Origin of the sequence: Actinoplanes sp. KI2 (assembly GCF_025630775.1) — a bacterium.
Taxonomy (GTDB): Bacteria; Actinomycetota; Actinomycetes; order Mycobacteriales; family Micromonosporaceae; genus Actinoplanes.
The window spans coordinates 1-230,686 of sequence record NZ_JAOSZE010000007.1; the positions used below are offsets into that span (position 1 = coordinate 1).

Here is a 230,686-nt window from a genome sequence, read left to right on the forward strand (position 1 = left end):
CACCCTCTCGATCCTCCCCATGATCATCATCTACGCCATCTTCCAACGACAAATCCAAGCAGGACTGACCGCCGGCGCCGTCAAATAAGGGCTTCGATCGATCGGGTCATCACCACGAGTCGACGTGCAGTACCTCGTCGAGTGGCTGGCGCGCGGCACGGCGAAACGTCTCTCCGGTGTGGTAGGCGACCGGGATGAGCACGCCCTGACGGACGTCTTCCGGGAGGCCGAGCAGCGCGGCGATCTCCCGCTCGTACCTCAGGTGCAGCGTCGTCCACGCCGTGCCGAGCCCGCGAGCACGGGCCGCGAGCATGAAGCTCCACGCCGCCGGCAGCAGTGACCCCCACAGGCCGGCCTGGTTGCCCTCGGGCAGCCTGCCGCCGCTGACGCGCAGACAGGGAATCACCAGGGCGGGCACGTCGCCCATGTGCTCACCGAGGTAGGCGACGCTGTCACCGACCCGGCGCTGCACCGGGCCGCGCAGCGCGTCGGTCGCGAACAACTTGCCGGCCGCCCCGTCCGAGGCAAGATAAGCCTCGACCGCCTTGCGGTAGAACTCGCCCACCGCCGCCCGGCGCGCCGGGTCCGTGACCACCACCCACTGCCACGACTGCCGGTTGGAACCGCTCGGCGCCTGCAGGGCGATCTCGAGGCACTCGCGGATCACCTCCATCGGCACCGGCCGGCTCAGATCGAGGCGCTTGCGCACCGATCGCGTCGTGGTCAGCAGCTCGTCCGGGGTCAGCACAGGCATGGTCGCATTCTGCCCCAGCGAATGCCCACACCGGACGCATATGTAGCGCATGGCTGGTTCGATGAGTCGATGAGCCCCTTCGAAACGACCTTGCTTGTCATCGCCACGATCGGGTCGCTCGCGGCCGCGGCCGGGGCCTGGTTTCAGGAACGGCGCAGCACGGCGACCCAGCTGACGGCCATTCAGCGGAGACTTGACCTGGTGATGAACCACCTTGGCATCGCCGCGCCCGAGGAGGCCGAGGTGGTCCATCACCTGGAGAACGGGCGGATGATCGAAGCCGTCCGGGCCTACCGCAAGCACACGGGCGCGAGCCTGCTCGAGGCCAAGCAAGCGGTCGACCGTATCGCCGCCGGCCGCCACGGCGACCCGTGACGCGCGACGGCACTGATCCACTCGGTGACCGCGGACAGCGAGAGCCGGGCCCGCTCGTCATCGCGAATTAACGCGGCGGAACCTGGCGGTAACGCCGCAGAACCGCTTCCGGAACACCCGGGCTCCAACCTCAGGTCCATTACCTGTCAGACGACAGATAAGACCCGCCGGAGGTGGAGTCATGAGCGCAACCGAGTCCGCGCCCGTCCGCAGCGCGGACGTCGACCTTGGTCACATCGGCTATAAGCAGGAACTGCGCCGAGGCGTCGGGACGTTCGCGTCCTTCGCCGCGGGCTTCTCCTTCGTTTCGATCCTGACAACGGTGTTCCAGCTCTTCGGGCTGGGCTTCCTGCTGGGCGGGGCCTCGTTCTTCTGGTCCTGGCCGGTGGTGTTCGCCGGGCAGCTGTGTGTCGCGCTGTGCTTCTCCGAGCTGGCCGGCCGCTGGCCGGTGTCCGGTGCGATCTTCCAGTGGTCGAGCCGGCTGGCCGGGGTGAGCTGGGGCTTCTTCACCGGTTGGATCATGGTGATCGGTCAGATCCTCACCGTCGCCGTCGCGGCGATCGCCATGCAGGCCGTGCTGCCGGCCATCTGGTCGGGCTTCCAGGTGGTCGGCGGCTCGTCGGCCGACCCGTCGATCCTCTCCGCGACCGGGGCGCAGAACGCGGTCATCCTCGGCGTCCTCCTACTGACGATCACGACGCTGGTGAACGCGCTGGGCATCCGGCAGATGGCGGCGGCCACCAGCGTCGGCGTCGCGGTGGAGATCGTCGGCGTGATCGTGCTGGTCGGAGTGCTGTTCGCGCTCTCCGAGCGGGGCCCGTCGGTGGTCCTGCACCACACCGGCTGGACCGGCAGCGGCCCGTACTTCTTCGCCTGGCTGGCCTCCGCGCTGATGGCCGCCTACGTCATGGTCGGCTTCGACTCGGCCGGCGAGCTGGCGGAGGAGACCCACGCGCCGCGCAAGACCACGCCGAAGACGATCATCCGGGCGCTGACCACCTCGGGCCTGGGTGGCGGCCTGCTGATCCTGGCCGCGCTGATGGCCGCCCCCAGCCTCACCGACGGCAACCTCTCCTCGCTGGGTCTGTCGTGGGTGCTGACCGAGCGGCTCGGCGGCGTGCTGGGCCGGCTGCTGCTCTGCTGCGTCGCGGTTGCGGTCTTCGCCTGCACGCTGGCCTGCCAGACCTCCGGTGCCCGGATGATGTACTCGATGTCGCGCGAGGGTGCCTTCCCGTTCGGCAAGGCGCTCGGCAAGGTCTCGCCGCGCACCGGGGCGCCGATCCGCGCCTCGATCGTGGTGGGCGCCGGCGCGGTGATCGCGCTGCTCGTCAACATCAACTCCACGACGATCTTCACGGCGCTCTCCAGCATCTGCATCGCGATGCTCTACATCGGTTACCTCGGCGTCACCCTCCCGCTGCTGGTGGTGCGCATCCGGCACCGCAACACCGACCGGTTCCCGGCCGGGGTGGACGAGGACGGCAAGCCGCTGTTCTCGATGGGCCGGCTCGGCCTCGCCGTCACCGTACTGGCGGTGATCTACCAAGTGATCATGGTGGTCAACCTGATGTGGCCGCGGACGGAGATCTACGACCTCTCGCCGGACGGGAACTGGATGCTGCAGTACAGCGCCGTGCTGCTGGTCGCGGCGGTGCTGGCCGTCGGCGCCGGTTACTTCGGATACAAGCGGCTGCACCGGCGGATCGAGTTGGTCCACGTTCCCCACACCCACGTGCCGGCCGAAGCATGAACGTACGCGCGGAACACCGCACCGACAGCGTCCTCAACGCCCGGGACGACGCCCGCGCCCAGACCGGGCTGAGCAGCGAGTGGATGCCGTATCTGCCCGCGTCGAGCAGCCCGTTCGCCCCGCCCGGAATCGACCCGGCCACGCTCACCTGGGCCGAGACGGTGGCGCCGGGCGGATATACGCACAAGGTGCTCGCCCGGGGCACGCGACTGCGCCTCGACGATCCCACCGGACAGGCGTGCGCGCACCTGCTCGTCTACAACGCGCTCGAGCCGGTGGAGCGGCTGAACGTGGCCGACACGCTGAAGATCCCGTGGCAGGCGTACCTGGGTGCGGGCACGCCGCTGCTCTCCGGTGACGGGCGGGTGCTGGCCAGCCTGGTCGAGGACTCCTCGGGGCGCCACGACGCGTTCTGCGGCACCACCACCGAGGCCTGGAACGAGAGCAGGTACGGCGACGCCCGGCCGGAGGGGCCGTCGCCCGCCGGGCGCAGCCTGTTCGTCAAGGCCGCCGCCAAGCACGGCCTCACCCGCCGCGACCTGCCGCCCGGCGTCAGCTTCTTCCAGGGCATCCGGGTCGCGGCCGACGGCGCGCTCGACTGGCTCGGCTCGGCCGGCCCCGGTACGCACGTGACGCTCGTGGCGGAACTGCCGCTGCTGGTGCTGCTGGCCAACGTCGCACACCCGCGAGACCCCCGGCCCGAGTACGTGGTCGGGCCGCTGCGGGTCCATGCCTGGCGGGGCGCGGCCACCGGCCCGGCCGATCCGCGGTTCGGCGCCACCCCGGAGCTGAACCGCGCCTACCTCAACACCCTCGACTACGCGGAGGCACGCGGGCTATGACCGTCCTGGAATGGAGTGAGTCGCTGGTCGGCGGCGCCGTCGTGAAAGACGAGCGGGTGGCGCCGAACGCGTCCTGGTCGGGCGTCGTCACGGCCGGCGACGTGCTCACGATCGTCGACGTCGGCGGCAACCAGTCGGCGGACTGCCTGATCTACAACGCGCACGACCCGGACGAGCGGTACAGCGTGCCCGACACCCTCGCCTGGCAGGGCAACGCGTACGTCCGCACCGGCACCGTCCTGCGCAGCAACGAGGGACGCCCGCTGATGACGGTCGTCGCGAACGAGATCGACCGGCAGGACACCATCGGCGGGGCGTGCGGCAAGGAGTCCAACACCCTGCGCTACGGCCACCACGTGATGTTCCACCACGGCTGCCGGGAGAACTTCCTCAGCGAGGGAGCCAAGCACGGCCTCGGCGTACGGGATCTGGTCTCGAACTTGAATTGGTTCATGAACGTCCCGGTCGAGCCCGACGGCGCGCTCGGGATCGTGGACGGGATGTCGGGCCCGGGCAAGCGGGTGGCGGTCCGGGCCGAGATGGACGTGCTGGTGGTCGTCTCCAACTGCCCGCAGATGAACAACCCGTGCAACGACTTCAACCCCACACCCCTGCGGATGATCGTGGTCCAGGCAGGAGGGGTGCAGCCGTGAGCACGGTGCTGATCGCCAACCGGGGCGAGATCGCGCGGCGGATCATCCGGACGGCCCGCGAGCGAAACCTGCGTACGGTCGCGGTCTTCTCCGACGCCGACCGGGCCGCGCCGCACGTGCGTGAGGCCGACGCCGCGGTCCGGCTCGGCCCGGCACCCGCCCGGGACTCGTACCTGCGGCGCGATCTGATCCTCGCGGCCGCGCTGAGCCATGGCGCCGACATCATCCACCCCGGCTACGGATTCCTCTCCGAGAGCGCCGAGTTCGCCCGCGAGGTGGAGGCGGCCGGCCTCCGGTTCGCCGGCCCGACGCCCGAGCAGATCGTCGCGTTCGGCGCCAAGCACACGGCGCGGGCGCTGGCCGAACAGGCCGGCGTTCCGCTGCTGGCCGGCACCGGGCTGCTCGGCTCGGCCGACGAGGCGGTGGCCGCGGCGGAGGCGATCGGCCTGCCGGTGATGCTGAAGGCGACCGGCGGCGGAGGCGGTATCGGCATGCAGGCCTGCGCCTCGCCCGACGAGGTCCGCGCGGCCTTCGAACGGGTCGAGGCGCTGGCCCGCGCCAACTTCGACTCCGCCGGGGTCTTCCTCGAACGGCTGGTCCGGCCCGCCCGCCACGTCGAGGTGCAGGTCTTCGGCGACGGCGCGGGGCGGATCGCGGTGCTCGGGGACCGGGACTGCTCGCTGCAGCGGCGCAACCAGAAGGTGCTCGAGGAGGCGCCCGCGCCGGGCCTGCCCGAGCCGGTCCGGCAGCGGCTGCACGAAAGCGCGCGAACGCTGCTGGCCACGGTGAACTACCGGGGCGCCGGCACGGTCGAGTTCGTGTACGACCCGGTCCGGGAGGAGGCCGCCTTCCTGGAGGTCAACACCCGGCTGCAGGTCGAGCACCCGGTCACCGAGGAGGTCTTCGGGGTCGACCTGGTGGCGCTGCAGCTGGAGCTGGCCGGCGCCGGGTCGGTGGATCCCGCGATCTTCGAGCGGGAGTGGCGGCCGTCCGGGTTCGCGGTGGAGGCGCGGGTCTACGCCGAGGACCCGGCGAAGGATTCGCTGCCCTCCTCCGGCCTGGTCACCCGGGCCGAGTTCCCGCCGGGCGTACGGGTCGACGGCTACGTCGAGACGGGCCTGGAAGTCTCGCCGTTCTACGACCCGATGCTCGCCAAAATCATCGCTGTCGGCGACACCCGCGACCAGGCCCTCGAACGGCTCGGCGCGGCCCTGGACGCGACCCGGATCGACGGCATCGTCACCAACCTGGGGCTGCTGCGCTCGCTCACCGACGAGCCTGCCCTGCGCGCCGCCACCCACAGCACCACGACGCTGCGGACCACGACCGACCCCCGGCCGCGGATCGACGTGCTCGCACCGGGGCCGATGACCACCGTTCAGGAACTGCCGGGACGGCTCGGGTACTGGCACGTCGGGGTACCGCCGAGCGGGCCGTTCGACGCCGTCTCGTTCGCCGAGGCGAACCTCGCCGTCGGCAATCCGGCCACGAAGCCGGCGCTGGAGGTCACCGCGGGCGGCCTGTCACTCCGCTTCTCCGCGCCGTCGGTCGTCGCGGTGACCGGCGCGCCGGTGCCGCTGTTCTTGGACGAGGAGCCGGCCGAGCTGTGGACCGCTCTGTCGGTGCCGGCCGGGGGAGTGCTCACCCTCGGCGCATCGACCGGGCCCGGGCTGCGCACGTACGTCGCGGTCGGCGGCGGCCTGGACGTGCCGTCCTATCTGGGCAGCGCGGCCACGTTCACGCTCGGCGGGTTCGGCGGCCACGGCGGCCGGGCACTGCTCGCCGGCGACGTGCTGCGGCCCGGTTCTCCCACCGGGTTTACCGAAGGGTGCACGCCGCTCGAGCGCCGGCCCCACCTGACCGACACCTGGCAGATCGGGGTCACCGAGGGACCGCACGCCGCCCCGGAGTTCTTCACCCGGGCCGACATCGAGACCCTCTACGCCACCGACTACCAGGTGCACCACAACTCCGCACGGACCGGCATCCGGTTGATCGGCCCGAAGCCCGCCTGGGCCCGGCCGGACGGCGGCGAGGCGGGCCTGCACCCGTCGAACATCCACGACACCCCGTACGCGGTCGGGGCTCTGGACTTCACCGGCGACACCCCGATCATCCTCGGGCCCGACGGGCCGTCCCTGGGCGGCTTCGTCTGCCCGGCGGTGGTGGCCAGCGGGGAGCTGTGGAAGCTCGGCCAGCTCCGGCCCGGCGACACCGTACGGTTCGTGCCGGTCCGGGAGGCCGACGCGGCCGGTCTGGTCAGCCGCCGCGGTGCGCCCGCGGTCGCCACCCGGGGCGGCGACGGTGACGACGGCGTCCTCGGCCGGATCGAGGCGGGCGCGGATCGCCCGGCGGTCACCTACCGGCGCGACGGCGACGACAACGTGCTGGTCGAGTACGGGCCGATGGAGCTCGACCTGGCGCTGCGCATGCGGGTGCACGCGCTGCAGGAGACCCTCGCCCGGCACCGGCCCGCGGGAATCCTCGACGTCACGCCCGGCATCAGGTCGTTGCAGGTCCACACCGACGCGAGCGTGCTGAAGGCGCGCGACGTGGCGGCCCTGCTGCGCGAGCTGGAGGCCGAGGTGCCACCCACCCACGAACTGGCCGTACCCTCGCGCACCGTCCGACTGCCGCTGAGCTGGGACGATCCGGCCACCCGGCTGGCGATCGAGCGGTACATGGCCGGCGTCCGCGACGACGCGCCCTGGTGCCCGTGGAACATCGAGTTCATCCGCCGGATCAACGGCCTGGACACCACCGGCGACGTCTACCGCACGGTGTTCGACGCGAGCTATCTCGTGCTCGGGCTCGGTGACGTCTACCTGGGCGCGCCGGTCGCCACCCCGCTGGACCCGCGGCACCGGCTGGTCACCACGAAGTACAACCCGGCCCGTACGTGGACGGCGGAGAACTCGGTGGGCATCGGCGGGGCGTACCTGTGCATCTACGGCATGGAGGGTCCCGGCGGCTACCAGTTCGTCGGCCGTACGGTGCAGGTCTGGAACCGCTTCCGCTACCGCGACCAGCCGTGGGCGCTGCGGTTCTTCGACCGGATCGAGTGGTATCCGGTGACCGCCGAGGAACTGCTCGAACTCCGCGCCGAGAGCGACGCGGGCCGGCTCGCCCTCGACACCGCCGAGGGGTCGTTCTCGCTGGCGGAGTACAACGCGTTCCTGGCCGCGAACGCGGAGTCGATCGCCGCATTCCGCCGCCGGCAGTCGGCCGCGTTCGAGGAGGAGAAGGAGCGCTGGCGGGCCGCCGGCGAGTTCGACCGGCGGGACGCCGAGCCGCCGGCGCCGACCTCGGAAGTGGCGCTGCCGACGGGCGCTACGGCGGTGACCGCGCCGTTCACGGCCACGGTCTGGCAGATAGCCGCGGCCCCCGGCGACGTACTGACCGCCGGTGACCCGGTGTTGTCCGTGGAGGCGATGAAGATGGAGGCGAAGGTGACCACACCGGTGCCCGGCACCCTGGTGGAGCTGTATGTGAAGGCCGGGGAGCAGGTCGCACCGGGCCAGATCCTCGCGGCGGTGCGGTCGTGACCGGCGATCCGGTGGCCCGGGTCGCCGCCGCCCTCGACCGGATCGAGGCGGCCGACCGGCCGGAGATCTGGATCTCGCTGCGCGACCGGGCCGTGGCCCTCGCCGAGGCGTCCGCGCTGGATCCGTCGTTGCCGCTGGCCGGCCTGGTGTTCGCGGTCAAGGACAACATCGACGTGTACGGCCTGCCCACCACGGCCGGTGCCCCGTCGTACGCCTACCGGCCCGGCGCCGACGCCACCGCGGTGGCCCGGCTGCGCGCGGCGGGCGCGGTGGTGATCGGCAAGACGAACCTCGACCAGTTCGCCACCGGTCTGGTCGGCACCCGGAGCCCGTACGGTGCGGTCCGCAACGCCTGGGATCCGGCGCGCATCTCCGGCGGCTCGTCGTCGGGGTCGGCGGTGGCGGTCGCGCTCGGCCTGGTCGACTTCGCGCTGGGCACCGACACGGCCGGGTCCGGCCGGGTGCCGGCGGCGCTGAACGGGATCGTCGGGGTGAAGCCGACCCGGGGCCTGATCCCGGTCACCGGTGTGGTGCCCGCCTGCTACTCGCTCGACTGCGTGACCGTCTTCGCCCGCGACCTGGCCCTCGGCCGTACGGTCGCCGAGCTGATGGAGGGCGTCGACCCGGCCGATCCGCTCTCCCGTCCTTCGTCACTTCCGGTGGCCGCACCGGCCCGGCCCCGGCTTGCCGTTCCGACGGACGAGCACCTGGAGGATCTCGCGCCGGGGTGGCGGGACGCGTTCGCGACGGCGGTCCGCCGGTTCGCGGCGACCGGCGCCGAGATCGTCGAGGTCGACGTCTCGCCCCTGCTGGAGGCGGCGTCGCTGCTGTACGGCGGGGCGTTCGTGGCCGAGCGGTACGCCGCCGTCGGGGCCCACCTGGAGAAGCACGCCGACCTGATCGGCTCCGACCTGGACCCGACCGTCGCCGGCATCATTCTCGCCGGCAAGGAGAAGACCGCCGCCGACTGGGCCACGGACACCGCCCGGCTCGCCGCGCTCAGCGCCGCCGGCCGGGTCGCCCTGAGCGGCTGTGACGCGCTGCTCACGCCCACCACCACCGGGCATCCGACGCTGGCCGACGTAGCCGCCGACCCGGTCGGGGCCAACGCGCGGATGGGCCGCTTCACGAACTGCGCGAACCTGCTCGACTACGCCTCGCTGGCGGTGCCGGCCGGGTTCGTCGGCGGGCTGCCGTTCGGGGTGATGCTGACCGGGGCCGCCTTCACCGACCGTGCGCTGGCCGACCTCGCCCGCCGGTTCGCCAACCCGGGCATCGACCTGTTCGTGGTCGGCGCCCACCTCACCGGCCAGCCGCTGAACGTCCAGCTGGCCGCGGCCGGTGGCACGCTCGTCGCGGCCACCGCCACCGCGCCGAGCTACGCGTTGCACGTGCTCGACACCGATCCGCCCAAGCCGGGGCTGGTCCGGGTCGGTGCCGGCGGCCGCAGCATCCTGGGTGAACTGTGGCGGCTCCCGGCGGACGGCTTCGGGGCCTTCGTCGGCGCCGTCCCGGCGCCGATGGCGATCGGCCGGGTGACGCTGATCGACGCCACCTCGGTCAGTGGGTTCCTGGTGGAACCGGCGGCGCTGGAGAACGCGCCCGACATCAGCCACCTCGGCGGATGGCGCGCCTACCTCGCCGGGGTCGCCGTGACCTCCGGCGCCGCCGGGGCCGCCGTGACTGCCGGGGCCGCCGTGCAAAGATGATGGATATGACGCCGCAGGCTCGACCGGGGCGGCCGCGGCACGCTCCCGCCTCGGGCCCGGCCGGCGCCACTCCGCGCGAGCAGATCCTGGACGCGGCCGCCGCGCTGTTCGCCGAGCGCGGCTTTGCCGCGACGACCACCCGCCTGATCGCCGAGCGGGTCGGCATCCGGCAGGCGTCGCTCTACTATCACTTCGCCGGCAAGGACGACCTGCTCATCGAGCTGCTGACCACCTCGGTCCGGCCCAGCCTGGACGCCGTCCGGCGGATCGAGGGGCTGGTACCGGGCAGCGCCAGCGCCGCCGGCGCGCTGTACCTGCTCGCGCTGATCGACGTGGAGACCCTCAGCCGCACCCCGCACAACATCGGCACGCTGTACCTGCTCCCCGAGGTGCAGGACGAGCGATACGACGCGTTCCGCGCCGAGCGGCAGGAGCTGCAGGACGCCTACGGCCGGCTGGGCGCCCGGGTGGCCGGCCCCGAGGTGCTGGCCGGCGCCAGTGCGCAGCGCCTCGGCGAGCTGCTCATCCAGGTCACCGAGGTGGTGATCCAGATCCGTCGCGCCCGGGAGCCGGACAGCGCCGACGCCCAGGCGATCGCCGCCTCCTGCCTGCGGCTGTGTGGCTGCGCGCAGTCCACAATCGACCAGGCCCGCGCCGAGGCCGCGACTCTCCTCGCCGGGCCGGCGTCGTCACACCGCTGATCCGGCGCGCGGCCGAGGCCATTGGCGATTCAGAAGCTTCAATTGATAACGGTTTCGGTAGCTGTTTTCTGACGATATTCCGGCCGTAACAGGTTTTCAGTGGCGACTTTCGATTGAGCGCGTGGGAGCGCTCCCGTAATATCCCTGACGCGGCCGTGAACGCTCCCCCACGCGCAGGTCGCCATCCCCTCGTCAGGAAGTGGAAGACCATGAGCAGATTCAGAGCGGTCAATGCGCTGTTGGTCTCGGCCGGCGTTCTGGCGGCGGTCGCCGTGGCGTTGCCGGCGGGCGCGGCGTCGGCGGGCTGTTCGGTGAGCTACACCGTGTCGTCGCAGTGGACCGGTGGGTTCGGCGCCAACGTGTCGATCACGAACCTCGGTGATCCGCTGACCGGTTGGACGCTGACCTGGTCGTTCGGCGCCGGGCAGACGGTGACGCAGGCGTGGAACACGACGCTGACCCAGAGCGGCGCGGCGGTGACCGCGAAGAACGTGAGCTACAACGGCTCGGTCGCGACCGGCGGCTCGGTCGCGTTCGGCTTCAACGGGTCATGGACGGGCAGCAACCCGTCGCCCACCGCCTTCGCCCTCAACGGGGTGGCCTGCACCGGCAGCACGACCCCGACAACGGCCCCGACCTCCGCGCCGACGACCGTACCGCCCACCACGCCGCCCACCACGCCGCCCACCACGCCGCCCAGCACGTGCACGCTTCCCTCGACGTACCGGTGGTCGTCGACGGGCTCGCTGGCGACGCCGAAGTCGGGGTGGGTTTCGCTCAAGGACTTCAGCAGCGTCGTCTACAACGGCAAGCACGTGGTCTACGCGTCGGACGTCAACACGTCGGGATCGTACGGGTCGATGAACTTCGGCTCGTTCACGAACTGGTCGGACATGGCCTCGGCCGGCCAGAACGGGATGTCCACGGCCGCGGTCGCACCGACGCTGTTCTACTTCGCCCCGAAGAACGTCTGGGTGCTCGCCTCCCAATGGGGTTCGTCGCCGTTCCTGTACCGGACCTCCAGCGACCCCACCAACGCCAACGGGTGGTCGGCGCAGCAGCCGCTGTTCACCGGAAGCGTTTCCGACGCACCCTATGGGCCGATCGACCAGACGCTGATCGGTGACAGCACGAACATGTATCTGTTCTTCGCCGGCGACAACGGCAAGATCTACCGGGCGAGCATGCCGATCGGCAACTTCCCCGGCAGCTTCGGCTCGTCGTACACGACGGTCCTGAGCGACTCCACGAACAACCTGTTCGAGGCGGTGCAGGTCTACAAGGTCCAGGGGCAGAGCCAGTACCTGATGATCGTCGAGGCGATCGGCGCCAATGGGCGCTACTTCCGCTCGTTCACGGCCACCAGCCTGGGCGGCACGTGGACTCCGCAGGCCACCTCCGAGAGCAACCCGTTCGCCGGCAAGGCCAACAGCGGCGCCACCTGGACCAACGACATCAGCCACGGCGACCTGGTGCGCACCAACCCCGATCAGACGATGACGATCGACCCCTGCAACCTCCAGTTCCTCTACCAGGGTCGTAATCCCAGTTCCAGCGGCGACTACAACCTGCTGCCCTGGCGTCCGGCCGTCCTGACCCTGCAGCGCTAGGGGGACGGTCTCATGAGAAGCTCGATGCGCCTGTTCATCGGGGCGGCCGTCCTCGTCGCCGCCACGGTTCTCGCGGTCGGTACGGCCAGTGCGGAGTCGAACGGCGGCGTGCGGGTCATGCCGCTGGGCGACTCGATCACCGACGGCCTCAGCGTTCCCGGCGGCTACCGGATCGACCTGTGGCAGAAGGTCGTCGCCGGCCGGTACACGGTCGACTTCGTCGGTTCGCTGTCCAACGGGCCGGCCAGTCTCGGCGATCACGACCACGAGGGCCACTCCGGCTGGACCATCGCTCAGATCGACGCCAACGTCGTCACCTGGCTGCGCACCTACACCCCGCACACCATCCTGCTGCACATCGGCACCAACGACATGTACGGCAGCGACCCCGCCGGTGCCCCGGCGCGGCTGTCCACCCTGATCGACCACATCACCGCCCAGGCGCCGGACTCCGAGCTGTTCGTCGCCACGATCATCCCGCTGTCCTGCTGCGACGCCACCGTACGCAGCTTCAACGCCCAGATCCCGGGCATCGTGACCAGCAAGGCCAATGCCGGCAAGCGCGTCCACCTGGTGAACATGTACAACGCGCTGACCACCGCCGACCTCGCCGACGGGGTGCACCCCAACGCGGGCGGCTACAGCAAGATGGCCACCGTCTGGTACAACGCGCTGCTCTCCGTGCCCGGCAGCCTCGGCACCGGCACCACTCCGACGACCCCGGCCACTCCGACGAGCACCCCACCGACCGGCCCGGTGGGTGCCTGCACGGCCGGCTACCGGATGACCAACAGCTGGGGCACCGGGTTCCAGGCCGAGGTGACGGTTCAGGCCGCGGCCGCGCCCGTCAACGGCTGGACGGTCCGGATGACCCTGGCCGGCGGGCAGACCATCACCAACCTCTGGAACGGGGTGAGCACCGGCACCAGCGGCGCGATCAGCGTGCGGAACGCCGCCTACAACGGCGCTCTCGCGGCCAACGGCACGACCACGTTCGGTTTCGTCGCCAACGGCAACGGCGGCAGCACCCCGACCGGCGTCAGCTGCTCCAGCCCCTGAAACGCCTGGATGTCACCCGGCTCGGGGATCAGCACGGGTTCCCCGCCCGGATCGTTCTCGTCCTGGCTAGGTTCACGGCGACGCACATGTCCCGCTGCGCCAGCCACCGCCGAGAGGGCGTTCACCTTGTCGTTCCCGGTCACGATCGTCGCGCCGGCGGAAGGCGCCGCCGGCGCGCAACGCTCGCTGGAACTGCTCGAGGCCGCGCTGATCCGGGCTGGTTTGGAGCTCGGGCGGTTCGGCGACGAAGGGCGGGGCGCCGAGCGGCTGGGATTGTTGGCACACGTCGCCCGATCGAGCTCGGCCGTTCTCTACACGCTGCAGCTCACCGTCCGCCGGTCCGACGACGGGCCCGAGGAACCCTCCGACGTGGCCGCCGTCCGCGCGGCAGCCGAGTTCGTGCAGGCCGTCCGCGCGCACAATGACCGGATCCCGATCCTGTTGTTCGGCGAGCAGCTGACGGCACGGCGCATTCCGCAGTCGGTGCTCTCCCGGATCGACGGCGTCGTCAACGCCTACGAGGACAGCCCCGACTTCCTGGCCCGCAAGATCCAGCGGGAGGTCAGCCACTACCTCGGCCAGTTGGCGCCGCCGTTCTTCGCGGCGCTGATGCGGTACGCCAACGACGGTGCATACTCCTGGCACTGCCCCGGACACTCCGGCGGCACGGCGTTCCTGAAGAGCCCGATCGGCACCGTCTTCTACGACTTCTTCGGCCAGAACCTGTTACGCGCCGACGTGTGCAACGCCGTGGAGGAACTGGGGCAGTTGCTCGATCACTCCGGCCCCATCGCCGACAGCGAACGCATCGCCGCCAGGACCTTCCGTGCCGACCACCTCTACTTCGTCACCAACGGCACCTCCACCTCCAACAAGATCGTGTGGAACTCGCTGGTCGGGCCGGGCGACATCGTCGCGGTGGACCGCAACTGCCACAAGTCGATCCTGCACGCCATCATGCTCACCGGAGCCGTACCGATCTATCTGATGCCGACCCGCAACAAGGCCGGCATCATCGGACCCATCCCACGCAGCGAGTTCACCGCCGCCGCGCTCCAGGCCAAGATCGACGCCAGCCCGCTGGTCACCGACAAGAGCAAACGGATCCGCCTGCTGACCCTGACCCAGTCCACCTACGACGGCATCATCTACCGCGCCGACGAACTGAAGGAGAACCTCGACGGCGTAGTCGACGCGCTCCATTTCGACGAGGCATGGCTGCCGCACGCCGGCTTCCACGAGCTGTACGTGGGGATGCACGGCGTCGCCAACGACCGCGACCGCACCAAGCGGACCGTGGTCTACTCCACCCAGTCCACTCACAAACTCCTCGCCGGCCTCTCCCAGGCGTCCCAGATCCTCGTTCAGGACACCGCCGGCGGCCACTTCGACGGCCGGGTCCTGGCCCAGGCGTACCGCATGCACACCTCGACCAGCCCGCAGTACGCGATCATCGCCAGCTGCGATGTGTCCGCCGAGATGATGGCCGGCAAGCGCGGCCGCGCCCTGGTCGAGGAGAGCATCACCGAGGCGATGGAGTTCCGCCGCACCATCATTCGCCTCGGCGAGGAACGCGACGACTGGTGGTTCGGCGTCTGGGGACCGGACACCCCATCCGGGCGGACCGGCCTGCCCGAACGTGCCGAGTGGCAGCTGACCGCCGACGCCACCTGGCACGGCTTCGACCAGGTCGACGACGGTTTCACCATGCTCGACCCGATCAAGGTCACGCTCACCATGCCGGGCCTCACGGTGCATGGCGAGTTCAGCGAGCCCGGCTCGCCCAGCATCCCGGGCGTGGTGCTGGCGCGCTATCTCGCCGAACACGGAGTCGTGGTGGAGAAGACCGGCCTGTACTCGCTCTTCGTGCTCTTCACCATCGGCATCACCAAGGGCCGCTGGAACTCCCTGGTGGCCGAGCTGCACCGCTTCAAGAGCGCCTACGACGGCAACGCGGTGATCGAACGGCTCATGCCGGCCTTCGCCGCCGCGTACCCCGGTTACGCCCGGCTCGGACTACGGGACCTCTGTGCTGCCCTGCATGCCACCTACCGCGACGCCGACCTCGCCGAACTGACCACGGCGATCTACACCGAGCCCGTCGAGCAGGTGACCCTCCCGGCCGACGCGTGGACCGCCATGGCCGCCGGCCAGGTCGAACACGTACCGCTGGAGAAGCTGGCCGGCCGGACGACCGCGGTGCTCCTCGCCCCGTACCCGCCGGGAATCCCGCTGCTGGTCCCCGGCGAGCGGATCAGCGAGACGATCGTGCGCTTCCTGCGGCACGAACAGGTCCTGGCCCACCGGTGGCCCGGCTTCACCGGCATCACCCACGGCGTCGACGAGGACGGCGATCAACGTACGATCGCCTGCCTGCTCGCCCCGTAGGCGGTTCATCCCGGCAAAACCTGACAAAACCCAAGAAGGGCGGTGAGTCAGGAGCGCGGGCGCAGGCGCCGCTCGAAGCCCGGCATGTCGATGTGCGGGTCGAGGCCGTCGCCGGAGGACACCTGGGCGGCCAGGCGCTGGGTGACGCGGCGGGCCCCGGGCCGGCGGCGGCCGTTGGCGTCCGGCTCCTCGGGCTGGCTGAGCAGCTCGGCCATGTCGCCCATCGAACGGGCAATCTCCTCGAACGGGATGTACAGGGCACGGTTCGCGGGCGAGCCGAGATAGTCGAAGGGCGCGGAGCCGGCCATCGCCACGAACCGGACACCCAGCATGTCCAGGTTGCGGAAGGCGGCCGAGTCGAGCATGCAGACGACGTGCCGCACGCCCCAGCGGTGGCCCGCGTTGATGAACGAACGGTAGAGCATGCTGCTGACCGTCAGGCCGTTGCGATCGGAGCGGTAGCGGGGGAGCACCGCCAGCGTGGCGTAGTCCCAGATCTTGCCGCCGTCATGCATGCCGTGCGCCTCGACGATCTCGGACAGCTCCACACCGATCAGGGCGGGCGCGTCGTCCAGGGTCTTGCCGCCGCCCTCGATCGCCCGTGCGGCGCCCGCCGGCAGCCCGGTCTCCCGGTCGAGCACCAGGAAGAAGTAGCTCTGCTCCTCGTACGGCGTGTACTCGGCGAGCATCACGGCCTCGTCCAGCCCGAACGACTCCTCGAACACCATCCGCTCGACGGTCCGCGCGACGTCGGCCAGCGGGTCGTGCGTGGCCAGGGCCAGGGTGACGAAGCGGTTCTCCGACTGGTGTGCGCTGAGCGCCTGGGCGCAGAGGTCACCGAGGGTGGCGTCGTCGAGGGCGTAGGACATCGGGGGGACTCCTTAGCGGTGCCAGCCGGGGGACGAGCTGAGCGCACCACGCATACCAGGGGGAAATGAACCTACGCAGCATTAGGTACGAATCCGGCTATGTCAAGAAATTTGAGATCACATTGGCGGCGTGTGCGACCGCACAGCCACCTCTCAGCCGGGCTTGTCTTCCGGGGGCGCTCGGCGTGTGGCAGGTTCGTAGCATCGGGCGAGCGATCGGGGGATCGATACATGTCACGCGGGGCCGCGATGCTCGGGGCAGCGGCGCTCCTGGCCGGCACGTTCTGCCTGGCCACTCCGGCCCAAGCGGCGATTCCGTACGCGCCCTGCCAGCCCGGCGGCCCGGCCGCGGCCGACAATGTGACCGCCGCGGTCCTGCGGCCGTCGATGACCGGCGTGCGGCTGGGTCGCTCGGTGACCGGCTACAGCATCTCCTGCGCCCGGGCGATCGTGGCCAACGTCCAGGCGCGCGGGCTGAACCAGCGGGCGGCGGTGATCGCGGTCGCCGCGGCCATCGCCGAGAGCAGTCTGCACAACTACACCGTCGCGGTCGATGCGGACAGCCTGGGGCTTTTCCAGCAGCGGCCGTCGCAGGGCTGGGGCCAGCCGGGCGAGCTCACCGATCCCCGCTACAGCACCCAGGCCTTCCTGAGCGCGATGATCCGCAAGGACCCCGGCAACGGCTGGATGTCCGGCGACATCGGCGAGATCTGCCAGCGCGTTCAGGCGTCGGCTTATCCGGAGGCGTACGCGCCGGAGGTCCACGACGCCCAGCTCATCGTGGCGGATGTGTGGGGTCGCACGGCGGCACCCGCGGCAACGCAGGCCAGGCAGCCGACCGGGCCGTTCCAGAAGGTCCTGATGGCGGCGGCGACCGGATGGGGACAGACCGACGACCGGCATGCGATCAGCGTCGCCGATTGGAACGATGACCGCCGTCCCGATCTGGTGGTGGTGCAACACGCGGCGACCGCCACGGGCCGGACCGAGATCTACATCTTCGACGGGACGCCCAGCATCCCCGGCGCGGCCTCCAGCTTCCAGCGACTGCTGCGGCAGACGGCCACCCCGTTGGACCTCTCCGCGGGCAACACCACCACCTACGCCATGGCCGACTGGAACGGCGACGGCTGGCTCGACCTGGTGGCCATCCAGAAGGCGGGCACCGCGAGCGGCCGCACCGAGGTACGGATACTCGACGGTGCGACCAGCTTCCAGACCTTCCTGGTGCAGACCGTCACCGCCCTGGGGCCCACCGACGCGCGGCACGACATGCTGGTGGCCGATATGAACGGCGACAACGTGCCCGACCTGGTCGTGGTCTACCAGGCCGACACGGCCAGCGGGAAGACCGAGGTCCAGGTCCTGGACGGCGCGTCGGGCTTCCAGCGAGAGCTGCAACACTCCGTCACCGCACTGGGCCCGACCGATGCCAGGCACGAGTTCTCGATCGCGGATTGGAACGGCGACGGCCGGCCGGACCTGGTGGACGTGCAGAGGTCGGGCACGAAGAGCCGGAAGACCGAGATCCGGGTCCTGGACGGCGCGAAGGGCTTCGGGAGCGAACTGCGGAAGACCACCGCCACCGCGCTCGGCCCGACCGACGATCGGACCGATCTGTCATTCGCCGACTGGAACGGCGACGGCCGCCTCGACCTCGTCGCGATCCAGAAGTCGGGCACGGCGACCGGCCGCATGGAGGCGCGGGTGCTGTCCGGGGCCTGAACCGGCGCGGGATGACGTTACGTGAGTGACTCGCTACGGTCTACCGTGGAGAGGGGGTCCAACGTGATCTCGGAGACGCTCATGGCGGTGGTGGCCGCCGGTGGTTCGGCCCTTGTCGGCGCGGCGGCCACCGATGCCTGGCAATCGGCCCGCGGCGGACTGGTGCGGCTGTTCGCCAAGGCCGGCCGGCGCGAGGAGACGGCGGCGCGATGGACCGATGAGATGGCCGCCGAGCTGGAGGCGTCCCCGCCGGCCGAGCGCGCGGTCGCCGAGCAGCGTTGGGTGCAGACCTGGCAGCAGCGGCTGCACGACCTGGTCGAGGAAGATCCGCAGATCGGGGACGAGCTGCGGGAGTGGGCCGAGGCGGTCCGCGCCCAACTGCCCGCGGAGCGGCAGAGCTGGGTGAACACCTTCATCGCCGCCGACCACGCCCGGCAGTACAACGCTCCCGGCGGTTCCATCACGGTGCACCACCACCCCGACTGATGGGCGGCCCGGCCGAGGTGTTCCAGGCGTCGCAGCAGGCGGCGCAGTACAACGCGCCCGGCGGGTCGATCACGGTCAACCAGTTCGCGACCCCGCCGGCCGGGACCCGGCGGCCGTGGCTGGCGCCCCCGCTGACCGACCACCTGATCGCGCGCCCCGATGTCACGGACCGTCTGCTCCGGCTGGTCTGCGCCGACGCCGACGAGCCGGTCGGCATAACCGGTGTGCACGGCACGGGCGGCTTCGGCAAGACGACCCTCGCGAAGTGGCTGTGCCACCAGCCCGAGACGCGGCGGCGTTTCCCCGGCGGCCTGCTCTGGGTCACGCTCGGCGAGCACGTGGCCGGGGCCGAGCTCGCCGCCAAGGTGAACGACCTGGCCGAGCAGCTCAGCGGCAGCCGCCCGGCCTTCACCGACCCGCTGCAGGCCGGCTTCCGGCTCGGCGAGATCCTCGACGCCGCCGGCGGGCCGGTGCTGCTGGTCGTCGACGACGCCTGGACCGACCAGCAGCTGGAGCCGTTCCGGTGCGGCGGCCGAGGGTGCCGACGCCTGCTCACCACCCGGACCCGGCGGCTGCTGGACCCGCGCCACAGTGTGCCCCTCGACCAGATGACCGCGGCGCAGTCGGCCGCGCTGCTGACCCGGGACGTGACCGGAGCGCCGGCCGCGCCGGTCGCGCGGGTGGTGGCGGCCACCGGCGGGTGGCCGGTGTTGCTGGCCCTGGCGAACCGCGCCCTGGTGCGCTCGATCGACTACGGCGCGTCGGCCGGGCAGGCGCTGGCGGAGATCGCGGACCGGCTCGACGAGGACGGTCCGGCCACCTTCGATGTGGACAACGCGCACCACCGTGGCCGGGCGGTCGCGGCCACCGTACGCGCCGGCCTTGATCTTCTGTCGCCGGATCGGGTGGACCGGTTCTTCGAGCTGGCGGTCTTCCCCGAGGACGCCGACATCCCGCTGGCCGCACTGGAACTGCTGTGGGGCGCCACGGCCGGTCTCCACCCCGGCCGGGTCCGCGGCGTCTGCGAGTCGCTCGCCGACCTCGCCCTGGTCCAGGAATACCGTCGCTCGGCGGAGACCGTACGCCTGCACGACGTGATCCGCTCCTACCTGATCCACGCGGCCGGCGACCACCGGCTCGTCGAGCTGAACAAGGGGCTGCTGGACGCCGCCGCCGGGGTGGCGCCCACGGTGGACGGCCGGCCGGCGTGGTGGCAGCTGCCGGCCCGGCACGACTACCTGATCCGCAACCTCACCGGCCACCTTGCCGGTGCCGGGCGGCACGACGAGCTGGCCGCCACGGTCACCGACCCGCGCTGGATCCTGTCCCGCCTGCGCCGGCACGGTCCGGCCGGTGCCGAGGCCGACCTCACCGCGGCGCACACCGACCTCGCGAGCCTGCTCGGCCGCAAGATCCGCCAGAACGCCCACCTGCTGGCGCCGACCGCACCCGAGCACGCGCTGGGCGCCATCCTGCACAGCCGGCTCGGCGCCCTCGCCGCGACACCCGATCCGCCGACGCCCCGGCTGACCAACCGATGGCCACTGCCCGACCTGCCACACCCGGCCCTGCTGCGGACCTTCATCGGGCACACCGACCGGGTCGCGGTCACCGTGGTCGCACCCGACGGCACCTGGGTCGCGACCGGCGGCGGTGACCACACCGTCCGCGTCTGGGACCCCGCCACCGGGGCGTGCCGGCACACCCTGTCCGGCCACCACAGCGAGGTCACCAGCCTCGCCGTACCGGCACATGGCGGCTGGCTGGCCACCGGCAGCGCCGACCACGACGTGTCCGTCTGGGACCCGGCGACCGGAGCCCGGCTCGCGACGCTCACCGGCCACACCGCCCCGGTGATCGCCCTGGCGACGCCGGCGTCGGGCGCCTGGCTCGCCAGCGCCGGCCACGACCGGACCGTACGGCTGTGGGATCCGCTGACCGGTGAGTGCCGCGCCACGCTGACCGGCCACACCGACCGGCTCACCGCGCTCGCCGCCGCACCGGGCGGGGAGTACCTCGCCACCGCCGGGCAGGACTGCAGCGTACGACTGTGGGACCCGATCACCGCGCGATGCCGGCACGTCCTCGAGGGCCATGACAACTGGATCGCATCCGTCGCCGTCGCCGCCGACGGCTCCTGGCTGGCGACCGGCAGCGGAGACAGCACGGTCCGGCTCTGGGATCCGGAAAGCGGGGAGTGTCTGCGTACGCTTCGCGGGCACAACGGCATCGTCTGCGCCCTGGCTGCCCCCGCGGACGGCGACTGGCTCGCCAGCGCCAGTCACGACAACACGATCCGGGTCTGGGACCCGGCCACCGGCGCGTGCCGGCGGGTGCTGGCCGGCCACACCGACTGGGTCGTGGGCCTCGCCGCGGTCCCCGGCGGCGCTCCGCGGATCGCCACCGCGGGTCACGACCGCACGGTGCGTATCTGGGATCCGCTCACCGGCACCTGCGAAGGCGTCTATGTCGGTCACACCGACCGGGTCACCACGGTGGTGCCGGCGCCGAGCGGGCAGTGGCTGGCCACGGCGGCGGACGACCACACCGTCCGCACCTGGAGCAACGCCGCCACCGGGCCCGACCTGACCCGTGCCGGGCACACCGCACGCATCGTGGCGCTGGCCGCCGTGCCGTCCGGGGAGTGGGTGGCCACCGCGAGCCAGGACCACAGCCTCCGGATCTGGGACGCCGCGTCCGGAGCGTGCCGACGCGTCATCGTCGGCCACAGCAACCCGGTGACCGGACTGATCGTGTCACCCGACGGCACCTGGGTGGCGTCCAGCAGCGACAGCCATACCCGCGTCTTCGACCCGCACAGCGGCGACCGCAGGCACACGCTGATCGGTCACTCCGAGCCGGTCCGGGCGATGGCCGTCGCCCCGGACGGAAGCTGGCTCGCCACCGGGGGAGCGGACGGCGCCGTCCGCGTCTGGGATCCGGCCACCGGCGAGTGCCGCCACGTGCTCACCGGCCCGCACGGCGGGGTGGGCCGGCTCACCGGCCCGCACGGCGGGGTGGGCCGGCTCATCGTCGACCCGCTGGGGCAGTGGCTGGCCGCGGGCACGGTCGAGGGAAGGGTGTCGATCTGGGATCCGGTGACCGGGCGGCGGCTCCGCGAGCTGGACGGCCACGAGAACTGGATCGGACCCGCCATGGCAGCCCCGGACGGCACCTGGCTCGCGACGGCGTGCGGAGATTTCACCGTACGGGTATGGGATCCGCGGGCCGGCGTCGCCCGCCACAAGTTCGACTGGTATCAGGGCTGGATCAGCGCCCTCGCGGCCGCGCCGGACGGCAGCTGGCTCGCGGCGGCCTGCCCGCAGGGGCCGCTTCGGCTGTGGGACCTGACCACCGGAACCCGCCGGTACGACGTCGCCGGGCACCCCTGGCCGATCGTGGCCCTGGCGGCCGCCCCGCACGGCGACTGGCTCGCGGCGGCCGGCCGGGACGGCACTATCACCGTGTGGCGGCCGGACGACCCGGACCCGGTCGCGGCCATGCGCGTCGACGCCACCCTCACGACCGGTATCGCCCTGCCCGACGGCACCGGCATCACGGTCGGCAGCACCGGCGGCGCGGTCTACACCTTCGACCTCGCCGGGCAGTTCCCTGGCGCCGACCGACAACCGGAAACTCATCCAAGTTACTGATACCTTCCTCCGGTGCGTACACGCAGGCGCCTCGCCTTGGTTGCGGCCGCGTTGATCCCCCTGGTCGTCGCCGGCGTGCTGACCGACATTTCCGGGGCGCTCGCCCCGCGGCTGACCGCCGAGCCCGGCTGGAGCGGCTGGTACGTCTACGGAGACGCCACGAACCCGCTGGTCGAGAAGGAGTCCATGACCAACCGGCGGCCCGCGGCGCAGACCGAGCACGTCGCGCAGCGATTCGTCGTGTCCAACGAGAACTGGATGCCGCTGACCATCGTCGGGGTGGAGGTGGACCGGCCGGGCCTGCGGGTCGAACGGGTCACCGTCGGCAACACGTACTTCGACAGAGCCCTGCAGATGGTGCGTGCCGGAGGCGAGCCGCTGACCCCGGACCGCCCTTATGAACTGGCGCCGGGCGCGAGTCTGACGATCGCGATCTACTACCACGTCACCGACTGTCGCGCGGTGCCCGCCTCGGCCCAGCCGATTCCGGTACGGATCCGCCGCGCGACCGGGCTCCACACGATCGAGGTCTCGCTGTACCCGCTGCGGCCGTTCCCGACCGGCGGCTGGCAGATCAGCATGACGAAGGACCGGGATGCCGTGCCGTGGCAGCGGTTCCTCGCCGACCACGTCTGCCGATGACGAATCCTCCCATCAAGAGCATTCTCGGATAATCCGGGCAGCGGTAGCCGCCGGCCATCGCCGTCCTCAGGTCCGGGTGGCGGTTGCCGATACCTATCGCAACCGCAGCGGAGGTAATCGGATGCCCATGCCCCACGAACCGGTTCCGCTGAGCCGCGCGGAGCCGCCCGAGGCCACCAGGTCGCGGGAGCTCGCGATGGAGGAGCGGCACCTGGCGGAGCTGCTCCGGACCGCACGGCAGGGCCTCGGGCTCAGCGTCGCGTTCCTGAGCCGGATCGACGACACCCATCAGCGCATCGAGTTCATGGACTCGGAGCTGCCGATGCCCGTGCGTGACGACGTCGAGGGCGGCGGCCGGATTCTGCCCCTCGAGAAGACGTTCTGCAAGGCCATCATGGACGGCAAGCTACCGGCGGTGATCCCCGACATGCGGGCGTACCCGGAGGCGATGGAGTTGCCGCCCGCGCGCGTCGCCCATGTCCGAAGCTACGTGTCGGTGCCGGTGGTGCTGAGCGACGGCTCGCTCTACGGCACGTTCTGTGCCGCCGGGTACGCACCGAACGCCGACCTGACCGAGCGCGATCTGGCGCTGATGAACGTGCTTGCCCGCGCCGCCTCGGCGATCATCGAACCCTGGGTGCGGAACAAGCAACGCCTCGGGGAGGTCGAGCGCCGGATCCTGCCGGTGATCGAGCGTGGGGGGCCGACCGTGCTGCTGCAGCCGATCGTCGCTCTCCGTTCCCGGCGTCGCCTTGGTGCGGAGGCGCTCAGCCGATTCCCGCAGGAGTGGCAGCGGCCGCCTGATGTGTGCTTCGCGGACGCGCACGCGATCGGTGAGGGCCACCGCCTCGAGGTGTTGGCGCTGCAGCGCGCGGCCGATCAGCTGGGTCAGATTTCCGGGTACATGGCGATGAACGTGTCGCCCGCGACCCTGCTCACCTCGCCGTGCATCGACTTCCTGGACCGGCTGCCGCTGGACCGGATCGTCCTGGAACTGTCGGAACACGACCCGGTCGAGGACTACGACGCCGTCAAGGCCGCCCTCGCACCGCTGCGGGCCCGCGGCATGCGCCTGGCCATCGACGATGTCGGCGCCGGGTTCTCGTCACTGCGGCACATCGTGCTCACCGCCCCCGACGTCATCAAGCTCGACCGCAGCATCGTGTCCGGAATCGCGGAAAGCTCGGTCCTGAGCGTGGTCACTCGCGCGCTCGTCGAGCTCGCCCGTGCCATCGGGGCGTGCGTCGTGGCCGAGGGCGTGGAGACCGAGGCCGACGCCGTCGTGCTCGAAGGGCTCGACGTTGACCTCGGACAGGGCTGGCACTTCGACCGCGCGACGACCGCGAGCCGCCTGCGCGACCACTACCGCCTCCGCGTCGCGGTCTGACGGCACTCTCGGCCGGCGCCGTCGACGCCCGGGGGGAGGAGCCCTTAGGCTCGTGGGATGGGGGCTCCTCGGTGGGACAACGACGTCACCGCCTCGCAGGACAACCTGCGCACCGGCTGGGATCGGGGTGAGCCGGCGCTCGCGCCGAGCACGATCACGAGCACCACCTTCGGCCAGCTGTTCGCGACCAAGGTCCAGGGCCAGGTGTACGCGCAGCCGCTCGTCATCGGCGGCACCGTTGTCGTCGGTACCGAGGACAACTACGTCTACGGCCTGGACGCGGTGACCGGGGCGGTGAGATGGCAGCGCAACCTGGGGCCGGCCTGGCCGGCCAGCGCCATCGGCTGCGCAGACATCGCGCCCAACATCGGCAACACCGCGACCGGCGTCTACGACGCGGCGACCGGCCACGTCTACCTGACCACGAAGGTCAACGACGGACCCGACGTGCTGCACCCCAACTGGTACCTCCACGCGGTCGAGGCCGGATCCGGGGCGGAGCGGGCCGGCTGGCCGGTGCGGATCGTCGGTACGCCGTCCAACGACCCGGCTCACCCGTTCCAGCCGTACGACGTGAACCAGCGGCCCGGATTGTTGTTGCTGGACGGCAGCGTCTACCTGGCGTTCGGCTCGATGTGCGACCACGGCCACTACGTCGGTTGGGTGGCCGGCGTGAAGACCAGCACCGGGGCGATCAGCATGTGGTCCGACGAGGTCGGCGCCACCAGCAGCGAGGCCGGCATCTGGCAGGCGGGCGGTGGCCTTGTCTCGGACGGTCCCGGCCGCATCTTCCTGACCACCGGCAATGGTGTGACCGCCCCGGACGGTCCCGGCAACAACCCGCCACAGCAGCTGTCCGAGTCCGTGGTACGGCTCGGCGTCGCGGCCGACGGCACCATCTCCGCGAAGGACTTCTTCAGCCCGGCGAACGCCGCCCAGCTCGACCGCAACGACCAGGACCTCGGCTCGGGCGGCCCGGTCGCGCTGCCCGCGCCGTACTTCGGCACCGCGACCACGCCGAACCTGATGGTGCAGATCGGCAAGGACGGCCGGTTGTTCCTCCTCGACCGGGACCGCCTCGGCGGGAAGAACCAGAAGGCCGGTGGCGGCGACGACGTGCTCCGAGTGGCCGGCCCGTACCTCGGCGTCTGGGGACATCCCGCGGTGTACGGCGGCGAGGGCGGTTACGTCTACGTCGTGCAGAACAGCGGCAGCATGCTGGCCTTCAAGTACGGCGTCGACGGAGCGAACAGGCCGACGTTGTCCCTTGCCGGCAACACCTCGGAAAGCTTCGGGTACAGCTCCGGATCACCGATCGTCACCTCGGACGGCACCACGCCGGGCACTGCCGTGGTGTGGGTGACCAATGTGGACGGCTCGTCCGGCGCGAACGGGCGGCTGTGCGCCTACGACGCCGTACCGGCGAACGGTCACCTCACGCTCCTGCGCTCCTTCCCGATCGGGACCGGCGCGAAGTTCACCACACCGGCCTCGGCCGACGGGCGGGTCTACACCGGGACGCGCGACGGGTTCGTCTACGGCTTCGGGCAACCCACCACCGCCGCGCTGCAGACCACCCAGACGCCCTTCGGCGACGTGCTCGTCTCGCAGACCGGCACGGCCACGGTGACCGCGACCGCCACCCGCACCGTCACCGTCACCGCCGTCAGCACCACCGGGCCGCCGTTCGGGGCGACCCCACCGGCGCTTCCGGTCACCCTGACCGCCGGCCAGACGATCTCCGTTCCGGTCTCGTTCGCACCCACCTCGCCGGGTTCGTTCACCGGCGCGCTGCGGTTCGCCATCATCGAGGCCGGCGTCAGCCAGACGCTCGGGGCCGGCCTGCAGGGCAACGCCATCAAGCCCGGCCTGACCGCCACGCCGGCGACCCTGGACTTCGGCGACATCGCCGTGGGCACCGAAAAGTACCTGACGGTCAATGTCACCAACACCGGCACGACGGACGAGACCGTCACCGCGGTGACCGGCCCGGCGGCGCCGTTCACCGTCACCGGGCTGCCCGCCGTCGGCACGGTCCTGCGGCCTGGGCAGTCCGTCGGCGGGTCGGTGACCTACCGCCCCGAAGCGGCCGGCGCCGACACGTCGTCGATCACGATCACCGGTCCGCAGGGCGACGCCACCGCCCGGCTGATCGGCACCGGCGCCGTCGGCCTCGCCCAGCTCACCATCACGCCGGAGTCGCTCAGCTTCGGGGCCGTGCCGGTCGGTGGATCCGCCACCAAGACGCTGGTCGTGGCGAGCACCGGCAACCTGCCGGTCACCATCACCAAGGCGGCGCCACCGGCACTGCCGTTCGTCGTGAACACGCCACTGCCCGAGGGACTGGTCCTCAACCCCGGGGACACCGCGCATGTCGAGGTCACCTTCGCCCCGTCCGGCTCCGGCAGCTTCAGCAACACGTACGTGATCAGCTCGGATGACGGCCACGGGGCGCACGACATCCCGGTCATCGGCACCGCCGCGGGCCTGCCCGGCGGAACGCCGTTGCCGCCGATCACCCAGGGCGGCTGGTTCGTCAACGGGTCCGCCCGGATCTCCGGCACCGACGTGGTCCTCACCCCGAACGCGGCGGGTCTGGCCGGATCGGCGGTGTACTCGACGCCGGTGCCCAGCGACGGCCTGACCGCATCGTTCACCGCCCAGATCGGCGGCGGGTCGGGCGGCGACGGCATGACCTTCGCCCTGCTCTCCGCGTCCGGCAACAACAGCCGCAGTCTGGGCGGCGGCGGTGGCGGCCTCGGCGTCGCCGGCCTACCGGGCGTCGCCGTCGTCCTTGACACGTTCCGCAACGGAGCGGATCCGTCGAACAACTTCTTGGGCATCAGCACCGGCGCCACCGGCGGGGCGCTGACCTACGTCGCCACCACGACGAACATCCCGAACCTGCGCAGCGGCCCGCACGGCGTCACCGTGACCGTCTCCGGCACGACGATCACCGTCTTCCTCGACGGTGCGCAGCGGCTGTCGGTCACCGTGCCCGGCCTCGCGCCGGCCGTCCTGCCGGCCTTCACCGGCGGCACCGGCACGGCCACCGACCGGCACGAGGCGCGGGACATCTCGATCAGCTCCGGCGGCACCGAGCTGCCCCCGCCGGGAACCGGCTGGCGGTTCAACGGCTCGGCCGACGTCGCCGGATCCCAGGTGGTCCTCACCCCGGCGGCGACGTCGCGGGCCGGCACGGCCCTGTACACCGACCCCATCGCCACCGACGGGCTGACCGCCTCCTTCACCCTGTCCATGGGTGGGGGAACCGGCGCCGACGGCGCCGCACTCGTCCTGTTGGACCCCGCGAAAGCGAGCCCGACCAGTGTGGGCGGGGTCGGCGGCGGCCTCGGCTTCGCCGGATTGGCCGGGGCGGCCGTGTCGTTCGTGACCTACCCGCACGACTTGGTGGGCATCGAGACCGGTACCGCCGGTGGCGCCCCCTCGTTCCTGGCGTCCACCACCGATGTACCGGACCTGCGGGCAAGCAGCCACGACGTGGTGGTCTCGGTCAGCGGCACCACGATCGGCATCGCCATCGACGGAACGGACGTGCTGAGCACGGCGGTTCCGGCGCTCGAGCCGACCGCGCTCGTCGGCTTCTCGGCCGGAACAGGCGCCCTGACCGACGTCCACGCGATCACCGACGCCCAAGTGCTCAGCGGCCGCACCGCCGTGCCGGCGCCCGGCACCGGCTGGTCGCTGAACGGGTCGACGACGCTGTCCGGCGGCACGGTGCAGCTGACCGCCGCGGTCGCCGGCCAGGCCGGTACGGCCATCTACGCCACGCCGGTGCCGACCGCCCATCTGCAGGCGAACTTCACCATCGCGATCGGCGGCGGCACCGGCGCGGACGGCCTCACCTTCCTGCTGCTCGATCCGGCTCACCACACCCCGTCCTCGGTCGGCCGCAACGGCGCCGGTCTGGGCTTCGCCGGGCTCACCGGCGTGGCGGTCGCCTTCGTCACGTACGCCCAGAGCGGCGTCGCGTCGAACAACTTCGCCGGCATCCAGACCGGCACCGCCACCGGCGCGGCCTTCGTCACCACCTCCACCGCGGTACCGAACCTACGCAGCGGAACCCACGAGGTGAGCGTGGCCGTCGCCGGCGGCGTCCTCGTGGTAACCATCGACGGGTCGGCGTTGTTCACCACCCCGGTCGCCGGGATTCCGGCGTCCGCCCTGGTCGGGTTCTCCGGTGCCACCGGCGGGCTCACCGACGTCCACGCCGTGAGCGGCCTGCACCTCGCGTACTAATTAGCGACCGGGAGAAACGAGGGCGCACCCCGCCGTCAGTGTGGAGGTCAGGGCAGGGTGACGACCTGAGCCGCGTACGAGAGGCCGGCGCCGAAGCCCACGAGCAGTGCGGGACCCGTCGTGTCGGCCATGGCCGCCATCGCCTGGGGGATGGAGGCCGCGCCGGTGTTGCCGTTGGTGATGACGTCGGTGGCCACCCGCACGTGCGGGCCGAGCCCCAGGGCCTTGGCGGCGACCGAGGTGATGCGCAGGTTGGCCTGGTGGGGGATGAAGGCCGCAAGGTCGGCGGCGGAGATGCCCGCCGCCTCCAGCGCGCGCCGGGCCAGGTCGGGAATGATGGCGGTCGCCCAGCGGAAGACCTCGGGGCCGGCCATGCGCAGAATGCCCGCCTCGTCGTACCGCAGCACCTCGCTCCGGGAGCCGTCGGCGCCCCACACCACCGGGCCGATGCCGCACGTCTGCGCCGGACCGACGACCACCGCGCCGGCGCCGTCGCCGAAGAGGAACGCCGTGCCGCGGTCGCGCTCGTCGATGATGTCGGTCATCCGCTCGGCGCCGACCAGGACCACGTAGCCGGCCGCGCCGCTGCGGACGAGCGCGTCGGCGGTCGCAAGCGCGTACGGGAATCCGGCGCACGCCGCTCCCAGATCCATCGCGGCGGCCGCGGTGGCGCCCAGTGCGTCGGCCACCAGGGGTGCCGCGGTCGTCGCGCGGCCGCGGTGGGACATCGTCGCCACCAGGACGGCCGAGACCTCGCGCGGATCGACGCCGGCGCCGGCCAGGGCCTTGGAGGCGGCCGCCGCGCCCATCGTGACCAGGTCCTCGTCGGGTGCGGCGCGCCGGCGCGACTCGATGCCGCAGCGGCGGCGGATCCAGTCGTCGCTCGAGTCGATCAGGGCGGCGATCGTCTCGTTGCCCACCTCGGTGCGTGGGCGGTACGTGGCGACGCTCAGGATGCGCGACCCGGGGTGACCGGCGCGGCGCTGCAAAGGGTTGGCCATGGCCAACAATCCAAGCATGCCCGACTGGGTGCCCTCGGTTTGCTTAGTTCCTCGCCGGTAACCAAGGGTCGTCGCGGTGCGGACGCACTCGAATATCGGCGCCAATGATTCGTGAACGACGATGGCCTTTTGAATTGGCTGGCGTCCTCTTTGGTGCGGCAATTAGGAAATGAACGACGAGGATTGTCATTTGCGAATGGTGGGGATAACTTTCCGTCGCGGCGTCCTAGCGGTTCGTGAAGTTTTCTCGGTATTGCCACGAAAGTGTGTCCTTCGCACGTCTTCAGTAGCAGCGCAACTCGGCGCGCCAGAGGCGGCGAAGGGACGTGATGATGCCAGAAGCCGACGTCATCTCACCAAACCGGCATCGAAGGCAGCCCAGACTGCCACGCTGGTGGCTGTGGTTGCCGCGGTGGTGCCGCCGGACGGTGGCGGCCTTCGTGGTGGTGACGGTGGCCCTGGTGATCGCCGCTTCCGGCTACGTCGCGAGCGTGGACCTGCCACCGGAGCCGGAGCCGCCGCAGGCGTCGGTGCTCTACTACCGCGACGGCCGCACGGTGCTCGCCCGGGTCGGGCTCACCGACCGCACCGACGTCACCCTGGACAGGGTGCCCGAGCCGGTCCGGCGGGCGTTCCTGGCGGCCGAGGACCGGGGCTTCTACCACCACTTCGGCATTTCGATGCGGGGCCTGGTGCGCGCGTTGTGGACGAACGTCGTGCACGACGGTGCGGAGGGCGCATCCACCATCACTCAGCAGTACGTCCGCAACGCCTACCTCACGCAGGATCGCACGATCAGCCGCAAAACCAAGGAGGCGGCGCTTGCGCTGAAGGTCGAGCACCGTTACAGCAAGGATGAGATCCTCGAGCGCTACCTCAACACCATCTACTTCGGCCGGGGCGCCTACGGCATCGAGGCGGCGGCCCGCGCGTTCTTCGGGACGTCGGTCGACCGGTTGAACGCCGCGCAGGGCGCCGTGCTCGCGGCGATCGTGAAGGACCCGACCCGCGGCGACCCGGCGGTCGATCCCGCCTGGGCGAAGGAGCGGTGGACGTGGATCATGCGGGCGATGAGCGAGCAGGGCTGGCTCCCCGACGGGTCCGCCGAGCAGACGCCGTACCCGCACGTGGCCCCGGAGAACGTCACCACCAGCACGGTCAGCGGCCCGGCCGGTTTGATCACCGACCGGGTCGAGGATGAGCTCGTCAAAGGGGGGATCAGCCGTCAGCAGTTCCGCACCGGGGGTCTGCACATCACGACCACCGTCGACGCCACCGCGCAGGCGGCCGCCACGACCAGCATCAGCGCGGCGCTCAAGGGCCAGCCGAAGGAACTGCGGACCGCGTTGGCGGCCATCGACCCGGCCGACGGCGGGGTGCGTGCCTACTACGGCGGCGATCGCGGGCGCGGCTACTTCGACGACGCGATCGCCGCACGCCCGCCCGCCTCGACCTTCAAGCCGTTGGTTCTCGCGGCCGCCGAGGAACGCGACATCAGTTTTCAGTCGCTCTACAACGGCACCTCGCCGCGCCTGTTCCAGGACCGTGACGGCGCACCCCTGTACAACCAGCACAACCTGCAGTGCCCGATCTGCCCGCTCGACACCGCGATGGTGTATTCGCTGAACACGCCCTACTACGCGCTCACCGAGCAGATCGGCCCGGACGCCGTGCGCGATCTCGCGTACCGGCTCGGCGTACCGGAGAAGTACGGCAGCCAGCGGACGTTGGTCGACCTCAAGGGCGAGCCGAAGCCCGGACACACCCGGTCCGACATCGCACTCGGCCGCTACCCGGTCGCCCCGTCGGACATGGCGACCGTGTACGCCACCCTGGCCGGCGGCGGAATCCGCACGGTCCGGCACTTTGTCCAGTCGGTCACCACGGCCGCCGGCACCGTCCTGTACCGGCCGAAGAAGTCGTCCGAGCGGGTCATGCCGAGCGGCGTGGCCGCGGACCTACAGACCGTGCTGGCGAAGGTGGTGGAGCACGACGGCGCGATTCCCGGCCTGCAAGCGGCCGCGAAGACCGGCTCGCAGCAGTGGTCGGACACCGATGACTCCTCCGACGCCTGGACGGCCGGATGGGCGCCGGGACTGGCCGCGGTGACCTGGGTGGGCAGGGAGAAGCCGGGACCGATCCGGACCAAGGACGGCAAGGCGATCAACGGGGACGGCCTGCCGTACCAGATCTGGCGGAAGTTCTTGGCCGGCGCGCTGCAAGGCCGGCCCACGGGTCCCATGGCGGCGGCCGCGATGGTCGGACGACGCAACGGTGACGACCTGAAAACCCTCGGTCCCGAGGTCAAGACGGCGCTGGGTAGAGGGCCCGGCGTCGTCTTCCTGGGACCGCAGAAGGGCGAGAAGGTCGACAAGAGTCTGGCGACCGGTTCCTGGGACGAGCGGGTCAACCGGCTGACGACAGCCCTCGACAAGTACGCGGGCGAGGTCCCGGACTTCGCCGTCTCCGTCGTCGACCGCAAGACCGGGCACAAGTACGACTACCACGGCGACCGACCCTACGAGGCGGCGAGCATCATCAAGGTCGAGCTGCTGGCGGCCTTGCTGTTGCGGGCGCAGGACGGCCACCGCAAGCTCACCGCGACCGAGCAGTCCCGCGCGGCCAAGATGATCCGAGCCAGCGACAACGAGACGGCGAAGCAGATCTACAACGCGGTCGGCGGTGTCGGGAACTTCCGGGCGGCCCTGCGACGGCTCGGCCTCGACGACACGGAGCCGTCGTCGTCGTCCGGCCTGAGCAAGACCACGGCGAACGACCAGGTCCGGATGATCGCCGCGCTCACCGCCTCCACCAGCCCGCTCACCAAGGACTCGCGGGACTACATCCTCGGGCTCATGTCCTCGGTCAACGCGGACCAGACGTGGGGCGTCAGCGCGGCGGCGTTCGACGGCGAGCGGACGTCGCTCAAGAACGGCTGGCTGGCCCGGCCGACCGAGCAGAACCATTGGATCGTCAACAGCACCGGATGGATCTCCGGAGACAAGACCGACGTGGCCATCTCGGTGCTCTCGCACGGGCATGCCAGCAGGGAGGATGGCATCGCGGCCGCCGAGAACATCGCCGCCCTGACGCGCAGCTACCTGGGCTGGTGACGCCCCGGTCAGGGACGGCCTGCACTGTCATGAGCGTCGATGGAGTTGGCCTTACATTACCCGTCGGTAACAACCGTGCGACGATCTACGGATGTCGGCCCGCGCGGATGGCGGTGCCAGCGATAATTCGGAACGCGCGCATGACTACCCACGGGAGCCCGCATGACCGAGAAGCACGCCGAGGGCCGCTTGGTCTCCGGACAGTACTGGCAGAGCTGGCGCGGCGAGGCACCCGCTGGGCTGGTCGTCGTGGTGCACGGTGCGCACGAGCACGGCGGCCGGTACCGCCCGGTTGCCGAGCGACTCGTCGCCGCGGGTTACGACGTCTATGCCGTGGACCATCCGGGGCATGGCCGGTCGCCGGGCAGGCGGGGCAACATCACGAGCATGGCCGCGGCCGTGGACGGCGTGGCGGCGTTGACCGAGCTCGCCGCGGAGAGCATCCCGGGCGTGCCGGTGTTCGTCTACGGGCACAGCCTCGGCGGGCTGATCGCGTTGCAGTATCTGACGGGAAAGCCCGCCGACCGCGTACGCGGCGGGGTCATCTCCGCGCCGGCCTTGGACACCAGCGCCGCCACCAAGGTGCAGAAGCTATTGGCGCCGGTGGTCTCCGCCCTGGTGCCGAACCTCGGCATGCTGACGCTCGACCTGGACACGATCAGCCGCGACCCCGAGGTGGTCAACGCCTACCGCGCCGATCCGCTGAACTACCTCGGCAAGATGACCGCCCGCACCGGCACGGAGCTCATGCTGACGGCCACCGCGATGCCGTCCCGGCTGGAGGGGCTGACGATGCCGTTGTTCGTCTTGCACGGCGGCGCGGATCGGCTCGTGCCGCCGGCGGCCAGCGCCGTCGTCCGCGAGCATGCCGGCTCGGCGGACCTCACCGTCAAGATTTACGAGGGGCTCTACCACGAACCCCACAACGAGCCGGAGCGCGACCAGGTCCTCGCCGACGTCGTGAGCTGGCTCGACGCCCACCGATGACGGCCGGGCCGGTTACTTGACGCTGCCGCTGAGCAGTCCGTTGACGATGAACCGGTTGAGGGCCACCGCGATCACGGCCGGCACCGCCAGGGCGAGCACGCCGGCCGCGTTGAGCAGCCCGAACGGCACGGTGTGCCGGCCCTGCAGCGCCGCGATGGCGACGGTGAGCGGCTGGGTCGACAGGTCGCTGGAGAGCACCAGCGGGAACAGGAACTGGGCCCACGCGAACAGGAAGGTGATGATGGCCGTGGACACGATGCCCGGCCACGCCAGTGGCAGCACGATGCGCCACAGGATCTGCATCCGGCTCGCGCCGTCGACCTGACCGGCCTCCTCGATCGCGATCGGCAGGCTGGTCATGTAGCTGTGCAGGATCCAGGTGGCCAGCGGCAGGAAGCCCGAAACATACACCAGAACAATTCCCGTGTACGTGTTGACCAGGCCGAACACGCTCATGATCCGGTACAGCGGGATCAGCGTGGTGTAGGCGGGGAAGGCCATGGTGGCGAGCACCGCGTAGAACAGCAGGTTCCGGCCCCGGAACCGCATCCGGGCGAAGGCGTACGCGGCGAGGGTGGCCAGTGCCACGGTGATGACCGTGGCGGCCGTGCACTCGACGACAATGTTGATCGAGGAGCGGCGAATGGTGTCCGGGATCTCGCCGGTCCCGCTCAGCAGCGCGTGGTAGTTGCTCAGCATCGGGCTGGGCGGCAGGTAGTGCGCGGGCCTGGCGCTGATCTGCGCGTTGGTCTGCAGGCTGGTGTTGAGCGTCCAGTACAGCGGCACCAGCGACCACAGCACGATGAACAGGATGCCGAGGGTCCGGGCCCAGGGACGGCGTCGAGGCATCAGAACTCCACCTGCCGGTAGACGAGCTTCACCACGCCGAGCGAGAGGATCAGCGTGGCGATGGTGATCAGCAGCGAGAGCGCGTAGCCCTCGCCGAAGTCCAGGTTCTGGAAGCTGATGAAGTAGGTCTGCATGGTCAGCGACGCCCCGGTGTCGGCCGAGCCGTTGAGCACGTACGGCTGGTCGAACACGTTCAGCGTGGCGATCACCGCCTGCACCATGGCGATCGCGATGCCCGGGCGGGCGAGTGGCAGGGTGATCCGCCGCAGCGCCTGCCAGGCGGTGGCGCCGTCGAGCACCGCCGCCTCGTACAGCTCGCCCGGGATGTTCTGCAGCGAGGCCAGGATCAGCAGCGTGGACAGCGGCGTCATCTGCCAGACCTGCACGAGTTCGATGGCGAGGATGGTCAGGAACCGGTGCTGACCGAGGAACACCTGGTAGTGCGAGATCAGGTGGGTCGAGCTGAGCACGCTGTTGAGCAGGCCGATGTTGGCGTCCCAGATGCCCGTCCAGACGAGACCCTCGACCACGCCGGGCAGCGCCCACGGCAGGATCAGCACGGCGATCAGGATCGACCGGCCGCGGAACGGCCGCTGCAGGGTCACCGCCATGACGATGCCGAGGATCGTCGACAGCGCGACGCCGATCACCACGTACAGACCGGTGTTGAGCAGGCTCGACCGGACCGCGCCGTCGGCGAACAGGTGCCGGAAGTTGTCCAGGCCGTTGAACGTGGTCGGCGGGTCGAGTTCGTCGACCCGGAAGAACGACTGCACGATCGTCACCCCGGCCGGCACCAGGGCCAGCGCGACGATGAACAGGGCCAAGGGTGTGACCAGGGCGTACGGCAGCACGTCGAGACGCCGCCCGCGGGGCCGGGCTCGGCCCGGCGCCGCGGTGCCGGTCGGCGGCACGTCGTGCCGCCGACCGCTGCGAGTACCGACCATCATCAGCTGGACAACCTGTTTGCGGTGCCGGCCATCGCCCTGATCGCGTCATCGACGCTCATCGAGCCGGTCGCCGCGGCGTGCAGGCTGGTGTAGACGGACTTGGAGAACTCCGGGTACCAGGAGGGCGCGCCCTCCGGGAACACCGGCTTGGCACTGTTCTTGAGCATGTCGGCCAGCTGCTGGCCGCCGATCAGCTTGCCCTTCTGGGTCAGCTCGGCCATGCCGGCCAGGCGCGACGGCAGGAAGTAGCCGGGCATCACCTTGTCCGGCCCGCTCGCCCCGGCGAAGTCGGCCTGGTTCTGTGCGCTGGTGAACCAGTCGATGAACTTCGCCGCGGCCGCCGGGTACTTGGCCTGCCGGGGGATGCCGATGCCGTCCGGGTTGCTCATGTTCGGGCCGGCCCCGCCGGCACCCGGTGTCGACAGGTAGGCGACCTGGTCGACCACGGTGGACGAGGCCGGCACGCTGTACAGGCTGCCGACGTTGCCCGAGTAGTCGGCGAAGGTGCTGGCCACCACGCCCTTGGCCATCAGGGTCTGCTGGCCCTGACTGTCGGCCACATTGATGTTGCCAGGCGGCACCAGGCCCTGCTTGATCGCGTCGACCATCCACTGCGCGGCCCGGTAGCCGGGGGATTCCGGCGTGGCGAACTGCGGCTTGCCCGAGCCGTCGAGGATCGTCCCGCCGAACGCCGCGGTCGTCTGGTACCAGTACGTCGACAGGCCCTCGGCGGCGGCGAACGGGATGTTGAGGGGGTACTGCACCACGTTCTTGGACTTGAGCTGCTTCAGGTCGGCGTTGTACTCGTCCATCGTGGTCGGCATCGTGCTGATACCGGCCTTCGTGAACAGCTTCTTGTTCACGGTGGTGACCAGGAACGACGCGTCGTACGGGATGCCGATGACGTGGCCGTTGGAGCTGAACGAGGGCAGTTGCGGCATCTCGCCGGCCAGCGCCTTGGTGTCCAGGTAGTTCTCCATCGGGTAGAACCAGTTGAGTTTGCCCAGCTGGCCGACCCGCGACCAGTCCACATCGGTGGCGTCGGCGAAGTAGGTCTTCGCGGTGGCCGCAGCGGCGATCTTGGTCTGCAGGCTGTCCCAGTCGGTGTTGGTCCATTTGACCGTGATGCCGGTGCTCTTGGTGAAGGCGTCGATCGAAGCCTGCGGCGGGGGCTCGGTGGCGAGGGCGACGGTGATCGTCACGCCGGTGGTCTTGTCGGATCCGCTGCTGCCCTTGCTGCCGCCGCAGCCGGTCGCCAGGGCGCCGAGGAGCACGAGGGCGCCGGCCATATACACAGTTCGGGGGTGTCGAGACGTAGTCATCACGGTCAGCCCTTCTCGTACTGACAGCGCGGTCCCTTTGCGCACTCCAGTGCGCATCTGCGCAACTCCGGGGCCGCAGTGGGACGACTATGGCATCGGCTGCGCATACGGTCAATCGAAGATTGCGCGATCCTTGCGTAATGCGCAGCTCTGCTCGAAATAGTTGCGCGTAACGCGCAATGCGTTTGAGCGAAGGCGCAGAACGGCGGAGTCGAACTGCGCAACCGGGTGCTACCTTTCCGGCATGCAACGCAAGCAGCGTCTGCGCGAGATGGTGGCGGCGATCGTCGAGCGGGGCAGCCTCGACGTCGAGGCCCTGGCCGAGCTCTTCGCCGTCTCGCCCGCCACCGTGCGCCGCGACCTGGAGGTCCTGGAAAAGCAGCGGCTGGTCAGCCGCACCCGGGGCGGCGCGACCACGCACGCCTCGTTCAACGACCTGCCGCTGTCCTACAAGACCGAGCAGGACACCGGCGAGAAGCGGCGGATCGCCCGGCAGGCGCTGCGCTTCCTGGAGGGCGCCCGGGTCATCGGCACCACCGGCGGCACCACGGTCTCGGAGTTCGCCCGCCTGCTGATGGACCGCGACGGGCTGACCATCGTCACCAACGCCCTCAACGTGGCGACCTACCTGGTCGCCAACCCGCGGCTGCGGGTGTTCTCGGCCGGTGGCGAGGTGCGCAGCAGCAGCCAGGAGGCGGTCGGGCCGAGCGCCGAGAGGTTCATGGCCGACTACAACATCGACGTTGCCTTCATCGGCGTCGACGGCGTCGACGCCACGGCCGGCTGCACCAACTACGACCCGGTCGGCTGCCGGGTCAACGCCGTGCTGCGCGAGCAGGCCCGGGTCAGCGTGGTGCTGGCCGACGCCACGAAGATCGGCCGGGTGGCACTCGCCCAGGTGTGCAAGATGTCCGACGTGGACGTGCTGGTCACCGACGACCGGGCCGGCGGCAGCGCCCTCGACGCGATCCGGGCCCAGGGCTGCCAGGTGCTCACCGCCTGAGCGGCGGTTGCGCGTTCAGTGCTCGAAGTTGTGCATTTCGGCACCCATGAGGTCAGTCGCCGCGGGCGGCCATCGCGGCCAGGCCGAGATCCGTCATGGCGGCCTGGTCGCCGTCGGCGAACACCATGGTCCGCGCCCACTGATACCGGCTTCCGGAGGTCTTGAAGACCTCGGCGGTCCCGGTCAGCCTCGCGGCGTCTCCGCCCAGCAACGCCTCGGCCCGGTCGACGATCGCCCCCGCGACGGGGTTTCCGGCGACCAGCGCGCGGGCGGCGGTGATTCGATCGGCGGCGTCGGCGGCGCCGGCCAGCACGGCGGCCTCCGCCTTCAGGGCGACGTACCAATGCAGCCAGATCCAGGTCACCCAGCGCCAGACCGCAGCGGGTTCCGACTCCAGCCGCCGCAGTGCCTCGTCCGGCCGCCCGAAATGGAGGAGCTCGATCGCGTCGAAGACGGCCCGATAGCCGTAGATGTGCCCGGCCGGGGTGCCGAGCTGGCCAAGGATCGTCAGCCAGGTGCGACGGGCTTCCTGATCGCCACGGAGACCGTGGATCATCGCCACCCCGGCGACGGCCGCGCCGAGCGCGGGCTTCGCGGGCCGCCCCGCCCGTTGCCAGGATTCCCGGAACAGTTCGCTCAGGGCCAGCGTGTCGCCCGGGTCACCGGCCAGGGCGCCGGCCGTCATCCGCCAGCTGATCGCCCGGTGGCGCACCTCGGCCAGCAGCGGATGGTCGGCCAGCCGCCGGGCCCACCGCTGGGCGCCGGGCAGGTCGCCGGCGCCGAGACTGGCCTCGGCGGCCTCACCGAGCGCGTCGACCAGCTCGTGGGCCGTCGCCGGCGTGACCGGCAGGGCCGACAGCAGCTCGATGCGGCGGCGTGCGGTGGCGGCGGAGCCGAACGTCTGCCCGGCCCAGCACTGGGCGCCCAACAGCGCGTCGAGGGCGGCCGACTCGGCGAGCAGGTCCCCCGTTCGCCGGGCCAGCTCCACCGCGCGTTCGGCGCCGGCCAACGTCTGCGGCACGTCGTTGGTGGGCGGGCCGTGACCGCCGCCGAACGCGTCGTGCACGACGGCCGCCTCGGCCAGCGCGATCGCGGCCCGCGCGGCCGCGTCGTCACCGGCCGACTCCCGGGCCTGGTCGATGAGCGCCAGCGCGTGCGCCTGCGGGAGCACCGTGGTGAAGCTTCCCGAGTATCGGTAGGCGTTGGTGGCCGCGGCGGCAAGGTCGCAGGCGGCCCCGGCCGGGTCGCCGGCTCGGCGGGCGGCGTCGGCGGCAGCCAACCGGAAACGGTGCATCTCGTCGCCGCGCATCGCGCAGCCGGCGACGGTGGCCGCGTGGCGGAACATCGCCGCGGCCTCGGCCGGGTCGTCGGCGAGGCCGGCGGCCTGCGCGAAACGCTGCTGCGCCTCGCCGAGCAGGTTGCGGGTGAAGGTGAGCTCGGCGAGGCACCGGGCCAGACAGCACGCGTCCGGGCGCTGGTCGGGGCGGCCGGCGGCCCACCCGAGGGCGGCCCGCAGATCGTCGGCGACCTGGTCGAACCGGGCCCGCCAGCCGGCGCGTACGTCGGAAAGGTCGGCGGCGCGCTCCAGGCACCAGTGCAGATGCGCGGCGCGAGTGCTGTCCAGCTCGCCCGACTCGGCGAGCCGCTCGACGCCGTACTGGCGTACCGTCTCCAGCGCCCGGTATTCGGTGGTGTCCGGTGACAGTGCGACCACGAGCAGGTTCTGCTCGGCCAGTCGGGCCAGGCCGTCGGCCGTGGCGCCGATGTCGTGTCCGGCCACCTTCGCCGCCGCTGCCAGGCCGAACGGCGAGACGAAGACCGAGATGCGGTGCAGCAGCGCCCGGTCGTCCGGCTCGAGCAGGGCATGGCTCCAATCCAGCGCCGCGCGTACCGATCGGTGCCGGTCGTCGGCCCGTGGGCCACCGGTCAGCATGCGCAGCTGGTCGGTGAGCCCGGCGGTCAAGCCTTCCCGCCCCAGCGTCGGCCAGCGGGCGGCGGCCAGCTCGATCGCCAGCGCGACGCCGTCCAGGCGCCGGCAGATCGCGACGATGTCCGCCGGATCCGGGCTGCCGCCGACGGCTGCCGCCCGATCGAGGAACAACGCGACGGCGTCGGACTCGGTGTCGCCGTCGAGCGACATCGGCGGCACCGCATAGACGTGCTCGAACGGCACCATCAGTCGAGCCCGGCTCGTCGCCAGCACCGTCAGGCCGGGACATGCGGCGAGCAGCCGCTCCACGAACGTGGCCACCCCGGACAGCACCTGCTCGCAGTTGTCCAGGACGAGCAGCGCCTGGCGATCGGCCAGGGCGTCGATCACCGTCTCGCCGATGTCGCTACCCGGCTCCTCGCCGACGCCCAGCGCCAGGGCGACCGCGGCGGCCACCATGCCCGGATCGGTGAGCGGCACCAGGTCGACGAACCACACGCCGCCGGCAAACTCACCGGCGAGGTCGGCGGCGACGGTCGACGCGAGCCGGGTCTTGCCGACGCCACCGGCGCCGACCGCCGTCACCTGCCGATGTGCCTTGATCATCTTGGCCAGCTCGGCGCACTCCCGCGACCGGCCGACGAACGACGTCAGCTGCACGGGCAGAACCGGCGCCGATGCGGCCCGGCCGGCTCGGTCCCGCTCGGCGTGCTCGGCGTGCTCGGCGGCCCGGCGGGCCAGGGCCCGCCGGTCGGGCACCTCCAGCTTGCGCAGCAACGACGAGACGTGGCTTTCGACGGTACGCACGGAGATGAACAGCTTCGCGGCGATCTCGGCATTGGTCAGGTGCCCGCCGAGCAGGGCGAGCACCTCCGCCTCCCGTGCCGAGATGTCCTCGATCGGCCGCCCGGCTGCCAATTCGCGTACCCCCTGGCTGGTGACTGGCGTGATGCGGGATCCGTGGTGCGTTCCGTGGCCGGCACGGATGCCGGCGAACCCACGGCCGCGCGACGCTGATCCCGTGGGGAGATCAAGAGTGACGGAGCGTGCCTGGGCAGGATCGTACGGCAGATTGCTGAGGCAGCCGGTCCTGCGCCGAGTGCTGCCCGGCATGATGATCTCCGCCCTCGGCGACGGCATGAGCATGGTGGCGGTGGCCTGGCTGGCGCTGGCGATCGCCCGGCCGGGCCAGGCCGGGGTGTGGATCGGTCTCGCGGTCGCCGCTTATGCGCTGCCGGCTCCGGTCGGGGCGGCCCTGCTGGCCGGCGTGATGCGGCGGCTGACCGCGTCCCGGCTGGTCGCGGCGGACGCGACGGTGCGGGCGGCGTCGCTGGGCACGATCGCCGTGCTGGCCGCGGCCGGGCGGTTGACCCCCTTCGTCTACGTGCTGCTGCTGGCGGTGTCGTCGCTGCTGCACGCCTGGGGGAGCGCCGGCCTGTACACGCTCATCGCCGAGGTGCTGCCGGAGCGGGACCGGGTCACCGGCAACGCGCTGCTGTCGACCTTCAACCAGGCGGCTTTCATCGTCGGCCCGGCCCTGGCCGGTGGGTTGACCACGCTGACCGGCCCGGCCTGGGTCATCGGCGCCGACGCGGCGAGCTTCGCCGTCCTGGCGATCGCCTGCCGGCGCTGGGCGGGCCGACCGACGACGACCGGAAGCAGCCGGGCGGCCGAACCCGCCGGCGGAGGCTGGCGCGTGATCGTCGATCGGCCACCGCTGCTCGGTCTGATCCTCGTCACCTGCGCGTTCTTCTTCCTTTATGGCCCGGTGGAGGTGGCACTGCCGGTCCACGTCGCCGACGGGCTGCACGGCTCGCCCAGCCTGCTCGGCCTCTACTGGACGGTCTTCGGCGCCGGCGCGACCGTCGGCGCGCTCGGCGCCGCCGCGCTCCGCAACCGTTCACTGCGGAAGGTCGTGCCGTGGATCATCATCGGCTGGGGAGCGGCGCTGCTGCCGCTCGGCCTGACCGAGGCCGTCGTCCCGGGCCTGATCGGGCTGGCCGCCGGGGGCCTGATCTACGGACCGTTCAGCGCGATCTCCACCGCCCTGTTCCAGGCCGGCACCCCACCGCAGGCGCTGAGCCGGGTGCTCGCCGTCCGCACCGCGCTGACCACCCCGTCCACCGCGCTCGGCACCCTGCTGGGCGGCCCGCTCGTGACCGTCCTCGGTGCTCAGCGAACGCTACTGATCTCCGGACTGCTCACGATCGCCCTCGGGACGGCGGTCGCCTTCACCGTACGCCGGCGGAGCCACGATCCGTGGCCCGATCCGTGGCCGCGACGGAGGTGGCGCCCCGCTACGGCCACAAGACTGAAAGTCACCCCACGAAACAGCGGAGACACCGAGATGACCAGCACCGATACCTACGACGGCTGCACCACGCCATCGTCAAGGCGAACGCGCCCCAGCTGACCCCCGACTGTGGTACGGCATGCCGGCGTACGCCAAGAACGGCACTGTTCGGCGATAGTTGGCACTGTTGCCCGCACATGCCAACAGATACCTACCACATGTCAGCAAGGAACCCCACGCCGATGTCGTCCACAGCAGGCGAGCTCGTTACCGAGGTGTTGGAGCACGACGGCGGACGTCAGGTCACCGCCTACGTCCCGGCGGCTGCGCCCGAGGCGATCGTCTTTGCCGGTGACGGCCAGTTGCTCGCGTCGTGGGGAGCAGCGCTGGAGGCCGCCGATCTACCGCCCACGATGATCATCGGCGCCCACCGGCTGGAGGACGAGACGCTGAGGCTGCACGAGTACTCACCGGGCCGCAGCACGGACGCGTTCACCTTCGACCCGCAAAGATTCGCGGCACACGAGAAATTCTTCGTCGAGGACGTACGCCGATGGGCGGCGAGTCGCCTGGGCACCAAGCTGCCGGCCGACCGAACTGCGACGTTCGGTGTCTCCGCCGGCGCAGAACTCGCATTGGCCATGGGACTCCGTCATCCCGACGTCTACGGCGCGGTCTTCTGCGCCTCTCCGGGCGCGGGATACCAGCCACCCGCAGTGCTACCCAGCAGGCTCCCACGCACCTACCTCGTCGCCGGCACCGAGGAACCGTTCTTCCGCGACAACGCGATCCGGTGGGCTAATGCGCTGCGAGACGCGGGCGGCGACGTCGTCCTGACCGAGCGGGCCGGCTCGCACGGCGGCGCGTTCTGGAAACAAGAGTTTCCCCTGATGGTGGCCTGGGCGTTCGGGCACTGAGCCGCCCGACGCTCGCCGACGGTTCAAAACGATGGACACGTTGCCGTCGTTCGTGGGGACTTCGGCGCCTGCCAAGTCTGGCTGCAGGCCGACATCCACCGCATCCACTGCCGGTCCTGCTTGCGGGTCCGCACCGAGCACGTGCCGTGGGCGGCCCGGCGGGTAGCGATGTCGCGACGGAATGTCCCCCGGTTCGTACACTGTGGTCATCGTCGATCTAAGGGGGCATCCTTGGTCGGGTCGCACCAGGGTCAGCCGGGGGCGGCGCTGCGCGTGGAGGTCCTCGGACCCGTTCAGGCCTGGCTGGGTGACACCCGCCTGAGCCTCGGCCCGGTCCAGCAGCGGGTGGTGCTCGCCGTCCTGGCCCTGCGGTCCAATCGGCCGGTACGCCGGGAACAGCTGATCGAGGCGATCTGGGGAGACACCGCTCCGGCGTACGCGGTGAATGTCGTCCAGAAGTACATCTCCGGCCTACGCCGCGCGTTCGAGCCGGTGCGGTCCGATCGTTCGCCGTCCCGCGTGCTCACCTGGAGCGAGGTCGGCTACCAGCTGGCGCTGCCGCCCGGCAGCCTCGACCTGGAGGTGTTCGACCGCGAGGTCAGCCGGGCCCGCACCGCGCGGGCGGCCGGTGAGCTGCCCGAGGCCGTTCAGGCCATGCACGCCGCGATGCAGCTCTGGCGCGGGCCGGCCTTCGACGGGCTGGCCGGCCCGCTGCTGGACGTCGAGCGGGCCCGGCTCGAGGAGCGCCGGATCAGCGTGCTCGAGGAGCGAATCGAGATCGATCTCGCGATGGGCAACGACGAGGACCTGGTCACCGAGCTGACCCGCCTGGTCGCCGAGTACCCGATGCGGGAGCGGCTCCGGGGTTCCCTGATGACCGCGCTGTATCGCAGCGGGCGCCAGGCCGAGGCGCTGGCCGCCTTCCACGAACAGGCCCGATATCTGCGGGAGGAGCTCGGTGTCGATCCGTCGGCCGAGCTGCAGGACCTGTACAAGCGCTTCCTCGCCAATGATCCGTTGCTCGACGCGCCGTCCGGCTCGACCGTCCCCGAGCCGGTCCTGCGGCCGCCGATCCCGGCGCAGCTGCCGTACGCGACGCCGCACTTCGTCGGCCGGGTCAACGAGTTGCGCCAGCTCGACGCCCTGGTGACCGGCGACGGCATGGTGATCGCCCTGATCACCGGGACGGCCGGGGTCGGCAAGACCTCGCTCGCCGTGCACTGGGCGCACCGGATCAGCGCCCGCTTCCCGCACGGCCGGCTCTACGTGAACCTCCGCGGGTTCGATCCGCACCGGTCGGCCATGGAACCCGGCGAGGCCCTGCGCGGCTTTCTCGACGCGCTCGGGGTGCCGGCCCGCCGGGTGCCGGCCACCCTGGAACAACAGGCGGCCCTCTATCGCAGCCTGCTCGCCGGGCGGCGGGTGCTGGTGGTGCTGGACAACGCGCGCGACACCGACCAGGTGACCCCGCTGCTGCCCGGCTCGGCCGGCTGCCTGGCCGTGGTGACCAGCCGCAACTGGTTGTCGGGGCTGATCGCGGCCGGTGCGGTCGCGGTGCCGGTCGACCTGGTGACCGCCGACGAGGGGCGCCAGATGCTGCGGCGGCGCATCGGCGAGTCGCGGGTCGAGGTCGAGCCGACCGCGGTCGACGACATCATCGCCGTCTCCGCCCGGCTGCCGCTGGCGCTGGCCATCGTGGCCGCCCGGGCGGCGGCCCAGCCGCGGTTCACGCTCACCGCACTCGCCGACGAGCTGGGGCATGCGCGGGGCGGGCTGGACGCGTTCGCGGGGGAGGACCCGACCGCCGACGCCCGGGCCGTCCTATCCTGGTCGTACAACCTGCTGGCCGAGCCGGCCGCGCAACTGTTCCGGCTGCTGGGGCTGCACCCGGGGCCGGACATCTCGGTCGCGGCCGCGGCCAGCCTCGCCGGTGTCCCACCGGCCGAGGCGCGCCGATTGCTCACCGCGCTGCGCGGGGCGCATCTGATCGACGAGAGCGCGCCGGGCCGGTTCACCTTCCACGACCTGCTGCGGGCGTACGCCGCCGAGCAGGCCCGGGTCCTGGGCAGCGCGGCCGAACGGGAGGCGGCGCTCGGCCGGATGCTCGACCACTACCTGCACACGGCACACGCCGCCGACCGGCTGCTCTATCCGTACCGCGAACCGCTGGTCATCGATCCGCCCGCGACCGGCGTGGTCGCGGTGCCGCACGCCGACGCCGACCAGGCCATGACCTGGTTCGTGGCCGAGCACGCGAACCTGCTGGCGGCGCTCGCCCTGGCGGCCGCCGACAACCTGCACACCTATGTGTACCGTCTCGCCTGGACGATGACCGCTTTCCTCAACTATCAGGGGCATTGGCATGATTGGGCCGCGACGATGGGCGCCGCCCTGCACGCCGCCCGGCGGCTCGGTGACCGGGCCGCCCAGGCCCAGGCGCACCGCCTGCTCAACCTGGCCAACCTCCAGCTGGGCCGGTTCGACGAGGGGCGCGCCCACGCCGAGCAGGCCCTGCAGCTGTTCGCCCAGCTGGGCGACCTGCCCGGCCAGGCGCGGATCCGGCTCAACCTAGGCCGGGTCCTGGAACGGCAGGGCAACCTTCAGCAGGCACTCGACCAGGCCCGGCAGGCGCTGGAGCAGTTCCGGCTCGCCGAGGACTGGGCCGGCCAGGCCGACGCCCTGAACTGGGTGGGCTGGTACCACAGCCAGCTCGGTTACCACGAGCAGGCGCTGGAGTACTGCCGTCAGTCGCTGGCCCTGCACGCCGACTCCGGCGACTGGCCCGGCCACGCCGACACCTGGGACAGCCTGGGCTACGCCCACCATCAGCTGGGCCATCACGACGAGGCGGTCGCCTGTTACGAGCGTGCGCTCACCCTCTGGCACGACCTCGGCGACCGCTACCAGGTGGCGATGACCCGGCTGCGGCTCGGTGACACGTACCGTGCCTCGGGCGACGCCGACCGGGCCCGGGCTGCCTGGCGGGAGGCGATCGAGATCTTCGATGCGCTCGGGCATCCGGAGGCCGCCGCGGTTCGCACCAAGTTAGACCATCTGGCCAATTCCCGAGGGGGCGCCCGGGGGAAATAGTGACGCCTATCGCTTGATGCGGCGACTCGTTCGCCGGCCCGCCAGTGAAGGGAAAACCATGTCCGACAATCCTTCCCGCGGTGGGCCGCGGGTACTCCTCAGTGGGCTGGCCGTGGGCGCGGTGCTGGGCGCCCCGATCGCCGCGGGCACGGCGGCCGGCGCCGAGGAGAAGTCCGCGGCCGCCGTCGAGCGGGTCGCGCCCGCCGGCACCTGCCCGGCCAACCCGATCACCGCGGCGACGATCCGGGAGCAGTTCCGAGCCTCCTTCGCCGCCGGCAAGGTCGCGCCGCCGGCCGCCGAGATCACCACGGTCATCTGTGAGACTGCCTGATCCGCAGCCGGTTCCGCGGCGTCCGTCCGCCGCCGAGCGGGCCGCCCTGCCGGTGGTCCTGGTGTCGATGCCGTTCATGACGGCCGACCGGCCGTCGATCCAGCTCGGCCTGCTCAAGGCGGTCGCCGCCGGGCACGGGTACGCGGTCAGCACCCTGCACGCCAACCTCGACTTCGCCCACCGGATCGGCACCGAGACCTACGAGTCGCTGTGCGAGCAGCGTGGACACATGTTCGGCGACTGGTTGTTCTCGGTCGCGGCGTTCGGTGACCAGGCGCCCGACGCGGACGGCGCCCTGCTCGACGACTCCGCGGCGAAGCTCGATCTGCCCGGCGGCCGCGACCTGCTCCGGCGGGTCCGGGACGAGGACGTGCCCGCCTACCTCGACCACCTGGCGAGCGCCGTGCGATGGCAGGACGTGCGGGTCGTCGGTTTCAGCTGCACGTTCCAGCAGAACGCGGCCTCCTTCGCGCTGGCACGCCGGCTGAAGCGGGAGTTCCCGCACCTGACCACGGTCTTCGGCGGCGCCAACTTCGACGACGAGATGGGGCTGGAGTACGTCCGGCGGGTCGACGCCATCGACTACGCGGTGCTCGGCGAGGGCGACGTGGCCTTCCCCGAGCTGCTGTCCGCCCTGGCCATCGGTGCCGACCCGGGCGGCGTGCCGGGAGTCGCCGGACGCCGGGCGGGCCAGGTGGTGGCGACGGCGCCGCGGCCGCCGTTCGAGCGTCTCGACGAGTCGCCGCCGCCGGACTACGACGAGTACTTCAGCCGGGCCGAGGCGCTCGGGCTCCAGCACAGCGCGGGTCAGCGCACCGTACGCATCCCGTTCGAGTCCGCCCGCGGATGCTGGTGGGGTGCCAAACACCATTGCACGTTCTGCGGGCTCAACGGCTCCGGCATGCAGTTCCGCGCCAAGTCTCCGGGCCGGGTGGCGGCCGAGCTGGCCATCCAGGCGCGGCGGTACCGCAGCTTCCGGTTCGAGGCGGTCGACAACATCCTGGACACCGCCTACCTGTCCGGGCTCTTCCCCGAGCTGATCGCCTCCGGCACCACGTACGACATCTTCTACGAGGTCAAGGCGAACCTCACCCGCCAGCAGCTGAAGCTGCTCCGGCAGGGCGGGGTGACCCATCTGCAGCCCGGCCTGGAGTCGCTGAGCACCCGGGTGCTCGGCCTGATGCGCAAGGGTGTCCGGGCCGGGCAGAACGTCAACGTACTGCGCTGGGGCCTTTACTACGGCATCACGATCTCGTGGAACATCCTCTGGGGCTTCCCGGGCGAGTCCGCCGACGACTACCAGGCCCAGGCGGCGGTCATGCCGCACCTCGTACACCTGCGGCCGCCCACCGGCGCCGGACGGGTCTGGATGGAGCGGTTCAGTCCGCTGTTCACTCAGGAGGATTCGGGCGTCCGGGTGCGCCACCCGGAGCCGGGATACCGGTATGTTTATCCGGACCGGTTCGATCTCGGCAAGATCGCCTACTTCTTCGAGTACGAGCTGGCCGACCCGCTGCCGGACGAGGCGTACGCCGGCGTCCGCGAGGCCGCCGCGGAATGGAAGGCCGCGTGGCAGCGTGCGACACCACCGACGCTCACCTACTTCTCGGCACCCGGCCTGCTGCAGATCTACGACGGCAGGCACCCCGGGGCGGAGGGCACGTACACGTTCGAAGGCGATCTCGCCGAGATCTATCTTGCCTGCGTCGACCGGCCGATCGGCGCGGCAGCCGTACGGGACCGCCTGTCCCGCCGGGTGCCGCTCGATGCCGTTCAGGAGGCCTTCGCCGGGTTCGCCGAGCGGGGCCTGATGTTCCTGGACGGTTCGTCGGCGCTCGCGCTGGCGCTCCCGGCGGGGGCGACCCGGTGACCCGACCGGTGTGATACTTGCAGACCCCGACCCCCCTTCCGAGGTGACAATGGACGAACAGGTGAGCCTGCGACCCTTTCGGGAGCCGGATCTGCCGTTCCTGGAACGGCTCGGCTCGGATCCCAGCGTCACCGGGCGCTACGTGTGGGCCGGGTTCCGTGACCCGCGGTTGCGGCGGTTGCGCTGGGAGAAGGACGGATACGTCGCCAACGACTCCACGGCGCTCGCGGTGATCGGCAAGGATCCCGCGTCCGGCCAGGAGGCCGTGCTGGGCATCGCCAGCTGGGACGCGCGGGACCGCGGTGGCCCGCCCGGTGGCTGCTATGAGATCGGGCTCGCGCTGCTGCCGGAGTGCCGCGGGCGTGGGCTCGGCACGACGGCCCATCAGCTGCTGGTGCGGCACCTGTTCGACTGCACCCTGGCGCAGCGGCTGGAGGCGCAGACCGACGCCGACAACATCGCCGAGCAGCGCGCACTGGAACGGGTCGGGTTCAACCGCGAAGGTGTGCTGAGGAACGCGCGGTTCCGCGAGGGCAGCTGGCGGGACATGCTGATCTACGGATTGCTCCGCACCCCGCCGGGCGATTGACCGGGCTTCCCGTCGGCGTTCAGCGTATGTTCCAGCGCCTGTTCCAACCCCGTCGGCCAGGCTGGCACGGCAAGTCACGCCGGAGGCGTGCCGGCCAGCGCGACGGGAGAAGCCATGGACCGTACGGCGGAACTACGGGCCTTCACCGAGGCCGCGACGGCCCTCGCCGCCGGCCGGCAGTCGGTCGTCGAGGTGGTCGGCGCGGCCGGGACGGGCAAGACGAGCCTGCTCGCCGCGGCGGTGGCGGAGCTGGCCCGGCCTGGACTGCGGATCCGCACCGGAAACGCGGCCGAGCTCGAACGGGAGATCCCGTTCCAGGTCTTCCTGCACGCTTTCGGGGGGCAGCAGCAGTGGCCGCACGGTGATGACGACGAGCGGTTCTGGGACGACGCCACCGTCCGGGCCGCCGGGACGCCACTGAGCGTCGAACAGTTCCTGCTCTGCCGCCGCGGGCGGCGCCGGATCGCCGCCCGCGCCGGCACCGGCCTGGTCCTGGTCCTCGACGACCTGCAGTGGGCCGACCGGCTCTCGCACGACCTGATCGGCCACCTGTTGCGATATCCGGTGGCCGCCCCGTTGCTGCTGGTGCTGGCCTACCGTCCCGGGCCGGCCGTGCGGTGGGAGGCGGGCCCGGAGGTGCGGCGGCTGCGGCTGGGTGCGGCCACACCCGTGCTGGCCAAGCTCACCGCCCGTCAGCTCCAGATCGCGCGGCTGGCCGGCACCGGAGCCACGACCAGGCTGATCGCCCGGGAGCTGTCGGTCAGCCCGCGCACCGTCGACGCCCACCTGGCCCGCATCTACCGGCTCCTCGGCGTGCCGTCCCGGGCCGGGCTGGCCGCCGTCGTCGCGCATGCCTGACATCGATCGGTGCCGCCGTGCCGACGCGGTGGCCGCATTCGCTGCCGTGTCCCGCGGGGTGCCCGGTACGGTCTGCCGCCATCGGCCGCCGCGCCGCCGGGGCGGGGAAATACTCATGGCGCGGATCATGCCGTCGGGGCGGATCCCGCATCCCCGCCGGGAGGCTGTCGTGAGTCGTCTGCGTCCGAGCCGGTCGCCGCTGACCGGAGGAATCCTCGCCGTCCTGCTCGGATTCGGCCTGACCGGCTGCGCCCGGTCCGAGACGGCCGCCGCCGCGCCGGGCCCGGCTCCCGCGTTCGGTGTGCCCGCGGCGACCGACGTGCTGGCCGCCTTCGACAAGGCCGACTCGGCCGCGACGGTGGCCGGCGACGTGCCGGGTCTGCGGACCTCGGAGGTCAGCCCCTCCCTCGACGGCAGCATCGCGGCGGTCAACAAGGCCCGGCTCGTACGGCGTAACCAGCCCGGTTTCCGGCACGTGGATCCGGTGTTCGCGCTGCCGGCCGACACTGCCGGCTGCTTCCTGGTCACCGCGAAACTGCGGCTGACCGGCGAGGAACTGCTGGTCACCGACGCCAGCCACTTCATCCGTACGCCGGCGGGGGGTTGGAAGCTCAGCCACAACGTGCAGATCGGGCCGGACGGCCAGGCCGCTCTGGCCTCCCTGGGCAGCGCATCCGCCGTGCCGTCCGCCGAGGCCCTGCCCGACGGGCTCCGGCAGCGGCTGGCGGCGCAACTGTTCACCCGGACCACCGGAGCGGAAACTCCGGACACCACCGTGGTGGCCTCCAACGTCCTGCTGGACCGCAGGTTCGCCGGCGGCTGGGCGATCTACAGCCAGCAGATGCAGGGTGCCGGGATGAAGGTCGCCCGCACCTTCAGCCGGGCCGAGTGGTCCGACTGCGCGGCCCGCACCTCGGCCGGCACGCTGGCCTTCGTCACGCTCGCGGTGTCGGACACGATCACCGGCAGCGCCGCCGCACTGACCCCGGAGGCACCGGACATGGCCGCGCTCGGCCGGACCGCGGCGGTGCACGGGCGCAGCATCCGGATCGCCCGGCTGCAAACGTTCCTGCTGCTCGTGCCGCCGGACGGGTCCGGACCGGCGACCGTGCTCGGCCTCGCCGACGCCCCGGTGTCGCTCGACGTGGCGAAGTGATGGACACCGGCCGCCTGCGCCACCCCCGGCTGAGAGCGGACTACCAGCCGGTTCTCTGCGCCGCTCCGGAGGGCGCCTACCTGGTCGTCGTCGGCGAGCACCGCAACCTGCTGATCGACGACCAGGCGGCGGTCGACCTGGCGCCGCTGCTGGACGGCACCCGGACCGTGGAGCGGCTCGCCGCCCTGGTGGCCGACCGGCACCCGATGGCGGCCGTCGCGTCCGGGCTGCGCCGGCTGGCCGGGCTCGGACTGCTGGCCGACGGACCGGCCGGGACCCGCACCGCCGTGGCGGCCGGCTGGGACGCCCGCGGGGTCGCCCCGGACGCCGCCGAGCAATGGGCGGCGACCGGCCGGGTGCTGCTGGTCGACGCCGGCTCGCCGGTGACCGCCTCGATCGCGGATCGGCTCGCTCCCGCGGTGGGCCGGGTGGAGGTCGTGGCCGCTCGTGACCCCGATCTGCCGGTCATCCTGGCCGGCGATGCCCAGATCGTGGTCGCGCCCGGCTCGTACGTGGACGATCAACTGTCCCTGGTGAACGAGGCCTGCCTGACAGCCGGCCGCCCGTGGACCCTGATCCGGGCGCACGGCTCGGTGCTCGTCCTCGGCCCGCACCTGATCCCGGGCTCGACCGGATGCTGGTCCTGCCTGCGGCAGCGGTGGCTGGAGAACGAGCAGGTGGAGAACTACCTGGCCGGGCAGGGTGACGCCGGTCGCCTCACCGTGGCACGGGCGGCCCTGCCCGGCACGGTGGCCACCGCGGTCGGTCTCCTCGCGGCGGAGTTGCCGGTGCTGGCCGTCGCCGGGCGGTCGCCCCGCATCACCGGCCGGATGATCACCTTGGACACTCGCGACCTGACCACCTCGGAGCACGAGCTGATCCGCCAGCCGCAGTGCCCGGCGTGTGGTGACCCCGGCCTCACCCGGGCCGCCGATCCGCGGATCACCCTGACCGCCGGGGCGGCGACGGACGTGGACGGCGGCACCCGTACCGCGGCCGTCGCCGAGGTCCAGCAGCGGCTGACTCGGCACGTGAGCCGGTACCTGGGCGTGGTCACCCGGCTGGACCCGCTCACCGGCCCCGACGACCTCACGCAGAGCTGGATCTCCGGGCACAACTTCGCCGTGGCCCGGCACCCGGCCGGTCTGCGCAAGAGCCTGCGCGGGTTGTCCGGCGGGAAGGGCCGTACGGTCGCGCAGGCCAAGGTGAGCGCCATCGCCGAGGCGATCGAGCGGTACAGCGGGGTCTGGCGCGACGACCGGCCGGTGCGCCGGGCCGCGTACGCCGACCTCGATCCCGGCACCACCGTGCACCCGCGCGACCTGTTGCTCTTCTCCGACAAGCAGTACGCCAACCGGGGGCAGAGCAACACCGGCGGCGGGCACTTCCACCGCGTCCCGGCACCGCTGGCCGACGACCAGCCGCTGGAGTGGAGCACCGCCTGGTCGCTCACCCACGACGCCCCGCGCGACGTGCCGGCTGCCTACTGCTGGTACGGCCACCCGGAGGTGGCCGCGCTCGACGTCTGCGCGCCCGACTCGAACGGCTGCTCGGCGGGCAGCACCCTCGCCGAGGCGGTCCTGCAGGGCCTCGGCGAACTGGTGGAGCGGGACAGTGTCGCCCTGTGGTGGTACCACCGCTCCCGGCTTCCCGGCGTCGATCTGGCGTCGTTCGCCGACCCGTGGATCGACGCGCTGCGCGCCCACTACGAGGGCGCCCTGGGCCGGGAGCTGTGGGCGCTGGACCTCACGGCCGACCTCGGCATGCCGGCGTACGCCGCGGTGTCCCGGCACCTCGAGCGGCCCACCGAGGACGTGATCCTCGGCTTCGGCAGCCATCTCGACCCGGCGACGGCGCTCGGCCGGGCGCTGACCGAGCTGAACCAGTTCCTGCCGATCGTCGCGCGGTTCGTCGGCGGCAGCACCCGGTACGGCATCACCGACCCCGACACCGTGGCCTGGTACCGGACCGTCCGGGTGGCCGACCAGCCGTGGCTGACACCGGACCCGCAACTGCCGCCGAGCACCGTACGCACCCACGACCGGGCCGGAACCGGGGGCGTGGCCGGGGACGTGCGGCACTGCGTCGACCGGCTCCGGCGGGCCGGTCTCGAGGTGATCGTGCTGGACCAGTCCCGCCCGGACCTGGATCTGGCCGTGGTCAAGGTGATGGTGCCCGGACTGCGGCACTTCTGGCGCCGACTGGGACCGGGACGGCTCTGGGACGTTCCGGCCGCCCTGAACCGCACCCCGCGGGCGGCCGGTGAGGACTCGATCAATCCACTCAGCGTCTTCTTCTGACCAGGCGAGGAGGTCCACGGTGACAGACCAGGCGAGGGGTCCACGGTGACTGACCAGGCGAGGGGGTCCACGGTGACTGACCAGGCGAGGGGGTCCACGGTGACGAGCACCGCAATCCGCGGCGGTCCGCCCGCGGCGGCCGCCGCCCACGAGTCGTTCCGCCTGCGCCGGGACGCGGAGCTGAGCACCGATGAGACCGGTGCGCTGCGGTTGCGGCAGAGCCGGTTCCAGCTGCCGCTGGGCGGGCTCGGCGTCAGCCGCCGAGCGCTGGTCCTGCGGCTGGCCGCCGATTGGGTCGGCGACCTGGAACTGCACCGGATCGTCGTCGGTCTGGAAGGCGAGGGACAGGTGCTGCCCGCGCAGATCCTGCTGCGCCGCCTGGCCGCACACTCCTGGCTGGAGCGCCGGCTGCAGGCCGGCGGCCGGCCGCTGCTCGACGTGGTTCCGCGGGGCCTGGGCTCGGGGAGCCTGCCGGAGCCGCGGCGGCACGAGCCGAGCGGCCGTTACCGGCTCTCCCGCTTCGCCGGCCTGCGCGTCCAGGACGGGCGGCTGGTGGCCGGTTCGCCGCTGGCCACGGTCGCCGTCGCGTGCGTCGACGCCGGCCTGGCGACGGTGTTCGCCGCCGCGGCGGACTCGGGTTGCGACGTCCGCGGCGTGGCGCACCTTCTCGCCGTGCCGGAGCCGGTCGCCGGCCGCGTCCTCGACGAGCTGCTCACCGGCCGGCTGCTGGTCACCGCGGCGGAGTTCGAGGAGGAGTCCTCGGCCGCGCCGCTGGCCTACTGGCTGCCCGAGGAGCTCGCCCTGCACGACCGGGCGCGACCGGGCCGGCACGTCGCCGCGGTGGGCGGCACGTATCCGTTCCGCGGCAAGCTACCCCCGGCCCCGCTGCGCCGTGACTTCCCGGACGGCCGGCACCGGGTGCTGCCGGTCCCGGACATGGAGCTGGTGGCCAAGCGCGACGACCCGCTGACCGCGGTGGTGCGGGCGCGCCGCTCGGTCCGGGAACACGACGACGGTCAGCCGCTCACCGTCGACGCCCTCGGCGAGTTCCTGTACCGGGTGCAGCACACCAGCGGCGTCGGGGAGGCCGGCGGGCAGGAGATCGGCCATCGCCCGTACCCGGGTGGCGGGGGGCTCTGCGAGCTGGAGATCTATCCGCTCGTCTCGCGCTGCTCCGGTCTCGACCCGGGCCTGTACCACTACGACTCCGTCGAGCACCAGCTCACGCTGCTCACCGACACCGATACCACCGGCGGCCCGGTGGCCCGGTATGCCCGCGCGGCGGCCGGCATGGCCGAGACGCCGCAGGTGCTGCTCGTGATCACCGCCCGCGTGCACCGGATGATGTGGAAGTACGAAGGACTGAGCTACGCCATGGTCCTGAAGAACGCCGGGGTGCTCACCGGTCTGATGTACCTGGTGGCGACCGCGATGGGGCTCGCGCCCTGCGCCCTCGGGGCCGGTGACTCGGCGGGCTTCGCCCGGCTCGCCGGAATCGACCCGCTGGTGGAGCCGAACATCGCCGACTTCGCGCTCGGCTCGCGGAGGGCGGCATGAAGTTCCGCCGGCAGGCGCTGCGCCACCTGGAGGCGCCGGAACAACTGGACGACGTGATCAAGCTCGCCAGCGTGCCGAGCTGGCTGCTCACCATGGCGATGACCGTCGCGGTGACCTGCGCCGGAGTGTGGGCGGTGTGCGCGATCGTGCCTCGGGTGGTGCAGGCGGCCGGCGTGCTCATCCACTCCAACGGGGTGTCCGCCGTCGACGCGACTATCCGCGGCCAGGTCGTCAAGGTCTGGAGCGCGGCCGATCAGCGGGTGGCCAAGGGCACGCCGCTGTACAGCCTGGAGCAGGACGGAAAGATCACCATAGTGAACGCGCCGTGGGACGCGTACGTGGTGGCCTGGCTGGTCAGCGAGGGTCAGCTGCTCGAACCGGGCACGCCGGTCGCCGACATGGAGCGGCTCGACACCCCCGGGGACGCCCTGCAGGCGGTGGTCTTCGTACCCGCCGCGGTCGCACCCCTGCTGCACCCGGGAAACCGGGTCACCGTCGTCGCCGACGCGGTGCCGAGCACGGTGTTCGGCACCCTCTCCGGCACCGTGACCGACGTCGGGTCCTTCCCGGAGACCGAGCAGTCGATGCGGGCCTTCCTGGGCAGCGGCGCCGACATCCGCCGCCTGCTCGGCGCGGGCAGCGTCATCCGGGTGACCGTGCCGCTGCGGACCGACCCCGGCTCGCCGAGCGGCCTGCACTGGTCCAAGGCCGCTCCACCGTTCCAGCTCAACTCCGCCAGCGCGATCAGCGCCCGGTTCACCATCGCCACCGAGCACCCGATCGACTGGCTGGTGAACCGGTGACCGGCCCGGTCGACATCGACCTGGGCGAGCCGTCCGCCGCGGCCCCACCCCGCCCTCGCCGGCGCCGGGTCCGGACCCCCACCGTGATCCAGATGGAGGCGGTCGAGTGCGGCGCCGCCGCCCTCGGCATCGTCCTCGGCCGCTACGGGCGGCACGTCGCCCCCGAGGAGCTCCGGCAGACCTGCGGCGTCAGCCGGGACGGATCCACGGCGGCCAGCGTCCTCAAGGGCGCCCGCAAGTACGGCCTGATCGCCAAGGGTTTCCAGATGGACGTCGACGGGCTGGCCGACGTGCCGCTGCCCGCGGTGCTGTTCTGGAAGTTCGAGCACTTCGTGGTCCTGGAGGGGCTCGGGCGCCGGGTGCGGATCAACGACCCGGCCACCGGCCCGCGGTCGGTGAGCTGGTCCGATTTCGACAGCGCCTTCACCGGCATCGTCCTGACCATGCGGCCCGGCCCGGACTTCGAGCCCGGCGGTACCCCGTTCCGGGTGCTGCCCCAGCTGGCCCGGCGGTGGCGCAACCTCGGTTCGGTGGTGCCGCTGACCGTGCTGCTCGGCCTGCTCATCGCGGTGGTCGGACTGACCCAGCCGGCGCTGGTGCGGGTCTTCGTCGACCGGGTGCTGCTGGGCAAGGACCACGGTGCGTTCACGTCGCTGGCGCTGGCCATGAGCGCCGCCGTGCTGCTCACCCTGGTCGCCGGGCTGCTGCAGCAGCGGCTGCTGATCCGCAGCGAGACCGCCCTGGCGCTGAGCAGCGGCTCGCGCTTCTTCCGGCGCCTGCTCCGGCTGCCGGTTGCCTTCTTCGACCAGCGTCAGGCGGCCGACCTCACCCAGCGGGTGCGCAGCAACGACGTGGTGGCCGACGTGCTCACCCGGCGGGTGGCGACCACCGCGGTGGACACCGCGCTGGTCGGCGCGTACGGGGTGCTGTTGTGCTCCTACGACGTCACGCTCGGGCTCTGTGCGATGGCGTTCGCCGGGTTGAACGTGGCCGTGCTGCGCTACGTGGCGGCGCACCGCACCAGCGTGGTCGCGGGTCTGCAGGCGGAGCGCGGCAAGATGTTCGCGACCGTCTACACCACCATCCAGATGATCGAGTCGATCAAGGCCACCGGTGAGGAGGAGGTCGGCTACCAGCGCTTCGCGGCGCGCGGCGCGGCCGTCAGCTCGAGCCAGCAGCGGCTCGGCGTGCCGGCCGCGGTGCTGTCGGTGATACCGGCGCTGATCGCGGCGCTGAACACCGCCGTCCTTCTCGGGCTGGGCAGCCGGCAGGTGCTCGCCGGCACCTTGAGCGTCGGGGTGCTGGTGGCGATGCAGGGGCTGGTCACCGCCATGAACCGGCCGATCGTCAACCTGACCGCGCTGGGCTCGAGGCTGCAGGACATGAGCGCCGATCTGAGCCGGTTGCGCGACGTGGAACGCTATCCGGTCCCGGCCCGTACGGCGGTGACCGCGCCGGTGGCCTCCCTGCAGGGACACCTGCGGATCGAGAAGGTGAGTTTCGGCTACAACCCGCTCGGCGCGCCGCTGCTGTCGGATTTCGACCTCGACATGCCGCCGGGGTCGCGGGTCGCCCTGGTCGGCTCCTCGGGCAGCGGGAAGTCGACCGTGGGCCGCCTCGTGGCGGGTCTCTACCCGTGCTGGTCCGGCCGGGTCACGGTGGACGGTCTGCGGCGCGACGAGGTCGACGCCGAGCTGTGGGCGGCCACCGTCGCGATGGTCGACCAGAACCGGATGCTCTTCGAGGGCACCATCCGGGACAACGTGACGCTGTGGGATCCGACGATCGGCGACGAGGAGGTGATCGCGGCGCTCAAGGATGCCGCGATCTTCGCCGAGATCGCCGGCCGGGCCGGCGGTTTGTCCGGGCTGGTCGAGGAGGGCGGCCGGAACTTCTCCGGCGGCCAGCGGCAGCGCCTGGAGATCGCCCGCGCGCTGGTGCGCCGGCCTCTGGTCCTGGTGCTGGACGAGGCGACCAGCGCCCTGGACGCCGAAACCGAACAGCTCATCGATCGCAATCTGCGCCGCCGGGGCGCGACCTGCCTCATCGTCGCCCACCGCCTTTCCACCATCCGGGACGCGGATCTCATCGTGGTGCTCGAGGGCGGTCGTGCGGTCGAACGGGGCACGCACGACGAGTTGATGGCGGCCGGCGGGGCGTACGCCCGGCTCCTGCGCGAGCACTGACCGGCGTGGCTGATGACGTGGGAGGCGGCATGACGATCGACACGGCGATGATCGCCGGCTGGGCGGAGCTGATCGGGCTGACCACACCGGCCGACCGGGGACCGTTGCGGCTCGACGGGCAGTACGCCGCCGCGGTGATCAGTGGCGGCCCGGCCGATCTGTTCGCGATACGGCACGGCGGGGCCGATGGTGCGCAGGCACGACGACACTTCGTCGCCCGGCTCCCGGCCGGCAGCGTGATGCCGAGCCCGCCGGTGGCCGGTGCCTGGCGGCTCGTCGTGGTGCCGCTGCCGGACACCGAGGTGGGCTGGCTCGGCGAGGCGGCCCACCGCGCGGTGGTCGGCGCGGCCGAGGGGGCGGTGACGCCGGACGCCGCCGGCGAGGATGTCGCCTGCGCCCTGGTGTCCGGCCTGGAGATCGGCCTGCAGGCCATCGCCGACGCGCTGCGCACCGGTCAGCCGCCGCGCGACGCGCCGCCGCTGGCGCCGCGGTCGGTCGGCTCCCTCGCCGCCGGGGGAGTGCTCGCCGGAACGTCCGGCCTGTGGTGGTTGCGGGTCGTGGGTGGTGACGTGGTCCGCAACGACGGTGACCCCGGCGAGCCGATCGGCGGCGGCGAGCTGCTGCTGCTCACCGCCCGCGACTGGGTCACCGCGACGGCACCGTGCACGGTGGAGAGCATGAGCAGCTGGGACCTGCTCGCCGCGGGGCAGCTGTGGGCCGCCGCGGACCGGCACGTCGCCCGACTGCTGCGGGTCGTCCAGACGCGCATCGGGCGCGCCGACGCGGAGTTCCTCAGCACGCTGCAAAGGCGGAAACAGATCAACGCAGCGGTGGTCGCCGACGCGGCACGCGCCGCCTACGGGGTGGTCGGCGCGACCGACCGGCAGGCGCCGCCGGCCGAGGTGGCCCACCTCAACGCCTACCAGCTCGCGGCCGCCGTGCTGCGGGCGCTGGTCACCGAGGATCAGGTCCGGATCGTCGAACCGGCCGACCGCAGCCAGGTGCCGTCCGACCAGCGCGACGCGCTGCACGCGGTGGCCCGCTCCTCCGGCCTGCACGTCCGGGCGGTCCGGTTGCCCGCCGGGTGGTGGCGGCGCGACCTCGGCCCGCTGATCGGCTGGCGCCGCACCGGCGACGACGGCCGGGAGGAGGCGGTCGCGCTGGTCCACCGCCGCGGCGGTTACCGGACGCTGGACCCGCAGACCGGTGCCACCTTGCCGCTGGAGGCCGCCGAGATCGCCCGGTTCGGCGAGGCGGCCACGGTGGTCCAGGTCCCGTTGCCGCTCGCGCCGACGCTCGGCGACGTGCTGCGTGGCGGAGTGCGCGGCGGCCGGCGCGACGTGGCCGGCCTGGTGCTCACCGCGGCCGTGGTCGCCGGGTTGGGGTTGGCGGTTCCGCTGATGAGCGGCCGGGTGCTCGGGGCGGTCGCCGGTCAGGGAACCGGCGACGGGCTCCTGCAGTCCGCCGCGTTGCTGGTGTCGTGCGCTCTCGTGGCCGCGCTGGTGGGCATCGCCCAGAACCTTCGGCTGCTGCGCGTCGAGGGTCGGGTGGAGCTCGGCTCGCAGCTGGCCGTGTGGGACCGGTTGATGCGTCTGCCGGCCCAGTTCTTCTCCCGGACCTCCAGCGGCGAGCTGGCGAACGCCGTCCTCGGCATCACCTTCGTCCGGGAGTCGTTGTCGGGTGTGCTGGCGCAGGGGGTGCTGGCCGGCGTGACCGTGGTGGCCGACCTGCTGCTGCTGGCGGTCATCGACGTCCAGGTGGCGCTGTGCGGCCTCGCCGTGCTCGCCGCGACATCGACGCTCGCCTGGGTGTGCGGCCGGGCGGTGGTGCGGCGCATGCACCGGGCGCTGCCCGCCGAGCACCGGGCCGCCGCGCGCACCAACCAGCTGCTGGGTGGCATCACCAAGGTGCAGGTCGCGGCGGCCGAGGACCGGGCTTACAGCTGGTGGTCGGCGGCCAACTCGACGGCTCGGGCCGAGCTTCAGCGGGTACGGCGGGTGCAGGCCGTCCTGGCCGCGGCGGCCGGTGTGCTGCCGATCGCCGGCCAGCTGGCGCTGTTCGCCCTGCTGGCCGGCCCGCTCGCCGGGCAGCTCACGATCGACGAGTTCTTCGTGGTCAACGTCGCCTTCGCGCTGCTGCTCGGTTCGGCCCTGGTGCTGGTGACGGCCGGCATCGAGGTCGTGGCCGCGGTTCCCCGGCTGGCCGACCTGCACGAGATCATCGACGCGGAACCCGAGCGGCGGCCCGACCGCACCGATCCGGGCGAGATCCGCGGCGAGATCACCCTGCACAACGTGACCTTCGGCTATCACGCCGATCAGCCGCCGATCCTGGACGACGTCTCGTTGACCGTACGTCCGGGGGAGTTCGTCGCCGTCGTGGGACCGAGCGGTTGCGGGAAGTCGACGCTGCTGCGGCTGCTGCTGGGCTTCGAGGCGCCGCGCAGTGGCAGCGTCCGCTACGACGGCCAGGACCTGTGCGAACTGGACATGCAGGCGGTCCGCCGGCAGTGCGGGGTCGTGCTGCAGGACGGCACGCTGTTCGCCGGCTCCCTGCGGGAGAACCTGTGCGGCGCCGGCAGCTATCCGCTCGACCGGGTCTGGGAGGCGGTCCGGATGGCCGGCCTCGAGGAAGACGTCCAGGCCTTGCCGATGGGGCTGGGGACGATGGTGCCGTTCGGGGGCGGCACGTTGTCGGTGGGGCAGCGGCAGCGGGTGCTCGTCGCTCGCGCGCTGATCCATCATCCCCGCGTGCTGTTCTTCGACGAGGCGACCAGCGCGCTGGACAACCGTACGCAGGAGGTCGTCACCGCCAGCACCCGCCGGCTGGCGGCCAGTCGGATCATCATCGCGCACCGGCTGTCCACGGTGCGCGACGCCGACACGATCCTGGTGATGGACCGCGGCCGGATCGTCCAGCGGGGCGATTACGACACGCTGATGGCGGACCGGGACGGGCTGTTCCACCGCCTCGCCAGCCGTCAGATCCTCGACGGGGCGCCGCCGGTGCGGTAGGCGTCGGCCGCCGTCAGATCGTCAGCCGTTGTCGACGAGCTGGGACTCGTCGAGGTCGAGGTCGAGATCGAGATCGCCGGGGCCGGCCATGAGATCGGCTGCGGCGGTGCGGCCGTGGTTCTCCACGGTCAGCCGGAACGCCTCGGTGAACAGGCCCACCAGGCACTGGGTGAACACCACTGTGTCCTGTTCCAGCTGCTCCCAGGTGCCACCGGACCCTTCGGGGGCGCGGCGGGCGTCCACCAGCCGCCGGCACGTCGAGCGGACCAGGTCGTCGGTGCGGTCGCGCAGGGCGTCCAGCACGTCGGCGAGGATCTGCAGGGACGGCAGCGTCGGTACGCCGCCGCGGCGCAACTCGAGTGCGGAACGCAGGGCTCGCGGGCGGACCGTACGGACCGTGCCGTCGTCGGCGCGGCCGACCACACCGTGCTGCATGAGCGCGTAGACGAGCGCCGGGTGGTCGAGGCCGAGCCGTTGCAGCAGGGTGGCGAGCTGGTCGGTGTCCGCGTCGGCGTTCTGGGTGCCGAGGATCGCGTCGATGGCGACCAGGTTGAACCCCTGCCTCTGCAACGCCTTGATCGACTCGATGCGCCGCACGTGGCCGGCGTCGTAGTAGGCGGTGCGTCCGACCCGGATCGGCGGGGCGAGCAACCGCCGCGCCTGGTGCGCCCGCACGTTGCGGGCCGACATGCCGACCCGACGGGCGAGCTCCTCGATGGTGTAGCGCTCGCCGGTCGGCGGAATCGCGGTGGCCGTCATCGATCCTCCCGGCGTGCGACTGCCGTTCACGTTACGGGTGCCGGGCCGGTGCGCAAAGCAGTGAAATCACTGCTTCCGGTATGCCGCCCGCGGTATTACCATCCGCCGCGCCGCCGCGATTCCCTGGTTTGCACATTTTGCTTCCGCAATGGGTTCGGCGACTGTCCGACATTGATGGTATTCACCGCTGTTCGGGGCCGCCGGCGGCCTCCCACCGCACCATGAAGGTCACTGCCGAGCGGAAAGGAAAAGGCGTGACCAACGGAGAACGCGCGGCGTTCGTCGCCGCATACAGCAGGCTGGTCGCCGAGGTGTGGGCCGACGCGGCCGCCGAACGGGCGCTGGCCGAGAACCCGCGGGCGCTGCTGGCCGAGTACGGCCTGACGGTGCCCGAGCAGGTACACATCACCGTCGTGCGGGATGCCACCGACGCCCAGCCTGACCTCGATACCCAGGTCGTGGCCTGGCAGGAGGCCGGTCGGCTGGGAACCTTCACGCTCTACGTGCCGTCCACCGGCCCGATCGGCGAGGCGGAGCTGGAGGAGGACGAGCTCGACCGGGTGGTGGGCGGCCTGGACGCCAGCTGTGCGTGCTGCTGCCCGTGCTGCAGCACGAGTTGAGCTCTTCCTGTCATCGATCCGTGCCACCTGTTTCGGCCGACGGTCACGAACGATGTCACCCGGCCAACAGGTCTTGAAAGAAAATTCCAATCGCCCCTAGCTTCTTTTGCAGCGACGCCATCCCGTTCTTCATTTCCCGGAAGGAAATGCCATGACTACTGCCGGCCAGACTCCGCAACCCGCCGACGCCGAGTTCCTCAACAAGTACACCGCGATGATGGTCTCGGTGTGGAAAGACGAGAACGAGGAGCGCAAACTGCTCGCCGACCCCCGGCAGTTCGCGATCGACGCGGGCCTGCCGGTGGCCGAGGGCAAGGCCGTCCGCCTCGAGCGCGGCCAGGTCGACGGGCTCTTCACCGCCGAGCAGCTGCTCGGCGACTGGAACGGCGCCGAGCACGTCCTGCACGTGCCCGAGGCGCCGCTGATCGACATCAGCGAGCTCGACGAGCGCGAGCTCGAGGCGGTCGCGGGCGGGGTCAGCGAGACCAAGGTCAACATCATCGTCGCCTGCGTCGTCAACGCCTGATCGACGCCGGTCACCGACGTACGAGCCGGGCGCCGGACATCCTCCGGCGCCCGATCCCCTCGTCCGGTCCCGAGCCGGGCGCCGCGAGAAAGGAAGACGATGAGCGAGACACCCGACGCCAACGACGACTTCATCGCCCGGTACACCACGCTCATGCTCGCGGTCTGGAGCGACGCCGAGGCCGAGCGACGCCTGGCGGCCGACCCGCGGGCCGAGGCCCTGGCCGCCGGGCTGCCGGTCCTGCCGAACGCGACCGTCGCGCTCGACCGCAGCGAGGCCGACGGCCTGTTCACCCGCCAGAAGCTCGTCGACGACTGGACCGCCGACCCCCGGCGGCACGTCCTGCACGTACCGGCCGCACCGATGATCGACCTCGACGAGCTGGACGAGCGGCAGTTGGAGCTGATCGCCGGCGGCGTCAGTGATGTCAACGTCGTCATCGTGGCCTGCGTCGTGGTGGCCTGACCGATGGGCCGGGGCACAGCGGCAGTGGCGGAGCGGACGTTCCGCACCGTGCCGGCCGAACAGACCCGCCGCCGGGTCGAACCGATGCTCTCCACGTTCGGTATCACCCGGGTCGCCGACATCACCCGGCTCGACGAGATCGGGCTGCCGTGCCACGTCGCGTACCGGCCCTGCGGGAAGACGCTCGCGGTGAGCCTCGGCATCGGCCTGCGACCCGCCCAGTCCTGGGTCGGCGCGGTGATGGAGAGCATCGAGACCTGGCACGCGGAGAACGTGACGCTCGAGGTGGCGGCCCGCGGCAGCGCCCGCGACGTGCGGCCGGGCTACGACGTACGCCGTCTCAACCTGGCCGAGGACTCGCCGCTGACCGATCGCGTCACGCTGGACTGGCTGCCCGCCACCGGCGTGCTCACCGGCAAGCCGGCGCTGGTGCCGCTCGAGTTCGTCCGGCTCGACGCCACCAGCCGGTTCACCTGGGACCATCTGCTGTTCCAGGTGAGCAGCAACGGCCTCGGCGTCGGCAACTCGCCGACCGAGGCGACCCTGCACGGCCTGATCGAGCTGATCGAACGTGACTGTTGCGCGCCGTACACGGTCACCCCGCTCAGCGGGCGGCGCTACGTCGATCCGTCCGGCACCGGCAACCCGACGGCCGAGGCGGCGCTCGCCGCGCTGCGCTCCGCCGACTGCTGGGTCGAGCTCTGCGAAACCACCAACGAGATGGGCATACCGGCGTACGCCTGCTCGATCTGGTCGCCGGACGTGCCGCTGGTCTTCGGCGGGTTCGGCTGCCATCCCGATCCGGGGCAGGCGGTGGCGCGCGCGTTGATGGAGGCGATCCAGTCCCGGCTCGCCTGCATCTCGGGGGCTCGCGACGACATCGACGCCACCCTGTACGACAAGGCCGACGGCGCGGTCGCCCCGAGCATCGCCGGGCGCACCCTGCACCCGGTCGTCCCGGCCGACGGACCGGCCGGCGCCGACGCGTTGCTGCGGCACTGCGCCGAGCGGGTGTGGGCCCGCACCGGAGTGGAACCGATGGTCGTCGACCTCACCCAGCCCCGGATCGGCATCGCCGCCGGCAAGGTGGTCGCTCCGGGCCTGGCGCTGTGCAACGAGCGTGACATGTCCCGACGACCGGGGGAGAACCATGTCTGACTACGTGTTCCTCGGCCCCAGCCTCGACGCGGCCGAAGCGGTGGACCTGCTGCCCGGTGCGATCGTGCGGCCGCCGATCCGGCACGGCGACCTGCTCGGCCTCGACCCCGGACCGGGCGACCGGGTGCTCATCGTGGACGGGTTCTTCATGCTGCGGGCACCGGTCCGGCACCGCGAGATCCTGCACTACCTGGACCGCGGGGTCGTGGTGGCGGGCAGCAGCAGCATGGGCGCGTTGCGGGCGGCCGAGCTGTGGCGGTACGGCATGCGCGGCGCCGGAACCGTCTTCGAGCTGTACCGCGACGGTGTGGTCACCGACGACGACGAGGTGGCGGTCGTGCACGCCACGGCCGAGGAGGACCACCGCCAGATGAGCGAGCCGCTGGTCAATCTGCGGGTGGCGCTGGACCGGGCGGTCCACGCCGGTGCGGTGTCGGCCGGCGAGGCGTCGCGGCTGCTGGAGATCGGCCGTGCCCTGCCGTTCCGGGCCCGGGGCCGGCGAGCCCTGGGGCGGGCGGCGCAGGCCCAGCTGACCGGCGACAGCTTCGAACGGTTCGCCGCCTGGGACGCGGCGTACCCGACCGACGTGAAGGCCGAGGACGCCCGGCTCCTGCTGCGCCTCGCGGCGGCCGGCGATCCGGGCCTGCGGCCCCGCGACGCGGCGGACACCCCGATCGAGAACGTGAACACCTACATCATGGAGGCGTGGGCGGCGCGCGCACACGGGCGTACGGCCGGCGGCGCCCCGGTCAGCGACGCCGACACGGTGGCCGCCATCATGGTGCTGCACCCGGAGTTCCCGGCCCGGCACGCCGAGCGCGTACTCGCCGCCCTGGTGGGCGCGAAGCCGGACGCCGACCCGCAGGTTGTGCGGCAGCGAGCGGTCGCCCTGGCCCAGGAACGTGGCCTGCTGCCGGTCGACGACCCGGCGGCGATCTACGACTCGCCGCTGCTGACCGCGAGCGACCGCGACCGGTCCCCGGCCGACGCCGCCCTGCGCGTGCTGATCCGCATGTTCGGCCCCGTCGACTGCGGTCCCCTGGCGATTCGCAGCCTGCCCACGGCCCTGCGCACGCCCGAGGTGATCGAGGCGGCCCGGTCGTTCGCCGGGTCGGCCATGCGGCTCAACGATCGGCTGCCGCACCCCGACCCGCACCGTCCCCACCTGCGCATGACCTTCCGGGACGAGATCGTCGACCGGTTGCTGTGCCGGTTGTGGGGTTGTCGGCCGCAGGAGTTCCCGGCCGCGGTTCGCGACCACGGCTTCGGCCACCCGGACCGGCTCCGGGCGCTGGTGGAACCGCTGACCGCCGGCCTGAAGGTCTGCGGCCCGCCCGCCTTCCCGGGCGCCGCGCCCCTTCCTCAACTGGTCGCGGCATGACCGCCTGCACCGAGCGGCACCGCCGCAAGCTGCCCGCCCAGGCCGCAGGCGAGGGCCAGAAGGGCATGCCAAAGGAGGACACAGCATGACGGCCCGGCCCAAGGCGGTGCTGATCTACCCGCCGCTGACCGATCCCACCTCCGGCTACCACTCGCTGAGCTACATCGACTCCTATGCGCGGTCGCGCGGATACCCCGCCGCCGACATGATCGACGCGAACATCGAGGCGTTCCACCACTCGTTCTCCCCGGCCGGCGTGGCCTGGCTGCAGGAGGCCCTCGCCGCTGCCCCGGCGCCCGACCCCCTGGGCCACTACGACGACGTGTCCTGGCAGGTGGAAGCGCTGCGCACGGGCGAGCCGGACCCGGCCGGAGTGCGCGACGCCGTCGAGGTCCTGCGGGACCCGGAGCGGTTCTACCGCTACGACCACTACGCCCGCGCGGTCGAGCAGGTGATCGCCTGGATGAACTGCCTGGCCGGCACCGGCTTCCCGGGCCAGTTCACGAACGGCTTCTCGCTGCGCATGCCGCAGGCCGTCGCGGTGGGCTCGGTCGCCGCGCTCCGCGACGAGGCGGTGCTGGACCGGCTCGCCAGACCCTTCCAGCCGTACGCCGAGGACGTGCTCGTCCCGCAGCTGGTCGCCGGCGGCTACGACGTCGTCGGGCTCAACATCACCTACCAGGCCCAGCTGCCGTTCGCCCTGTGGCTCGCCCGGCTGATCCGGCGGGCGCTGCCCGGGGTGTTCCTGGTCGCCGGGGGCACCGAGGCGTCGGACGTCTGGAAGTACCTGCTCGACAAGACCCAGATGTTCGCGGTGTTCGACACCTTCGACGCGGTCGTGGTGGGCGAGGGCGAGACGGCGTGGGTGGAGATCCTGGACAGCGTGTCGGCCGGCACGCTCCCGTCGTCGCACCCCAACATCCGGCTGCATCCGCGCTACCGGGCGATGAACCTCCTTCCCGTACGGTACGAGCCGATCCGCGGGCTGCCGACGCCGGACTACAGCCGGCTGCCGTGGGACAAGTACCTGAGCCCGGAGCGGTTCGTCTACTACTCGCCGACCCGCGGCTGCTACTGGAACCGGTGCACGTTCTGCGACTACGGGCTGAACACCGACGGCCCGACCAGCCCCTGGCGGCAGGACACCGTCGAGTCCATCGTCACCGACGTCGCCGAGCTGTCGAAGTTCGCCAAGTTCATCTACTTCTCGGTCGACGTGCTGGCACCGGCGACGATCCTGAGGTTCGCCGAGCGGGTCCTCGAGACCGGGATCGACGTCCGGTGGGGCGCCGAGATCCGGCTGGAGAAGTACTGGTCGGACGAGCGGTGCGAGACGCTGCGCCGGGCCGGCTGCGTGGCCGTCTCGGTCGGGTTCGAGTCCGGCAACCAGCGCATCCTCGACCTCATCGACAAGGGCACCCGGCCCGACCGGGTGCGTCAGACCATCACGTCGATGACCAAGGCCGACATCGGCGTACAGATGATGGGTTTCACCGGTTTTCCCACCGAGACCGCCGCCGAGGGCCGGGAGAGCATCGACTTCCTCCTCGACAACCGCGATCTGTGGACGTTCGGCGGCCTCGGCCAGTTCATGCTCACCTCGGGCTCGATCGTGGCGCGGCAGCCGGACCGCTTCGGCATCTCCAACATCCGAACCCTGCCCGGCTCGGACATCCAGCGGGTGCTGCTCTACGACGAGCCGATCAGCGAGGCCGCCCGCGCGGAGCTGTCGGTGGCGGCGGCGCGCGGTTTCGAGATGCCGCACGCGCGGCCGTGGCTGAGCAGTGTGGACACGCCGCACTCGTTCTTCTACCACGACCGCTTCGGGGTGGCGGTCCGGGACGCTCTCGATCGCGACCTCACGGTGCGCGACGACGACGAGGACCGGGCCTTCGTGGTCAACGGCGTGTTCACGGACCGGCCCGACGAGGCGGTGGTCGACCGGCTCGCCACCACCTACCAGCTGATGTACGGCGCACCGATCCCGCCGGACCGGTTGCTGTTCCGGCGTACGGACGGGCAGATCACCCCGTTGCCCCGGTCGTACAAGCCCATTTTGGACCTGTTCCGGCAGCCCACGACGTTGCGAGCGGCGCACGCACGGCTCTGGATGCTGGACGCGGCCGCCGCCCGGAAGGTGTGGCAGACGCTGATCAGCCGACGCCTGATACGCCGGCTCCCCGAGTTTCCGGACCGACCGGTCCCGGACGAGACCATCGCTCAAGGAGGTGAAAACGATGACTTCGACGACGACCAAGGCGCCCCTGCGCAAGATCGCCGTGCGTAAGGCCGGCACGGTCCGGCTCACCTCGGCTGCCGCGTCCCTCTACTCCGACGGCTGCCTGCCGCCGGGGTGGCCGCCGATCCCGTGGCCCTACTGATGTCGCAGATGCCCGGCCGGTCGCCGGCCGGGCATCGTCTCCCCGGCGAGGTCTCCCCCGATCCCGACGAAGCGGACGGTCCGATCCCGACGAACTGGAACGAGGCTTCGATGGTTGATCTGGACCGGACGGTGACCATGCCGCCGCTGGTGTACCTGGACGAGGGCGACGAGGTCACGATCGGCCGGCCCGACACCGACTCCTACGCGGTCCTGCCGGCCGACGGCGCCGAGCTCGTCCGCCGGCTGGCCGAGGGGATGACGCCGCGCGCGGCGGCCCGGTGGTATGCCGAAGCCTTCGGCGCCGACGTCGACATCGAGGAGTTCCTGGCCGACCTCGCCGAGCTGAACCTCGCCGAGGTGGGCCCGCAACCCGCCCCCGCACCCACCCCGGTGCGCTTCCAGCGGCTGGGCCGGTTGCTCCTCGCGCCGCCCGCTCTGCTCGGATACGGCCTGATCGTGCTGGCCGCCGTGGTCGTGGCCGCCCGGCACCACGACCTGGCCCCCGGATACACCCACCTGTTCTTCACGCCGTACTTCGCGGTGGTGGAGGTCGTGCTGTTCCTCGGCCAGTTCCCGCTGATGCTCGTGCACGAGACCGCGCACGTGCTCGCCGGCCGGCGGCTCGGCCTGCGTACCCGGGTGTCGGTGGGTTTCCGCTTCTACTACTTCGTCCTCCAGACGGCGATGGACGGCCTGGTCGCGGTCCCGGCCCGCAAGCGGGTGCTGCCGATGGTCGCCGGTATCGGCGCCGACCTGGTGGTCGCCTCCCTGCTGACGCTGACCGCGGCGGTGCTGCGCGGCGCCGGGGGAAGCCAGCCCCTGGCCGGCCGGCTGGCCCTGGCGCTGGCCTTCACCACGCTGCTGCGCGTCGCCTGGCAGTTCTACTTCTTCCTGCGCACCGACCTCTACTACGTGGTGAGCCTGGTGCTGGGCTGCGTCGACCTGCACGGCACGGCGACCGCCATGCTGCGCAACCGGATCTGGCGGCTGCGGCGGCGCCCGGACCGGCTGGTCGACAGCTCGGCGTGGCACCCGCGCGACGTCCGCGCCGGCCGGTGGTACGCCGCGCTCATGGTCGCCGGCTACGGCCTCAGCACGCTGCTGCTCGTCGTGGCGGTGCTCCCGGCCGCGTACCACTTCGTCTCCGGGGTGCTCGGTCACCTGAACGGATCCGGCGGCGTCCGTGGCGTCGCCGACGCCGCCGCCTTCCTCGGTCTCAACCTCCTCCAGCTGGCCCTCGTGGCCACGCTCGCGGTACGAGCACAACGCTCCCGCGGCCACCGCCGCCCGCTGACGGCCTGAAAGGACGACGACATGGCTGAACTTGCGACCCACCAGTGGATCCGCGCCGACCGGCCGGAGGAACGGCGCGCCGCTCTGGTAGCCGAGCCGTGCGGAACGGTGCTGGCCGTCCTCGACGCGCACCGGCGGCTTCGCGGCCCGTACACGGCGGCCGGCGCCCTGCTGCGCCTGATCGTTCCCGAAGCGCTGACCCGCTGCCCGGAGCTGGTGCACCGGCACGACATCGAGATCCTGTCGGTCGCCCCGGAACTGCGCTCGGTCGTCCCGGCCACCCGCGAGACGCTCACCTCCCTGGCCGTTCCGGCCGAGCGCACCCGGTTCTACTCCCGGCTGCGGACCGCCCGGCTCGCCAACGGGCTCACCGAGTTCCTGCACGGCTACCTGCGGCAGCTCGGTGGCGGCCCGCGATGTCTGCTGGTCGACAACCTGCACCACGCCGACCCGACCGACCGGGAACTGTTCGCCGTGCTGTTGCGGCGCGCCGACCCGGCCGTGCTCTGTCTGCACCTGGCGACCGCCGCCGACCTGCCCGCCGACCCGCCCGGCCCGGTGCCGTTCCGCCTCGGCGATGCCCTCGCCCGGTACGCCGCCGTACGCACCGCGCCCGCCGCCGCAGTGCGCACCGCGCCCGCCGCCGCACGCACCGCGCCCGCCGCTGTCCCGCAACCGCGGGCCGGCGACGATGACGATGAGGAGCTGGCCCGGCGGTACGTCTGGAGCGACGGCGTCACCGACGGTGCCGGCATGCTGGCGGCCTATCAGCGCCTCGACCCGGCGCGGCGGGCCGCCCTGCACGACGCTCGCGGCGACGAACTGGTCCAGGTCGCGGAGGCGTCACTGCGCATCGGCGCCATCCCGTACCACCGCGAACACGGCTCCGAGCCCGCGGTGGCCGGCGTGGCCAGCCTGTACGAGGCACTGTTCATCTGCCTGGACAACGGTTTCTACCACGCCACCGTCGAGCTCGGCCGGCGCGGCCTCGCCCTGGTCGACCCGGTGACACAGCCGATTCCGTGGTGGGCGTTCACCACCAAGATGACGACGTCGCTGTCCGCGCTCGGCCGGGGCGAGGAAGCCATCGAGCTGTACGACGAGGCACGTGCCCGGACCACCGACCCCACCCAGCAGCGGCAGGCGGCCTACGCCACGGCGATGCTCTACACCCGCCACCTCAGCGCCGACCGGCACAACCAACGTCTGGCCCGGGCCTGGTCGAACATCGCCATCGCGCTCACCGAGGCCATCGCCGACCCGAGGGAACGGGCGTTCCAGTCGGCGTTCCAGCGCAACGGGCTCGCCCTGGTCGCCACGCACGACGGATCGCCGGACGAGGCACTGCGGCTGGTGGAGGACGGCATCGACCGGCTGGACCGCGAACTCGACGACGGCCAGCACGCCCTGCACCGCTCGGTGCTGCGGCACAACCGGTCGATGCTGCACCTGGGGGCCGGCCGCTACGAGGCGGCGCTGGCCGACCTCGACGCCGTCATCGAGGCCGACCCCAACTACGCCGAGTACCGTTTCGACCGGGGCAACCTGTTGCGCCGCATGGGCCGGCCCCTCGAAGCGCTCGCCGACTACGAGACCGCGCTGACGCTGTCCCCGCCGTTCCCCGAGGTGTACTACAACCGCGGTGACACCCGCCTGGAACTGGGCGACGCCGACGGTGCCGCCGCCGACTTCGGCTACGTGCTCGAGCTGGACCCGGACTACGTGGACGCCTATCTCAATCGGGCCGGCCTGCGGCTGGCGGCCGGCGACCTCACCGGAGCGGCCGAGGACACGGCAGCCGGGCTGCGGATCGCGCCCGGGAACGCCCACCTGCTCTGCGTACGCGGGCAGCTCGAACTGTCCGACGGCGATCCGGCGGCCGCCGAGCGTACGCTGTCGGCCGCGCTCGCCGCCGCACCGGAACTGGCCGCCGGCTGGGCGGCCCGCGCCACCGCCCGCTACGAGCTCGGCGACGTGCCCGCGGCGCTCGCCGACCTCGACCGGGCGTTGTCCCTGCGCGACGACCCGGAGATGCGTTTCAACCGGGCCGTTCTGCTCGCCGAGGCCGGCCGCCATGCCGAGGCCGTCGACGACCTCACCGCCGCCGGCGAGAGCAGCGACGACGTGCAGATCCGGTGGGAACGCGCGCGTTCGCTGCTCGCCCTGGGCGACACCATCGCCGCCGACGACGATCTGCGGGCCTGCGCGGCGGCCGATCCGGAGTTGGCCGACCAGGCGCGCCACCTGCGCCCGCAACTCCTCCAGCGCTGAGCGCGTCGACCTGCCGGGAAAGCGCGGAGGGAACCAGGGCGGTCGGAGTAGCGTCGGAACGACCATGTCACTGAAGGGTTGGCTGCCCGTTTCGCTGCTGGGTGCGATGGTCGGATCCGCGGTTCTGATCACCACCGGGACGGCAAACCCTGGCACCGCGAGCGAGCCGCTCCCGGTCGGCGCCTGTCCGGCAGATGCCCCCGACGACGGCGCTGTCATCGACTGGGTTCCTTTCGTCGTGGTCGACGGAGTCACGTACCGGACCGTTTACGCTCCGGAGTCCGCCCTCACCGACGGCCAGGTCGGTGCCGTGGCGGCGACGGTGAAATGCCGCATCGCGGGAGCCGTCAACGACCCCGACTTCCACCCTCGTACGGGTGACGCGGCGTTCCTCGCTCCGGGAACGGAGGTGCATTTCGTGCTCGGGTCGCCGGCCAGTGCGCGCCTGGCCGTGCAGGAGGACGGCATTTGGCGCCGGTACGAGGCGGTCGCGACGACCCCCTGACGGCACGATCTCGGTGGATCGGTCATCGCCGAACTGCCGGGCACCCGCTCGTTGGCGTCGCTGAGTACAGTCGAGCGGTGCTGGTCGCAGACGTGCTCGGACGGCGCGGGAGGCTATGACGTGCCGGATGATCGCATGAGCTCCTGGGCGCGGCTTCACGAGGAGGGCGACGCCCTGACGCGCGCTGCCGGGTCGGCGGCGAGGGCCACCGCCGCCGGGTGGGACGACAGCGAGTCCGTGCGGGTGGCGCTGGATACCGAGGGCCGGGTGGTCGCGGTGACGGTCGCTGCGGCCTGGCGACGACGGCTCGGCGTCGAGGGGCTCTCCGATGCCGTGCTCGCCGCGGTCCGGGACGCTGCGATGCGACGCCTCGAGGCGTGGGGTGAGGTCTACGGCGATGACGACCGGGACCGGCCGGCGGACGGGGCCGGTTCGCTGAACGACGTGGCGACCGGCATCATCATCTTCTGGACCGGCCTGGGCACCGCCCTCGTGGCCCTGGTGGGCGGGATCATCGGAGCGCTCGCCTCCAGCGCGACAATCTTCGGTCTGCCGGCGGCGCCGTTCATCGCGGCCGGAGCGGCTCTGGTCGCGTCCGGGGCGATCATCACCGGCTGTGAGCTGCTCAAAGCGAGATGCGCGTCGGCCAACACCACGCTGCGCCAGAAACTCGCCGACAACGCGGCGTTCCACCACGGCCACTGGCCACCCGCCGCGCAGGCCTGACCCGATGTCCGCCGAACGAACCGACCGGCGCGCCACGCTGGCCTCACTGACCGGAGTTCTGGCGCTGGTCGACGGCGGGTTCGCCGCAATCGGCCTGCTGGTCTTCAACGCACACCGCAGCGGCCACCTGAGCGCTGCGGAAGCGGCCACCTTCACCCTGTTCGGCGCGTCGGCCGCCGTCGGCGCCGTCGTCATGCTGCTCGCCGCGACCGCTCTCGCCCGCGGCCCTCGTGGACACGGCATCGCCCGCGTCGCGAGCGGGGTCGCCTGGCTGCGCCTCGCCGGAGTGATCATCACGCTGGTGGCGATCGCGACGGCGTTCGGCAGCAGCGCGATCATCGGCATGTTCGAGACCGTCGGGGCGGTCGTTGCGGTGGCCGACGCGGTCTTCGCTCTGCTCATCACCGGGATCGCCCTTCGCCGTACGCGTCATGGGTGATCCGGTCGCCGGTCTGGTCGGCGCGGTCTGTGTCGTGTTCGCCGTGCTGGTCGCGACCATCGCGTGGGTCAGCGTCCGCCGGCAACGACGTGATCGGGACCGGATGCGGGACTGGGCCGGCCGCAACGGCTGGGCGTTCACCCTGAAACCGAACGTCGATTGGGGCCGCCGGCTGCCGGGCGGCAACCGCAACGGTGTCGCACACACCTTCACCCGCGTCCTGAGCGGCCGTCAGGTCACCGTGGGGGAGTACTCCGTGACCGACGCGGGCGACGGCACCACCACGAACACCCATCATTACGTGATTACCGTCGTCCAACTGCGCCGGTCGTTCCCGGCAACAGCCGTCGAGGCCCGATCCCGTACGTCCCGGGTGGCGACCAGGATCTTCGGCCCCGGCGACACCGCCACCGGCGACACCGACTTCGATCGCGGCTTCCGCATTCGCACAACGGAGCCGTCCGTGCTTCACCAGTGGTTCACACCAGCGCTGATCGCCGCCCATCTGGCCGGGCGAGTGCCGGGCTCGTGGAGCGTGCAAGGCGCCGACCTGCTGTGCCACCGGCCGGGCCACCTCGATCCGGATCAGATATCGGGCCACGCGGCCGCGGCGCTGCCCTTGGCCGACCTGCTGGAGCGGCCGAACCTGCCGTAGTCGGCTGCCGTGAACGGCGTCGGGTGATTAGTGGAGGACGGAAGGGGGTATCCGGCGTTCGCGCTCGGAGACGCCGCAGCGAGAACGGAGCTAGCCATGCTGATACTGGGCCTCATTCTCCTGTTGCTCGGTATATTCCTACATGTGTCGATCTTGTACACGATCGGCATCATCCTGCTGGTTATCGGCGCAGCTTTGTGGATTCTGGGCGCGGTGGGTCGCCCGGTCGGTGGTCGTAGATATTGGTATTGATCCCCATTCCACGGGTTGCTTCCCGAAGGTGATCCCGTATCCAGCTCAGCGCAGGGGTGCCCGCCGGTTCGGTGGGCACCCCTGCGCTGCGCTGTCCTGCTGATCCGCTCCTGCGGCCGCAGCGCAGGCCGGGTTTCGCGTCCGTCGGCGGGGGAACCAAACGTCGTGTGGAACGTGGACAACTGATCGCCGGGCGCTACCGGCTACGGGAGCAACTGGGCCGGGGCGGGATGTCGGTCGTCTGGCGGGCCGACGACGATGTGCTGGGCCGCGAGGTGGCGGTGAAGGTGCTGTCCGCGGCTCTGGCCGGCGACCCGGATCAGCGGCGACTGATCCGCGAGGAGGCGCGGGCTGCGGCGCGGCTGCGGCACGCGAACGTGGTTGCCGTCTTCGACTACGGCGAGTTCATCGACGCGGGCCGCACGCTGTCGTACGTGGTGATGGAACTGGCGGACGGCCGGACCCTGGCCGACATGCTGACCGGCGGCCGGCTCCCCTGGAAGGTAGCGGCGCTGGTCGGTGCCCAGGTCGCGGCCGCTCTCGCGGCGGCACACGCGGTCGGCATCGTGCATCGCGACGTCAAACCGGCGAACGTGATGGTGACCGGCGCCGGAGTGAAGCTGCTCGATTTCGGCATCTCGGCCGCGGTCGGCGCACTCGACGGCGCCGGCGGTCAACTGCTGGGCACGCCCGCCTATCTCGCACCGGAGCGCATCGAGGGCGGCCCGGTCCGGCCGGCGACCGACGTGTACGCCCTGGGCCTGCTGATGTATCTCGCGCTGGCCGGGCAGATGCCGTGGCACGCGTCGACCGTCACCCAGATGGTCAAGGCGCACGTGTACGCGAAACCCGCACCGTTGCCGCCGGTTACCGGCCTCCCGCCCGCGGTGGCCCGGCTGGTGTCGCGTTGCCTGGCGAAGCGACCCGCCGACCGGCCCAGCGCGATCGAGGTGTCGGAGGTACTCGGCGAGGTCGCCGGTCTGCCGTCCTCCGCCCTGCTGCGCAGCGTGTCCGCTCCCACGGTGGCGCTGCCCTCGCCGGCCGGCCGGCCTCGCAGCCGAACGCTGTTGATCGCCGCCGGTGTCGCCGCCGGTGCGCTGATCGCCGGCGGCGCGTGGTGGGCCGAGGAGGGACCGGCGAAACCGGCCCAGGCCGATGCGGTCGCCGCCCCGTCCGTCCGGGTGACCACCGGTACGCCGGCGCCCACGCCGGGCTCGTCGTCGTCGAAGCCCAAGGCCAAGGTGGGATTGGTCGCCGTGGAGCGAAAGCGGACCAGCCCGGCGGCGAGCCGGACCAAGAAGGTGTCGAAGGCGAAGCCGATCCACGCCGGCCGGGGAAAGCCCGCCGGCCCCCCGCGGCCGAAGAAGCCCGGCGGCGGGCTCAAGGGGTGATGTCGGGCCGCCCGGTCGGCGAGAGGCCGGGGTCGCGGTGGTGTTCGCGTTGTTGCTGAGTGGCTTGCCGTAGCTGGTCGGTCTGGTGGCTCACGGTGGCGATCTGCTCGGCGAGGGCGGGGTGCTGGGTGTCCAGGTGTTGCCGGGCCGCGGCGAGCAGGGGTAGCAGGGCGGCCGGGTCGGCGTCGCCGAGGGCGTGGTGCAGTCGGTCGAGGCTGGGTTGGGCGTGGGGTTCGAGGTCGGTCAGGGCGGTGATCTGGCCGGCGAGCCGGCGCAGGTCGGCGCTGTGGGCGCGAGCCCAGTCGGCGACGGCGCGGGTGCCGGCGCGGCGGTCGCGTTCGGCGGTGACGCGCTGGTCGCCGGTGGTGCCGGCGTCGTCCTGGGCGCTGCGGCGGACGCGCAGGTAGCGGCGCTCGGCGGCTTGCCGGCTGGCCACGCCGAGGGCGGGGGCCAGGTCGGCCCAGCTGGCCCCGGCGGCGCGGGCGGCGGCGATGAGCTGGGGTTCCCAGGCGTCCAGTTGGTCGCGCAGGTGGCGCAGGGTGATCAGGGCGGCCAGGGCCGTCTCGCTGGTCGTAGGCGGGGCGGCGGTGGCGGTGGTGGCGGCGAGGAGCTGCGCGAGATCTGCCTCGTGATCGTTGGTCCGGGGTTCGTTCATCGTCGCTCCGTCATCCTGTCGGCGACATCCTGCTTGTCATCGTTCCGATGACATGCTACAACGGTTGGTGAGCGCATTGACACCAGGAATTCGTACGATGGAGGTGGAACGATGTTGGTGCGCACGGACCCGTTCCAGGAGGTCGACCGGCTGGCCCGGCAGTTGCTGAGTGACCGGCAGGCGGGGACCTGGTCTCGGCCGGTCGCGATGCCGCTGGACGCATACCGCACCGGCGATGAGTACATTGTGGCGTTCGACCTGCCCGGGGTGGCCCCGGAGAGCATCGATGTCGACGTCGAACGCAACGTGCTGACGGTCAAGGCCGAGCGTCGCCCCCTCGACTTGGGCAAGGACGCGCAACTGCAGGCCTCGGAACGGCCGCTGGGCGTGTTCTCCCGGCAGCTGATCCTCTCCGACATGCTCGACACCGAGCGGATCCAGGCCGGCTACGACAACGGCGTGCTGGTCCTGCGGATCCCCGTACTGGAGAAGGCGAAGCCCCGCAAGGTCGAGATCGCGGTCAACGCCGGCGAGCCCACCGCGATACGCCCCGGCCAGTCCGCCACCGCGATCAACGCCTGAGCCTCCTCGGACGTGACCCTTGGGGGAGGGTGATGACCGTGGATCCCGCCCTGGCCGGGGCCGGCCCGGCAACCACCGGGCAGGCGTTCGTGGACTTGGTGTGCGCCGACGACGAGCTGGTGCGGGCCGAGTTCGACGCGTTGATCGCCGCGTCCTGGCCCACCCCACCGGCCGTCCCGCCGGTCCCGCCGCGCCGGCCCGCACCCTGGCCGTGCGGCCTCGCCCTCCCCTCGTACGAGGCCGCACGGCACCTGACCGACCACATACCCGACACCAGCCGTCGCTGCCAACGCGCCCCGCCGTGAAACCGGCGGCGGTACTGCCGGACCGCACACCCAGGGAAGGATGGTGATCATCGCCAGCAAACGCGATTCCACACTCATCCGGTACCAGCCTGTGGGGCCGTAGGTTCTGCGGCCCCACAGGTACGCCCGGTGCACTCCTCGTGACTCCGCCTGACCCTGGAAGGTCCGTCGTGGCTTCTCCTCCCTCTTTCGACCCGGCTCCGTTGCTGATCGAGGTGCTTGCTCCCGCTGCGCCGGCCGCTCACCTCGTCATCAGGATCGCCGGCGAAATCGACATGGACACCAGCGACCAGGTCCAGCGAGTTGTCGCAGACGCCGTGGATCGTCATCGTCCGCGCCGGGTCAGCCTGGAGATGGGCGGGGTGACATTCGTGGACTCCTCCGGTACCCGGGCCCTGGTCGCCTGCCACGAGCACGCGGCACGACTCGGCGCGGCGCTCGAGATCAGCCAGGCACACCCATACCTGCGTCAGGTGCTGGCCATCACGGATCTGCTGGGAATGTTCCACCTGTAGAGCCTCGATGTCTTCCCGCGGCCGGATCTGCCAAACCGGGTGCCGTCCGAGGAGCCGCGGTTTCCGTGCGTCCGAATCGGGCATGCGGGAGAAGCCCCTCGGAAGGAGACCGATGTGTCTACCGTGCGCGAACGCCTGGCGCGTGCCACTCGCGGTTACGCCCCGCACGAGCACCGGCCGTTGGACGGGTATGTCACGGCGATGACGGCGTTCGCCGGGCTCGCGGCGAGTCTCGTCGCGGCGGGACGGCTGACCGGGCGCCGGGCCCCCGACCGGCCCGCCGCGGCCGACGTCGTACTCCTCTCGATCGCCACGCACAAGCTCAGCCGGCTGCTGGCCAAGGACGCGGTCGCCAGCCCGCTGCGCGCGCCGTTCGCTCGCTACCGGCAGCCGGCCGGTGCGGCCGAGGTGAACGAGGACGTCCGGGACGAGGGCAGCAGCGTCCGGCACGGCATCGGCGAGTTGGTCACCTGCCCGTTCTGCCTGGCCGTCTGGGTCGCCACCGGGTTGACCGGCGGGCTGGTGCTCGCGCCGCGGCTGACCCGGCTGGCGGCGACCGCACTGACGGCCACGGCCGCCTCCGACTTCCTGCAGCTCGCGTACGACGCGGCGAAGCGGACCGAGCAGCCGTGAGTGACCCGTAGCCGCTCTCTCCGCCGGTCCCGCAGGCGCGGTTGATTGACCGGCGGTGCGGCGGGTACGCATCGGTCATGAGTGAGCAACCGTGGGGCATGGACGAGGACAACCCGGCCGGCGAGGGCAGCGAGCCCACCGTGGCCAGTGAGGGTGGCATCGCCGAACGCCGGGCGGCGGATGATCCGACCGCGTGGGACGGCACGGATGTGCGGCCCGATGACCGGCCGCCGGCGTACGACTCCGAAGAGGAACACGCTCCGGAAGCGGGGGAGCAGGGTGGCCGGCCGAACCTGTCGCCGGATCCGCCGGTGGCGGGCCGGCCCAGCCGTTTCGGCCAGGGCTCGACCGACGACAGCCCGGGTACCCCCTCCGGCCTCTGACCCGGACAGCCCGGGTACCCGTCCGGCCTCTGGCCCGGATTGGCCGGTGCCCGTCGCGGAGATGCGGTGTGATCCACGCCGAGGCGGGTAACCGCGCCGCCATGTCGACCACCGCCACCCCTCTCGGCCGGGGCCACGGTCCACGACCGTTCGAGACCGACGACGTGACGATCGTCGTGGCCACCCACAACCGCCCCGGACGGCTGGCCGAGACCGTGCCCCGGCACCGGGCGCCGCTGATCGTCGTCGACAACGCCTCCGACCAGCCGATCCGGCTGCTCGGCGCCGACGTGATCCGGCTGCCCGCCAACATCGGCGCGGCCGCCCGCAACGCCGGCGTCGAGCACGCCCGTACCCCGTTCGTGGCCTTCGCCGACGACGACTCGTACTGGGAACCCGGTTCGCTCGCCCGCGCCGCGGCACTGATGCGCGCCCACCCCCGGGTCGCCCTCCTGGCTGCCGAGGTACGGGTCGGACCGCAGCGTCGCCTGGACCCGGTCTCGGCGGCGATGGCAGCAGCACCTCTCGGCACCACCCCGGGCGGACCCGGCCCGGCGGTGCTCGGGTTCCTGTCCTGCTCGGTGGTGGTCCGCCGCGAAGCCTTCCGCACCGCGGGCGGCTTTCAACCCCGGCTTTTCGTGTACGGCGAGGAAGCCCTCCTCGCCATGGACCTGGCCGCGGCCGGGCACCAGCTCTGCTACGTGCCGGCCCTGGGCGTACGTCATCTCCCGGAGCCGGCCGGTCGCGCCCCGCGGACCCGCCGCCGTCTGGAAGCCCGCAACCGCCTGCTCACCGCCCTGCTGCGCCGCCCGCCCGCGATAGTCGCCCGGACCGCCGCCGCGACGTTGCGCGAGGAGCCCACCGCCCTCGCCGGCGCGCTGCGCCACCTGCCCTGGGCGATGGGGCACCGCCGCCGCCTACCCCCGTCGGTGGAGGAGGGCCTGCGATTGCTTGCCCAGCCGGACCCACGGTCGGCGAACGCAAATTGATCATAGATACGGATATGTCATTACGATCTTGACTTTCTCGGGTTTATCCGTGTTTCCCATGAATAGCGGAGGGTACGGACCCCTCTCGACGACGAAGAACGTCGATGAAAGGAAGTCACCATGCGCGTTGGGAAACTCGCCAAGCTGGCGCTGGCCGGCACCCTCGCTGTTGCCACCATGGCCGTGGCCGCCGCCCCCGCAGCCGCCGCCCCCGCACGACCCCCGGCCCGCGCGGCCGGGACACTGACCTCGACGGTGAACGGAACCTTCGCCGACTCGCTCGGCGGCGTCGGCCAGGTCACCGGAACGTTCACGCCGACCCGCTTTGCCGTTCAGAACGGCAAGGAGGTCGCCGTCGGCACCCTGCACAGCGTGCTGACCGACTCGGCCGGCTCCCAGGTGGGCACCGCGGACACCCCCGTCACCCTCCCCCTGCAGCTGCCCAGCGGCACCAGCACCAACGCCGCGGCCCCGCTGGCCGCCTGCAACATCCTGCATCTGGTGCTCGGCCCGCTCGACCTGAATCTCCTGGGCCTGGCCGTACACCTCAACACCGTGGTCCTCGACATCACGGCGATCCCCGGCGCCGGCAACCTGCTCGGCAACCTGCTGTGCGCCGTCGCCGGACTCCTCGACGGCCCGCTGACCGGCCCCCTGCTCGGTTCACTCACCATCCTGCTCAACGCCATCCTGGCATTGCTGAACCTGTAGGCGCCTTGCCCTGCGGACCGGCAGCCCAACGTGGGCCGAGCCGGTCCGCAGGTTTACCGAGGCCCTGAGCGAAGTTGCGGGGCCGACCGCGGCGGGGACAACGGCAACGTCAGCCGGCGGTCAGGCGGGCCACTGGCCGGTGGCCTCCCGGAAGCCGGCGGCGCCGGCGCGGTCAACGGCGGCCTTGACCACGGCGAAGATCGCACCCTGGATCGCCGCGGCGATCAGGATCTCGACCCAGCCGCGGTCCTCGTCGGTGGCATTCGGCGCGTCGTCATCATGGCCCGCCACCTTCCACACCTGCTTGAAGATCAAGCCGGCCATCGTACCCGCGACGGCGCCCAGCACCAGTCCGACCGGCTTGTAGGCGATCTTGGCAGTCTTACTGGTCATGCTGCCTCCCACGTACGTGGTTTTCACAGGCGACATGCCCTGCCCGGAGCTGGCGAAACGTCGTCGCCTCGGCGCTGACACGTGGCGTCGACCAGACGTTCCGTTCCGCCTCAGCCCTTCTCGTCCTTGTCCTCGGCGAACACACGCTTCGCGACGGTGATCGCGGACATGGCGCGGGGCCAGCCGGAGTAGAAGGCCAGATGCGTGATCGCTTCGACCAGTTCGGCTTCGGTGAGTCCGTTCTGCCTGGCCAGGCGCAGGTGGCTGACGAGTTGTTCGGTGCTGCCGTTGGTCACCAGCGCCGCGACGGTGACCAGCGACCGGTCCCGGCGGGCGAGCTCGGGTCGGGCCCAGACGTCGCCGAACAGCACGGTGTCGGTGAGGTCGGCGAGCTTCGGCGCGATGTCCCCGACGAGGCGCTGGGCGGTCGAGGGTGCTGGATCGGTGCTCATGTGGGTTCCTCGGCAATCTGGATTCGGCGGTTGATCCACCGCTGCAGCCCTGCACCTGCCCGGCGACCCGGCCTGACGATCGTCACCTACACCTTCGAACCCGCGAGTCCCACGGCGCAGGCACTCGACTTCCTCGCCAGCTGGACCGATCGCCCGGCGGCCGTCGAAAGCTTCTGACCAGGACGCCGGAAACACCCTGGGCGAAACAGTCGCTCAGAACCGGATGAGGGCCTTGAGGACCTCGCGGTTGTCCATGGCTCGGTAGGCGTCGGGTACCTCGTCGAGGGTGACGGTGCGGTCGAAGACCTGGCCGGGGTCGACCGTGCCGTTGAGGATGCCGGGCAGCAGCGCGTCGATGTAGGCGCGGACCGGGGCGGGGCCGCCGTTGAGGGTGATGTTGCGGCCGAACAGGCTGGCGAAGCCGACCGGCGCCTGCTCGTACTGGGGGACGCCGACCCGGCTGATCACACCGCCGGCCCGGACGATGCCGACGGCCTGGTCGTAGGCGGGCCGGTGCCCGACGGCCTCGAGGACCTTGTGCGCGCCGCCGCCGGTGAGGTCGCGGACGATGGCGATGCCTTCCGCGCCGCGCTCGGCGATGACGTCGGTGGCGCCGAACTCGCGGCCGAGGTCGGTGCGGGTCTTGTGCCGGCCCATCAGGATGATGCGTTCGGCGCCCAGCTGCCGGGCCGACAGCACGGCGAGCAGCCCGACCGCGCCGTCGCCGATGACCGCGACGGTGTCCCCGGCGCTGACGTTCGCGCACTTGGCCGCGTGGTAGCCGGTGCCGTACACGTCGGCCAGGGTGAGCAGCGACGGCAGCAGCTTCTCGTCCACCTCGGCCGGGAGTTTGACGAGGGTGCCGTCGGCGAGCGGGACGCGGATCAGCTCGGCCTGGGCGGCGCTGAAGAATCCGCCGTGTACGCAGGCGGTCTGCACGCCGGCGCGGCAGAACTCGCAGGTGTTGTCCTGGTACGAGAACGAGGCGACGACCAGGTCGCCGGGCTTGACGGTGGTGACGTCGGCGCCGGCCTGCTCGACGATGCCGAGGAATTCGTGGCCCATCTGCTGCCCGTGCTCCTGGGCGGGCATGTTGTGGTAGGGGTGCAGGTCGCTGCCGCAGACGCAGGCGCGCACGACGCGCACGATCGCGTCGGTGGCGTGCTGGATCGTCGGGTCGGCGATGGTCTCGACGCGGACGTCGCCGGCGCCGTACATGAGGGTGGCTCGCACGGTAGGTGGCTCCCGGTTCAGTGGCGGCGGGTTTTGTTGTCGGCTTGCTCGTAGTGCTGGTCGGTGACCGGTTCGAGCCAGGTGGTGGGGTCGCCGCCGTCGGGCTTGGTCTCGAGCATGGCCAGGTGGCTCATGAACGTGTCGGGGGCGGCGCCGTGCCAGTGGTCCTCGCCGGGCGGGCAGACGATCGTCTCGCCGGCGTGGATGCGCAGTACGGTGCCGTCGCGGGTGCCGACCAGGCCGACGCCCTCGGTCACGTGCAGGGTCTGGCCGACGGCGTGGTGGTGCCAGTTGGTGTGTGCGCCGGGGGTGAACCGCACCAGCGAGACGGACATCCGCGACGGGCCGGTCCCGACGCAGATGGGGGTGACGTAGACGTCACCGGTGAACGCGGACGCGGGCCCCTTCCGGGTGGGGCGCACGGGCAGCAGTTCCATGGAAGTTCTCACGGGTTCCATGGAAGCGACTCGCCGCGCCCGGTGGGAGTGTTTGCCGAAGCAGGTAATGACGGAACCCCTCTCCCGTACGCTGTGGGTCGTAGCGTTGCCGGCATGGACACCCAAGGCGACGTCCGCGAGTTCCTCGCTTCCCGCCGCGCCCGGATCACCCCCGAGCAGGCCGGACTGCCGAACTTCGGCGGGATCCGCCGGGTCGCCGGGCTGCGCCGAGCTGAGGTGGCGATGCTCGCGGGTGTCAGTCCCGACTACTACACCCGGCTCGAGCGCGGCAACCTCTCCGGCGTCTCCGACAGCGTCCTGGACGCCCTCTGCCGCGCCCTGCGGCTGGACGACGCCGAGCGCTCCCACCTGTACGACCTGGCCCGCGCGGCCAACACCACGGCCCGTACCCGGGCGCGGCGGCAGGCCAGGCAGCAGATCCGGCCGGGCATGCGCAGCCTGCTCGACGCCATGACCGAGGCCCCCGCGTTCGTGCGCAACGGCCGCCTGGACATCCTCGCCGCCAACCCCCTCGGGCAGGCCCTCTACTCGCCCGCGTTCGACCAGCCGGCGCGGCCGGTCAACCTCGCCCGGTTCTGCTTCCTCGACCCCGCGGCGCAGGACTTCTATCCCAGCTGGTCCGATGCGGCGGAGACCACCGTCGCGCTGCTGCGCACCGAGGCCGGCCGCGACCCGTACAACAAAGCCTTGAGCGAGCTGATCGGCGAGCTCGCCACCCGCAGCGACGACTTCCGCACCCGCTGGGCCGCGCACAACGTGCGCCTGCACCACACCGGCGTCAAACACTTCCAGCATCCGGTCGTCGGCCGGCTCGATCTGGCGTTCGAGGCCATGCCACTGCCCGCCGACCCGGGCCTGACCTTGACCGCCTACAGCGCCGAAGCCGGCACCCCGGCGCACGACACGCTGCGACTGCTCGCCAGCTGGGCCGCGACCGGCACGCCCGCGCCCGCGGCGCAGTAAGCACGGCGACCTGTACGTGCGCTCCTGGAAGGGAGACGACGGCCTCTGGTACCGCCGGCCTCGTCATCGACCATGCGCCTCTACCCGGCCTGAGTCCTGCCCTCCCACGTTGTACGTTGTGGTGGGCGTATCCACGGGCACGGTGAGGACGCGGTGACGGGTCGATCGGGGGCAGAGGTCGCGGCGTTGGCGCCGAGGGATCCGGCGAGCATCGGCCCGTACCGTCTCGTCGGCCGGCTCGGTGAGGGCGGCATGGGCACCGTCTACCTCGCCACCGACCCCCGCGGGCGGCGGGTGGCCGTCAAAGTGGTGCGCTCCCACCTGGCCGCGGACCCGGAGTTCGCCCGGCGATTCCGGCACGAGATCGACGGGGCTCGCCAGGTGCCGCCCTTCTGCACCGCCGAGGTCCTGGACGCGAATCCCGACCACACACCGCCGTACCTGGTCGTGGAGTTCGTCGACGGGCCGAGCCTGGCCGATGTGATCGACCGGGACGGACCGCTGACCGCTTCGAACCTGCATGCGCTGGCCATCGGGGTGGCCACCGCCCTGACCGCCATCCACGGCGCCGGGGTGGTTCATCGCGACCTGAAACCGCGCAACGTTCTGCTGCCGCCCGGCACGCCGAAGGTGATCGACTTCGGCATCGCCCGCGCACTGCGATCGACCAGCCGGCTCACCGGCGAGAATCAGATGGTCGGCACGGTCGGGTACATGGCGCCCGAGCGCTTCGATCCGCAGCCGGACGCCGGAGTCGAGCCCTCTGCCGACATTTTCTCGTGGGGCGCGGTTGTCACGCTCGCCGGCACCGGGCACGAACCGTTCCACGCGCCGTCGCCCATGGCCACCGCGGCTCGCATCGTCTCCGGGGAGCCGGACCTCGACGGTTTGCACGGCTTCCTCCGCGATCTGGTTGCCGAGTCGCTCGCCAAGGACCCGGCCCAGCGCCCGACCGCACGCGAACTCCTGGACCGCCTGCTGCTCGCCGGCACGTTCGCGCAGGACACGGCCGTCCTGGCGGACCAGCCCGACCTGCGGGCCGCCGTCGAGGCGGTCACTTGGCGGTATACCACCCCGGGGGGATCGAAGCGCCGTAGCCGCCGCCGGTTGGCGGTCGCGGCCGTCATGGTGGCCCTGCTGGGCGGCGCCGTCGCGGCCGCAGCGCCGTTGCTCGCCGAACATCGCCCGCCCGGCGCCACCGTCACGTCGTCCCCGCCGGCGACCAAGCCCTCCCTCGCCGGGTCCGGGCCGGTCGCCGCCGAGTGGATCGGTGAGCTGCAGCAGAGCTTCGGCCGGCCGGAACCGGTGCACCTGGTGTTCGCCCTCGAAGCGGAGAGCGGGACCATCCGCTACCCGCGTCTCGGCTGCTCCGGAACGGTCACCGTGACGCAACGGAGCAGCGAGCGGATCGTCCTGGCCGAGCACATCGACAAGGGACCGTGCAGCGTGCGGGGTGAGATCGTGCTCTGGCCGACCGGACCGTCGAGGATGCTGCTCGACTACAAACCCGCCAGCGGGAAGTACACGGCCCACGCCAGCATGACCAAACGCTGAGTGGGCCGGGGGTGGCGATGCGGTGGGAACGACTGGATCGGAAGGCGGCGGGGTTCGTCGAGGACTTCGCCGGTCCCCGTCTCGACTCCGGGCGGTGGGTGGACCACTATCTGCCGCACTGGACGACTCCGGATCGTTCTCGCGCCCGCTACGACCTGCTCGGCGCGGGCGACCTGGCCGATGGCGTACGCGGTGGGCTGCGGCTGCGTATCGACGCCGACCAGCTCGACTGGCGGCCGGAGGACGCTCCGCTGCGGGTGTCCAACTTGCAGACCGCGGTGTTCAGCGGGCCCACCGGGTCTGCGCGCGGAACTCACCGCCACCGCCGCGACGGTCTGCTGGTCCGCACCCCGACACCGCCTCGGCTGCTGTGGGCGCCTCGCTCCGGGCAGGTCGACGTCACCGTTACCGCCGGCCGCGACCGCGGATGCATGCTCGCGGTCTGGCTGGTCGGCACCGAGCATCTGGCCGAGGACGACAGCGGTGAGGTTTGCGTGTTCGAGATCGACGCCGAGGCAGTGTCGGCGTCGTCCACGAGGGCTCGGGTGGGGGTCAAGGCCCATCACGATCCGCGTCTGGTGACCGACATGACCGAGGTCGTGGTGCCGGTGGGTGGCGGCCGGGCGCACACCTGGTCGGCGCGTTGGGACGACCGCGGTGTCGTCGTGGCCTGCGCGGGGGCGGTGGTGTTCACCTCGCGGCAGGTCTTGGACTACCCGCTGCAGCTGATGGTGGATCTGTTCGAGATCGGCCCGCGGGACCGGGTCGACGCCTACCCGAAGTCCGCCGTGATCCACTCGGTCACCGCGACTTGACCCGTACACCCGCGGGCATGACCGGTGGCTGACGTCGCGCCGGGTGCGGCCGATAATCGACGGATGCCTTCGCCCTCCGATGTGATGTTCAGCTCGTTCGAGGCGAACGATGTGGACGAGGTCCAGGAGATCCTCGCGCGGGTGGCGGTGCCCGTATCGCTGGCGGCGGTGCCCGGGGACCGCCCGTACCGGTGCCGCCACGAGCAGCTGCGCTTCGGCCCGTTGCTGGTGTGCCGGTCGTTTCACAGCACCGGGCTGCGGGTGTTGGCGCCGGACCTGCGATCGGCGTACGCGGTCAGTTTCGCCGAGGCCGGAGGGATCCGCTCGCAGCATCGCGGCGCCTGGGTCGAGGTCAGCGACGCGGCCGCGGCGGTGCATCAGCCCGTCGGCGAGGTGCGCTCCGTTTCCGGGGTGGGCCTGGTGTGGTACTCGGTGATGATCGACCGGGGGGCGGTGGAGTCGACCCTGGGCGCGCTGCTGGGCCACATGGTCGCCGGGCCGATCCGGTTCGCTCCCGGCATGGACCTCGCCAGTCCGGTGGGGCGCAGTTGGGCGCGGCTGGTGCGTATGTTGGCCGCCGATGCCACCGACGCGGCCGGGCTGGCCGCGCGCCCGGCGGTGATGCGGCCGTTGGCCGACGCGGTGGTCCGGGGGCTGTTGCTGGCCGCCGATCACCCCGATCGAGAGACCCTGGAGCGGCCGGCTCCGGCGTACCGGTCCGGGCCGGTGCGCCGCGCCGTCGAGGCGATTCACGCGGACCCGGCCGAACCGTTCACCCTGACCGGCCTGGCCGCCATCGGCGGTGTCGGTGTCCGCGCCCTGCAACGGGGGTTCCACGACCAGCTGGGCGTGTCCCCGATGGGCTACCTGCGGCAGGTCCGGCTCGCCCGGGCGCACGACGAGTTGCGTGCGGCCGACCCGGCCCGGACCGTGATCGCGGCGGTCGCGCACCGGTGGGGCTTCACCCACGTCGGCCGGTTCGCCGGTTATTACCGTTCTGTCTATGGGTGCGCGCCGTCGGAGACTCTGGATCACTGACGGGCCGTGCGTACGCGCCGGTCCTGTGCCCGAATTGTGGTGCGGGCGAGGTGACGGGACCGGTGTGGTGGACACGATCGGGCTACGGCTGGGTGTCCTCGCGGGCTGTGGGGTGGCAGGCTGGACGGGCTCCGTCCGGATCGGCACGGGACTGCCGAGCCGAGGGAAATCGGGGCAGCCGGGAGTCGCGATGCTGGAGCAGGACGCGGCCGGCCGTGGACGGGCCGGTGCGGGTGCCGGGAAGCTACCGGCGCACGTAACACGCCTCAGCACCCGGGATCCGGACGAGCACAATGCCTGGCTCGCCGCCCGCTACCCGGAGCACCGGCGCCGGGTCCGGCCCCGGGCCCGCGGGTTCGAGCTCGCCACCCAGTACGCGGCGCGGGGCGCCCTCGACGTCACCGAAATGCGGTTCACCGCGGCGACCGCGTACTCCGAGCTGCCGCCCGTGTCGTACGTCTGGGCGTCGCACGCCTACTCCGGCGGGTGGCTGATGCGCTGGCACGGCAGGGAGGTTCGGGTGGGCGAGCGCGGCACGCTGCTGATGCCGCCCGACGGGTGCGCCCTGCTCAACGACTGTTGCTGGCACACCACCGTACGGGTGCGGCTGGACGTGGTGTTGCGGGTGGCCCGGGAGCAGACCGGGCTGGACCCGGCGCAGGTCCGCTTCACCGGCGTGCAGCCGATCTCGGCGGCCGCACATCGGCAGTGGCTGGCGACTTTGGAGTTTGCGCGGCGCGGCATCTACGGCCGCACGCTGGAGTCGCCGCTGGTACTGGCGGCGGCCGAGGAGGCGGTCGCGGCGAGTCTGCTGGCTGTCTTCCCGAACACCGCAATGACCACCGCGGTGCGTACGCCCCGCGACCCGGCCGTCCCGGCGCCGGTGCGCCGGGCGATGGCGTTCATCGACGCCCACGCCGCTGACCCGATCACCCGGACCGACATCGCCGCCGCGGCCCGGGTGCTGCCGCCCACCCTGGGGCCGGCGTTTCGCCGCCACCGCGACACCACCCCCAGCGCCTACGTGCGCCGGGTCCGGCTACACCGCGCCCACCGGCAACTGCTGGCCGCGCAGCCCGGCGACGGCACCACCATCGCCACCGTCGCGGCCCGCTGCGGCTTTCCCGACCCGTACCGCTTCGCCGCCTACTACCGGCAGGCGTACGGCCGGCCGCCCAGCCAGAGCCTGCACAGCTGACACCCCATGGAGGTAGGCGGTGTCCACAACCGTCATGCGTGAACCGCAGCGGCGCCGCATCGAGTTCGCCACCACCGATCCTGGTTGGGCAGAGGATTACCTGACCACCGCGTACGAGGCCGCAATCGCCATCACCGGTGCGGGCCGCAACTACCGGTTCCGGCACGTGCGGCTCGACCCGGGGCCGTTCCACCTCGACACCGTCGACCACGAGGCGACCACCGGCTACCGGTGCGGCCCCTTCCCGATGATCGTCGTCACCCGGATCCACCGCGGGATGCGTATCGACCGCGACCTCGACGAGCGTCTCGGCCCGGGCGGTCTTCTGCTGCACCCGCCCGGCAGGAGATATCACCTGCGGCACGAATCGGTGTTCTCGTCACTGGTCAGCATTGATCCGCAGGCCGTCGCGGAGGTGGCCCGCAACAAGCCGGACGACCCGACGCCCCCGCTGCGCTTCTGTTCGGCGTACCCCGCCGGCCCGGCGGCCGCCCGCGACTGGCTCCGCGTGGTCCGCTACATCACCGACAGCATGAAAAGCAGCCCCGAGTTCATCGCCCACCCCCTCATGATCGGCCCGATGACCCGACTGCTCGCCGCGACCCTGCTCGCGACCTTCCCCAACACCTGCATCCCCGAGCCGCATCACCAGGACCGCAGCGACGCCACCGAAACCGCCATGTCCCGCGCCAAGGGGTTCATCGACACCAACGCCGACCTTGACATCACCCTGGTCGAGATCGCCCGCGCCGCCCGGGTCACCGTCCGCGCCGTCCAGGCCGCGTTCCGCCGCCACCTCGGCACCACCCCCACCGCCTATCTCCGCCGCGTCCGCCTGGAGCGGGCCCACGAGCAGCTGATGACCGCCCAGCCGGGCGACGGCACCACCGTGACCGCGGTCGCCGCTCAATGGGGCTACACCGACCCGCGCCGGTTCGCCGCCGACTATCGCCGAGTCCACGGCCACCTTCCCGAGCAGAGCCTGATCACCTAGCCACCCGCCAGGCCCCAAGCCGGCGCCGACCGGCCGGCCGCACCCACCACCGTGCTGTCCGAGATCCCGAACCTCTCCGGAGCGACCATGACCATCCCGGTCAAGGCAGGGGCCACGACCCCGGCCAAGTCCCCCCGCGCCCGTACCCGCCGGGTCTTCCCGTGGATCGTGTTCACGCTCACCTTCGGACTGCTGCTGTCGGACTACATGTCCCGGCAGGTCCTGTCGGCCGTCTTCCCCCCGCTCAAGCAGGCCTGGGGACTGACCAACACCCAGCTGGGCAGCCTGAGCAGCGTCGTCGCCCTCACCGTCGGGGTGCTCGCCGTGCCGCTGTCGCTGGTCGGCGACCGCTGGGGCCGGGCCAGGGCGATCGTCGCCATGGCGGTCGTCTGGAGTCTCGCCACGATCGGCTGCGCGCTGGCCACCGGCTATGGGCAGCTGCTCACGGCCCGGTTCCTGATCGGGGTCGGTGAGGCCGCGTACGGCAGCGTCGGCCTCGCGGTGGTCCTCGCGGTCTTCGCCGCCCACCGGCGGGCGTCGCTGGCCGGGGCGTTCACGGCGGGGAGCTCGTTCGGCTCGGTGCTCGGGGTCGCGCTCGGCGGCGTGCTCGCGGTGCAGTTCGGCTGGCGGGCGGCCTTCGTGGTGATGGGCGTCTTCGGGCTGGTGCTCGCCCTGCTCTACCGGGTGGTGATCAGCGAACGCAGGCTGGCCGCACACCAGGCCGACGACGCCGGGCCCCCACTGGCGGCCGGGCAGCGGCGCGCCCACCTGTCCACCCTGTTCGCCACTCCCGCGGTGGTCCTGGCGTACCTCGGCAACGGCCTGCAGCTGCTCATCGCCGGTGCGCTGTTCGCCTGGCTGCCCAGCTACTTCAACCGCGGCTACGCGCTGCCGACGGACAAGGCCGCCAAGCTCGCCGCGCTGTTCCTCCTGATCATGGGCATCGGCATGATCGTCTGCGGCCTGGTCACGGATCGGATCGGCGCAACCCGCCCGACCGGCCCGTGGACCACCGCCATTGCCTACGCCGCCGCGACGCTGATCCTGCTCGGCGCGGCCTTCGCGGTCGCGCCGGGCGGGCTGCAGATGCTGCTGCTCGCGGGCGGCTGTTTCTTCGCCGCCGGCACGACCGGCCCCACCAGCGCGCTGGTGGCGCGGCTGACCCACGAGTCGATCCGGGCCACCGCGTTCGGCACCGTCGCCTTCTTCAACAACCTGCTCGGCCTCGCCGCCGGCCCGCTCGTCATCGGCATCCTCGCCGACCGGTACGGGTTGGACACCGCCATGAAGTTCGTCCCACTGGTGGCCGTGGGCGCGATCGTCCTGCTGTTCGGGGGCCGCGCGGCGTACCCGTCCAGCCTGGCCAAACTCGACGCCGCAGCGGCAGACGACAAAACCCGCAGAGGTACGGCGTGACGCCGGGGCGGTAGATCCGGATGGTCGGCTGCTCAGCGTTGTGGTGGCTCGGCTCTGCACGCGCAATCCGTCGCCGGAGCGTCCCCGTTGACGCCGTTGTAGACGACCTCGGCTCCGGTCTCGTCGGCCAAGCGCTCGGCCAGGGTCGCTCCGGCCTCTCCCCAGCGCCGCCAATCGTCGGCGGTGGAGGGAGGTATCTCCCGCTCGTCGAGGTCGGCGGCGTGCTGGTGCTGATCGTGCCAGTCAGCCCAGAACTGCAGGGCGGCGGCGAGCTCTGCGGACAGACCGAGATAGCCCGGTCCGACGCTGACACTCCCCTCCCGTACGGATTGACCGGGCCGGGGTGCCAGGCGCATCCACTCCCATACGGGGAAGGCGCCGTACGTGGCGGCCAGATCGAGTCGGCGGTGGCCGGGCGGCCGACCCTGGGGGCACCATGCTCGGTGGCGACGGAAATCGTGCACACTCGATTATCCCGAATGGCGTGCTGGTCAGCTGCCGAGCACGGCGGCGTCGGCGGCCGGCATCAGCTGTTCGAAGTCGTCGGCGGGCAGGGGTTTGGCCATGAAGAAGCCTTGGCCGTACCGGTAGCCGATGTCGCGTAGCCGGTTGTGCTGCGCCTGGCTTTCGATGCCTTCGGCGACGGCCTTCAGCTGCAGGTGTTCGGTCAGTTGCGCGACGGCGGCCGCCACCGCGAGCCGGCCCGGGTCCGCGTGGTCGGTGATGCCGTCGACGAACGACTTGTCGAGCTTGAGCACGTCCACCGGGAAGGCCCGGAGCAGGCTCAGCGACGACTGCCCGGTGCCGAAGTCGTCGAGGGCGAGCCTGATGCCGGTCTCGTGCAGTGCTTGCAGGGTTTCCCGGACCTGCCAGCCGTCGACCACCGAGGACTCGGTGACCTCGACGATCAGATTGGCGGGCCCGAGTCCGGTGGCGTGCATGGCGGCCGCGACCTCGTCGACGAACGTGGCCTCGCGCAGTTGCCGGACGGCCACGTTGACGTTGATGGCCTCGATCGCGGCATTGCCGTACCGGCTCGTCCACCGCGCGAGTTGGTCGCAGGCCTCGCGGAGCACCCAGGCGCCGATCGGGACGATCAACCCGGATTGTTCGGCGACCGGGATGAACTCGCCCGGCGAGACGAATCCGCGGGTCGGGTGCTGCCAGCGGATCAGCGCCTCGGCGCCGTGCACGCGGCCGGTCTCGAGGTCGAAGATGGGCTGGTAGAACAGGCGCAGTTCGCCGTTCGCGACAGCGTCGTGCAGTTCACCGGCGAGGCGCGCGTGGTTGGTCATGTCGTGCCGCATGCGAGGCTCGAATCGGACCCGGCAGGCCTTGCCGGCATCCTTCGCGGCGTACATGGCGATGTCGGCGTTGCGGAGAACCTCGTCGGCCGTGTCGTCGGGCGCGGCGACCGCGATGCCGATGCTGGCGTGCAGCAGCAACTGCTGGTTGCCGAAGGCGATCGGGCGGGCGATCACGCCCTGGATGCGGTCGGCCGCGGCTTCGGCGGCCGCCGAGTCGTCCAGGGGCAGCAGGACGGCGAACTCGTCGCCGCCCAGGCGCGCGGGCGTTTCGGCGGTGCCGCACGTCTCGTGGAGCCGGTCGGCGATCTGGCGAAGCAGCGTGTCGGCGGTGGCCGGGCCGAGCGTGTCGTTGACCGTCTTGAAGTTGTCGATGTCGATCAGCAGGGTGCTGGTCGGCTTCTTCTCGGCCAGTCTGCGAGTCAGCGCGATGCCGAAGCCGGTGCGGTTGAGCAGCCCGGTCAGCGCGTCGCTGGAGGCCAGCCGGTCGAGTTCGGTCCGCTGATGACGGATGCCGTCCAGCGCTTCGCGATTTTCGCGGACACCGAGCAGTTGCCGAGCGAGCACGACGGCGGCGAACAGCACAGCACCGATCATCGTCACCCGGCTGCGCAGGTCCGGAACCTGGGCGGCGACGATGATCACTGCGACGCTCGTGCCGGCCAACGCGAGAAGGTGGATGGAGTTGGTGATCGGCCGGCGGGGACGGCTGCGGGTGGGGAAGTCGCTCGGACGGCCCAGAACGACTTCCTGGCGCCAGGCGGCCAGGCAAATCATCAAGGCGATGAGCGGGTAGCCCACGACCGACAGCAGCAGCATGCCGGTCTGGCTGCCGCCGAGGTAGAGCATGACCGCTACCAGGCCGCTCACCGGTGCACCGGCCAGAATGCCGAGCGCGCCCGGGTCGACCCGATTCATCGGGCTGACCGCCGCCTTGCCGAAGACCACCATCGCGAGCAGGCAACCGACGCCGACGATGCCGCCCGCCCAGCGGCTGAACAGGGGAGTGCCCTCGGGTGCCAGGTCCACCACGATCTCGGCGAAGAGGATCGCGCCCGCGACCACGACCGCGGCGCCGTCGAGGACGATCACCATCCAGCCGATGGCCGTCCGCTGCCCGAACGGAACATGCCGGAAGGCGACCATCGCGACGATCACGCCGAGCATGGCGGGGACGGCCTCGTAGATCTGCATGCCGGCGGCGTGGCGTGCGATGCCGGCCGCCGCACCCAGGGTGCTCAGCAACAGCAACGCCGCCGAGGAGCCCCACAGAAGCCAGAAACGTCGGACCGCATCGGCGGCGTGGTCCGCCCGGCTCACCCGCAAGCACGCAACGGCCGCGGCAATCGTGACGACTGAGCCGCCCACGCTGCTCACCAGCCAGCCGCCGACCCCACCCACGTACAAGCAGGTCATGGCCGCCGACACGCCGGCCAACGCCACCAGGACCGAGCCGAATGTCGCCCGGTCGGCGGTCAGGGACTTCCGAATTCCACTCATAACGTAAGATCCGATCGACTGGTTGTCCCGGAATCTGAGATGGCCCCGGAGCTACTGCGCGCTCGTCCGCGAGATCTCTTCCAGGGCCCGGATACCGCTGACCATCGTGTGCGTCTGGCCGGCGGTCTGAGTGACCGTACGGGTCACCTCCGCCACCGCCGCGGTCTGTTCCTCGATCGCGGCGGCGAGCGTGCTGTGGTGCGCCGACAGGGTGCTCATGCCTGCGGCGATCTCCGTCACCTGGGTGACCGCGGCATCGACCTGGGAGCGCACGTCGGTCAGGATCCGGTTGATGGAGTCGGCGTTCTCGCCGGACTGGCGGGCCAGCTCCTTGACCTCGTTGGCGACGACCGTGAATCCCTTGCCGCTCTCGCCGGCGCGGGCCGACTCGATCGTGGCGTTGAGGGCCAGCAGATTCGTCTGCTCGGCGATGGACTGGATGATGTCGCTGGCAGCCATGATCTGCGCGCTCGACGCATCGAGCGCCTTGATCACCGTGGCGGCGTCGTCCGCCTGCCGCACCACGGCCACAGCGACCTCCTCGGTGGACTGTGCCGTTCGCGACAGATCGTGCAGAGCGGAGGACATCTGCTCGGTCGCGGCGGCCGCGACGGTGGTGTTCTGGCTGACCTCGGACGCCGACTGCGCCAGCACCGCAGCCTGCTCGGCGACCTGCTGCTGAAGGTGGACCTGCTCGGCCATCTGCGCGGCGACCAGCTCGGCCCGGCGCGTCTCCGCCTGCTGCTGCTCGGTAAGCGTCCGTACCTGAAGGTCGCTGACCTCGGCCTGGGCCTGAGCCACCCGCGCGGCGCTGTCGTCGAGCAGCCGGCGCAGCCAATGCATCACGACGCAGAGGGTGGTCAGCAGCAGCCAGATCGCCACCGAATGCCACACCGCCGTCCATGGCGGGGACAGGCGCCACTCCGTCACCAGGGTCTGCGCCGCCATGATCGCCGAGAGTGCCACCACGTCGCGCCGCTCAAGGGTGAAGCCGGCCCACGCCAGACCGATGGCCGAGTCGAGCATGACCAGGTAGTAGGTCTCGGGAGCGGTGACCGCCCCGAAGCCGATCATCACCACCCCGACGTAGGCCATGATCCGCAACGCCTGGGGCGGCACCCGATCCCAGTTCACCCGCCACATCGCGGCGGCGATCACGCAGGCGATCAGCCCGCGGCTCACCAGCGAGCCGCGATAGCCGTCGACATTGGCCAACCCGATGATCACTCCGGCCACGCCGGTCGGCAGGAACAGCCGCGGCAACAGCTTGCCGGAAATCGAGCGGTCCTCCAGCGGACTGCGCCGTCGCGTGACTTTGGCCTGGCCGTACGTCATGCCCTGGGCATCGGCAGCGCGAGACCGCTGATTGAAGACCGCTACAAAGGTGTGCCGAGTGCCTCATCCCAGCGCCACGCGGACGGCAGTCTCCGGCCACGAGATCGGCGGCCGCCGGGCGGATCGAAGGGTTCCGGTCGACCGCAACCGGTCGGCACCCGTGCGGCACCGGCGGGCGCACCACACGATCCCGAACTTCTTCACGTGACCGGCCGACGTGGGCCGGCCGACTCGGGGGAGTGGTCGTTGTGGGACGTAGGGTGAACAAGGTCGTGGCCACGCTCGGCGCGGTGCTGGCCGGCACGTCTGTCGCGCTGGTCGCCACCAACGCCGCCGGCGCCGCCCCGGCGAAGCCCGCGAAGCAGTGCGTGACCGACGACAAGCTCGTGCCGTCCTGCGGGGTGCTGTGGGGAGCTGCCGCCGGCGGGTTCAGCCCGCTGCCCCGGGATCAGGAGCTGAAGACCTGGGAGAAGCTGTCCGGCCGCACCTCGACCATCTACCACACGTACCACAAGGGTGACGAGGTGTTCCCCACCCCGGCGGAGATCGCGATGACCCGCGACCCGAAGCACCCGCGGGTGCTGCTGCTCAACTGGCGTGTCGAGTACGGCTCCACCTGGGCCAACGTCGCCGCCGGGAAGCTCGACGGGCGGATCGACAAGTTCGCCGCTCACCTCAAGTCGGCCTACCCGAACCAGAAGTTCTTCCTGGTGCTCAACCACGAGCCCGAGGACGACGTCAACCCGAAGGCCGGCTCCGGGATGACCGCGAAGGACTTCGCCGCTTCCTACCGGCACGTCATCCAGCGCCTGCACGCCAAGGGCGTGCACAACGCGATCAACGTGGTCGCGTACATGGGCAACGAGCGGTGGATGGCGCAGTCGTGGTGGAAGGACCTGTACCCCGGCGACGACGTCGTCGACTGGGTCGGCCTGGACTCCTACGTCTCGGCGGAGAAGGGCTACTACCACTACGGCAAGTTCGCCGACCTGCTTGACCGTAAGGCGAAGAACGGCGGGCAGGGCTGGTACGACTGGGCCACGACGAAGCACCCCAGCAAGCCGATCATGGTTGCGGAGTGGGGCGCCTACCACCGGGTCGGCCGGGTGACCGACAAGTCCGCCCAGTTCAACAGCGTGCTGCCGGAGCTGGCCAAGCGGCCCGCCGTCAAGGCGATCGTCTATTTCGACACCAAGAAGGACGCCTTCGGCGACCGCGACATCAGCATCGACAGCTCCGCGACCAGCCTGGCCGCGTTCCGCAAGCTGGCCGCCAACCCGCTGTTCAACGTGAAGATCGCCTGACCGGCCTCGCTCGGTGTTTGGTGCATCGAGCCGGTAGCCGCACCTTCCACCTGGCCCTCCCGATAGCCTGGCGCCTGCCAAGGCGTCGGACGGCAGGGGCGGTCGAGGTGAACCAAGCAGCGGTTTCGATCGGCCCGGTCCTGGTCGTCGTGCTGGCGGCGCTGATGATGCTCGCCGTCGCCGCGGCTGCGGTCGGCCGGTTGGGCGTAGGACGCGCCGTCGTCTCCGCGTCGCTGCGAGCGGTCGTGCAGCTCGGTGCGGTGTCGCTGTTGATCGCCGCGGTGTTGCGGTCGTGGTGGGCCACGGCGGCGTTCATCACCTTGATGGTGCTCGTTGCCGCCGCCACCTCGGGCCGCCGGATCGGTTCCTGGAGCCTCGTGCGGTTCACCATCCTTCCGATCGTCGCGGGGGCCCTGCCCGCCGGCACTCTGATCGTCGTCGCGGGAACGGTGCCGATATCCGAGGTGGCCGTGCTGCCGATCGCCGGCATCCTGATCGGTGGCGCCATGACCGCGACCTCGTTGGCCGGTCGCCGCGCTCTCGACGAGCTGCACGGCCGCTTCGGCGAGTACGAGGCGGCTCTCGCCCTCGGTTTCCTGCCGCGCGACGCTGCGCTCGAGGTGTGCCGGCCGACCGCGGGCCAGGCGCTCGTTCCGGCGCTCGACCAGACCAGGACGGTGGGCCTGGTCACCCTGCCCGGCGCCTTCGTGGGGGTGCTGCTCGGCGGTGGCTCCGCCGTTCAAGCCGGTGCCACTCAGCTGATGGTCCTGGTGGCCCTGCTCGCCGTGGAGGCGATCGCGGTCGCGGTCACGATCGAGTTGGTCGCCCGCGGTTCGCTGCACCGCCCCGAGGTGCGCTGACGCTGCAAGGTGATTCGCATCAGGGATGCCCCTGATTGACGGCGCCGTACCTCTAACGGTTATCTGACAGGTAACGGTTATCGGTGGAGGTGCGATGCAGGACGTGGTGCTGGCCCTGCTGGCCAAGGAGCCGTCGCATGGCTATCAACTGCGCAGCCGGTTGCGCGATGCGCTCGGCCCGCTCGGTGAGTCACTCAACGACGGGCAGATCTACGTGACCCTGACCAGGCTGGCGAAGGCAGGCCTGGTCACCTGGGAACCGGCCGGCGACGGTGAGGGCCGCGACCGCAAGGTGTACGCCCTGACATCTGCGGGGCAGCAGCGGGTCGGCGAGTGGCTGAGCGAGGTGGCGTGGCCCCGGCCGGCGCCTACCGACTTTCATCTCAAGCTTTCCGCGGCTGCGGCGGCGCGCCTGGCCGACCCGGTCGCGTTGATCGACGCGCAGCGCCGGGAGTTGCTGCGCCGGCTGCGCGACGCGCAACGGGCCGCCTTGGCGGAGCCGCCCGGTTCGCCGGCCGAGCTGCTGCTGGAGGGCCAGGTGTTGCGGTTGGAAGCCGACCTGAAGTGGCTGGACGCGTGCGAACAAGCCTGGACGACCCGAGGGGACAGATCATGAGCGATGCGGTGCTGCGTACCCGGAAGGTGCGCAAGGAATTCGGTACGGGCGCGGGCCGGGTCCGTGCGGTCGACGACATCGACCTCGAGATCGCCGCCGGCGAGACCGTGGCGGTGATGGGCCCGAGCGGCTGCGGCAAGTCGACCCTGCTGCATCTGCTCGGCGGCCTGCAACGGCCGACCGGCGGCGAGATCGAGCTGGGCGGCCGTCGGGTCGACACGATGAGCGAGCGGGGGCTGGCCCGGCTGCGACGTGATCGGATCGGTTTCGTTTTCCAGGCGTTTCATCTGATGCCCGAGCTCACCGCGGTGGAGAACGTCGAGATGCCGGCCTTGCTGGCGGGCCGCTCGCCGCGTGCGGCCCGCACTGCGGCGCTCGAGCTGCTCGACCGGACAGGCCTGGCCGACCGCGCCGGGCACCTGCCGTCGGCGCTGTCCGGCGGGCAGCGCCAGCGGGTGGCAGTCGCCCGGGCGTTGTGCGCCGAGCCGCTGGTGGTGCTGGCCGACGAGCCGACCGGCAACCTCGACAGCGCCGCGACCACCGAGATCCTGCGGCTGTTCGACCGGCTGCACCGGACCGGCCAGACCCTGGTCATCGTCACCCACGACGCCCGGATCGCCGGCATCGCCGACCGGATCCTCTCGATGCGCGACGGTGCCCTGGTCGACCAGACCCTGCTCGCCGAGGCGGCGTGATGGGCCGATACCTGCTCGTGCTGCGGCTCGCCCGGCGTGACCTGCGCCGCCGCCCGGTCGAGGCGATCCTGGCGCTGGTGGTGCTGGCCGTGGCCGCCGCCACCCTCACGATCGGGCTCGCCCTGCACGGCGTCACCGACCATCCGTACGAACAGACCCGGGCCATGACCGCGGGACCCGACGCCGTCGCGGGCTTCCTGAGCGAGAACGGCACGCCACCGACCACCGCGAGCGTCGACACGATCACCCGCCTGCCCGGCGTGCGCGCCCACGGCCCGATGATGCCCTTGGCACACACCACCCTGGCCCTCGGCGGACACACCGCGACCGTGCAGGCGCTGGGCCGCGACCCGGGCGGCGACCCGATCGACCGGCCGAAGCTGACCTCGGGCGCCTGGGTCGGCGCCGGCTCGGTGGTGCTCGAGCGCGGCTTCGCCGACGCTCTCGGCGCCCGGGTGGGCGATCAGGTCACGCTCGGTGGCCGGTCCTTCCGGGTCGGCGGTACGGCGGTGAGCGCGGCCCTGCCGGCGTACCCGAGCAGCCTGTGTCACCTGCTCTGCTTCGCCGGGGTCGCACCGGGCCCGCACGCCTTCGACCTCGGGCTGGTCTGGCTGACCCCGGCCGACCTGGCGACGGTGCACGAGCGCACCACCCCGGCCGTCGTCTACCTGCTCGACCTGCGCCTGGCCGACCCGGCGGCGGCGCCCGCGTTCGCCGCGGCCCACGGCACCCTGCCCGGACCCGGCACCGGCGGCCCGTTCCTGCTCGCCTGGCAGCAGATCCGCGACGCCGACGCCGGCGTCACCCGCTCCGCCCAGGCCGCCCTGCAGGTCGGCGCGGTCCTGCTCGCGCTGCTCGCGATCGCCGGGCTGACCGTGCTCGCCGGCCGCCGCACCCTGGAACAGACCCGCCGGGTCGGCCTGCTCAAGGCGGTCGGCGCAACACCGGGCCTGATCGCCACCGTGCTGCTCGTCGAGCATCTCGCCCTGGCCCTGCTCGCCGCCGTCGCCGGACTCGTCACCGGGCGGCTGCTGGCCGGCCGCTTCACCGGCCCCGGCGCCGGGCTGCTCGGCACGCCCGGCCCCGCCACACTGACCGGCTCGACCGTCGCCACCGTGATCGCGGCGGCCCTGCTCGTCGCGCTCACCGCGACCTTGATCCCGGCGCTGCGGGCGGCCCGATCCGCGACTGTCACCGCGCTCGAGGCGCCCGCCCGCACGCCTCGCCGCACCGGCGGGCTGATCGCGCTGTCCGCCCGGATGCCCGTTGCTCTGCTGCTCGGGCTGCGCCTGATCGGCCGCCGTCCGGGCCGGGCCGTGCTGTCGGTGCTGAGCAGCGCGGTCACCGTCACCGGCCTGGTCGCGATCCTGACCAGCGCCACCGTCGCCGCCCGCGACGGCGGCGGCCTGCACAACCCGCGGACCGAGCGGCTGACCCAGGTCACCACCACCATCACGGTGATGTTGCTGGTACTGGCCGCGGTCAACACGGTCTTCCTGACCTGGGCCACGGTCGCTGACGCCCGTCCGGCGTCGGCCTTGGCCCGCGCGTTCGGGGCCACGCCCAGCCAGGTGACCGGCGGGTTGTCGGCGGCTCAGGTCGTCCCGGCCGGGCTCGGCGCGCTGCTCGGGGTGCCGGCCGGGCTGGCCGTCTATCGCCTGGTGACTCAGACATCGATCACCATGCCTCCGCCGGCCGGCCTGGCCGGGGTCTTGATCGGCTCGGTGCTCGCGGTAGCGATCTGCACGGCGATACCGGCCGGCCTCGGAGCACGGCGGCCGGTAGCCGACGTCCTGAGTGCTGACACGGCCTGACGACGCTGCGAGCCGACCCCGCGGGCCCGCGCCAGTTCGATGCCGATCGGCACGACCGAGAGCACGCGGAGGCCGACCTTGATGGCCTTCAGCGATTCCTCAGCACGCAATCACCAGCCTCTCCGCCATGGACAGTCCTTCCCCCGTCCGGCGTGTCGACTACCTGGACCTGCTGCCGGCGGGCTGGGGAAAGACCATCAAGCAGGCGTACGCCCGGCAGCTCACCAGGGCCGCCGTGGCCACGGCCGGCCATCCGTTCCCGTCGGTCGCCGCGATCGGCCCGCTGCGCCGGCGGTTGCTTCCCCGCCTGGCCGGTGTTGGCGACCCCCGGCACGTCGCGCTCACCTTCGACGACGGGCCGCATCCGGACGCCACCCCCGAGCTGCTGGACCTGCTCGCGCGGGCCGGGGTGCGGGCCACCTTCTTCCTGCTCGGCCGGATGGCCGAACAACTGCCCGAGGTGGCCCGGCAGATCGTGGACGCCGGGAACGAGGTCGGGGTGCACGGCTACGAGCACCGCCTGCTGCTGCGGCACGGCCCGGCCGCTACCCGGCACGACATCGGCCGGGCCACCGCGGCGATCACCGCGGTGACCGGGGCGAGGCCGCTTTGGTGGCGCCCGCCGTACGGGATGGCGAACGCGGCCGCCCTGCTGGAGGCCCGCCGGCTCGGCCTGCGCCCGGTGCTGTGGACCGCCTGGGGCCGGGACTGGACGCGGGCCTGCACACCCGACTCGGTCTACCGCAGCGTGCTGCGCACCCTCGAGGGCGGCGGGACGATCCTGCTGCACGACAGCGACCACGCGGCCGCGCCGAAATGCTGGCTGGCCATGCTCGGCGCGCTGCCCGCGATCCTCACCACCTGCCGCGCCCGCGGTCTGGAGGTGGGCCCGCTCGCCGAGCATGGAATTACCGGCGACCCCACCAGGGCCGATCGAGCGGGACGAGTGACACGGCCGCACTGAGGCTGGTCAGCGAAGGATTCCGGTGTGGCCCAGCGAGTAGCGGCCCGGCTGGGGCCAGACGCAGAGGCCGTGTGGCTCGGTGCCGACCGGGATGCGGGCGACGAGGCGGCCGGTCGTGGTGTCGATGGCGTAGACCTCGCGGTCGTAGCGGCCGGAGAGCCACAGGACGCGGCCGTCGGCGGAGACGCCGCCCATGTCGGGGCTGGCGTGGCCGGGCAACTGCCAGGTGGCCACCAGCCGGCCGGTCCGGAAGTCCAGGACGGACACGCTGCCCGCGCCGCGGTTGGCGATGTAGAGGTAGCGGGAGTCGCGGCTGGGGTACAGCCCGTGGGCGCCGTCGCCGGTGGGCACGAAGGTGCGGACCGTCATCCGGTCGCCGTCGACGACCCACAGGCCGCTGGTCTGCATGTCGGCCACGTACCAGGTCTGTCCGTCCGGCGAGATTTTGATGTCCTGGGGCATGGCGTGCCCGGGCAGGTGCAGTCGGCCGACGACGCGCTGGGCGGCGGTGTCGACCTTGACGAGGTCGCCGGTGAACTCGCAGGTCGCGATGAAGTATCGGCCGTCGGCCGAGAAGTCGGCGTGGTTCACCCCGCCGCAGCCCACGGAAAGCACGTGCCGGGGCGCCATGGTGTGCGGGTCGCTGAACACGATCGCCTGGCGCGATTCGGCCATCACCATCGCGAACCGGCCGTCGGGCGTGAAGTAGAGGTTGTACGGGTCGCCGACCGGAACCGGCTTGCCGAACCTGCTGGTGACCGGGTCGATCGGGATCAGCGTGTTGCCGGTGTTGTCGTTGACCCACAGCGTGCGCAGATCCCAGGAGGGCACCACGTGCTGCGGGCCGTGCCCGCCCGGCACGGTGCGGATCACCCGGTACGTCCGGGGGTCGATCACGGAGACGGTGTCGCTGCCGTAGTTGGGGACGTAGACCAGCGGCCGGGCGCGCGCGGCGGCGGCCGCGAAGTGCCCGGGGCGGTCGGCGGCGTAGACATCGGCCGGATCGACCGGCGGCGGCATCCCCGGCAGCAGGCTCCGAACGGCCGCCGCGGACGGCGCCGGCGCGGGCAAAGAGGTGCGGAGTTCGGCCGGAGCCGGGACCGAGCTGCAGCCGGCGAGCAGCATCAGCGCGGTGACGGCCACGGACGCGAACGGTTCTGTGGCGATGACCGGGCGGAGGCGGGCGCGCAGGCCGGCCGGCGGTGGGGCGGTGACCGTGCGAAGAGCATCACGACGGTGCATGTGGCGGATGCTAGGCGGACAGGGATAAGAGCGCGCTGAAGACCCTGAAAGGTATGAATAGGACTAAAGTTGCAGGGCTCGCCCGGGGTAGCGGTGCGCCCAGCACCGCTACCCCGAGGTCTCCGGCTTACCGAGGCCGGTCAGATGCCGTCGTACTTGTTCAGGGTGGTGATCAGCGTGGTGAGCGTCGACGAGCAGTCGGACTGGCTGGGGCGGCCCGCGCGCAGGGCGGACAGGGCGTCGTCGATCTCGCCGTCGAGCTGGTGCCACTTGGCGGGGTCGCGGGGTTTGAGTCCGGCCTCGGCGTCGTCCCAGGCCACCTCGAGGTCTTTGATCCGGGCCTTGCCGCCGGACAGGTCGTTCTTGGCGACCTTGACCTCGACGTCGTTCCCGATGGCGGCGAAGGAGGTGAGGTCGCCGAGCCGGGTGGTCGGATGAACCTTCCGCGCGGGCGCCGCCCCGGGTGCCTCTCCGGCGGGTTGGCCTGCCGCGGGCATCGCCAGGTCGGCGACGGTCAGTGAACTGTTTCCGGACGCGGCGGAGTGCGTGGCGCTGAGCCCTAGGCCCAATGCGGCGACCACCGCGAGCCCGGCGCCTGCCCAGGCAAGGTCGGCTCGATGCCCGCCGGCGGGGCCCGCGCCCTTTTCGGCGACCCCGTGCCGGTTGACCAGCAGTTGCTCGCGAGTGACCAGGACGATGATGACGGCGAAGAACAGGATGCTGGTCGCGCTGGCGCCCAGGGCGAGGCCGCCGAACTGTTTGTCCTGGGTGAGCAGGTCGCCCATCGAGGCGCCGAGCGGCCGGGTGAGCACGTACGCGATCCAGAATGTCAGAACCTGCCCGGCGCCGGCCTGGTACGCGATCCAGGTGGCCAGGATGAGCCCGCCGAAGATCAGCACCCCGTTCCGGAAGCCGAGACTCAGCGCCTCGGTGGCCAGATCGCCCGCGGCGGTGCCGAGCGCGAACGTGGTGAGGATGGCGCCCCAGTAGAAGCCCTCCCGGCGCCGGGTGTCGATCGAGGTGATCGCGAGCGTGTGCTCCTGCCGGTGCCAGACGACGAAGACGACAGCGAGGACGACGGCGAAGACCGCGGTGCTCAGGTAGAGGCTGATCTGAAGCGTGTCGGTGCAGAAGTCGGTGATCTGGGTGCCGACGATGCTCACGAGTACGACGCACAGCCAGTAGGTCCAGGGCGTGTACGCGCGGGTGCGGAACTGGACGACCAGCGCGGTGGTGAGCACGCCGGCCATGAGGGCATCGGTGACCAGCGGTCCGAGGCCGGCGTTCACGGCCAGATAATCGGAGAATGTCTCGCCGATTGTCGTGGACAAGACCTTGATTACCCAGAATGTGGCGGTGATCGCCGGAACTTTGGTCAACCAGACACGCGAGCGTTCTGCGGTGGCATAAGTCACCGACATTATTTCTCCTTAAGAAATCTCGGGAAGAATGCGACGGAACTGATTCCCCGGCCGTTCTCAGGCGGGTGTCACGGCCGCCAATACTCGATCAGCCAGCCTTAAGTTCCGCTGAAACACTCGTGCGGGCGACATCCGCACAAAAGCTCGGAGCAGCAATCTCAGCGTGCTAGAGCTCCGCGAGGCCGGCGTCGGATGCCGAAGGCGGACGCGAGCGAGGTCGCGCCGGCGGCGCAGCGCAGCAGCGGCAGGCGCAATTGTTCCTCGGTGAAACGCAGGGTGGAGCAATGGGTCAGTCGTTGAGCGGTGCGGACGTGTTTCACCGAAGGGGCGACCACGATGGTGGGAATGTGATTGCTGGTGGAGGTGCCCTCGTCCCAGGTGATGATGATGGTGAGCCGGCCCGCGCGGTAATCGGGGCCCGCGACGATGTGCGGCAACCAGGTCCGCAGCCAATGGTCGCCGGCCGCGGTGAGCTCGGTGGGGCAGCTGGGAGCGCCGTGCATGTCGTGGCAGGCGTTCGGGCTGACAAAGGCGTAGGCGGGCAGGACGCCGTTGACCACGTCATGGTGCAGGGCGCCGCCGGTGGGCGTGCCGAGCGGGACGGCCCACCGGCGGCAGTCGGCGCGGGTGTCGCGGAAGTAGGTCGGCGGCACGTGGCGTACGAGATAGGTGTGTTTGCTCCTCAGGGCGCAGCCGCCGGGCGACGACTCGGCGTAGGCCCGCCACTGCCGGCCCGCGGCGCTGAGCTGGTGGAACACGTTGTCGCCGGTCAGCGGGTGGAACTTGGGGTCCTTGTCGTCGCAGATGCCGGCCGTGGTGCCGCTGGTCATCAGGATGTACGCGGCGAGCGAGGGACAGCGCGCCGGATAGCCGGCGTCGTAGTTGGTGGCGATGCCGTACCTGGCGGCCAGCCTGTTCAGGTACGGGGCGTGCGGGTCGCCGATGATGTCGTGGTACCCGTGGTTCTCCTCGGCGATGACCATGACCTTGCGGCCGGTTTCCGGCGCCGGTGCCGAGACGCCGGCCGACGGCGTCGGTTCCGGCGGGCCGAGCTCCCAGGCCGTGGTGACGACCACCGCGGCGACCACGATGGCGGCCGCGCACGGTTTCATCCGATTTCTCCAAGCATGGCCGGTCGGCGCGGGCCACTGCAATGACGTCACGGCGGCGAAAGCTATCGACCGGCGCCTGAGGAAAGCATGAAAACGCCGGGCGTTACCCCCGATCGAGGGTGCGTTCAGCGCTTTTTCAGGGTCGGGCCGAGAGCCTGTCGCGCCGTGACTGTCAATGAACGGATCCGGCCTCTCGACCCTGCGGCGCTCGCGGTGAAGGTGCCGCCGGTGACCGCCCTGTTCTGGATCATCAAGGTGCTGACCACAGGGATGGGGGAGACCGCCTCGGATTACCTGGCCCGGACGATCGCGCCGGAGGTGGCGGTCGGTGCGGCCGGGCTGGTGCTGGCCGGGGCGCTGGTCGTGCAGGTGCGGGCCCGCTCGTACTCGACCGGGCTGTACTGGTTCGCGGTGGTCATGGTCAGCGTGTTCGGGACGATGGCGGCCGATGTGCTGCATGTGGGGCTGGGCATCCCGTACACGGTCTCGACGACTTTCTTCGCGGTGGCGCTGGTCGCGGTGCTGGGCCTGTGGTATCTCAGCGAGCGCACGCTGTCCATCCACACCGTGACCCGCGGGCGGCCGGAGTTGTTCTATTGGGCGACCGTGCTGGTGACGTTCGCGCTCGGCACGGCGGCCGGCGATCTGACCGCCACCACTTTCGGGTGGGGCTATCTGGTGTCCGGGTTCGTGTTCGCGGCGGCGATCGTGGTGCCGGGGCTGGCGTTCCGGGCGCGGTCGATGAATGCGGTGGCGGCGTTCTGGACGGCGTACGTGATCACCCGGCCGCTCGGGGCGTCGTTCGCCGACTGGATGGGCGTGCCGGTGTCGCGCGGCGGGCTCGGCTGGGGGACCGGGCCGGTGACCGTCGCCTGGGCCGTGGTCATCGTCGCGCTGATCGCCTACCTGGCGGTGCGCGGCAACGACGCGCCCGAGCCGGCCCTGCCGGCCTGACGCGGCGTCCCGACGGCACACCGGCTTTCGACGGGCCGGCCCGTGGCCGGACACCGCTCTCCAACTCAGTGGCCCGTAGCCGCGACTGTCACCGTCCATTCAGCCGGGGAGCGGGGCGGTGTGCTGGATGCGGACGGCGTCCAGCTCGCGCGGGTCGAGGCCGAGCAGGCGCAGGATGGTCGGCGCGATCTGGGTGGTCTCGACCGGCGTGTCCACCGTGTCCCGGGCGGTGCCGGGGCCGGAGACCACGATCGGCACGTGCCGGTCGGCCGGCGCGTCACCGCCGTGCTCGGCGATCTTCGACTTCTTCGCGGTGTAGACCACGCCCGGCTGGGCGATGCCGATCAGGTCGGGCACCCGCGCGTCGCCGGGGCGGACCCCGATGAACGCGGCGGCGGCCGCGCCGGCGTACACCCGGGAAAGACCGGACGCGGTGTACGGCCGGGCAGTGCCGGTGATGTCGTTGCCGGTGCCGTCGTGGTGCAGCAGGAAGCCTTGCGCGAAGGCGGTGGCGGCGGGGGACCGGTCGGTCAGCCAGATCAGCATCGTGTCGTCGTCGACCGAGAACGCGACCAGGTCGCCGGTGTGACCGGCCGCGGTCCAGGCCGCGTTCAGCGCGTCCAGGATCGCGCCGTCGTCGATCCGGGTCAGCTGGGCCGGGTCGGTGGGGGACTGGCCGTGCTTGGCCGACACGATGATCGTGGTGCGGCCGGTCAGGTGCTGCCGGGCGAGTTCGGCGGTGAACCGGCCGATCTGGGCGTCCACGAAGTCGAGCGCCGCGGAGAGCACCGGCCCGGGCGTGCGCCCGTCGGCCAGGTAGCCGCCGGCCTGCCCGTCCGAGGTCGGCAGCTTCTGCGCGGTCGAGACGGTCTGGAAGTTCATCCCGAACACCGCGGGCGTGCCCAGTTTGATCGAGCGGCTGTGGTCGTACCCGTCGATCTGGTTGAGCACGGCCTGCACCTTGTAGCCGTCGTACTGCTGGGTCAGGCGGTTGACCTTGGTCCAGTCGTCGCCGGCGGCGTCGGCGGTGCTGTTCACCTCCGGCGTGAACAGGTCCTGGATGCCCGCGCCGGACGGACCCTGCAGGATGTCGTACGCGGGGTGCTTGTCGGACCAGGCGGTCACCAGCCCGTGCCGGCGGGCGACCTCGAAGACCGTGTTCACCTTGAGGTACTGGTGCGGGTAGACCGGGGCGCAGGTGGCCGGGTCGACCGGCAGTTGCGCCGGGTCGATGACCTGCTCGGGCGAGCCGGTCATGGCGAGGATGGAGCCGGGCAGCCCGGCCAGGCCCTGTCCGGCGTCGAGCCGGGTCGGGTCCCGGTCGGCCGGCTCGGCGTAGTCGACCTCGGCGCCCGGTTTCGCCCCGGCGCACTTGCTCGTCCCGGCGGGCAGCAGCGCCGCGTTCCAGGTGTCGTCGTAGTAGACGCCGGTGGTACCCGGGTTACCGCCGGTGACCTGGGCCAGCATGCCGGGGAACGAGTCGGACGGGTACGGCGTGGCCGCGTTGCGGTAGCCGGTGCCGGACGCGGTGAGCGCGGCGAGCGTCGAGTGCGGATGGTGCTGCACGTACCAGTCGAGGTCCTGCTGGTGCAGGCCGTCGACGGAGAGCAGCAGCACGTGCGACGAATGCGACGGATGCGCACCGGCGGGCGCGGCATCGGCCGGTGTGGCGGCCAGCAGACCCAGCACGGCGACGAAGCCGACGGCGGAACGGATCATCTCGGGATCCTTTCTCGAGATCCGCGAACCTGTGCCGCCTGTCTATGAGCCGATGGTGAACAGCCGAGCCGTCGCCGGCATACGGCAGATGACCCGGACACCGACGAACGTCGCCGGTCTTCAGCGATCCTTCAGCATCGGCCTGCTTGTGCGGCTCCGGTGGCCGGTACTCGGTGATACCGTATAGTGGTACTCGGTGGTACGAGGTACTGCCGCTCGGGAGGAGCCGCGATGGAGGACCTGACAGAGATGCTGAAGGGCACGCTCGAGGGCTGCGTGCTCGAGATCATCGCCGGCGAGGAGACCTACGGGTACGCCATCACCCGCCGGCTCAACGAGCTCGGCTTCGCCGACGTCATCGAGGGAACGGTCTACACCATCCTGCTGCGGCTGGAGCGCAACGGCCTGGTCCAGGTGACGAAACGACCGTCCGAGGTGGGCCCGCCGCGCAAGTTCTACGCACTCAACGACGCCGGGCGCAGGGAACTCGCGACGTTCTGGGCGAAATGGCAATACGTCTCATCCCGCATCGACAAGCTCAAGGAGGGCGGCCGATGAACTTCTGGGCGACCATCACCGGCAGCGATCTCACCAGGGACTGGAAAGCCTTCGAAGCCCGGGCCCAGGCGCTGCCGGCCGACCACCGCGAGGCCTGGGAGCAGATCAAGAGCAACCTCTTCCCGTACGGGGATTTCACCGGTCGCAACCTGACCCCGATCGTCGACGCCGCCCTGGGACTGCTCGAGGAGGCCTCGGCGGACGGGCAGAGCGTCGTCGAGGTGCTCGGCGATGACATCCCGGGCTTCTGCGCGGCGCTGGCCGGCGGGGCGGGCGCCCGGACCTACCGCGACCGGTGGCGCGAGCAATTGAACCGCAACGTCGCCCGCAAACTGGCCCGGCTGGGAGGCTGACATGGGCATCCAGGACATCATCGAGGGCAAGAGGCAGTGGCGGGCACACCTGGCCCGGGTCAAGGCACTCCCGCCGGACTACCAGATCGTCTACCAGGAAATGCAGCGGTATCTGTTCAAGGTCGGGCCGGTCGACCTGGCCGACGGCACCCTGCTCTCCGGCATCGTCGACTTCTTCACCGAGGGCGCCGCCTCCGGCAAGAGCGTCACCGAGCTCATCGGCACCGACGTCGCCGCCTTCGCCGACGGCCTGATCAAGGACTCCCGCACGTACGCGGACATCTATCAGGAGTCCCTCGGCGCAAAGCCCGGCACGGACGAGAAGTGAGGGCGACGGTGACTGTCAAAGATTCCGTCTGGACCGGCAAGGTGCCGGTCGACGACACCACACTGTATGTGGCCGACACTGGCGGCCGCGGCGTTCCCGTGCTCTACCTCAACGGTGCCTACGCCGATCAGTCGCATTGGCGGCGGGTCATCGCCGGCCTGGGCGACGCCTACCGGCACATCACCTACGACGAGCGCGCCCGCGGCAGGTCGGGGCGCTCCGCGGACTACTCGTTCGAGGCCTGCCTGCGGGATGTCGATGCCGTGCTGACGGCCCGCGGCGTGGACCGGGCACTGCTGGTCGGCTGGTCCTACGGCGGCGTCCTGGCCTGGCACTGGGCCGACCGGAACCCCGAGCGGGTGCTGGGCGTGGTGTGCGTGGACGCCTTCCCGGTCGGCCTGACCGGCGAGGACGGTCACGCGCGCATCCGCAAGCTGTTCCGGCGGATGCGGTTGTTCCTGCCGATCGCCGCCCGGCTGCGCCTGGCCGCGCGGATGAGCGCCGACCAGCACGCCGACGTCAACATCGAGCTCAACGAGATCGGCGCCGCCAGCGTGCCGGTCCTCGACCGACTGACCTGCCCGGTGCGGTTCGTCCTGGCCACCGGCGACAGCCTCGGCACCAGGGACGGCGAAATGGAGGAAGGACGAAAGGTGCTCGACCCGATCCTCGCTCGTAACCCGAACCTCACGGTGAGCGCCAAGGTCGCGAGCAACCACACCAGGATCCTGCGCAACGACTCGCCCGCCGTCGCCATGGCTATCGCGGTGACGGCGGGGCTGGACGACAACGGTCCGGCCCAGGGCGGCGCCGGGCCGGATGCTTGCAGTTGAGCAACGAACCGTCCGGTGGCTTTCCGCGGCCCGCATGAGTGGTCACCATTGCGGTATGACTGCGACCAGGCATCGGGGCAACGCCGGAGCGGGGCCTGTGACGATCCGGTCGCGCTTCCCCGGCGCCGGCGGGGGCGAGGCGGGTTGATGGCCCGCCGCGGGCAGCCCGGGCAGCCGTCGCAGGGTGAGCTGTTCGCCTTGCTGGACGCTGATCCGCACGGCTGCGCGCTGGCAACGGCGATCCGGGGCGAGGACGGGGAGATCGTCGATTTCCGGCTGGTGTACCTGAACGAGGCGGGTTGCCGGTTCCTGCAGCGGCCGCCGGAGCAGCTGCTCGGGCGTACCTATCGGCAGTTGTGGCCGGAGACGGTGACCGACGGCACGCTGTCGCTGTACCGGCGGGTGGTGCAGGAGCGGGTGCCCGAAGCCCGCACGGTGTACTACGACCGGGCCAGCCTGGCCGGGCATTTCGAGATCCGGCTGGTGCCCTTCGGCGACGGGTTCGTGGCCCGGTTCGTCGACCTGAGCAAGTTGACTATGGGGTCGCAGACCGACGGCGGAACCCGGCTGTACGACGCGCTCGACGCCGCGTTCGACGGGTTCGCCCTGCTGCGCCCGGTCCGCGACGACACCGGCCAGGTCGTCGACTTCGTTCAGGAGTACGTCAACCAGATCGGCGCCAAGCTGGCCGGGCGCAGCGTGGAGGACCTCGTCGGCAAGCGGATCGGCGACCCGGCCGGCAACGCCGCGGAGGCCGCCCTGCTGGCGAATCTCGTGACCGTCGCGCAGACGGGGGAACCGTGGCACGATCAGCTCGTCGCGCCGGACATGGCGCAGGTCTGGGAGCTCAAGGCGGTCTCGATCGACGCCGGATACGTCGCGGTGTCGTACCGGGACATCACCGAACAGGTCGACCGCGAACGGGAACTGCGACACACCGCCGCGCAGGCGCAGGCAGCGGCGGAGCGTACCAGCGCGTTGCAGACGGTGACCGCCGCGCTCGCGGCGGCCAGCACGCCGGACGAGGTGTACCAGGCGATGGGCACGGTGCTGCGGCCCTCCGCCGGTGGTCACGGCCTGGCCGTGCTGCTCATCGACAACGACCGGCTCGTGCTGCACTATCACGCCGGGTACGAGCAGCACGTGGTCGAGCAGCTGCGGGCACTTCCGATGTCGCACCCGTACCCGGCGACCGCGGTCGCGGCCACCGGAGACGCCCGATACCTTTGCTCGCCGCAGGAGTTCGCGGCGGCGCAGCCCGACCCCGCGGTCGCGGTGTCCGGCGGCAGCCGAGCAGCCTGGGCGTTCCTGCCGCTGAGCACCGCCGGGCAGGTGCTCGGCACGCTGGTGATCGGCTACCGGGAACCCCGCGAGTTCGACCCGGCCGAACGCGCGAACCTGACCGCGTTCAGCCGGTTGGCCGCCCAGGCCCTGCAGCGTGCCCTGCTGTACCGGGCGCAGATGTCGATCGCCGCCGACCTGCAACGGGCGTTGCTGCCCGCCGTGCTGCCCACCCTGCCGGGCGCCCGGCACGCGGTGCGCTACCTGCCGTGGACCGAGGGCGCCGAGGTCGGCGGGGACTGGTACGACGTGATCCAGATCGCCCCACGGCGGGCCGTGATAGTCATCGGTGACGTCGCCGGGCACAGCCCGCAGGCCGCGGCCGTCATGGGCCAGCTGCGCAGCGCCCTGCGCGCGTACGCCGCCGACGGCTACCACCCGGCCGAGGTCCTGCGCCGCGCGAGCGCCCACCTGGCCCGGTACGAGCCGCACGCCATGGCGACGTGCTGCTACCTCGAGCTGGACCTGCAGGGCGGCACCGCCACCGCCGTCCTTGCCGGACACCCGCCCCCGCTCCTGCGGGCCGACGGCGTGGCCCGCCCGCTGCCGTTGCGGGTCGGGCCGCCCCTGGGCATCCGACACGCGGAATACACCGACCACGTGTTCGCGCTGCCGCCCGGTTGCAGTCTGGTGCTCTACACCGACGGGCTGATCGAGGACCGCCGGTACACCGTGGACCAGGGACTTGCCGACCTGTGCGAAGCGGTTGGCGCGGCGCCCACCGACGACCCGGAGGCGTTGGTCGAGCACATCCTCGGTGCCGACGTCGGACCCACGCCCCGAAGTGACGACGTCGCCATCCTGGCCCTGACCGTCGACCCTTCGCCCCGCCCGGTCTGACGAGCGGTCATTTTTTGGGTGTCACAGCGTGCCGATCGGAAACGTCGGACGGTGACAATGGGCGCATGTGGGTACCGGGCGTGGGGGCGACGCTGACGTACGACATCGCGGCTCCGGCGGTGATCGCGTGGCAGATCGCGGCGGCGGGCCGGGCCGGCGGCGAAGCGCTGGACGCGACGCTCGACGGCACCCCGGTCGGAATCACCGAGGTGGCGGGCTCCGGCGGGCCGCTGGGTGGGCGGACGCACCTGGTGGCCTGCGGGCCCGGGCAGTTGGTCGTCACATACACCAGCAACGGCCCGAGCCCGGCGCCGCGGCCCGCGGCACCGACGGGTTTGGACCGGATCGTAGCGATGCGCCCAAGCCGCTACTGCCCATCGGACCGGCTCGGTGGCTACGCCGCCCGCTACCGCCGCGCCGACGAACTCGCGACCGTCCGGGCGATCGTCGCCGATGTCCATCATTCGCTGACGTACGACGCGGCGGCGACCGGCCCGACGACCGATGCGATCGACACCTTGCTGGCCGGGCGCGGGGTGTGCCGCGACTACGCCCACCTCACCGCCGCCCTGTGCCGTGCCGTCGGCGTACCGGCACGCGTCGCCGCCGTGTACGCGCCCGGCCTCGATCCGATGGACTTTCACCTGGTCGCGGAGACCGCGCTCGGCGACGAATGGCTCGTGTGGGACGCCACCCGACTCGCCCCGCGCCAGTCCTTGGTCCGCGTGGCGACCGGCCGCGACGCGGCAGACGTGGCCTTCGGCACGGTGCTGTCGGGAACGGCGGTCCTGGTCGACATGGCCGTCACCGCGGTCACCGACGGCGACCTCCCGGCAGATGACCACGAGGCAGTCGTCGAGCTCCCGTAGGCGAGGCCGCTGGTGTCGGCCGGCTGGTGGGGTCGTACTAGCCTCGCAGGTCGTGGCGGAGGGAGCCGGGTCCATGGCGGGCAGCCCGTACGAGACATTGATCGAGACCATGCGCACGCCCGAGTTCTGGCGCTGCTACCTGTTCGACGAGGAGAACGGCTTCGACCTCAGCGGCGAGAGCGAGCGGATCGCCGAGCTGATCGGCGACGACGTGCGGCTGGGTTTGCCCGCCCGCAGCCCGTGGCTGCTGCGCCTGCGGCTGTTCTTCGACGTCAGCGTGTTCGAGCTGCGCCTGGAGACGTTGCACAACGACGAGCTCGACGAATGCGACGACGACGAGTACGCCGCACTCGGCGACGACTACGAGACCCATTTGTTCCACGAGTTGGGCCACTGGGACCAGGCGCGCTGGTCCCCGTGGTGCCTGCGCTGGGAGGAGGTGGGGGCGGTGGTCCAGCGGATGGCCGCCGACGCCGACCGGCAGCCGATCCCGCCGGAGCTGGCGATGCTGCTGTTGGCCCACTTCGTCGGGCACGGCGCGGGCGACGAGGAACGGCTGGCCGCCGGGCGGCAGCTGATGGCGGGCATGTTCACCCGCCTGGGCGTATTCCGGGACGCGGAGGCCGACCGCATGGCGGCGCGGCTACTGCTGGCCGCGCCGGAGGACGACTACGCGTGGCGGCGCAGCCCGGAGCACGGCTGGGTCTTCGGCGGCGAGTACCCCTGCTACTCGCGGCGCAACGCCGACCACGACAGCTTCCCGTTCGAGGAGTGGGCCGAGTTCCGGACGCTGCTCGGCGTACCCAACGAGATCTTGGACGCGTAAAGCCTCCAAGATCGGCCCGGCCACCATCGCGGCCGTGGTGCCGGTCACGGTGACTGCCGTGCGAGCAGCAGCGCCTCGGTGCGCTCCCGCAGCCGGGCGCGGAACGCCTGGTCGTGAGCCTGGTCAAGGGCCCGCGCGGGTTGCGTGCCGTTGAAGTATCGACCGGTCACGCCGTCGAGGTCAGGGTCGGTGACCAGGCGCAGCGTCGCGTGCAGCCCTTGCTCCAGCGAGTCGATGGTGCCGTAGCGGGACTCGCGCACCATCGTGGTCGGCATCAGGGAGGCCGGGTGCAGGCAGTTGGCGGTGACGCCGGTACCGGCCAGTTCGTCGGCGAGGTCGAAGGTGTGCGCGATCAGCGCCAGCTTGGACCTTCGGTACGCCTCGACCCCGTCGTACTCCCGTTGCATCATCAGGTCATCGAGGTCGACCGGACGCTGCCCGGCCGACGCGACGTTGACGACCCGGGCGGAACCGGACCGGCGCAGCGCCGGCAGCAGCAGCCTGGTCAGCAGGTACGGCGCCAGGTAGTTGACCGCGAAGCGCAACTCGTACCCGTCGCGGGACAGTTCCCGGCCGGCACCCGGCGCGCCGAACCCCACGCCGGCGTTGTTGACCAGCACGTCGAGCCGGGCGGCGTGGTCGGCGACCTGGGCCGCGAGCCCGCGTACCTCGTCGAGGGAGGACAGATCAGCGCGGATGGCCACGGCGCCGGTCTCCTGGGCGACGCCGGCCAGCCGCCCGGGGTCACGGCCGTGGACGATGAGCTGGTGCCCCGCCCCGGCCAGCTCGCTCGCCAGCGCCCGCCCCAGCCCGTCCGAGGCACCGGTGATCAAGATGTTCGCCACGGTGCCAGTCTGCCGCGACAGGAGCCGCGCGTGCACCGGTGCTCGCGTCACATCGAACGTGACGCCGGCAACGGTGCTACCGTCGTCGAGCGTCGACGGCGACGGCAGGAAGACGCCACCGATCAGACCTTGGCGAACTTCGGCGGCGGTGGTTGCGGCTACGGCTTCCCGTGCAGCCTGTGTGGGGAGAATGCGGCATGAGCGATGTCAGACTGACCCGACGCGGCCTGTTCTTCACGGCCGGAGCCGGTGTGCTCGGCGTGGCCGTGGTCAACACCCTGGCGGGGTGCGCGGACGACTCGCCGAACTCCCCGTCGGGCTCCTCGTCCACCCCGGCACCCGGCCCCGCCGACATCGGCGGCTGGAAACGGGTCGACATGTCCTACGTCTCCGCGTACCTGCTGGTCCGTGGCAAGGAGGTCGCCGTCGTCGACCTTGGCACGCCCGGCTCCGAGGCATCCATCGAGGAGGGGCTCAAGGCGGCGGGGCAGAATTGGGCCGCCGTCAAGCACGTGATCCTCACCCACCAGCACGACGACCACGTGGGTGGCCTCAACGAGGTGTCCAAGGTCGTGACGGCCTCGTTCTACGCGGGCGTCCTGGACGTCGCCTCGATCATCACCGACGCCCGGCTCAAGCCGGTGAAGCAGGGTGACGAGGTGTTAGGCTTGCAGATCATCGACACCCCGGGGCACACGCTCGGGCACATCTCGGTGTTCGATCCCTCGAACGGGGTGCTCGTCTCCGGCGACGCGCTGCGCACCAACAGCGGCTCGCTGACCGGCTCCGACCCGCAGTACACGACCGACGAGGCGAAAGCCGCCACGTCGGTGAAGAAATTGGCGACGATGGACATCAAGGCGATCCTGCCCGGCCACGGCGAACCGGTGCTCGTCAACGCGTCCGCCGAGCTGCAGAAGCTGGCCGCGACGCTGTGACCGCGCGGCCCCGGCCGGCGTAGGCGCTCGATCCCGGAGGTGAGGCAGGCGTACCGGAGTTGAAAGGCTCAGATCCAGCCCTGCTGCCAGGCGTGGTGAGCGGCCGCGTGCCGGGTGTCGGCGCCGAGCTTGGCCATCGCGGCGGAAAGGTAGTTGCGGACCGTGCCGGGGGCCAGGTGCACGGTGGCGGCCACCTCGGCGATCGGGGCACCACCGCGGACCACGGCCAGGATCTCCAGTTCACGGTCGGTGAGGGGGCACTCGTCCTCGGTCAGGGCGCTCGCCGCGATCTCCGGGTCCACGTAGCGGCGACCGGAGTGAACCGCCCGGATGATCTCGGCGAGGCGAGCGGCCGGGGTGGTCTTCGGGACGAAACCGGCGACGCCGGCGGCCAGCGCGCGGCGCAGCACGGCCGGGCGGGCGTGCCGGGTCACCAGGACCACCGGGATGTCGAGTCTCGACCGGATCTCGGTGGCCGCCCGCAAACCGTCACCGGGCGGCATCTCCAGGTCGAGGATCGCGAGGTCGGAGCGCTCGCGCCGGGCCACCTCGACGGCGGTCACGCTGTCGGCGGCCTCACCCACCACGGTCAGGTCCGGTTCCAGGGCGAGCAGGGCGGCGAGAGCGCCCCGGATCAGGCCCTCGTCGTCGGCGAGAAGCAGCCGGATCACCGAACCACCGCCATCGGCAGGGCCGCCGTCACGGTGAACTCGCCGTCCGTACGCCGGAATCGCAGGCTGCCACCGGCGGCCGTGAGCCGGTCGCGGAGCCCGGCCAGGCCGCCCGCAGGTCCGTCCGGGCCGTCGAACGGGTTGTCGTTGACGAAACGCAGTGCCACGTCGCCGGTCAACGCGATCTCGCAGCGGGCGGCGGTGCTGTGCCGCAGCACATTCGTGGTGCACTCGCGCACGACCAGGCCGAGCAGGTTCTCCACGGCCGGCGGGAGGACCGGCGGATCCGGCGGCAGCGAGATCGATGACCGGATCCCGGCGGCGTCGAGGACCCGGGCCGCGTTGGCGATCTCGGTGTCCAGGGACACCGCCCGGTAGCCGCGGACCAGTTCCCGGGTGTCGCCCAGCGCCTGCCGGGCCAGCTCTTGCACCTCGCGCATCTGTTCGGCGGCGCGGGCCGGGTCGGTGCCGGCCAGCCGCTCGGCCAGTTCACTCTTCAACGCGATGACCTGGAGGTTGTGGCCCTGGATGTCGTGCAGTTCGGCGGCGAAGCGGCGGCGCTCGCCGGTGACCGCGGTGGTCCGCTCGGTGTGCCGGGCCCGGTCGAGGCGGTCCGCGACGGCGCACATCCAGAGCTGGGCGTAGACCCCGGCGGTGCACAGCGCGGTGACGGCCAGGTCGGAGAGGGCGCCGCCGAGGTGCCGGCCGCCGGCCAGGGAGGCGGCGAACGCCAGCGCCGCTCCGGCCGGCCACAGCCTCCAGGCCGGCCGGGGGACACCCGCGAGCACGACGGCCAGCGGCAGCACCCACGGGAATCCGCCCTCGCCGGTGATCCGCGAGTACAGCAGCAACCCGGCCGCGGCCAGGGCGGCGATGATCGTCATGGCGGTCGGCGGCGGTGGCGTGCCGAGCACCGGCACGGCCAGCAGCCGGCCGGCGACCACGCACACCGGGACCACCACGGCGAACACGGCGGCCCGCGCGGCGGTGGTCCCCGGTTGGATCACGGTGAGCAGCACGACGCCGGTCAGGCAGGCGAGCAGGGTGTACCAGTTGAGGCGGCGCAGGGATGTCACGCCACCATGATGCGGTTCGATGCGGCCGGGACGCGAAAGTTGATGACATCTGTCATTCGGGCTCGTGTGGGCCTGACACTACGACCCCGGCGGCCCGGCGCTGATAGTCGACGGCATGAACGCTGTTTCGTGCCGGGGCCTGCGGTTCGCGTACGGTCCCCGCGGTGTTGACCTTGAAGTTTCCGCCGGAGAGATGGTCGCCCTGGTGGGTGTGAACGGCGCCGGGAAGACCACCACCATGGAGCTGCTGCTCGGACACCGGCGGCCGGCCGGTGGCACGGTCCGCGTGCTGGGCCGGGATCCCTACGCCGAACGCCGCCGCCTCGCCACCGAGGTGGGCGTGGTGCCGCAGGACAGCGGCCTGGCACCGGATCTCACCGTGGCCGAGACGCTGCGGTTGTGGCTGCGCCTGCACCGCCGTCCGGTCGGCGCGGAACTGCTGGGCGCGGTGGACCTGGAGCACCGGGCCGGGATGCGGGTACGGCAGCTGTCCGGCGGCGAACGGCGGCGCCTGGATCTGGCCGTCGCCCTGTGCGGACGGCCGCGGCTGTTGCTGCTCGACGAGCCGACCTCCGGGCTCGACCCGTACTCCCGGGCGCGGACCTGGAAGCTGCTTCGGGAACACCGCGACGCGGGTACGTCGATCCTGGTCAGCACCCACCATCCGGAGGAGACGGAAGGGTCGGCCGACCGCACCGTGGTGATGGACGGCGGGGTGCTGCGATGAGGGCCTGGCTGCTGCTCGCCGGCGCCGAGTTCACCATGCTGCGCCGCAGCGCGTTCACGCTGTCGATGGGCGCGGTGCTGCCGCTGGCGCTCGGCGGGCTGATCCTGTGGGCGGAGGCGGACACCGGGCGGGCCGGTCCGGGAACGGCTGCCGGGTTGCTGCTGGTCACGCTGATCACGCTCACCGCGTACGTCTCCGGCACCACCACCCTGGCGTCCCGCCGGCAGCAGAACGTGCTGCGCCGGCTGCGCGGCAGCGGCGCCTCCGACCCGGCGATCCTGGCCGCCGCCCTGACCCCGCCCGCGGCGCTGACCCTGGCCCAGGCGCTGCTGCTGTCCGTCGCCCTCGACCTGCGCGGGGTCCGGCACGGCCCGCTGCTGCTGGCCGTGCTGGCCGGAATCCTGGTGGCCTGCGCGCTGGCCGCCCTGACCGCGGCCTTCACCTCGGCGCCCGAGTTGGCGCAGCTGACGACCACGCCGATCGCGCTGGCGTTCCTCGGTGGCGCGTTGTGGGCGGCCCGCACCCCGCCGGCCGAGGTGGGCTGGGCGATGACGCTGCTGCCCGGAGCGGCGATCACCCAGCTGACCCGGATCGCGTGGCGGGTTCCCGGCTCGGGCGGCTCGCTGATCGCGGTGGCGCTGCTGCTCGGCACGGCCGTGGCGGCGGTCGCGGTGGCCACCCGGGTCTTCCGCTGGGATCTACGCCGCTGAGACGGCCGGGCCCGGACTAGGCTTTCGCCATGTCGGTCATCGGGAAGGTGTCGATGATCCTGGATGCATTCACTCCCGAGGACCGCGGTGTGAAATTCGCCGAGTTGCAGCGGCGCACCGGGCTGGCGAAGTCGACCCTGCACCGGTTGACCCAGGAGATGGTCGAGGCGCGACTGCTCGACCGGGCGTCCGGCCGGTTCCATCTCAGCAGCCACCTCTTCACGCTCGGGATGCGTGCCTCGGTGGAGCGGAGCCTGCTCGAGGTGGCCACACCGTTCCTGGAGGACCTCTACGAGCGCACCCACGAGACCGTCCACCTGGGTCTGCGGGAGGGCACGGAGGTCGTCTACGTCGCGAAGGTGGGCGGGCACCGCCAGGCGCGGGCGCCGTCGCGGCTGGGTGGGCGGCTGCCGCTGCACGCGACGGCGATCGGCAAGGCATTGCTGGCGTTCGCTCCCGAGCAGGTTCGGGCGCAGGTGCTCGCTGCGCCGCTGCCGCGCCTGGCGCCGCGGACGGTGACCTCGGCGTCGATCCTGCGCCGCCAGCTCGACGAGGCGATGCGTACGGGGGTCGCGTTCGAGGCCGAGGAGTCGGCGGTCGGCATCGTCTGTATCGGCGCGCCGGTGCTGGACGACGATGCCGTCGCGGTGGCGGCGGTGAGTGTGGCGGGGCCCGCGGACCGGTTCCACCCGCGTCGGTACGTCGACGCGGTCAAGGCCGCGGCCGGTGGCATCGCGGCGACCCTGGCCCGCCAGGCCTTCCTGCTCGACCCGGATGGTTCCGGATAGCGTAGACCCGGATGGTTCCGGATAGCGGAACTCCGCGATGGTGCTGCCGATGCCGCGGCGGGATCGTGGCCCGCATGACGTCACCTGCGGCGCGACGGCTGCTCGAGGCAGCCCGGAGCGCGTCACCCTGTGCCCCCGTCCGGGACCTGATCGGCGCGGACGACATCGCCGCCGCGTACGCCGTCCAGCAGGAGGTGGTCGCGGTGCGGCGGCGCAGCGCGCGGGTCGTCGGGCACAAGGTCGGTCTCACCTCGGCGGCCGTGCAGCGGCAGTTGGGTGTCGACCGCCCGGACTTCGGGGTGCTCTTCGACGACATGGACGTGACCGGAGTGGATCCGGTGCCGGTCGGCGGGCTGCTGCAACCGCGGATCGAGGCCGAGGTGGCGTTCCTGCTCGGCGCCGACCTCGGCGGCGAGATCGCCCTGGAGGGCGTGCTCGCGGCCGTGGACGCGATGGCGCCGGCCCTGGAGATCGTGGACAGCCGGATCGCCGGCTGGGACATCACGATCGCGGACACCATCGCCGACAACGCGTCGAGTGGCCTGTTCGTGCTGGGCGCGGGCCGGGCTCGGCTCGACGAGGTGCGGCCGGCGGACATCGAGATGGAGCTCAGCGTCGACGGCCGGATGGTCGCGAAGGGGTCCGGAGCCGCGTGCCTCGGCGACCCCCTCGCCGCACTGGCGTGGCTGGCCGGGGCGGCGCTCGAGCTGGGCGATCCGTTACGGGCCGGGCAGTTGGTGCTCTCCGGGGCGCTGGGCCCGATGGTTCCCGTGGTCCCCGGCACCACGGTCACGGCCACGTTGACCGGCCTCGGCACGGTCTCGGCCCGATTCGCGGACTGCTGATGCGTACGAAGGTCGCGGTGATCGGTCCGGGCAACATCGGCACCGACCTGATGATCAAGCTGGTGCGGCTGTCGGAGCGGCTGGAGATGGCCGCGATGGTCGGCATCGACCCGGCCTCGGACGGGCTGGCGCGGGCCGCCCGGCTCGGCGTGCCCACGACCGCGGACGGCGTGGACGGGCTGATCGCCATGGACGGCTTCGCCGACATCGAGATCGTCCTCGACGCCACCTCGGCGCGCTCGCACGTCGTCAACGACGCGAAGCTGAGCCCGTACGGCAAGACGATGGTGGATCTGACGCCGGCCGCCATCGGGCCCTATGTGGTTCCGGCGGTCAACCTGGACTCGGTGCTGCCTGCCCGCAACCTCAACATGGTGACCTGCGGCGGGCAGGCGACGATTCCGATCGTGGCGGCCGTGTCCCGGGTCGCCCCGGTGCCCTACGCGGAGATCGTCGCGTCGATCGCGTCGAGGTCGGCGGGGCCGGGCACCCGCGCCAACATCGACGAGTTCACCGCCACCACCGCGCACGCGATCGAGAAGGTCGGTGGTGCGGCCCGGGGTAAGGCGATCATCGTGCTGAACCCGGCCGAGCCGCCCTTGATCATGCGGGACACGGTGCTGTGTCTGGTCGATGCGCCGGGGGAGGCCACCCGCGCCCGGATCGGTCACGCGGTCGAGGAGATGGTCGAGGCGGTCGCCGGCTACGTGCCCGGCTACCGGTTGAGGCAACGGGTCCAGATCACCGCGGTCCCGCAACGGTTGCCCACGCTCACCGGTGACGCCGCGGTCACCCATCAGGTGTCGGTGTTCCTGGAAGTGGCGGGGGCGGGGCACTACCTGCCCGCGTACGCGGGAAATCTGGACATCATGACGTCGGCGGCCGTCGCCGCCGCGGAGCGCATCGCGGAGGCGAACCGGTGAGGCTGTTCATCCAGGACGTGACGTTGCGGGACGGGATGCACGCCGTGCGGCACCGGATGGAGCCCGGCACCGTGGCGAAGATCGTCGGCGCGCTCGACGCGGCCGGTGTGGACGGCATCGAGGTCGCGCACGGCGACGGGCTGGCCGGCGGCAGCCTCAGCTACGGCCCCGGCTCGCACACCGACTGGGAGTGGATCGAGGTCGCGGCGGCGACCGTCCGCCGCGCCCGGCTCACCACCCTGCTGCTGCCGGGCATCGGCACGATCGCAGAGCTCAAGCGGGCGTACGCGATGGGCGTTCGTGCCGTGCGTATCGCCACCCACTGCACCGAGGCGAACGTGGCGGCGCAGCACGTCGCCACCGCCCGCGAGCTCGGCATGGACGTCGCGGGCTTCCTGATGATGAGTCACCTGACCGACGCCGCGACGCTCGCCGGCCAGGCCCGGCTGATGGAGTCCTACGGCGCCCGATGCGTGTACGTGACCGATTCCGGCGGCCGACTGATGATGAGCGGTGTCCGCGATCGGGTCCGCGCCTTCCGGGACGTGCTCGATCCCGCCACCGAGATCGGCATTCACGCCCACGAGAACCTGTCCCTGTCGGTGGCCAACTCGATGACGGCGGTCGAGGAGGGTGCCACGCGCGTCGACGCGTCGCTGGCCGGGCAGGGCGCGGGCGCCGGCAACTGCCCGATCGAGCCGTTCGTGGCGGTGGCGAACCTGTGCGGCTGGGAGCACGGCTGCGACCTGTTCGCGTTGCAGGACGCGGCCGAGGACCTGGTGCGCCCGTTGCAGGACCGCCCGGTGCGGGTCGATCGGGAGACACTGACCCTCGGGTACGCCGGCGTCTACAGCTCGTTCCTCCGGCACGCCGAGTCGGCCTCCGGACGTTACGGCGTCGACGTCCGGGCGATCCTGGTCGAGGCCGGCCGGCGTGGCCTGGTCGGCGGCCAGGAGGGTCTGATCGTCGACATCGCCCTGGATCTGCTCAGCGCACGGCAAGGGTAGTGCGGATGCCCATGCCGGCTCAGCGCACGGCAAAGGTGGTGCCGATGCCCATGCCGGTGATCCACTCCGGGACGGGCTCGTAGCTGTCCCAGACCAGGGGAAGCTCGACCGCCGCGTGCCCGACCAGCCAGGTGCGCACCTCGTGGCCGCCGCTGCCGGCCTCGTGCTCCAGCTTGTCGTGGCCCAGCGCGACGATCGGGTCGAGGTCGAGGGTGTGGAGTTGGCGCAGGAACCACCGGTCCCAGTCGGTGTTCACGGGGGCGTCCGGGTTTCCGGCCAGGGCGCGGATGTGTGGTTCCCGGGCCGCGGCGAACGCGCGGGCGTCCGCGCGGCCGTGGATCAATGACTCGCGGCGCTCGCCGGACACCGACGGGTCGCGCGGGTCGTTGGACGGCAGCCAGTGTGAGAGGCCACCGCTCGCAACCACCAGCACGCGTTCGGGTCCGGGGCAGCGCCGGATGGCGTCGCCCAGTGCCCGGCCCAGCGCCACGCAGCGGCCGAGGCCGGGCAGCGGTGGCGCGGCGGTGTTCAGCACCAGCGGCACCAGCGGGATCCCGAGGCCGCCGGTCGTCATCTCGTAGCTCTGCACGACGCCGTGGTCGACGGTCAGCGCGTAGGACAGCGACAGGTCGAACCCGGCGTCGCCCAACCCGTCGCGGACCGCCCAGGCCAGCTCGGACGCGATCGGCAGCGGGCCCTCGGTGCTGCCGAAGTCACCGAACCCGGTGGCGGCCTCGACGCCCAGCACGAACGGCGGCATCTGGTCGTAGAAGTTGGCGTGGAAATGGTCGGGGCCGATCACCACCACCGCGTCCGGTGACAGGCCGGCGACCGCGGCGGCCACTCGCGCGGCGTCGGACAGGAACCGGCCACCGGGCTCGCCCTCGCCGTCCGGCGGCAGCAGCGTGGCGAACGGCGAGTGGGACATTCCCACGAAGCCGACGATCTCGCTCATGACGGGTCCTTTCCGTCCCGGAGGAAGTCACGGTGCGCCCGGAGGTATTCGCCGACCTTCTCCCATTGCGGCCAGTGGCCGGCGTCGGGAATGACGTGCAATCGCGCGTCCGGCAGCCAGCCCAGCAGCATCGCGGCCTCGTCGAGCCCGCCGGTCGGGTCGTGCTCGGTCCACAGCAGCAGGGTCGGTGCGCCGATCTTGCCGACCCACTCGGGTCCCCAGGCGAAGTGCTTGCGGACCAGCGGATCCTGGAGCACGAGCGTGTTCGTGATGGCCTGCACGAAACCCGGTCGGCGGTAGACCGCGCGACGCAGGTTCACCAGTTCGTCGGTGACCATCTCCTTGTGGTGGAACAGGAACTCGACCCGCCGACGTACGGTCTCGTCGCTGGGATCGCGGACCGCGGCCATGGTGCTGTCCCGCATCCGGGCCATCACCTCGGGCTTGTTCGCGATGTTGCCGGGAGTGTTCAGCACCAGGCGGTCGACCCGCCCCGGGCGGAACGCGGCCGTCCACGCCACCACCCAGCCGCCGAGTGACTCCCCGGACAGGTGGGCCCGCTCGATGCCGAGCGCGTCCATCAGCCCGATCAGGTGGTCGGAGAGCACGTCGATGGTGTACGGGTGATCGGGCGTGTCCGACCACCCGTGGCCGACCATGTCGTAGGCGGTCACCCGGAAATCGGCGGCGAGCCCGGCGATGTCCCGGGCGTAGGCCTCCAGGTGGCCTCCGGTGCCGTGCAGCAGGATCAGGTCCGGGCCGCGGCCGGCCCGCAGGACCCGGGTGCGACATCCGCCGACGTCGACGTGCCGCACCTCGTGGTCCACGGTGGCGAGTTCGCCCCAGATGCTGATGTGGTCGGGCAGCAGGCTCATGGTCGCTCCGCATGGTCGCCGAATCGGGCGCGGGCCTCGCCGACCGTGGCCAGGCCCGCGCTCTGCCGGCGGGCGATGCCGAGAGTCCCCAGCAGCCGCGAGTTCTCGATGGTGAGGAACTCGGCCGGCTCGTCCGCCGCATCGTTGTAGTGCCGGTGCCAGGTCCACGGCGGCGTGTAGATCAACGCGCCGGTGGCCCACTGCTCGACGTCGTCCTCCAACTCGGTGTGCCCGCGACCGGAGATCACGTAGTGCACCGTCTCGTGGTAGTGCCGCTGCATGTCCGAGCTCAGCCCGGCCGGGATGGTCTGCCGGAAGATCTCGAACGTGCGGGTCGGCAGCGTCCCGGCGATCCGCAGCTCGCTCGGGTTGTGCACCTGCGCCGCGGGCAACGTCTGCAGTTCGTGGTCGTGCACGACGATCGGCCACGCCCGGTCGGGTCGTACCGCCGCCGTGATCGCATCGAGGAAGTCCGCCATGTCGAAGGCCGGGCCGGACTGCGCCATCAGGGTGTCTCCGTTCTGCCGCCGTCGACCGTGAGTACGGTCCCGTTCACGTAACTTGCCGCCTCCGACGCCAGGAAGGCGACCACCGCGCCGACCTCGCCGGGCCGGCCCGCGCGTCCGGCCGGGACGGTCGCCACGTCGGCGGCGTCCAGTTCCGCGTACGTGGCGCCGGTGCGGTCCGCGCGGGCGGTGAGGACGGCCCGCCGCCGATCGGTGGCCGTGGGCCCGGGTGCCACGCAGTTGACCGTGACGCCCCGGTCCGCGTACTCGCGGGACAGCAGCTTCGCGGCGCCGGTGACCGCGGCCCGGAGCACGACACTTGCGGCCAGGTCGGGCTGTGGCTGGCGAACGGCCGTGGAGGTGACGACGACGACGCGGCCGAAACCGCGTACGGCCATCGCCGGCAGGGCCCGCCGGGCCAGCCGCAGCGGGCCGCGCAGCAGCAGGTCGAACGCCCGTTGCCAGGCCGCGTCGTCGACGGCCAGGATGCGGCCGGGGGCCGGGCCACCGGCGTTGAGCACCAGCACGTCGGCCACGTCGGCCTCCGGTGGGCAGTCGATGGCCAGGTCGGCGACGACGGTCGTGACCTCGGCGCCGGTGCGTTCGGCGAGCGCGGCGGCGGCCTTGTCGAGCGCTTCCCGGCGGCGGCCGACCAGCACGAGGTCGTGACCCGCGCGGGCGAGACACTCCGCGGCGGCGTACCCGATGCCCGACGCGCCGCCACCGATCAGGGCGGACCTTCTGCTGATGGCGGCCTCCTCAGATCGGCGGATGAGGGCTAGCCTGACCGCCATGACGTCCAGGTCCCTACCGTGAGTCCCGCTGAACGGGACACAGGTTCGGCTGCGGGCCTTGGCGCGCTGGACCGGGCGGCCGCGATCCTCGGTGCCTTCGACGAGCAGCACCGGGAGTTGACCCTGGCCGCGCTGGTCGCGCGCGCCGGCCTGCCGCGCTCGACCACGCACCGGGCGGCCGACAAGATGCTGAAGCTGGGGTGGCTGGACAAGCCGGCCGGCCGCTACCGGATCGGCAATCGGCTCTTCGAGCTGTCCGGCCTGGCGCCGGTGCGGCACGAACTGCGTGAGGCGGCCCTGCCCTATCTCCAGGACCTGCACCACGCGACCCGCATCACCGTGCAGCTCGGCGTGCTGCACGGCACCCAGGTGCTCCTGGTCGAGAAGATCACCGGGCACCGTCCGATGCCGATGCTGTCGCAGGTCGGTTCGCTGCTGCCGGCGCACTGTTCGGCGCTCGGGCGGGCCATCCTGGCCTACGGCGACGAGGCGACCGTCCAGGCGGTGATCGACGCCGGGCTGGAGCGGCGGACGCCCCGCACGATCTGCACGGCGATCGCGCTGCGCCGGGAGCTCGCCGCGATACCCGAGCGCGGCCTCGCCGTCGACCGCGAGGAGGGCAACATCGGGATCAGTTGCGTGGCCGCGCCGATCTTCGGGCCGTTGGGCACGGTGGTGGCCGCGGTCTCGGTGACCGGGCCGACGGCCATGGTCCGCGCCGAACGGGCCGGGCCCGCGGTCCGCCTGGCCGCGGCGGCGACCTCGCGGGCGTACTCCGGAATTCGTTCCCGCTGAGCGGGACGGAGGCTTGGGTCGCGGCCATCGTGGCCTCCACGCTCTGATCCAGCACACACCTCGGTGGAGATGGGGAGGCGATCGTGAGTCTCGGCGGCGGTTACATGCTCAGTTCACGCAAGGGGACGCAGATCCCGGCGATCGGGCTGAACATCACGATGAAGACCAACGGGGCCTCGACCCGCGAGGCGTATTCACTGTTCGAGTACGCGATCCCAGCCGAGACGAACGGGCCACCCGCGCACCTGCACACCCGCGAGGACGAGTCGTTCGTCTGCCTCGCCGGACGCCTCGACGTCACGCTCGGCGGCGAGGAGTTCACCCTCGCCTTCGGCGACTATCTCTACCTTCCGCGCAACGTCGTGCACACCTTCCGCAACCCGTACGGCGAGGAGGCCCGCGTCATCTCGGTGGTGTCGCCGGCCGGCCTCGAGGAGTACTACCAGGCCCTCGGCGCGCTGCCGCCGGGACCGAAGGACATGGCTGTCCTCAGGCCCATCATGGAAGAGTTCGGCATCGAACTTCAGATGCCGCCGGTCGGGGAACGCTGACCATGCGCGTCGGGATCATCGGAGCCGGTGTTGCCGGGCTGGCCACCGCCAAGACGCTGCTGCAGGCCGGACACGAGATTGTCGTCTACGAGTCGGCGCCCGACGTGGGCGGGGTGTGGAGCCGCACCCGCCGGTACCCGGGCCTCACCACGCAGAGCGCGAAGGCGACATACGGGCTATCCGACTATGCGATGCCGAGAGACTTCCCCGAGTGGCCGTCCGGCGCCCAGGTGCAGGCGTGGCTGGCGGCATACGCCGTCGAATTCAAGGTCGAGCCGCACCTGCGCCTGTCGACCCGGGTCGAGCGAGCCGAACGCGCCGGAGACCGCTGGACGCTGATGCTCTCGACCGGCGACGTCGACACGGTCGACCGGCTGGTGGTCGCCAACGGCGTCTTCTGTGAACCCCAGCTGCCGGATCTTCCCGGCCTGGCATCGTTCCAGCAGGCCGGCGGCGAGGTCCTGGCCGGCACCCAGGTGCACGACGCGGAGATCGCCCGCGGCAAGCGTGTGCTGGTGGTCGGCTATGGCAAGTCGGCCTGCGACGTGACCGTGCCGCTGAGCACGGTCGCGGCGAGCACCCACGTGATCGCCCGGCAACTGCTGTGGAAGGTGCCGCGCAAGATTGCCGGAGTGCTCAACTTCAAGATGCTGCTGCTGACCCGGATGGGCGAGGCGCTGTTCCGCTATCACCGGCTCCGCGGCGTCGAAAAGTTCCTGCACGGGCCGGGCAACCCGGTGCGGCGCTCGATGCTCGACTCGCTCGGGTCGGTGTCGGTACGGCAGTACAACCTTCGCCGGCTCGGCCTGGTGCCGCGGGGGACGATGGAGGGCATCATCAAGGGCGCCATCGGGCTGTGCACCGAGGGCTTCTTCGAAGGTGTCGCGGCGGGCACCATCGTCGTGCGCCGCGACACCACCATCACCCGGTTGCTCACCCGCGGCGGCCGCCCGATGGCCGCCCTGTCCGACGGCACGGAACTGCCGGCCGACCTCGTCGTCTGCGCGACCGGTTTCCGGCAGGGTGTGCCGTTCCTCGACGCGGACACCCAGCGGCGCCTCTTCGACGAGCGCGGCAACTTCCGGCTCTACCGTCAGATCCTGCCGCCGGACGTGGAGGGGCTCTACTTCAACGGTTACAACTCGTCGTTCTTCAGTCCGCTCAACGCGGAGATGGCGGCGGTGTGGATCACTGCGCACCTGGCCGGCGCGGTGCCGCTGCCCGATCCGGCGGCGATGTGCCGCCAGGTGGAGGCCCAGCTCGCCTTCATGGACACGGCCACCGATCGGCACCACTGCCGCGGCACGAAGATCATTCCCTTCTCCCTGAAGAACCTCGACGAGGTCCTCGACGACCTCGACCTCAACATCGGCCGATGGGGCCGCGCCGCGCAATGGCTCGCACCGGTCGACCCGTCCGCCTACCGGGCCGTCACACCGGCCCTGGTCGCGAGGCTGCGCGCCCGCGAAGACGCGTTCGAAAACGCCTGACATTGTTGACCTTGCCGCGCGGCAAGGTCGTAGCGTGGTCGCCATGGGAGCGCGAGAGGCCGGGATGCTGTCGGTGGGCGAGGTCGCCCGTCGTGCCGGCCTCACCACGAAGGCGCTGCGGCACTACGACCGGTTGGGCTTGTTCGCACCGCAGGTCGTCTCGGGGGACGGCTACCGTTGGTACGCCGAGAGCCAGGTCGCCACGGCCCTCACCATCGCGCGGATGCGCGCGATGGAGGTACCGCTGGAAGTGATCCGCGCGCTGTTGGCCGGAACGGGCGAGGACGTGGCACGGCGTCTCCTGAGCCGTCACCGGGCCACGCTGCAGGCCCGCGACGACCGCATCCGGCAGGCCCTGCATTCCCTGGACCACCTGCTCGAGGACGAACGAGGAGCCATCATGGCACTGAGCGACCCGCCGCCACCGAGCGTCGCTGACGAGCGTGACCTGGCGCGCACGCTGTTCAACCAGACGTGGACGCTGCTCGGGAAGGAGTCCCGTTCACCCGACGAGGACGAGCGGATGATCCACATGGCGCACGCCTCACGGTTCCATTGGGAAAACGTCGGCGACGACGAGAACCGGGCGATCGGCGAATGGCAGTGCTCCCGGGTCTACGCCACGCTCGGGCACGGCGAGGCCGCGCTTTACCACGCCCGGCGGTGCCTGACCTACGCCGAGCGCCCGGGGACGCAGGCGTGGTTGGTGGCGAGCGCCTACGAAGGCCTTGCACGGGCTCAGGCCGCCGCGGGTGACCTGGAGTCCGCCCGTGACTCGCGCGATCGAGCCATCGCCCTGGCCGAGGCGGTCGGCAACTCCGAGGAGCGCGAGATTGTCATCACCGACATAGACACCCTCCCCATCCCGTAGCCGCCCTCGAAGAACTCGGCGTCCTCCGGCTCCCGGCGGTATTTCAGCGGCTGAGGAATTCGATGATCGCGGACCGGAATCCCGGACTGCTGCCGATGACTTCGTGCCCACCGGCGACCAGGCGCAGGGAGGCGCCGGCGATGGCCTCGGCGAGAACGTGCGGGCGCTCGGCGAGCGGGTCGGCGTCCCCGGCGATGACGAGTGTCTCGGCGGTGATGGCGGCGAGGTCGATGCCCTCGCGATGGACGGCGCGGGCCTGCGCGGCCAGCGACGGCAGGTCGGCTCCGAGCATCGTGGCGTTCGCCCGCAGGCCGGCGATCTCGTGCGGCAGGTCGTCCGAGTCGTCGGCCAGGAAGGCCCGGGCCAGCCGGTCGCTCGACAGCGCACGAGTGTCCACGCCGCCGACCTCGACGATTCCGGCCCCGACGCCACCGACGACGAGCCGCCGGACGGTGGTCTGCGAGGCGGCGAGCAACGCCACGACGGCGCCCATCGAGTAGCCGACGAGATCCACGGCGGGCAGGTCGAGCAGTGCGACGACGGCAAGTAGATCTTTGGCCATCCGCCGCTCGCCGTAGCGTTCGGTGTCGGGCGACTTCTCGGACCGGCCGTGGCCACGGGCGTCGATGCCCACGACCCGGCGCCCGGCGGCGGTGAGACCGGCGACCGTCCCGGGGACCAGCCAGTCGGCCATGGTGTCGGCGGTGAAACCGTGCTGCAGGACAACCGGAATCGGGTACGCGGCGACGCCCGCGTCCGCTTCCCAGCAGTGATAGGCGATCGTGGTGCCGTCGTCGACGACGACGCCGGCAGTGGTGTGCACCCCCGCCCGCGCCGTGTCCCGTTGGCGCGCACGAGCCGATGAGCCCCGCCGACGCCGGCCGCCATTTCCGGCAGGCGCCGCAAACCCGGTCACCGTGGTCCTCGCCTCATGAGGCCTCCCCGGCGCCGGCCATCTCCGCCGTGCTGTGGGCTCGCACCTCGAGGCAAGGCGCGTCGCTGAACCGGGTCACCAGGGTGCGCACGTGGTCCTGTGCGGGTGCGGCGAGCCCGTCGTAGACGGCGACGAACACCTCTCGGGCCTGCGTCCGCGGCCAGTTGGCGGGCATCAGCTCGATCGGCAGTTCCGGATCGATGATGGGGAACTGCCGGTAGGCATCCATGATCTCGGTACGGGCTTGCACCGCGGATGCGCCGGAGACCTGTCCGGCGCGGATGCGGGGCAGCATCGGCTTCCAATGGCGGATGAAGGTGCGGTAGCGCCTCGCGATGGCCGCGACGTCCCAGGCGTCGATCGGGTTGCGGTTGGCCGGGGTGGCGAGTTCCACCTGGCGGGCCCGGAACATCGTCATGGTGCCCAGGGTGGTGGTCGTCAGCCGTTCCCTGACGATCGGGTTCGGTGCGTCGGGGGAGACCCAGAGCGCGTCGTACAGGGGCGCGAACCCCAGCCATCTCAGTTGTCCCCGGAGGGCTCGTCGCCGGCCGCGCTCATCCTGGGGGAACGAGAAGGACACGAGGGTCCAGTACCCGTCCCACGGCTCCGCCCGGGTGGCAAATCGGGCGATCCAGGCGCCGCCGGCGCTCAGGGTGGTGGCGGCGGCCGTCGTCAGACGGTAGGAGCTGTAGCGCCCGTCCCGGCTGCTCTCCAGGATCTGACTTCGGAACAGCCGGCTGATGGCGGTGCGGGCGGCGCCGCTGCCGATGCCCGCTTCCTCCAGCAAGGCGACGATCGACGCCGACGGCAGCCAGGCCCGGGTGCGCAGCGTGTAGTCGGCCACGAGCGTCACGGCCAGGTTCTGCGCGGTACTGCCGGCCTGTTGGCGCGGCAGGCGCACGCTCGCTGGGTCGTTGGGAAAGATTTCCTCGATGTCGTACGGGCTGACCACTTAGCTGCTCCGGCTCGAGTTGAAGGTGACCGGCGGCGCGTGGTCGACGCGTCGCTGATCACGAGTATCCATTCCGATGGACCGCAGCGACCGCCTGGCCGCTCTGCCGTGTACGCGGCAGTAGGCACGCCTGGGTGATCGCCACCCCGGCCGGCCACCGAAGAACATCGATTGACAGTGCTATGTCCCACGTGCAACATAGTCGACACACGTTGATGCACGCCGACTCTGCCGACAGCTGCCGCCGCGGTCCGACCTGCGCACCAGGTCCCGTCGCCCACACCACGACAGCCAGCTCAAACACGTCGTGCGGCACCGATCGTCGGACGCCTCGTCCCGCCTGCCGACGGTTCGATGGCTCATAGCACCTCCCAGCCCGTCCTCAAGAGGAGGAAGCATCGATGAACGAAGCTCTGCACCGCCCGCAGCGCCGTAGACGCGGCCGGCTCAGGCTGCTCCTGGCAGGCGCCTGCACGGTCGCGCTGACCGCCGCGGGGCTGGCCGCGGCCGGCCCCGCCAGCGCCGCCACGACGATCTGCTCGAACCAGAGCAACGGCAGCGGCGGCACCTATTACCAGATGTGGACCGCCGGCCAAGGGTCGGCATGCATCACGCTGAACTCGAGCAGCAGCTACTCCAGCAGCTGGAGCGGCATCGGCGACTTCGTCGCCGGCGTCGGTTGGAACCCCGGCAGCACCTCCCAGTCGGTGTCCTACACCGGCAGCCTCAACGCGAACGGTGGCACCAACCTGCTGTCGCTCTACGGCTGGTCGACCAACCCGCTCGTCGAGTACTACGTCATCGACGGCTACGTGGGCTCGCCCAACTACTCCGGCCAGAACATGGGCACCATGACCAGCGACGGTGGCACGTACACCATCATCAAGCACCAGCAGGTCAACCAGCCCTCCATCCAGGGCACCACGACGTTCTGGCAGTACCTCGCGATCCGCAACTCGCCGCGCACCAGTGGAACCATCACGTTCCCGAACTTCGTCAGCGCCTGGGCTAGCAAGGGCATGAACCTCGGCACGATGAACTACCAGATCATGGCGACCGAAGCATGGGGCGGCGGTAGCGGCAACTCCAACGTCAGCGTCAGCCGTGGCAGCGGCGGCGGCGGTGGTGGCGGTGGCGGTGGCGGTGGTGGCGGCGGAGGCGGCGGCGGCAACAGCGGCTGCACCGCGACGCTGTCGGCCGGCACCGTCGGGAACAACTGGTACAACCTCAACGTCTCGGTCGCCGGCTCCAACAACTGGACCGTGACCGTGAACATGGTGTCTCCGTCGGTCGTCTACAACACCTGGAACACCAGTGCCAGTTGGCCCAGCCAGTACCAGATGGTGGCCAAACCCAACGGCAGCGGCAACAACTGGGGTTTCACGGTCGCAACCAACGGCCAATGGACATGGCCATCGGTCTCCTGCAGTAGCAGTTAACCGTCCAACACGTTGGTGGCGCGGCGCCCACCGATCGCCGCGCCACCAATTCCCGATCAACTGTGTTACGGGGAGACAAGCATGCAAGATCATCCTCAGTACCGGCCGAAGTCCCGGCCGAGCGCCGCAGCCGCTCCCTGGTCGCGTCGAGCGTTCCTGGGGACCGGGGCCGTCGCGCTGGCCGGGTTGACCCTGGGCATGGCGGAACCGGCGCTCGCGACACCGGCCGGTCCGGGAACGCCGCATGGCGCGATGCCGTTCGGGCCGGTGGTGGTCGCCGATCCGGGATCCGGAGCGGCCTACGCCCGAGCCGTACGCCTCGGGAGCTCGCGGTCCTGGCTGGCCACGTTCCAGCAGTTCGGGGCGCCGGGGTTCCCCATCTACCGGAGCGACGACGACGGCCACACCTGGTCCAAGCTGAGCAATGTGCCGAGCACCGGCGACACCTCGGGCGTCTGGCTGCAGCCGTTTCTGTACGAGCTGCCCCGCCCCTTCGCCGGCTTCCCCAAGGGCACGTTGCTGTGTGCCGGCAACGCGCTCGGGAACTTCACCAGCACGAAGATCCAGCTGTACGCGAGCCGCGACCACGGCGTCACGTGGACCTTCCTGAGCACCGTCGCGGAGGGCGGCCCGCCGATTCCGGAGAACGGCAACACCCCGGTGTGGGAGCCTTTCCTGCTGCTGCACAAAGACCGGCTCATCTGTTACTACTCCGATCAGCGAGACCCCAGGTACGGGCAGAAACTGGCACACCAAAGCAGCCGAAATCTGCGTAGCTGGGGCCCGGTCGTCGATGACGCCGTGGGTACGGACTACGACCAGCGTCCCGGCATGACCACCGTCGCGCGGATACACGAGCGCCTGTGGATCCTGACCCACGAGGCCGGCGGCAACTCCGGCGACAATTTCTACGCCGTCCACTACAAGCTGGCGACGGATCCGGAATCGTTCGGGCCGGCCCGTGACATCGTGCTGCACGACCAGGACGGCTACATCCCGTCCGCCGCGCCGACCGTGTCGTGGTCGGACTCCGGCGGCCCGAACGGGACGATCGTGGTGACGGCGAACGGCGACCAGGATCTTTTCGTCAATCGCCACCTCGGCGATCCCGGCAAATGGACGCGGGTGTCTTCGGCGATCCCCGGCGGCTACAGCCGCCAGACCATCCCCCTCGGATGTACGGATTCCCGGCGACGCGGCCTCCTGTTCATCATCACCGGTCCGAACTACGCCGAGAACGGTCCGATACAGGCCGGCGTGGTCCCCCTGGCCTGACAGCCGCGGCGCGGAACTGTGCGCGCCCCGTTCACTGCACATCACTCGCCCACCCCGGCCGCGGCGCGACAGGTTGCCGCGGCCGTTTTCAGGGAGGTCTCCGTGCGAGCAATGCGTGCTGCCCGAACGTTGGTGGCAATCCTGTCCCCGGTCGCGCTGTCGGTCGCGTGGTACGCCCCGGCCCCAGCGGTCGCGGCCCCACCGGACCGGACATCGGTACCGCTCTACCTGGACACCCGCTACCCGTTCACCGAACGGGCCGCCGATCTCGTGTCCCGGATGACGCTGGCCGAGAAGGTGGCCCAGCTGCACACCAACAGCGCGCCGGCCATCCCACGGCTGGGCGTGCAGCAGTACACGTACTGGAGTGAGGGCCAGCACGGCATCAACCTGCTGGGCGGCAACAGCCAGCCGGGCAGCGTCACCGGCGGCGTACACGCCACCAGTTTCCCGACCAACCAGGCCGCCGCCATGTCCTGGGACCCCTCGATGATGTACCAGGAGACGACCGCGATCTCGGACGAGGCCCGGGGGTTCCTCGACAAGTCGCTGTGGGGAACCGGCCAGAACAACCTGGGCAACGACAAGAACGCGTACGGCATGCTGACCTACTGGGCGCCGACCGTGAACATGGACCGCGATCCGCGCTGGGGCCGCACCGACGAAGGATTCGGCGAGGACCCGTACCTGGTGTCCCGCATGGCCGGCGCGTTCGTCAACGGATACCAGGGCCAGACCCCGAGCGGCCGGGCGACCTCGCCGTACCTCAAGGTGGCGGCGACCGCCAAGCACTACGCGCTCAACAACGCCGAGAACACCCGGCACAACGGCAGCTCGGACACGACTGACACGAACATCCGCGACTACTACACGCCGCAGTTCTCGAGCCTGATCCAGGACGCGCACGTGTCCGGCCTGATGACCTCGTACAACGCCATCAACGGCACCCCGTCGCCGGCCGACACGTACACCGCCAACCTGCTCGCGCAGCGGACCTACGGCTTCAACGGCTACACCACCTCCGACTGCGGAGCCGTCGGCGACATCTACCTGCCGACCAGCCACAATTGGGCACCGCCGGGCTGGACCACCTCGACCACCGCCGGGCGGACGGTGTGGACCAACACAGCGACCGGTCGCCAGGTCAGCGCCGCGGCCGGCGCCCAGGCGTACGCGCTGCGGGCCGGTACCCAGCTCAACTGCACCGGCAGCGAGTACAGCCTGGACAACATCCAGGAGGCGATCAGCGCCGGCATCCTGACGGAGGGCATCGTCGACAACGCCCTGGTGCACGCGTTCACCATCCGCATGCAGACCGGTGAGTTCGACCCGGCGGCCAAGGTGCCCTACACCGGGATCACGAAAGACGTCATCGAGAGCGCGGACCACCAGGCGCTGGCGGTCAAGGTGGCCGACAACTCCCTGGTCCTGCTGAAGAACGACGCCGTACGCGGTGCCGGCCGGCAGTTGCTGCCGGCCGACCCCGCCGCCGTACGGAACGTGGTGATCGTCGGCGACCTGGCCGGCAAGGTCACGCTGGGCGGATACTCCGGCGAGCCGACCCACACGACCACCCCCGTCCAGGGCATCACCGCGGCGATCCGGGCGGCCAACCCGGACGCGTCGATCGTCTTCGACGCCTGCGGCACCTCGACCACCGCCACCGCGCCGGCCGCCTGCGCGGCCGCGACGACCGACGCGCTCAAGTCGGCCGACCTGGTCGTGGTCATGGCCGGGACCGACCAGAACGTGGCCCGCGAAGAGCGGGACCTGGCCGGCCTCGCCCTGCCCGGCAACTACCGCTCGCTCATCGACCAGGTCAGCGCCGCGGACAACCCGCGGACCGTCCTGGCCCTGCAGGCCCTTGCCCCGCTGGCGATCGAGGATATTCGCCAGGCGTTCCCGGCCATCGTGTTCAGCGGCTACAACGGACAGGGCCAGGGCACCGCGCTGGCCGACGTGCTGTTCGGCAAGCAGAACCCCAGCGGGCACCTGAACTTCACCTGGTACGCCGACGACAGCCAGCTGCCGGCCATCACCAACTACGGGCTGACCCCGTCGCAGACCGGTGGACTGGGGCGCACGTACCAGTACTTCACCGGCACACCCACGTACCCGTTCGGCTACGGTCTCAGCTACACCCGGTTCGCCTACCGTGACCTGCGCATCGATCACCCGCGAGCCACCGGCGACGACACCGTCCATGTCTCGTTCACCGTCACCAACACCGGCGCGGTCGCGGGTGCCACCGTGGCCCAGCTGTACGTCTCCGCTCCGGAAGTCACCGGCGCGAGCCAGGAACTTCCCGGCAAGCGGCTGGCCGGCTTCGCCAAGACCCGGACGCTGCAGCCGCACCAGTCCCAGCGGATCACGCTCGCCGTCCCGGTGCGACAGCTGTCGATGTGGAACGAGGCAGCCCGCCGCCAGGAGGTCCACACCGGCCGCTACCAGTTCGCCGTGGGACCGGACTCGGCCACCGCCGCCCTGCGCGGCACCGTACGCGTGACCGCCGACGCGACTGCCCGGCTGCGGACCGTCACCGTCCAGCCTCCGCAGGTCACCTTCGCGCCCGGCGACCAGCTCCGCCTCACCGGCGACAACCCGTGGATCGCCGACGACACCGGCCAGGCCGGGCAGCACGTTCAGGCCTCGCGCATCATCGAGGCGGTCAAGAGCGACCAGACCTTCGCCGATCTCCGCCACGCCCGGATCACCTACCGCAGCAGCAACCCCCGCGTGGCGAAGGTCAGCCCGGACGGGACGGTGACCCTCGGTGCCAGCGGGGTCGCCACGCTGAGCGTGACCGTCGACGGCGTCACCGGATCCGTGCCGGTCACGGTCAAGGAACCGTTCACCTTCGACAGCCCGTCGATCGCCGAGCCCGGCCACCCCTTCACGGTCACCGCCACGCTCCCGCACCCGAGCGGGGCGGCCGCGCTGAGCGATGTCACCATGACGCTCGGGGCGCCGGACGGCTGGACGCTTCAGCCGTCCTCGGCCATCAGCTACCCGCGCGTGGCCGGCGGGCAGACGGTCCAGGGCGCCTGGCAGGTGACGCCACCGGCCGGTGCCGATCCGGGAGCGTTCAAGCTGACCCTGGAGATCGGCTACACCGACGCGAACGGGCGGCACAGCCAGCAGGACAGCCGCCTGGTGTCGCTGCCGTACCCGTCGTTCACGTCGGCGTACAACAGCGTGGCGATCAGCAACGACGGAACGAATGCCGGCGATATCGACGGCAACCGGGCGTCGTATTCCGCGCAGACGCTCGCCGCCGCCACGCCGAGCCTCACGCCCGGGGCCACGGTGGTGCACGACGGGCTCACCTTCACGTGGCCGAAGTCGGACCCGGGCACCCTGGACAACATCAATGCCGTCGGGCAGGTGGTCCCGATCTCCGGCTCGGGCACGAAGCTGGGCCTGCTCGGCACCGGGGTGTACGGGACCGCCTCCGGCGCCGCCACCATCGTCTACACCGACGGCACCACCCAGTCGTTCACGCTCAGCTTCTCCGACTGGTGGGCGAACTCGGCGGCTCCGGGCGGCGACATCCTGGCCACCCTGCCGTACCTGAACATCAATGGCGGGCGCCTCGACCAGCGGGTGAGCGTCTACTACACGTCGGTCGCGCTGCAGCCGGGCAAGACCATCCGTTACCTGCAACTGCCCAACGTCAACGACGGAGTGATCCCCGGCAACGTCATGCACGTCTTCGCCGCGGCCACCGGCTGACCGGCACGCCGCCTCGACGCCGGGCCGGCCACCTCGGTCGGCCCGGCGTCGGCTGCCTGCCGGCCGGCGTCCGGGCCGCACCGGTACGGATCGCGGACCGACCGGGTGATGAGCCTTGGTGGTGGCGGCTGGCAGACTTGCAGCGTGACGACGAGCGACCCGCTTGGCGAGCGCGTGTACTACGTGGTCGAGATGACGGTGCCCTACTCGTCCCTGTCCGAGGTGCAGGCGCAGGCCCCCGCGGAACTGGCCGGCCACCTGGCCCGTGCAGGCGAGCTCCACGAAGCTGGTGATGTGCTGATGGCCGGGGCGTTCCTGCAACCCGATCCGCAGGACGGACATCTGCGCACCATGGCGATCTGCCGCAGCCGGGAGGCCGCCGAGCGCTTCGTGGCCGGCGACCCGTTCGTCCAGAACGGGACGGTGCTCGACCATCGCATCCGGCCATGGGCCAACATGTTCGCGCGGTGACCACGATCGCGCCGGCCGCGGACGCGGGCCGGCTCGGGTGCGCCCGCGAGCAGCCGTACGGCGAAGACTTCTGCACTCGCTGGTGGTGAACCCTGCCGGGCACGTCAGGCCGCGGCGGGCGACCTTTTCGCGGCCGAGGCAAGTGACGCGTCAGCGCTGGGCAGGATGGCATCGACGCCTTCGTCCACGACCTGCCGGCCTCGGGTGAGCATGAGCTGCGGCGGCTGTTCCCGGCCGCGCCAGCCGCTGACGTCGGTGCCCTGCGGCGCGTGCCGGGCGATGAAGTCGGCCATCGTGGTCAGCAGTTGCTGGTCGGTGACCGGGGTCCACCCGTGCGGTTGGCTCACGCCGTAGATGAACTGGAAGTCGGGCGCTGGAGCGGTGAGGGCGTTGGTCCGCTGCTCGAAGTAGGCGACACCGTTGTTGAGGAAGTAGGTGTCCTCGGTGCCGACGTAGACGTGCAACCGGCCGGCGATCTTCGGCCCGAGCCTCGTCCAGTCGGCCGCGACGATCGACGACAGGTCGAAGTGCTTCTTCCAGTAGGCGGCCACGGTGTGGTCGACGGTGCCGGTGCGCTTGTCCCAGATCGGCGCCGGGTATCCGTCCTTGCCCTGCGGACCGAACACCGCCTGCCAGATGTCCCACTGTCCTTGGCTGCGCCCGTGCGAGGCGACCGCCCGCTCGTACGCGTTCTCCTGTCCGTTGGTCCACCAGGTGTCGCCGGTGTTCCCGCGGGCCGCCGGCCGCGGCACCGATACCCACGAGCTGCCGGTGACGTACGCGTTGGCGTCGGCGTAGATGTCGATCACCTGATGGGCGCGGAAGTCCATCGGGTCGGGGTAGCCGGCCCAGGCGCCGGCGTAGGTGTCGGGGTAGAGCACCAGTGACGCCGCGGCGATCCACCCGCCGGTCGACCCGCCGTCGACGACCCGCCCCAGCGCTGCCCGATGGTCCGGAACGACCTGTCGATGGCCGGGATGAGCTCGGAGTTGATCGCGTCGCCGTACGGGCCGAGATTGGCCGAGTTCGCGTGGTAGGAGTCGTCGTAGAACGGGTTCTCGCTGCGCACCTGCACGGAGATGAACCGGGCCGCGTCCGCCGACATCCACCACCGGGAGAAGTCATCGCCCAGCGACTCGTCGAAGCGGTGCGGGTTGGCGCGCGGGAAGTGGCGCGCGATCAGCTCCATGGGATACCGGACGTGGCGGTTGGCGGGCAGGTCGTAGCCGGCCGGCAGCAGGATGTCGGCGCCGAGGTAGACGTCGCGGCCCCAGAACCGGCTCAGCAGCGCCGAGCGGATCTTCAGATGCTTGACGTGCGCCGAATCGGTCGGGTTGCCCTGCTGGCCGGTGCCGCCGGGCGGGATCGTGCCGATCGGCTCGATGACCTGGTCGAGCGGGATACGCACGGTCTGCGCGTGGCCGGTCAGGTGAACGGCGCGCGGCGTGGAGTAGACGTTGCCCGGCGAGTGCCAGATGTCGCCGCCGTCGCCCTGCGGCCAATGCACCTGGACGACCGACCCGTCCGAGCGATGGTTGGTCTCGTAGGTGCAGAAGAACGCCTGCACCACGTAGTCACCGGCCGGGATGTCCTCGAACCGGGCGAACGGGTAGCCGACCACCGCGGCGCCCGAGCGCAGCAGGATCGCCCGGCCGGGCACGGCGTGCGCGACGTCCTGGCCGAAGAACGGCACGGTGATCGGCTCGAGGTCCTGCAGGTTGTCCCGGGGCTCCGGCGCCTCGGGGCTCAGATCCGACGCGCGGGCGATGATCACAAAGGCGCGGCCCGGGCCGCTGTAGGTTCCCGCGGCCAGTGTGAGCGAGAATTCCAGGCCGGGTCGCCCGCCCGCCTCCGCGACGCCGGCGTCCGCCACGGTCACGAGACCGCCGACCGCGGCGACCGAGCCGGTCAATACGAAGCGCCGGCTGAACCCGCCCTGCCCTGCCACCATGATCTTTCTCCCGTCGCCGCGCCTGCGGACCATCCATCGAAGACGATAAGGCCGTCCCGGCCGCCGGGTGTGCCCCGACCGGCACGGAAGAGGCTTGCATGGTCAGCGCCTGGACCCACCTATGCCGCGGTGCGGTCCGGGATGGCGAACGACGTCGGCTGGCCCGTCGCCTCCAGCACAGACATCCACAGGTCACCCCAGGGGTCGACCTGGTTCCTGGAGGCCACGGCCAGCGGTATCGGCACGTGCACGAACCGGTTCCGCCAGCTGCCGACCACCATCTCGGTGCGGCCGGCCATCGCCGCGTGCACGGCCGCCTGGGCGAGACGCAGGCAATACACGCTGTCGTACGGGTTGGCGGGGACGCTGCGGATCAGGTAGCTCGGGTCGATGTACTTGAGGTTGATCTCCTGCCCGGCCGACGCGAAGTCGGACAGGACACGGCCGCGCAGGTAGATGCCGAAGTCGCCGAGGAGCCGGTTGCCCGAGGCGTCCGCGCCGTTGGCCGCCAGGTACTCCTGGCCGGCGCCCTCGGCGACCACCACGAGCGCGTGCCCGCGTTCGCGCACGCGTTGCCGCAGGTGCGGCAGGAACCCGTCCAGATCGACCGGCACCTCGGGGATCAGCACGTAGTCGGCGTCGTTGTTGGCCAGCGCCGCGTAGCAGGCGATGAAACCCGAGTGCCGGCCCATCAGCTGCACCAGGCCGACGCCGCCGGGCTGGGCGGTGGCCTCGGAGTGCGCGGCCCGGATCGACTCGGTCGCCTTGCCGAACGCGGTCTGGAACCCGAAGCTGTGCCCGATCCAGGGGATGTCGTTGTCGATCGTCTTCGGCACGCCGACCACCGCGATCCGCCGCTCGCGGGCCTTGATCTCGTGGGTGATCCGCTGGGCGCCGCGCATCGAGCCGTCGCCGCCGATCACGAACAGGATGTCCACGCCGAGCTGGTCGAGGCGGTCGACGATCTCGACCGGATCCTGGTTGCCGCGCGACGTGCCGAGGATGGTCCCGCCGTGCTCGTTGATGTGCTGCACCGCGGCCGGCGTCAGGTCGAGGACGTCGTGCCCGTGCCGGGCGACCAGCCCGCGGTAGCCGTTGCGGAACCCGACGATCCGCGACACGCCATAGTGCGTGGTCAACTCCAGGACCAGCCCGCGGATCACGTCGTTGAGTCCCGGGCACAGCCCGCCGCAGGTGACGACGCCCACCCGGACCCTCGCCGGGTCGAAGAAGATCCGGCGCCGCGGGCCGCTGGGCTCGAACGACGGCGGCTCGCCGGTCCGCTCGCCCACCATTGCCAGGGTGTCGTCGAACAGCACGCGGTCCGCCTCGTCGACGTAATGCTCCGTCGTGCCACGCCGGTCGAGCAACCCCTGCAGCGGTGAGTCGATCCGGCACTCGCCGAGGGTCCGCACCCGCAGATCCGCCGCCTCCACCATGGTCCGAAGACTAGGCGGCGAACGTTTCCGGTTGATGCCGCGCGGGCCGCGGCCAGGTATGGCACAGGCGCGAAATGGGCACGTCACATATTCGGTACAAGCGATGGCGAGGGTAGGGCATGACGGAGTCTCTCCCCGTGACGGCGCAGGAAGCTGCCCAGGAAGCGGATCTGACCCTCGGCGTGGAGGAGGAGCTGCACGTCGTCGATCTGGTCACCCGCGAGCTGGTGCCCAGGGCGCCCGAGATCCTGGCCCGCCTCGACACCGCCGGCTACTCCGCGGAGCTGCACCGGTCGGTGGTCGAGACCAACACCCCGGTGGCCGGGAGCCTGGACGATCTGCGGGACGGGATCGTCGGCCTGCGACGCCGGGCGATCCGGGAGGCCGAGAACAGAGGGCTGGGCCTGGTCGCGGCCGGCACTGTCCCGCTGGTCGACCTGGAGTCCCTGCCGGTGACACCCACCTCGCGCTACCGGCGGATGCTCGACGACTACCAGCTGCTCGCCCGGGAGCAGCTGATCTGCGGCGCCCAGGTGCACGTGGGCGTGCCGGACCGGGACGAGGCGGTCGCGGTTGCCCAGCGGGTCGCGCCGGCGCTGCCCGTGCTGCTCGCGCTGTCGGCGAGCTCGCCGTACTGGATGGGCGAGGACTCCGGCTACGCGAGTGTCCGCTCGCTGGTCTGGATGCGCTGGCCGACCGCCGGCGACCCGGGTGTGCTGCGCTCGGCGGCCGAGCACGACGAGCTGGTCGCCGATCTGATCGCGTCCGGCACGATCACCGATCCGAAGATGGTCTACTTCGACGTTCGCCCGTCGGCGCACGTTCCCACGGTCGAGTTGCGGGTCACCGATTCGAGCCCGGATGTGGACACGGTGGTGCTGCTGGCCGGGCTGTTCCGGGCGCTGGTGTTGCGGGCGCGGCAGGAGCATCGGGCCGGCGTGCCGGTGCACCATGTGCGTCCGCCGTTGCATCGGGCGGCGATGTGGCGGGCCGCGCGGTCGGGGCTCGAGGGTGACCTGCTGGATCTGCCGCGCTCGCCGGCGCCCGTCCCGGCCGCGGTGGCGGTGGAGCGTCTGGTCGCCGAGCTCCGGCCGCAGCTGGCCGAGCTGGGCGACTGGGAGCAGGTTTTCGCCCTGTCGATGCGGGCCCTGAGCCGGGGCAGCTCGGCCGCCCGTCAGCGCCGGGCGATGGCCCGGCGCGGCCGGATCTCCGAGGTGGTCGATCTGGTCGTGGAGGACACCCGTGGCGGGTCGACCGGCATCGGCCGGGCCGGGCCGGGCGATACCGTTCCGGCGGGGCTCTTCCCGTACGCCGAGAGCGGCGACGAGGCGTTTGCGGGTGGTGACGTCGTCCCCGCGTACGCCGGAATTGTGCATGTCCTGAGCGGGCTCGGCTCGGCCGGCCTGCGCCGCCGCGAGGACGCCCGCAACGATGAGCAGCGCTCGCGGGGCATCACCTTCAGCGTGGCCGGCGAGGCGGCCACCCGGCTGTTCCCCTTCGATCTCGTGCCGCGCATCGTGCCCGCCGAGGACTGGCGGCGGCTGACCGCGGGGCTGGTGCAGCGGGTCCGGGCGCTCGATCGGTTCGTGAGCGACGTCTACGGCGAGCGTGCCGTGGTCCGCGACGGCGTGGTGCCCGACTGGGTGATCGACCGGTCGCCGGAGCTGCGGCCCAGCGGCGCCCTGGTCGGCCATGACGGCGTGCGTGCCCAGGTGGCCGGCGTCGACCTGGTGCGCGACGTCGGCGGGAACTGGTGCGTGCTGGAGGACAACATCCGGGTGCCGTCCGGGATCGGATACGCGATGCAGAACCGTCGCCTGACCACGAGCGTGCTGCCCGAGCTGCCGGTGCCCGAGGGACTGCTCTCGGTCGAGCCGACCCCGGCGCTGCTGTTGCGGGTGCTGCGCGAGGCGGCCCGCCCGGCGGCCGGCGACGACCCGCGGGTGGTGGTGCTCAGCGAGGGGCCGGACGACGCGGCCTGGTTCGAGCACCGGATGCTGGCCGAGGAGATGGGCGTGCCGGTGGTGCGCTCGACCGAGCTGTTCGTCGAGGACACCCGCGTCTACCGGATGCGGGACGGTAAGCGCTACCCGGTCGACGTGATCTATCTGCGGATGGGGGAGGACGGCCTGGTGCACTCGCCGGGCGCGGACGGGATGCCGCTGGGCCCGAGCCTGGTGGCCGCGCTGCACGCGGACACCGTGACCCTGGCCAACGCCCTGGGAAACGGGATCGGCGACGACAAAGCCGTGTACGCCTACGTGCCCCGGCTCATCGAGTACTACCTGGGCGAGAAGCCGCTGCTGGCGGATGTCCCCACGTACCTGTGCGGGATCCCGGCCCAGCGCGACGAGGTCCTCGGGAGGCTGGACGAGCTGGTCTGCAAACCGGTCGACGGGTACGGCGGAGACCGGATCGTGATCGGCCCGCACGCGGCGCCGGAGGAGATCGCGGCGCTGCGCCGGCAGATCCTCGCCGCGCCGCATCGGTGGGTGGCGCAGGAGGTGGTGCGACTGTCCACGCATCCGGTCTTCGACGGGCACCAGCTCACGGCGCGCCACGTCGACCTGCGCGCGTTCGTCTTCACCGGCGCCTCGTCGGCGGTGGTCGCGCCGGCCGCGCTGACCCGGGTCGCCCCGGCCGGGAGCATGATCGTCAACTCCTCGCGGGGCGGCGGATCCAAGGACACCTGGTTGCTGTCTTGAGGAGGATGCATGTGCGGATTCGCCGGTGAACTCCGGTTCGACGGCCGTCCGGCGGACGCCGATGCGGTCCGGCGGATGCTGCCGGACCTGGCGTCGCGCGGGCCGGACGGCGAGGGCTTCGTCGAACGTGGGCCGGCGGCGTTCGGTCACCGCCGACTGAAGATCATTGACCTCTCCGACGCGGGCGGACAGCCGATGACCGACGCCTCGCTGGGGCTCACCGTGGTCTTCAACGGCTGCATCTACAACTACCGAGAACTTCGGGAGGAGCTTCGGGCGTACGGGTACAGCTTCGTCTCCACGTCGGACACCGAGGTGATCCTCAAGGCGTACCACCGGTGGGGTTCCTCGTGCGTCAAGCGGTTCCTCGGGATGTTCGCCTTCGCGATCCTGTCGCACGAGTCGGGCGAGGTCGTCCTGGCGCGGGACCGGCTCGGGATCAAGCCGCTGTACCTGGCCGGAACACCCGGGCGGCTGCGGTTCGCCTCGACGCTGCCGGCCCTGCTCTCGGCCGGGGACGTGGACACCTCGATCGACAAGGTCGCCTTGCAGCACTACATGACGTTCCACTCGGTGGTCCCCGCGCCGCGGACGATCATCTCCGGCGTACGGAAGCTGCCGCCCGCGACGATTCGAACGATCCGCGCCGACGGCAGCTACCGGGACGAGATCTACTGGGCGGCTTCCTTCACCCGGCACATCGACGCCGCCGACTGGCCCGAGCTGATCCATGAGCGACTGCGGGTCGCGGTCGAGCGGCGCATGGTCGCCGACGTGCCGGTCGGGGTGCTGCTCTCCGGCGGGATCGACTCGAGCTACATCGTGGCGCTGCTCGCCGGGCAGGGGCAGCGCGGGCTGACCACCTTCAGCATCGGGTTCGAGGCGGCGGGCGGGGAGAGCGGGGACGAGTTCGCCTACTCCGATCTGGTGGCCAAGCGGTTCGGCACCGACCACCACCAGATCCGGATCGGGCGCGAGCGGTTCCTGCCGGCCGTCGAGCGCACGGTCGCGGCCATGAGCGAGCCGATGGTCAGCCACGACTGCATCGCGTTCAACCTGCTCAGCGAGGACGTGTCGAAGCAGGTCAAGGTCGTGCAGTCCGGTCAGGGTGCGGACGAGATCCTGGCCGGCTACAGCTGGTATCCGCCGCTCGCCGGGGTGCCGCGGGACCGGGCGGCCGACGCGTACGCGCGGGAGTTCTTCGACCGGCCGCACGCCGACCTGGCCCGGCAGCTCGGCCCGGACTGGGTGATCGACGAGGACGTGAGCCGGGACTTCGTGGCGGCCGGCTTCGGGCGGCCCGGCGCGGAGACCGCCGTCGACGCGGCCCTGCGGCTCGACTCCGAGGTCATGCTCGTCGACGATCCGGTCAAGCGGGTCGACAACATGACGATGGCCTGGGGACTGGAGGCCCGCGTGCCGTTCCTCGACCACGAACTGGTCGAGGCGGCCGCGGCCTGCCCGCCCGAGCTGAAGCTCGCGCACGGCGGCAAGGGTGTCCTCAAGGAGGCGGCCCGCGGGGTCGTGCCCGACGAGGTGATCGACCGGACCAAGGGGTACTTCCCGGTTCCGGGTATCCGGCACCTCGAGGGGCCGACGCTCGACCGGGTACGCGACGCGCTGCTGGCGCCGGCCGCACGGGCGCGTGGATTGTTCCGGCCGGAGTACGTCGAGCGATTGCTGGCCGATCCGAACACCCCGCGTACGACACTGGGCGCGAACCAGTTGTGGCAGCTCGCCCTGCTGGAGATGTGGCTGCAGGACAAGCGGATCTGAGGAGGACGCTCCATGAGGGGACAGCTCGTGGCGCCGGTGAGCTGGACCAGCGTCCTCCCCGCCGAGGCAGGCGGAAGTTGGGGGCCGTCGCTCGCGCCGGACGGCGGCCACTGCGCCTACCTCTCCGACCGCGGCGGGCGGCCGCAGGTGTGGGTGCAACCGGTGGCCGGCCCGCGGGCGGTCCTGGTGGACACCGGGGAGTCGCCGGTCGTGTCGGTGCAGTGGTCGGGCGGCGGCGACTGGCTCGCCTGCCAGGTGGCGCCGGGCGGCGCGCCGCGGCACGAGGTGTGGCTGGTGCGGCCGGACGGGTCGGGGCTGCGCCAGGTGGCCGGCTTCGGGGCGGACACGGCGGAGAACGTGCGTTGGCTGCCGGGGCGGCCGCTGCTGGCGCTGACCGAGAACCTGACCACGGCGGTGCTGGTCGACCCGGAGGCGGACAGCCGTACGGTGGTGGCGACCGGGGTGCTGGTGGCCCTGTTGGACGTGTCGCCGGACGGGAAGCGGGCGCTGCTGCGGGTCGGCCCGCGTGGGGCGCGGCGGGTCGTCGAGCGGGAGCTGGCCACCGCCGTGGACACCCTGATTTGCCTGGGTGAGCAGGCGGTCTTCGGGCCGGACGGCACGACGGTGTACGCCCGGGCGGAGAACGGGGAGTTTCCGGCGCTGATCAGGTCGGAGCCGATCGGTTCGGCGCCGCCGGCCGTGCTCGCCGCCGCCGAGGCCGAGGTCGAAGGGTTCGCGCTCACGCCGGACGGGACGAAGGTCGCGGTGCTCTGGAACGTTCGCGGCGGCGAGTCCGAAGTGGACATAATCGGAGGCGACGGCCGGCTGGAGCTTCCCGGGAGCGTCGTGACCGGGCTCGGCTGGAGCTTCGACGGTTCGGTGCTGGCGTTCGCGGCCGAGGGGCCGGGGCAGCCGCCCGGGGTGTGGGTCCATGCGGCGTCGTTCGGGACCCGGGCGGTGTCGGCGACACCCGCGGCGGCCGGCGCCGTGCGGCCGACTCTGGAGACCTTTGCCGCGCACGACGAGCTGACCCTGACCGGGTGGCTCTATCGGCCGCGCGGCGCCGGGCCGCACCCGGCCGTGATCTGGCTGCACGGCGGGCCCGAGGCGCAGCAGCGGCCCGGGCACGAGCCGTTGCTCGAGGCCCTGGTCGCGCGGGGGATCGCCGTCTTCGCTCCCAACGTGCGTGGCTCGGCCGGCCTCGGGCGCGCCTTCGTCACCGCCGACAACGGTCCGCTGCGCTACGGGGCGATCGAGGACGTGCGCTCCAGCGTCCGCCATCTCCTCGATTCTGACGTCGCCGAGCGGACGCTGGTCGGGTGCATCGGGCGGTCGTACGGCGGCTACCTCACGCTTGCCGCGCTCACCAGGTTCCCGGATCTCTTCGCGGTCGGCGTCGACGTCTGTGGAATGTCGAGCTTCGAGACGTTCTACCGGCACACCGAGCCGTGGATCGCGGCGGCCGCGGTCCCCAAGTACGGCGACCCGGTGCGTGACGCGGAGCTGCTCGCCGACCTCTCCCCGATGAACCACCTCGGCCGCCTCCGCGCGCCCCTGATGGTCGTCCACGGCGAGAACGACACCAACGTCCCGGTGATCGAGGCCGAGCAGCTCGTCGCCGCCCTTGCCGAGCGCGGCCACCCCCACCGCTACCTGCTCTTTCCCGGCGAAGGCCACGAGCTGCAGCACAGCGCCAACCGCGCCGCCTACCTGCGCGAGACGATCGACTGGCTCACCACGCATCTGTGGCGTCGATAAATCACGAATCTGCTGGATCGTCCCGCTCACCTGTGTCGACGGCTCGCCGAATCCCCTGAGCCAACGATCTGAAGCGTGGAACGGGCATAACATCATGTAAGCCGCATTTACGGCCGTCAACCCCCGTCGCCACCGGGGCGCGAGGGGGGACCGGGAGGGGATGAACAACGTGATCCAAAAGCGGAGGCTGGTGGCACCCGTCTTGGCGGCCGCCGCGGCCACGACGGTCGGCCTCACCACGGCGCAGCCTGCTCAGGCCGTGGCGGAGTGGGCCCACCTGACGATCCGCCCGCAGGGTGGCGGCAACTACTCGCTCACCGTGAGCGGTCATTTCAACCTGCCACAGGCGGTGCCCACGAGCTACTCCATCAAGATCATCGGCGAGGACACCTGGTTCGACGACACACCGGTTTGCGACGCGTGGCCGTTGACCACCGATGCGAACGGGAACTACTGGTACCAGTACTCCTGCACGGGTGCCCTGCTCAACGAGGACTGGGACGGTCAGGACGAGAACTATGCCAAGGTCACCGTCTTCCCCTCCGGCGCCCGATCGCATTCGGTCCGCAGCAACACGGTCAACGGTTACTACTGATCAGGTACTGGGTGCCGCGCGTTCTCCGCGGCCGGATGGGGGCGCCGCGTAGCGGTACTCTTCCGCCGTGCCGAACCGCTTCTACCGCCGTCGTTGGGACCAGACTCGGGCGACGAGTTCGGCCGCCGAGTGCGAGCGGGCCTGGCGCCCGGATACCGTCGACGCCGCCTAAGTCGTGCGTCGACGCCTCAGCGCCAGCCACGCGCCGACGATGCCGAGCACGACGCCACCCACCACGGCGCCGATCAAGCCGGTCGCCTCGTACCCACGCTGACCGGCAAAGCTGAACGACGTGTACCAGTTCCCTCCGATGTTGGCGCCCACGATCCCACCCAGCAGCACACCGAGGGCCGCCGCGCAGGCGACCCCGGCGATGAGGACGGCGTTCGACACGCGACTGCCCACCGTCGATGGGCCTGGTGCGGATTCACTTCTGGGAGACACGACGACACCCTTCTGTCTGCTGATCTGCACCCGAAGACTTCCAGTTGCCGCAGTGACGAGCACCCGTCGCGCTACTCGTCCTCGCTAGGTACCTGTACTCAAGGTCCCGGGTATCGGCAACACGTACGGGGCTGTTCCGGGTCGACGTCCTCGACGTGCAAGACGCGCCGCGCCGAATGCCGTGATCCCCACGGCCGCTCCACCATCTGCATAGCCGCGATCAAAGCAGACCGCCACCACAAGCGCCCGAGGGCCGGTCATCCGGTACGCAGGCCCGTGGCGATCTTCTCGGCGCGGTCCTGGAGCAGACGGTTGTGCTGCCGGCCGGCCAGGTCGACGGCCTCCCGGAGGTAACCGGCCGCGCGGTCCCGCTCTCCCGTGGCGCCGAAGACAACAGCGATGCCCATCAACGCAGTCGTTTCCGCGTCGCCGTGGTGGACGGCCGGCTCGCGAGCCAGCGCCAGCGCCGCCCGATGACTGTCCATCGCGGCACACTGGTCTCCCATGGCGTGCTGGATGCTGCCCAGCACGTTGAGCGCGTCCGCCTCGGTACGCCGGAAGGAAACCTGCCGTGCCAGGTCGACCGCGCACCGGGCGTGTCGGAGTGCGGCGTGGTAACGGCCGGCCTCGCGCTCCACGGCGGCGAGCGCCTCCAGAGTGCCCGCCTCGCCGGACCGGTCACCCGTTCGGCGGAACATTCCGAGCGCCTCGACCAGATGGTTCTCGGCGTCGTCGAGGCGGCCCTGCTCGGTCTGCACCACGCCGAGGTTCGCCAGGGCGAGCGCCGCCCCGCCCATCGAACCCGTCGCGCGGTGCAGGGCGAGCGCCTGGGCGTGGGCGTCGGCGGCCTGCGTCAGCCGGCCGGTCAGGCGGTAGATGGCGCCCAGGTTGCCGAGGCTGGTCGCCTGGCCGCCGCGGTGTCCGGTGCGTACGAACAGCTCGAGCGACCGCTCGTAATACTCAGCGGCCTTGTCGAGGTCGCCCATCTCGAGGCTCAGATTGCCGAGCGTCCCGTTCGCTGCGGCTTCCCCGTCGGGCCAGTCCGCGGCACGGCACAGGGCGAGGCCGTCGCGGAAGTGACGGATCGTCGCCAGCGTGTCGCCCTGATACCGCATGGCGTTGGCGAGGCCGAGCCGCATCGCCGCCCGCGTCCGGGCCGGCGCCCGCGTCGCCGCACGGTTTCCCGCACGGGCCACGACAAGCAGCTCGCCGACATACCGGCCGGCCTGCAGCCAGCCGCGCAATGCGTCGGCGAGCAGCCAGGCGGGCTCCGGCCGGTCGGAGTCCGCGACCCGGTCGATGACCGCGACGATGTTGTCGAGCTCGCCCTCCAGCCAGTCGCGCGCCTGCGTGTCGCTGTCGAAGACCAGTGACCGGCGCGGTGACGCCGCGATCCCGGCGTCGGGCAACGGCAGGCGCAGCAACTGCGGATACAACCGGCGGGTCGCGGCATCGACGCCGTGCAGGTACCAGTCGGTGAGCCGGCGAACCGCGGCGTCCTGGTCGTCGCCCTCGGACCCGGCCCGTTCCCGGGCGAACAGCCGCAGCAGGTCGTGCAGCCGGTAACGCTCGTCGGTCACCTGATCGATGAGGGAGCACCGGCTCAACTGCGCCAACCACTCGGCGGCCGAACCGGTGTCGCAGTCGGCGAGCACGGCCGCGCTGTGCGCGGTGACAGTTCGTCCGTAGTGCAGGCTCACCCGGCGCAAGGTCGTACGCAGCTCGGCGGAGAGCTCCCGGTACGACCCGGCGAAGGCGGCCCGGACGGCGGCCCGGTCATCGTCGTCGATGGCCAGCGTCGACAGCAGGTCTCCGCCGGTCAGCCTGGTGAGGTAGGTGCGCAGCGCGAGGCGCGGGTGTCCGCTCAACTGCGCGCCCACGATGCCCAGGGCGAGCGGCAACCGGCCGCACAGTTCGGTGATCAGGCGCGCCTGCTCGGGCTCGGCCGCCAGCCGCTCGGCGCCGACGAAGGCGGCCAGCATGGCCGTTGCCTCGGCCTGGGTGAGGTCACCGACCGGCAGATGGTGGGCCTGATCCAGGGCGATCAGGCCGTCGAGGCGGCGTCGGCCCAGGACGAGGGCCATGCAGCCCGGTGCCGCCGGTAGCACCGGACGGACCTGAGCGGCCGTGCGCGCGTTGTCGAGGATGACCAGGATCCGGCGCCCGGCCAGCAGCGACCGGTACACCGCCGCCGCTTCGCCCGGCTGTTGTGGGATCTGGCCGGGCGCCAGCCCGAGCGCGCGCAACAGAATCGGCAGCGCCCGGGTGTCGTCCTCGGGTCCGTATTCGCCCAGATCCAGGTAGAACCGGCCACCGGGGAACCGGTCGGCGACCCGGTGCGCCCAGTGGACCGCCAGCGCGGTCTTGCCCGCACCACCGAGGCCGCTGAGTGTCACCACCGGCGCTACCGAGCCCTGCGGCAGCCAGGTGGACAGCCGAGCGAGGTGGTCGTCCCGGCCGGTAAAGCCGGCTATGTCGCGCGGAAGGTTGCCGGACGTCGGCGGGGGCGGTGCCGAGCGGACCGGCGCGGGCGGGGCGAGCGACAGCGCCGGATCGCGGCGCAGGATCGCCTCGTGCCGCGCGTCCAGCTCCGGGCCGGGGTCGAGGCCGAGCTCATCGGCGAGATGGACCCGGGTACGCCGGTAGACCTCCAGCGCCTCGGCGGTGCGCCCGGACCGGTAGAGAGCGAGCATGAGCTGCCCCGCCATCCGTTCCCGCGATGGCTGTCTCGCCAGCAGCTCGGCCAGCTCCGCCGCCGCTTCGGCATGCCGGCCGGCGGCCAGGTCGTCGTCGATGCGCTCCTCGATGGAGGTCAGCCGTAGCTCATCCAGACCCTGGACGAGCCGTAACGCTCCAGGGCCCGCACCCAGGCCGGCCAGCACCGGTCCGCGCCACAGCGCTTGCGCGTCGCGAAGCAGCCGCACCCGCGACGCCGGGTCGTCGGCTGCCCGGCCGGCCGCGAGCAGCCGCCGGAACCGGGCCGCGTCGACCTGTTCCGGATCGACCCGCAGCTCGTAGCCGGCCGGGCCGCTGGCCAGTTCGACGCCGTAGGGCCTGGCCCCGGCCAGGGCTTTGCGAAGCCGGGCGATGTGCGCGAACACCACACGCTTCGCCGATGGCGGAGGCTGCTCCCAGGTCAACTCGACGATCCGGTCGACGGGCACCCGCCGGCCGCTCTCCAGGAGCAACAGCGCCAGGACGAGCCGGCGTTTCGCCGGCCCCAGATCGGCGGGGCGACCATCGACGATCACCTCGACCGGACCCAGAACCCGAAACTCGACGCCCCGTTCCTGCCCGTCCGGCACGCCGGCATCCTCCGTCCGTGCCCCGTACCCCGGGGGCGCGTCCGAACATTAGTCGAGATCGATGGAGGGGACGGTGTCGTGTCGGATGATCGACGCGCAGCCTCTGCACGCCTCGACGGTCACGGCGGCTGGGCCGCGCGGAAGTCACGCCGCCCGAGCCCGCACAGGCCTACGACGGTCCCCACGGTGAAGACGGCAGCGGCCGCGATCAGACTCCAGCGGGGATCACGCAGGTCGGCCAGCCAACCGGCGGCCTGTGCACCGGTCAGAAACGCGATCCCGGACAGCGACGTCAGCGTGGCCGAGACCCGTCCCTGAACCGCGTTCGGCACCGCCGTCTGACGCAGCGTCGCGAACGCGATGGTGAACGGACTGTTCGCGAGGGCGACCACCGTCACGGCGCACAATGCCACCGCCAACCCGGTCGACATCGCCAGGACCCAGCCGCCGACTGCCATCACGACGGCGGCGACGGAGAGCGTCGCCGCGGTGCGGAGCCGGGCCGCGAGCGCGATGAACATGCTTGCGGTGAGGATCTGCGCCAGGCCGTTCGCCAGGCTGAGCCAGGCGACCTCGCTGGGCGGCCGGTGCAGGTTCACCGGCAGGAACCCGATCATGACGGTGTTGTTGGCTCCGGCCTGGACAGCCAGACACAGGTACGTGACGCTCGCGATGACCAGAGCGCGGCTGGCGCGCAACGCCCGCATGCCCGTACGGATCTCCGCCAGCATCGGGGTACGCTCGCCGGCCCGCGACCCGGCTTCGGGCCGGTACGCGGGCAGGGTACGCAGCAACAGCGCGGATGCCAGGTAGGAAACTGCATCGATCAGCATCGCGGGCGCGAATCCCACCGTGCTGAACAGCGCCGCGCCGGCCAGCGGCCCGATGACGTAGCTGACCTGCTCGGTGGTGGTCATCAGGCTGTTGGCGCGGGCAAGGTGGGCCGGCGTGACGGCGAGCGGGATGGCGGCGCTGCGGGCCGCGGAGAACGCGACGCTGAACCCGGCCGACAACGTCACCGCGCCGAGCACGACCGGCAGGCTCCCGGCGGCCATCCCGAACGCCGTCAGCAGGCTCAGAGCCGCCCGCGCCAGGTCCGCGGAGACCATGATCGGCCGCCGGCTGAACCGGTCCGCGATGGTGCCGAGAAACGGACCCAGGGCGATGACCGGCACCTGGCCGGCCAGCATGACGATCGCCACCGCCCGGGTCGAGTTCCCGGACGCCGTGTACGCCCACAACGCCACGGTGATGACACGAAGCGCGTCCCCGACAACGGAGATGCTGTGTGCTGCCCACAGCCGCGCGAATGGCCGCGAGTCTCGTAACAGCGACGTTGCCGGGCGCGGCGGGCTTTCCGGCTCGACGGTGTCGCGGCTCACGCTGTCCTGGCTTCGCCACCCGTGGAGACCAGGGGGAGGCCATTGCGGCCCGACGGCGGGGCCGGAGGCGTCGACGTGGCCTCCGCCCAGTAGTCCTCCTTGTACCGCCGCATCAGCACGTGCCAGCTGTGCGACATCACCTGGTCGACCGTGGGTCCGGGGCCGGTCTCCGTGAAGTCGCCGGTGCCGACCTCGGGGATCTGCTCGCCGGGGATGACGTAGTGCCCGTCGTCGCGCAGTTGCCGGACATTGCGCTGTACCGCGCCGCTGTTCCACATCGCGGAGTTCATGCCGGGCGCGAACAGGACCGGTGTGGGACTGGCCAGAATGGCCGTGGACAGCAGGTCGTCGGCGATCCCCGCCGCCGCCTTGCCCAGCGTGTTCGCGCTCGCCGGAAGCACCAGGAACAGGTCGGCCGAACGGGTCAGGCGCAGATGCGGACACGGCATGTCGTTCGTGCCCCACAGGTCGGTGTAGACGGGGCCGTCGGTGTACAACTCCAGCGTCGCGGGCGGTACCATCGCCGTTGCCGTGCGGGTCATGATGACCCGGATTCGTTGCGCAAACTGTCGCCGCAACAGCAGCAGGTACTGCGACAGGTAAGTGACGTGGATGGAGCCGCTCGCTCCGATCAGGAGATCCTTGCAGGGCAGGTCGGCCATGATGGCAGCTTTCTCTGGTAGGGCGTCGACGACGGGAGGGGCCATCGGCGTGGCCCCTCCCGCCTCATCAGCAGATGCCGCAGTTTCCGTTCGTCGGCTCGGTCAGGGCCCCAACCGCCTTCGCCTTCGCAATCCACGTCATGTCGCACACCCCCCTTCGGTAGACAGGCACCGGACGGCGGGTCGTGTGGTGCCCGGCCAGGTCGACCCGCCATGTCGCGGAATCAACGCATCTCCGTCAATCGCGCGGACAGTCAACGGCCGCCGCGACCGGCGGCGCCGCGAAGAGGCTCTCGACGCGGATCAGGGTCAGCGTCTCCTTGATGTTGTGCTTGGTCGGCGGGCAGGCGCATTCCACCTCGTCCATCCACTCCTTGGGGCAGACCGCGCCGTGGCACGAGGGACTGAAGTAGCAGCTACCGCACTTCTTGCCTTCGTCCATGCCGTCGGTCTCGAGCCAGAGCGCCATCTTTCGCCAGTCCAGCGTCATCTCGCCGTCGTGATGCAGCTGACCCACGATGTTGCGGTCGTGGTAGTCCAGCTCGACGGTGCACTTGTACACCTTGCCGTCGGAGCCGATGACGAACGACCGGGGATTAGCGGCGTAGCAGACGTACCCGTCCGGCTGCATGCTGGCCAGTTCGCTGGCGTCGCGGAACCCGGCACCCACACTCAGCCGTCGGGCCTCCAACAACGCCTGGTTGGCGCTACGCCCCTCGCAGACATTGAGCTGCGAATCGTTGGGGCCACCCCATTTGCCGATCGGTCGCATCAGCGTGGCGAACCGCGGGTCGCCCCCGAACTCGGCCTTGAGCATCTCCAGGAAATCGGGCAGGCGCGGCAGGCCATCGGGATCGAAGTTGTGCCGCAAGGCGATATTGAACTCGATGTCGGTCGACCGGAGGTACCGCAGATTCTCCCAGATCCGCGCGAACGTCTTCTCGCCGTTCGCACCGATACGACGCTTGTCGTGCTCGTGGGCTACGCCGTCCAGCGTGATCTGGAAATGTCGCACCCCCGCGGCGATGATCCGTTCGGCGTAGTCCGGCGTCAGCAGGTAGGCGTTCGTGGTGGCCTGCGCGGCGTACGCGATGCCGCGGTCGGCGCAGAAACGCTGGAAGTGTTCGCTCAGGCCGGCCACGACCTCGCGGGCGAGCAGCGGCTCACCGCCGAACCACGACAGCGTGAAGCTCTCCAGGTTGCGCTGAGCGGCGACGTACCGCTTGAGCCCCTCCTGGATCTCCGCGGACATCTCTCCCCGCAGGAACGACTCATAGCAGTAGACGCAGCGGAAATTGCATTGTTCGGTGGGCATGACGATGAGGCTGAGCCTGCGGTCGTCGTATCGGCGCACATAGCGGTCGTGCACCGCTGACGCTTCATCGGTGCCCGCGGGGACCAGGAAGCCGCCCTCGGCCAGGTCCTGCATGATCCCGGTCAGCGGCCCCTCGGTGACCGCCTTGGGGAGCAGCGCCTTTCGCGCGCTCTCCGCGTCCTCCGCCGGCACCTCGCCCAACGCGCCGGTACGCGAACAGTACAACAGCAGCGTGCCGTCGTCCTGGTGAGAAAGGCTGATGTAGCGGGAGGGAACGTATCGCTGTGCCTGAATGGGTCCCCCCATGAGTCCTCCCATTGGTCGACATTCCTGTCTGGCGCCCGGCCGGTATCCGACGAGGTCTGCCGACGAGTCTGCCGGTGGGTGTATGCGCGGCGATTGCGTCCTGGTTGCGCGCCTCCCACGCCCGCCGGACGACGACCGACATCAGGTCAATGACATTGACGTCAACCAATCTGAGAGCGCGGATTCCTGCTCCACCACCGCCGCCGCACTACACCGAGGACATGCCCGCGCCCTGCCCGATGCCAAATACGTCCGAGGCAGGTCGTCCGCGTCGGTCCGGCACATAACCTGTAGGGGTGTCTCTGGTCCGTTCCGCCGGGTTGCAGAAGTTCCGGCAGGTCGTCGAGTCGCTCGGCGGCGACGCCGTCGGCTGCGCACGGCGGGTGGGCCTGCCGGTGGAGGCGTTGGACACCGACGAGTTGCTGGTGGAGGACTCGAAGCTGGCAGCGGTGCTCGAGGTGGCGGCCGCCGACCTCGGCTGTCCCGATCTCGGGCTGCGGGTGGGCCAGGCGCAGGAGCTTGGCCTGCTGGGACCGTTGGCGATCGCGATCCAGCATTCGCCGTCGGTGGCCGATGCCCTGGAATGCACCTCGCGCTACATGTTCGTGCACGCCCGCGACCAGAGCGTCTCGGTGATCGAGGACCCGGAAGGGGACCGCGGTGTGGTCGCCCTCCGCTACACGTTTCCGGGGGTACGGCCGCTGCCACAGGCGACCGACATGACGGTGTTGTTCCTGCACCGTACGGTGATGTTTCTCGCCGGCGGCCGGTACGGGCTGAAGTCGGTCGACCTGCCGCACGATCCGGTCGCGCCCCGGCAGCGGTACGAGGAGGCGTTCGGCGCGCGCGTGCGTTTCGGCCGTGCCACTGCGGTGCTGCGGCTGCCGTCCAGCCTGCTGTCGCGCCCGCTGGACGGCGTCGATGCGACCGTACGCGGGCTGGCCCTGGCCTTCCTGTCGCGGCAGTCCCCGGGCGCGGGTAAGGCCATGACGTCGCGGGTGCGCGCGGTCCTCGAGCAGTCGCTGGGTACCGGGTCCACCGAGCTCGGCGACGTCGCCCGGGTGCTGACGGTGCATCCGCGGACGCTGCAGCGGCAGCTCGCCGTGGAGGGAACCTCGTTCGGCGCCGTTCTCGACTCGGTGCGCCGGGCGCGGGCGCGCTCGTACCTCACCACGACAACCATGCCGTTCGTTCAGGTCAGCAACCTGGTGGGTTTCGCCGAGCAGGCGGTGCTGACCCGATGCGCGCGGCGGTGGTGGGGGCGTACCCCCTCCCAGTTGCGGCGCGAGGCCCGCAACCGCGACTGACGTGTCGCGTACGATCAAGTCATTGTCGCGTACGATCAAGTTTTTCCGGGGTGGCTGCATAGGCTCGAGGCATGGATTTCAGTCCGTCCCCCCGCGCCGCCGAACTGACGGAGGCCGTCCGCGCCTTCGTCGCGGCCGAGATCGCTCCCGTTGAGCGTCACCTGCATGCCCGGGCGTGCGAGGCCGGCCGGCCCGGTGGCGAGCCCGACCGGTGGCGCGTGTCCGACGAGGTACGCGAACTGCAGGCCAAGGCCCGCGCCCAGGGCCTATGGAACCTGTTCCTGCCGGCGGGGCACGAGGGCCCGTACGCCGAGCGGTTCGGCACCCGCGGCGGTGCGGGCCTGACCAATCTGGACTACGCGCCGATCGCCGAGGCGACGGGTTGGTCGTCCCTGGCCCCCTACGTGTTCAACTGCAACGCGCCGGACACCGGCAACGCCGAGCTGCTGTTGCGCTACGGCTCGCCGGAGCAGCGCGAGCGGTGGCTCGACCCCCTGCTCGACGGGCGGATCCGGTCGGCGTTCGCCATGACCGAGCCCGCGGTGGCGTCCTCGGACGCCACGAACATGCGGCTGACCGCCGTGCTCGAAGGCGACGACGTGGTGCTCGACGGACGCAAGTGGTGGACGACCGGCATCGGCCATCCGGACTGCGACGTCCTGATCGTCATGGGTCTCAGCGCCCCGGACGCCGCCAAGCACGCCCGGCACTCGATGGTGCTCGTCCCGCTGGACACCCCCGGCGTGAAGGTCGAGCGGATGCTCGACACCATGGGATTCCTCGACGAGCCGTTCGGCCACGGTGAGGTGTCGTTCACCGACGTCCGAGTTCCCGCCACCCACGTCATCGGCGGACCGGGCCGGGCGTTCGAGCTCGCGCAGGGCCGGCTCGGGCCGGGCCGGGTGCACCACGCGATGCGCATGGTTGGCCTGGCCGAGCGGGCGCTGCACCTAGCGTGCGAGCGCGGCCTGTCCCGGGAGGCGTTCGGCAGGCCGCTGGTGGACCTCGGTGGCAACCGGGAACGCATCGCGGAGGCCCGCATCGCCATCGACTCCGTACGGCTGCTGATCCTGCACGCCGCCTGGAAACTCGACCGGTACGGGGCCGCACCCACCGAGGTCAGCGCCATCAAGGTCGCCGCACCGAACGTGGCCCAGCAGGTCATCGACTTCGCCATGCAGATCCACGGCGGCGCCGGGCTGTCCAGCGACTTCCCCCTGGCCGGCGCGTGGACCGCGGCCCGGGCGGTGCGCCTGGCCGACGGCCCGGACGAGGTGCACAAGGGCGTGGTCGCCCGCGCGGAGCTCGGCAAGCACGGAGCACTCCGGTGAGCGGGCGTCGCGTCCTGGTCACCGGTGGTGCCTCCGGTTTGGGCCGGGCCCTGGCCGAGCGGCTCGCGGCCCGCGGGGAGCGGGTGCTCGTCACCGACCTGGCGCCGGCCCTGGAGGTGCCGGCCGGCGCGCTCTACCAGCGCCTGGACATCACCTCCTTCGACGACTGGGCCGCCGCACTGGACCGAGTCGAACGTGACTTCGGTGGTCTGGACCTGCTCGTCAACAACGCCGGCATCGCCGCGGGCGGCCGGGTCGACCGGCTCGACGACGCGCACTGGCGGCGGGTTCTCGAGATCAACGTCCTGGGTACGGTCAACGGCTGCCGCATGTTCGCGCCGATGTTCAAGGCGCAGCAACACGGCCACATCGTCAACGTCGCGTCGATCGCCGGACTCGCCCATCCGGCCGCGATGAGCTCGTACGACGCCAGCAAGGCGGCCGTCGTCGCGCTGTCCGAAGGCCTGCGCCACGAGCTGCGCCCCTGGGGGGTCGACGTCAGCGTCGTCTGCCCGTCGTTCTTCCGCACCAATCTGGCCGCCTCGCTCGGCGGCGACGACCCGCTCATGGAGCGGATCGCGGCCAGGCTGATCGCTCGTGCGCCGCTGGACGCCACCGAGATGGCCGCCCGGGTGCTGCGCGGCGTCGACGCAAAGCGCTTCCTGGTCCTGCCGGACCGGCCGGCCCGGCGTGCGTTCTGGACCAAGCGCCTGGCCCGTCCGCTCTACGACCGCCGCATGATCGCCGCGGGCGCCCGGATCCGCGAGATCGAGCTGGGCGCGGACGCCACCATCCAGGAGGCGCCGTGACCGGCGGCGTCATCCTGATCACCGGTGCCAGCGCCGGCCTCGGCGCGGAGATGGCCCGCCAGTTCGCCGCTCTCGGCTACGACCTGGCGCTGTGCGCGCGGCGCACGGACCAGCTCGACGCGCTCGCCGACCGGATCCGCGCCGACACCACACGGCGGGTGGAGACGGCCGCGCTGGACGTCACCGATCCCGCCGCGGTCACCGAGGTCTTCCACGCCTTCGCCGCCAAGTTCGGCAGGCTCGATCGCGTGGTCGTCAACGCCGGCATCGGCAAGGGCGCCCCGCTGGGCACCGGCCGGGCCGACGCGAACCGTGCCACCGCGATGACCAATTTCGTCGGCGCCCTGTCGCAATGCGAGGCCGCTCTGGAGATCTTCCGCGAACAGGGGCGTGGCCACCTCGTCCTCATCTCCTCGATGTCGGCGCTGCGCGGCATGCGCCGCTCGATGACGACCTACGCCGCGACGAAGGCGGGCGTGGCGGCGATCGCCGAGGGCCTGCGCGCGGAGCGCATCAGGGGCGTCGACGTGTCGGTCATCTATCCGGGCTACATCCGCTCGGAGATGAACGCCCACGTCGAGCAGAAGACCCGCTTCATGGTCGACACCGAGACCGGGGTGCGCGCCATGGTCCGCGCCATCGAGCAACGGCGCATCAAGGCGTACGTTCCACAGTGGCCCTGGGTGCCCCTGGCCGTCGCCATGAAGGTGCTGCCGCTGCGGGTCGTCCGGAGGCTCACATGAGCGACCGGGAGGTGCGCGCGGAGGACGCCTTCGACATTCGCGCCATGGCCGCCTGGCTGGCCGCGAACGCCACCGGTGCGGGAGTCGACCTGACCGCCGTGCCCGAGGTGCGCCAGTTCTCCGGCGGCGTGTCGAACCTGACGTACCTGCTGCGCTACCCGGGCGGCGACCTGATTCTGCGCCGGCCGCCCAGGGGCAACCACGTCAACGGCGCGCACGACATGGCCCGGGAGCACCGGATCCAGACCCAGTTGGCCCGGCACCTGCCGTACGTTCCCCGCACCGTGGCCCTGTGCGAGGACACCTCGATCATCGGTACGCCGTTCTACGTCATGCACCGGATCGACGGACCCATCCCGCGCAAGGAACTGCCGCCGGGCGTACAGCTGGATCGCGAGCAGACCGCCGCGTTGTGCCGCAACGTCATCGACCTGCTGGCCGGCCTGCACTCGGTGGACGTCGCCGCGGCCGGCCTCGGCGATCTCGGCAAGGGCGACGGTTACGTCGCCCGGCAGGTCGCCGGCTGGTCCGAGCGTTACCGCAAGGCTCGGACCCGCAACGTCGGCAGCTTCGAGGCGGTGATGCGCTGGCTGGCCGAGCACCAGCCGGAGGACCGGCCGCACACGCTGGTCCACAACGACTTCCGCTTCGACAACGTGGTGCTCGACCCGGCCGATGCGACCCGCCCGATCGGCCTGCTCGACTGGGAGCTCGCCACCGTCGGCGATCCGATCCTCGACCTCGCCAACTCGCTGGGGTACTGGGTCGAGGCGGGCGACGAGCCGCTGCTGCGGCTCTTCCGCCGCCAGCCCACGCACCTGCCCGGGATGATGACGCGGGAGCAGGTCCTGGCCTACTACTGCGCGCGTACCGGCGTCACCGTCACCCGCGCCGAATGGGCCTGGTACCAGGTCTTCGGCCTGTTCCGGGTCGCCGTCATCGCCCAGCAGGTGTACCAGCGGTATCTCAGCGGACAGACCACCAACAGGAAGTTCCGGTTCTTCGGGATCGCCGTTGTGGTCCTCGAACTGCGCTGCCGCCGCATCATCCGGCGCGCCCGTATCACCCGTATCTCGACGACCAAGGAGCCCTCCAGATGAGCCGCATCAACAGTCAGTACCGGCTGGCCGCCCGCCCTGTCGGGTTGCCGAAGCCCACCGACTGGGAGTACGTCGAGGAACCGGTCGCCGAGCCGGGCGAGGGCGAACTGCTGATCCAGGCGATCTACCTGTCGCTGGACCCGGCCATGCGCGGCTGGATGAACGACGCCAAGTCCTACATCCGCCCGGTCGGGATCGGTGAGGTCATGCGCGCCGGGGGAGTGGGCCGGGTCGTCGCCTCCCGCCACCCCGGCTTCGCCGTCGGCGACCATGTGTACGGCACCCTCGGCGTCCAGGAGTACTGCCGGTCGGACGGCCGGGGGATGACCAAGGTCGACCCGGCACTGGCGCCCCTGCCGGTGTACCTCGGCGTGCTGGGCATGCCGGGCATGACCGCCTACTTCGGACTGCTCGACATCGGCCGCCCGCAGCCCGGCCAGACCGTCGTGGTGTCCGGCGCGGCCGGCGCGGTCGGCAGCGTGGTCGGCCAGATCGCCAAACTCCAGGGCTGCCGGGTGATCGGCATCGCCGGCGGCGAGCGCAAGTGCCGCCTCGTCGTGGAGGAGTTCGGCTTCGACGCCTGCATCGACTACAAGTCCTCCGACGTACGCACGGCATTGCGGGAGACGGCACCCGACGGCGTGGACGTCTACTTCGACAACGTGGGCGGCGACATCCTCGACGCGGTGCTGACCCGGCTGGCCCGGGGCGCCCGTATCGTCATCTGCGGCGCGATCTCCCAGTACAACGCGACGGAGCAGGTCAAGGGGCCCGCCAACTACCTGTCCCTGCTGGTGCACCGGGCCTCCATGACCGGCATGGTGGTCTTCGACTACGCCGACCGGTACGCCGAGGCCGCCGCGGAGATGTCCGGGTGGCTGGCGGCCGGGAAACTGCGCACCCGCGAGGACGTGGTGGACGGCGGCGTGAAGGCCTTTCCCGAGGCCCTGCTGCGGCTGTTCAACGGCCAGAACACGGGCAAGCTCGTGCTCAAGGTGGCGGACGACTGAACCAGGTCAGCTCCTGCTCAACGGCCCATGTGCACGAAGGCCGCCCAGCTCCGAGGCCCGGCCGGGCCGGCCGTGGACAACTCTGGCGGCAGGTCCGGCAGCGGCTCGCGGGCGGGGTCCAGCATGGCGAGCTGGGCGAGGCGCAACGCGTCCACCGGCGGCCGGCCCCGGACGGTGAGCTGGTGGTGCAGCGCGTACATGAGCCGCGCGGTGTCCGCGTCCGGTACCGCCCACAGCGAGCCGAAGACGGTGTGCGCCCCACCGGCCAGGAACGCGGTCGCGAGGCTGATCGCCTCGTCGTGCAGCGAGCCGGCCGCACCGGTGGAGCAGGCGGACAGCACCACCCGGTCGAGGTCGAGCCCGGCCGAGCGGGCGTGGGCGAGCAGGCGCAGCACCGGCAGGTCACCGCCGGCGAGGGCGAGGCGGGCGTCGGCCGGGCGGTCCCGGTCGACGTACCCGTGACAGGCCAGGTGCAGCAGCGACGGGCCACGTCCCGGCTTGGCGATCCAGTCCAGCACGTCCTCGGCGGTGGCGTGCGGCATCAGCGTGCCGCCGGGATGGAAGTCGCGATGGACCGCGCGGGCCTCGTCGGCGGCGTGCGGCAGGCCGCCGCCCGGGTTGCCGACGATGAGCGCCGACCGCGGCGAGCGTAGTGGCGTTGCGGCCGAGGCGCAGAACATCCGGGCGGAGACACCGTAGGAGAGGACGAGTCGCTCGATCGCGTAGTGCCGCCCGTCGTGCGCGGCGTGCCAGGGCACCAGGCTGAGCGCCCCGGTCGGCACGAGCACGAGCCGGGCGGGCCGGCGCAGGCGCCACCCGTCGGTGAGCTCGGTGAGCGGTCCCATCCCGGCCGACCACGCCCATCGGCACACCTCGTCGAGGGCGTCGCCGCCGGCCGGCCGCTCGTCCTGCGCCGGGGCCAGGTCCCTCGCGGCCCGGGTCCATCCGGTGGGCGCGCGCCCGGCCCGCAGCTCGGGCAGGGTCAGCACGCGCACCTGCCCGGCGACGGGCACGACCACCGCCATGCCGGGCCGGGTGTCGTCGGCCGGGACCAGGTACACGAGCGCGTCGGCGCCGGTTGCGGTCAACGCGCCGCGGATCTCGGCCGGGCCGGGAGTGGCGAACACGTCCGAGTCGGCGGTGAGCGCGTGCAGGGCCCGTACCCGCAGGTTGTCGTCGGGTGTTCCACCCACGCCGTCGTTGTCCCGCCACGCCTGCGCGAGGCCGGGATGGCCGGCCGCGGTCAGCCGCTCCGGCATGGACCGGGAGGCGGTGGCGGCGTTCAGCGCGAGCCCCCGCCCGGCGTCCAGGACCGCCACCAGGTCGTCGCCGGCGGCGGGATCGCCGGCGTCCTGGGCGCACCAGGCCACGACGGTACGGACGTGCCGCCCGGCCGCGGTCGCCGCTTCGAGGGCGCGCCCGGTGTCCGCCTGGACCAGCGCCTGCCAGGTGAGGGCGACCAGCGCGGACCGGCCGGTCTCCCGGCTGCGGGCCGGGTCGGGCCGGTTCCCCAGCCGCAGGCTGTGCCCGTAGGCGATCGCCAGCTGGGGCCAGAGCGCGTGGTGCGCCCCGCCCGCCAGCGCGCAGGCCGCGGCGAGATGGGCGGTGGCCCGCGCCGCGGCGGCGTGGTCGGCCGGGTCGCGGCGGGCCACCTCCAGCTCGGCCGTCCCCGCGGTGCTCCTGGCGGGGATCTTGAGCATCGGATAGTCGTCGGGGACCAGGTCGGCGAGCGGGCCCGCCGTGGCGGCGAGCCGGCGCAGCGTGGCGATGTCGTCGTGGGCCGCCGCGGCGCCCACCTCGGCGGCCAGGGCGGTGACGCGGACGGCGGCCCCGGCGGGTGTGTCGCCGGTCAGGGGCGACCGGCCACCGGTCAGGTGGGCGAGCATGGCGCCCAGCATCGCTGCCGCCGGGTCGTCGCCGGGCAGCTCCTGCCGGGCGCGGGCCAGCACGGCGGCGGCCGCAGTCTCGTCGCCCGCCTCGGCGAGCCGCCCGGCCTCGCGGACCGACGTCAGCGCCGTGGCCAGGCCTCGCGCGGCCGGGTCCGGCCCGGTGCGGAGCTGCTCGATGGCGGTGTCGAGGGCGGCGAGGTCACCCTCCTCGACGGCGCGGCCGGTGCGCATGAGGCCGAGGTGCGCGGCGATCGTCTCGCGTTGTTCGGGGGAGAACCGGTCGGACCCGGCGAGCCGGCCGACGGCGGCGACGCCCCGGTCGAGGTCGCCGCTCGTGCCGGCGAAGTGGTCGAGCTGGGCCTGGGCGCCGTCGAGCTCGGCCCGCAGATGCGGATCGGGCAGCTGGACGGCCCGGTACCGGGCGAGAAGGGCACGGCAACGGGCGAAGTCGTGGGACCGGCCCTCGGCCACGGCGGTGCCGATCTCGACCATGGCCAGGGTTCCGGCCAGCAGCGCCTGGTTGGGCATGGCGGCGTCGCCGGGCGCGTCGAGCAGGGCGTGTCCGCGCTCGACCAGGTCGCGGAGCTCGGCCCGGCCGAGTCGGCCCTCCCCGTACCGGCTGAAGGCGGCCCGCAGCTGCTCGCGGGTGATGACGCAGCGGAGGTCGTCGTCGGGGCCGCGGCGCAGTGCGGTGCCGAACCGGCTCAGCGCCTCGGTGATGCCGTCGGGTTGCCCGCCGCTGAACGCGCGTACCAGATGGGCCCAGCCGGACAGGTACCAGGAGTCGGCGTCGTCGAGCGCCCGGGTCGCGATGTCGCCGAGCCGTACGGCCTCGGCCATGTCGCGCGGGTCGCGGGTGCGCTCGGCCCGGAAGGCCACGAGCCGGCCGCAGAACAGGGCGGCTAGCCCCTCGCCGGGCTGCCCGTCGAGAACCAGCCGCCAGAGGGCGATGGCCCGGTCGGCGTCGTCGAAGTGGGTGCGGTCGCGTTCCCAGCGATCCTGATAGGCGATCGCGAGCTGGCGGTGCTCGAGGTCCCCGGCGGCGCCGGTGTCCACCTTCCACCGTCCCCGCTCGATCGCCGCGTCGAGGCCGGCGCGGTCCACGGTCTCGCCGGCCGCCACCCGCTCCCACCATCGTTGCAGCGCGTCATCCGGGTCCGCGCCGTTCTCCGCCATCCGCATGCCCTTCCTGCCGGGTTCCGTCGCCGCTGTCTGACGGACAGGGTGCTCGGCGGTACCGGAGGTGCCGGCCCGGAATGTGCGGATGGCGGGTGCGCGGTGGCTTGCTTGATCGGATTTAACAACCGTCCGCGACGCTGTCCGGGCGGCCGGCGAGGCCGGGCTCGTGCGCAGAAGGAGCGGCGATGGCACTGCTGAGCTCGTTGGCCACCGGGATGACCGTGGTGTTGCTCGGCGCCCCGGCGGGCGCACCCTGCCCACCCGCGGAGCCGGGCGGGTACCAGGTGGTCGACCTGGGCACCCTCGGCGGGCAGTCGAGCGACGCGGCCGCCATGAACGATCGCGGTGAGGTGGTCGGGGTGGCCGACACCGTGGACAACGGGCGGCACCCGTTTCTCTGGCGGCACGGCGCGATGGCCGATCTCGGGCTGCCGCCGGGCGCCAACTACGCCTGGGCCACCGACGTCAACAATCGCGGCATGGTGACGGTAACCGGCATCACGCTGTTCTCCAGCCCGCGCTGGCACGCGTTCGCCTGGCGCCGCGGCACGGTGATCGACCTGGGCACCCTCGGCGGCGACTCCAGCGGGTCGGACGCGGTCAACGACCGGGACCAGGTGCTGGGCTGGAGCTTTCCGCCCGACGGCACCGCGGTACGTCACACCACGCTGTGGGACGGCGGCGCCCTGACCGACCTCGGCGAGTTCTATGCCCGGGACCTCAACGACCGCGGCGAGGTGGTCGGCACGCGCTACCTGCCCTCCGGGGTGTTGCGGGGCTGCCGATGGGCCGACGGCGAGCTGACCGACGTGGACACGCTGGGCGGCGCCGCCGGCGACGCGCGGGCCGTCAACGAGCGGGGCGACATCGTCGGCGGCGCCGACACCGCCGACGGGCGGCGGCACGCCTTCGTCCGGCGCGCGGGGGTCATGACCGACCTCGGCACCCTCGGCGGGGTGTCCAGTCAGGCGGACGCCGTCAACGACCGCGGCGACATCATCGGTACGGCCGACACGGCCGGCGGTCCACGCCATCCGTTCCTGTGGCAGCACGGCGTGATGACCGACCTGACCACCCGCGGCGTGCCCGCCGACGCCACCCTCGTCGCGATCAACAACAGGGGACAGCTGGCCGGCACCTACCAGCGGCACGCGGTGCGCTACACCCCGAGCCGCCGGGAACCGTGACCGGCAGTGGGGCCCGGGCGCTGCGCTTGAGCCGTGGCCGACGGCGGCATGGTTCAGGCCGGGGCGGCAACGCGTGACCAGGTCTTGTCCGCACCGTGGCGACGTGGTCAGCCCTTCACGGCGCCTGCCGTGAGCCCCTCGGTCAGGAAGCGCTGTCCGAAGGCGTACATGACCACCACGGGGATGCTGACGAGCAGCGAGGCCGCGGCGAGCTGCCCCTGCGGCACGACGTCCCCGGCGATCATCGACTGCATCCCCACCGGGAGCGTCTTGTACTCGTCCTTCGTGATGAACACGAAGGCGAAGAGGAACTCGTTCCAGGCATTGGTCAGGGTGAACAGCGCGACCGCCAGCAGCCCAGGCTTGGCAAGCGGCAGCACCACTCGGCCGAACGCCTGGACGCGGGTGCAACCGTCGACCAGTGCGGCCTCCTCCAGCTCGGCGGGGATCGACGCGAAGTATCCCGCCAGCAGCCAGGTGGCGAACGGGATCGTGAAGGTGGGGTACGTCAGCACCAGCGACCACATCGAGTCGGTGAGCCGCACCCCGATGAGCAGCTGGTAGAGCGGGATGAACAGCAGCGCACCCGGCATCACGTAGGTGAGCAGCACCGTGACGGTGAAGCCCCGCGCCCCGCGGAACCGCAGCCGGGCCAGCGCGTAGCCGGCCAGGGCCGCGCAGATCAGGGCCACCGCGGTCGACGCCGCGGACACCAGCACGGTGTTGAGATACCAGCGGCCGAACGGCTGGTTGGTGACCAGGGCGCCGAACTGCTCCAAGGTCCACGGCGTCGGCCACAGGTCATGTTCGCGCGTGACGACCTGGCCCTCGGATTTGAAGGCCGTGACGGCGATCCAGTACAGCGGGCCCAGCACGAAGGCCAGCAACCCGGCCAGCGCGACAGCGGATCCCATGCCCGACACCAGGGACGAGGCGCGGCGACCACCCTGGGCCCGCAGCCCCGAGACCACCCGGCCGACTGCCGCCGCGATCAGCAGGATCACCCCGAGGACCGCTGCCGCCTTCCAGAAGATCTGCGGTGACGCCCAGGCCAGCAGGCCGGCGACCGCCGCGGCGCCGGCCCAGGGCAGGGCCTTTCGGACCGGCCCGATCCACGGCGCCGTCCGGGTCCGCCGGGGTGGCTTGGTTCCGGTGTCCTGGCGCAACATCCGGACCAGCACGAAGACCAGGCCTGCGATGATCGGCAGCATGACGAGCGTGACCGCCGCCCCCGCGCCGTACTGCAGCTGCAGGATCGCCTTCGAGTAGGCGACGAGCACGTACGGCGCGGTCACGTTGCCCGGGCCGCCCTGGGTCAGCAACCAGATGAGGTCGAAGTTGTTGAACGTCCAGATCGACGAAAGGGTGACGGTCACGGTGATCACGTGGCGCAGTCCGGGCAGCGTCACGTGGACGAACCGCTGCCATGCCGAGGCGCCGTCGATGGTCGCCGCCTCGTACTGGTCCGCCGGGATGGCCTTCAGGCCGGCGAGGAAGCAGACGGTGAAGAACGGCACGCCCTTCCACACGTTGACGAGGATGACGGACGGCATGGCCAGCGACGGGTCGGACAGCCAACCCGCGGGCCAGCTGTCGACCAGATGCGCGGTGGCCAGCAGCGGCCCGATCCCCGATTGGGTGAGCAGGGCGTTGACGCTGCCGAAGATCGGGTCGAGCAGGGAGCGCCAGCTGAACGCTGTCACCACCGTCGGCACCACCCACGGCATCAGGAGAAGGCCGGTCACCAGTGCCCGCCCGCGCCGCAGGCGGTGCAGCAGCAGGGCCGCGGCCAGCCCCAGCACCACCTTGAACACCTCGGCGTACGCGGTGAAGACGAACGAGTTCACCACGCCCGTGCGGAACTGCTCGTCGCCGGCGAGGGCCAGGTAGTTGTCCAGGCCGACGAACACGTTGTCCTGCCCGTGCCGCTCGGTGGTGCTGGTGACGATTGACCGGACGATCGGCACCAGTACGAGCGCACCGACCAGCACGGCCGTCGGCGCCAGAAACAGTGCTGCCAGCCGCCAGTCACGACCCAGCCGCCGCTGGGCCGGCGTGAGGGAGCCGGGCCCCGGTGGCGAGGGAGCTCGCGTCACCGGGGCCGGCGCCGAACGGACCGAGCTCACTGCGGCAACCCCTGCTGGGTGAAGATCTGCACCATCTTCGCGTGGGCCGCCTTGACGGCCTGAGCGGCCGCCGTGCCCTGGACGACCTGCTGCATCATGTCGGTGAGGACGTAGGCCGCGACCACGGCCTGCTGGCCGGCGCTGGCCTTCTGCGGGAAGGACAGGCCGTTCTTGGTGGACAGCGGCAACGACTGCTGGGACAGGTGACGCACCATCGGAAATGCCGGGTCGCCGCCGGTGAAGTACGGATCGGCGTCCCAGACCTTCTCCCAGGCGGGCATCACCAGGCCGGGCGCCTCCTTCGCCACCCCGACCAGCGCGGGCGCGCTGACCAGGTACTGCGCCAGGAGCTTGGCGAGCGAGGGGTTCTTGGCGCCCTTGAACACGACGAAACCTTGCGACTGGCCGAGCAGCAGCGACTTGTCGGTCGCGGGGCCGATGCAGTCGGAGAAGACGTGCGTGTTGCCGTACACCGGATTCTTTTTGGTCTTGGAGTCCGCGTAGACGCTGAAGCTGTTGCGGGTGTAGCCGAGGATCCCGGCGAGCCAGTTCTCGTTGTTGCTGGTGTCGGTCCAGCTGGCCACGCCCGGCGGCAGCATCGGCTTGTACTTGGGGTTGGTGTAGATGTCGCCCAGGAAGGTCACCGCCTGCACCGTCTCGGGTGAGTCGAAGGTGACCTTCTTGCCGTCGTTGGTGGCGATCGCCCCGCCGTACGAGTTGATCAACGCCTCGATCATGCCGTTGCCGTCACCGGACCGGTTCACCGTCATGCCCCAGCCGAACCGGCGCTTGCCCGGATCGGAGATGGCCAGGCTGAGGTCGCGTATTTCCTCCCAGGTGTAGACGTCCTTGGGCGTGATGCCCTTCTCCTGCATCCAGTCCTTGCGCAGGAACGACCCGATCCCGATGAAGTGGTACGGGATCGCGAACCACTTGCCGTCGAAGACGCAGAAGTTCTTGGCCTCGGCGCAGGGCTCGCCGTACTTGGCCGTCAATGCCGTGACGACGTCGGTCACGTCCTCCAGGTCGCCGAGCGCGTGGAACTGCGCCACGAACCGCGAGTCGGTCATGAACGCCAGGTCGCGCGCCACGCCACCCTTGACCTCGGCGTCGATCTTGGCCACCACGTCGCCGGCGTCGGCCTGGACCAGGCTGTTCTCGATCTTCGTGCCGGTGGCGTCGGCGAATTTCTTGATCGATGCGTTGAGCTGTTCATTGGCCGCCGTCGAGTACAACTTCTGCGACAGCACCCCCATCGAGGAGCCCTTTGCCGACGACGCGGCGTCGACCAGTTCCTTCGGAACCTCTGCCTGCGCCTTGGGGGCCGTGTCGGAGGTGCCCCCGCACGCGGCCAGACCGGCCGCGCCGAGCACCCCGGCCCCCATCCCCAAGAAGTCGCGCCGGGACCACAACGGGCGTTCGCTCATAGCCGTTTGCCTCCTTCATCTCCCTCACCGCCGGGGCCCGGGCGTGACCCCCTCGAACACGCCCGGACCGCCGAGCCGCTCGGTGAAATATTCGAAACGAGAGATTTCGCGTGTTCCGCGTGCCGGGGCAGTGCCGCGAGCGTGCTGCGTTCGGCAACCGCCGTCGTTCGAGATATCGAACAGAGTTCGAAATACCGTATGGTGTGTGGACGCGACGGTAGAGGAATGCCGTGAGAGGTGTCAATGTTTCGATGCGGTGTCCGGCCGCTGACGGCCGGCCGGCTACTGAGGCTGAGCCGAGTGCCCCATGCGGGCCGAAAGCGTGGCCGCGCCCTCGCGAACCAGCCTCGTCCACTCCACCTGCGCCTGCGAGGTCCAGCGAATGATCGGCGCGGAGACGCTCATGGCGGCGATGGTCGCGCCGGAATGGTCTCGGATCGCCGCGGCAACACAGCGCATGGCGCTGTCGGACTCACCGACGTCGACCGCGACGCCCTCGGCCCGTACGCCTTCGAGATGTACGCGCAAGGAGTCCGGGTCGGTGATGCTGTCCGGCGTCATGCCCGGCAGGGCGCCCTCCACCAGAACGGCGTCCAGGCTTGCCGGATCGAGGCTCGACAGCAGGATCTTGCCGACCGCCGTGCAGTGGGCCGGCAGCCGCAGCCCGACCCCGGAGACCATCCGGACGGGGTGCGTGCTGTCGACCTTGACGAGGTAGACGACGTCGGCGCCGTCGAGCACGGCCACATGGACCGCCTCGTCGCACGCGGCGGCCACGTCCCGCGCGACGCTCTGCGCCTCGCGGACCAGGTCGAGTCGACCGGCGAACGCCGCACCGAGCTGGAACAGCGGCATACCGAGCCGATACTGCACCGGCTGGCCTGGAACAGAGATCAGGTATGAGCGCGCCACAAGCGTCACCAGCAGCTCGTGGACGGTCGTGCGGGGTAGGTCCAGCCGGTCCGCCACCTCTCGCGCCGACAGCTGCGGGCGGTCCAGAAATAGTTCGAGAATGTCAAGCGCGCGGATGACCGCCGGTACCACACGGGGCATGTCGATGAGTCCCTTCGAAATGCCGGGCCCGTGTCAGCGATCTCCACGGAACAGCACCTGAACAGGGTAGCGGCGGACTCGACGCATCGGAAACAGCCACAGTTCCACAGACACAGGATGGTCAAATGACGATCTCCCTTCACCGCCTGCGGGCCGGCAGCGCGTCACGCTGGGCGGTGTGCCAGGACGGCGAATGGGGCGAGCTCGACGGCACTCTCGCCGACCTGCTTGCCCTACCGCTCGGCCAGGCCCGGGCCGTGATCGAGGCGGCTGCCCGCGAGGCCGGCGCCGGCCTGCCCGGCGAGGACCGGCTTCCACCCGTTGACCAGCAGGAGGTGTGGGCGGCCGGGGTGACGTACCTGCGCAGCCGCGACGGACGAAAGGAGGAATCCGGGCACGGTCCCCTCTACGACCATGTCTACGACAGCGACCGCCCCGAGATCTTCTTCAAGTCCAGCCCGTGGCGGGTTGTCGGCGACCACGACGCCGTCGGCATCCGCGCCGACTCCGGCTGGGACGTACCCGAGGCCGAGGTCGGCCTGGTGCTCAACGCGGCCGGGCAGGTGTTCGGCTACACCCTGGCCAACGACATGAGCAGCCGATCGATCGAGGGGGAGAATCCGCTCTACCTTCCGCAGGCGAAGATCTACGACCGCTCCTGCGCGGTGGGGCCGGCGATCGTGCCGAGCTGGGCGGTCGACCCGGGTCCGTTCCCGATCGGGCTGCGGGTGCTGCGTGACGGCCGCGCGGCCTACGCCGGAACGACCTCGACGTCGGCGATGGCCCGCAGCTTCGAGGACCTGGCCGGATGGCTGTTCCGAGCGCTGAGCTTCCCGGCCGGTGTGGTGCTGCTGACCGGCACCGGCATCGTGCCGGACGCCGATTTCACCGTGCGACCCGGTGACACGATCGAGATAACGTCCGCGGCACTCGGAACGCTGACCAACCCCGTCATAGCGATCGGCGATGCCACCGGTGGAAAGGAACAACAATGACAACGATCGAGAGCCGCTCCCCGCAGGCGCCGTCGGACCTCGTCGTACGCGTTCCCGACACGTCGCCGCAGACGGTGGCCGCAGCGGCCGACGTCGCCCGCGCCGCGGCCGTCGATTGGGCCCGTGGGCCGGCGCACGCGCGGGCAGCCGCTCTGCATGCCTGCGCCGAGGCCGTTGCGGCGGCGACCGGCGAACTGACCGACCTGGTGGTCCGCGAGGTCGGCAAGCCGTTCGGCGAGGCGGGCGCCGAGATCGGCCGCGGGGTGGCGATCCTGCGCTACTTCGCGCAGCAGGCCCTGCATCCCGAGGGGGAGGTTTACCCGCCGGCGGACGGCGTGTCGCTGTTGCACACCCGGCGTCGCCCGCATGGGGTGGTCGGACTGATCACTCCGTGGAACTTCCCGGTGGCGATACCGCTCTGGAAAGCTGCGCCGGCCCTCGCCTTCGGCAACGCCGTCCTGCTCAAGCCCGCACCGCAGTCGTCCGCGGTGGCGTTGCGGCTGGCCGAACTGTTCGACGCAGCGCTGGCGCACGGTGTGCTGACGGTTCTGACCGGCCTCGGCGGAACCGGCGAGGCGATCGTCGATGCGGCCGACGCCGTCTCGTTCACGGGCTCGGTGACGGCCGGGCAGGCCGTTGCCCGACGGGCCGTTGCGCGGAACATCCCGGTGCAATGCGAGATGGGCGGCCAGAACGCCGCCATCGTGCTACCCGACGCCGACCAGGACGCGGCCGCGACGGCGATCGCCGCCGCGGCGATGGGCTATGCCGGGCAGAAGTGCACCGCGACCAGCCGGGTGATCGTGGTCGGCGATCCCGCGCCGTTCGCCGAGCGGCTGGCCGCGGCCGTAGCGGCGCTCCCGGTGGGTGATCCGGCGGATCCGGCGACGGTGGTCGGTCCGTTGATCGAGTCGCGGCCGCGCGAGGCGATCCGGGCGGCGGTACGGCGCGCCGGCTCGGGCGGCGCCCGGGTGCTGACCGGTGCCCGGCAGCCCGACGGCGATGGGTGGTTCCAATCGCCGACGGTGCTGGCGGACGTGCCGCCCGGCGACGACCTGCGGACCGAGGAGTACTTCGGTCCGGTGTGCGTGGTGCTGCCCGCGGAGTCCGCCGACGCCGCGGCGCGGGTGGCCAACGAGGTGCGACACGGTTTGGTCGCGGGCGTGTACACGCAGAACCTCGGGGTGGCGCTGACCCTGGCGAACCGGTTGGACGTGGGCATGGTGAAGGTCAACGCCCCGACCACCGGCGTCGACTTCCATGCCCCGTTCGGCGGTGCGAAGGAGTCCAGCTACGGCCCGCGCGAGCAGGGCACCGCGGCCCGCGACTTCTACACGCGGACCGTCACGGTCACGCTCACGCCGTAGGACGCCACCGCCGTATGCGACGCAAGCCGGTACAGTCGGGCGCCGTGACGACTGCGTTGCGCCCGGGGGATCCGCGTCGGCTGGGCGCGTATTCTCTGCTCGGCCGGCTCGGCGAGGGTGGGATGGGCACCGTCTTTCTCGGCCGTAGCGATGCGGGCCGGATCGTTGCGGTCAAGGTGATCCGGCCCGAGTTCGCGGCTGAGGACGAGTTCCGGGCGCGCTTTCGGAGCGAGGTCGATCGGGCTCGGCAGGTGCCGCCGTTCTGCACCGCCGAGGTCCTCGACGCCGATCCGGACCACGCCACGCCGTACCTGGTAGTGGAGTACGTCGACGGGCCGAGCCTGGCCGAGGTGGTCGCCGAGCAGGGGCCGCTGCCGGGGACCAACCTGCACGGCGTGGCGGTCGGGGTCGCCACCGCCCTGACGGCGATCCACGGTGCCGGGGTCGTTCACCGCGACCTGAAACCGAGCAATGTGTTGTTCTCGCTCGGGACGCCCAAGGTCATCGACTTCGGTATCGCCCGTGCGCTGGAGTCGACCACCCGGCACACCAGCGCCAGCCAGATGGTGGGTTCGATCGCGTACATGGCGCCGGAGCGGTTCGACACCGACATCAGCCCGGTGGTCGGTCCGGCGGCCGACGTGTTCGCCTGGGGCGCCGTCGTCGGGTACGCCGGGAACGGACGTACGCCGTTCGCGGCCGGCTCGCCCACCGCGACGGCCGCCCGGATACTCACTCAGCCGCCCGTTCTGGGTGCACTCACCGGTCCTCTGCGCGACCTGGTCGCCCATGCGCTGGCGAAGGAGCCGGACGACCGGCCGACCGCACACGAGCTCCTCGACGCCCTGCTGTCCGGCGAATCCCGGGACAACGCCGGGTTCGTCGCCGACCTGGGACATCGACCGAAGCCGCATCGTTCCGCCGGGGCTACCACCGGTCCGGAGCGCGAGGACGGTGGTCCGGGTGCCGGGCCGGCCCGTCGCCCGCGCCGCCGGCTCTGGGTGGCGGCCGCGCTCGTGCTGGCGCTGGCGGCCACGGCGGTGGCCCTGGTCCTGGCGCCGAGACGATCGGCAACCCGCACCGCGACCCAAGCCTCGGCGGCTCCGCCGGCGGCTGCTGGGCCCGAGTGGAGCCGGGCGATCGTCGATCGCCTGGACCGGCCCGGCCTCTGGCGTGCCAGGGCCGGCGATCCCGACGGGGCCTGCTCCTTCGAGTCGCAGCTCGTGATCACGACGCGGAAGAGCATCGACTACTGGTGCCAGGGCCCGGACGACGAGTTCTCCGGCGACCAGCTCATCACGGTCGACGCCACGGTGATCACCCCGAACGCCTGCGGGGTCATCTTCTTTCGCGATCACGGGACGCGGGGCTACGAGCTGTCCCTCTGCTCGCAGGAGGTCCGGCTCGAACGATACGACGACGCCGAGGGCGAGACGCTCATCCGGCGGACGCGAGACGACGCGTTCGCGCCGGGCCGGCGGCGGGCCGTCACGGTCGCCGTCGTCAACGACGACGTGACCACCACAGTGGACGGTCGGACGGTGCTCGACGCGAGGCTCACCGACCGCTCGCTGGCCGCCGGGCATGTCGTGCTCGGGGCCACCAACAACACGTACACCGGTGAATCCAAGGCCGCGTTTGCCAACATCGCGATCCGCGAGGCGAAGCGCGAGCCGCCCACCTCCGTACAGCCGAGCTAGACCGGGAAACGGCGCCGGCGGCGGGCCCGCCGCCGGCGCCGGTCCGTCACGGGTTCATGTAGGAGTCCTTCGCCATCTTCTGGTACGCCGCGAGCGCCGAGGACGACGAGTTGATCTGCCAGTGGCGTTCCTTGTCGACGTCGAACCAGACGATCGCCTTGATCAGCGGGTAGGTGTTCTTCAGCGTCGGCACGATGTCGCTGATCCAGGTCGCCTTGCTGCCGCCGGCCTCGTCGGAGGCCATCTCGGCGATGATGATCGGCTTGCCCTTGGCGGCCAGCTGCGGGTACATGTCGGCGAAGACGTCGCGGAAGCTCTGCCAGTCGAAGTCCGGGTCGGAGGTGCCCCAGTTGTAGCCGTCGATTCCGGTCCAGTCGACGTACTGGTCGCCGGGGTAGTAGCTCATCGCCGGCGGGGAGCTCGGGTCGTCCTCGTTGTTGGGGCACCACGCCCAGACAACGTTGGTGGCGCCGCGAGCGACGAAGATGTCGTGGATGTGGCGCCAAGCGGCGATGTAGGTGGCGGGTTTGTGACCACCCCAGCCCTCGTCGCCGTTCATCTCGGCCGCGAAGTCGATGAAGAACTGCCGGCCCAGGGCCTTGGCGTCGTCGGCCCGCTGCTTCAGCATCGTGTCGTACTTGCCGTTGACGATGTTGTTGAAGTTGATGTTGTTGGGTTCGACGTTGACGAGCGGGATCCGGCCGTCGGCGAAGTCGGCGGCGTTGACCGACGATTTGATCCAGTCTTCGCTCTTGAAGTCGTAGTAGGTCAGGTGGACGGCCGGTTTGCGGCCGATCCGCTTGTCGGTCTGCGCGATCGTGCCGTTGCCGTAGTAGTGGCCGAGCAGCGCACCCTGGGCGGGCACCAGCGGCACGGTGCCGGAGATCTTGGGGGGTGCTGCCATGGGGGCGAGAGCGGTTGTCGAGGCGTACGCGTTGGCCTGGGTCAGGGTGACGGCGGTGGTCGCGGCCAGCAGTGTCGCCACCGCGGCGATTCGGGCGGCCCGGCGGGAACGGGCGGGCGTCGGTGCGGGATCGACGGTCATGACATCAGCGTGGCAGCCGGACGATTAGCGGACGATGAAGCGCGGCAGCACCAGCTCGACCAGGGCACCCGGCCCGGAGGCCGGCGCCACGTGCGCGCGGCCGCCGTGCAGCTCGGCCACCCACCGTACGATCGGAAGCCCGACGCCGATACCGCCCCGCCCGCCGGTGACCCGATCGCCGAAGATCGCTTCGCGATCGCCGGCGTCAATGCCCGGTCCCCGGTCGCGGACCGCGACCCGGCCCTCGGCGACCGTGACCTCCACGGTGGACGGTCCATCGGCCGCGATGCCGTGCCGCAGCGCATTCTCGACCAGGTTCCGCACCGCCTGCGCCAACAGGTCGGGGTCACCGAGCACGACCGTCGGCTCCGTCCGCATCGTGACCGGCGCACCTCGGGGCGGCAGGTCCTCCACGACCTGCTCGACCAACAGGTCCAGCCGCAGCGGGGTCATCTCCAGCGGCCGGGTTCCGCTGTCGATGCGCGCGCGGCTGAGCAGGCCGGTGACCAACCGGCCGAGGTGGTCGACCGTGCGCACGGCGTCCCGTGATGTCGTCCCGCCCTCCAGCATCAGCCGGAGCGTGGCCAGTGGCGTGCGAAGTTCGTGGGCCGCCTCGGCCAGGAACTGCTCCTGCTGGTCCAGCGTCCGCATCGCGGGTCGCATGCTCTTGCCGGACAACAGATGGCCGGCCGCGACCGAGACCAGCATCAGCACCGTGCCCCCGGCGACGAGCCAGAGGACCAGCTCGTCGTGGCTGCGTTGCTGCGGTGCGAGGTCGACCGCGACAAGCACGACGGCGCCGATCTCGTCGGCGTCCCACACCGGGGCGGTGGCCCAGCGCCGCTCACGGCCGTCGGGTCCGCTGATCGTCGTGACCACCGGCTCCTGCTCGCGTACCGTCGCCGCCCACAGGTCGTCGAGCCGGCTGACCGGCGGCAGGACGCCCTCCCGCTTCGGCCGCAGCCAGCGCGCCTGCGCGTCGCCGGTACCGATCCGCTGCAGGACCACGGTGACATCGGAGGCGGTGGCCAGCTCGTCCTCGGACAGCGGCTCCAGGTGCAGCACACCCTGGTCCATCCAGATGGCCCGGGACAACGCCTCCGCCCGTCCCCTGATCTCCGAGTCGAGCTCGCGGGCACCGGAGCGGGCGTCGATCGAGGCCGCGATCACCACCAGGGTGACCAGCGATACCACGCTGACGGTCGCGTACAGCAGGGTCAGCCACCACCGTGTCCGCCGCAGCCGCGCCATGGCGGGGCGTTCCGCCATCACGCGGTGTCGCGGATGCGGTAGCCCACACCCCGCAGCGACTCGATCACGTCGGGCGGTCCGAGCTTGCGGCGTAGCTGCCGGATGGCCACGTCGACCACGTTCGACGCCGGGTCGCTCATCTCGTCCCAGCATCGTTCCAGCAGATCGCCGCGGGTGACGGCCTCCCCGGCCCGCACCATCAGCGCCTCGAGCACGGCGAACTCCTTGGCGGTCAGCGTGAGCAGGACCCCGGCTCGCCGGACTCGATGGCTCGGCACGTCGAGGGTCAGGTCGCCGACCGTGAGCTCGGGGAGCCGCGGATGCTGATCCCGCCGGCACAGCGCCCGCGTACGCGCCACCAACTCGGCCATGGCGAACGGCTTGACCAGGTAGTCGTCCGCACCGTGCTCGAAACCGGAGATCCGGTGGTCGACAGTGGCCAGCGCGGTCAGCACCAGCACCGGCACGGTCCGGCCGGCCCGGCGCCAGATTTTGATCAGCGTCAGCGCGTCGCCGTCGGGCAGCACACGGTCGGCGATCACGCAGTCGTAGGCGTTGACGGACATCTTGAGGTCGGCCTCCGCCCGGTGCCGCGCGTGGTCGACCGCGAACCCGAGGGTGCGCAGGCGTGCGCTGATGGCCGGACCGAGCTCGTGATCGTCCTCCACTACCAGCAGCCGCATGGCGGACGAGTGTAGGGGACGCAGTGTAACCCGTCGCCGTATCCAGGAAGGCGACAGTCAGCTCGCGGACGCTGCCGATCCATTGACGAGGGGACTATCCATGACGGTGCGAGGCGGCCCGAGACCCGCGGTGAGCGTTGCCCGGCCGGACGCCGCCCGGTCCAACCGGCTGTTGGACCAGGCGGGTGCGGTGGGTACCGGTCAGGTGGTCAGTACGGGGAGTTCGTTCTGCGCGACCGCCCGGCTGGTGTTGCTGGTAGCCGAGTTCTCCGACGTGGCCCTCTTCTTGGCCACGCCTTCGTTGCCGTTGTACGCGAAGCAGTCCCAGACCAGGACATGCGGTGTGCCCGGTTCACCACCGTTGAGGTCTTCCTGATGGCAGGCGGGCAGGAGCGCGGTGATGAGCGTGTTCTCCCCGGCGACCAGGACCGAGGTCAGGCCCGGCGTGGTGAGCCCGGCCTTGATACGGGCCATGAGCGCCAGCGGGCCCACGGTGTTCATCGCGAAGCCGAGTTGGTCGGCGGCGGACTTGTCCGTGACGACGTTGAGCAGGCTGTTCGCCTGGGTCACGCAGGCGGTGGTGGCGAGCGCGAAGGCCTGGAGGTTGTCCGACGACAGCGCGTTGATGTCGGCGAAGTTGACGACGGCGCTGTCGGCGCAGGCCTTCACGTCCGCGGCGGCAACCAGGTCGATCTGACTGGTGATGGCGTTCTGCGCGCTCTGGATGGCCGTCGTGATCTGCTGGATCGCCTGTTGCAGCGTGGGACCACCGCCGCCGCCCGAGGTGAACCCCTTGTACACGGAGTAGATCTGTTGAATGACCTTGATGACGGTGAGCGGGTCGACCGCGGCACTGGCCGGCTGCGCCGTGATCGGCAGCGCGACGCCGACGGCCAGCATCGCGGAGATGCCGATGCGGATGAGTCTGCGTTTCATCTGGCCCCCTTCGGGAGGTGATCGATGCCGGCGCGCGCTGACGATCCGGGATCCGGTCCGCGTCCGGGCATGGACCATGCTGGTGCGCCGCGATTTAGCAATTCCTTGGCACGCCTTGAGTTCGCAGGCCAGACGTCGAGTGTGGCGGTGGACCGAGCTTCGATCGTGGGGGACGTGATGGAGTTTCGACTGCTTGGACCGGTGGAGGTGTACGGGCCCATGGGTCCGGTCGAGGTGGGCTCGGCCCGGCAGCGCAGTGTGCTGGCGGTGCTGCTGCTCGACGCGAACCGCGGCGTGTCCACGGACCAGATCGTCGGGCGGGTCTGGGGCGACCGGCGGCTGCCCGACCGGCCGCGCAACGCCGTGCAGACCTATGTGTCGCTGCTGCGGCGCGCGTTGGCCGGCGTCGAGCGGGTGGCCCTGGCACGGCAGCCGAACGGGTACGTGTTGCGGGTGGATGAGCGGCGGGTGGACGTACACACCTTCCGCGCGCTTGTCGCGCAGGCCCGCGACACGGACGACAGTGACCGGGCGGTGCTGCTGTTCACCCGCGCTCTGGCGTTGTGGCGCGGGGAGGCGTTCGACGTCCTGGACACGCCGTGGCTGTCCACCGTCCGGGCCGTACTCGACCGGGAACGGCTGGCGGCCGAGCGCGAGCTGGTCGACCTCCAGCTCCGCAAGGGCCGCCACGGCGCGCTGCTGGCCCAGCTGTCCGAGCGGGCCGACGAGTACCCGCTGGACGAGCGCCTCGCCGGCCAGCTCATGCTGGCCCTGGTACGCAGCGGTCGCCAGGCCGAGGCGCTACGGCACTACCAGCGGGTACGGCGGCTGCTCGCCGACGAGCTCGGTACCGATCCCGGCCCCGCGCTGCGGCGGTTGCACCACCAGATCCTCACCGACGATCCGGCGCTCGCCGTTGTCGCCGACGTGCCCGACCGGCCGGTACGGGTGGCACCGGCGCGGGTGGCGCCGCGGCAACTGCCGCCCGCACCGCGGCTGTTCACCGGCCGGGCCCGGGAACTCGCGTTCATCAGTGACGTCGTCGAAGCCGGCGACGAGGAGCAGGACACCGCGACGGTGCTGGCGATCATCGGCACCGGCGGTATCGGCAAGACCTGGCTGGCACTGCACTGGGCGCACCGCAACCGGGACCTGTTCCCGGACGGGCAGCTCTACGTCAATCTCAGGGGCTTCGACCCGTCCGAGCGGCCGTTGGGTCCGTCCACTGTGCTCCGCGGGTTCCTGTTCGCCCTCGGCATCGACCCCGCCGCGGTACCCCTCGACACCGACGCGCGGGCCGGGCTGTACCGCAGCCTCGTCGCGGACCGGCGGATGCTGGTCGTGCTCGACAACGCCCGCGACGCCGCCCAGGTCGCGCCGCTGCTGCCGGGCAGCCGCAGCTGCCGGGTCCTGGTGACCAGCCGCCGGAACCTCACCGGTCTGATCACCGCGTACGGGGCGCGCCCGCTGGTGCTGGACATGTTCTCCGACGATGAGAGCCTGGAGCTGCTGACCCGCCACCTCGGTGGTGCCCGGGCGGCCGCGGAACCGCATGCGCTGGCCGACATCCGGCTGCAGTGTGCAGGCCTGCCGCTCGCGATCAGCGTCGTGGCCGCCCGGGCCGTGACGCACCCGGACTTCCGCCTTTCCGTCATCGCGGACGAGTTGCGGGACGCCTCGACCCGGCTGACGCACTTGCCCGATCAGGTCGGGGGCACACGCCACACGGCGACGTCACCATAGCTCTCGGGGGTGCCGAGCACATAGGCCAGCACCCGGCGTACGGCAGCCTGATGCGGCATGTCCGGCAGCAGGACGACCACCCCGGCATGCCAGTAGCGCAGATCGGCCAGCACCGCCTGGCGGAGGTCGACGCTGGCCGGCGGCACCGTCCCGGTGAGGCGCAGCTGGTCGAGGACGGTGACCGTGAAGCGCGGCGGTGACGACCACGAGCCCCGGTCGTCCGCGGGCGGGTTCTGCGGGCCGACGAAGTAGCCGCGCGGCATCGGGAACGCGAAGGTGTTCAGCGCCGCGATGCGCATGGCCGTCCGGCCGGTGCGCATGTTCGGCAGGGGCACGATCACCACGGTCTGGTCACCGTGCACATAGGACCGCCAGGTGCCGTCGGCGAAGAACGCCGGCATCGGCGTGGCCGGTGAGGTCAGCAGCGGCTTCGGGAAGAGCGGCACGAACGCCAACGCGATCCCGATCCAGTACGGCACCCGGGCGAACCATCGGAAGCCGTGCGCCCGGTCGGCGGCCAGCGCCATCAGCACGCCGGCGATCGTGGTGCTCGCCAGCGCGTATCGGGGCGTGGTCACCAGGTCGAGCAGCGGGACGCGGGTGACGAAGCCGAGCGGCGAGCCGGCGGCGGTGGTCGTGGAACTGTCGAGGCGGAACCGGGTGCCGAACGACAGGACCAGCATGACGAGGCCGGCCAGGGCGGTGGCGCGGGCGGCCGCCGACCGCCACAGCACCGCGATCGACACCAGGATCATGAGGCAGGCGCCCGGGCCCCAGAAGACGCTCTCCTCGGTGACGCTGCCGGCGCCCAGCTCCCATGCCCGGGCGGCGCTGCCGGCGATGGCGCTGCGGGGGAACGCGGCGACCGAGCGCAGCGTGGTGGCGGCCGTGCCGACCGGGAAGGGCAGCCCGGTGTAGTGACCCGGCCCGCGGAACTGCTGGTAGAGCGGGTAGGCCAGGAGCAGGCCGGCAACCAGCACCGCGACCGCCAGGCCGGCCAGGAACCGGGGGCCGGCCTCGAGGGTCTCCCGCCATCGCATGGCCGCGTACGAGACCGCGATCAGCGCCATCGTGATCGCCAGCAGCAGCAGGACCTCCTCGCCGACGAAGGCCTGCAGCGCGATCAGCACGCCGAGGGCCAACCCGCGACGCAGGACCCGGCCCGGCTCGCGCAGCCGGATCACCTGCCAGACGATGAACGGGACCACGAACCCGCTGGCCAGGTTGGGCTGGCCGTTGGCGTGGGCGAGGTAGCCGGGGGCGAAGCCGGTCCAGAGCCCGCCGATCCAGGCGGCCGGTCCGCTGCCGAGCAGGTGCCGCCGCAGCACCCACCACCAGGCGGTCGCCGTGCCGGCCAGGGCGCCGGTGGCCATCAGCGCCACGGCGACGGCCGGCCCGAAGGCGTGGGTGAACGGGGCGAGCGGGAGGCTGATCGCCAGCACCGAGGTGTTGGCCATCATGTTCACACCGGTCGGGACGTTGAGCCGGGTGAAGTAGAACGGCGACTCGCCGTGGTAGACCACCCGCTCGCCGTGCGCCATCATCGCCAGGAAGAACCCGTGGTCGTCGGGGTTGTAGAGCACCTGCCCGGCGGGGGCGGCCCACAGGTCGCGCATGACCCAGGCGGCCAGCAGCAGATAGCTCAGCACGGCGGCGACGTCACCTACCGCCCGGCGCGCGGATGCGGCAGGCATGCCCCCATCATTGCTCAGCCTCCACCGGCTCGATGGTCGAAGCTCCGCGGAGCTTCGGGTCGCGTAGCAGCGCGATCCGGCACGAGACTTCTCCGGGTACGCCACCCGGGCCGCGGCCGCCGGAGCCTGGGGCTGACGACGGGTACGTTGGGCGCATGGACGCCCTGAGCGGCCTGCTCGACGGACCACGCGCCCGAGGGGCCTTTCTGCTGCGCTCGATCCTGGATCCGCCGTGGTCGCTGCGGATCCAGGACGGGTCGCCGCTGTCGCTGATCACCCTGTTGCGCGGCGAGGCGTGGATCGTGCGCGAGGACGCCGGCTCCGCTCACATCGGGGCCGGCGACGTCGCGGTCGTCAACGGCACCCAGCCGTACGTCCTCGCCGACAGCCCTGGCACCGCGCCGCAGATCATCATCCATCCCGGACAGCGCTGCGAGTCGGTGGACGGCACCGAGATGACGATGACCGGCCAGGGCGTCCGCACCTGGGGCGCCGCCCCGGACGGCGGCACCGTGATGATCAGTGGCACCTACCAGATGCAGAGCGAGGTAAGCCGCCGCCTGCTCGATGCGTTGCCCGGCGTGCTGATCCGCCCCGCCGCTTCGGGCGACAAGGCGTTGATAGACCTTCTCGTACGCGAGATGGGCGGCACCGAGCCCGCTCAGGATCTCGTCCTCGACCGGCTGCTCGACCTGGTGCTCGTCTCCGTGCTGCGCTCCTGGCTGGCCACCCCGTCGCAGGATCCTCCCGGCTGGCACCATGCTCAAGGCGACCCCGTGGTGGGGACCGCATTGCGCCTGATCCACGACGACCCGGCGTACGGCTGGACCGTGGCCGCTCTCGCCACCCGCGCGGGCGTCTCCCGCGCCTCCCTCGCGCGCCGGTTCGCCGAGGTCGTCGGCGAGCCGCCGATGGCCTACCTGACCGGCTGGCGGCTCACCCTCGCCGCCGACCTGTTGCGCCAGAGCGAGGCGACGCTCGAGGCGGTCGCCCACCGCGTCGGCTACGGCAGCGCGTTCGCCCTCAGCACCGCCTTCAAACGCGAGCGCGGCGTCAGCCCGCAGGAATACCGCCGCCGACCCGCCATCGCCCCACGTCCAGCCGTCTTGGCCGGCGTGGTGCGACTCGGATGACCGCTCGGATACTCCGGACCGGCGGCTACGGGGCGTCCTCTTGCCGGCATTTGTCGGCGAATGCCGCGCGGGTGGCGTGCAGCGACGCCAAGAGCTGCAACCGGTCCGCGTCGGCGCTGCCCGGCTCGGCGGTCCAGATCAGCATGACCGGGCCGGGGTGGCCGGGCAGCGGATAGGTGTCCCAGTCCAGGACGATGTCGCCGACCTCCGGCACCCGGAAAGTCTTGGTGCCGCTGACCGACTCCCGTACGTCGTGGCGGGCCCACAACCGCCGGAACTCGGCGCTGCGGATGCTCAGCTCACCGACGATCGCGGTGGCGCGGGGATGGGTGGGATCGGTGGCGACGGCGGCCCGCATCATGCCGATGTAGTCCAGGGCCTGCCGCTCCCAGTCCGGGCAGTTCCGCTTGCTGGTCGCGGTGTCGTCGAACATCAGCAGGAGCATGTTGAGCCGGTCGGGCGGGTAGTCGTCCGGGTCGCCGAGCAGCGCCTGCGCCATCGGGTTCCAGTCGAGCAGGTCGAGGTGCCGGCCGAGCACGACCGCTGGGGTGTCCATCACCCGCAGCAGCCGCCGGGTGCTGTCCGGCACCCGTTCCGGTTCGTGGCCCATCCGGGCGGGCATCGGCCGGCGGGCGGCGTGGGCCAGCGTGAACAGGTGGCGGCGTTCCTCGTCGTCCAGGCCCAGCGCGGCGGCGAGCGCGTCGAGGACGTCGTCGGACGGGCGTACCTCCCGGCCCTGTTCCATTCGCTGGTAGTAGTCGGTGCTCAGCCCGGCCAGCAGGGCCAGTTCCTCGCGCCGCAGCCCGGTGACCTTGCGCCGGCCGCCCGGCTCCAGGCCGACGTCGTGTGGACGCAGCCGGCCACGTCGGGCACGCAGGAAATCCCCGAGCTCACGAGCGTACGGATGGGCCATGCCGCAAGTGTGCCGCCTCGCCGGTAACCCCAGGTAGGCCCCGCAGACCTAGGCAACCGGGAGCGACCGAACCGGCCCGGATCGGGCCTAGCGTGTCGATCCAGCGCCGACCTGGAACGCCTGCTCCAGGAGATCCGGACGCACCGACTCTTCCAGGAGCAGCAGATGACCGGATGGACCGCCGAGTGCATTCCCGACCAGCACGGCCGGACCGCCGTCGTGACCGGCGCGAACTCGGGCCTCGGCCTGGTGACCGCGACCGAGTTGGCCCGCCACGGCGCTCATGTGGTGCTCGCCGTCCGCAACACCGCCGCCGGCCGGCAGGCCGCTCGTCGGATCGCGGGTGACGTCGAGGTACGCGAACTGGACCTGGCCTCCCTCGATTCGGTACGCGCGTTCGCCGCGAAGGTGGCCGCCGACCACCCGGTGATCGACCTGGTGGTGAACAACGCGGGCGTGGTGCTGCTCGGCCCGCGCCGCATCTCCGCCGACGGCTTCGAGCTGCACTTCGGCACCAACATGCTGGGCCACTTCACGCTGACCGGCCTGCTGCTCGGCAACCTGGCCGCGGCTCGGGCGTCCCGGGTGGTCAGTCTCAGCTCGATCACCCACAAGAACGCGCACCTCGACTTCGATGACCTGATGTTCGAGCGCCGCTACCGGGCGTCTGCCGCGTACGGCAGGTCCAAGCTCGCCACCACGATCTTCGGCCTGGAGCTCGATCGCCGGCTGCGGGCCGCCGGCTCGCCGATCATCAGCGTGCTGGCACATCCCGGCCTGACCCGCACCAACTTGACCCCACGCGCCTGGGAACACCGCGGTCGGTGGGGGAAGCTGGTCGCCCGGCTCGGGCTGCTGGCCACCCAGTCGGTGGAGCAGGGCACCCTGCCGCAGTTACGCGCCGCCACGGACCCCGATGTGCGCGGCGGCCAGTTCTTCGGCCCGGCCGGACTCTGGGAGACGCGGGGCCGGGTCACCGAGGCCAGGCTCAGCCGGGAGGCGGCCGACCCGGCCGTCGGCAAGCGGCTCTGGGCGGCAGCCGAAGACCTGACCGGCGTCCGCTACCTCTGACCCGGCCTTGTTTGACTTACTTGACCAGCGGCGCCCTCAGGTCACCCTCGGGGTCGAGGGCAATGCAGATGACCCGGCGGTCGGCGGGCCAGCCGCTCAGACCCGGATACAGGTAGGTGAAGTCCAGATTGGGGTGGTCGGTCAGGTAACGGCCGAGCAGCGGTTCGCACTCCTGCTCCGCCTGCTTCTTCACCGACTCCACGCCCGGCCACGGCCCGTCCGGCAGGTTGACGACGGCGTAGATCTCGCCCGGATGCGCGGTCGTGCACGAGACCGGCTTCGGCGTCGGTCCGTAAAGGTCGGTCAGGCACTCGCCGACCTTGTAGTCGGTCGTGACCGTCGCCGCGGGGCCGCCGCCGACGCTGCTGCTGTTGTCGTTCGCGCTCTCCCGGGCGCCCTGGACGAAGCCGTACCCGAGAAGGCCGCAGACGAGCAGCACCCAGCAGGCGGAGACGGCCAGGCCGGCGATGGCCAGGCCGCGGCCGCGCTGCCGGCTCGTGCGGATCTGCACCAGCGCGACGATGCCGAAGGCGACGCTCAGCAGGCTCCCGCCCAGAAAGCTGGTGACCAGCGCGGCGATGGCGAAGCCGTTGGTGCCCGGGTCGGCCGGGGGCGGCGGCGGAAAACCGGGATAGCCGTACGGCGGCGGATAGCCTGGGCCGGGGTAGTAGCCGGGCGGAGGCTGGTAGCCGGCCGCTTGATAACCCGCCGGGTAGTCCGGCGCCGGGTAGCCGGATGGCGGCTGGTATGCGGGCGGCACCGGGTCGGGCGGGACGGCCGGGATCGCCGGCGCCGTGGGAACCGGTGGGGCAGTGGGGTCCGGCGGGGGAGCCGACGCGGATGACGAGTTCTCATCGCTCACGCCCGGGACGGTACAACAGGTCCGCGCGCCGGCCCGGCCGGCAAGGCATTCGGCGAGATCGACCCGCAATCGGGCGTCGGTGATCCCCGGCAGGCGCCGTTGCCCGAGCAGCGGCCTCATGAGCCGCAGACCGGTACGCCGGCCGCCCGGCTCCTGCCACCTGTTGAGGCGCAGCCGGTGCAAGAGGGCACGACCCGGTACGCCGAGGCATGTGTGCGCCGTAGCAGGGAACCCGATGCGGGATGGCCTGCAGGGGTGAGGAGCTCGGATGACAGACATCGAACGGCGTGGCGCGGAGATCGTCGTCGGGCTGGTGGCGACCCCGCCGGACTATCCGGCGCGGGTGACGGCGCGGCTCACCGCCGAGCTGGCCGACCGGCTCGGCGAGCGGGTGGACCCGGGCGTGCGGTGGATCGTACGGGAAGGCTGGGGTGAGGTGGCGCCGCGCCGGGACGGCGGCGTGGAGGCGCTGCTTGACGATCTTGCGAAGCGGTGCGCCGACGACCGGTGGGATGTCGCGGTCTGTCTGACCGACCTGCCGTTGCACACCGCGCGGGTGCCGCTGGTCGCGCATGCCTCCGCCCGGCGTCGAGCCGCCGTGGTGTCCCTGCCCGCGCTGGGACTGCGCCAGTTGCGAGGGGTCCGCGCGATCGTTCCGGATCTGGTGGGCCGGCTGCTCACCGACGTCGGCGACGAGCGGGTGCCGGCGGCCGGCTGGGCACCGGCCGAGCTGGCAAGCCGGGTTGCCGTCATCCGCCGGATGGTCGGCGGGGACGACGCCGGGGAGCTGGGCTATGTCGCCTCTCGGCTGATCGGCCGGGCGCGGCTGCTGACGGGAATGGTCCGGGCCAATCGTCCGGGGCGCGCGCTGCTGGGCTTGTCGAAGCTGCTGGTCGGCGCGTTCGGCACGGCCGCGTTCGCGCTCACCACGAGCACGATCTGGCAGATGGGGGATGCGCTGGGCAGAATTCGCCTCGCCGTGATCATGGTGCTCGGGTTGGCCGCGCTGGTGGCGTGGCTGATCGTCGCGCACGACCTGTGGGAGAAACCGGACCGGGAGACGCCGGCCGAGCTGGCCCGATTGTTCAACCTGGGTACGATTCTCACCCTCACCCTGGCCACCGCGGTGTCCTATGCGGTGCTGTTCGCCGGGACGGTGCTCGCCGCGGCGCTGTTGATCGATACCTCCGTGCTGGAACAGACCCTGCAGCGGCCGGCCCATGTCACCGACTACCTCACGCTCGCCTGGATCATCAGCTCGCTGGCCACCGTGGGCGGCGCGATCGGCTCCGGGCTGGAGAACGAGGAGACGGTGCGGGCCGCCGCTTACGGCTACCATCCCGAGCCCGCCGGCTGGCGCGACGAGACCGACGGGTAAGCCGGCCACCAGCCGCGCCAAGCGCGAGTCTTCGTCGGCCGGCCACGAGATCAGGTGGCCGAAATTTACCGTAGCCGTCGATTGCCGGTTTCGGGGAAATCGCGGTGGGTAGCCGAATGAACTCAGGCACGCCCCGGGTCACGGCGCATCGGACGTGGGACAGGGGCCGATGGGATACGGAGGCCGCCATGACGCAACTGGCATCCCGAGAGGCAGGGCAGGCACAACAGGACGAGGTACAGCGGCGAGGCCGGGGGCTCGGGTGGATGAGTCTCGGTTTGGGCGTGGCGCACCTGGCGGCGCCCGATACGGTCCGCCGGATCAGCGGGGTGGACGACTCCGCGACATCCCGGACGGTGGTGCCGCTGGTCGGCGTACGGGAGCTGGTCCACGCGGCCGGACTGCTGACCAGCCCGCGAAAGGGCGTCTGGGCGTGGACCCGGGTCATGGGCGACGCGATGGATCTGACCTCGCTCGGCATGGCCATCGCCCATCGTGGCGGGCGGCGCCGGCGGCGGCTGATCGCTGTCACCGGTGCCATCGCCGGGATCACCGCGCTGGACCTGCTGACCGCCGTGCGAGCCACCCGCGTGCAAGGGAACGGCACCGCCCGCAAAGGAGGACCCATGGATTTGACGGCCACGACAACCATCCGCAAACCCGCGTCGGAGGTGTATGCATTCTGGCGCGATCTGGAGAATCTGCCGACGTTCATGGCGCATCTGGAACAGGTCCGCGGCACCGGCGACCGGATGAGCCACTGGGTCGCCGCGGCTCCGTTCGGCCGGGACGTGGAGTGGGACGCGGAGATCATCGAGGAGACGCCGGCGGAGAAGATCGCGTGGCGCTCGACCGGTGACGCCGACGTGCCCAACGCCGGGACGGTCCGGTTCGTGCCGGCCCCGGACGGGATGAGCACCGAGGTGTACGTCTCCCTGGTTTACGACATCCCGGGCGGCTCGGTCGGCAAGGCGGTCGCGAAGTACTTCGGTGAGGAGCCGCATCAGCAGCTCGACGACGACCTGCGCCGGCTCAAGCAGGTGCTGGAGACCGGCGAGGTGGTCCGGTCCGACGGCGCCCCGTGGGGTAAGCGCGCCCGCAAGGAGTTCCCGCAGCGCCCGGCGCAACCGTTGTCGGACGTCGAGCTCGAGAAGGGAGCGGACGCATGAGGGCGAACACCTGGGCGGGCCGCAACAAGGTCGAGGTCCGCGACGTGCCGGACCCGAGGATCCTGAACAGCCGCGATGCGATCGTACGGATCACGTCCACCGCGATCTGCGGTTCGGACCTGCACCTGGTCGACGGGTATGTGCCCACGATGCAGGACGGCGACGTAATGGGTCACGAGTTCATGGGCGAAGTGATCGAGGTCGGGCCGGGGGTGCCCGCGGACAAGCTGCGGACGGGCGACCGGGTTGTCGTGCCGTTCCCGATCGCGTGCGGCGCGTGCGCCGCCTGCGCCGCCGAGCTGTACTCGTGTTGTGAGAACTCCAACCCGAACGCCGGGATCGCCGAGAAGATGTTCGGCCACCCGGTCGCGGGGATCTTCGGCTATTCGCATCTGACCGGCGGTTTCGCGGGCGGTCAAGCACAGTACGCGCGGGTGCCGTTCGCCGACATCGGCCCGCTGAAGATCGAGTCCGACCTGACCGACGAGCAGGTGCTGTTCCTCTCCGACATCCTGCCCACCGGCTACATGGGCGCCGACATGTGCGACATTCAGCCCAGCGACGTGGTGGCGGTGTGGGGCGCCGGCCCGGTCGGCCAGTTCGCCATGGACAGCGCCCGGGTGCTCGGCGCCGCGAAGGTCATCGCCATCGACAAGGAGCCGTACCGGCTGCGGATGGCCGAACAGGCCGGCCACACGCCGGTGAACTTCGAGGAGGTCGACGTGCGGTCGCGGCTGCTGGAGCTGACCGGCGGGCGGGGACCGGACAAGTGCATCGACGCGGTCGGCCTGGAAGCCACCCACGGCAGCGCGCACATCGCCGCGTACGACCGGGTCAAGCAGGCCGTACGGTCGGAGACCGACCGCCCGCACGCGCTGCGCCAGGCGATCATGTCGTGCCGCAGCGGCGGCGTGGTCTCGGTGATCGGCGTGTACGGCGGCCTGCTGGACAAGTTCCCCGCGGGCGCCTGGATGAACCGGTCGCTGACCCTGCGTACCGGGCAATGTCACGTGCAGCGCTACATGAAGCCGCTGCTGCAGCGCATCGAACGCGGCGAGATCGACCCGACCCGGATCATCACCCACACCCTGCCGCTGGACGAGGCGGAACGCGGGTTCGACATGTTCAAGAACAAGCAGGACAACTGCGAGAAGGTCGTCCTCAAACCCTGACCGCAGCAGGCGACTGGTAGGGACTGTGGATCTTTACGAGTTGCTGGCCTGCCCGGTTCCGCATGCCCGGCACACGCCGCGAAAGTTACGAAAGCACCGCAGCGGCCGTGCCGGGCGACCAGCAGGCAAAGCGCGCCCGGAGGGCGCAGGTCTGCCGTCGGCGAGCGTTACATTGCAGCCAACCTCCTGAATGCATTGACGAGAGCTGCTGTCGCGTCCTAGTGTCCACATCGAAAGATTTCCGCAACAAACTCGAAACTTTCGGAATTGGCGAGACTCCCCACAGCTCAACGCACGCCAGCGCCGTCGATTGATCACTCGAATCGCGGACGGGCGATTGTCCGCAGACAGTGGCCGACGCGTCACGCCCGGCGGTAACCGAAGGAGACCAGCACGTGAGAAGAGCACATCGGATCATGGCGGTCGCGGCTGCGGCCACGGCTGCCGTACTGACGGGCGGGTCCGCCGCCTACGCCCTGGGCAACCCGGCCACCGCGCCGTCCCATTTCCGTCCACCGGCCGATTCACTCGGCGCTCTGGCGGCTCCGATCAACCTCCGGATCGGCAACGCGGTCAACATGGACAAGCTCAATGTCGACGCCACGTACACCTCGCTCGTGGCGAACCAGTACTCCACGGTCACTCCCGAGAACGTGATGAAGTGGGAGGTCATCGAGCCGGCCCAGGGCCAGCTCAACTTCGCCCCGGCCGACCAACTGGTCAGCTTCGCCCAGCAGCACCACCAGCTGGTACGTGGCCACACCCTGCTCTGGCACAGCCAGCTCCCCGGCTGGCTGACGACCGGCGTGAGCAACGGAACCATCAGCAACGCCCAGCTGCGCGACATCCTCAAGCGGCACATCTTCGACGAGGCCGGCCACTTCCGGGGCAAGATCTGGCAGTGGGACGTGGCCAACGAGGTGTTCGCGAACTCCTGGGACCCGAACCCGCTGCCCAACGGCATGAACGGTGACGACTTCTGGGTGTCCCACCTGGGTCCGGGCATCGTCGCCGACGCGTTCCGCTGGGCGCACCAGGCCGACCCGCACGCGCTGCTGTTCTACAACGACTTCAACATCGGCGGCGAGGACGGCACCAACGCCAAGGCCGACGCGGTGTACGCGTGGGTCAAGTCCGTGCGAGCCCAGGGCGTGCCGATCCAGGGTGTCGGCAACCAGGGCCACCTGGACACGCAGTACGGCTTCAGCGGTACCAGGTTGCAGGACGACCTGGCTCGCTACGCCGGCCTGGGTGTGAAGGTGGCCATCACCGAGGCCGACGTCCGCACCTTCGTGGAGACCACCGACAGCCTGCAGACTCCGACCGACAGCCTGGCGCTGTTCGCCCAGCCGTTCGAGTTCGACCAGATGCTCAAGGCCTGCCTCGCATTGAGCAGCTGCATCTCGTTCACCATCTGGGGCGTGGACGACGCCGACTCGTGGGTGCCGGGCGTGTTCACCGGTGAAGGTTACGCGACGCTCTACGACACCAAGCTGCAACCGAAGACCGCGTACACCACCCTCCAGCAGGACCTGAAGCTCAGCGCCGGTGCGCCCCGGCGCCCGGGCCCCGGCCACTGACCAACACGCACGCACCACAATCGGACCGGGTCCCGCGTCACGCGGGCCCGGTCTGTGGCGTGATCGCGCGTCAGGCTCGCTGGGTTGTCGCCCCGGCCGCCATCGACCTGTTCATCGCACCGAAGACGCGGGTCCGGGTGGCGCGTGGCAGTACGGCGATGGCGGTGCGGTTCGTCCGTCCGCTGATGCGGACCGGCCGGTTGGCGGCCAGGGCGGCGAGTCCGTCGGCGGCGCAGGCCTGGGGTGACATGGTCATTCGTCGCATCGGGGTCTGGTCGGCGCCGAAGCGGGTGAGCATCGGTGTGTCCGTGGCGCCCGGCGCCAGCACCGTGAGGTGGACCCCTTTCGCGGCCAGCTCCTGGTGCACGGCGGCGCCGAGGGCGAGCACGTACGCCTTGGACGCGGCGTAGTTCGCCACGTACGGCACGGGCTGAAGTCCCGCCATGCTGGAGACCAGCAGAATGCCGCCGCGTCCGCGGTGGACCAGTCGCCGGCCGAAGTGGTGGGTCAGGCTCAGGTGCGCCTGGGCGTTGACGCGCATCTCGTCGAGCAGCGCGTCGTGACTGCCGGCCAGGAACTCACCGAGGACCATGTCGCCGGCGTTGGAGACGACCAGCCCGATGTCGAGGTCGTCGGTGGCCTCGGCGACGGCGGGCAGGAAGCCGGGCGTGGCCAGGTCGACCGGCACGCAGCGGTACTCGATGCCGTGCCGGGCGGCCAGGTCGCGGCCGAGGTCGTCGAGAACGGGCCGCCGCCGGGCGGCGAGCACCAGGTTGAGGCCGTCGGCGGCCAGCTGCCGGGCGAACTCCCGGCCGATGCCGGAGGACGCTCCGGTGACCAGCGCCCACGGTCCGAACTGTGGTGGGTCGATGTGGTGAACCGAGGTGGGCACGATGCACTCCTTCGCGGGTTACTGGGCTGCGGTGAGGGCGGGGGCGGTTTCCGGGGTGTGTCCGCGGGTGTTGGTGGCGCGCAGGGCGAGCAGAGCGGCGGCGAGCAGCACGATGCCGCCGGCGAACAGCGCCCGGCCGAAGCCCGCGGTGAGCGCGGCCGCCGGGCCGCTTCCGGCGGCGAGGGCGTCGTCGGTACGGGCGGTGGCGAGCGCGGAGAACACGGCCAGCCCGAGCGCGGAGCCCAGTTGCAGGGAGGTGTTGAGCAGGCCGGCGGCGAGTCCGGCCTGACCGGCGGGGACGCCGGCGTTGGCCGCGGTCGTGACGGCGACGAACACCGCGCCGAGCCCGATCGACATGACGACGAGGCCGGGCAGCAGGTCGGTGCGGTAGGAGCCGTCTGTCGGGATGCGCGCGAGGAGGAACATGCCCGCCGCGGCGATCAGGCTGCCGGCCACGATGACCGGCCGGGTGCCGATCCGGGGGATCAGCTGGGCCGTCAGGCCGGCGGCGAGGACGATGCCCGCGGTAACCGGCAGGTACGCCGAGCCACTGCGGATCGGCGGGTAGCCGAGCACGTTCTGCATGTAGAGGGTGAGGAAGAAGAACGTCGACAGGAACCCGGCGAACGCGATCAGCTGGGTGATGTCGGCCGCGGCGAGTCCCTTGATCCGCAGGATGGCGAACGGGAACAGCGGATCGCGGGCGCGGCGCTCAACGACGACGAACGCGGTGAGCAGCACGGCGGCGGTGCCGAGCTCTCCGATGGTGTGCCGGGTGCCCCACCCCGCGTCCGGGGCCTTCACCAGGGCGTAGATCAGCAGCAGCATCCCGGCGGTGCCCAGGACCGCGCCGGGCAGGTCGAACGTGGCGAGCCGGGCGCGGCGCCGCTCGCCGGGCACGAGCGCGAACGCGGCAGCGATCACCAGGAGGCAGACCGGGATGTTGACGAACAGCACCCACTGCCAACCCGGTCCCTGCGTGAGCACACCGCCGAGGAAGACACCGGCCGCGGCGGCCACCCCGCTGGTCGCACCCCACACGCCCAGCGCTCGCGTGCGGTCGGTGCCCTCGGTGAACGTGGTGGTCAGGATCGACAGGCCGGCCGGTGCCATCAGGGCCGCCCCGACGCCCTGCACGACCCGGGCGCCGACCAGCGCGCCGGCGCTGGTGGCGAGCCCGCCGGCCAGGGAACACACCCCGAACAGCACGGTTCCGGCGACCAGCACACGCCGGCGCCCGATCAGATCGGCGGCGCGGCCACCGAGCAGCAGGAAGCCACCGTAGGTGACCAGGTAGCCGCTGAGCACCCACTGCAGCCGCTGCTGCGAGAACCCCAGATCGGCCCGGATCGACGGCAACGCGACATTCATGATCGACGAATCGATGATGTCCATGAACTGGACGGTGCAGAGCAGCAGCAGCGTGAACACGCCGCGACGGGTGGACAGGACGGACATGGCCGGGCACCCTCGCCATCAGTGAGTTAGTTGACTGACTAACTCGCACGCTAGCAGGCCCCGGGGGCCGTTGGCTATGCTCTGAGTGAGATGACTGACTCAACGACTCCGGATCGCGGCGGCAAGCGGGAGCGGCTCACCGCCAGCGCGGGCGACCTGCTGCACCGTCAGGGCGTCGCGGCCACGACGCTCACCCAGGTCGCGCAGGCCGCCGACGTGCCGCCGGGAAACGTGTACTACTACTTCAAGACCAAGGACGATTTGGTACGGGCGGTGATCGACGCCCGGGCCGAGCAGGTCCGGGCGCTGCTGGACACACTGCGAACGCAACCCGGCCCGGCCGTCCGGCTCAAGGCACTGGCGCGGCAGTGGGCCGAGATGCGCGACCTGGTCGCCCGGTACGGCTGCCCGTTCGGCACCCTCGCCACCGAGCTCGACCGCCGCGACGACGGCCTGGACCTCGAGGCCGCCAAGCCGATCGCCCTGATCCTCGACTGGGCCGAGGCCCAGTTCCGCGAGCTGGGCCGGAGCGATCCTCGCGAGCTGGCCGTCACCCTCTTCTCCGGCATCCAGGGCGCCGCGCTGCTGGCCAACGCCCTCCGCGACCCGGACCTGATGGCCGGCCAGGTCGCCCACCTGGAAAGGTGGATCGACTCCGTGGCGTGACCGGCGGTCAGCCGTGGGCGGCCTCCCCGAAAGAGACGAGGGCAGCTCGAGCGACCACGTCGCCGTGTTCCTGCACGAAATGGCCGGCGTCGGCGAGCACCAGCGGCATCGGCGCTCCGCGGACGATCCTGCGCAGTCTGTCCATTGCCGGCACGCCGAGCACCGGGTCCTGGGCACCGACCGCGAGGAAGCTCGGACCCTCCCACTGCGACCAGAAGTGTTGCGCCGCCCGCGAGATCTCGACGCCGGGCATGTCCGGCTCGGTCATCACCAGTTGCGGGAAAGCCCGCACCCCGGCCTTGTACGACGCGTCCGGGAACGGTGCGTCGTACACCGCCACCTCGGCCTCACTGAGCGTCGGCACACTACGCTTGAGCAGGCCGCCGACGGCGAGATCCGGGTGGGCCGCGACGTAGGCGCGCCAGTCCTCGAAACCCTTGCCCGGTGAGGTTCCGACGGCGAGGCCGGTGTTCATCGCCAGCAGCCGGGACAGCCGGGGCACAAACCCCGCGTCCATCGGCAGTGTCAGGCCGAGCAGGCCGCCCCAGTCCTGCACGACCAGCGTGATGTTTGTCAGGTCGAGGCGTTCCACCAGCCGCAACAGGTAGTCACGATGGAAGTCGAAGCTGTACACGGCCTGCTCGACCGGCTTGTCCGACCGGCCGAAACCGAAAAAGTCCGGCGCGACGACCCGCCCGCCGGCCGCCAGGAAGACCGGGATCATCTTGCGGTAGAGGTACGCCCAGGTCGGCTCGCCGTGCAGCAGCAGATACGTGTCCGCGGCTGCACGCGGCCCGAGGTCGACATAGTGGGCCCGCAGTCCCTCGTAGCCGGGTAGGTCCGCCACGTACGACGGCTGATGATCCCAGCCTGGCAGGTCGCGGAAGCGATCGTCCGGAGTGCGCAGCGCCTCCGTCATCGGATCTCCCCTCGGGCCGGCCGAGCAATCGCGAACCTGGCGAGTATCGCAGCGACCGACCCGACGCGACAGGTCCACGCCGTATGTTGCGGGCGGCGGGGCTTCAGCGTATGCGGCAGCTGATTTCCATTCCGTCTTCGACCGGGAAGGGCACGCTGAGGTATCCGTTCGCCGGGTCGCGGACGTAGTCGAGGTATGGCTGGACGGTCGGGAAGCTGCTGTCGTCGCCGATGACCAGCGCGCCGGCCGACAGTCGTGGTTCCAGCAGCTGCAGGACCGGTAGGTACAGATCTTTCCAGCCGTCGAGCAGGACCAGGCCGATCGGGCCGTCGACCGTGGTGAGTGTTTGCAACGCGTCGCCGGGCAGGACGTCGACCAGTGCGGCCACGCCCGCTTCGGAGAGGTTGGCGCGGGCGGCGGCGACCTTGGCCGTGCTCAGCTCGGTGGTCACCACCCGGCCGGTGCCGTTGTCCCGGACGGCGGCGGCCAGGTAGAACGTGGAAATCCCGTACGAGGTGCCGAATTCCACGATGGTCTGCGGCCGGGCGGAGCGGACGAGGCTGTAGAGCAGTGTGCCGCCGGGTGCGGAGATCGGCAGGTAGGCCGACGCGAGGGCGTCGGCTCCTGGGCTACGACAGCCTTGATCGCCGCCATCGGTAGTAGCCCCGAGCCGCCAAGGCGAGCCCGACAGCGCCGAGCATGCACGCCGAGATCATCAAACCATCCAGGAGTCTGCCCCACGCTGCCTGCTGGGCCTCCACATCCTCCCAAGGCGGTTGTGGCTCCAGGAAAGCCGGCAGGACCAAGCCCGCACAGCACGACAGCAGCAGAAAGGCGGTACCGGCGGACAGCAGGAGGCGGGTTCTCGCCATCCGACCTCATTCCTCGTGGCCGTGCCACTTACTTCTTGAAGTAGTCGGACATCAGGTCGCTTACCCACTCGGGCTGCTTGATGTCGGTCGGGAGGAACTCCCTCATCGTCGGCTTCAGGTCGATCACCGGGGTGCCCGAGACCGCGTCAAGGCCTACCACGGCCAGTTCGCGACCGTGGACCGATTCGATCGCGCAGCAAGTCACCCCGATGCGGTTCGGCCGGCGCGGGCCACGGCCGGCGAAGACGCCTACCGAAGGCAGATCAAGACGGCCGCGGTAGGGACGGGGTTCACGGTAGTCACCGTGTGCCGGGAACTGGTCGAAGACGAACAAGACCTCCACGTGGGAGAAGCCCTCGAGCCCCTGTAGGCACGCTTCACCGAAACGCTCGTCAATGGTGATGGTGCTGCGGACGGCACCCCAGTTGTCCGTGTGCTGGATGTCCGTGCGGTCGTTTCGAACCGTACCGATCGCGGTGATCTCGAAGCTGAGCACATTGGGCAGGCTATCCGACGGCGCCCAACGCCAGGTCGAGCGATCGTGCTACCCGTGCGCTGAGCCCAGCCCGACACCCGCTTCTGGCCGCTTCCCATGTGCGAGGATGCATGCCGTGGAGGCGGAGGCCGTTTCGCGGGCGATTGTGGCCACGAAGGCCTTGGCGGTTCAGCTGCGTCTGCGGGTCGACGACGTGGCCGTCATCCAGAATTCGAACAAGCTTGCTCTGCGTCTGATGCCGTGTGGCGTCTTCGCCCGGGTCGCCCGGGCAGGGCGAGAGGTCGCCGCGCTCGAGGTCGAACTCGCCCTGGAATTCGCCGGGACCGCAAGTCCTGTCGCGGCGCTGGCGGCCGGCGTCGAGCCGCGGGTCTATGTACGCGACGGCTTCGCGGTGACGTTGTGGACCTACTACGAGACCGTGGCCCCCGATCGGGACTGGCCAGGCGCGTACGCAGACGTGCTCCACCGCCTGCACACCCGCATGCGCGACGTCGAGATCGCCACCCCGCATTTCCTGGACCGAGTCGCCGAGGCTGAACGGCTGGTCACCCACCGAGACGAAACCCCCGCGCTCGCGGAGGCCGACCGGCATCTCCTGCTTGACACCCTGGACAACGCGCGTGACCGGATCGGGGGCTGCGGCGCCGCTGACCAGCTGCTGCACGGCGAACCGCATCCCGGCAACCTGCTCAACACCCGTAACGGCCCGCTGCTGATCGACTTCGAGACCTGCTGCCGCGGACCCATCGAGTTCGATCTCGCCCACGTCCCGGACGAGGTCAGCGCGCACTATCCGGGCGTCGATCTGGTTCTGCTCGGAGAATGCCGACGGCTCGTGCTCGCGATGGTCGCGGCCTGGCGCTGGAGCATCCTCGATGAGTTCCCGGATGGGCACCGACACGGCCGGAACATCCTCACCCTGCTCCGCGAGGGTCCGCCATGGCCAACCGTCGGTACGCTCACCGCCACGTCGCAGGGCGCCTGATCAAGCGCCCTCTGCCGGTGCCGGCGATCCGGGCGCGGCGAGGAGCGCTGCGGCGACGGTGTCGACGTACCAGCGTTGGAAGCGCTCGGGTGGCCAGCCGCGTCGGCGTACGAGCCAGTCGTAGTTGCGCACGTCCATGGCCAGCCACAGCACGTCGGCTGCGGTGTCGACGGTGTGGTCCGGCCGCAGTTGGCCGGTCGAGACCAGGTCGGCGGCGAACATGGTCATGCCGATGCGGCGATCGTCGACGTTCTTGCGCCAGATCGCCGCGGCCTCGGGATCGGCGGTCGCGGCGGCGGCGAGGGCGAGCATCACCTGGGCCTGCCGGGCATGGCTGTCAACGAGGTGCCGGGCGTAGCGGTCAAGCTTTGCCCGGACGTCGGTCAGCGCCCGGATCTCCGCGACGAACGGACGGTCGGGCAGCGCCACGGGCTCGTCGTCTCCGGCAACCGTGACGTCGACCAGCGCCGACAGCAGGGCCTGCTTGCTGCCGAAGATCTTGTACACCGTCTGGATGGCGACCCCGGCCTCGGCCGCGATGGCGGTCAGCGGGGTGGCCGCGTAGCCGGGCTCGACGAACAGGGCTGCGGCCGCGTCCAGGATCGCCCCGCGCGTCTGCCGAGCCTGCTCCTGACGATGTGCCGACTCGTACCGCCTCTTGACAGTCACCGCACGAGTGTAGTGCTCTATTAGTTAGAGTCCGACTCTACCGAAGGGCGAGACGATGTCGGCTAATGCGGGAGCACAGCGAGGCGCTCAGGTGATCTTCGTACCGCCGCCGTTCTATTACGCCGCGGGCCTGGCCGGCGGCATGGCGATCAACGGTGTGGTCGCGCTTCCGCTCGGCGGGCGTCCCGCCACCGCGGTCGCCGGGGCGGTGCTCGCCGCGCTGGGGCTGGCGTTGGCCTTCGCCGGCGTCGCCGCCGTGATCCGGCACCGCACCACGATCGTGCCCCACCACCCGGTCGCCACGCTGCTCACCGGCGGCGCCTACCGGCTGTCGCGCAACCCGATGTACACCGGCCTGGCCATCGCCTATCTGGGTCTGGCCCTGGTGTTCGGTTCCTGGTGGCCGCTGGTGCTGTGGCCGGCTGTGCTCGTCGGCGTGCGCCAACTGGTCATCCGCCCCGAAGAGCGGTACCTCACCCAGCGGTTCGACCAGACCTACACCGACTACCAGTCCCGCGTGCGCCGGTGGCTCTAGCACCCAACGTCAATGGTGTGCACCGGTTCGGCCGAGGGTAGTCTCCGGCGTTGCCCCTGGACGAGTCCACTGGGGCACGGGGCGGCTCGTCGGGCCCCACGTGGACCTGCCGTCCGCGTCCGCGCGCCAATACCAGCACGGCTCCCCGCCCTTGGGCCATCCCTCCGGGCTGACCTGCCAAGCCTCGCCTCGCCCGTACGGTGTCATGTCGAGTAGGGCGAACGACCCACTGGCGGGCTCGGTGCCGCGGCCGGTCGTGCGGTAGGTGAGGAACACGCGCTCGCCGTCGCGCAGGAAGCAGCTGAAATAGCCCATGTCGCCGCCGATCGGCTCCGGCGCCTCGCGCACCGAGTACCACGGCTGGGTGTAGCCCATGAACTCGACAAACGGGGCGACCTCATCCCACCGGCCAGCGGTGAGCACGGCGAAGGAAACCCCGCGCGCGTTGAGGTAGGTGGCGTCTCGCAGATGCCAGGCCGCCACCGTGCAGCCCTCGCACTGCCCTTGGTGCGGTGCGCCGTCGTGCCACATGTGCTGGTAGACCAGAAGTTCATGGCGGCCCTGGAACAGGTCCCGGAACGGCACCGGCCCGTCCGGGCCGACGACCTCGACGCCACCGTCGATCTCGACCATGGGCAGCCGGCGACGCGCCGCGGCGATCGCATCGCCCTCGCGGGTGTGCGCCTTCTCCCGGATCAGCAACTCGTCCCGGGCTGCCCGCCAAGTGTCCAGGTCGACGATCGCCGGGCGCCCGGAAAGTTCGTTCGTTGTCACGGATGACTCCCTTCTCCACCCGAGACGTCGAAGCTGCCCTCCCGGCTTCGACATCGCGAAGCGGCGACATGTGGGTCGTCAGTCCCGCAGCATTCTGGTGGCCTTCTCGATCCGCCGGGTGCGCGTTTCGGGCTTCTTCGCGCTCTCGACAGCGCGCACGTGCTCGCGCTTGTGGCTCTCAGCGAGACGGTCGTAGGCGGCGCGGGCGACCAAGTCGGCATCCAGGGCGCGGGCGAAGTCCGGGGGTTCGATCACGGCACGGGGCTCGGTATCAAGTTCGACCTCTACCTCGACCTCGTCGCCGGTCACGACACCGGCGGCTTGCCGATTGGCGTTGCTCAGGCCGAGCAGGTGCCGGCCGCGCATGACAGCGACTCTGCTCTTCCACGAATGCCCATTGATCGTGATCGTCACCGGCGGCCGTCTGCCTGCACCGAGCGCCTCCACAATCTCTTGCGGAATCTCCAGCCCTCGCATGGGCTCCGGAGGCTCAACGTGGGCTCTGAATTTCATGATGTGCTCCCTCCACCTCGCCAAATCTAGGGTCCCTGGCCTCGCCGGGGTGGCGCGGCCAGGGACTTTGCGTGGGCGGCTACTCCGCGTAGGGCTGGTCCGTTGCCTGGGCACTGTAGCCCAGACTCCAGATGTAGCCGTCCGGGTCCGCGAAGGAGCCGCCGTACCCGCCCCACGGCAGGGCGGCGGCGGGCTTGAGGATCGTGGCGCCGGCCTTCTCGGCCGCCGCGATGATCTCGTCCACTCGCGCTTCACTACGCACGACGTAGGTGAGGACCAGCCCGCTGAAGCCGCTGCCTGCCGGGTTCGTGCCCGCCAAGCCGGCCAGCCCTTCGCGGCCGTAGAAGCCGACAAGAGAGCCTCCGTCCGATTCGAAGAACACGGAGACTCCGTAGTCGTCCTTGATCTTCCAGCCGAGCCCTTCGGTGTAGAACTGCTTCGACCTGCCCAGGTCCTGCACGCCCAGGAGGATCGAGCTGACGTGCGCTTTCATGCTTTGGGTTTCAAGATTCATAGTTGCCAAGCCTGGTGTGAAGCCCAGCAGGCGGCAACGCCGATCTCGGCAAGGTACGTTAACCCGACGCTAAACCTAGGGGAGGGGGCGGCTGTGGAATTGCGCGACATCGAGATCTTCCTGACGCTGGCCGAGGAACTGCATTTCGGGCGCACCGCCCAACGGCTGCGGGTAACCCCGGCCCGGGTCAGCCAGGCGATCAAGAAGCAGGAACGCCGCGTCGGCGCGCCGCTGTTCGACCGCTCACCGCACCACGTGGCGCTGACCCCGATCGGCCAGCAGCTCCGCGCCGACCTGCAAGCCGCGTACCAGCTCATCCGCAACGGCATCGACACCGCAGCCGCGACCGCGCGGGGCCCGGCCGGCACCCTCTCGCTGGGCACGTTCGTCAATCACCGGGAGAAGATCGCGCCGGTCATCGACCTGTTCCGGCAGCGGCATCCACAGTGCGAGCTGCGCATCCGGGAGATCACCTTCAACGATCCGTTCGGACCGCTGCGCACCGGCCACGTCGACATCGCACTGCTCTGGCTCCCGGTGCGCGAGCCCGATCTCACCGTCGGGCCTGTGGTCTACACCGAGCCGCTCGTGCTCGCCGTGGCCTCCACGCACCCACTGGCCGCCAGGGACACGGCCGAGATCGAAGATCTCGCCGACCTCACCGTCCCGGTGACAGAGAACCCCGTCCCGGACTACTGGACGGACGCGCACACACCCCGCACCACACCGGCCGGCCGGCCGATCCACCGCGGGCAGGTCGTCGCCTCCCTCGAAGAGGCGCTCACCGCGATCGCCGGCGGCGAGATCGTTTCACTCGTCGGACAACACGCGGTCACGTCACACCCGCGGCCGGGCGTCAGCTACGTGCCCATCTCGGACACGCACACCCTCCACTATGCGCCGATCTGGCGGACAGCCACCGAATCGCCCCTGATCCGTGCCTTCGAACAGACCGCCCAGGACGCCATCAACCCGCGAGCGAAAGCCACTGTTTCAACCGCCGCAACTCGCTGAAACCGGCTCCCGCTGCCGGCTCCGGAGCGATGATCCGCTGCGGTGCCGGTGGAGGACGCCGTCGAAGCAGTTCGTCACTTCTGCGAGTACGGCGAGCTGTCCCCGCTGCTGGACTGGGTCGAGGTGTAGGCCTTCGACGGCTGCGCGCCTATTCCTCCACGAGCGGGTCATCGGCCAATCCGGATCGTAGCGCTCTGGTGATGCCATGGGCCGTGGCACGTACGGCCGGGGCCAGCGCGGCGGGCAGCGCCGAGCCGGACGTCACGACGATCGACACGGCGGCCACCACGCTGCCGTCGGCGGCCCGGATCGGGGCGGCCACGGAAAGCGAGTCCATGGTCACCTGGCGGTCGTTCACGGCGAAGCCGTGCGTCCGGACGTCGGCGAGGATCTTGCGCAGCGCTTGCGCGTCGACGACGGTCAGCGGAGTGAACCGGGTGAGGGGCCCGGCGAGCACGGCTTCCTGGACGTCGGCCGGCGCGTGGGCGAGCAGCACCCGGCCGACGCCGGTGGGGTACAGCGGGAAGCGGCCGCCCACCCTGGTCAGCACCGGGACGGCGTGCCGCCCGGCGAGTCGTTCCACGTACACCGACTCGATCCCCTCGCGTACCGCAAGCTGCACGTTCTCCCTGGTGACCGCGAACAGATCCTCCATGTACGGCAGGGCCCGCTCGCGCAGGCCGAGACCGCGTGGCGCCAGCGAGGCGATTTCCCAGAGCCGCAGACCCACCCGGTAAACGCCGTCGCTGTCGCGTTCCAGCAGGCCGCAATGAACCAACTCGCCCGCGAGGCGATGGGTGGTCGTCAGGGGCAGCCCGGCCCGGCGGGCCAGCTGGCTCAGCGTGAGCCCGGGCCGGTCCGGGGTGAACGCCGTCAGCAGCTGGGTGGCCCGCCGCAGCACCGGCCCGGTTTCGCCTCTGGCTGTCATAGGTCCAGGATCAGGCGTGGACCGGCCGCGCGGGACACGCAGACGAACATCGTGTCGTTCGCCGCCCGCTCCTGCGCGGTGAGCAGGCTGTCCCGATGGTCGACCGCCCCGCCGAGCACGGCGGTCTCACAGGTGCCGCAGGTGCCCTCCGTGCACGACCAGAGGACCTCGATGCCGGCCTCCTCGACGACCCGCAGGATCGACTTGCCGGGAGGCACGGTCAGGGTGCGGCCGCTGCGGGCCAGCTCCACCTCGAAGGAGTCGGCACGGGCCGGTGCGCCCTGCTCCTTCGCGGCGAAGCGCTCCAGATGCAGCGGGCGGCCGGCACTGCGTTGCTCGATCGCGGTCAGCAGCGGTTCCGGCCCGCAACAGTAGACAGGTGTGTCCGGGGGCTCGCCGGCGAGGATCGCGTCGAGGTCGAGCAGGCCGGTCTCGTCCTGCGGATGAATCCACACCCGGTCGCCGTACGCGGAGCACAGCTCGGACCGGAAGGCCATCGAGTCTCGGCTGCGGCCGCCGTAGTGCAGCCGCCAGCGCGCGCCGGCCGCCGCGGCGGCATCCATCATGGGCAGCAGCGGGGTGATGCCGATGCCACCCGCGATGAACAGGTAGCGGGCGGCCGGCACGAGCGGGAAGTGGTTGCGCGGGCCGCCCACCTCGACGAGGTCGCTCTCGCGGAGCCGGTCGTGCACCGCCAGCGAACCTCCCCGGCCGTCCGGCTCGCGGAGCACGGCGATGCGCCAGACCGTGCGGTCGGCGGGGTCGCCGCAGAGCGAGTACTGCCGCACGATACCCGCGGCCGGCACCAGGTCGATGTGCGCGCCGGGTGTCCAGGCCGGCAGGTCGGAGCCCGACGGGTCGCGCAGCTCCAGGACCACGACGCCGTCGGCGGCCGCCTCGCGTCGGCTGATGGCGAGCCGCTTCACTTCCCGGCCTCGCCCACCGCGGCGGGATGGTGGGGGTGGGCCAGCAGCCATTGCCACATCGCGACCGGGTCGTCGGCGACCGATTCGGCACCGCAGTGGCAGCGCCCGCGCAGCCGATCGGAGCCCGGCACCCAGTCGACCTGCAGCACTCTGCGGGTGGTCATCGGAGTTTGGCGATCATCCGGCGGGCGGCGAGGCCGCCGGTGTCGATGTTGATCGACAGTTCCTGGTATCCGTCCGACTCAGCGGCGATGACCTGTTCGAGAACATTCAGCGCGGCGACGTCCTGAAGCACGACGGTCCGATTGTTCTCCGCCAGGAAGTCGGACACGCCCTGGTCGTCGAGGGCGAAATCGCGGGCCACCGCCCAGAAGTCGTGCGTCGAGTGCTCGGTCTCCGGAGTGAGCGCGTAGACCACTTCGACGTGAAACGCATCGGGGTCGGTGCCGTCCGCGCCCGGCAGCACCCCGACCGGCGCGATCCGGCTGTGCAGCAGGTAGAGGCAGGGCGGCGTGAACTCGATGTCCTGCCAGCGAGTGATCCGGCCGGTGATGCCGGTGCTTTTGGCGTAGAAGGGCGGGCAGGCGGCATCGGCCATGTGCCGGGAGACGTGGACGATCCCGGCGTCCTCGTCGACCCGGGTGACGATCGGCGTCTCGGCGACCTCGGGCGTGCCGATGTAGCCGCCGTGCAGGTAGGTCTCGTGGGACAGGTCGAGCAGGTTGTCGACCAGCAGGCCGTGCCGGGCAGCCAGCGGTTCCATCCCGGAAACCGTCGTCCAGCCCGGCAGGTCGAGCCACGGCGCCCGGGGGAGGTGGGCGGCGTCGGCGTTGGCCGGGTCGCCGATGAAGACCCAGACGAAGCCGTCCAGCTCGGTCACCGGGTAGGAGGTGAGCCTGGCGGTACGCGGGATCCGGGTCTGGCCCGGCACCGCCACGCAGGTGCCGCCCCGGTCGTAGGTGAAGCCGTGGTAGCCGCAGACCACGGTGTCACCGACCAGGTGGCTGGGCGCCTGGGAGAGCGGGAACCGCCGGTGCACGCAGCGGTCGCTCATCGCTGCGACGTCGCCGGCCTCGGTCCGCCAGAACAGGATGGACTCGCCGCAGACGGTCCGGCTGAACAGGTCCCGGCCGATCTCCCGGCCGTAAGCCGCCACGTACCACTGGTTTCGCACGAATTCGCTCATCGACACAGCGTGACCGCAGCCACCGCGTACCCGAGGGTGCTCTTCCAGATTTCGGAAGGCGACGGACGAGGTCGGCCCCGGCGAGCCGGGGTGGAGCGGCGCCACTCGGCGCGAGCTTGCATCGATGCGCAACAGTGGGCCCGGAGATTCTGACGTCCATCGATACGACGCCAGTAGATGCATCCGGGGGGAGGGTCATCGACGGAAAGTTCTGCACCTTTTCGATCGACATGGTGTAACCCTCACGTAATGAGTCGTCGCTAGCTTCCTAGCCGGAGCTCTCCACGCACTCGGATGTTACGAAAACTCACACTGCCACACACGCGACCCCCAGCGCGTCCGCCAACGAACCGGGAGTCCAATGAGTACTGTCGTGAACCCGAACCGACTCGTCCTCGCCGTCACCGGCGGCGTAGGCCTGGACGCCAGCCCGCATGTCCTCACGACGGCCGCGCGGGCCGGTGCACTTCCCGTATTGGACCTGGCCACCGGCGACACCTGGTCGCTGCGTGGGCTCGCGCAGATCGCCCGGCACGCGTCCGGGCTGGCCGTGCGGATCACGGCGGAGTGCGCCGTGACCCCGGCCGACCTGACCCGCAGCGGCGGCGACGCGGTAACCGTCGTCGTGCTCGCCGCCGACAGTCCCTGGCCGATCCCCGAAACGGCCGAACGCTACGAAGTCCTCGTCGAGGTGACGAGTCTCACCGAGGGCCGCGCGGCTGTCGCGGCCGGCGCTGCCGGACTAATCGCACGTGGCATGGAGTCGGGTGGCCGGGTCAGCGAACTGAGCGCGTTCATCCTGATGCAACAACTGGTGTCCGAAGTGGACGCGCCGGTGTGGGTGGCCGGCGGCGTCGGTGCGCGTACGTCGGCGGCCTCGGTCGTCGGTGGGGCGGCGGGCGTGCTGCTCGACACGCAACTCGCGCTGATGCCGGAATCCACAGTGTCCGACGACGTTGCCGCGCTGCTGCGCCGGATGGACGGCACCGAGGTGGTCTCCGAGGGTGCCCTCCGGGGCCTGCGCCGTGGCGAGACGCTGCTGCCGATCGGCCAGGACGGTTGGCTCGCTCGTGACTTCGCCGACCGCTGGGCCGACACCGCCGCGGCGGTGCGTGGCATCAGAGAGTCCATCGTGGACGCGTTGGAACACCCCGAGGCCGGGGACGTCCTGCGGGCCGGTGCGCCGCTGGCGCAGGCGCTCGGCGTGCGGTTGCCGATCGCGCAGGGCCCGATGACCCGGGTCAGCGACGAGGCCGCCTTCGCCGGTGCGGTGGCCGACGCGGGCGGTCTGCCGTTCATCGCGCTCGCGCTGGCCGATGCGGAGCAGACCCGCCGGATGCTGACCGAGGCCCGGGCCGCGCTCGGCGACCGGCCGTGGGGCGTCGGCGTGCTGGGCTTCGCCCCCGAGGCGCTGCGGGCGGCGCAGATCGAGATCATCCGCGAGATCAAACCGCAGGTGGCGATCATCGCGGGCGGCCGGCCGGCCCAGGCCAAGGGCCTGGAGGCGGACGGGATCAGTTCCTTCCTGCATGTTCCGTCGCCCGGGCTGCTGCGCCAGTTCCTGCAGGCGGGCTCGCGCAAGTTCGTCTTCGAGGGCGCGGAGTGCGGCGGCCACGTCGGCCCGCGCGCCAGCTTCCCGCTCTGGGAGGCGCAACTCGCCGTACTCGCGGAGTTTCTCGACGGCAAGCCCGCCGGCAGCGCCGCCGAGTTGCAGATCTTCTTCGCCGGTGGGATTCACGACGAGCGTTCCGCCGCGATGGTCGCCGCGATGGCCGGTCCGCTCACCCGCCGTGGCGCCAGGATCGGCGTGTTGATGGGCACGGCGTACCTGTTCACCGCCGAAGCGGTGACGCACGGCGCGGTCCAGCCGTTGTTCCAGCGGCAGGCCATCGAGGCCACTCGCACCGCGCTGCTCGAGACGGCGCCCGGGCACGCCACCCGCTGTCTGTCCTCGGCCTTCGTCGACGACTTCCACGGGCTGCGCGAATCGCTCGAGGGCGCCGGCGTGGACAACCGGGTCGTGTGGGAGCAGCTCGAGATGCTCAACGTCGGCCGGCTGCGGATCGCCAGCAAGGGCCTGCGCCGCGACGGCGACGCGCTGGTCCGGGTGGACGCCGCCACCCAGGCCGCCGAGGGCCTCTTCATGGCCGGCCAGGTCGCCGTGCTGCGGCACCGCGCCACCACGGTCGCCGACCTGCACGCCCAGGTGTCCGGCGCGGCCGCCGACCTGCACGCCGAGCGGGTCGCCGCAGCCCGTACCGGACTCGGGCTCGGCCCGGAAGCCGAGATCGTCGAGCCCGCGACACCGCTGGACATCGCGATCGTCGGCATGGCCTGCGTCTTTCCCGGCTCGCCGGATCTGCCGAGCTTTTGGAACACCGTGCTGAGCGGTGCCGACGTCGTCCGCGAGGTGCCGCCCGAGCGGTGGGACGCGCAGATCTACTACGCGCCCGAGGTCGGGCCCGGGCAGGTCGGCCGGGTCGCGGTCTCCAAGTGGGGCGGCTTCATCGACCCGGTGCCGTTCGACGCCATCAAGTTCGGGATCCCGCCGTCGGCGCTGGCCAGCATCGATCCCACCCAGCTGCTGGCGCTGGAGATCTCCCACCGGGCGCTGCTCGACGCGGGGTATCCGTACGACTCCGGCTTCGACCACGGCCGGACCGGCGTGGTCTTCGGCGCCGAGGCCGGCAGCGACATGAGCCAGGCCCAGACGCTGCGCACCATGCTGCCCGGCTACGTCGGCGAGGTACCTGAGGAGCTGGACGAGCTGCTCCCGCGGGTCACCGAGGACACGTTCCCCGGCCTGCTGGTCAACGTGGTCGCCGGCCGGGTGGCGAACCGGCTGGACCTGGGCGGCCCCAACTACACCGTGGACGCGGCCTGCGCCTCCTCGCTGGCCGCGATGGATGCCGCCTGCAAGGAGCTGATCGGGGGCGGCAGCGACCTGATGATCTGCGGCGGCGCCGACCTGCACAACGGCATCAACGACTACCTGATGTTCACCTCGGCGCACGCACTCTCGCCAACCGGGCGATGTCGCACGTTCGACAGCACCGGCGACGGCATCGCGCTCGGCGAGGGGGTCGCGGCCGTCGTCCTCAAGCGGCTCGCCGACGCCGAACGCGACGGCGACCGGGTCTACGCGGTGATCAAGGGCCTCGGCGGGGCGAGCGACGGGCGGGCGCTGGGCCTGACCGCGCCGCGCCCGGAGGGCCAGCGCCGGGCCATGGACAAGGCGTACGCCGGGGCGGGTGTGTCGCCGAGCCAGGTCGGCCTGGTCGAGGCGCACGGCACCGGCACCGTGGTCGGTGACCGCACCGAGCTCGAGACGCTGACCACGATGTTCATCGAGTCGGGCGCCCGGCCCGGCGCCGCGGTGCTCGGTTCGGTCAAGTCGCAGATCGGCCACACCAAGTGCGCCGCGGGCATGGCCGGTGTGATCAAGACAGCGCTCGCCCTGCACACCGGCGTCCGCCCGCCGACGATCAACCTGACCCGGCCGAACCCGGCGTGGAACCCGCAGACCAGCCCGTTCGCGTTCCACACCGAGCCGCGCCCGTGGGCCGCCCCGGCGCAGGAGCGGCTGGCCGGCGTCAGCGCGTTCGGCTTCGGTGGCACCAACTTCCACGCGGTGCTGGGTGCGCACGCACCCACGGCCGATCCGCAGCACTCTCGCCAGCAGTGGCCGGTCGAGCTCTTCTGCTTCCGCGGCGCAAGCATCGACGCGGCCCGCCGCGGCGTGCAGAAGCTGATCGACAAGGTGGGCTCGCTGCCCTCCTCGGTGCGGCTGCGCGATCTCGCTGCCGCGGCCGCCCGCGACTCGGACCCACGCACCGGTCCGGTGCGCATCGCGATCGTCGCCGAGGACGTCGACGACCTGCTCGCCCTGCTGCAACGGGCGCTGGCGGGCGAGCACGACCCGCGCCGGGGACTGGTCCAGCCGCAGCAGACGCCGGCCGAGGGCCCCGGCAAGGTGGCGTTCCTCTTCCCCGGCCAGGGCAGCCAGCGGCCGGGCGCCCTGTCCGACCTGTTCGTTGCGTTCCCGGAGCTGCGGCATTATCTCGATCTCGGCCGCGAATGGGCCGACCTGCTCTTCCCGCCGACCGCGTTCGATGAGGCGACCGCACAGGAGCAGGCCGACCGGATCCGCGACACCCGGGTCGCCCAGCCGGTGCTCGGCGTCGGCGGGCTGGCCGTGGATCACGTACTGCGCCGGCTCGGTGTGCGGCCGGACATGGCCGGCGGCCACAGCTACGGCGAACTGGTCGCGCTGTGCACGGCCGGGGCCTTCGACCCGGCAACCCTGCTGGAGCTGAGCAGGCACCGGGCGGCGGCGATCCTCGACGCGGCCGGCGACGACCCCGGCACGATGGCCGCGGTCTCCGGCACCACCGAGCGGATCTCCGCGGTGCTCGCCTCGGCCGGGCTGGCCGACCGGGTGGTCCTCGCCAACCACAATTCGCCGACCCAGGTGGTCATCTCCGGTCCGACCGAGGCCGTCGGCCAGGCTGTCGCCGCGCTCAAGGCGGACGGGCTCACCGCCCGGCCCATCCCGGTCGCGGCCGCCTTCCACAGCCCGGTGGTGGCCGACGGCGCGGCCGCGTTCGCGTCGGTGCTCGCCGGCCAGGCCGTCGACGCCCCGCTGATCCCGGTCTGGTCCAACGCAAGCGCGCAGCCCTATGCGGCGTCCGCGGACGCGGTACGCGACGGGCTGGCCGGCCAGATCGGCTCGCCGGTCCGCTTCGTCGAGCAGATCGAGGCGATGTATGCCGCCGGCGCCCGCATCTTCGTCGAGGCCGGGCCCGGCCAGGTCCTCGGCAGGCTCGTGACGGACGTGTTGGGCGAGCGTCCACACCAGGTCGTCACCGTCGACGGCCGCCCCGGCCAGGGCCTGCGCGGCCTGCTGTCGGCCACCGCCGAACTGGCCTGCGCCGGGGTACCGGTGCAGACCGGCTGGCTCTTCGCCGGCCGCGGCGTCGCGCCGGTCACCCCGGCCGAGGCCGCCGCCCGTCCCATCTGGACGGTCGACGGCCAGCTGATCCGAGACCGTAACGGGGAACCGCTGCCCGGTGGCATGACCCCGCCCCGTCGAGTGGAGGTATTGACGATGACCGCAGCCCAGGGCCGGAGGTCCGAGCCGGGACGCGACGGCCGGGAGGACGTGGTCAGCGAGTTTCTGCGGACCAGCCGCGATCTGATCGCGAGCCAGCGCGACGTGCTGCTGGCGTACCTCGGTGTCGACGTGCCGGCCGATGGCCGGGTGGAGTGGCAGCCCGCCGAGGCGGCGCCCGTGCAGTATCAGCGGCAGGCCCGGCTGGACGCCGCCCCGGCGCCCGTCCAATATCAGCGGCAGGCTCGGCTGGACGCCGCCCCGGCGCACGTCGCTGTCGTGCCGCTCGCCCCGGTGTCGCCGGCTCCCGCGCTGATGCCGGCCGCCGCCGTGGCCGTCCCCGCAGCGGCGCCGGCCGGGCCGGCGCCGGTCGCGCCCGTCCCGGCCGGGCCGGTCCCGGCCGGCGGCCTGGACGTGCAGGGATCGGTGCTCGCGGTGATCAGCGAGCGGACGGGCTATCCGGAGGAGTTGATCGAGCTCGACCTCGACCTGGAGGCGGACCTGAGCGTCGACTCGATCAAGCGGGCCGAGGTGGCCGGTGAGGTCGCCAACCGGTTGGGGCTGTCCGTCGAGGGTGACGAGTCCGAGCTGGAGGAGCTGGTCAAGGCCCGGACCGTCCGCGCCATGGTGTCCTGGCTGGACTCCCGGATCACCATGCCGCTCGCCGCCGCACCCGCAGCGGCGCCGGCCGGGCCGGCGCCGGTCGCGCCCGTCCCGGCCGGGCCGGTCCCGGCCGGCGGCCTGGACGTGCAGGGGTCCGTGCTCGCGGTGATCAGCGAGCGGACGGGCTATCCGGAGGAGTTGATCGAGCTCGACCTCGACCTGGAGGCGGACCTGAGCGTCGACTCGATCAAGCGGGCCGAGGTGGCCGGTGAGGTCGCCAACCGGTTGGGGCTGTCCGTCGAGGGTGACGAGTCGGAGCTGGAGGAGCTGGTCAAGGCCCGGACCGTCCGCGCCATGGTGTCCTGGCTGGACTCCCGGATCAACGGCGAACCGGTGGCGGCGCACGCGGCGGTCCCGGCGGTCAACGCGGTCCCGGCGGTCAACGCGGTCCCGGCGGTCAACGCGGTCCCGGCGGTCAACGCGGTCTCGGCGACTGCCCCGCCGTTGGCCGCGAATCCCGGCGTCGCTCCGCAACGCCTGGTCTCCGTTCTCGAACCCACCCCGGCCACCGGCACCGCGCCGTCGCTCGCCGGCGCGAAGTTCCTGATCACCGGCGGGGCCGGCGCCGGCGCGCGGCTCGCCGAGCTGCTCGCCGAGGCCGGCGCGACCGGCGTGTCCGCCGATCTGACGGCGGACCCGGCCGGCTACGACGGCGTTGTCGTGCTGGACGGCCTGACCGACGGTGCCGCGCCTGTGCTTCCCGACGCGTTCGGCTTCCTGAAGAACGCCCTGGCGGCCGGCCCGAAGTGGCTCCTCGCGGCCGGCCCCCAGGGCGGCGGTGTGCGCACCGACGGCCTGCCCGGCCTGTTCCGCACGCTGGCCCGCGAGTACCCGGACGTGATCACCCGCTATGTCGAGGCGAGCCCGGACGGTCTGGCCGAGGGCCTGGTCGAGGAGCTCCAGGACGGATTGCCGGCGCCGGTCGTGCACCGGCTCACCGGCGACCGGATGACCGAGCAGTTCCTCGCTTCCGGACTGGGCGCGCTGGCCGACGGTGGCGCGGGCCCGGCCGGCGAGGGCGCCGCCGAGACGCAGGCGATCGGCCTGGACCCCGACTCGGTGGTGGTGCTGATCGGCGGGGCGCGAGGCATCACCCCCTGGTTCGGCCGCACTGTCGCCGGTGGCGCCCGCTGCCGGGTGGAGCTGGTCGGGCGTACCCCGCTGCCGCAGGTCGACGAGGACCCGGAACTGGCCGCCGCGGCCGACAAGGCAGCACTGCGCGCGGCCCTGGCCCGGCGCGGTATGCGTGCGCCGGCCGAGATCGACCGCGCCGCGTCCGCGGTGCTCGCCGCCCGCGAGGTCAGCGCGACCATCGCCGAGCTCGAGGAGCTCGGAGCCCAGGTCCGCTACCACGCCCTCGACGTGCGCGACGGCGAGGCGACTCACCGGCTGATGAAGCGGATCCACGACGAGTACGGCCACATCGACGGACTTGTCTACGCGGCCGGTGTCATCGAGGACCGGCTGGTCGCCGACAAGGACCCGGCGTCGTTCGAGCGGGTGTTCCGCACGAAGGTCGACGGCGCCCGGTCGGTGCTGGACGCCCTCGACGCCTCCGGCGCGCAGCCGCGGTTCGTGGTGCTGTTCGGGTCGATCGCGGCGGTGTACGGGAACCGGGGGCAGAGTGACTACGCCGCGGCCAACGACGCGCTGAGCACCATGGCCGCCCGCTGGTCGAAGGAGACCGGCCGGCGCGCCGTCACCGTGCACTGGGGACCGTGGGCTCCGTCGGGCCGGCACGGCGGCATGGTCACGCCGGAGCTCACCGCCGAGTACGCCCGGCGCGGCATAGGCCTCATCGACCCCGAGGAGGGTGCCCTGAGCCTGCTCCGCGAGCTCGCCTGGGGTGACCCCGCGATGACCTCGGTCGTCCTGACCGCGTCGGCCTGGTAGCCGGTATGGAACAGATCGCGATCGTCGGGATGGCGGCCCTCTTCCCGGGCTCGGCCGATCTCGACCAGTACTGGCGGAACGTGGTCGCCGGCAAGGGCTGCATCACCGACGTCCCGCCGGACCGGTTCGACGAGCTCTTCTACGACCCGGAGAACGCGCACCGCCCCGACCGGTTCTACTGCCGGCGCGGCGGGTTCCTCGACGAGGCGGCGTTCGAGCCGCTGAAGTTCGGGATCATGCCCAACTCGGTCACCGACATCGAGCCCGATCAGTTGATTTCGCTCGAGGTCGCCTCGGCCGCCATCACCGACGCCGGTGGCCCCGAGAGGATGCCCGACGCCGACCGGATCGGCGTGATCCTCGGCCGGGGCGGCCTGATCAGCCCCGGCGCGATTCGGTACTCCCAGCGGGTCCGGGTGAACAACCAGGTCATCAGCATCCTCCGGGAACTGCTCCCGGACCTCGACGAGGAGCGGCTCGACCTGGTCCGGGACCGGTTCGACCAGCAGCTCGGCAAGCAGCAGCCGGAGGGCGCGATCGGCGTGGTGCCGAACCTCGCCGCCTCCCGGGTGGCGAACCGGCTCAACCTGCGCGGCCCCGCGTACACGATCGACGCGGCCTGCGCCTCCTCGCTGCTGGCGGTCGACCAGGGCATGACCGAGCTGTCCAGCGGCCGGCTCGACGCGGTCCTGGCCGGCGGCACCCACCACGTACACGACATCAGCTTTTGGTCGGTCTTCAACCAGCTGCAGGCGCTAAGCCGCACGGGCGACATCCGCCCGTTCGACGCCGGCGCCGACGGCATGCTGGTCGGCGAGGGCACCGGGTTCGTGGTGCTGAAGCGCCTGGCGGACGCCGAGCGCGCCGGCGACCGGGTGTACGCCGTCATCCGCGGCAGCGGCACCTCGAGCGACGGCCGGTCGGCCAGCATGTTCAACCCGGCCAGTTCCGGGCAGGCGCTGGCGATCCGCCGCGCGTGGGAGATGGCCGGGCTGGACCCGACGGCCAGTGACGCGCTGGGCCTGCTGGAGGCGCACGGTACCGGCACCCCGACGGGTGACGCGGCCGAGCTCACCACGCTGGCCGAGGTGTTCGGGGGCCCCGGCGACGGCGAGCGGCCGGTCATCGGCTCGGTCAAGTCGATGATCGGGCACGCCATGCCGGCGGCCGGCATCGCCGGACTGATCAAGGCCGCCCTGGCGGTGTATCACGGCGTGCTGCCACCCACGGTGAACTGCGATGAGCCGCGCGCGGAGATGGCGAGGACCCGCTTCACGCCGATCGCGGCGGCGAAACCTTGGCCGGGTACGGGTCCGCGGCGCGCCGGTGTCAACGCGTTCGGCTTCGGCGGGGTCAACGCGCACGTCGTGATCGAGCAGCACGTCGCCGCCGGATCGGTCACGGTCGCCGAGCCCGACCGGGTGGTGTGGCTCTCCGCCGACTCACCGGCGGAGCTGGGCGACCTGCTGGACCGTCCGGACGCCGTGGTGCGAGGGCTGGAACTGGCCGGCGAGGTGGCCGGCGGCCGCACCCGGCTCGGCATGGTCGACCCGACCGACCAGCGGATCGCTGCGGCGCGGCGGATGGTCGCGCGGGGGGCGGCGTGGCGCGGTGGCCGGGACATCTGGTTCACCCCGCGGCCGCTGCTCGGCGCCGGCGGCGGCCGGCTCGCCTTCGTCTATCCGGGGGTCGAGGCCGAGTTCGCCCCGCGTACGGCCGATGTCGCCGGCCATTTCGGGCTGCCGTACCGGGAGTTCGCGGCCGAGGACCTGGGCCGGCACGGCACCGGTCTGCTCGAGGTCGGCCGGCTGCTGGACGGGGCGCTGCGCCGGATGAACGTGCGGCCCGACGCGGTCGCTGGGCACAGCATCGGCGAGTGGACCGCAGCCGTGATCACCGGACAGATGAGCGTTGCGGGCGTGGACGCGTTCCTGAGCGTCTTCGACGCGAACAAGGTGGAGATCTCCGGGTACGCGTTCGCCGCGATCAGCGCCCCGGCCGAGACGGTGACGCCGCTGCTGGCCGGCTATCCGGGCGTCCTGTTCACGCACGACAACGCGCCCACCCAGTGCGTCGTCAACGGTCCCCGTGAGCAGGTCCAGCGCCTGGTCGACGACCTGCGCGCGGACAACGTGCTGTGCCAGCTGCTGCCGTTCCGGTCGGCGTTCCACACGCCGGTCTTCGCCGAGGGACTGCAGGCGATCGGCGCGGCGCTGGGTCGCTGGGAGCCGCGGCCCACCGAGGTGCCGGTCTGGTCCGGCACGCTCGCCGCACCCTTCCCGACCGACCCCGACGAGGTCAACCAGCTCTTCATCCGGCACATGATCGAGCCGGTCCGGTTCCGGCAGACCGTCAACGCCATGTACGACGCCGGGATCCGGGTCTTCCTCCAGGTCGGGCCCGGGCAGCTGGCCACTCTGATCGACGACAACCTGCGCGGCAAGGATCATCTCGCGATGCCGGTGAACGTCTCCCGCCGCAGCGGCATGGACCAGCTCCGGCGGGTCGCCACCGCGCTGTGGGTGGACGGCGGGGAACCGGACCTGCATGCGCTCGACCCGGCCCCGGCGGCGGCCACCCCCAGGGTCGTGCCGGAGCGCCTGGTGGCCGGGCCGGCCGCGCGCAAGGGGCCGTCCGTGCGGCTGGATCTGAGCGGGGCGCTGGTCAAGCTCGGTCCGGGCGCGGCCGACCTGCTGGGCATCTCGGCCACGCCCGCTCCCGGACGGCCGCCGGCGCCGGCGCCGGCCGCGGTTTCCGCTGCTGACCCTGCTCCGCAGGCCGCCGCACTGACGGCGCTCAACCGCATGGCGAGCACCTCCAGCGCGGCCAAGGAACTTGTGGCCCTGCTTCAGGAGACGGCACACGACGCGGTCACCGTAATGAATGCGGCCGCGGCACCGAGCCGGCCGCCGGCACCGAGGCACCTGACCGCGGCCGACAACGAGGTGCTGTTGCGGACCTCGATGAACGTGTCCATCGAGGACATGCCGTACCTGCTGGACCACTGCTTCTTCGCGCAGCCGGACGACTGGCCGCGGGTCGAGGACCGCTGGCCCGTGGTGCCGGCGACCACCATGGTGCAGTTCATGATGGACGCCGCCGAACAAGCCGTGCCGGGGTGGAAGGCGATCGGCGTACGCGAGGCGAAGTTCAACCGCTGGCTGAAGGCGGCGCCGCCGCAGCGGGTGGACGTGACGGTCAAGCGGGTGGCCTCGAACCTGCTGTCGGTGGCGCTGGGCGGGTACGCCCGGTCCGTGATCGAGGTGGGCACCAGCTATCCGGAACCGCCGGAGCCGGCCTGGAGCCAGGACCCCGCGACGGAGTTCCCGCCCTCGATCAGTGCCGAGCAGATGTACGCCGAGCGCCTGATGTTCCACGGCCCGCAGTTCCAGGGCGTCACCGCCGTGTACGCGCTCGGGAACATGCACGTACGCGGCGAGGTGACCACCCCCGTGCCACCGGGCGGGCTCCTCGACAACGCGTTGCAGCTCATCGGCAACTGGCTCCCCGTCACCCAGCCGTTCCGGACGGTGGCGCTGCCGGTGGGGATCGGGCACGTCACGTTCTACGGGCCGCAGCCCGCGCCGGGCACCGCGTTCGACTGCCTGGTGCGGATCCGCACGATCACCGACACCGAGCTGGTCGCGGATGCCCAGCTCTCGATCGGCGGCCGGGTCTGGGCGCAGATCGACGGCGCGACGGACCGGCGGTTCGACAGCCACCCGATCGCGAAGGCCTGCGAGCGATTCCCCGAGCGGTACCCCATGTCGCAGCGCCGGCCGGAGGGCTGGGCGGTGGTCTTCGACGCCTGGACCGACCTGGTCACCCGGGGGATGGCCGTGCGGAGCATCCTGGGCGCCGACGCCGCGATCGAGTACGACCGAATGGCGGCCGCCAAGAAGAAACCGTGGATGCTGGGCCGGATCGCCGCCAAGGACGCCGTCCGGTTCCGTCAGTGGGATGCCGGACACACCGACGTCTTCCCGGTCGAGCTCACCATCCGCAACCTGCCGTCGGGGCAGCCGTTCGTGGAGTTGCGGCCCGGCCGCGGCCTGGTCGACAGCGCGCTGTCGCTGGCACACACCGAGGAGGTCGCGGTGGCGATCTCCGGACCGGCGGGCGCCGAGGTGGGCATCGACATCGTCGAGATCGCGCCCCGCGACGACAGCACGCTCCGGTACGCCCTGAGCGAAGCGGAGATCGCGCAGCTCGGAACGGACCGCGACCGCCGGTTCGCCCGGATCTGGGCGGCGAAGGAAGCCGTCGGCAAAGCTCTCGGCACGGGCCTCGGCGGATCGCCGCGCCGCTTCGAGGTGTCTCTCGACCAGGGCACGGTGACCGTCGACGACCGTACCTTCCCGGTCGCCTACCAGGAGATCGAAAATCCGCCCGACCTTCCGCCGCGGCGCTATGTCGTGGCCTGGACCAGCCCCGCAGAGAAATAAGGAGCACACCATGCCTTCGGACCAGACCGATGTTCTTGCCGATGTCGACGCCATGCTCCGCGACGTGCTGGGCGACTTCGGCCCCGACGCCGAGATCACTATGGATACGACGTTCCGCGACGACCTCGGCATGGAAAGCCTCGACGTGGTGTCGCTGGCCGGGCGCCTGCAGGCCCGCTACGGCAACTCGGTCAACTTCGCGCTGTTCGTGTCCACCTTCGACGTCGCCTCGGTCGGTGAGCTGACCGTCGGCCAGCTCGTCGAATACATTTCCGATTCGCTCGCCAAGGCGCCGGCTGCCTCATGACCATCGTCCACGCGAACGGCGTCGACCTCCACGTGCAGGAGGTCGCGCCGATCGGCGACCCGATCGGCACGGCCGTGCTCATCCACGGCATGACCTCGGACAGCATGGCGAGCTGGTTCCTCACGCTGGCCCACCCGCTGGCGCAGGCCGGGCTGCGGGTGCTGCTGTACGACCTGCGCGGCCACGGGCACAGCGAGCGCCCGCCGACCGGCTACAGCCTGGACCACTTCGTCGACGACCTGGACGCGTTGCTCGCCGAGCACTGGAAGGTGGACGGTCCGGTCCACCTGTTCGGGAACTCGTTCGGCGGCACGGTGGCCTTCTCGTACGCGGCGCGGCATCCGGCGCGGGTGGCCGGCCTCGTCACGATCGAGTCCGCGCCACCGACCGCCGCCTGGTTCGGCCGGATGGCCCGGCGGCTGGCGCGGGCCGCGGAGACCCTCGCCGACGTCGACGCGGTGCTGACCAGCCGGCCGCTGATGGCCCATCGGGTCCGCACCGCGTCCGCGCTGCTGGCCGAGACCAGCGTCGGTGTGGAACTGCCGAACAGTGTCCTGAGCGACCCGGCGGCCATCGCGGCCATCGACTGCCCGGTGCTCTGCCTCTACGGCGGGGATTCGGCCGTGCAAGAGCTCGCGGCCGAAACCGAACGGCTACTGCCTTTGTCCCGGCACGTCGTCGTCGCGGGTTTCGGGCACACCCTGCTGATCGACGCTCCTGACCAGGTCCGGGCCGAGGTCCTGGCCTGGCTCGTCGCCTACGTTCACTGATCGCCCCGGGGGGATTACGCATATGGAAAGAGCCATCATCATCAGCAACGGGCGCAGCGGCTCCACGCTGCTGTCCGACCTGATCGTCGAGGAACCGCAAACCTGCTCGGCGCAGGAATACTTCATGTCCTTGGCGCCGTGGAACCGCAGCACCGAGCTGATCACCGGGCACGAGTTCTGGAACGTGCTCAGTGAGCCCAAGGAGGAGCTCTCGGTCCTGTTCCGGATCGGCGCACCACCCAAGGAGATCCGCTACCCGGCACACGGCCGGTTCGCCGCTGACCTGGCAAGCCTGCCGCGCATCCTCGCGGTCACCCTGCCCGCGCTCACCGAGGATCCCGACGCGCTGTTCGACTCGCTCGCCGAACCGGTCAAGCGCTTTCCGGCCCAGCGCGTCGGCGCCCACCACCGGGCCTTCCTCGATCTGCTCGCGGAGAAGACCGGCAAGCAGCGCTGGGTCGAGCGGTCCGGCGGCTCGAGCCAGATCACCACGTCGCTGCTCGAGAACTTTCCCACCGCAAAGTTCGTCTATCTGACCCGGGACTGGGCGGCCACCGCGAAATCGATGAGCAGACACTCGTCGTTCCAGATCGTGCAGTTACGGCTCGAGGCCATGGCCCGGTACGGCGTGGATCCGCTCACGGCCGACCCCGGCGACGACGTCCCGGCCGAGCTCGCGGAATTCCTGCCCGGCCGGCTCACCGCCGAGACCCTGCGCCGGCGCGGTGACGACCAGAGGCTCTTCCTGGGCCTGTGCGCGTTCATGAGCAGCCAGGCCGACCAGGCGCTGGCCGACCACCCGCCGGCCCAGCTGCACCGGATGGCGTACGAACAACTGGTCGCCGACCCGATCGGTGAGCTGACCACGCTGGGCGAGTTCCTCGGCTTCGCCGACCCGGCCGCCTGGGCCGCGTCGGTGGCCGGTCGAGTGCGTACCACCTCGTCGATGGCGGTGGTGGCATGAACGCGCTGGCCGGAATCGCGACCGCGCTGGTGCTGGGCGTCGCCGCCATCACCCCGGTCGGCGCCGGACCGACCAACCCCGAATATTCGTCCGAGCTGATCGGCAAGGCGCAGCCCGACGAGTGCTTCAACGGCATCGGCCAGCCGTACCCCGCCGGGCCGCCGTGCACGACCGGCAAGCCCAAGGTCAACCAGGCGTACGTCTGGGGCATGACCAAGGTCAACGATGACGTCTGGTTCGGCACCGGTGCGAACACCATGTGCCTGACCAGCGGCTCCAGCCTGGGCGCGGTCACGCCGGTGGTCAACGACGACTACACCTGCGAGTACGGCGAAAGCCAGGCGGCCAAGACGCACGAGAATCTCGTGCCGGCGCTCGGCGACATCCGCGCCCCGCAGGTGTGGCTCTACGACGGCGCTGCCAAGACGCTGGTGAACAAGTCGGCGGAGATCAGCGCCGGATCCCGCGTCGACGCCCTGCGGCTGCGCGACACGCTCGGTCTGCGTGCGGCCGGCAATTTCGACGGCGTCGTCCTGTTCGCCGGGCCGGCGGTGAGCAGCTTCCTCAACGTTTTCGCGTTCGACGCGGTCAGCAAGCGCTTCCTGGGCTCCCGTACGCTCGTCGAGTACGGCAACGCCCGGACCTTCCTGGTCGCCGCCGGCAGCCTCTACCTCGGCGTCGGGATCGGCCCCAACGGCTCGACCAGTGGCGCCGTGCTGCGCTGGACCGGCAACGTCAGCCGGCCGTTCGCCTTCCAGAAGGTCGCCACCCTGCCCGCGCAGGCCGCGGACCTCGCCTACCACGACGGCCGGATCGCCGCGACCACCTGGTCCGCCGCCAAGGCCACCAGCGACTCCCAGCTGGCCTCGGTCTGGATCAGCCCGCCATTGCCGCTGGACAGCTCATCGGCCGGGAGCTGGACCCAGGTCTTCAACGTCGGCCAGTACGAGACCGACCCGCTGATAAAGCTGACCTACGGGTTGGGCGGGGTGGCCTCCTACGGCGGCTACCTGTACTGGGGCACGATGCACGTGCCGCTGAAGTCCACCATCGCGCACCAGAACACGTACCCGCAGAGCACCGACGACGCCAAGAAGGCGCAGATCAAGTTCAGCCAGCGGACCGCGAGCATCTGGCGCGGCAAGGATCTGGGTACCCCGAACCAGAAGATCGAATTGCTGTACGGCGAGTCCGTGCTGCCCGCCTACAACCCGGCCACGTCCGCCTGGTCCGGCGTGCCCACCGGCTGGACCGCGCTGTACGGCATGTCCGGCTTCGGCAACCCGTTCAACAACTACACCTGGCGGATGGTGGTCGCGGGGGACCGGCTCTATGTCGCCACCATGGACTGGAGCTACATCGTCCACGACCTCAGCGCCACGGCGGCGCCCACCGACCCGGCCGGATGGGGCGCCGACCTGTGGATGTTCCCGTCCGCGACCGACAGGGCGGTGGCGGTCAACACCACCGGGTTCGGGAACTACCTCAACTACGGCATCCGCAACATGGTCGCCGACGGTGACGGGCTCTACCTGGGCATGGCCAACCCGATGAACCTTCGCACGGACCCGACCGACGCGGTGCCCGAGGGCGGCTGGGAACTCATCAAACTGAACCGATCCCCGGCGTGACCCACCCCGATCGAGCCGGCGGCGCCAGGCGCCGCCGGCTCGCGTTCGCGTTCGACCGAGAGGAAATCCGTTCCGTGCATACGCCGATCACCATCGTCGCGCGCCGGGTGGTGGCCGCGATCGCCGTCCTGGTGGTCACCGGGGGCGCCGCGACCGTGCCGGCCGAGGCCTCGCCGGGTCACCACGTGGGCCGGTCGCAGTACAGGTTCACCAGGCTGGCCAAGGCCCAGCCCGACGAGTGCTTCAACGGCGTTGGACAGCCCTATCCCGCCGGCCCGCCGTGCAGGTCCGGGCAGGCCAAGGTCAATCAGGCGTACGTCTGGGGTCTCACCCAAGCCGGCACGACGGTGTGGTTCGGCACCGGGGCGAACGTGCACTGCCTGGTCAGCGGCTACACCCTCGGCTACCTGAAGCCGGTCGCCAACCGCGACTGGACCTGCGAGTACGGCGACAGCCAGGCGGTCCGGAACGACCCGGCGATCCCCGCCGACATCGGTGACATGCGCGCTCCGCAGGTGTGGACCTACGACACCGTCACGCGCACGTCGGTGAACAGGTCCGCCGAGATCGCGGCGACGTCGCCCGACGACGCGGCGCGCCTGGCGCACACCGTGGGCCTGCGCGCCGCCGGAACGTTCGGCAACGTCGTCCTGCTCGGCGGACCGGCGCTCGAGGACACCCTGAACATGTTCGCCTTCGACGCGACCACGAAGAAATACCTCGGCTCCGTCACCTTCCCGGACTACAGCAACATTCGTACGTTCCTGGTCGCCCGGGACGCTCTCTATCTCGGCGTAGGCACCGGGCACAACGGCACGGGCGGCGGCGGTGTGCTGCGCTGGACCGGGGACACCGGCAACCCGTTCCGCTTCGTCACCGTCGCGACCCTGCCCGTGCAGGCCGCCGACCTCGTCCTGTACGGCGATCAGATCGCCGCCACGACCTGGCCGACCAGCAAGCCGAACGCCCCACAACTGCTGGCCGGGTTGTGGCTCAGCCCGCGGCTGTCCGACGGCGCGCCCGGCCTCAACCCCGAGGACGCCGCCGGCTGGAAACAGGTGTGGAACGCCGCGATGTACGAGCCCGACCGGGTGACCGCGGCGACCTACGGCGGCGGCGGACTCGCGGCATACGACGGCTATGTCTACTGGGGCACCATGCACGTCCCGATGAAGGCCAGCATCGTTTCCGCCGGCATCTACCCGCCGGCCGACGACGCCGCAGCCAAGGCCCAGCGGCTCAACACCCAGCGGGCCATCAGCATCTGGCGGGGCAAGGATCTGGGCCTGCCGACCCAGAAGATCGAGTTGCTGTACGGCGAATCGACCCTGCCCGCCTGGGACCCGGCGACCTCGACCTGGTCGCAGAAGCCCACACACTTCACCCCGCGGTACGGAAAGTCGGGCTTCGGCAACATCTTCAACAACTACACCTGGCGCATGGCGGTCGTCGACGACAAGCTCTTCGTCGGCACCATGGACTGGAGCTACCTGTTCACGGGCGTCCTCGCCGGCGGCAGGAGCGCGCCGGTCAACGCGGCCGCCCGGAAGGCCCTCTCCGATCCCGGCGGCTGGGTGGGCGCGCCGGTCCGCGCCCAGCGGTTCGGCGGCGATCTGTGGATGTTCCCCAGCAGCGCCGCCGAGGCCACGGCGATCAACACCACGGGCCTTGGCAACTACCTCAACTACGGGGTTCGCAACATGATCCCGAACGGCTCCGGGGGCCTCTACCTGGGCATGGCCAACCCGATGAACCTGCGTACCGACCCGAGGGACGCTCGTCCGGAGGGCGGCTGGGAACTGCTCGAGTTGACCAAACCCGCGAGATAGCCGCGCCGGCCTGGGCCCGGTGAGAACTCCGCACCGGACCCAGGCCATTTCTTTACCTCGCCCGAACGTCCGGAGGAGACAGTGCCGTGGTGAGAGCTCGAGTCCTTGTCCTGGTGACCCTGCTCCTCCTCGGCTGCGCGGGCTGCCGTCCGGGCCGCGGCACCATGCCGACCACGACGGGCGGCCCGGCCACGCCGGCCGGGTCGTCGGGTCTGCCCGTCCCCGGCGGGCCAGCCGTTTCCGTGCCGGAAGGCCAGTCCACCGGCGCCCTGACCGTCGGCGATCACCAGCGCACCTACCGGCTCTACCGTCCGGCCGGCGTGACCCGGGCGGCCCCGCTGGTGGTCGTCCTGCACGGCGCCGCCGGCAGCGGCCGGCAGGCCGAGGCCGCGTACGGCTGGGACGCCGAGGCGGACACCGGCAAGTTTCTGGTCGCCTACCCGGACGGCGTCGGACATACCTGGAACGTCGACCCCGACTGCTGTGGTGCGGCCGCCCGCGACGACGTCGACGACGTCGGCTTCATCACCCGGCTGGCCGGCTCGTTCGGCTCGCTGGTCGACCGGTCCCGGATCTTTGCCACCGGCATCTCCAACGGCGCGATGATGGCCTACCGGCTGGCCTGCGACACCAAGATCTTCGCCGCGATCGGCCCCGACTCCGGCACCATGATCAACGATTGTGCCCACCCCGCGCCATTGTCGATCATCCACATCCACGGCACCGCCGACGGGATCATCCCGTACGACGGCGGCCCGGGACGGCTCGACAACGCCGGCGCCGGCGCCCGCCTTCCCGCCAAGATCGACGGTCCGCCCATACCGTCGCTGATCGCCACCTGGCGCAGGACCGACAACTGCGGCACTCCGCACAGCACGACGGCCGGCCTGGTCACCACCTCGACGGCGACCTGCCCCGGCGGCCGCGCGGTAGAGTTGATCACGATCGCCGGCGCCGGCCACCAGTGGCCGGGCGGCCGAACCGCCCCTGCGCTCCAACGGCTTCTCCACCTCGACCCACCGTCCACGGCGCTGACGGCGACACCGACGATCTGGACGTTCTTCGCCGCCCATCCCGGGACGCGAGCCGGTTGACGAACGTCGTGGGTGCCGAAACCCAACCGGGCTTTGACCTGGCGCGCGGACGACGAGCAGCAGGAGCGCCGACGCCCGCGCCGTAGAATGGCGGGATGACCACCGAGCCCTCGTCCGTCGAGGCTCTCGTCCTGCGGCGTGCGCTGGAGGGCTCGGTGCTGCCGCGCTTGCAGGCCGGTGCCTCGCCGCAGCGGCTGCTCACCACGCTGCTCGCCGAGCACTGGCTGGACGCCCCCGCGGCGCTGCCGATGAGCGCGCTGATGTCATCGAGGTGGTGCTCGCGGCGGCCGCCGACATCGGCCGGCGGCTCGGGCACCGCGATCAGCCGTAGAACGGCCGGTTGAACCGGGGTGGGCGGAACGGGAGGTAGCGGGCGGCCGCACCGCCCGGGTCGGCGGCGGCCGCCCGCGCGTTCATGGCGCGGGAGCCGGTGCCGGGCCAGCGGCCGGTCCGCAGGCGGTCGACCATGGTGCCGATGGCGGCCACCTGCTCGCCCGGGGTGAAGTCGCAGTGGCCGGCCGACTCGACGTAGGTCTGACGAAGCAGGCGCTCGTTGCCCTTGTCGCGCACGATCGCCTGGTACGACTGCGTCGAACCGGTCCGGGTGCACCTGGGCCACGCCCGCCGACACGCACCCTCCCATGGAGCTGCCCGAGGCGATCGCCCAGCGGGCCCGGCCGAACGCTTCCTCGAACCTGTCGAGCGCGGCCGCCTGGTTGTCGATGGCCTGCCGAAGGTCCCAGCCGGTCACGAGCCGGGTTGTGCCGCCGACGGCGTAGCCGTGTTCGAGCAGCAGCGCGGTCGGCGGGGCGTCGAGCCGGCCGCTCGCGAAGTCGAGGTCGACAAGCACCACCCGGTTCCAGTGCCGCGGCGTGGCGAACTGATAGGCGGTGCCGTCCGGGAGGCTGCCGGCGACGCAAACCGTGGCGTCGCCCCTGATGATGACCACCTCCGATCGCGTGAACTCCGGTGTCCTCGGTATCGCTCATCGACCGGACCCTCAACCGTGCCTTCCGCACCGCGGAATGTTTGCTTCGGCTCACCGTTTCGATGGTGTTTGATGTCTGGTGACATCGACAGCCTTCGGGGGGAAGACTCGTGCGACGACCAAAGTGGACCGTATTCGGTGCGGCCCTCGTGCTCGCCACGTCGATCGTCGTGAGCCCGCCACCGGCTCCGGCGGCGCCGCCGGCCGCAGGCCCGGGTCTCGACGTCTACCAGGGCACGCTCGACCGGGCCCAGTGGCAGCGGCTGAGCGCCGGCGGTGTGGACCTCCAGGAGGCCGGCCGCGGGCCGGCGGCCGGCGCCAAGACCACGGTCGAGCTGGTGCTCACTCGCGACCAGGCGGCGCGGCTGGTGGCGGCCGGCGTACCGCTGCGGGTCAAACCCGCGACCAAGCGGATGCGCGCGACGGCGCAGTCGCCGAGCGTCTTCCGGCCGTACAGCGGGCCGGGCGGTATCCGGGAGGAGCTGGCCACCACCGCGGCCCGCTTCCCGCACCTGGCGAAGCTGGAGACGATCGGGTATTCGCTGCGCGGGCAGCCGATCCAGGCGGTCAAGGTCACCGCCGGCGCGCGGACCGTGCCGGACGGGCGCCGGCCGGCCGTGCTCTACTTCGGCGCCCAGCACGCCCGAGAATGGATCACCCCCGAGATGGTGCGCCGGCTGATGCACCACGTGCTGGACGGGTACGGCGCCGATCCGGCGATCACCAGGCTGCTGGGCACCACCGAGCTGTGGTTCATGCCGGTCGCCAACCCGGACGGCTACGACATCACGTTCACCGGCGACGAGTTCCGCTACGTCCGCAAGAACCTGCGCGACAACAACGGCGACGGCGTGTTCGGCCCCGAGGACGGCGTCGACCTGAACCGCAACTTCGCCGAGAAGTGGAATTACGACAACGAGGGCTCCTCCGACGATCCGCATGACGACACCTACCGTGGGCCCGCGCCCGAGTCGGAGCCGGAGACGAAAGCGCTGGACGGGCTGCTCGGGCGCATCGGCTTCCGGTTCCTGATCAACTACCACTCGGCGGCCGAGTTGCTGCTGTGGGGTTCCGGCTGGCAGGTCTCGACGGTCAACCCGGACGACCAGATCTCGATGGCGCTGTCCGGGGATCACGCGAACTCGGCGGTACCCGGTTACCAGCCCATGCAATCGGCCCAGATGTACACCACCAACGGCGACACGGACACGCATGCCCAGGCCCGGTACGGGACGATCGGCTTCGCCGCCGAGATGTCGACCTGCCAGACGGCCTCCGCGTCCGAACCGGACGACCAATGGGAGCCCGACGACTGCCGGACCGAATTCGACTTCCCCGACGACGAGAAGCTGATCCAGGCCGAGTACCAGAAGAACGTTCCGTTCGCGCTGTCGGTCGCCCGATCGGCCGGGGACCCGGCCGACCCGGTCTCGGTGGTCGGGCGCCGCACCGGGGACCTCGTGCCGGGTGTGTTCGCCGACTCCTTCGGCGCCGGCCAGCAGGTGTCCGTCATCGCCAAGCGGTCCCTGCGCGACGTCCGGTTGCATTACAAGATCAACAACGGTTCCGAGCGTACGGCCGCGGTCTGCGAATTCCGCGGGGGTGAGCGATACGGCGGAACCGGTGACAAGTACTTCGCCGAGCTGCGGGGCACTGTGGTCGGGCAGCGGCCCAAGGACAGGGTACGGGTGTGGTTCACGGCCCGCGGCGGCAAGGCGAGCGAGCCGTTCGGCTACACCGTCGCGGACCGGATCGGCGGGGACGTGCTGGTCCTGGCCACCGAGGACGTCACCGGCATCAACCCGCCGAGCACCGACGGCGCCACCTCGGCCCGGTTCGCCGACGAGCACGTCGACGCCCTGCGGCACGCGGGCTACCGCGCCGACGTCTACGACATGGACACACACGGCGGTCGGGCGCCGGACGCGCTCGGCGTGCTGTCCCACTACCGCGCCGTGGTCTGGGAGACCGGCGACAACGTGATGCCGCGCAAGCCGGGCCAGCCGGACTTCACCACCACCCGGGCCGAGGTCGAGACCGAACTGGCCGTCCGCGATTACCTGAACGAGGGCGGCAAGCTGCTCTACGCCGGCCAGTACGCGGCGTACGCCGAGAGCAACGCCCTCTACCAGCCGGACGGGCCGACCGAGTGTCTCGACCTCGACGACCTGACCTGCCAATACCTGGGCGACGACTTCCGGCAGTACTGGCTCGGCGCGGGCATCTACGTCGACGACGGTGGCCACCAGGCCGTGGGCGTGACCGGCCGGTCCGGCGTCTTCTCCGGCCTGACCGCGCCGGTGGGCGCGCAGCAGCACACGGCATCGTTCATGACCACCTCGAGTCAGCTGCCGGTCGCCCAGTTCCCGCAGTTCACCAGCACGGCCCCGATGATCTGGAAACGCGACGCCCCGGGTCCCCTCGACCCGATCGACGGCGACTGGTACCTCTTCGACGGCCAGAGCAGCCTCACCGCGTTGAGCAAGCCGTTCTACAAGCGACTGACGAGGACCGTCGACCTTACCGCGGCGCACGATGCCCACCTGCGGTTCAAGTTCTCGCGCTCCACGGCGGGCGACGACTTCACGTTCGTCGAGGCGCACGAGGCCGGCACCGACAACTGGACGACGCTGCCGGACGCCGGCGGCCATACCACCACCGACAACGGCTTCGACTGCCAGTTCGACGGATTCGGACCGCATCCGTTCCTCGCGCACTACTGGGGCACCGACTGCGGGCCGAAGGGCACCACCGGTACCTGGAACGCGGCGACCGATGACAGCGGCGGCTGGCAGACCTTCGACGCCGACCTGTCCGCGTACGCGGGCAAGCGTGTCGAGATCTCGATCTCCGAGCTGTCGGACGGCTTCTCGCAGGGTTTCGGCGCCTTCCTCGACGATGTCCGGGTCGACGTCGACGGCGCGACGGTCACCCGGACATCCTTCGAGTCGGACCTGGGTGGCTGGATGGTCGGCGGGCCGCCGCCCGGCTCCCCGGACAACCCCGTGAACTGGATGCGCAGCCGGCAGGCGTACGACCTCGGCGCCGCGACCGCGACCGCGGACACTCTCTATCTGGGGTTCGGCTTGGAGAAGATGCCGGCGTCCGACCGCAACGACCTGATGGCCCGCGCCATGCGCCACCTCCTGCCGTCGGGCCATCGGCGGAGCCAGTCCTAGGCCGGTCAGGCGCGGCTTGATCGAGGGATGGAGGTGCGGCGCCGCCCTGCCTACGGTCGACAGGGTGCTGAGGTCAGCCGGGTTCGTTCGGTTGGTCGGCGGTCTGCTGATCGATGGCCTGCCACCCGGCGGCGTTCAGGACGCGGGACCGTTCGGCCAGCCGGCCGAGCGCGGCGGCCGCCGCATCGTCGAGTGTCGCGCCGCTGTAGCCGACGTACGCCACCATTCCCGGTGCCGGTTCCCAGGCAAGGGTCGCGTTGCCGCCGTACACCGGTGACACGACCGCCGGGCGGCCGGCGACCCGTCCGCCGTCGCGGGCGTGCACCGCGTACAGCTGGTCCTCGAAGCCGCCGCCGCCGGCGATCCCGGTGTAGACGAGGCCGTTGTCCAGCGCCGCTTGCTCGCCGACCTCGGCGGTGTCGTACCGGGCCTCGTGAACGGCGGGCGACCGGTACGGCCCGCTCGCGACGACCACGTAACCGGCCGGCGGATCGACGACCGGTCGGTTGTGGACGACGGTGGTCCGCGCTGCGATCGCCGTCAACGCGGACTCGGGAAGATCACCCCGGATCCGGGCGTACGCTCGGGCGACCGGCCAGCTCACCGTTCCCTGCTCGGCCCTGCCGGCCACCTTGCCCACCTCGACGGCGCGGCCGCCCTTGGGCGCGCTGACCGGGAACGTGACCACGGCACCATGTCTGCCCAGCGTGCCGTCGGGCCGGCGCACCACCACGGTCCACGGCCCGTCGGCCGCCGCGCGGTCACACCGGACAAGCCCGCTTGGCCGGCCGGTGGCCTGCTCGACGACGAGCCCGGCCGGCGGATCCGCGACCACCGGAGTCTGCCCCCAGCCGACCGGCACGCACGGAGGACCGGCCGGCGGAGCCGCCTCGCTGGTGGCTCGACCGGCCGGCGGAGCCGCCTCGCTGGCGGCGATCGGTCCGGGTCCACCACGGTCATCGAGCGCTGCCATCACTGCCCCGATCGCGCCGGCACCCGCCAGCAGCAGACCGGCCACGATCATCAGCCGTCGCGACGGACGCCACGGTGGCTTGTCCGAGCCGAACTCGACGACGTCGGCCACAGCCTCAGTATCCACGACGGGGCAAGAACACCACGCGAGCCGTGCCTGTCGCGCTGCGGCTCGGCAGTCTGATTGGTAGCAGATCGGTTGCCGCGGTCGGCTTCCGGCGCATCATGTGAAAGCGCAGGCCGCGCCTTGCCGGCGTGGCGTGATCGCGAAATCGCCTGGGGGAGACGTGGAGGCCGCACCGAGCAGGACGGCGATGCTTGCGGCGCTGGCGCGGGGACTGCTCCGCCTGGAGACGACGCAGCCCTGGGCGCTGGACGACGCGTTCGCCCTGGTGCTCGTCGGTCCGGTGTGGCAGGAACTGCGCGACCGGGTGTACTCGCAGTTCCCCGGCCAGGTCGGACGTGAGATCACCGCGGCGATCTGCACCCGCAGCCGGTACGCCGAGGATCGGCTGGCCGCCGGCACCTTCGCGCAGTACGTCATCCTGGGCGCGGGGCTCGACTCGTTCGCGTGGCGGCGCCCGGACCTGCTCCGCTCTCTCAAAGTGTTCGAGGTCGATCATCCGGCATCCCAGGAATGGAAGCTCGAGCGGGTACGGGATCTCGCACTTCCGTCCAACGACTCGCAGGTGTTCGTTCCGGTTGATTTTGAGGCCGAGCCGCTTCGGGACGCCTTGCAGGCAGCCGGGTTCGACTGGGGCCGACGGTCGCTGTTCTCCTGGACCGGCGTTGCCCCTTATCTCACGCCGCAGGCGGTCGCGTCGACGTTGCACACGATCGCGGGGGCTGCCGCCGGCTCGGAGGTGGCGTTCTCCTATCTGGCCGAGGAGTCCGTGTTCGACGAGGTCGGGAAGGAGTTCATCCGGATCTATGCTCCGCTCGCAGCCTCGCTCGGCGAGCCGCTGCGGCCCGGCTGGTCGGTCACCGAGATCGAACGGCTGATCAGCCGGTGCGGGCTGGAGGTCGTCGACCATCCAGCACGTACCGACCTCCAAGACCGGTACTTCGCCGACCGGACCGATGCCCTGCGGCCCTACAACGTGGAGACCCTGGTCACCGCACGGGTCCCCTGAGCGCAAACCCGAGAACGCCGACCACGCGGTAGCATTGCCTGCCCCCGCGTGGCAGGAGGCCATCGTGACGTCTCGATACCAGGTACTCGACGACGATGACGTCGATCAGTTCTTGACCCAGGGTTTCGTCGCGGTGCGCGGGTGCTTCTCGCGCCAGGCGGCGCAGGAGTTCACCCAACCGGTCTGGGACCGGATGGGTTATGCCGCCGATGCCCCGTCGACCTGGGCTGAGCCGGTGGTCCACCTGGCCGGTCGGCGGCAGCTCGACGTCCGCGAGTTCGCTCCGAAAGCGTGGGCCGCGGTCGGCGACCTGGTCGGCGGCGAGGACCGGATCAGCTCCGAGCTGCCGTACGTCTGGAGCGACGGGTTCATCGTCAACCTGTGGCAGGGCGCTGACGAGCCGTGGGCGCCTGCCTCGCCGGCCTCACCCGGTTGGCACAAGGACGGCGACTTCTTCCGGCACTTCCTCGACTCGCCTGAGCAGGGCCTGCTGACACTCGTGCTGTGGTCGGACGTACAGCACCAGGGCGGTGCAACGTTCGTCGCGGCCGACTCGGTCGGCCCGGTGGCCCGATTCCTCGCGGCCCACCCCGAAGGGGCCTACCCCTTCCCACAGCCGCCGGGCGTCGACGACGCACCGGTCTTCGACTTCGCCGACCTGGTCGCGCCGTGCCGCGAGTTCGTCGAGGCCACGGGGGAGGCGGGTGACGTCTACCTGCTGCACCCGTACATCCTGCACGCCAAGTCACAGAACGCGCTCCGGTTGCCTCGGATCATCACGAACCCACCGCTGACGCTGGCCGAACCGATGCGGTTCGACCGGAGCGATCCGAGCGAGTACTCCCTCGTCGAGCGTGCTGTGCTGGAGGCGCTCGGCACGCCGAGCGTCGATTTCACGCCGGCCGCGGTGCGCCAAACGCTGGTGCCGCCGCGGGTCGCGATCCAGCAAGAGCGGATGGCCGAGGAAGATCGCAGGCTTTCCGGCAAGGCGCACTGAGCTCACGCGTTCGTCGCCGCCGCGACCGCGGCGAATTCGCGCGGATAAGATCGACGCGTGAGGATCGGCATCCGCAATTGCCTGCCGGGCGCGGGCCGCTGGCCGGCGATCGCCGGAGCCCTGGTTGTCGTGGCCTTGCTCGCGGCTCCGGTCCGGGCCGCGGAGCCGGGCGGCGACCACCCGAACGACATGAACTGCGGGAACGTCCTCTGGTTGACCCCGCCGACACCGGACCCCGCCGACCCCGACTACGAGTTTTACCGCGAGAAGATGGACC

192 protein-coding genes and 1 pseudogene (1 of these 193 cut by a window edge) are annotated in these 230,686 nt (G+C 71.4%); 130 read left to right on the forward strand and 63 right to left on the reverse strand.

Translation table 11 applies throughout. From position 1 onward, the window contains the following. Positions 1 to 88 (forward strand): annotated as a pseudogene (locus ODJ79_RS08755) (carbohydrate ABC transporter permease); the annotation flags it as partial. 21 nt (positions 89 to 109) lie between these two features. Here the strand turns inward: ODJ79_RS08755 and ODJ79_RS08760 are convergent. Beyond that, complete coding sequence (locus ODJ79_RS08760; RefSeq protein WP_263022829.1) at positions 110 to 754, reverse strand: nitroreductase family protein; 645 nt, start codon at positions 752 to 754, stop codon at positions 110 to 112. A gap of 21 nt (positions 755 to 775) precedes the next feature. On the opposite strand from ODJ79_RS08760, the gene ODJ79_RS08765 reads away from it, so the two are divergent. From ODJ79_RS08765 to ODJ79_RS08810, 10 genes are all read left to right on the forward strand, one after another. Continuing rightward, on the forward strand, positions 776 to 1,129 hold the full coding sequence (locus tag ODJ79_RS08765) for a hypothetical protein (protein WP_263022830.1): 354 nt from the start codon (positions 776 to 778) through the stop codon (positions 1,127 to 1,129). Positions 1,130 to 1,310: 181 nt separating this feature from the next. Next, positions 1,311 to 2,879 carry an APC family permease gene (locus ODJ79_RS08770; protein ID WP_263022831.1) on the forward strand — a complete coding sequence of 523 codons (1,569 nt, stop codon included), beginning with the start codon at positions 1,311 to 1,313 and terminating at the stop codon, positions 2,877 to 2,879. Next, positions 2,876 to 3,721 carry an urea amidolyase associated protein UAAP1 gene (locus ODJ79_RS08775; RefSeq protein WP_263022832.1) on the forward strand — a complete coding sequence of 282 codons (846 nt, stop codon included), beginning with the start codon at positions 2,876 to 2,878 and terminating at the stop codon, positions 3,719 to 3,721. Before ODJ79_RS08770 ends, ODJ79_RS08775 begins: the two co-directional genes overlap by 4 nt. Continuing rightward, entirely contained in the window at positions 3,718 to 4,374 is a 657-nt protein-coding gene (locus ODJ79_RS08780; protein ID WP_263022833.1) for an urea amidolyase associated protein UAAP2, read from the forward strand. Before ODJ79_RS08775 ends, ODJ79_RS08780 begins: the two co-directional genes overlap by 4 nt. Further along, positions 4,371 to 7,919, forward strand: coding sequence for an urea carboxylase (gene uca, locus ODJ79_RS08785; RefSeq protein ID WP_263022834.1), 3,549 nt, complete (start codon positions 4,371 to 4,373; stop codon positions 7,917 to 7,919). The genes ODJ79_RS08780 and uca overlap by 4 nt, the downstream gene beginning before the upstream one ends. Next, complete coding sequence (gene atzF, locus ODJ79_RS08790; RefSeq protein WP_263022835.1) at positions 7,916 to 9,628, forward strand: allophanate hydrolase; 1,713 nt, start codon at positions 7,916 to 7,918, stop codon at positions 9,626 to 9,628. The genes uca and atzF overlap by 4 nt, the downstream gene beginning before the upstream one ends. Positions 9,629 to 9,633: 5 nt before the next feature. Continuing rightward, positions 9,634 to 10,329: a TetR/AcrR family transcriptional regulator gene (locus tag ODJ79_RS08795; RefSeq protein ID WP_263022836.1), complete on the forward strand. Its 696-nt coding sequence runs from the start codon at positions 9,634 to 9,636 to the stop codon at positions 10,327 to 10,329. Between the two features lie 209 nt (positions 10,330 to 10,538). Beyond that, the gene (locus ODJ79_RS08800) at positions 10,539 to 11,939 is read left to right on the forward strand and encodes a non-reducing end alpha-L-arabinofuranosidase family hydrolase (RefSeq protein WP_263022837.1); all 1,401 of its coding nucleotides are present in this window, start codon (positions 10,539 to 10,541) and stop codon (positions 11,937 to 11,939) included. 12 nt (positions 11,940 to 11,951) lie between these two features. Next, complete coding sequence (locus ODJ79_RS08805) at positions 11,952 to 12,998, forward strand: cellulose binding domain-containing protein (RefSeq protein ID WP_263022838.1); 1,047 nt, start codon at positions 11,952 to 11,954, stop codon at positions 12,996 to 12,998. Between the two features lie 126 nt (positions 12,999 to 13,124). Next, positions 13,125 to 15,386, forward strand: coding sequence for an arginine/lysine/ornithine decarboxylase (locus ODJ79_RS08810; protein ID WP_263022839.1), 2,262 nt, complete (start codon positions 13,125 to 13,127; stop codon positions 15,384 to 15,386). A 47-nt stretch (positions 15,387 to 15,433) separates the two neighbouring features. On the opposite strand, the gene ODJ79_RS08815 is transcribed toward ODJ79_RS08810, so the two are convergent. After that, positions 15,434 to 16,255 carry a hypothetical protein gene (locus ODJ79_RS08815; RefSeq protein ID WP_263022840.1) on the reverse strand — a complete coding sequence of 274 codons (822 nt, stop codon included), beginning with the start codon at positions 16,253 to 16,255 and terminating at the stop codon, positions 15,434 to 15,436. A gap of 231 nt (positions 16,256 to 16,486) precedes the next feature. On the opposite strand from ODJ79_RS08815, the gene ODJ79_RS08820 reads away from it, so the two are divergent. The 6 genes from ODJ79_RS08820 to ODJ79_RS08845 all read left to right on the forward strand — a co-directional run bounded on the left by ODJ79_RS08820 (position 16,487) and on the right by ODJ79_RS08845 (position 28,408). Beyond that, complete coding sequence (locus ODJ79_RS08820) at positions 16,487 to 17,980, forward strand: FG-GAP repeat domain-containing protein (protein ID WP_263022841.1); 1,494 nt, start codon at positions 16,487 to 16,489, stop codon at positions 17,978 to 17,980. 63 nt (positions 17,981 to 18,043) lie between these two features. After that, complete coding sequence (locus ODJ79_RS08825) at positions 18,044 to 18,466, forward strand: hypothetical protein (protein WP_263022842.1); 423 nt, start codon at positions 18,044 to 18,046, stop codon at positions 18,464 to 18,466. Next, positions 18,466 to 22,119, forward strand: a complete 3,654-nt coding sequence (locus ODJ79_RS08830) for an NB-ARC domain-containing protein (RefSeq protein WP_263022843.1) — start codon at positions 18,466 to 18,468, stop codon at positions 22,117 to 22,119. The genes ODJ79_RS08825 and ODJ79_RS08830 overlap by 1 nt, the downstream gene beginning before the upstream one ends. A gap of 12 nt (positions 22,120 to 22,131) precedes the next feature. After that, a complete protein-coding gene (locus ODJ79_RS08835) occupies positions 22,132 to 22,761 on the forward strand; it encodes a hypothetical protein (RefSeq protein WP_263022844.1) in 630 nt (209 codons plus the stop codon). 121 nt (positions 22,762 to 22,882) lie between these two features. Beyond that, complete coding sequence (locus ODJ79_RS08840; RefSeq protein ID WP_263022845.1) at positions 22,883 to 24,148, forward strand: EAL domain-containing protein; 1,266 nt, start codon at positions 22,883 to 22,885, stop codon at positions 24,146 to 24,148. A gap of 57 nt (positions 24,149 to 24,205) precedes the next feature. Further along, the gene (locus tag ODJ79_RS08845) at positions 24,206 to 28,408 is read left to right on the forward strand and encodes a lectin-like domain-containing protein (RefSeq protein WP_263022846.1); all 4,203 of its coding nucleotides are present in this window, start codon (positions 24,206 to 24,208) and stop codon (positions 28,406 to 28,408) included. A 47-nt stretch (positions 28,409 to 28,455) separates the two neighbouring features. On the opposite strand, the gene ODJ79_RS08850 is transcribed toward ODJ79_RS08845, so the two are convergent. After that, positions 28,456 to 29,409 carry a beta-ketoacyl-ACP synthase 3 gene (locus tag ODJ79_RS08850; RefSeq protein ID WP_263022847.1) on the reverse strand — a complete coding sequence of 318 codons (954 nt, stop codon included), beginning with the start codon at positions 29,407 to 29,409 and terminating at the stop codon, positions 28,456 to 28,458. A gap of 428 nt (positions 29,410 to 29,837) precedes the next feature. On the opposite strand from ODJ79_RS08850, the gene ODJ79_RS08855 reads away from it, so the two are divergent. Both ODJ79_RS08855 and ODJ79_RS08860 read left to right on the forward strand, forming a co-directional pair. Continuing rightward, on the forward strand, positions 29,838 to 32,522 hold the full coding sequence (locus tag ODJ79_RS08855) for a transglycosylase domain-containing protein (RefSeq protein WP_263022848.1): 2,685 nt from the start codon (positions 29,838 to 29,840) through the stop codon (positions 32,520 to 32,522). A 162-nt stretch (positions 32,523 to 32,684) separates the two neighbouring features. Then, the gene (locus ODJ79_RS08860; RefSeq protein WP_263022849.1) at positions 32,685 to 33,509 is read left to right on the forward strand and encodes an alpha/beta hydrolase; all 825 of its coding nucleotides are present in this window, start codon (positions 32,685 to 32,687) and stop codon (positions 33,507 to 33,509) included. 12 nt (positions 33,510 to 33,521) lie between these two features. Here the strand turns inward: ODJ79_RS08860 and ODJ79_RS08865 are convergent, their stop codons facing one another. Genes ODJ79_RS08865 through ODJ79_RS08875 form a run of 3 tightly spaced genes read right to left on the reverse strand, consistent with a single transcriptional unit; the run spans position 33,522 to position 36,597 of the window. After that, entirely contained in the window at positions 33,522 to 34,358 is an 837-nt protein-coding gene (locus tag ODJ79_RS08865; protein WP_263022850.1) for a carbohydrate ABC transporter permease, read from the reverse strand. Then, entirely contained in the window at positions 34,358 to 35,308 is a 951-nt protein-coding gene (locus tag ODJ79_RS08870) for a carbohydrate ABC transporter permease (RefSeq protein ID WP_263022851.1), read from the reverse strand. Before ODJ79_RS08870 ends, ODJ79_RS08865 begins: the two co-directional genes overlap by 1 nt. After that, entirely contained in the window at positions 35,308 to 36,597 is a 1,290-nt protein-coding gene (locus ODJ79_RS08875; protein ID WP_263022852.1) for an extracellular solute-binding protein, read from the reverse strand. Before ODJ79_RS08875 ends, ODJ79_RS08870 begins: the two co-directional genes overlap by 1 nt. Before the next feature lie 277 nt (positions 36,598 to 36,874). Here ODJ79_RS08875 and ODJ79_RS08880 point away from each other — a divergent pair, with 277 nt between their 5' ends. Beyond that, positions 36,875 to 37,633: a DeoR/GlpR family DNA-binding transcription regulator gene (locus tag ODJ79_RS08880; protein ID WP_263022853.1), complete on the forward strand. Its 759-nt coding sequence runs from the start codon at positions 36,875 to 36,877 to the stop codon at positions 37,631 to 37,633. A gap of 52 nt (positions 37,634 to 37,685) precedes the next feature. Here ODJ79_RS08880 and ODJ79_RS08885 read toward each other — a convergent pair whose 3' ends face one another. Continuing rightward, on the reverse strand, positions 37,686 to 40,481 hold the full coding sequence (locus ODJ79_RS08885; protein ID WP_263022854.1) for an ATP-binding protein: 2,796 nt from the start codon (positions 40,479 to 40,481) through the stop codon (positions 37,686 to 37,688). A 154-nt stretch (positions 40,482 to 40,635) separates the two neighbouring features. Here ODJ79_RS08885 and ODJ79_RS08890 point away from each other — a divergent pair, with 154 nt between their 5' ends. From ODJ79_RS08890 to ODJ79_RS08950, 13 genes are all read left to right on the forward strand, one after another. Further along, entirely contained in the window at positions 40,636 to 41,976 is a 1,341-nt protein-coding gene (locus tag ODJ79_RS08890) for an MFS transporter (protein ID WP_263022855.1), read from the forward strand. Positions 41,977 to 42,098: 122 nt separating this feature from the next. Continuing rightward, complete coding sequence (locus ODJ79_RS08895) at positions 42,099 to 42,773, forward strand: alpha/beta hydrolase (protein WP_263022856.1); 675 nt, start codon at positions 42,099 to 42,101, stop codon at positions 42,771 to 42,773. Positions 42,774 to 43,004: 231 nt separating this feature from the next. Next, positions 43,005 to 45,863 carry an AfsR/SARP family transcriptional regulator gene (locus ODJ79_RS08900; RefSeq protein ID WP_263022857.1) on the forward strand — a complete coding sequence of 953 codons (2,859 nt, stop codon included), beginning with the start codon at positions 43,005 to 43,007 and terminating at the stop codon, positions 45,861 to 45,863. Positions 45,864 to 45,921: 58 nt separating this feature from the next. After that, complete coding sequence (locus ODJ79_RS08905; RefSeq protein ID WP_263022858.1) at positions 45,922 to 46,194, forward strand: hypothetical protein; 273 nt, start codon at positions 45,922 to 45,924, stop codon at positions 46,192 to 46,194. Beyond that, positions 46,181 to 48,064 carry a RiPP maturation radical SAM C-methyltransferase gene (locus ODJ79_RS08910; protein WP_263022859.1) on the forward strand — a complete coding sequence of 628 codons (1,884 nt, stop codon included), beginning with the start codon at positions 46,181 to 46,183 and terminating at the stop codon, positions 48,062 to 48,064. The genes ODJ79_RS08905 and ODJ79_RS08910 overlap by 14 nt, the downstream gene beginning before the upstream one ends. A 61-nt stretch (positions 48,065 to 48,125) precedes the next feature. Then, a complete protein-coding gene (locus ODJ79_RS08915; protein ID WP_263022860.1) occupies positions 48,126 to 48,653 on the forward strand; it encodes a GNAT family N-acetyltransferase in 528 nt (175 codons plus the stop codon). 114 nt (positions 48,654 to 48,767) lie between these two features. After that, positions 48,768 to 49,511 carry a LuxR family transcriptional regulator gene (locus tag ODJ79_RS08920; protein WP_263022861.1) on the forward strand — a complete coding sequence of 248 codons (744 nt, stop codon included), beginning with the start codon at positions 48,768 to 48,770 and terminating at the stop codon, positions 49,509 to 49,511. A 169-nt stretch (positions 49,512 to 49,680) separates the two neighbouring features. Then, a complete protein-coding gene (locus ODJ79_RS08925) occupies positions 49,681 to 50,667 on the forward strand; it encodes a hypothetical protein (protein WP_263022862.1) in 987 nt (328 codons plus the stop codon). Continuing rightward, the gene (locus tag ODJ79_RS08930; protein WP_263022863.1) at positions 50,667 to 52,967 is read left to right on the forward strand and encodes a TOMM precursor leader peptide-binding protein; all 2,301 of its coding nucleotides are present in this window, start codon (positions 50,667 to 50,669) and stop codon (positions 52,965 to 52,967) included. Before ODJ79_RS08925 ends, ODJ79_RS08930 begins: the two co-directional genes overlap by 1 nt. Positions 52,968 to 53,066: 99 nt before the next feature. Next, positions 53,067 to 54,524, forward strand: coding sequence for a SagB family peptide dehydrogenase (locus tag ODJ79_RS08935; protein WP_263022864.1), 1,458 nt, complete (start codon positions 53,067 to 53,069; stop codon positions 54,522 to 54,524). Continuing rightward, positions 54,521 to 55,327: an HlyD family efflux transporter periplasmic adaptor subunit gene (locus ODJ79_RS08940; RefSeq protein WP_263022865.1), complete on the forward strand. Its 807-nt coding sequence runs from the start codon at positions 54,521 to 54,523 to the stop codon at positions 55,325 to 55,327. Before ODJ79_RS08935 ends, ODJ79_RS08940 begins: the two co-directional genes overlap by 4 nt. After that, on the forward strand, positions 55,324 to 57,513 hold the full coding sequence (locus tag ODJ79_RS08945) for an NHLP family bacteriocin export ABC transporter peptidase/permease/ATPase subunit (protein WP_263022866.1): 2,190 nt from the start codon (positions 55,324 to 55,326) through the stop codon (positions 57,511 to 57,513). Before ODJ79_RS08940 ends, ODJ79_RS08945 begins: the two co-directional genes overlap by 4 nt. Positions 57,514 to 57,542: 29 nt before the next feature. Then, entirely contained in the window at positions 57,543 to 60,527 is a 2,985-nt protein-coding gene (locus ODJ79_RS08950) for an ATP-binding cassette domain-containing protein (RefSeq protein ID WP_263022867.1), read from the forward strand. 21 nt (positions 60,528 to 60,548) lie between these two features. Here ODJ79_RS08950 and ODJ79_RS08955 read toward each other — a convergent pair whose 3' ends face one another. Beyond that, positions 60,549 to 61,286, reverse strand: a complete 738-nt coding sequence (locus ODJ79_RS08955; RefSeq protein ID WP_263022868.1) for a MerR family transcriptional regulator — start codon at positions 61,284 to 61,286, stop codon at positions 60,549 to 60,551. Positions 61,287 to 61,540: 254 nt separating this feature from the next. Between ODJ79_RS08955 and ODJ79_RS08960 the strand changes: the two genes are divergently transcribed. From ODJ79_RS08960 to ODJ79_RS09030, 15 genes are all read left to right on the forward strand, one after another. Continuing rightward, positions 61,541 to 61,906, forward strand: coding sequence for a hypothetical protein (locus tag ODJ79_RS08960; RefSeq protein WP_263022869.1), 366 nt, complete (start codon positions 61,541 to 61,543; stop codon positions 61,904 to 61,906). Between the two features lie 151 nt (positions 61,907 to 62,057). Further along, entirely contained in the window at positions 62,058 to 62,432 is a 375-nt protein-coding gene (locus ODJ79_RS08965) for a hypothetical protein (RefSeq protein ID WP_263022870.1), read from the forward strand. A 99-nt stretch (positions 62,433 to 62,531) separates the two neighbouring features. Next, positions 62,532 to 62,897 carry a hypothetical protein gene (locus ODJ79_RS08970; protein ID WP_263022871.1) on the forward strand — a complete coding sequence of 122 codons (366 nt, stop codon included), beginning with the start codon at positions 62,532 to 62,534 and terminating at the stop codon, positions 62,895 to 62,897. 3 nt (positions 62,898 to 62,900) lie between these two features. After that, the gene (locus ODJ79_RS08975) at positions 62,901 to 64,055 is read left to right on the forward strand and encodes a YcaO-like family protein (protein ID WP_263022872.1); all 1,155 of its coding nucleotides are present in this window, start codon (positions 62,901 to 62,903) and stop codon (positions 64,053 to 64,055) included. After that, the gene (locus ODJ79_RS08980; RefSeq protein WP_263022873.1) at positions 64,048 to 65,436 is read left to right on the forward strand and encodes a TfuA-like protein; all 1,389 of its coding nucleotides are present in this window, start codon (positions 64,048 to 64,050) and stop codon (positions 65,434 to 65,436) included. Before ODJ79_RS08975 ends, ODJ79_RS08980 begins: the two co-directional genes overlap by 8 nt. 85 nt (positions 65,437 to 65,521) lie before the next feature. After that, positions 65,522 to 67,723, forward strand: coding sequence for a B12-binding domain-containing radical SAM protein (locus tag ODJ79_RS08985; RefSeq protein WP_263022874.1), 2,202 nt, complete (start codon positions 65,522 to 65,524; stop codon positions 67,721 to 67,723). Then, positions 67,674 to 67,817: a hypothetical protein gene (locus ODJ79_RS08990; protein ID WP_263022875.1), complete on the forward strand. Its 144-nt coding sequence runs from the start codon at positions 67,674 to 67,676 to the stop codon at positions 67,815 to 67,817. The genes ODJ79_RS08985 and ODJ79_RS08990 overlap by 50 nt, the downstream gene beginning before the upstream one ends. Before the next feature lie 110 nt (positions 67,818 to 67,927). Beyond that, on the forward strand, positions 67,928 to 69,121 hold the full coding sequence (locus tag ODJ79_RS08995) for a hypothetical protein (protein WP_263022876.1): 1,194 nt from the start codon (positions 67,928 to 67,930) through the stop codon (positions 69,119 to 69,121). 12 nt (positions 69,122 to 69,133) lie between these two features. Beyond that, on the forward strand, positions 69,134 to 71,383 hold the full coding sequence (locus ODJ79_RS09000) for a tetratricopeptide repeat protein (RefSeq protein WP_263022877.1): 2,250 nt from the start codon (positions 69,134 to 69,136) through the stop codon (positions 71,381 to 71,383). A 64-nt stretch (positions 71,384 to 71,447) separates the two neighbouring features. Next, a complete protein-coding gene (locus tag ODJ79_RS09005) occupies positions 71,448 to 71,888 on the forward strand; it encodes a hypothetical protein (RefSeq protein ID WP_263022878.1) in 441 nt (146 codons plus the stop codon). Positions 71,889 to 72,023: 135 nt separating this feature from the next. Then, positions 72,024 to 72,614: a hypothetical protein gene (locus ODJ79_RS09010; protein ID WP_263022879.1), complete on the forward strand. Its 591-nt coding sequence runs from the start codon at positions 72,024 to 72,026 to the stop codon at positions 72,612 to 72,614. Positions 72,615 to 72,618: 4 nt separating this feature from the next. Then, complete coding sequence (locus tag ODJ79_RS09015) at positions 72,619 to 73,053, forward strand: hypothetical protein (RefSeq protein ID WP_263022880.1); 435 nt, start codon at positions 72,619 to 72,621, stop codon at positions 73,051 to 73,053. Beyond that, positions 73,046 to 73,708, forward strand: coding sequence for a hypothetical protein (locus ODJ79_RS09020; protein WP_263022881.1), 663 nt, complete (start codon positions 73,046 to 73,048; stop codon positions 73,706 to 73,708). Before ODJ79_RS09015 ends, ODJ79_RS09020 begins: the two co-directional genes overlap by 8 nt. A 144-nt stretch (positions 73,709 to 73,852) precedes the next feature. Next, the gene (locus ODJ79_RS09025) at positions 73,853 to 73,960 is read left to right on the forward strand and encodes a DUF6131 family protein (protein WP_263022882.1); all 108 of its coding nucleotides are present in this window, start codon (positions 73,853 to 73,855) and stop codon (positions 73,958 to 73,960) included. 167 nt (positions 73,961 to 74,127) lie between these two features. After that, on the forward strand, positions 74,128 to 75,351 hold the full coding sequence (locus ODJ79_RS09030; protein WP_263022883.1) for a serine/threonine-protein kinase: 1,224 nt from the start codon (positions 74,128 to 74,130) through the stop codon (positions 75,349 to 75,351). Here the strand turns inward: ODJ79_RS09030 and ODJ79_RS09035 are convergent. Beyond that, entirely contained in the window at positions 75,341 to 76,006 is a 666-nt protein-coding gene (locus tag ODJ79_RS09035) for a hypothetical protein (RefSeq protein WP_263022884.1), read from the reverse strand. The genes ODJ79_RS09030 and ODJ79_RS09035 overlap by 11 nt on opposite strands. 111 nt (positions 76,007 to 76,117) lie before the next feature. Between ODJ79_RS09035 and ODJ79_RS09040 the strand changes: the two genes are divergently transcribed. The 7 genes from ODJ79_RS09040 (at position 76,118) to ODJ79_RS09070 (ending at position 80,124) form a co-directional block, all read left to right on the forward strand. Further along, positions 76,118 to 76,588, forward strand: a complete 471-nt coding sequence (locus ODJ79_RS09040; protein WP_263022885.1) for an Hsp20/alpha crystallin family protein — start codon at positions 76,118 to 76,120, stop codon at positions 76,586 to 76,588. Between the two features lie 32 nt (positions 76,589 to 76,620). Next, complete coding sequence (locus ODJ79_RS09045) at positions 76,621 to 76,893, forward strand: hypothetical protein (RefSeq protein WP_263022886.1); 273 nt, start codon at positions 76,621 to 76,623, stop codon at positions 76,891 to 76,893. Between the two features lie 203 nt (positions 76,894 to 77,096). Beyond that, positions 77,097 to 77,408: an STAS domain-containing protein gene (locus ODJ79_RS09050; RefSeq protein WP_263022887.1), complete on the forward strand. Its 312-nt coding sequence runs from the start codon at positions 77,097 to 77,099 to the stop codon at positions 77,406 to 77,408. A 114-nt stretch (positions 77,409 to 77,522) separates the two neighbouring features. Further along, positions 77,523 to 78,041, forward strand: coding sequence for a DUF1360 domain-containing protein (locus ODJ79_RS09055; RefSeq protein WP_263022888.1), 519 nt, complete (start codon positions 77,523 to 77,525; stop codon positions 78,039 to 78,041). A 77-nt stretch (positions 78,042 to 78,118) separates the two neighbouring features. After that, the gene (locus tag ODJ79_RS09060) at positions 78,119 to 78,424 is read left to right on the forward strand and encodes a hypothetical protein (RefSeq protein WP_263022889.1); all 306 of its coding nucleotides are present in this window, start codon (positions 78,119 to 78,121) and stop codon (positions 78,422 to 78,424) included. A 68-nt stretch (positions 78,425 to 78,492) separates the two neighbouring features. Further along, entirely contained in the window at positions 78,493 to 79,413 is a 921-nt protein-coding gene (locus ODJ79_RS09065; RefSeq protein WP_263022890.1) for a glycosyltransferase family 2 protein, read from the forward strand. A gap of 120 nt (positions 79,414 to 79,533) precedes the next feature. Further along, on the forward strand, positions 79,534 to 80,124 hold the full coding sequence (locus ODJ79_RS09070) for a hypothetical protein (protein WP_263022891.1): 591 nt from the start codon (positions 79,534 to 79,536) through the stop codon (positions 80,122 to 80,124). 120 nt (positions 80,125 to 80,244) lie between these two features. On the opposite strand, the gene ODJ79_RS09075 is transcribed toward ODJ79_RS09070, so the two are convergent. From ODJ79_RS09075 to ODJ79_RS09090, 4 genes are all read right to left on the reverse strand, one after another. After that, positions 80,245 to 80,517, reverse strand: coding sequence for a DUF4235 domain-containing protein (locus tag ODJ79_RS09075; protein WP_263022892.1), 273 nt, complete (start codon positions 80,515 to 80,517; stop codon positions 80,245 to 80,247). 110 nt (positions 80,518 to 80,627) lie between these two features. After that, positions 80,628 to 80,969: a carboxymuconolactone decarboxylase family protein gene (locus ODJ79_RS09080; RefSeq protein ID WP_263022893.1), complete on the reverse strand. Its 342-nt coding sequence runs from the start codon at positions 80,967 to 80,969 to the stop codon at positions 80,628 to 80,630. A gap of 213 nt (positions 80,970 to 81,182) precedes the next feature. Next, complete coding sequence (locus ODJ79_RS09085) at positions 81,183 to 82,202, reverse strand: zinc-binding dehydrogenase (protein ID WP_263022894.1); 1,020 nt, start codon at positions 82,200 to 82,202, stop codon at positions 81,183 to 81,185. A 17-nt stretch (positions 82,203 to 82,219) separates the two neighbouring features. Further along, on the reverse strand, positions 82,220 to 82,651 hold the full coding sequence (locus ODJ79_RS09090) for a cupin domain-containing protein (RefSeq protein WP_263022895.1): 432 nt from the start codon (positions 82,649 to 82,651) through the stop codon (positions 82,220 to 82,222). A 102-nt stretch (positions 82,652 to 82,753) separates the two neighbouring features. Here ODJ79_RS09090 and ODJ79_RS09095 point away from each other — a divergent pair, with 102 nt between their 5' ends. The 7 genes from ODJ79_RS09095 to ODJ79_RS09125 all read left to right on the forward strand — a co-directional run bounded on the left by ODJ79_RS09095 (position 82,754) and on the right by ODJ79_RS09125 (position 90,638). Then, positions 82,754 to 83,623 carry a helix-turn-helix transcriptional regulator gene (locus ODJ79_RS09095; RefSeq protein WP_263022896.1) on the forward strand — a complete coding sequence of 290 codons (870 nt, stop codon included), beginning with the start codon at positions 82,754 to 82,756 and terminating at the stop codon, positions 83,621 to 83,623. A gap of 153 nt (positions 83,624 to 83,776) precedes the next feature. Beyond that, a complete protein-coding gene (locus ODJ79_RS09100; protein WP_263022897.1) occupies positions 83,777 to 85,177 on the forward strand; it encodes a serine/threonine-protein kinase in 1,401 nt (466 codons plus the stop codon). A gap of 17 nt (positions 85,178 to 85,194) precedes the next feature. Then, complete coding sequence (locus tag ODJ79_RS09105) at positions 85,195 to 85,992, forward strand: hypothetical protein (protein WP_263022898.1); 798 nt, start codon at positions 85,195 to 85,197, stop codon at positions 85,990 to 85,992. Positions 85,993 to 86,055: 63 nt separating this feature from the next. Further along, positions 86,056 to 87,030, forward strand: coding sequence for an AraC family transcriptional regulator (locus ODJ79_RS09110; protein ID WP_263022899.1), 975 nt, complete (start codon positions 86,056 to 86,058; stop codon positions 87,028 to 87,030). Positions 87,031 to 87,220: 190 nt separating this feature from the next. Then, entirely contained in the window at positions 87,221 to 88,228 is a 1,008-nt protein-coding gene (locus ODJ79_RS09115) for a helix-turn-helix transcriptional regulator (protein ID WP_263022900.1), read from the forward strand. A 19-nt stretch (positions 88,229 to 88,247) separates the two neighbouring features. Then, entirely contained in the window at positions 88,248 to 89,222 is a 975-nt protein-coding gene (locus tag ODJ79_RS09120) for a helix-turn-helix transcriptional regulator (RefSeq protein WP_263022901.1), read from the forward strand. 87 nt (positions 89,223 to 89,309) lie between these two features. After that, entirely contained in the window at positions 89,310 to 90,638 is a 1,329-nt protein-coding gene (locus ODJ79_RS09125) for an MFS transporter (protein WP_263022902.1), read from the forward strand. A 32-nt stretch (positions 90,639 to 90,670) separates the two neighbouring features. Here ODJ79_RS09125 and ODJ79_RS09130 read toward each other — a convergent pair whose 3' ends face one another. The 3 genes from ODJ79_RS09130 to ODJ79_RS09140 form a co-directional block, all read right to left on the reverse strand. Next, complete coding sequence (locus ODJ79_RS09130) at positions 90,671 to 90,994, reverse strand: hypothetical protein (protein ID WP_263022903.1); 324 nt, start codon at positions 90,992 to 90,994, stop codon at positions 90,671 to 90,673. A 135-nt stretch (positions 90,995 to 91,129) separates the two neighbouring features. Continuing rightward, entirely contained in the window at positions 91,130 to 93,442 is a 2,313-nt protein-coding gene (locus tag ODJ79_RS09135) for a putative bifunctional diguanylate cyclase/phosphodiesterase (protein ID WP_263022904.1), read from the reverse strand. Between the two features lie 51 nt (positions 93,443 to 93,493). Next, positions 93,494 to 94,777, reverse strand: coding sequence for a methyl-accepting chemotaxis protein (locus ODJ79_RS09140; protein WP_263022905.1), 1,284 nt, complete (start codon positions 94,775 to 94,777; stop codon positions 93,494 to 93,496). 248 nt (positions 94,778 to 95,025) lie between these two features. Here ODJ79_RS09140 and ODJ79_RS09145 point away from each other — a divergent pair, with 248 nt between their 5' ends. The 6 genes from ODJ79_RS09145 to ODJ79_RS09170 all read left to right on the forward strand — a co-directional run bounded on the left by ODJ79_RS09145 (position 95,026) and on the right by ODJ79_RS09170 (position 101,030). Next, on the forward strand, positions 95,026 to 96,081 hold the full coding sequence (locus tag ODJ79_RS09145) for a glycoside hydrolase family 26 protein (protein WP_263022906.1): 1,056 nt from the start codon (positions 95,026 to 95,028) through the stop codon (positions 96,079 to 96,081). Positions 96,082 to 96,188: 107 nt separating this feature from the next. Continuing rightward, entirely contained in the window at positions 96,189 to 96,941 is a 753-nt protein-coding gene (locus ODJ79_RS09150) for an ABC transporter permease (protein WP_263022907.1), read from the forward strand. A 94-nt stretch (positions 96,942 to 97,035) separates the two neighbouring features. Continuing rightward, the gene (locus tag ODJ79_RS09155; RefSeq protein WP_263022908.1) at positions 97,036 to 97,557 is read left to right on the forward strand and encodes a PadR family transcriptional regulator; all 522 of its coding nucleotides are present in this window, start codon (positions 97,036 to 97,038) and stop codon (positions 97,555 to 97,557) included. Next, positions 97,554 to 98,252: an ABC transporter ATP-binding protein gene (locus tag ODJ79_RS09160; protein WP_263022909.1), complete on the forward strand. Its 699-nt coding sequence runs from the start codon at positions 97,554 to 97,556 to the stop codon at positions 98,250 to 98,252. The genes ODJ79_RS09155 and ODJ79_RS09160 overlap by 4 nt, the downstream gene beginning before the upstream one ends. Then, on the forward strand, positions 98,252 to 100,066 hold the full coding sequence (locus ODJ79_RS09165) for an ABC transporter permease (protein WP_263022910.1): 1,815 nt from the start codon (positions 98,252 to 98,254) through the stop codon (positions 100,064 to 100,066). Before ODJ79_RS09160 ends, ODJ79_RS09165 begins: the two co-directional genes overlap by 1 nt. Positions 100,067 to 100,193: 127 nt before the next feature. After that, positions 100,194 to 101,030 (forward strand): polysaccharide deacetylase family protein, encoded by an 837-nt coding sequence (locus ODJ79_RS09170; RefSeq protein WP_263022911.1) that lies wholly within the window; start codon positions 100,194 to 100,196, stop codon positions 101,028 to 101,030. Between the two features lie 6 nt (positions 101,031 to 101,036). On the opposite strand, the gene ODJ79_RS09175 is transcribed toward ODJ79_RS09170, so the two are convergent. The 3 genes from ODJ79_RS09175 to ODJ79_RS09185 all read right to left on the reverse strand — a co-directional run bounded on the left by ODJ79_RS09175 (position 101,037) and on the right by ODJ79_RS09185 (position 104,805). Beyond that, on the reverse strand, positions 101,037 to 102,272 hold the full coding sequence (locus ODJ79_RS09175) for a YncE family protein (protein ID WP_263022912.1): 1,236 nt from the start codon (positions 102,270 to 102,272) through the stop codon (positions 101,037 to 101,039). 140 nt (positions 102,273 to 102,412) lie between these two features. Next, positions 102,413 to 103,651 (reverse strand): hypothetical protein, encoded by a 1,239-nt coding sequence (locus tag ODJ79_RS09180; protein WP_263022913.1) that lies wholly within the window; start codon positions 103,649 to 103,651, stop codon positions 102,413 to 102,415. A gap of 200 nt (positions 103,652 to 103,851) precedes the next feature. Beyond that, on the reverse strand, positions 103,852 to 104,805 hold the full coding sequence (locus tag ODJ79_RS09185) for an alkaline phosphatase family protein (RefSeq protein WP_263022914.1): 954 nt from the start codon (positions 104,803 to 104,805) through the stop codon (positions 103,852 to 103,854). A gap of 165 nt (positions 104,806 to 104,970) precedes the next feature. Between ODJ79_RS09185 and ODJ79_RS09190 the strand changes: the two genes are divergently transcribed. Further along, a complete protein-coding gene (locus ODJ79_RS09190) occupies positions 104,971 to 105,759 on the forward strand; it encodes a hypothetical protein (protein WP_263022915.1) in 789 nt (262 codons plus the stop codon). A gap of 99 nt (positions 105,760 to 105,858) precedes the next feature. On the opposite strand, the gene ODJ79_RS09195 is transcribed toward ODJ79_RS09190, so the two are convergent. Then, complete coding sequence (locus ODJ79_RS09195; protein WP_263022916.1) at positions 105,859 to 107,478, reverse strand: alkaline phosphatase family protein; 1,620 nt, start codon at positions 107,476 to 107,478, stop codon at positions 105,859 to 105,861. A 231-nt stretch (positions 107,479 to 107,709) separates the two neighbouring features. Between ODJ79_RS09195 and ODJ79_RS09200 the strand changes: the two genes are divergently transcribed. The 7 genes from ODJ79_RS09200 to ODJ79_RS09230 all read left to right on the forward strand — a co-directional run bounded on the left by ODJ79_RS09200 (position 107,710) and on the right by ODJ79_RS09230 (position 113,426). Beyond that, positions 107,710 to 108,036, forward strand: a complete 327-nt coding sequence (locus ODJ79_RS09200; RefSeq protein ID WP_263022917.1) for a PadR family transcriptional regulator — start codon at positions 107,710 to 107,712, stop codon at positions 108,034 to 108,036. Then, a complete protein-coding gene (locus ODJ79_RS09205; protein WP_263022918.1) occupies positions 108,033 to 108,389 on the forward strand; it encodes a DUF1048 domain-containing protein in 357 nt (118 codons plus the stop codon). The genes ODJ79_RS09200 and ODJ79_RS09205 overlap by 4 nt, the downstream gene beginning before the upstream one ends. 1 nt (position 108,390) lies before the next feature. Then, complete coding sequence (locus ODJ79_RS09210) at positions 108,391 to 108,717, forward strand: DUF1048 domain-containing protein (protein ID WP_263022919.1); 327 nt, start codon at positions 108,391 to 108,393, stop codon at positions 108,715 to 108,717. A gap of 8 nt (positions 108,718 to 108,725) precedes the next feature. Next, the gene (locus ODJ79_RS09215; protein WP_263022920.1) at positions 108,726 to 109,550 is read left to right on the forward strand and encodes an alpha/beta fold hydrolase; all 825 of its coding nucleotides are present in this window, start codon (positions 108,726 to 108,728) and stop codon (positions 109,548 to 109,550) included. A 147-nt stretch (positions 109,551 to 109,697) separates the two neighbouring features. Further along, positions 109,698 to 111,731 carry a SpoIIE family protein phosphatase gene (locus ODJ79_RS09220; protein ID WP_263022921.1) on the forward strand — a complete coding sequence of 678 codons (2,034 nt, stop codon included), beginning with the start codon at positions 109,698 to 109,700 and terminating at the stop codon, positions 111,729 to 111,731. A 65-nt stretch (positions 111,732 to 111,796) separates the two neighbouring features. After that, the gene (locus ODJ79_RS09225; RefSeq protein WP_263022922.1) at positions 111,797 to 112,600 is read left to right on the forward strand and encodes a transglutaminase-like domain-containing protein; all 804 of its coding nucleotides are present in this window, start codon (positions 111,797 to 111,799) and stop codon (positions 112,598 to 112,600) included. Positions 112,601 to 112,673: 73 nt separating this feature from the next. Further along, positions 112,674 to 113,426, forward strand: coding sequence for a hypothetical protein (locus tag ODJ79_RS09230; RefSeq protein WP_263022923.1), 753 nt, complete (start codon positions 112,674 to 112,676; stop codon positions 113,424 to 113,426). Between the two features lie 44 nt (positions 113,427 to 113,470). Here the strand turns inward: ODJ79_RS09230 and ODJ79_RS09235 are convergent, their stop codons facing one another. Then, on the reverse strand, positions 113,471 to 114,271 hold the full coding sequence (locus ODJ79_RS09235; RefSeq protein ID WP_263022924.1) for an SDR family NAD(P)-dependent oxidoreductase: 801 nt from the start codon (positions 114,269 to 114,271) through the stop codon (positions 113,471 to 113,473). A 197-nt stretch (positions 114,272 to 114,468) separates the two neighbouring features. Here ODJ79_RS09235 and ODJ79_RS09240 point away from each other — a divergent pair, with 197 nt between their 5' ends. Continuing rightward, complete coding sequence (locus tag ODJ79_RS09240; RefSeq protein ID WP_263022925.1) at positions 114,469 to 115,209, forward strand: MBL fold metallo-hydrolase; 741 nt, start codon at positions 114,469 to 114,471, stop codon at positions 115,207 to 115,209. A 68-nt stretch (positions 115,210 to 115,277) separates the two neighbouring features. Here the strand turns inward: ODJ79_RS09240 and ODJ79_RS09245 are convergent, their stop codons facing one another. Together ODJ79_RS09245 and ODJ79_RS09250 are read right to left on the reverse strand one after the other, a co-directional pair. Then, complete coding sequence (locus ODJ79_RS09245) at positions 115,278 to 115,880, reverse strand: DNA-binding response regulator (RefSeq protein WP_263022926.1); 603 nt, start codon at positions 115,878 to 115,880, stop codon at positions 115,278 to 115,280. After that, positions 115,877 to 116,956: a sensor histidine kinase gene (locus ODJ79_RS09250; RefSeq protein ID WP_263022927.1), complete on the reverse strand. Its 1,080-nt coding sequence runs from the start codon at positions 116,954 to 116,956 to the stop codon at positions 115,877 to 115,879. Before ODJ79_RS09250 ends, ODJ79_RS09245 begins: the two co-directional genes overlap by 4 nt. Positions 116,957 to 117,071: 115 nt before the next feature. On the opposite strand from ODJ79_RS09250, the gene ODJ79_RS09255 reads away from it, so the two are divergent. The 6 genes from ODJ79_RS09255 to dmpG all read left to right on the forward strand — a co-directional run bounded on the left by ODJ79_RS09255 (position 117,072) and on the right by dmpG (position 121,956). After that, positions 117,072 to 117,683, forward strand: coding sequence for an ABC transporter ATP-binding protein (locus tag ODJ79_RS09255; RefSeq protein WP_263022928.1), 612 nt, complete (start codon positions 117,072 to 117,074; stop codon positions 117,681 to 117,683). Beyond that, entirely contained in the window at positions 117,680 to 118,393 is a 714-nt protein-coding gene (locus ODJ79_RS09260; RefSeq protein WP_263022929.1) for an ABC transporter permease, read from the forward strand. The genes ODJ79_RS09255 and ODJ79_RS09260 overlap by 4 nt, the downstream gene beginning before the upstream one ends. Positions 118,394 to 118,422: 29 nt before the next feature. Next, positions 118,423 to 119,181: an IclR family transcriptional regulator gene (locus ODJ79_RS09265; RefSeq protein ID WP_263022930.1), complete on the forward strand. Its 759-nt coding sequence runs from the start codon at positions 118,423 to 118,425 to the stop codon at positions 119,179 to 119,181. Positions 119,182 to 119,255: 74 nt separating this feature from the next. After that, the gene (locus tag ODJ79_RS09270; protein WP_263022931.1) at positions 119,256 to 120,026 is read left to right on the forward strand and encodes a 2-keto-4-pentenoate hydratase; all 771 of its coding nucleotides are present in this window, start codon (positions 119,256 to 119,258) and stop codon (positions 120,024 to 120,026) included. Beyond that, positions 120,026 to 120,949 carry an acetaldehyde dehydrogenase (acetylating) gene (locus ODJ79_RS09275; protein WP_263022932.1) on the forward strand — a complete coding sequence of 308 codons (924 nt, stop codon included), beginning with the start codon at positions 120,026 to 120,028 and terminating at the stop codon, positions 120,947 to 120,949. The genes ODJ79_RS09270 and ODJ79_RS09275 overlap by 1 nt, the downstream gene beginning before the upstream one ends. Then, entirely contained in the window at positions 120,946 to 121,956 is a 1,011-nt protein-coding gene (dmpG, locus tag ODJ79_RS09280; RefSeq protein ID WP_263022933.1) for a 4-hydroxy-2-oxovalerate aldolase, read from the forward strand. The genes ODJ79_RS09275 and dmpG overlap by 4 nt, the downstream gene beginning before the upstream one ends. A 19-nt stretch (positions 121,957 to 121,975) precedes the next feature. Here the strand turns inward: dmpG and ODJ79_RS09285 are convergent, their stop codons facing one another. The 4 genes from ODJ79_RS09285 to ODJ79_RS09300 are packed head-to-tail and all read right to left on the reverse strand — an operon-like array spanning position 121,976 to position 125,086. After that, positions 121,976 to 122,911, reverse strand: coding sequence for a 2,3-dihydroxyphenylpropionate 1,2-dioxygenase (locus ODJ79_RS09285; protein ID WP_263022934.1), 936 nt, complete (start codon positions 122,909 to 122,911; stop codon positions 121,976 to 121,978). After that, positions 122,908 to 123,786, reverse strand: coding sequence for an alpha/beta fold hydrolase (locus ODJ79_RS09290; protein ID WP_263022935.1), 879 nt, complete (start codon positions 123,784 to 123,786; stop codon positions 122,908 to 122,910). Before ODJ79_RS09290 ends, ODJ79_RS09285 begins: the two co-directional genes overlap by 4 nt. After that, positions 123,783 to 124,292, reverse strand: coding sequence for a cupin domain-containing protein (locus ODJ79_RS09295; protein WP_263022936.1), 510 nt, complete (start codon positions 124,290 to 124,292; stop codon positions 123,783 to 123,785). The genes ODJ79_RS09290 and ODJ79_RS09295 overlap by 4 nt, the downstream gene beginning before the upstream one ends. After that, complete coding sequence (locus tag ODJ79_RS09300; RefSeq protein ID WP_263022937.1) at positions 124,292 to 125,086, reverse strand: SDR family oxidoreductase; 795 nt, start codon at positions 125,084 to 125,086, stop codon at positions 124,292 to 124,294. The genes ODJ79_RS09295 and ODJ79_RS09300 overlap by 1 nt, the downstream gene beginning before the upstream one ends. An 18-nt stretch (positions 125,087 to 125,104) precedes the next feature. On the opposite strand from ODJ79_RS09300, the gene ODJ79_RS09305 reads away from it, so the two are divergent. The 4 genes from ODJ79_RS09305 to ODJ79_RS09320 all read left to right on the forward strand — a co-directional run bounded on the left by ODJ79_RS09305 (position 125,105) and on the right by ODJ79_RS09320 (position 128,793). Next, positions 125,105 to 125,881, forward strand: a complete 777-nt coding sequence (locus ODJ79_RS09305; RefSeq protein WP_263022938.1) for an IclR family transcriptional regulator — start codon at positions 125,105 to 125,107, stop codon at positions 125,879 to 125,881. 83 nt (positions 125,882 to 125,964) lie between these two features. Next, positions 125,965 to 126,432, forward strand: a complete 468-nt coding sequence (locus tag ODJ79_RS09310; RefSeq protein WP_263022939.1) for a cupin domain-containing protein — start codon at positions 125,965 to 125,967, stop codon at positions 126,430 to 126,432. A 2-nt stretch (positions 126,433 to 126,434) separates the two neighbouring features. Then, positions 126,435 to 127,922 carry a flavin-containing monooxygenase gene (locus ODJ79_RS09315; protein ID WP_263022940.1) on the forward strand — a complete coding sequence of 496 codons (1,488 nt, stop codon included), beginning with the start codon at positions 126,435 to 126,437 and terminating at the stop codon, positions 127,920 to 127,922. A 64-nt stretch (positions 127,923 to 127,986) separates the two neighbouring features. Next, positions 127,987 to 128,793, forward strand: a complete 807-nt coding sequence (locus ODJ79_RS09320) for a MerR family transcriptional regulator (protein WP_263022941.1) — start codon at positions 127,987 to 127,989, stop codon at positions 128,791 to 128,793. A gap of 43 nt (positions 128,794 to 128,836) precedes the next feature. Here ODJ79_RS09320 and ODJ79_RS09325 read toward each other — a convergent pair whose 3' ends face one another. Together ODJ79_RS09325 and ODJ79_RS09330 are read right to left on the reverse strand one after the other, a co-directional pair. Further along, on the reverse strand, positions 128,837 to 129,616 hold the full coding sequence (locus tag ODJ79_RS09325) for an alpha/beta fold hydrolase (protein WP_263022942.1): 780 nt from the start codon (positions 129,614 to 129,616) through the stop codon (positions 128,837 to 128,839). Between the two features lie 106 nt (positions 129,617 to 129,722). After that, the gene (locus ODJ79_RS09330; RefSeq protein ID WP_263022943.1) at positions 129,723 to 130,679 is read right to left on the reverse strand and encodes a PaaX family transcriptional regulator C-terminal domain-containing protein; all 957 of its coding nucleotides are present in this window, start codon (positions 130,677 to 130,679) and stop codon (positions 129,723 to 129,725) included. A 401-nt stretch (positions 130,680 to 131,080) separates the two neighbouring features. Here ODJ79_RS09330 and ODJ79_RS09335 point away from each other — a divergent pair, with 401 nt between their 5' ends. From ODJ79_RS09335 to ODJ79_RS09350, 4 genes are all read left to right on the forward strand, one after another. Next, complete coding sequence (locus ODJ79_RS09335) at positions 131,081 to 132,118, forward strand: glycoside hydrolase family 11 protein (protein ID WP_263022944.1); 1,038 nt, start codon at positions 131,081 to 131,083, stop codon at positions 132,116 to 132,118. Positions 132,119 to 132,199: 81 nt separating this feature from the next. After that, positions 132,200 to 133,393, forward strand: coding sequence for a sialidase family protein (locus ODJ79_RS09340; protein ID WP_263022945.1), 1,194 nt, complete (start codon positions 132,200 to 132,202; stop codon positions 133,391 to 133,393). A gap of 111 nt (positions 133,394 to 133,504) precedes the next feature. Then, positions 133,505 to 137,125, forward strand: a complete 3,621-nt coding sequence (locus tag ODJ79_RS09345; RefSeq protein WP_263022946.1) for a glycoside hydrolase family 3 C-terminal domain-containing protein — start codon at positions 133,505 to 133,507, stop codon at positions 137,123 to 137,125. A 144-nt stretch (positions 137,126 to 137,269) separates the two neighbouring features. Further along, positions 137,270 to 137,596 carry a YciI family protein gene (locus ODJ79_RS09350; RefSeq protein ID WP_263022947.1) on the forward strand — a complete coding sequence of 109 codons (327 nt, stop codon included), beginning with the start codon at positions 137,270 to 137,272 and terminating at the stop codon, positions 137,594 to 137,596. 104 nt (positions 137,597 to 137,700) lie between these two features. Here ODJ79_RS09350 and ODJ79_RS09355 read toward each other — a convergent pair whose 3' ends face one another. From ODJ79_RS09355 to ODJ79_RS09365, 3 genes are all read right to left on the reverse strand, one after another. Then, on the reverse strand, positions 137,701 to 138,477 hold the full coding sequence (locus tag ODJ79_RS09355) for a hypothetical protein (RefSeq protein WP_263022948.1): 777 nt from the start codon (positions 138,475 to 138,477) through the stop codon (positions 137,701 to 137,703). Further along, positions 138,402 to 139,547 (reverse strand): hypothetical protein, encoded by a 1,146-nt coding sequence (locus tag ODJ79_RS09360; RefSeq protein WP_263022949.1) that lies wholly within the window; start codon positions 139,545 to 139,547, stop codon positions 138,402 to 138,404. Before ODJ79_RS09360 ends, ODJ79_RS09355 begins: the two co-directional genes overlap by 76 nt. A gap of 119 nt (positions 139,548 to 139,666) precedes the next feature. Beyond that, complete coding sequence (locus ODJ79_RS09365; RefSeq protein ID WP_263022950.1) at positions 139,667 to 140,986, reverse strand: ATP-dependent 6-phosphofructokinase; 1,320 nt, start codon at positions 140,984 to 140,986, stop codon at positions 139,667 to 139,669. Positions 140,987 to 141,105: 119 nt separating this feature from the next. Between ODJ79_RS09365 and ODJ79_RS09370 the strand changes: the two genes are divergently transcribed. The 4 genes from ODJ79_RS09370 to ODJ79_RS09385 all read left to right on the forward strand — a co-directional run bounded on the left by ODJ79_RS09370 (position 141,106) and on the right by ODJ79_RS09385 (position 147,820). Next, positions 141,106 to 143,691 carry a carboxylate--amine ligase/circularly permuted type 2 ATP-grasp protein gene (locus ODJ79_RS09370; protein ID WP_263022951.1) on the forward strand — a complete coding sequence of 862 codons (2,586 nt, stop codon included), beginning with the start codon at positions 141,106 to 141,108 and terminating at the stop codon, positions 143,689 to 143,691. A gap of 9 nt (positions 143,692 to 143,700) precedes the next feature. Further along, positions 143,701 to 145,467 carry an N-acetylglutaminylglutamine amidotransferase gene (locus tag ODJ79_RS09375; protein ID WP_263022952.1) on the forward strand — a complete coding sequence of 589 codons (1,767 nt, stop codon included), beginning with the start codon at positions 143,701 to 143,703 and terminating at the stop codon, positions 145,465 to 145,467. Positions 145,468 to 145,479: 12 nt separating this feature from the next. Next, positions 145,480 to 147,225 carry a S9 family peptidase gene (locus ODJ79_RS09380; RefSeq protein ID WP_263022953.1) on the forward strand — a complete coding sequence of 582 codons (1,746 nt, stop codon included), beginning with the start codon at positions 145,480 to 145,482 and terminating at the stop codon, positions 147,223 to 147,225. A gap of 190 nt (positions 147,226 to 147,415) precedes the next feature. Beyond that, positions 147,416 to 147,820 (forward strand): hypothetical protein, encoded by a 405-nt coding sequence (locus tag ODJ79_RS09385; protein ID WP_263022954.1) that lies wholly within the window; start codon positions 147,416 to 147,418, stop codon positions 147,818 to 147,820. A gap of 168 nt (positions 147,821 to 147,988) precedes the next feature. Here the strand turns inward: ODJ79_RS09385 and ODJ79_RS09390 are convergent, their stop codons facing one another. The 5 genes from ODJ79_RS09390 to ODJ79_RS09410 all read right to left on the reverse strand — a co-directional run bounded on the left by ODJ79_RS09390 (position 147,989) and on the right by ODJ79_RS09410 (position 155,234). Further along, positions 147,989 to 148,213 (reverse strand): hypothetical protein, encoded by a 225-nt coding sequence (locus ODJ79_RS09390; protein WP_263022955.1) that lies wholly within the window; start codon positions 148,211 to 148,213, stop codon positions 147,989 to 147,991. A gap of 308 nt (positions 148,214 to 148,521) precedes the next feature. Next, a complete protein-coding gene (locus ODJ79_RS09395) occupies positions 148,522 to 151,569 on the reverse strand; it encodes an AfsR/SARP family transcriptional regulator (RefSeq protein ID WP_263022956.1) in 3,048 nt (1,015 codons plus the stop codon). Between the two features lie 119 nt (positions 151,570 to 151,688). Beyond that, the gene (locus ODJ79_RS09400; protein ID WP_263022957.1) at positions 151,689 to 152,951 is read right to left on the reverse strand and encodes an MFS transporter; all 1,263 of its coding nucleotides are present in this window, start codon (positions 152,949 to 152,951) and stop codon (positions 151,689 to 151,691) included. Beyond that, a complete protein-coding gene (locus ODJ79_RS09405; RefSeq protein WP_263022958.1) occupies positions 152,948 to 153,613 on the reverse strand; it encodes a flavoprotein in 666 nt (221 codons plus the stop codon). Before ODJ79_RS09405 ends, ODJ79_RS09400 begins: the two co-directional genes overlap by 4 nt. Positions 153,614 to 153,851: 238 nt before the next feature. Next, positions 153,852 to 155,234 (reverse strand): radical SAM/SPASM domain-containing protein, encoded by a 1,383-nt coding sequence (locus ODJ79_RS09410; protein ID WP_263022959.1) that lies wholly within the window; start codon positions 155,232 to 155,234, stop codon positions 153,852 to 153,854. Positions 155,235 to 155,530: 296 nt separating this feature from the next. On the opposite strand from ODJ79_RS09410, the gene ODJ79_RS09415 reads away from it, so the two are divergent. The 6 genes from ODJ79_RS09415 (at position 155,531) to ODJ79_RS09440 (ending at position 161,534) form a co-directional block, all read left to right on the forward strand. Further along, positions 155,531 to 156,541 carry an AraC family transcriptional regulator gene (locus ODJ79_RS09415; RefSeq protein ID WP_263022960.1) on the forward strand — a complete coding sequence of 337 codons (1,011 nt, stop codon included), beginning with the start codon at positions 155,531 to 155,533 and terminating at the stop codon, positions 156,539 to 156,541. A 71-nt stretch (positions 156,542 to 156,612) separates the two neighbouring features. Continuing rightward, on the forward strand, positions 156,613 to 157,872 hold the full coding sequence (locus ODJ79_RS09420) for an acyl-CoA dehydrogenase family protein (RefSeq protein ID WP_263022961.1): 1,260 nt from the start codon (positions 156,613 to 156,615) through the stop codon (positions 157,870 to 157,872). Then, entirely contained in the window at positions 157,869 to 158,681 is an 813-nt protein-coding gene (locus ODJ79_RS09425) for an SDR family NAD(P)-dependent oxidoreductase (RefSeq protein WP_263022962.1), read from the forward strand. The genes ODJ79_RS09420 and ODJ79_RS09425 overlap by 4 nt, the downstream gene beginning before the upstream one ends. Continuing rightward, a complete protein-coding gene (locus ODJ79_RS09430; protein ID WP_263022963.1) occupies positions 158,678 to 159,424 on the forward strand; it encodes an SDR family oxidoreductase in 747 nt (248 codons plus the stop codon). The genes ODJ79_RS09425 and ODJ79_RS09430 overlap by 4 nt, the downstream gene beginning before the upstream one ends. Next, positions 159,421 to 160,524: a phosphotransferase family protein gene (locus ODJ79_RS09435; protein ID WP_263022964.1), complete on the forward strand. Its 1,104-nt coding sequence runs from the start codon at positions 159,421 to 159,423 to the stop codon at positions 160,522 to 160,524. The genes ODJ79_RS09430 and ODJ79_RS09435 overlap by 4 nt, the downstream gene beginning before the upstream one ends. Next, positions 160,521 to 161,534, forward strand: coding sequence for an NADP-dependent oxidoreductase (locus ODJ79_RS09440; protein WP_263022965.1), 1,014 nt, complete (start codon positions 160,521 to 160,523; stop codon positions 161,532 to 161,534). Before ODJ79_RS09435 ends, ODJ79_RS09440 begins: the two co-directional genes overlap by 4 nt. 17 nt (positions 161,535 to 161,551) lie before the next feature. On the opposite strand, the gene ODJ79_RS09445 is transcribed toward ODJ79_RS09440, so the two are convergent. Then, a complete protein-coding gene (locus ODJ79_RS09445) occupies positions 161,552 to 164,605 on the reverse strand; it encodes a CHAT domain-containing protein (RefSeq protein WP_263022966.1) in 3,054 nt (1,017 codons plus the stop codon). A 182-nt stretch (positions 164,606 to 164,787) separates the two neighbouring features. Between ODJ79_RS09445 and ODJ79_RS09450 the strand changes: the two genes are divergently transcribed. Further along, a complete protein-coding gene (locus ODJ79_RS09450) occupies positions 164,788 to 165,789 on the forward strand; it encodes a hypothetical protein (protein ID WP_263022967.1) in 1,002 nt (333 codons plus the stop codon). Positions 165,790 to 165,896: 107 nt separating this feature from the next. Here the strand turns inward: ODJ79_RS09450 and ODJ79_RS09455 are convergent, their stop codons facing one another. The 3 genes from ODJ79_RS09455 to ODJ79_RS09465 form a co-directional block, all read right to left on the reverse strand. After that, on the reverse strand, positions 165,897 to 167,915 hold the full coding sequence (locus ODJ79_RS09455) for an ABC transporter permease subunit (RefSeq protein ID WP_263022968.1): 2,019 nt from the start codon (positions 167,913 to 167,915) through the stop codon (positions 165,897 to 165,899). After that, complete coding sequence (locus tag ODJ79_RS09460) at positions 167,912 to 169,342, reverse strand: extracellular solute-binding protein (RefSeq protein WP_263022969.1); 1,431 nt, start codon at positions 169,340 to 169,342, stop codon at positions 167,912 to 167,914. Before ODJ79_RS09460 ends, ODJ79_RS09455 begins: the two co-directional genes overlap by 4 nt. A gap of 282 nt (positions 169,343 to 169,624) precedes the next feature. After that, entirely contained in the window at positions 169,625 to 170,395 is a 771-nt protein-coding gene (locus ODJ79_RS09465; RefSeq protein WP_263022970.1) for an IclR family transcriptional regulator, read from the reverse strand. A gap of 125 nt (positions 170,396 to 170,520) precedes the next feature. Between ODJ79_RS09465 and ODJ79_RS09470 the strand changes: the two genes are divergently transcribed. From ODJ79_RS09470 to ODJ79_RS09480, 3 genes are read left to right on the forward strand one after another with little or no spacing between them, the layout of a single operon-like run. Next, complete coding sequence (locus tag ODJ79_RS09470) at positions 170,521 to 171,390, forward strand: fumarylacetoacetate hydrolase family protein (protein ID WP_263022971.1); 870 nt, start codon at positions 170,521 to 170,523, stop codon at positions 171,388 to 171,390. Continuing rightward, positions 171,387 to 172,757, forward strand: a complete 1,371-nt coding sequence (locus tag ODJ79_RS09475) for an aldehyde dehydrogenase family protein (protein ID WP_263022972.1) — start codon at positions 171,387 to 171,389, stop codon at positions 172,755 to 172,757. Before ODJ79_RS09470 ends, ODJ79_RS09475 begins: the two co-directional genes overlap by 4 nt. A 44-nt stretch (positions 172,758 to 172,801) precedes the next feature. Beyond that, positions 172,802 to 174,457 carry a serine/threonine-protein kinase gene (locus ODJ79_RS09480; protein WP_263022973.1) on the forward strand — a complete coding sequence of 552 codons (1,656 nt, stop codon included), beginning with the start codon at positions 172,802 to 172,804 and terminating at the stop codon, positions 174,455 to 174,457. A 46-nt stretch (positions 174,458 to 174,503) separates the two neighbouring features. Here the strand turns inward: ODJ79_RS09480 and ODJ79_RS09485 are convergent, their stop codons facing one another. From ODJ79_RS09485 to ODJ79_RS09500, 4 genes are all read right to left on the reverse strand, one after another. Continuing rightward, positions 174,504 to 175,502 (reverse strand): glycoside hydrolase family 26 protein, encoded by a 999-nt coding sequence (locus ODJ79_RS09485; protein WP_263022974.1) that lies wholly within the window; start codon positions 175,500 to 175,502, stop codon positions 174,504 to 174,506. Between the two features lie 24 nt (positions 175,503 to 175,526). After that, entirely contained in the window at positions 175,527 to 176,771 is a 1,245-nt protein-coding gene (locus tag ODJ79_RS09490) for a sensor histidine kinase (protein WP_263022975.1), read from the reverse strand. Beyond that, the gene (locus ODJ79_RS09495; RefSeq protein WP_263022976.1) at positions 176,771 to 177,436 is read right to left on the reverse strand and encodes a response regulator transcription factor; all 666 of its coding nucleotides are present in this window, start codon (positions 177,434 to 177,436) and stop codon (positions 176,771 to 176,773) included. Before ODJ79_RS09495 ends, ODJ79_RS09490 begins: the two co-directional genes overlap by 1 nt. 201 nt (positions 177,437 to 177,637) lie before the next feature. Continuing rightward, positions 177,638 to 178,372, reverse strand: a complete 735-nt coding sequence (locus ODJ79_RS09500) for a hypothetical protein (RefSeq protein ID WP_263022977.1) — start codon at positions 178,370 to 178,372, stop codon at positions 177,638 to 177,640. Positions 178,373 to 178,549: 177 nt separating this feature from the next. Here ODJ79_RS09500 and ODJ79_RS09505 point away from each other — a divergent pair, with 177 nt between their 5' ends. Next, positions 178,550 to 180,115 (forward strand): AfsR/SARP family transcriptional regulator, encoded by a 1,566-nt coding sequence (locus ODJ79_RS09505; protein WP_263023030.1) that lies wholly within the window; start codon positions 178,550 to 178,552, stop codon positions 180,113 to 180,115. On the opposite strand, the gene ODJ79_RS09510 is transcribed toward ODJ79_RS09505, so the two are convergent. After that, positions 180,076 to 181,809, reverse strand: a complete 1,734-nt coding sequence (locus ODJ79_RS09510) for a DUF2079 domain-containing protein (RefSeq protein ID WP_263022978.1) — start codon at positions 181,807 to 181,809, stop codon at positions 180,076 to 180,078. The two genes, ODJ79_RS09505 and ODJ79_RS09510, sit on opposite strands and share 40 nt — an antisense overlap. Before the next feature lie 155 nt (positions 181,810 to 181,964). Between ODJ79_RS09510 and ODJ79_RS09515 the strand changes: the two genes are divergently transcribed. Beyond that, complete coding sequence (locus ODJ79_RS09515; RefSeq protein ID WP_263022979.1) at positions 181,965 to 182,942, forward strand: AraC family transcriptional regulator; 978 nt, start codon at positions 181,965 to 181,967, stop codon at positions 182,940 to 182,942. A gap of 25 nt (positions 182,943 to 182,967) precedes the next feature. Here ODJ79_RS09515 and ODJ79_RS09520 read toward each other — a convergent pair whose 3' ends face one another. Further along, positions 182,968 to 183,855: a helix-turn-helix transcriptional regulator gene (locus ODJ79_RS09520; protein ID WP_263022980.1), complete on the reverse strand. Its 888-nt coding sequence runs from the start codon at positions 183,853 to 183,855 to the stop codon at positions 182,968 to 182,970. 165 nt (positions 183,856 to 184,020) lie between these two features. Between ODJ79_RS09520 and ODJ79_RS09525 the strand changes: the two genes are divergently transcribed. Further along, the gene (locus tag ODJ79_RS09525) at positions 184,021 to 184,926 is read left to right on the forward strand and encodes an oxidoreductase (RefSeq protein ID WP_263022981.1); all 906 of its coding nucleotides are present in this window, start codon (positions 184,021 to 184,023) and stop codon (positions 184,924 to 184,926) included. Positions 184,927 to 184,942: 16 nt separating this feature from the next. On the opposite strand, the gene ODJ79_RS09530 is transcribed toward ODJ79_RS09525, so the two are convergent. Further along, positions 184,943 to 185,788, reverse strand: a complete 846-nt coding sequence (locus ODJ79_RS09530; RefSeq protein ID WP_263022982.1) for a DUF4190 domain-containing protein — start codon at positions 185,786 to 185,788, stop codon at positions 184,943 to 184,945. A gap of 268 nt (positions 185,789 to 186,056) precedes the next feature. On the opposite strand from ODJ79_RS09530, the gene ODJ79_RS09535 reads away from it, so the two are divergent. The 4 genes from ODJ79_RS09535 to ODJ79_RS09550 all read left to right on the forward strand — a co-directional run bounded on the left by ODJ79_RS09535 (position 186,057) and on the right by ODJ79_RS09550 (position 191,087). Beyond that, on the forward strand, positions 186,057 to 187,166 hold the full coding sequence (locus tag ODJ79_RS09535; RefSeq protein WP_263022983.1) for a DUF2267 domain-containing protein: 1,110 nt from the start codon (positions 186,057 to 186,059) through the stop codon (positions 187,164 to 187,166). Between the two features lie 266 nt (positions 187,167 to 187,432). Continuing rightward, positions 187,433 to 188,335: an SRPBCC family protein gene (locus ODJ79_RS09540; protein ID WP_263022984.1), complete on the forward strand. Its 903-nt coding sequence runs from the start codon at positions 187,433 to 187,435 to the stop codon at positions 188,333 to 188,335. Continuing rightward, positions 188,332 to 189,507, forward strand: a complete 1,176-nt coding sequence (locus tag ODJ79_RS09545) for a zinc-dependent alcohol dehydrogenase (RefSeq protein ID WP_263022985.1) — start codon at positions 188,332 to 188,334, stop codon at positions 189,505 to 189,507. The genes ODJ79_RS09540 and ODJ79_RS09545 overlap by 4 nt, the downstream gene beginning before the upstream one ends. 395 nt (positions 189,508 to 189,902) lie before the next feature. Beyond that, a complete protein-coding gene (locus ODJ79_RS09550) occupies positions 189,903 to 191,087 on the forward strand; it encodes an endo-1,4-beta-xylanase (RefSeq protein ID WP_263022986.1) in 1,185 nt (394 codons plus the stop codon). A gap of 70 nt (positions 191,088 to 191,157) precedes the next feature. On the opposite strand, the gene ODJ79_RS09555 is transcribed toward ODJ79_RS09550, so the two are convergent. Then, entirely contained in the window at positions 191,158 to 191,979 is an 822-nt protein-coding gene (locus ODJ79_RS09555; RefSeq protein WP_263022987.1) for an SDR family NAD(P)-dependent oxidoreductase, read from the reverse strand. Positions 191,980 to 191,997: 18 nt separating this feature from the next. Then, complete coding sequence (locus tag ODJ79_RS09560; RefSeq protein WP_263022988.1) at positions 191,998 to 193,437, reverse strand: MFS transporter; 1,440 nt, start codon at positions 193,435 to 193,437, stop codon at positions 191,998 to 192,000. A gap of 90 nt (positions 193,438 to 193,527) precedes the next feature. Here ODJ79_RS09560 and ODJ79_RS09565 point away from each other — a divergent pair, with 90 nt between their 5' ends. Next, positions 193,528 to 194,103: a TetR/AcrR family transcriptional regulator gene (locus ODJ79_RS09565; protein WP_263022989.1), complete on the forward strand. Its 576-nt coding sequence runs from the start codon at positions 193,528 to 193,530 to the stop codon at positions 194,101 to 194,103. Positions 194,104 to 194,110: 7 nt separating this feature from the next. Here ODJ79_RS09565 and ODJ79_RS09570 read toward each other — a convergent pair whose 3' ends face one another. The 3 genes from ODJ79_RS09570 to ODJ79_RS09580 all read right to left on the reverse strand — a co-directional run bounded on the left by ODJ79_RS09570 (position 194,111) and on the right by ODJ79_RS09580 (position 196,390). Then, positions 194,111 to 195,022, reverse strand: coding sequence for a haloalkane dehalogenase (locus ODJ79_RS09570; RefSeq protein WP_263022990.1), 912 nt, complete (start codon positions 195,020 to 195,022; stop codon positions 194,111 to 194,113). A 103-nt stretch (positions 195,023 to 195,125) separates the two neighbouring features. Further along, the gene (locus ODJ79_RS09575) at positions 195,126 to 195,713 is read right to left on the reverse strand and encodes an O-methyltransferase (RefSeq protein ID WP_317620647.1); all 588 of its coding nucleotides are present in this window, start codon (positions 195,711 to 195,713) and stop codon (positions 195,126 to 195,128) included. Positions 195,714 to 195,922: 209 nt separating this feature from the next. Beyond that, positions 195,923 to 196,390 (reverse strand): SAM-dependent methyltransferase, encoded by a 468-nt coding sequence (locus tag ODJ79_RS09580; RefSeq protein WP_263022991.1) that lies wholly within the window; start codon positions 196,388 to 196,390, stop codon positions 195,923 to 195,925. A gap of 115 nt (positions 196,391 to 196,505) precedes the next feature. Here ODJ79_RS09580 and ODJ79_RS09585 point away from each other — a divergent pair, with 115 nt between their 5' ends. Continuing rightward, positions 196,506 to 197,375, forward strand: coding sequence for a phosphotransferase family protein (locus ODJ79_RS09585; protein ID WP_263022992.1), 870 nt, complete (start codon positions 196,506 to 196,508; stop codon positions 197,373 to 197,375). Here the strand turns inward: ODJ79_RS09585 and ODJ79_RS09590 are convergent, their stop codons facing one another. Next, on the reverse strand, positions 197,376 to 198,044 hold the full coding sequence (locus tag ODJ79_RS09590) for a TetR/AcrR family transcriptional regulator (protein ID WP_263022993.1): 669 nt from the start codon (positions 198,042 to 198,044) through the stop codon (positions 197,376 to 197,378). Between the two features lie 91 nt (positions 198,045 to 198,135). Here ODJ79_RS09590 and ODJ79_RS09595 point away from each other — a divergent pair, with 91 nt between their 5' ends. Then, positions 198,136 to 198,579 (forward strand): methyltransferase family protein, encoded by a 444-nt coding sequence (locus ODJ79_RS09595; RefSeq protein ID WP_263022994.1) that lies wholly within the window; start codon positions 198,136 to 198,138, stop codon positions 198,577 to 198,579. Between the two features lie 9 nt (positions 198,580 to 198,588). Here ODJ79_RS09595 and ODJ79_RS09600 read toward each other — a convergent pair whose 3' ends face one another. From ODJ79_RS09600 to ODJ79_RS09610, 3 genes are all read right to left on the reverse strand, one after another. Then, positions 198,589 to 199,353 (reverse strand): DUF899 domain-containing protein, encoded by a 765-nt coding sequence (locus ODJ79_RS09600; RefSeq protein WP_263022995.1) that lies wholly within the window; start codon positions 199,351 to 199,353, stop codon positions 198,589 to 198,591. 78 nt (positions 199,354 to 199,431) lie between these two features. After that, complete coding sequence (locus ODJ79_RS09605; protein ID WP_263022996.1) at positions 199,432 to 199,866, reverse strand: YdeI/OmpD-associated family protein; 435 nt, start codon at positions 199,864 to 199,866, stop codon at positions 199,432 to 199,434. Positions 199,867 to 199,945: 79 nt separating this feature from the next. Continuing rightward, the gene (locus ODJ79_RS09610; protein WP_263022997.1) at positions 199,946 to 200,359 is read right to left on the reverse strand and encodes a VOC family protein; all 414 of its coding nucleotides are present in this window, start codon (positions 200,357 to 200,359) and stop codon (positions 199,946 to 199,948) included. On the opposite strand from ODJ79_RS09610, the gene ODJ79_RS09615 reads away from it, so the two are divergent. Together ODJ79_RS09615 and ODJ79_RS47105 are read left to right on the forward strand one after the other, a co-directional pair. Next, positions 200,348 to 201,394, forward strand: a complete 1,047-nt coding sequence (locus ODJ79_RS09615; RefSeq protein ID WP_263022998.1) for a LysR family transcriptional regulator — start codon at positions 200,348 to 200,350, stop codon at positions 201,392 to 201,394. The two genes, ODJ79_RS09610 and ODJ79_RS09615, sit on opposite strands and share 12 nt — an antisense overlap. A gap of 48 nt (positions 201,395 to 201,442) precedes the next feature. Continuing rightward, positions 201,443 to 201,523, forward strand: coding sequence for a hypothetical protein (locus ODJ79_RS47105; protein WP_411267287.1), 81 nt, complete (start codon positions 201,443 to 201,445; stop codon positions 201,521 to 201,523). Between the two features lie 19 nt (positions 201,524 to 201,542). Here the strand turns inward: ODJ79_RS47105 and ODJ79_RS09620 are convergent, their stop codons facing one another. From ODJ79_RS09620 to ODJ79_RS09635, 4 genes are read right to left on the reverse strand one after another with little or no spacing between them, the layout of a single operon-like run. Next, entirely contained in the window at positions 201,543 to 202,322 is a 780-nt protein-coding gene (locus tag ODJ79_RS09620) for an IclR family transcriptional regulator (protein ID WP_263022999.1), read from the reverse strand. Then, a complete protein-coding gene (locus tag ODJ79_RS09625; protein WP_263023000.1) occupies positions 202,319 to 203,248 on the reverse strand; it encodes a PDR/VanB family oxidoreductase in 930 nt (309 codons plus the stop codon). The genes ODJ79_RS09620 and ODJ79_RS09625 overlap by 4 nt, the downstream gene beginning before the upstream one ends. After that, entirely contained in the window at positions 203,245 to 203,412 is a 168-nt protein-coding gene (locus tag ODJ79_RS09630) for a hypothetical protein (protein WP_263023001.1), read from the reverse strand. The genes ODJ79_RS09625 and ODJ79_RS09630 overlap by 4 nt, the downstream gene beginning before the upstream one ends. Continuing rightward, positions 203,409 to 204,434, reverse strand: a complete 1,026-nt coding sequence (locus tag ODJ79_RS09635; RefSeq protein WP_263023002.1) for an aromatic ring-hydroxylating dioxygenase subunit alpha — start codon at positions 204,432 to 204,434, stop codon at positions 203,409 to 203,411. The genes ODJ79_RS09630 and ODJ79_RS09635 overlap by 4 nt, the downstream gene beginning before the upstream one ends. 361 nt (positions 204,435 to 204,795) lie before the next feature. Here ODJ79_RS09635 and ODJ79_RS09640 point away from each other — a divergent pair, with 361 nt between their 5' ends. The 9 genes from ODJ79_RS09640 (at position 204,796) to ODJ79_RS09680 (ending at position 223,484) form a co-directional block, all read left to right on the forward strand. Next, on the forward strand, positions 204,796 to 212,100 hold the full coding sequence (locus ODJ79_RS09640) for a type I polyketide synthase (protein WP_263023003.1): 7,305 nt from the start codon (positions 204,796 to 204,798) through the stop codon (positions 212,098 to 212,100). 5 nt (positions 212,101 to 212,105) lie between these two features. Then, a complete protein-coding gene (locus tag ODJ79_RS09645; protein WP_263023004.1) occupies positions 212,106 to 216,545 on the forward strand; it encodes a beta-ketoacyl synthase N-terminal-like domain-containing protein in 4,440 nt (1,479 codons plus the stop codon). Between the two features lie 10 nt (positions 216,546 to 216,555). Next, complete coding sequence (locus tag ODJ79_RS09650) at positions 216,556 to 216,852, forward strand: acyl carrier protein (RefSeq protein ID WP_263023005.1); 297 nt, start codon at positions 216,556 to 216,558, stop codon at positions 216,850 to 216,852. Further along, a complete protein-coding gene (locus tag ODJ79_RS09655) occupies positions 216,849 to 217,622 on the forward strand; it encodes an alpha/beta fold hydrolase (RefSeq protein ID WP_263023006.1) in 774 nt (257 codons plus the stop codon). Before ODJ79_RS09650 ends, ODJ79_RS09655 begins: the two co-directional genes overlap by 4 nt. A 22-nt stretch (positions 217,623 to 217,644) precedes the next feature. Further along, a complete protein-coding gene (locus tag ODJ79_RS09660) occupies positions 217,645 to 218,586 on the forward strand; it encodes a sulfotransferase (RefSeq protein WP_263023007.1) in 942 nt (313 codons plus the stop codon). Further along, entirely contained in the window at positions 218,583 to 220,217 is a 1,635-nt protein-coding gene (locus ODJ79_RS09665) for a hypothetical protein (protein ID WP_263023008.1), read from the forward strand. The genes ODJ79_RS09660 and ODJ79_RS09665 overlap by 4 nt, the downstream gene beginning before the upstream one ends. Before the next feature lie 74 nt (positions 220,218 to 220,291). Continuing rightward, the gene (locus tag ODJ79_RS09670) at positions 220,292 to 222,046 is read left to right on the forward strand and encodes a hypothetical protein (protein ID WP_263023009.1); all 1,755 of its coding nucleotides are present in this window, start codon (positions 220,292 to 220,294) and stop codon (positions 222,044 to 222,046) included. A gap of 89 nt (positions 222,047 to 222,135) precedes the next feature. After that, complete coding sequence (locus tag ODJ79_RS09675) at positions 222,136 to 223,140, forward strand: alpha/beta hydrolase family esterase (protein WP_263023010.1); 1,005 nt, start codon at positions 222,136 to 222,138, stop codon at positions 223,138 to 223,140. 95 nt (positions 223,141 to 223,235) lie between these two features. Then, positions 223,236 to 223,484 carry a hypothetical protein gene (locus tag ODJ79_RS09680; protein ID WP_263023011.1) on the forward strand — a complete coding sequence of 83 codons (249 nt, stop codon included), beginning with the start codon at positions 223,236 to 223,238 and terminating at the stop codon, positions 223,482 to 223,484. Here ODJ79_RS09680 and ODJ79_RS09685 read toward each other — a convergent pair. Further along, positions 223,462 to 223,710, reverse strand: coding sequence for a hypothetical protein (locus ODJ79_RS09685; RefSeq protein ID WP_263023012.1), 249 nt, complete (start codon positions 223,708 to 223,710; stop codon positions 223,462 to 223,464). The genes ODJ79_RS09680 and ODJ79_RS09685 overlap by 23 nt on opposite strands. A 528-nt stretch (positions 223,711 to 224,238) precedes the next feature. Here ODJ79_RS09685 and ODJ79_RS09690 point away from each other — a divergent pair. Beyond that, positions 224,239 to 227,307, forward strand: a complete 3,069-nt coding sequence (locus tag ODJ79_RS09690) for a M14 family metallopeptidase (protein ID WP_263023013.1) — start codon at positions 224,239 to 224,241, stop codon at positions 227,305 to 227,307. A 73-nt stretch (positions 227,308 to 227,380) separates the two neighbouring features. Here the strand turns inward: ODJ79_RS09690 and ODJ79_RS09695 are convergent, their stop codons facing one another. Next, positions 227,381 to 228,391 (reverse strand): hypothetical protein, encoded by a 1,011-nt coding sequence (locus tag ODJ79_RS09695; RefSeq protein ID WP_263023014.1) that lies wholly within the window; start codon positions 228,389 to 228,391, stop codon positions 227,381 to 227,383. Between the two features lie 202 nt (positions 228,392 to 228,593). Here ODJ79_RS09695 and ODJ79_RS09700 point away from each other — a divergent pair, with 202 nt between their 5' ends. The 3 genes from ODJ79_RS09700 to ODJ79_RS09710 all read left to right on the forward strand — a co-directional run. Beyond that, the gene (locus ODJ79_RS09700; protein WP_263023015.1) at positions 228,594 to 229,412 is read left to right on the forward strand and encodes a class I SAM-dependent methyltransferase; all 819 of its coding nucleotides are present in this window, start codon (positions 228,594 to 228,596) and stop codon (positions 229,410 to 229,412) included. Positions 229,413 to 229,476: 64 nt separating this feature from the next. Continuing rightward, a complete protein-coding gene (locus tag ODJ79_RS09705; protein ID WP_263023016.1) occupies positions 229,477 to 230,409 on the forward strand; it encodes a phytanoyl-CoA dioxygenase family protein in 933 nt (310 codons plus the stop codon). Between the two features lie 57 nt (positions 230,410 to 230,466). Next, on the forward strand, positions 230,467 to 230,686 hold the 5' portion of the coding sequence (locus ODJ79_RS09710; RefSeq protein ID WP_263023017.1) for a hypothetical protein. 104 nt of this gene lie beyond the right edge of the window; 220 of the gene's 324 nt are visible here — the first part of the coding sequence; it begins with the start codon at positions 230,467 to 230,469; its stop codon lies off the right edge, out of view.

Coding starts and splice junctions, on each gene's coding strand:
- ODJ79_RS08760 (WP_263022829.1), bottom strand. CDS start 754: ATGCCTGTGCTGACCCCGGACGAGCTGCTGACCACGACGCGATCGGTG.
- ODJ79_RS08765 (WP_263022830.1), top strand. CDS start 776: ATGCCCACACCGGACGCATATGTAGCGCATGGCTGGTTCGATGAGTCG.
- ODJ79_RS08770 (WP_263022831.1), top strand. CDS start 1,311: ATGAGCGCAACCGAGTCCGCGCCCGTCCGCAGCGCGGACGTCGACCTT.
- ODJ79_RS08775 (WP_263022832.1), top strand. CDS start 2,876: ATGAACGTACGCGCGGAACACCGCACCGACAGCGTCCTCAACGCCCGG.
- ODJ79_RS08780 (WP_263022833.1), top strand. CDS start 3,718: ATGACCGTCCTGGAATGGAGTGAGTCGCTGGTCGGCGGCGCCGTCGTG.
- ODJ79_RS08795 (WP_263022836.1), top strand. CDS start 9,634: ATGACGCCGCAGGCTCGACCGGGGCGGCCGCGGCACGCTCCCGCCTCG.
- ODJ79_RS08800 (WP_263022837.1), top strand. CDS start 10,539: ATGAGCAGATTCAGAGCGGTCAATGCGCTGTTGGTCTCGGCCGGCGTT.
- ODJ79_RS08805 (WP_263022838.1), top strand. CDS start 11,952: ATGAGAAGCTCGATGCGCCTGTTCATCGGGGCGGCCGTCCTCGTCGCC.
- ODJ79_RS08815 (WP_263022840.1), bottom strand. CDS start 16,255: ATGTCCTACGCCCTCGACGACGCCACCCTCGGTGACCTCTGCGCCCAG.
- ODJ79_RS08820 (WP_263022841.1), top strand. CDS start 16,487: ATGTCACGCGGGGCCGCGATGCTCGGGGCAGCGGCGCTCCTGGCCGGC.
- ODJ79_RS08830 (WP_263022843.1), top strand. CDS start 18,466: ATGGGCGGCCCGGCCGAGGTGTTCCAGGCGTCGCAGCAGGCGGCGCAG.
- ODJ79_RS08840 (WP_263022845.1), top strand. CDS start 22,883: ATGCCCATGCCCCACGAACCGGTTCCGCTGAGCCGCGCGGAGCCGCCC.
- ODJ79_RS08845 (WP_263022846.1), top strand. CDS start 24,206: ATGGGGGCTCCTCGGTGGGACAACGACGTCACCGCCTCGCAGGACAAC.
- ODJ79_RS08850 (WP_263022847.1), bottom strand. CDS start 29,409: ATGGCCAACCCTTTGCAGCGCCGCGCCGGTCACCCCGGGTCGCGCATC.
- ODJ79_RS08860 (WP_263022849.1), top strand. CDS start 32,685: ATGACCGAGAAGCACGCCGAGGGCCGCTTGGTCTCCGGACAGTACTGG.
- ODJ79_RS08865 (WP_263022850.1), bottom strand. CDS start 34,358: ATGCCTCGACGCCGTCCCTGGGCCCGGACCCTCGGCATCCTGTTCATC.
- ODJ79_RS08870 (WP_263022851.1), bottom strand. CDS start 35,308: ATGATGGTCGGTACTCGCAGCGGTCGGCGGCACGACGTGCCGCCGACC.
- ODJ79_RS08875 (WP_263022852.1), bottom strand. CDS start 36,597: ATGGCCGGCGCCCTCGTGCTCCTCGGCGCCCTGGCGACCGGCTGCGGC.
- ODJ79_RS08880 (WP_263022853.1), top strand. CDS start 36,875: ATGCAACGCAAGCAGCGTCTGCGCGAGATGGTGGCGGCGATCGTCGAG.
- ODJ79_RS08895 (WP_263022856.1), top strand. CDS start 42,099: ATGTCGTCCACAGCAGGCGAGCTCGTTACCGAGGTGTTGGAGCACGAC.
- ODJ79_RS08905 (WP_263022858.1), top strand. CDS start 45,922: ATGTCCGACAATCCTTCCCGCGGTGGGCCGCGGGTACTCCTCAGTGGG.
- ODJ79_RS08920 (WP_263022861.1), top strand. CDS start 48,768: ATGGACCGTACGGCGGAACTACGGGCCTTCACCGAGGCCGCGACGGCC.
- ODJ79_RS08930 (WP_263022863.1), top strand. CDS start 50,667: ATGGACACCGGCCGCCTGCGCCACCCCCGGCTGAGAGCGGACTACCAG.
- ODJ79_RS08940 (WP_263022865.1), top strand. CDS start 54,521: ATGAAGTTCCGCCGGCAGGCGCTGCGCCACCTGGAGGCGCCGGAACAA.
- ODJ79_RS08950 (WP_263022867.1), top strand. CDS start 57,543: ATGACGATCGACACGGCGATGATCGCCGGCTGGGCGGAGCTGATCGGG.
- ODJ79_RS08955 (WP_263022868.1), bottom strand. CDS start 61,286: ATGACGGCCACCGCGATTCCGCCGACCGGCGAGCGCTACACCATCGAG.
- ODJ79_RS08965 (WP_263022870.1), top strand. CDS start 62,058: ATGACTACTGCCGGCCAGACTCCGCAACCCGCCGACGCCGAGTTCCTC.
- ODJ79_RS08970 (WP_263022871.1), top strand. CDS start 62,532: ATGAGCGAGACACCCGACGCCAACGACGACTTCATCGCCCGGTACACC.
- ODJ79_RS08975 (WP_263022872.1), top strand. CDS start 62,901: ATGGGCCGGGGCACAGCGGCAGTGGCGGAGCGGACGTTCCGCACCGTG.
- ODJ79_RS08980 (WP_263022873.1), top strand. CDS start 64,048: ATGTCTGACTACGTGTTCCTCGGCCCCAGCCTCGACGCGGCCGAAGCG.
- ODJ79_RS08985 (WP_263022874.1), top strand. CDS start 65,522: ATGACGGCCCGGCCCAAGGCGGTGCTGATCTACCCGCCGCTGACCGAT.
- ODJ79_RS08990 (WP_263022875.1), top strand. CDS start 67,674: ATGACTTCGACGACGACCAAGGCGCCCCTGCGCAAGATCGCCGTGCGT.
- ODJ79_RS08995 (WP_263022876.1), top strand. CDS start 67,928: ATGGTTGATCTGGACCGGACGGTGACCATGCCGCCGCTGGTGTACCTG.
- ODJ79_RS09000 (WP_263022877.1), top strand. CDS start 69,134: ATGGCTGAACTTGCGACCCACCAGTGGATCCGCGCCGACCGGCCGGAG.
- ODJ79_RS09005 (WP_263022878.1), top strand. CDS start 71,448: ATGTCACTGAAGGGTTGGCTGCCCGTTTCGCTGCTGGGTGCGATGGTC.
- ODJ79_RS09010 (WP_263022879.1), top strand. CDS start 72,024: ATGAGCTCCTGGGCGCGGCTTCACGAGGAGGGCGACGCCCTGACGCGC.
- ODJ79_RS09015 (WP_263022880.1), top strand. CDS start 72,619: ATGTCCGCCGAACGAACCGACCGGCGCGCCACGCTGGCCTCACTGACC.
- ODJ79_RS09020 (WP_263022881.1), top strand. CDS start 73,046: ATGGGTGATCCGGTCGCCGGTCTGGTCGGCGCGGTCTGTGTCGTGTTC.
- ODJ79_RS09035 (WP_263022884.1), bottom strand. CDS start 76,006: ATGAACGAACCCCGGACCAACGATCACGAGGCAGATCTCGCGCAGCTC.
- ODJ79_RS09040 (WP_263022885.1), top strand. CDS start 76,118: ATGTTGGTGCGCACGGACCCGTTCCAGGAGGTCGACCGGCTGGCCCGG.
- ODJ79_RS09045 (WP_263022886.1), top strand. CDS start 76,621: ATGACCGTGGATCCCGCCCTGGCCGGGGCCGGCCCGGCAACCACCGGG.
- ODJ79_RS09060 (WP_263022889.1), top strand. CDS start 78,119: ATGAGTGAGCAACCGTGGGGCATGGACGAGGACAACCCGGCCGGCGAG.
- ODJ79_RS09070 (WP_263022891.1), top strand. CDS start 79,534: ATGCGCGTTGGGAAACTCGCCAAGCTGGCGCTGGCCGGCACCCTCGCT.
- ODJ79_RS09075 (WP_263022892.1), bottom strand. CDS start 80,517: ATGACCAGTAAGACTGCCAAGATCGCCTACAAGCCGGTCGGACTGGTG.
- ODJ79_RS09080 (WP_263022893.1), bottom strand. CDS start 80,969: ATGAGCACCGATCCAGCACCCTCGACCGCCCAGCGCCTCGTCGGGGAC.
- ODJ79_RS09095 (WP_263022896.1), top strand. CDS start 82,754: ATGGACACCCAAGGCGACGTCCGCGAGTTCCTCGCTTCCCGCCGCGCC.
- ODJ79_RS09105 (WP_263022898.1), top strand. CDS start 85,195: ATGCGGTGGGAACGACTGGATCGGAAGGCGGCGGGGTTCGTCGAGGAC.
- ODJ79_RS09110 (WP_263022899.1), top strand. CDS start 86,056: ATGCCTTCGCCCTCCGATGTGATGTTCAGCTCGTTCGAGGCGAACGAT.
- ODJ79_RS09115 (WP_263022900.1), top strand. CDS start 87,221: ATGCTGGAGCAGGACGCGGCCGGCCGTGGACGGGCCGGTGCGGGTGCC.
- ODJ79_RS09125 (WP_263022902.1), top strand. CDS start 89,310: ATGACCATCCCGGTCAAGGCAGGGGCCACGACCCCGGCCAAGTCCCCC.
- ODJ79_RS09130 (WP_263022903.1), bottom strand. CDS start 90,994: ATGCGCCTGGCACCCCGGCCCGGTCAATCCGTACGGGAGGGGAGTGTC.
- ODJ79_RS09135 (WP_263022904.1), bottom strand. CDS start 93,442: ATGAGTGGAATTCGGAAGTCCCTGACCGCCGACCGGGCGACATTCGGC.
- ODJ79_RS09140 (WP_263022905.1), bottom strand. CDS start 94,777: ATGACGTACGGCCAGGCCAAAGTCACGCGACGGCGCAGTCCGCTGGAG.
- ODJ79_RS09155 (WP_263022908.1), top strand. CDS start 97,036: ATGCAGGACGTGGTGCTGGCCCTGCTGGCCAAGGAGCCGTCGCATGGC.
- ODJ79_RS09160 (WP_263022909.1), top strand. CDS start 97,554: ATGAGCGATGCGGTGCTGCGTACCCGGAAGGTGCGCAAGGAATTCGGT.
- ODJ79_RS09165 (WP_263022910.1), top strand. CDS start 98,252: ATGGGCCGATACCTGCTCGTGCTGCGGCTCGCCCGGCGTGACCTGCGC.
- ODJ79_RS09170 (WP_263022911.1), top strand. CDS start 100,194: ATGGACAGTCCTTCCCCCGTCCGGCGTGTCGACTACCTGGACCTGCTG.
- ODJ79_RS09175 (WP_263022912.1), bottom strand. CDS start 102,272: ATGCACCGTCGTGATGCTCTTCGCACGGTCACCGCCCCACCGCCGGCC.
- ODJ79_RS09185 (WP_263022914.1), bottom strand. CDS start 104,805: ATGAAACCGTGCGCGGCCGCCATCGTGGTCGCCGCGGTGGTCGTCACC.
- ODJ79_RS09195 (WP_263022916.1), bottom strand. CDS start 107,478: ATGATCCGTTCCGCCGTCGGCTTCGTCGCCGTGCTGGGTCTGCTGGCC.
- ODJ79_RS09200 (WP_263022917.1), top strand. CDS start 107,710: ATGGAGGACCTGACAGAGATGCTGAAGGGCACGCTCGAGGGCTGCGTG.
- ODJ79_RS09205 (WP_263022918.1), top strand. CDS start 108,033: ATGAACTTCTGGGCGACCATCACCGGCAGCGATCTCACCAGGGACTGG.
- ODJ79_RS09210 (WP_263022919.1), top strand. CDS start 108,391: ATGGGCATCCAGGACATCATCGAGGGCAAGAGGCAGTGGCGGGCACAC.
- ODJ79_RS09220 (WP_263022921.1), top strand. CDS start 109,698: ATGGCCCGCCGCGGGCAGCCCGGGCAGCCGTCGCAGGGTGAGCTGTTC.
- ODJ79_RS09225 (WP_263022922.1), top strand. CDS start 111,797: ATGTGGGTACCGGGCGTGGGGGCGACGCTGACGTACGACATCGCGGCT.
- ODJ79_RS09230 (WP_263022923.1), top strand. CDS start 112,674: ATGGCGGGCAGCCCGTACGAGACATTGATCGAGACCATGCGCACGCCC.
- ODJ79_RS09240 (WP_263022925.1), top strand. CDS start 114,469: ATGAGCGATGTCAGACTGACCCGACGCGGCCTGTTCTTCACGGCCGGA.
- ODJ79_RS09255 (WP_263022928.1), top strand. CDS start 117,072: ATGAACGCTGTTTCGTGCCGGGGCCTGCGGTTCGCGTACGGTCCCCGC.
- ODJ79_RS09260 (WP_263022929.1), top strand. CDS start 117,680: ATGAGGGCCTGGCTGCTGCTCGCCGGCGCCGAGTTCACCATGCTGCGC.
- ODJ79_RS09265 (WP_263022930.1), top strand. CDS start 118,423: ATGTCGGTCATCGGGAAGGTGTCGATGATCCTGGATGCATTCACTCCC.
- ODJ79_RS09270 (WP_263022931.1), top strand. CDS start 119,256: ATGACGTCACCTGCGGCGCGACGGCTGCTCGAGGCAGCCCGGAGCGCG.
- ODJ79_RS09275 (WP_263022932.1), top strand. CDS start 120,026: ATGCGTACGAAGGTCGCGGTGATCGGTCCGGGCAACATCGGCACCGAC.
- ODJ79_RS09285 (WP_263022934.1), bottom strand. CDS start 122,911: ATGAGCGAGATCGTCGGCTTCGTGGGAATGTCCCACTCGCCGTTCGCC.
- ODJ79_RS09290 (WP_263022935.1), bottom strand. CDS start 123,786: ATGAGCCTGCTGCCCGACCACATCAGCATCTGGGGCGAACTCGCCACC.
- ODJ79_RS09295 (WP_263022936.1), bottom strand. CDS start 124,292: ATGGCGCAGTCCGGCCCGGCCTTCGACATGGCGGACTTCCTCGATGCG.
- ODJ79_RS09300 (WP_263022937.1), bottom strand. CDS start 125,086: ATGGCGGTCAGGCTAGCCCTCATCCGCCGATCTGAGGAGGCCGCCATC.
- ODJ79_RS09315 (WP_263022940.1), top strand. CDS start 126,435: ATGCGCGTCGGGATCATCGGAGCCGGTGTTGCCGGGCTGGCCACCGCC.
- ODJ79_RS09320 (WP_263022941.1), top strand. CDS start 127,987: ATGCTGTCGGTGGGCGAGGTCGCCCGTCGTGCCGGCCTCACCACGAAG.
- ODJ79_RS09335 (WP_263022944.1), top strand. CDS start 131,081: ATGAACGAAGCTCTGCACCGCCCGCAGCGCCGTAGACGCGGCCGGCTC.
- ODJ79_RS09340 (WP_263022945.1), top strand. CDS start 132,200: ATGCAAGATCATCCTCAGTACCGGCCGAAGTCCCGGCCGAGCGCCGCA.
- ODJ79_RS09345 (WP_263022946.1), top strand. CDS start 133,505: ATGCGTGCTGCCCGAACGTTGGTGGCAATCCTGTCCCCGGTCGCGCTG.
- ODJ79_RS09360 (WP_263022949.1), bottom strand. CDS start 139,547: ATGGTGGCAGGGCAGGGCGGGTTCAGCCGGCGCTTCGTATTGACCGGC.
- ODJ79_RS09365 (WP_263022950.1), bottom strand. CDS start 140,986: ATGGTGGAGGCGGCGGATCTGCGGGTGCGGACCCTCGGCGAGTGCCGG.
- ODJ79_RS09370 (WP_263022951.1), top strand. CDS start 141,106: ATGACGGAGTCTCTCCCCGTGACGGCGCAGGAAGCTGCCCAGGAAGCG.
- ODJ79_RS09375 (WP_263022952.1), top strand. CDS start 143,701: ATGTGCGGATTCGCCGGTGAACTCCGGTTCGACGGCCGTCCGGCGGAC.
- ODJ79_RS09380 (WP_263022953.1), top strand. CDS start 145,480: ATGAGGGGACAGCTCGTGGCGCCGGTGAGCTGGACCAGCGTCCTCCCC.
- ODJ79_RS09405 (WP_263022958.1), bottom strand. CDS start 153,613: ATGGCCGACCTGCCCTGCAAGGATCTCCTGATCGGAGCGAGCGGCTCC.
- ODJ79_RS09410 (WP_263022959.1), bottom strand. CDS start 155,234: ATGGGGGGACCCATTCAGGCACAGCGATACGTTCCCTCCCGCTACATC.
- ODJ79_RS09420 (WP_263022961.1), top strand. CDS start 156,613: ATGGATTTCAGTCCGTCCCCCCGCGCCGCCGAACTGACGGAGGCCGTC.
- ODJ79_RS09435 (WP_263022964.1), top strand. CDS start 159,421: ATGAGCGACCGGGAGGTGCGCGCGGAGGACGCCTTCGACATTCGCGCC.
- ODJ79_RS09440 (WP_263022965.1), top strand. CDS start 160,521: ATGAGCCGCATCAACAGTCAGTACCGGCTGGCCGCCCGCCCTGTCGGG.
- ODJ79_RS09445 (WP_263022966.1), bottom strand. CDS start 164,605: ATGCGGATGGCGGAGAACGGCGCGGACCCGGATGACGCGCTGCAACGA.
- ODJ79_RS09450 (WP_263022967.1), top strand. CDS start 164,788: ATGGCACTGCTGAGCTCGTTGGCCACCGGGATGACCGTGGTGTTGCTC.
- ODJ79_RS09460 (WP_263022969.1), bottom strand. CDS start 169,342: ATGAGCGAACGCCCGTTGTGGTCCCGGCGCGACTTCTTGGGGATGGGG.
- ODJ79_RS09465 (WP_263022970.1), bottom strand. CDS start 170,395: ATGCCCCGTGTGGTACCGGCGGTCATCCGCGCGCTTGACATTCTCGAA.
- ODJ79_RS09470 (WP_263022971.1), top strand. CDS start 170,521: ATGACGATCTCCCTTCACCGCCTGCGGGCCGGCAGCGCGTCACGCTGG.
- ODJ79_RS09475 (WP_263022972.1), top strand. CDS start 171,387: ATGACAACGATCGAGAGCCGCTCCCCGCAGGCGCCGTCGGACCTCGTC.
- ODJ79_RS09485 (WP_263022974.1), bottom strand. CDS start 175,502: ATGACCGTCGATCCCGCACCGACGCCCGCCCGTTCCCGCCGGGCCGCC.
- ODJ79_RS09490 (WP_263022975.1), bottom strand. CDS start 176,771: ATGGCGGAACGCCCCGCCATGGCGCGGCTGCGGCGGACACGGTGGTGG.
- ODJ79_RS09495 (WP_263022976.1), bottom strand. CDS start 177,436: ATGCGGCTGCTGGTAGTGGAGGACGATCACGAGCTCGGTCCGGCCATC.
- ODJ79_RS09500 (WP_263022977.1), bottom strand. CDS start 178,372: ATGAAACGCAGACTCATCCGCATCGGCATCTCCGCGATGCTGGCCGTC.
- ODJ79_RS09505 (WP_263023030.1), top strand. CDS start 178,550: ATGGAGTTTCGACTGCTTGGACCGGTGGAGGTGTACGGGCCCATGGGT.
- ODJ79_RS09510 (WP_263022978.1), bottom strand. CDS start 181,809: ATGCCTGCCGCATCCGCGCGCCGGGCGGTAGGTGACGTCGCCGCCGTG.
- ODJ79_RS09515 (WP_263022979.1), top strand. CDS start 181,965: ATGGACGCCCTGAGCGGCCTGCTCGACGGACCACGCGCCCGAGGGGCC.
- ODJ79_RS09520 (WP_263022980.1), bottom strand. CDS start 183,855: ATGGCCCATCCGTACGCTCGTGAGCTCGGGGATTTCCTGCGTGCCCGA.
- ODJ79_RS09525 (WP_263022981.1), top strand. CDS start 184,021: ATGACCGGATGGACCGCCGAGTGCATTCCCGACCAGCACGGCCGGACC.
- ODJ79_RS09535 (WP_263022983.1), top strand. CDS start 186,057: ATGACAGACATCGAACGGCGTGGCGCGGAGATCGTCGTCGGGCTGGTG.
- ODJ79_RS09540 (WP_263022984.1), top strand. CDS start 187,433: ATGAGTCTCGGTTTGGGCGTGGCGCACCTGGCGGCGCCCGATACGGTC.
- ODJ79_RS09545 (WP_263022985.1), top strand. CDS start 188,332: ATGAGGGCGAACACCTGGGCGGGCCGCAACAAGGTCGAGGTCCGCGAC.
- ODJ79_RS09560 (WP_263022988.1), bottom strand. CDS start 193,437: ATGTCCGTCCTGTCCACCCGTCGCGGCGTGTTCACGCTGCTGCTGCTC.
- ODJ79_RS09565 (WP_263022989.1), top strand. CDS start 193,528: ATGACTGACTCAACGACTCCGGATCGCGGCGGCAAGCGGGAGCGGCTC.
- ODJ79_RS09570 (WP_263022990.1), bottom strand. CDS start 195,022: ATGACGGAGGCGCTGCGCACTCCGGACGATCGCTTCCGCGACCTGCCA.
- ODJ79_RS09605 (WP_263022996.1), bottom strand. CDS start 199,866: ATGAAATTCAGAGCCCACGTTGAGCCTCCGGAGCCCATGCGAGGGCTG.
- ODJ79_RS09610 (WP_263022997.1), bottom strand. CDS start 200,359: ATGAAAGCGCACGTCAGCTCGATCCTCCTGGGCGTGCAGGACCTGGGC.
- ODJ79_RS09620 (WP_263022999.1), bottom strand. CDS start 202,322: ATGACAGCCAGAGGCGAAACCGGGCCGGTGCTGCGGCGGGCCACCCAG.
- ODJ79_RS09630 (WP_263023001.1), bottom strand. CDS start 203,412: ATGACCACCCGCAGAGTGCTGCAGGTCGACTGGGTGCCGGGCTCCGAT.
- ODJ79_RS09635 (WP_263023002.1), bottom strand. CDS start 204,434: ATGAGCGAATTCGTGCGAAACCAGTGGTACGTGGCGGCTTACGGCCGG.
- ODJ79_RS09640 (WP_263023003.1), top strand. CDS start 204,796: ATGAGTACTGTCGTGAACCCGAACCGACTCGTCCTCGCCGTCACCGGC.
- ODJ79_RS09645 (WP_263023004.1), top strand. CDS start 212,106: ATGGAACAGATCGCGATCGTCGGGATGGCGGCCCTCTTCCCGGGCTCG.
- ODJ79_RS09650 (WP_263023005.1), top strand. CDS start 216,556: ATGCCTTCGGACCAGACCGATGTTCTTGCCGATGTCGACGCCATGCTC.
- ODJ79_RS09655 (WP_263023006.1), top strand. CDS start 216,849: ATGACCATCGTCCACGCGAACGGCGTCGACCTCCACGTGCAGGAGGTC.
- ODJ79_RS09660 (WP_263023007.1), top strand. CDS start 217,645: ATGGAAAGAGCCATCATCATCAGCAACGGGCGCAGCGGCTCCACGCTG.
- ODJ79_RS09665 (WP_263023008.1), top strand. CDS start 218,583: ATGAACGCGCTGGCCGGAATCGCGACCGCGCTGGTGCTGGGCGTCGCC.
- ODJ79_RS09680 (WP_263023011.1), top strand. CDS start 223,236: ATGACCACCGAGCCCTCGTCCGTCGAGGCTCTCGTCCTGCGGCGTGCG.
- ODJ79_RS09700 (WP_263023015.1), top strand. CDS start 228,594: ATGCTTGCGGCGCTGGCGCGGGGACTGCTCCGCCTGGAGACGACGCAG.